The 197,551-nt window shown below is 60.9% G+C and carries 171 protein-coding genes, 1 tRNA gene and 7 pseudogenes (1 of these 179 only partly in view); 98 read left to right on the top strand and 81 right to left on the bottom strand.

Translation table 11 applies throughout. The features are described 5' to 3' along the window. Window positions 1–383: 383 nt before the first annotated feature. The 4 genes from B5P46_RS31935 (at window position 384) to B5P46_RS31920 (ending at window position 5,789) form a co-directional block, all read left to right on the top strand. Window positions 384–1,331: an ornithine cyclodeaminase family protein gene (locus tag B5P46_RS31935; RefSeq protein WP_129422197.1), complete on the top strand. Its 948-nt coding sequence runs from the start codon at window positions 384–386 to the stop codon at window positions 1,329–1,331. After that, window positions 1,328–3,793, top strand: coding sequence for an ATP-dependent helicase HrpB (gene hrpB / locus B5P46_RS31930; protein ID WP_129422196.1), 2,466 nt, complete (start codon window positions 1,328–1,330; stop codon window positions 3,791–3,793). The genes B5P46_RS31935 and hrpB overlap by 4 nt, the downstream gene beginning before the upstream one ends. Window positions 3,794–3,813: 20 nt before the next feature. Beyond that, on the top strand, window positions 3,814–5,142 hold the full coding sequence (locus B5P46_RS31925; RefSeq protein WP_281023737.1) for an ActS/PrrB/RegB family redox-sensitive histidine kinase: 1,329 nt from the start codon (window positions 3,814–3,816) through the stop codon (window positions 5,140–5,142). Between the two features lie 68 nt (window positions 5,143–5,210). Next, window positions 5,211–5,789: an ActR/PrrA/RegA family redox response regulator transcription factor gene (locus tag B5P46_RS31920; protein WP_129422195.1), complete on the top strand. Its 579-nt coding sequence runs from the start codon at window positions 5,211–5,213 to the stop codon at window positions 5,787–5,789. 17 nt (window positions 5,790–5,806) lie between these two features. Here the strand turns inward: B5P46_RS31920 and B5P46_RS31915 are convergent, their stop codons facing one another. Further along, on the bottom strand, window positions 5,807–6,307 hold the full coding sequence (locus B5P46_RS31915; RefSeq protein WP_129422194.1) for an MmcB family DNA repair protein: 501 nt from the start codon (window positions 6,305–6,307) through the stop codon (window positions 5,807–5,809). Window positions 6,308–6,486: 179 nt separating this feature from the next. Between B5P46_RS31915 and B5P46_RS31910 the strand changes: the two genes are divergently transcribed. Continuing rightward, a complete protein-coding gene (locus B5P46_RS31910) occupies window positions 6,487–7,170 on the top strand; it encodes a L,D-transpeptidase (RefSeq protein WP_129422193.1) in 684 nt (227 codons plus the stop codon). Window positions 7,171–7,239: 69 nt separating this feature from the next. Here B5P46_RS31910 and B5P46_RS31905 read toward each other — a convergent pair whose 3' ends face one another. From B5P46_RS31905 to hslV, 5 genes and pseudogenes are all read right to left on the bottom strand, one after another. Next, entirely contained in the window at window positions 7,240–9,411 is a 2,172-nt protein-coding gene (locus B5P46_RS31905) for a malate synthase G (RefSeq protein WP_129422192.1), read from the bottom strand. 85 nt (window positions 9,412–9,496) lie between these two features. Next, window positions 9,497–10,910: pseudogene (locus B5P46_RS31900) on the bottom strand (cytochrome P450). A gap of 48 nt (window positions 10,911–10,958) precedes the next feature. Further along, on the bottom strand, window positions 10,959–11,906 hold the full coding sequence (locus B5P46_RS31895) for a DUF1402 family protein (RefSeq protein WP_129422191.1): 948 nt from the start codon (window positions 11,904–11,906) through the stop codon (window positions 10,959–10,961). 187 nt (window positions 11,907–12,093) lie between these two features. After that, complete coding sequence (gene hslU / locus B5P46_RS31890) at window positions 12,094–13,401, bottom strand: ATP-dependent protease ATPase subunit HslU (RefSeq protein WP_129422190.1); 1,308 nt, start codon at window positions 13,399–13,401, stop codon at window positions 12,094–12,096. Window positions 13,402–13,513: 112 nt separating this feature from the next. Next, entirely contained in the window at window positions 13,514–14,041 is a 528-nt protein-coding gene (gene hslV / locus B5P46_RS31880) for an ATP-dependent protease subunit HslV (RefSeq protein WP_129422189.1), read from the bottom strand. 177 nt (window positions 14,042–14,218) lie between these two features. Here hslV and hisB point away from each other — a divergent pair, with 177 nt between their 5' ends. The 9 genes from hisB (at window position 14,219) to coaA (ending at window position 19,726) form a co-directional block, all read left to right on the top strand. Next, a complete protein-coding gene (gene hisB / locus B5P46_RS31875; RefSeq protein WP_003544176.1) occupies window positions 14,219–14,827 on the top strand; it encodes an imidazoleglycerol-phosphate dehydratase HisB in 609 nt (202 codons plus the stop codon). 22 nt (window positions 14,828–14,849) lie between these two features. Then, complete coding sequence (locus B5P46_RS31870) at window positions 14,850–15,335, top strand: DUF2628 domain-containing protein (RefSeq protein ID WP_129422188.1); 486 nt, start codon at window positions 14,850–14,852, stop codon at window positions 15,333–15,335. Between the two features lie 2 nt (window positions 15,336–15,337). Beyond that, a complete protein-coding gene (gene hisH, locus B5P46_RS31865; protein ID WP_129422187.1) occupies window positions 15,338–15,988 on the top strand; it encodes an imidazole glycerol phosphate synthase subunit HisH in 651 nt (216 codons plus the stop codon). A 126-nt stretch (window positions 15,989–16,114) separates the two neighbouring features. Further along, entirely contained in the window at window positions 16,115–16,297 is a 183-nt protein-coding gene (locus B5P46_RS31860; RefSeq protein WP_029768237.1) for a hypothetical protein, read from the top strand. Next, window positions 16,294–16,851 carry a hypothetical protein gene (locus B5P46_RS31855; protein WP_129422186.1) on the top strand — a complete coding sequence of 186 codons (558 nt, stop codon included), beginning with the start codon at window positions 16,294–16,296 and terminating at the stop codon, window positions 16,849–16,851. The genes B5P46_RS31860 and B5P46_RS31855 overlap by 4 nt, the downstream gene beginning before the upstream one ends. Window positions 16,852–16,857: 6 nt before the next feature. Then, the gene (hisA, locus tag B5P46_RS31850; protein ID WP_129422185.1) at window positions 16,858–17,604 is read left to right on the top strand and encodes a 1-(5-phosphoribosyl)-5-[(5-phosphoribosylamino)methylideneamino]imidazole-4-carboxamide isomerase; all 747 of its coding nucleotides are present in this window, start codon (window positions 16,858–16,860) and stop codon (window positions 17,602–17,604) included. Continuing rightward, complete coding sequence (gene hisF, locus B5P46_RS31845) at window positions 17,605–18,393, top strand: imidazole glycerol phosphate synthase subunit HisF (protein ID WP_017962660.1); 789 nt, start codon at window positions 17,605–17,607, stop codon at window positions 18,391–18,393. A 17-nt stretch (window positions 18,394–18,410) separates the two neighbouring features. Beyond that, complete coding sequence (locus B5P46_RS31840) at window positions 18,411–18,734, top strand: phosphoribosyl-ATP diphosphatase (RefSeq protein ID WP_129422184.1); 324 nt, start codon at window positions 18,411–18,413, stop codon at window positions 18,732–18,734. Beyond that, window positions 18,731–19,726 carry a type I pantothenate kinase gene (coaA, locus tag B5P46_RS31835; RefSeq protein WP_129422183.1) on the top strand — a complete coding sequence of 332 codons (996 nt, stop codon included), beginning with the start codon at window positions 18,731–18,733 and terminating at the stop codon, window positions 19,724–19,726. The genes B5P46_RS31840 and coaA overlap by 4 nt, the downstream gene beginning before the upstream one ends. Window positions 19,727–19,735: 9 nt before the next feature. Here the strand turns inward: coaA and B5P46_RS31830 are convergent, their stop codons facing one another. The 3 genes from B5P46_RS31830 to B5P46_RS31820 all read right to left on the bottom strand — a co-directional run bounded on the left by B5P46_RS31830 (window position 19,736) and on the right by B5P46_RS31820 (window position 22,567). Further along, a complete protein-coding gene (locus B5P46_RS31830) occupies window positions 19,736–20,353 on the bottom strand; it encodes an alpha-ketoglutarate-dependent dioxygenase AlkB family protein (protein WP_129422182.1) in 618 nt (205 codons plus the stop codon). A gap of 1 nt (window position 20,354) precedes the next feature. After that, window positions 20,355–20,795, bottom strand: a complete 441-nt coding sequence (gene arfB, locus B5P46_RS31825) for an alternative ribosome rescue aminoacyl-tRNA hydrolase ArfB (protein ID WP_017962656.1) — start codon at window positions 20,793–20,795, stop codon at window positions 20,355–20,357. Window positions 20,796–20,956: 161 nt separating this feature from the next. After that, on the bottom strand, window positions 20,957–22,567 hold the full coding sequence (locus B5P46_RS31820) for a phosphoenolpyruvate carboxykinase (protein WP_129422181.1): 1,611 nt from the start codon (window positions 22,565–22,567) through the stop codon (window positions 20,957–20,959). A 337-nt stretch (window positions 22,568–22,904) separates the two neighbouring features. Between B5P46_RS31820 and B5P46_RS31815 the strand changes: the two genes are divergently transcribed. The 12 genes from B5P46_RS31815 (at window position 22,905) to trxA (ending at window position 40,640) form a co-directional block, all read left to right on the top strand. Beyond that, on the top strand, window positions 22,905–23,639 hold the full coding sequence (locus B5P46_RS31815; RefSeq protein ID WP_196764566.1) for a response regulator transcription factor: 735 nt from the start codon (window positions 22,905–22,907) through the stop codon (window positions 23,637–23,639). Window positions 23,640–23,824: 185 nt separating this feature from the next. Further along, window positions 23,825–25,615: a sensor histidine kinase gene (locus tag B5P46_RS31810; RefSeq protein ID WP_129422180.1), complete on the top strand. Its 1,791-nt coding sequence runs from the start codon at window positions 23,825–23,827 to the stop codon at window positions 25,613–25,615. Next, window positions 25,612–26,064, top strand: coding sequence for an HPr kinase/phosphorylase (locus B5P46_RS31805; protein ID WP_129422179.1), 453 nt, complete (start codon window positions 25,612–25,614; stop codon window positions 26,062–26,064). Before B5P46_RS31810 ends, B5P46_RS31805 begins: the two co-directional genes overlap by 4 nt. 150 nt (window positions 26,065–26,214) lie before the next feature. Continuing rightward, window positions 26,215–26,616 carry a PTS sugar transporter subunit IIA gene (locus tag B5P46_RS31800; RefSeq protein WP_003544139.1) on the top strand — a complete coding sequence of 134 codons (402 nt, stop codon included), beginning with the start codon at window positions 26,215–26,217 and terminating at the stop codon, window positions 26,614–26,616. Between the two features lie 9 nt (window positions 26,617–26,625). Then, on the top strand, window positions 26,626–26,901 hold the full coding sequence (locus B5P46_RS31795) for an HPr family phosphocarrier protein (protein ID WP_003544133.1): 276 nt from the start codon (window positions 26,626–26,628) through the stop codon (window positions 26,899–26,901). Window positions 26,902–27,058: 157 nt separating this feature from the next. Next, the gene (gene ahcY / locus B5P46_RS31790; RefSeq protein ID WP_129422178.1) at window positions 27,059–28,459 is read left to right on the top strand and encodes an adenosylhomocysteinase; all 1,401 of its coding nucleotides are present in this window, start codon (window positions 27,059–27,061) and stop codon (window positions 28,457–28,459) included. A 203-nt stretch (window positions 28,460–28,662) separates the two neighbouring features. Beyond that, window positions 28,663–31,248: a sensor histidine kinase gene (locus B5P46_RS31785; protein ID WP_129422177.1), complete on the top strand. Its 2,586-nt coding sequence runs from the start codon at window positions 28,663–28,665 to the stop codon at window positions 31,246–31,248. Beyond that, window positions 31,245–32,759: a tRNA (adenosine(37)-N6)-threonylcarbamoyltransferase complex ATPase subunit type 1 TsaE gene (gene tsaE, locus B5P46_RS31780; RefSeq protein ID WP_129422176.1), complete on the top strand. Its 1,515-nt coding sequence runs from the start codon at window positions 31,245–31,247 to the stop codon at window positions 32,757–32,759. Before B5P46_RS31785 ends, tsaE begins: the two co-directional genes overlap by 4 nt. Before the next feature lie 14 nt (window positions 32,760–32,773). Beyond that, on the top strand, window positions 32,774–33,505 hold the full coding sequence (locus B5P46_RS31775; RefSeq protein WP_129422175.1) for a nucleotidyltransferase family protein: 732 nt from the start codon (window positions 32,774–32,776) through the stop codon (window positions 33,503–33,505). A 3-nt stretch (window positions 33,506–33,508) separates the two neighbouring features. Further along, window positions 33,509–36,700 carry a double-strand break repair protein AddB gene (gene addB / locus B5P46_RS31770; RefSeq protein WP_129422174.1) on the top strand — a complete coding sequence of 1,064 codons (3,192 nt, stop codon included), beginning with the start codon at window positions 33,509–33,511 and terminating at the stop codon, window positions 36,698–36,700. Further along, window positions 36,693–40,244, top strand: coding sequence for a double-strand break repair helicase AddA (gene addA / locus B5P46_RS31765; RefSeq protein WP_129422173.1), 3,552 nt, complete (start codon window positions 36,693–36,695; stop codon window positions 40,242–40,244). Before addB ends, addA begins: the two co-directional genes overlap by 8 nt. A 75-nt stretch (window positions 40,245–40,319) precedes the next feature. Then, window positions 40,320–40,640, top strand: coding sequence for a thioredoxin (gene trxA, locus B5P46_RS31760; RefSeq protein ID WP_003544118.1), 321 nt, complete (start codon window positions 40,320–40,322; stop codon window positions 40,638–40,640). Window positions 40,641–40,712: 72 nt separating this feature from the next. On the opposite strand, the gene B5P46_RS31755 is transcribed toward trxA, so the two are convergent. The 10 genes and pseudogenes from B5P46_RS31755 to B5P46_RS31710 form a co-directional block, all read right to left on the bottom strand. After that, a complete protein-coding gene (locus B5P46_RS31755) occupies window positions 40,713–42,065 on the bottom strand; it encodes a bifunctional folylpolyglutamate synthase/dihydrofolate synthase (RefSeq protein WP_206735438.1) in 1,353 nt (450 codons plus the stop codon). Window positions 42,066–42,092: 27 nt separating this feature from the next. Further along, on the bottom strand, window positions 42,093–42,998 hold the full coding sequence (gene accD, locus B5P46_RS31750; RefSeq protein ID WP_129422172.1) for an acetyl-CoA carboxylase, carboxyltransferase subunit beta: 906 nt from the start codon (window positions 42,996–42,998) through the stop codon (window positions 42,093–42,095). 141 nt (window positions 42,999–43,139) lie between these two features. Next, a complete protein-coding gene (gene trpA, locus B5P46_RS31745) occupies window positions 43,140–43,979 on the bottom strand; it encodes a tryptophan synthase subunit alpha (RefSeq protein WP_129422171.1) in 840 nt (279 codons plus the stop codon). A 3-nt stretch (window positions 43,980–43,982) separates the two neighbouring features. Further along, on the bottom strand, window positions 43,983–45,203 hold the full coding sequence (gene trpB / locus B5P46_RS31740) for a tryptophan synthase subunit beta (protein ID WP_129422170.1): 1,221 nt from the start codon (window positions 45,201–45,203) through the stop codon (window positions 43,983–43,985). A gap of 2 nt (window positions 45,204–45,205) precedes the next feature. After that, entirely contained in the window at window positions 45,206–45,874 is a 669-nt protein-coding gene (locus B5P46_RS31735; RefSeq protein WP_129422169.1) for a phosphoribosylanthranilate isomerase, read from the bottom strand. A gap of 167 nt (window positions 45,875–46,041) precedes the next feature. Next, window positions 46,042–46,800: a M48 family metallopeptidase gene (locus tag B5P46_RS31730; protein WP_129422168.1), complete on the bottom strand. Its 759-nt coding sequence runs from the start codon at window positions 46,798–46,800 to the stop codon at window positions 46,042–46,044. 85 nt (window positions 46,801–46,885) lie between these two features. Then, entirely contained in the window at window positions 46,886–47,320 is a 435-nt protein-coding gene (locus tag B5P46_RS31725) for a DUF2852 domain-containing protein (protein ID WP_017962639.1), read from the bottom strand. A 145-nt stretch (window positions 47,321–47,465) separates the two neighbouring features. Beyond that, entirely contained in the window at window positions 47,466–48,743 is a 1,278-nt protein-coding gene (locus B5P46_RS31720) for a polyhydroxyalkanoate depolymerase (protein ID WP_129422167.1), read from the bottom strand. 204 nt (window positions 48,744–48,947) lie between these two features. Beyond that, window positions 48,948–49,790 carry a fumarylacetoacetate hydrolase family protein gene (locus B5P46_RS31715; RefSeq protein WP_129422166.1) on the bottom strand — a complete coding sequence of 281 codons (843 nt, stop codon included), beginning with the start codon at window positions 49,788–49,790 and terminating at the stop codon, window positions 48,948–48,950. A 143-nt stretch (window positions 49,791–49,933) separates the two neighbouring features. Continuing rightward, a pseudogene (locus B5P46_RS31710) lies at window positions 49,934–50,088 on the bottom strand (glutathione S-transferase family protein); the annotation flags it as partial. A gap of 106 nt (window positions 50,089–50,194) precedes the next feature. On the opposite strand from B5P46_RS31710, the pseudogene B5P46_RS31705 reads away from it, so the two are divergent. Continuing rightward, window positions 50,195–50,478: pseudogene (locus B5P46_RS31705) on the top strand (DUF2218 domain-containing protein). Between the two features lie 46 nt (window positions 50,479–50,524). Further along, on the top strand, window positions 50,525–51,124 hold the full coding sequence (locus B5P46_RS31700) for a nitroreductase family protein (RefSeq protein ID WP_129422165.1): 600 nt from the start codon (window positions 50,525–50,527) through the stop codon (window positions 51,122–51,124). An 86-nt stretch (window positions 51,125–51,210) separates the two neighbouring features. Here B5P46_RS31700 and gyrB read toward each other — a convergent pair whose 3' ends face one another. From gyrB to B5P46_RS31675, 5 genes are all read right to left on the bottom strand, one after another. Beyond that, window positions 51,211–53,646 (bottom strand): DNA topoisomerase (ATP-hydrolyzing) subunit B, encoded by a 2,436-nt coding sequence (gene gyrB, locus B5P46_RS31695; RefSeq protein ID WP_129422164.1) that lies wholly within the window; start codon window positions 53,644–53,646, stop codon window positions 51,211–51,213. 135 nt (window positions 53,647–53,781) lie between these two features. Then, window positions 53,782–54,159 (bottom strand): helix-turn-helix domain-containing protein, encoded by a 378-nt coding sequence (locus B5P46_RS31690; protein WP_017966000.1) that lies wholly within the window; start codon window positions 54,157–54,159, stop codon window positions 53,782–53,784. Next, window positions 54,156–54,722: a Smr/MutS family protein gene (locus tag B5P46_RS31685; protein ID WP_129422163.1), complete on the bottom strand. Its 567-nt coding sequence runs from the start codon at window positions 54,720–54,722 to the stop codon at window positions 54,156–54,158. Before B5P46_RS31685 ends, B5P46_RS31690 begins: the two co-directional genes overlap by 4 nt. Then, the gene (mltA, locus tag B5P46_RS31680) at window positions 54,722–55,840 is read right to left on the bottom strand and encodes a murein transglycosylase A (RefSeq protein WP_129422162.1); all 1,119 of its coding nucleotides are present in this window, start codon (window positions 55,838–55,840) and stop codon (window positions 54,722–54,724) included. Before mltA ends, B5P46_RS31685 begins: the two co-directional genes overlap by 1 nt. Beyond that, window positions 55,833–56,537, bottom strand: coding sequence for a Tim44/TimA family putative adaptor protein (locus tag B5P46_RS31675; RefSeq protein ID WP_129422161.1), 705 nt, complete (start codon window positions 56,535–56,537; stop codon window positions 55,833–55,835). Before B5P46_RS31675 ends, mltA begins: the two co-directional genes overlap by 8 nt. A gap of 131 nt (window positions 56,538–56,668) precedes the next feature. On the opposite strand from B5P46_RS31675, the gene B5P46_RS31670 reads away from it, so the two are divergent. Together B5P46_RS31670 and secB are read left to right on the top strand one after the other, a co-directional pair. Further along, window positions 56,669–57,175: an FxsA family protein gene (locus tag B5P46_RS31670; protein WP_129422208.1), complete on the top strand. Its 507-nt coding sequence runs from the start codon at window positions 56,669–56,671 to the stop codon at window positions 57,173–57,175. Window positions 57,176–57,276: 101 nt separating this feature from the next. Continuing rightward, a complete protein-coding gene (gene secB / locus B5P46_RS31665; RefSeq protein ID WP_003544086.1) occupies window positions 57,277–57,759 on the top strand; it encodes a protein-export chaperone SecB in 483 nt (160 codons plus the stop codon). Window positions 57,760–57,826: 67 nt separating this feature from the next. Here secB and dnaQ read toward each other — a convergent pair whose 3' ends face one another. The 5 genes from dnaQ to B5P46_RS31640 are packed head-to-tail and all read right to left on the bottom strand — an operon-like array spanning window position 57,827 to window position 61,457. Further along, window positions 57,827–58,549 (bottom strand): DNA polymerase III subunit epsilon, encoded by a 723-nt coding sequence (gene dnaQ, locus B5P46_RS31660; RefSeq protein ID WP_129422160.1) that lies wholly within the window; start codon window positions 58,547–58,549, stop codon window positions 57,827–57,829. Beyond that, a complete protein-coding gene (gene coaE / locus B5P46_RS31655) occupies window positions 58,542–59,153 on the bottom strand; it encodes a dephospho-CoA kinase (protein ID WP_129422159.1) in 612 nt (203 codons plus the stop codon). The genes dnaQ and coaE overlap by 8 nt, the downstream gene beginning before the upstream one ends. After that, on the bottom strand, window positions 59,153–60,010 hold the full coding sequence (locus B5P46_RS31650) for a shikimate dehydrogenase (RefSeq protein WP_129422158.1): 858 nt from the start codon (window positions 60,008–60,010) through the stop codon (window positions 59,153–59,155). The genes coaE and B5P46_RS31650 overlap by 1 nt, the downstream gene beginning before the upstream one ends. Beyond that, complete coding sequence (locus B5P46_RS31645; RefSeq protein WP_129422157.1) at window positions 60,003–60,602, bottom strand: Maf-like protein; 600 nt, start codon at window positions 60,600–60,602, stop codon at window positions 60,003–60,005. Before B5P46_RS31645 ends, B5P46_RS31650 begins: the two co-directional genes overlap by 8 nt. A 33-nt stretch (window positions 60,603–60,635) precedes the next feature. Beyond that, the gene (locus tag B5P46_RS31640; protein WP_011649834.1) at window positions 60,636–61,457 is read right to left on the bottom strand and encodes a pyruvate, water dikinase regulatory protein; all 822 of its coding nucleotides are present in this window, start codon (window positions 61,455–61,457) and stop codon (window positions 60,636–60,638) included. A gap of 31 nt (window positions 61,458–61,488) precedes the next feature. Between B5P46_RS31640 and B5P46_RS31635 the strand changes: the two genes are divergently transcribed. From B5P46_RS31635 to B5P46_RS31595, 9 genes are all read left to right on the top strand, one after another. Next, entirely contained in the window at window positions 61,489–61,785 is a 297-nt protein-coding gene (locus B5P46_RS31635) for a hypothetical protein (protein WP_164986586.1), read from the top strand. Between the two features lie 73 nt (window positions 61,786–61,858). Then, entirely contained in the window at window positions 61,859–62,890 is a 1,032-nt protein-coding gene (hemE, locus tag B5P46_RS31630) for a uroporphyrinogen decarboxylase (RefSeq protein WP_129422156.1), read from the top strand. Window positions 62,891–62,892: 2 nt separating this feature from the next. Then, window positions 62,893–63,429, top strand: coding sequence for a protoporphyrinogen oxidase HemJ (gene hemJ / locus B5P46_RS31625; RefSeq protein WP_129422155.1), 537 nt, complete (start codon window positions 62,893–62,895; stop codon window positions 63,427–63,429). Window positions 63,430–63,626: 197 nt separating this feature from the next. Next, window positions 63,627–64,892, top strand: coding sequence for a transcription termination factor Rho (rho, locus tag B5P46_RS31620; protein ID WP_012759538.1), 1,266 nt, complete (start codon window positions 63,627–63,629; stop codon window positions 64,890–64,892). A 102-nt stretch (window positions 64,893–64,994) separates the two neighbouring features. Continuing rightward, on the top strand, window positions 64,995–66,314 hold the full coding sequence (mnmE, locus tag B5P46_RS31615; RefSeq protein WP_129422154.1) for a tRNA uridine-5-carboxymethylaminomethyl(34) synthesis GTPase MnmE: 1,320 nt from the start codon (window positions 64,995–64,997) through the stop codon (window positions 66,312–66,314). Window positions 66,315–66,382: 68 nt separating this feature from the next. After that, window positions 66,383–68,260, top strand: a complete 1,878-nt coding sequence (gene mnmG, locus B5P46_RS31610; protein WP_129422153.1) for a tRNA uridine-5-carboxymethylaminomethyl(34) synthesis enzyme MnmG — start codon at window positions 66,383–66,385, stop codon at window positions 68,258–68,260. A 25-nt stretch (window positions 68,261–68,285) separates the two neighbouring features. Further along, complete coding sequence (rsmG, locus tag B5P46_RS31605) at window positions 68,286–68,903, top strand: 16S rRNA (guanine(527)-N(7))-methyltransferase RsmG (protein ID WP_129422152.1); 618 nt, start codon at window positions 68,286–68,288, stop codon at window positions 68,901–68,903. A gap of 19 nt (window positions 68,904–68,922) precedes the next feature. Further along, a complete protein-coding gene (locus tag B5P46_RS31600) occupies window positions 68,923–69,717 on the top strand; it encodes a ParA family protein (protein ID WP_011654065.1) in 795 nt (264 codons plus the stop codon). 32 nt (window positions 69,718–69,749) lie between these two features. Further along, window positions 69,750–70,631, top strand: a complete 882-nt coding sequence (locus B5P46_RS31595; protein ID WP_129422151.1) for a ParB/RepB/Spo0J family partition protein — start codon at window positions 69,750–69,752, stop codon at window positions 70,629–70,631. Window positions 70,632–70,731: 100 nt separating this feature from the next. On the opposite strand, the gene holA is transcribed toward B5P46_RS31595, so the two are convergent. From holA to leuS, 3 genes are read right to left on the bottom strand one after another with little or no spacing between them, the layout of a single operon-like run. Beyond that, on the bottom strand, window positions 70,732–71,772 hold the full coding sequence (holA, locus tag B5P46_RS31590) for a DNA polymerase III subunit delta (RefSeq protein WP_129422150.1): 1,041 nt from the start codon (window positions 71,770–71,772) through the stop codon (window positions 70,732–70,734). Window positions 71,773–71,782: 10 nt separating this feature from the next. Continuing rightward, window positions 71,783–72,304 (bottom strand): LPS assembly lipoprotein LptE, encoded by a 522-nt coding sequence (gene lptE, locus B5P46_RS31585; protein ID WP_129422149.1) that lies wholly within the window; start codon window positions 72,302–72,304, stop codon window positions 71,783–71,785. After that, the gene (gene leuS, locus B5P46_RS31580; protein ID WP_129422148.1) at window positions 72,294–74,924 is read right to left on the bottom strand and encodes a leucine--tRNA ligase; all 2,631 of its coding nucleotides are present in this window, start codon (window positions 74,922–74,924) and stop codon (window positions 72,294–72,296) included. Before leuS ends, lptE begins: the two co-directional genes overlap by 11 nt. A 201-nt stretch (window positions 74,925–75,125) precedes the next feature. Between leuS and B5P46_RS31575 the strand changes: the two genes are divergently transcribed. The 3 genes from B5P46_RS31575 to B5P46_RS31565 all read left to right on the top strand — a co-directional run bounded on the left by B5P46_RS31575 (window position 75,126) and on the right by B5P46_RS31565 (window position 78,865). After that, window positions 75,126–75,785, top strand: coding sequence for a YggS family pyridoxal phosphate-dependent enzyme (locus B5P46_RS31575; RefSeq protein WP_129422147.1), 660 nt, complete (start codon window positions 75,126–75,128; stop codon window positions 75,783–75,785). Window positions 75,786–75,863: 78 nt separating this feature from the next. Further along, window positions 75,864–77,774, top strand: coding sequence for a propionyl-CoA synthetase (locus B5P46_RS31570; RefSeq protein ID WP_129422146.1), 1,911 nt, complete (start codon window positions 75,864–75,866; stop codon window positions 77,772–77,774). Window positions 77,775–77,929: 155 nt separating this feature from the next. Then, complete coding sequence (locus B5P46_RS31565; RefSeq protein WP_129422145.1) at window positions 77,930–78,865, top strand: flagellin; 936 nt, start codon at window positions 77,930–77,932, stop codon at window positions 78,863–78,865. Window positions 78,866–79,043: 178 nt separating this feature from the next. Here B5P46_RS31565 and B5P46_RS31560 read toward each other — a convergent pair whose 3' ends face one another. Continuing rightward, the gene (locus B5P46_RS31560) at window positions 79,044–79,748 is read right to left on the bottom strand and encodes a DUF1013 domain-containing protein (protein WP_032984599.1); all 705 of its coding nucleotides are present in this window, start codon (window positions 79,746–79,748) and stop codon (window positions 79,044–79,046) included. A gap of 232 nt (window positions 79,749–79,980) precedes the next feature. On the opposite strand from B5P46_RS31560, the gene acs reads away from it, so the two are divergent. Beyond that, the gene (gene acs / locus B5P46_RS31555; protein WP_129422144.1) at window positions 79,981–81,936 is read left to right on the top strand and encodes an acetate--CoA ligase; all 1,956 of its coding nucleotides are present in this window, start codon (window positions 79,981–79,983) and stop codon (window positions 81,934–81,936) included. Window positions 81,937–82,163: 227 nt separating this feature from the next. Here acs and B5P46_RS31550 read toward each other — a convergent pair whose 3' ends face one another. Beyond that, window positions 82,164–82,388 (bottom strand): DUF1674 domain-containing protein, encoded by a 225-nt coding sequence (locus B5P46_RS31550; RefSeq protein ID WP_129422143.1) that lies wholly within the window; start codon window positions 82,386–82,388, stop codon window positions 82,164–82,166. Between the two features lie 110 nt (window positions 82,389–82,498). Here B5P46_RS31550 and htpX point away from each other — a divergent pair, with 110 nt between their 5' ends. From htpX to purH, 4 genes are all read left to right on the top strand, one after another. Next, window positions 82,499–83,461, top strand: a complete 963-nt coding sequence (gene htpX / locus B5P46_RS31545; RefSeq protein WP_129422142.1) for a zinc metalloprotease HtpX — start codon at window positions 82,499–82,501, stop codon at window positions 83,459–83,461. Then, entirely contained in the window at window positions 83,452–84,840 is a 1,389-nt protein-coding gene (locus B5P46_RS31540; RefSeq protein ID WP_129422141.1) for an RsmB/NOP family class I SAM-dependent RNA methyltransferase, read from the top strand. Before htpX ends, B5P46_RS31540 begins: the two co-directional genes overlap by 10 nt. Window positions 84,841–85,058: 218 nt before the next feature. Then, a complete protein-coding gene (locus B5P46_RS31535) occupies window positions 85,059–86,732 on the top strand; it encodes a heparinase II/III family protein (protein WP_129422140.1) in 1,674 nt (557 codons plus the stop codon). 206 nt (window positions 86,733–86,938) lie between these two features. Next, a complete protein-coding gene (purH, locus tag B5P46_RS31530) occupies window positions 86,939–88,555 on the top strand; it encodes a bifunctional phosphoribosylaminoimidazolecarboxamide formyltransferase/IMP cyclohydrolase (protein WP_129422139.1) in 1,617 nt (538 codons plus the stop codon). Between the two features lie 50 nt (window positions 88,556–88,605). On the opposite strand, the gene B5P46_RS31525 is transcribed toward purH, so the two are convergent. Together B5P46_RS31525 and B5P46_RS31520 are read right to left on the bottom strand one after the other, a co-directional pair. Then, complete coding sequence (locus tag B5P46_RS31525; RefSeq protein WP_129422138.1) at window positions 88,606–89,994, bottom strand: MFS transporter; 1,389 nt, start codon at window positions 89,992–89,994, stop codon at window positions 88,606–88,608. Between the two features lie 27 nt (window positions 89,995–90,021). Beyond that, complete coding sequence (locus tag B5P46_RS31520; RefSeq protein ID WP_129422137.1) at window positions 90,022–94,797, bottom strand: NAD-glutamate dehydrogenase; 4,776 nt, start codon at window positions 94,795–94,797, stop codon at window positions 90,022–90,024. 276 nt (window positions 94,798–95,073) lie between these two features. Here B5P46_RS31520 and pdxY point away from each other — a divergent pair, with 276 nt between their 5' ends. The 3 genes from pdxY (at window position 95,074) to B5P46_RS31500 (ending at window position 98,377) form a co-directional block, all read left to right on the top strand. Beyond that, window positions 95,074–95,949 (top strand): pyridoxal kinase PdxY, encoded by an 876-nt coding sequence (pdxY, locus tag B5P46_RS31510; protein ID WP_062940004.1) that lies wholly within the window; start codon window positions 95,074–95,076, stop codon window positions 95,947–95,949. A gap of 71 nt (window positions 95,950–96,020) precedes the next feature. Beyond that, a complete protein-coding gene (locus B5P46_RS31505) occupies window positions 96,021–96,662 on the top strand; it encodes a carbonic anhydrase (protein WP_113546681.1) in 642 nt (213 codons plus the stop codon). Between the two features lie 95 nt (window positions 96,663–96,757). Beyond that, complete coding sequence (locus B5P46_RS31500) at window positions 96,758–98,377, top strand: GGDEF domain-containing protein (RefSeq protein ID WP_129422136.1); 1,620 nt, start codon at window positions 96,758–96,760, stop codon at window positions 98,375–98,377. 45 nt (window positions 98,378–98,422) lie between these two features. Here the strand turns inward: B5P46_RS31500 and B5P46_RS31495 are convergent, their stop codons facing one another. The 3 genes from B5P46_RS31495 to B5P46_RS35445 all read right to left on the bottom strand — a co-directional run bounded on the left by B5P46_RS31495 (window position 98,423) and on the right by B5P46_RS35445 (window position 100,881). Continuing rightward, complete coding sequence (locus tag B5P46_RS31495) at window positions 98,423–99,244, bottom strand: lytic murein transglycosylase (RefSeq protein WP_129422135.1); 822 nt, start codon at window positions 99,242–99,244, stop codon at window positions 98,423–98,425. A gap of 278 nt (window positions 99,245–99,522) precedes the next feature. Next, window positions 99,523–100,557: an aspartate-semialdehyde dehydrogenase gene (locus tag B5P46_RS31490; RefSeq protein ID WP_012759513.1), complete on the bottom strand. Its 1,035-nt coding sequence runs from the start codon at window positions 100,555–100,557 to the stop codon at window positions 99,523–99,525. A 111-nt stretch (window positions 100,558–100,668) separates the two neighbouring features. After that, complete coding sequence (locus B5P46_RS35445) at window positions 100,669–100,881, bottom strand: hypothetical protein (protein ID WP_129422134.1); 213 nt, start codon at window positions 100,879–100,881, stop codon at window positions 100,669–100,671. An 87-nt stretch (window positions 100,882–100,968) separates the two neighbouring features. On the opposite strand from B5P46_RS35445, the gene B5P46_RS31480 reads away from it, so the two are divergent. The 5 genes from B5P46_RS31480 to B5P46_RS31460 all read left to right on the top strand — a co-directional run bounded on the left by B5P46_RS31480 (window position 100,969) and on the right by B5P46_RS31460 (window position 107,418). Then, on the top strand, window positions 100,969–102,723 hold the full coding sequence (locus B5P46_RS31480) for an alkaline phosphatase (protein ID WP_129422133.1): 1,755 nt from the start codon (window positions 100,969–100,971) through the stop codon (window positions 102,721–102,723). Window positions 102,724–102,817: 94 nt separating this feature from the next. Beyond that, window positions 102,818–103,285, top strand: coding sequence for a hypothetical protein (locus B5P46_RS31475; RefSeq protein ID WP_129422132.1), 468 nt, complete (start codon window positions 102,818–102,820; stop codon window positions 103,283–103,285). Window positions 103,286–103,290: 5 nt separating this feature from the next. Further along, window positions 103,291–103,983: an ABC transporter ATP-binding protein gene (locus B5P46_RS31470; RefSeq protein ID WP_129422131.1), complete on the top strand. Its 693-nt coding sequence runs from the start codon at window positions 103,291–103,293 to the stop codon at window positions 103,981–103,983. Next, window positions 103,980–105,296, top strand: coding sequence for an ABC transporter permease (locus tag B5P46_RS31465; protein ID WP_129422130.1), 1,317 nt, complete (start codon window positions 103,980–103,982; stop codon window positions 105,294–105,296). The genes B5P46_RS31470 and B5P46_RS31465 overlap by 4 nt, the downstream gene beginning before the upstream one ends. 235 nt (window positions 105,297–105,531) lie before the next feature. Further along, complete coding sequence (locus B5P46_RS31460; protein ID WP_129422129.1) at window positions 105,532–107,418, top strand: MFS transporter; 1,887 nt, start codon at window positions 105,532–105,534, stop codon at window positions 107,416–107,418. Between the two features lie 167 nt (window positions 107,419–107,585). Here the strand turns inward: B5P46_RS31460 and lpxE are convergent, their stop codons facing one another. Together lpxE and leuB are read right to left on the bottom strand one after the other, a co-directional pair. Next, complete coding sequence (gene lpxE / locus B5P46_RS31455; protein WP_129422128.1) at window positions 107,586–108,320, bottom strand: lipid A 1-phosphatase LpxE; 735 nt, start codon at window positions 108,318–108,320, stop codon at window positions 107,586–107,588. A 175-nt stretch (window positions 108,321–108,495) separates the two neighbouring features. Next, window positions 108,496–109,608, bottom strand: coding sequence for a 3-isopropylmalate dehydrogenase (gene leuB / locus B5P46_RS31450; RefSeq protein ID WP_129422127.1), 1,113 nt, complete (start codon window positions 109,606–109,608; stop codon window positions 108,496–108,498). A gap of 166 nt (window positions 109,609–109,774) precedes the next feature. On the opposite strand from leuB, the gene B5P46_RS31445 reads away from it, so the two are divergent. Continuing rightward, the gene (locus B5P46_RS31445) at window positions 109,775–110,707 is read left to right on the top strand and encodes a pyridoxal-phosphate dependent enzyme (protein ID WP_129422126.1); all 933 of its coding nucleotides are present in this window, start codon (window positions 109,775–109,777) and stop codon (window positions 110,705–110,707) included. Between the two features lie 61 nt (window positions 110,708–110,768). On the opposite strand, the gene leuD is transcribed toward B5P46_RS31445, so the two are convergent. From leuD to B5P46_RS31430, 3 genes are all read right to left on the bottom strand, one after another. Beyond that, window positions 110,769–111,377, bottom strand: coding sequence for a 3-isopropylmalate dehydratase small subunit (gene leuD, locus B5P46_RS31440; protein WP_003543984.1), 609 nt, complete (start codon window positions 111,375–111,377; stop codon window positions 110,769–110,771). Between the two features lie 132 nt (window positions 111,378–111,509). Continuing rightward, window positions 111,510–111,929 (bottom strand): VOC family protein, encoded by a 420-nt coding sequence (locus tag B5P46_RS31435; protein WP_129422125.1) that lies wholly within the window; start codon window positions 111,927–111,929, stop codon window positions 111,510–111,512. Window positions 111,930–112,058: 129 nt separating this feature from the next. After that, complete coding sequence (locus B5P46_RS31430; RefSeq protein ID WP_018244124.1) at window positions 112,059–112,292, bottom strand: hypothetical protein; 234 nt, start codon at window positions 112,290–112,292, stop codon at window positions 112,059–112,061. A gap of 137 nt (window positions 112,293–112,429) precedes the next feature. Between B5P46_RS31430 and B5P46_RS31425 the strand changes: the two genes are divergently transcribed. Both B5P46_RS31425 and B5P46_RS31420 read left to right on the top strand, forming a co-directional pair. Beyond that, on the top strand, window positions 112,430–113,350 hold the full coding sequence (locus tag B5P46_RS31425; RefSeq protein WP_129422124.1) for an HpcH/HpaI aldolase/citrate lyase family protein: 921 nt from the start codon (window positions 112,430–112,432) through the stop codon (window positions 113,348–113,350). Continuing rightward, on the top strand, window positions 113,350–113,556 hold the full coding sequence (locus B5P46_RS31420) for a DUF1737 domain-containing protein (protein ID WP_017966045.1): 207 nt from the start codon (window positions 113,350–113,352) through the stop codon (window positions 113,554–113,556). The genes B5P46_RS31425 and B5P46_RS31420 overlap by 1 nt, the downstream gene beginning before the upstream one ends. Window positions 113,557–113,560: 4 nt before the next feature. Here the strand turns inward: B5P46_RS31420 and B5P46_RS31415 are convergent, their stop codons facing one another. Then, a complete protein-coding gene (locus B5P46_RS31415; protein WP_003589582.1) occupies window positions 113,561–113,998 on the bottom strand; it encodes a metallopeptidase family protein in 438 nt (145 codons plus the stop codon). A gap of 161 nt (window positions 113,999–114,159) precedes the next feature. On the opposite strand from B5P46_RS31415, the gene B5P46_RS35235 reads away from it, so the two are divergent. From B5P46_RS35235 to bfr, 5 genes are all read left to right on the top strand, one after another. After that, window positions 114,160–115,104, top strand: coding sequence for an ImuA family protein (locus tag B5P46_RS35235; protein WP_245456336.1), 945 nt, complete (start codon window positions 114,160–114,162; stop codon window positions 115,102–115,104). Then, window positions 115,016–116,560 (top strand): Y-family DNA polymerase, encoded by a 1,545-nt coding sequence (locus B5P46_RS31410; RefSeq protein ID WP_281023738.1) that lies wholly within the window; start codon window positions 115,016–115,018, stop codon window positions 116,558–116,560. Before B5P46_RS35235 ends, B5P46_RS31410 begins: the two co-directional genes overlap by 89 nt. Beyond that, window positions 116,557–120,021: an error-prone DNA polymerase gene (locus tag B5P46_RS31405; protein WP_129422122.1), complete on the top strand. Its 3,465-nt coding sequence runs from the start codon at window positions 116,557–116,559 to the stop codon at window positions 120,019–120,021. The genes B5P46_RS31410 and B5P46_RS31405 overlap by 4 nt, the downstream gene beginning before the upstream one ends. A 121-nt stretch (window positions 120,022–120,142) precedes the next feature. Further along, window positions 120,143–120,541: a (2Fe-2S)-binding protein gene (locus tag B5P46_RS35230; protein ID WP_018244118.1), complete on the top strand. Its 399-nt coding sequence runs from the start codon at window positions 120,143–120,145 to the stop codon at window positions 120,539–120,541. Beyond that, a complete protein-coding gene (gene bfr / locus B5P46_RS31395; protein WP_003543950.1) occupies window positions 120,507–120,992 on the top strand; it encodes a bacterioferritin in 486 nt (161 codons plus the stop codon). Before B5P46_RS35230 ends, bfr begins: the two co-directional genes overlap by 35 nt. A gap of 167 nt (window positions 120,993–121,159) precedes the next feature. On the opposite strand, the pseudogene B5P46_RS31390 reads toward bfr, so the two are convergent. The 6 genes and pseudogenes from B5P46_RS31390 to rsfS all read right to left on the bottom strand — a co-directional run bounded on the left by B5P46_RS31390 (window position 121,160) and on the right by rsfS (window position 126,982). Continuing rightward, window positions 121,160–121,695 (bottom strand): annotated as a pseudogene (locus tag B5P46_RS31390) (RNA pyrophosphohydrolase). Between the two features lie 64 nt (window positions 121,696–121,759). Then, window positions 121,760–122,956 carry a divergent polysaccharide deacetylase family protein gene (locus tag B5P46_RS31385; RefSeq protein ID WP_129422120.1) on the bottom strand — a complete coding sequence of 399 codons (1,197 nt, stop codon included), beginning with the start codon at window positions 122,954–122,956 and terminating at the stop codon, window positions 121,760–121,762. Window positions 122,957–123,033: 77 nt separating this feature from the next. Next, a complete protein-coding gene (locus B5P46_RS31380) occupies window positions 123,034–124,356 on the bottom strand; it encodes a S41 family peptidase (protein ID WP_003543943.1) in 1,323 nt (440 codons plus the stop codon). After that, the gene (locus B5P46_RS31375; protein WP_129422119.1) at window positions 124,346–125,746 is read right to left on the bottom strand and encodes a murein hydrolase activator EnvC family protein; all 1,401 of its coding nucleotides are present in this window, start codon (window positions 125,744–125,746) and stop codon (window positions 124,346–124,348) included. Before B5P46_RS31375 ends, B5P46_RS31380 begins: the two co-directional genes overlap by 11 nt. Before the next feature lie 176 nt (window positions 125,747–125,922). Further along, on the bottom strand, window positions 125,923–126,405 hold the full coding sequence (gene rlmH, locus B5P46_RS31370; RefSeq protein ID WP_112905560.1) for a 23S rRNA (pseudouridine(1915)-N(3))-methyltransferase RlmH: 483 nt from the start codon (window positions 126,403–126,405) through the stop codon (window positions 125,923–125,925). A 100-nt stretch (window positions 126,406–126,505) separates the two neighbouring features. Next, window positions 126,506–126,982 (bottom strand): ribosome silencing factor, encoded by a 477-nt coding sequence (gene rsfS, locus B5P46_RS31365; RefSeq protein ID WP_206679856.1) that lies wholly within the window; start codon window positions 126,980–126,982, stop codon window positions 126,506–126,508. A 178-nt stretch (window positions 126,983–127,160) separates the two neighbouring features. Between rsfS and B5P46_RS31360 the strand changes: the two genes are divergently transcribed. Further along, window positions 127,161–127,538, top strand: coding sequence for a winged helix-turn-helix domain-containing protein (locus B5P46_RS31360; RefSeq protein WP_129422118.1), 378 nt, complete (start codon window positions 127,161–127,163; stop codon window positions 127,536–127,538). On the opposite strand, the gene modC is transcribed toward B5P46_RS31360, so the two are convergent. From modC to obgE, 8 genes are all read right to left on the bottom strand, one after another. Beyond that, window positions 127,539–128,606 carry a molybdenum ABC transporter ATP-binding protein gene (modC, locus tag B5P46_RS31355; protein WP_129422117.1) on the bottom strand — a complete coding sequence of 356 codons (1,068 nt, stop codon included), beginning with the start codon at window positions 128,604–128,606 and terminating at the stop codon, window positions 127,539–127,541. Continuing rightward, window positions 128,603–129,304, bottom strand: a complete 702-nt coding sequence (gene modB / locus B5P46_RS31350) for a molybdate ABC transporter permease subunit (protein WP_129422207.1) — start codon at window positions 129,302–129,304, stop codon at window positions 128,603–128,605. The genes modC and modB overlap by 4 nt, the downstream gene beginning before the upstream one ends. 261 nt (window positions 129,305–129,565) lie before the next feature. Further along, entirely contained in the window at window positions 129,566–130,357 is a 792-nt protein-coding gene (modA, locus tag B5P46_RS31345; RefSeq protein ID WP_129422116.1) for a molybdate ABC transporter substrate-binding protein, read from the bottom strand. Window positions 130,358–130,474: 117 nt separating this feature from the next. Further along, the gene (locus tag B5P46_RS31340; RefSeq protein WP_129422115.1) at window positions 130,475–130,708 is read right to left on the bottom strand and encodes a hypothetical protein; all 234 of its coding nucleotides are present in this window, start codon (window positions 130,706–130,708) and stop codon (window positions 130,475–130,477) included. A gap of 172 nt (window positions 130,709–130,880) precedes the next feature. Then, the gene (locus B5P46_RS31335; RefSeq protein ID WP_245456341.1) at window positions 130,881–131,480 is read right to left on the bottom strand and encodes a nicotinate-nucleotide adenylyltransferase; all 600 of its coding nucleotides are present in this window, start codon (window positions 131,478–131,480) and stop codon (window positions 130,881–130,883) included. A 37-nt stretch (window positions 131,481–131,517) separates the two neighbouring features. Then, on the bottom strand, window positions 131,518–132,801 hold the full coding sequence (locus tag B5P46_RS31330; RefSeq protein WP_129422113.1) for a glutamate-5-semialdehyde dehydrogenase: 1,284 nt from the start codon (window positions 132,799–132,801) through the stop codon (window positions 131,518–131,520). Continuing rightward, window positions 132,794–133,963 (bottom strand): glutamate 5-kinase, encoded by a 1,170-nt coding sequence (gene proB, locus B5P46_RS31325; protein ID WP_129422112.1) that lies wholly within the window; start codon window positions 133,961–133,963, stop codon window positions 132,794–132,796. Before proB ends, B5P46_RS31330 begins: the two co-directional genes overlap by 8 nt. Next, window positions 133,950–135,044 carry a GTPase ObgE gene (gene obgE / locus B5P46_RS31320; protein ID WP_129422111.1) on the bottom strand — a complete coding sequence of 365 codons (1,095 nt, stop codon included), beginning with the start codon at window positions 135,042–135,044 and terminating at the stop codon, window positions 133,950–133,952. Before obgE ends, proB begins: the two co-directional genes overlap by 14 nt. Before the next feature lie 84 nt (window positions 135,045–135,128). Between obgE and B5P46_RS31315 the strand changes: the two genes are divergently transcribed. Next, complete coding sequence (locus B5P46_RS31315; protein WP_129422110.1) at window positions 135,129–135,995, top strand: endonuclease/exonuclease/phosphatase family protein; 867 nt, start codon at window positions 135,129–135,131, stop codon at window positions 135,993–135,995. A 37-nt stretch (window positions 135,996–136,032) separates the two neighbouring features. Here B5P46_RS31315 and B5P46_RS31310 read toward each other — a convergent pair whose 3' ends face one another. The 4 genes from B5P46_RS31310 to rplU all read right to left on the bottom strand — a co-directional run bounded on the left by B5P46_RS31310 (window position 136,033) and on the right by rplU (window position 138,020). Continuing rightward, a complete protein-coding gene (locus tag B5P46_RS31310) occupies window positions 136,033–136,620 on the bottom strand; it encodes a GNAT family N-acetyltransferase (protein WP_129422109.1) in 588 nt (195 codons plus the stop codon). Next, a complete protein-coding gene (locus tag B5P46_RS31305; RefSeq protein WP_027668026.1) occupies window positions 136,617–137,273 on the bottom strand; it encodes a GNAT family N-acetyltransferase in 657 nt (218 codons plus the stop codon). Before B5P46_RS31305 ends, B5P46_RS31310 begins: the two co-directional genes overlap by 4 nt. Window positions 137,274–137,399: 126 nt before the next feature. Beyond that, a complete protein-coding gene (gene rpmA, locus B5P46_RS31300; protein ID WP_003543909.1) occupies window positions 137,400–137,669 on the bottom strand; it encodes a 50S ribosomal protein L27 in 270 nt (89 codons plus the stop codon). Between the two features lie 33 nt (window positions 137,670–137,702). Further along, window positions 137,703–138,020: a 50S ribosomal protein L21 gene (rplU, locus tag B5P46_RS31295; RefSeq protein ID WP_003543907.1), complete on the bottom strand. Its 318-nt coding sequence runs from the start codon at window positions 138,018–138,020 to the stop codon at window positions 137,703–137,705. A gap of 304 nt (window positions 138,021–138,324) precedes the next feature. Between rplU and B5P46_RS31290 the strand changes: the two genes are divergently transcribed. Further along, window positions 138,325–138,414: transfer RNA gene (locus tag B5P46_RS31290), tRNA-Ser, on the top strand. Window positions 138,415–138,556: 142 nt separating this feature from the next. Here the strand turns inward: B5P46_RS31290 and B5P46_RS35225 are convergent. The 5 genes and pseudogenes from B5P46_RS35225 to B5P46_RS31265 all read right to left on the bottom strand — a co-directional run bounded on the left by B5P46_RS35225 (window position 138,557) and on the right by B5P46_RS31265 (window position 142,733). Beyond that, window positions 138,557–138,709, bottom strand: a complete 153-nt coding sequence (locus B5P46_RS35225) for a hypothetical protein (protein ID WP_245456334.1) — start codon at window positions 138,707–138,709, stop codon at window positions 138,557–138,559. Between the two features lie 57 nt (window positions 138,710–138,766). Then, window positions 138,767–140,398, bottom strand: a complete 1,632-nt coding sequence (locus tag B5P46_RS31280; protein WP_129422108.1) for an ArnT family glycosyltransferase — start codon at window positions 140,396–140,398, stop codon at window positions 138,767–138,769. Between the two features lie 32 nt (window positions 140,399–140,430). Continuing rightward, a pseudogene (locus B5P46_RS35220) lies at window positions 140,431–140,568 on the bottom strand (non-homologous end-joining DNA ligase); the annotation flags it as partial. Window positions 140,569–140,699: 131 nt separating this feature from the next. Beyond that, window positions 140,700–141,260, bottom strand: a complete 561-nt coding sequence (locus tag B5P46_RS31270; protein ID WP_129422107.1) for a DsbA family protein — start codon at window positions 141,258–141,260, stop codon at window positions 140,700–140,702. Between the two features lie 36 nt (window positions 141,261–141,296). After that, a complete protein-coding gene (locus B5P46_RS31265; RefSeq protein WP_129422106.1) occupies window positions 141,297–142,733 on the bottom strand; it encodes a DUF6880 family protein in 1,437 nt (478 codons plus the stop codon). A gap of 200 nt (window positions 142,734–142,933) precedes the next feature. On the opposite strand from B5P46_RS31265, the gene B5P46_RS31260 reads away from it, so the two are divergent. After that, a complete protein-coding gene (locus B5P46_RS31260; protein ID WP_129422105.1) occupies window positions 142,934–143,188 on the top strand; it encodes a DUF2934 domain-containing protein in 255 nt (84 codons plus the stop codon). Window positions 143,189–143,221: 33 nt separating this feature from the next. Here B5P46_RS31260 and B5P46_RS31255 read toward each other — a convergent pair whose 3' ends face one another. Together B5P46_RS31255 and B5P46_RS31250 are read right to left on the bottom strand one after the other, a co-directional pair. Then, the gene (locus B5P46_RS31255) at window positions 143,222–143,791 is read right to left on the bottom strand and encodes a GNAT family N-acetyltransferase (RefSeq protein WP_129422104.1); all 570 of its coding nucleotides are present in this window, start codon (window positions 143,789–143,791) and stop codon (window positions 143,222–143,224) included. 58 nt (window positions 143,792–143,849) lie between these two features. Then, complete coding sequence (locus B5P46_RS31250; protein ID WP_129422103.1) at window positions 143,850–144,494, bottom strand: ThuA domain-containing protein; 645 nt, start codon at window positions 144,492–144,494, stop codon at window positions 143,850–143,852. 264 nt (window positions 144,495–144,758) lie between these two features. Between B5P46_RS31250 and galE the strand changes: the two genes are divergently transcribed. Then, a complete protein-coding gene (galE, locus tag B5P46_RS31245; RefSeq protein WP_129422102.1) occupies window positions 144,759–145,742 on the top strand; it encodes a UDP-glucose 4-epimerase GalE in 984 nt (327 codons plus the stop codon). Continuing rightward, complete coding sequence (locus B5P46_RS31240) at window positions 145,720–147,273, top strand: alkaline phosphatase family protein (protein ID WP_129422101.1); 1,554 nt, start codon at window positions 145,720–145,722, stop codon at window positions 147,271–147,273. The genes galE and B5P46_RS31240 overlap by 23 nt, the downstream gene beginning before the upstream one ends. 6 nt (window positions 147,274–147,279) lie before the next feature. Here B5P46_RS31240 and B5P46_RS31235 read toward each other — a convergent pair whose 3' ends face one another. Continuing rightward, complete coding sequence (locus B5P46_RS31235; protein WP_129422100.1) at window positions 147,280–147,777, bottom strand: DUF1993 domain-containing protein; 498 nt, start codon at window positions 147,775–147,777, stop codon at window positions 147,280–147,282. Window positions 147,778–148,152: 375 nt separating this feature from the next. Here B5P46_RS31235 and B5P46_RS31230 point away from each other — a divergent pair, with 375 nt between their 5' ends. From B5P46_RS31230 to B5P46_RS31175, 13 genes are all read left to right on the top strand, one after another. Further along, window positions 148,153–149,082 (top strand): sugar ABC transporter substrate-binding protein, encoded by a 930-nt coding sequence (locus tag B5P46_RS31230; RefSeq protein WP_129422099.1) that lies wholly within the window; start codon window positions 148,153–148,155, stop codon window positions 149,080–149,082. Window positions 149,083–149,151: 69 nt separating this feature from the next. Beyond that, window positions 149,152–150,693: a sugar ABC transporter ATP-binding protein gene (locus B5P46_RS31225; protein ID WP_129422098.1), complete on the top strand. Its 1,542-nt coding sequence runs from the start codon at window positions 149,152–149,154 to the stop codon at window positions 150,691–150,693. Window positions 150,694–150,727: 34 nt separating this feature from the next. After that, window positions 150,728–151,753, top strand: a complete 1,026-nt coding sequence (locus B5P46_RS31220) for an ABC transporter permease (RefSeq protein ID WP_011653996.1) — start codon at window positions 150,728–150,730, stop codon at window positions 151,751–151,753. Between the two features lie 143 nt (window positions 151,754–151,896). After that, window positions 151,897–152,955, top strand: coding sequence for a dipeptidase (locus B5P46_RS31215; protein WP_129422097.1), 1,059 nt, complete (start codon window positions 151,897–151,899; stop codon window positions 152,953–152,955). A 98-nt stretch (window positions 152,956–153,053) separates the two neighbouring features. Then, window positions 153,054–154,697, top strand: coding sequence for an ABC transporter substrate-binding protein (locus tag B5P46_RS31210; protein ID WP_129422096.1), 1,644 nt, complete (start codon window positions 153,054–153,056; stop codon window positions 154,695–154,697). An 18-nt stretch (window positions 154,698–154,715) separates the two neighbouring features. Further along, complete coding sequence (locus B5P46_RS31205; RefSeq protein ID WP_129422095.1) at window positions 154,716–155,783, top strand: ABC transporter permease; 1,068 nt, start codon at window positions 154,716–154,718, stop codon at window positions 155,781–155,783. Next, window positions 155,780–156,715 carry an ABC transporter permease gene (locus B5P46_RS31200; RefSeq protein WP_129422094.1) on the top strand — a complete coding sequence of 312 codons (936 nt, stop codon included), beginning with the start codon at window positions 155,780–155,782 and terminating at the stop codon, window positions 156,713–156,715. Before B5P46_RS31205 ends, B5P46_RS31200 begins: the two co-directional genes overlap by 4 nt. Beyond that, complete coding sequence (locus tag B5P46_RS31195) at window positions 156,712–157,545, top strand: ABC transporter ATP-binding protein (protein ID WP_129422093.1); 834 nt, start codon at window positions 156,712–156,714, stop codon at window positions 157,543–157,545. Before B5P46_RS31200 ends, B5P46_RS31195 begins: the two co-directional genes overlap by 4 nt. Continuing rightward, window positions 157,542–158,291 carry an ABC transporter ATP-binding protein gene (locus B5P46_RS31190; protein WP_129422092.1) on the top strand — a complete coding sequence of 250 codons (750 nt, stop codon included), beginning with the start codon at window positions 157,542–157,544 and terminating at the stop codon, window positions 158,289–158,291. The genes B5P46_RS31195 and B5P46_RS31190 overlap by 4 nt, the downstream gene beginning before the upstream one ends. 162 nt (window positions 158,292–158,453) lie before the next feature. Beyond that, the gene (locus B5P46_RS31185; RefSeq protein WP_020052143.1) at window positions 158,454–158,642 is read left to right on the top strand and encodes a hypothetical protein; all 189 of its coding nucleotides are present in this window, start codon (window positions 158,454–158,456) and stop codon (window positions 158,640–158,642) included. Window positions 158,643–158,769: 127 nt separating this feature from the next. Next, window positions 158,770–158,934, top strand: a complete 165-nt coding sequence (locus B5P46_RS34665) for a hypothetical protein (protein WP_003543858.1) — start codon at window positions 158,770–158,772, stop codon at window positions 158,932–158,934. Window positions 158,935–159,576: 642 nt separating this feature from the next. Then, a complete protein-coding gene (locus B5P46_RS31180; RefSeq protein WP_129422091.1) occupies window positions 159,577–168,096 on the top strand; it encodes a GH36-type glycosyl hydrolase domain-containing protein in 8,520 nt (2,839 codons plus the stop codon). Between the two features lie 100 nt (window positions 168,097–168,196). After that, window positions 168,197–169,435 carry an OpgC family protein gene (locus tag B5P46_RS31175; protein WP_129422090.1) on the top strand — a complete coding sequence of 413 codons (1,239 nt, stop codon included), beginning with the start codon at window positions 168,197–168,199 and terminating at the stop codon, window positions 169,433–169,435. A 49-nt stretch (window positions 169,436–169,484) separates the two neighbouring features. Here the strand turns inward: B5P46_RS31175 and B5P46_RS31170 are convergent, their stop codons facing one another. Then, on the bottom strand, window positions 169,485–169,835 hold the full coding sequence (locus B5P46_RS31170; RefSeq protein ID WP_129422089.1) for a VOC family protein: 351 nt from the start codon (window positions 169,833–169,835) through the stop codon (window positions 169,485–169,487). A 366-nt stretch (window positions 169,836–170,201) separates the two neighbouring features. On the opposite strand from B5P46_RS31170, the gene B5P46_RS31165 reads away from it, so the two are divergent. Continuing rightward, complete coding sequence (locus tag B5P46_RS31165; protein WP_129422088.1) at window positions 170,202–171,410, top strand: helix-turn-helix domain-containing protein; 1,209 nt, start codon at window positions 170,202–170,204, stop codon at window positions 171,408–171,410. A 152-nt stretch (window positions 171,411–171,562) separates the two neighbouring features. Here B5P46_RS31165 and B5P46_RS31160 read toward each other — a convergent pair whose 3' ends face one another. Next, window positions 171,563–173,326: a glucan ABC transporter ATP-binding protein/ permease gene (locus B5P46_RS31160; RefSeq protein ID WP_129422087.1), complete on the bottom strand. Its 1,764-nt coding sequence runs from the start codon at window positions 173,324–173,326 to the stop codon at window positions 171,563–171,565. A gap of 317 nt (window positions 173,327–173,643) precedes the next feature. Between B5P46_RS31160 and B5P46_RS31155 the strand changes: the two genes are divergently transcribed. The 3 genes from B5P46_RS31155 to B5P46_RS31145 all read left to right on the top strand — a co-directional run bounded on the left by B5P46_RS31155 (window position 173,644) and on the right by B5P46_RS31145 (window position 178,842). Beyond that, window positions 173,644–174,399 (top strand): helix-turn-helix transcriptional regulator, encoded by a 756-nt coding sequence (locus B5P46_RS31155; RefSeq protein WP_129422086.1) that lies wholly within the window; start codon window positions 173,644–173,646, stop codon window positions 174,397–174,399. Window positions 174,400–174,613: 214 nt separating this feature from the next. Beyond that, on the top strand, window positions 174,614–178,078 hold the full coding sequence (gene pyc, locus B5P46_RS31150; RefSeq protein ID WP_129422085.1) for a pyruvate carboxylase: 3,465 nt from the start codon (window positions 174,614–174,616) through the stop codon (window positions 178,076–178,078). A 191-nt stretch (window positions 178,079–178,269) separates the two neighbouring features. Next, the gene (locus B5P46_RS31145) at window positions 178,270–178,842 is read left to right on the top strand and encodes an NADPH-dependent FMN reductase (protein WP_029870818.1); all 573 of its coding nucleotides are present in this window, start codon (window positions 178,270–178,272) and stop codon (window positions 178,840–178,842) included. A 43-nt stretch (window positions 178,843–178,885) separates the two neighbouring features. On the opposite strand, the gene B5P46_RS31140 is transcribed toward B5P46_RS31145, so the two are convergent. From B5P46_RS31140 to B5P46_RS31120, 4 genes are all read right to left on the bottom strand, one after another. Next, complete coding sequence (locus B5P46_RS31140) at window positions 178,886–179,647, bottom strand: amino acid ABC transporter ATP-binding protein (protein ID WP_129422084.1); 762 nt, start codon at window positions 179,645–179,647, stop codon at window positions 178,886–178,888. After that, a complete protein-coding gene (locus B5P46_RS31135; RefSeq protein WP_129422206.1) occupies window positions 179,644–180,324 on the bottom strand; it encodes an amino acid ABC transporter permease in 681 nt (226 codons plus the stop codon). Before B5P46_RS31135 ends, B5P46_RS31140 begins: the two co-directional genes overlap by 4 nt. 212 nt (window positions 180,325–180,536) lie before the next feature. After that, a complete protein-coding gene (locus B5P46_RS31125) occupies window positions 180,537–181,310 on the bottom strand; it encodes an amino acid ABC transporter substrate-binding protein (RefSeq protein WP_017995516.1) in 774 nt (257 codons plus the stop codon). A 153-nt stretch (window positions 181,311–181,463) separates the two neighbouring features. Beyond that, complete coding sequence (locus B5P46_RS31120) at window positions 181,464–182,333, bottom strand: DMT family transporter (RefSeq protein ID WP_129422083.1); 870 nt, start codon at window positions 182,331–182,333, stop codon at window positions 181,464–181,466. Window positions 182,334–182,529: 196 nt separating this feature from the next. On the opposite strand from B5P46_RS31120, the gene B5P46_RS31115 reads away from it, so the two are divergent. From B5P46_RS31115 to hisC, 4 genes are all read left to right on the top strand, one after another. Continuing rightward, a complete protein-coding gene (locus B5P46_RS31115; protein ID WP_027668541.1) occupies window positions 182,530–183,306 on the top strand; it encodes a DeoR/GlpR family DNA-binding transcription regulator in 777 nt (258 codons plus the stop codon). A 64-nt stretch (window positions 183,307–183,370) separates the two neighbouring features. Then, window positions 183,371–184,564, top strand: a complete 1,194-nt coding sequence (locus B5P46_RS31110) for an MFS transporter (RefSeq protein WP_129422082.1) — start codon at window positions 183,371–183,373, stop codon at window positions 184,562–184,564. Window positions 184,565–184,660: 96 nt separating this feature from the next. Then, entirely contained in the window at window positions 184,661–185,911 is a 1,251-nt protein-coding gene (gene ispG, locus B5P46_RS31105; protein ID WP_129422081.1) for a flavodoxin-dependent (E)-4-hydroxy-3-methylbut-2-enyl-diphosphate synthase, read from the top strand. 16 nt (window positions 185,912–185,927) lie between these two features. Beyond that, window positions 185,928–186,989, top strand: coding sequence for a histidinol-phosphate transaminase (gene hisC / locus B5P46_RS31100; RefSeq protein ID WP_129422080.1), 1,062 nt, complete (start codon window positions 185,928–185,930; stop codon window positions 186,987–186,989). Between the two features lie 9 nt (window positions 186,990–186,998). Here the strand turns inward: hisC and B5P46_RS31095 are convergent, their stop codons facing one another. Further along, window positions 186,999–187,913 carry a polyprenyl synthetase family protein gene (locus B5P46_RS31095; RefSeq protein ID WP_129422079.1) on the bottom strand — a complete coding sequence of 305 codons (915 nt, stop codon included), beginning with the start codon at window positions 187,911–187,913 and terminating at the stop codon, window positions 186,999–187,001. 135 nt (window positions 187,914–188,048) lie between these two features. On the opposite strand from B5P46_RS31095, the gene mtgA reads away from it, so the two are divergent. The 5 genes and pseudogenes from mtgA (at window position 188,049) to B5P46_RS31070 (ending at window position 191,156) form a co-directional block, all read left to right on the top strand. Next, the gene (mtgA, locus tag B5P46_RS31090) at window positions 188,049–188,786 is read left to right on the top strand and encodes a monofunctional biosynthetic peptidoglycan transglycosylase (protein ID WP_129422078.1); all 738 of its coding nucleotides are present in this window, start codon (window positions 188,049–188,051) and stop codon (window positions 188,784–188,786) included. A 96-nt stretch (window positions 188,787–188,882) separates the two neighbouring features. Further along, a pseudogene (locus B5P46_RS31085) lies at window positions 188,883–189,601 on the top strand (DUF1868 domain-containing protein). 13 nt (window positions 189,602–189,614) lie between these two features. Next, window positions 189,615–190,262, top strand: a pseudogene (locus B5P46_RS31080) (glutathione S-transferase family protein). A 155-nt stretch (window positions 190,263–190,417) separates the two neighbouring features. Beyond that, entirely contained in the window at window positions 190,418–190,603 is a 186-nt protein-coding gene (gene rpmF, locus B5P46_RS31075) for a 50S ribosomal protein L32 (RefSeq protein ID WP_003543812.1), read from the top strand. A 145-nt stretch (window positions 190,604–190,748) separates the two neighbouring features. After that, window positions 190,749–191,156, top strand: coding sequence for a hypothetical protein (locus B5P46_RS31070; RefSeq protein WP_003543801.1), 408 nt, complete (start codon window positions 190,749–190,751; stop codon window positions 191,154–191,156). Here B5P46_RS31070 and phaR read toward each other — a convergent pair. Continuing rightward, a complete protein-coding gene (phaR, locus tag B5P46_RS31065) occupies window positions 191,151–191,723 on the bottom strand; it encodes a polyhydroxyalkanoate synthesis repressor PhaR (protein WP_129422077.1) in 573 nt (190 codons plus the stop codon). The genes B5P46_RS31070 and phaR overlap by 6 nt on opposite strands. 238 nt (window positions 191,724–191,961) lie before the next feature. On the opposite strand from phaR, the gene B5P46_RS31060 reads away from it, so the two are divergent. Both B5P46_RS31060 and B5P46_RS31055 read left to right on the top strand, forming a co-directional pair. Beyond that, the gene (locus tag B5P46_RS31060; protein ID WP_129422076.1) at window positions 191,962–193,143 is read left to right on the top strand and encodes an acetyl-CoA C-acetyltransferase; all 1,182 of its coding nucleotides are present in this window, start codon (window positions 191,962–191,964) and stop codon (window positions 193,141–193,143) included. Between the two features lie 71 nt (window positions 193,144–193,214). Continuing rightward, entirely contained in the window at window positions 193,215–193,940 is a 726-nt protein-coding gene (locus tag B5P46_RS31055) for a beta-ketoacyl-ACP reductase (protein WP_129422075.1), read from the top strand. Between the two features lie 484 nt (window positions 193,941–194,424). Here B5P46_RS31055 and B5P46_RS31050 read toward each other — a convergent pair whose 3' ends face one another. Then, window positions 194,425–194,682, bottom strand: coding sequence for a YMGG-like glycine zipper-containing protein (locus B5P46_RS31050; protein WP_129422074.1), 258 nt, complete (start codon window positions 194,680–194,682; stop codon window positions 194,425–194,427). A 27-nt stretch (window positions 194,683–194,709) separates the two neighbouring features. Further along, complete coding sequence (locus tag B5P46_RS31045; protein ID WP_017962528.1) at window positions 194,710–194,865, bottom strand: DUF3309 family protein; 156 nt, start codon at window positions 194,863–194,865, stop codon at window positions 194,710–194,712. A gap of 800 nt (window positions 194,866–195,665) precedes the next feature. Between B5P46_RS31045 and B5P46_RS31040 the strand changes: the two genes are divergently transcribed. Then, window positions 195,666–197,551 carry the 5' portion of a helicase-related protein gene (locus B5P46_RS31040; RefSeq protein WP_129422073.1) on the top strand. The gene runs 1,387 nt beyond the window's last position, so 1,886 of the gene's 3,273 nt are visible here — the first part of the coding sequence; it begins with the start codon at window positions 195,666–195,668; its stop codon lies off the right edge, out of view.

Here is a 197,551-nt window from a genome sequence, read left to right as displayed (position 1 = left end):
CAGAACACAAACCAGCAATCGCCAATCCGCTTGAGTTTCACTAGAACGAAAGACTTCGTCGCCAGCAGCGCCGCCGCCCTCGTTCAGTGAGTGGGCTTATAGAACTAACCCTCCCAAACAGTCAACACACCCAACCAAAGTTTTTTGACATTTTTGTAACAGGTTGAAAATGAAGGGCTTTTATCCCCCGCCTCCAAAAACGAGCAAATCCACCGCCCGATCGGACGGTTTTTAAGATTCGTTTTTGCCGAATCCTGAAGGATAGGCTTCGGCGAGGGAGATGAGGCTTATATGGGGTGCCTGACGCGGAATTCCAGGGTGCTTGCCTATGCCACGCCTCACTCGCTAGTTTGGCGAGGAAGAAAGATCCGGCGGAGTGAAGAATGCTTGTCCTCGATGAAGAACAGACGCGCACGGCCTTGCCCTGGCCGGAACTGATCGAGGCGATCGCCCGCATGTTCCAGAGCGAATGCGTGATGCCGGTGCGTCATCACCATGAGATGGAGGTGCCGGATGAGGAGAGCGCCACATTGCTCCTGATGCCGGCCTGGGTTCCCGGACGCTATGCCGGGGTAAAGACGGTCTCGGTCTTTCCAGGCAATGTGCGGCGGGGCCTGCCGGCGATCTTCGGAACCTATCTTCTTTCTTCCGGCGCTACCGGGGAAATGCTTGCCGCGATCGACGGCGGCGAGTTGACGGCGCGGCGGACGGCGGCGGCATCGGCGCTGGCGGCCCGTCATCTCGCCCGCTCGGACGCGGAAGAGCTGCTCGTCTGCGGAACCGGGCGGCTGTCGCTCAACCTGATGCTTGCCCATGGTACGACCCGGCCGATCAAGAGGTACCGGGTCTGGGGCCGCAACGGGCAAGCGGCGGAAAAGATCGCAGCCGAAGCCCGGGCGCTCGGGCTGAATGCCGAGGCGGTCGCGGATGTCGAAGCCGCAGTGCGGACGGCCGATATCATTTCCTGCGCCACGCTTTCCAGCGCGCCGCTGATATCAGGTGAATGGTTGAAGCCCGGCGCCCATCTCGATCTCGTCGGCGCTTTCAAGCCGAGCATGCGCGAAAGCGACGACGAGGCCATCCGCCGTGCTTCGGTCTATGTCGATACCCGGGCCGGCGCCATCGCCGAGGCAGGCGACATCGTCCAGCCGCTGAAAAGCGGCGTGCTGAAGGAAGGCGACATCAGGGCTGAGCTTGCGGAACTCGTCAGCGGCGCCCATGGCGGACGAAGCCATGACGCAGAGATCACGCTGTTCAAGTCGGTGGGTGCGGCGTTGGAGGATCTCGCCGGCGCCATCCTTGCCTATGAGACAGTGACGGGCCAAAATTGACAATCAGTGCATCCTTGCCGGAGCTTCCGGTTTCACATGTCCTGTCGGCCGTCGCTGCCGCGCTGGAAAAGCAAAAACGCGCCGTTCTTTCCGCCCCGCCCGGCGCCGGCAAGACGACGTTGGTACCACTCTACCTGCTTGACAAGGCCTGGCGCGGCGACGGCAAGATCATCCTGCTGGAGCCGCGGCGGCTGGCGGCGCGGGCAGCGGCAAGCCGGATGGCATCGCTCATCGGCGAACGGGTCGGCGAGACCGTCGGCTACCGCATGCGCCTCGACAACAGAATATCGGCAGCGACACGGATCGAGGTGGTGACCGAAGGGGTTTTTGCCCGGATGATCCTCGACGATCCGGAACTAAACGGTGTCTCGGTCGTGATCTTCGACGAGTTCCACGAGCGTTCGCTGGATGCAGACTTCGGACTCGCTCTGGCGCTCGACGTCCAGTCGGCGCTGCGCGAGGATCTGCGCATCCTGGTGATGTCGGCGACCCTCGATGTCGAACGCGTGGCCGGCGTGCTCGACCATCCACCTGTTATCGAAAGCCTGGGGCGTAGCTTTCCCATCGATATCCGTTATCAGGATCGGCCGGGCGGCGAACGCATCGAGGATGCGGTCACGCGGGCGATACTCGATGCCCATGCCAATGAGGCCGGCTCGATCCTCGCTTTCCTGCCCGGCCAGGCGGAAATCACCCGGACCGTGGAACGCCTGCAGGGACGATTCGGAGCCGAAACACTGATTGCGCCGCTTTACGGCAATCTCAGCCAGAAAGAGCAGGATGCGGCGATCCGACCGGCATCCAAAGGGACGCGCAAGATCGTGCTAGCAACCTCGATTGCCGAAACATCGATCACCATCGACGGCGTCAGGATCGTGATCGACAGCGGGCTGCAGCGTCTGCCGGTGTTCGAGGCGTCGACCGGGATCACGCGGCTGGAGACGGTGCGCGTGTCGCGGGCTTCCGCCGATCAGCGGGCCGGCCGTGCCGGACGAACGGAACCGGGCATTGCCGTCAGGCTGTGGCACCGGGGACAGACGGCGGCATTGCCGGCCTTCACACCGCCGCAGATCCTTTCCAGCGATCTCTCGGGGCTGGTGCTCGACCTCGCGCATTGGGGCGTTCAAGATCCGGCATCCCTTGCCTTCGTCGATCAGCCGCCGGAAACGACGCTGAGGGAAGCACGGGTGCTGCTTGGTCAACTTGGCGCACTCGACAAGGACGGAGCGCTGACGGCGCGCGGCAAGGTGATGCGCGATCTCGCTTTGCCGCCGCGGCTTGCCGCCATGGTCGTCTCGGCGGGAGAAGCGGGGCAGGCCCGGGATGCGGCGATGATCGCCGTGCTTCTCACCGAACAAGGGCTTGGCGGAACGAGTGTTGATATCGAGGAGCGGCTGCGACGCTTCAAGGCCGAACGGGGCGAGAGAGCAGAGGCCTCGCGGCGGCTGGCGGGACGGCTGGCGAGCGGCCTCGACAGGGTTGCCTCAACGGCGCCGGCGCTTGCAGGCCAGCTGCTGCTGCATGCGTTCCCGGATCGAATCGCGCTTCAGCGCGGTGGGCGCGGCCGGTTCGTGATGGCGAACGGGCGCGGTGCGGAGCTGCCGGAAACCGAGAGGTTGGCCGGCAGCCAGATGCTGGTGATTGCCGACCTGACCGGACGGGCGGCGCAGGCGCGGGTTCTGGCGGCAGCCGAGGTGACCCGCGGCGACATCGAAGCCGAGTTGCCCGGTGAGATCAAAACCGGCGACCAGATATTCTTCGACCGCCAGAGCCGGCAAATCCGGGCGCGGCGGGCAACCCGGCTTGGCGCCATCGTCTTCGAAGAGACGCCCTTACCGCGTCCTTCCGGAGCAGAGGTCACGCAGGCGCTGGTAGAGGGAGTGCGGGAGCTAGGGCTCGATCAGCTTGCTTTCTCGAAGGAGGCCGTGCAATTGCGCGAGCGGATCGGATTCCTTCACAGGACGATCGGCGAGCCTTGGCCCGATGTCAGCGATGATGCCCTGCTTTCCCGGCTCGACGACTGGTTCGCACCCTTCCAGACGGAGGCCCGCGGCCTTTCGGAGATTTCCGCCGCCGGACTTTCGAACGGACTGATGTCGCTGGTACCGCACGAATTGCAACGCGACCTTAGCCGGCTTGCACCGACGCATTTCGAAGCGCCGACCGGCCAAAGGCATCCGATCCAATATGAGGGCGAGGAACCGGTTCTGACGATCCGCGTGCAGGAGTTGTTTGGACTGAAGCAACATCCGGCCATTGCCGGTGGCCGCCTGCCGCTGCTGCTCGAGCTCACCTCGCCGGCGCACCGGCCGATCCAGACCACACGCGACCTGCCGGGCTTCTGGGCCGGCTCCTGGAAGGATGTGCGGGCTGATATGCGCGGGCGCTATCCCCGGCATCCCTGGCCGGAGCGGCCGGAGGATGCGTCGCCGACGACACGGGCAAAACCGCGTGGTACATGAGGGCCATCAAGGAGCCCGGCATGATCGACAAGCCTAGCATGATCGACAAGACGGAAGGCTATACGCTGGAGGACCGGCATAACAGCCGCAGGCTGCGCCTGCAGACGCTGGTACGGCTGCGCTGGCTTGCCGTCGGCGGACAGGCGATGACGGTTTTCATCGTTGCCTTCTGGCTGAAATTTCCCTTACCGCTGGTTGCCAGTTCTTCGCTGATCGCCGCCCTTGCCTGGGTGAATTTCTACCTGACGATCCGTTATCCGCCGACCCATCGGCTGGAACCGCCGGCCGCCTTTGCGCTGCTCGGCTTCGACCTTTTGCAGCTCTGCGCGCTGCTCTTCATCACCGGCGGCCTTGCCAATCCCTTCGCAGCGCTCGTCTGCGTGCCGGTCATCATCTCCTTTGCCTCGCAGCCGATTCGCTATAGCATCGCGCTGATCGGCGTTGCGATGGTCTGCATCACGGTGCTTGCCTTTTCGCCCTTTCCGCTGCCCTGGTTCGACGGGGTCGAGATCAACGTGCACAACGTCATGCAGTTCGGTGTCTGGTGCTCGATCGCCTCGACCATGGCATTCGCCGCCTTCTATGCCTATCGGGTCTCGATGGAAGCGAGCCAGCTTGCCGATGCGCTGGCTGCGACCGAACTGGTGCTGCAGCGGGAAAAGCACCTGTCGCAGCTCGACGGGCTGGCGGCGGCGGCCGCCCATGAACTCGGCACGCCGCTGGCGACGATCAGCGTCGTCGCCAAGGAAATGGAGCGCGAACTCAAGGACGACGACCGTTTCCGCGAGGACGTGATGCTGCTGCGCAGCCAGAGCGAACGCTGTCGCGATATCCTGCGGCGGCTGACGACGCTTTCCTCCGAAGGCGAGGCGCATATGCGCCGGCTGCCGCTTTCCTCGATGATCGAGGAGATCGTCGCCCCGCACCGGGAATTCGGTATCGCTCTCGAGCTCATCGAAAAGAGCCCGCGCAAGGGCGAACCGGTCACCGACCGCAATGCCGGCATCATGTACGGGCTCGGCAATTTGATCGAGAACGCCGTCGATTATGCGCGGGAGAAAGTGACCGTCACTGTCGAGCACGATCACGACAAAGTGCTGATCGTCATCGAGGACGATGGCAACGGTTATGCGCCTGACATTCTGACGCGGATCGGCGAACCCTATGTGACCAAGCGGCAGAAGGAGGATACAGCAGGCGGCCTCGGCCTCGGGCTTTTCATCGCCAAGACGCTGCTGGAGCGCTCCGGCGCATCGCTGATTTTCGAGAACCGCGATCCGGAAAGCGCGGGCGCGCGTATCCGGATCGAATGGCCGCGCATGCTGATCGACGCAAATTCGACAAAATGACTTTGTCGGCATAAACAGGATATAAGCGGTTGACGCAGATCGGGCGCTCAACCGTTGGGACCGAGACGATGACAGAACAGAATCATGACAATTTCGCCGCGTCGGATGAGGACCATATCGGTCCCGACGCCAGCCTGCTGATCGTCGACGACGACGGGCCGTTCCTGCGCCGCCTGGCGCGGGCGATGGAGACACGCGGCTTCCAGGTGGAGACGGCCGAATCAGTGGCGGAGGGCGTTGCGAAATCGAAAGGCCGGCCGCCGAAATATGCGGTGGTCGACCTGCGGCTCGGCGACGGCAATGGGCTCGACATCATCGAGGCTATCCGCCAGCGGCGCGACGACACCAGGATCATCGTGCTGACCGGCTACGGCAATATCGCGACGGCGGTCACGGCCGTGAAGCTCGGCGCCGTCGACTACCTCGCAAAGCCTGCGGATGCCGACGACGTGTTTTCGGCGCTGACGCAGCGGCCGGGCGAAAAGGCCGAACTTCCCGAAAATCCGATGTCGGCCGACCGGGTGCGCTGGGAGCACATCCAGCGGGTCTATGAAATGTGCGAGCGCAATGTTTCCGAAACGGCGCGTCGGCTCAACATGCACCGGCGGACGCTGCAGCGTATCCTTGCCAAACGCGCGCCGAAATAGCCGAGCACCTCGCGCGTTTATAATTGGACGTCGTCCACAGTGAACGGTTTCCCGTTCGCCCATTCGGCCATCATCAGCCTTTGCGCGGCGGCACGCGAGAAGTTGAGCGTGACGGATTTGCGCGTGGCCGGCGCCATGCGGTGTTCCGGCGCCTCGCGAATCATATGGGCGCCGTAACCATCCGACAGGAACAGTCCGCATTCTTCGGGAAAGATCTCCAGCGGCACATCCTTATGAGTCGCAAAGAACAAGCGGTCGCAATGCAGCCTGTATTCCGGCCATTTGCGATCCACCCTGAAATCCTCGATCGAGGTCTTGATTTCGATGATCCAGACCTCGCCCTTGTCCGAAAGAGTGATGAGATCGGCCCGGCGACCGCTTGCCAAAGGCAATTCGGGCAGCACGGCGTGGCGCATTTCATGCAGCAATATCTGCGCTCCCCGCCGCACCATCATGGCCCTGTCCGATTGCCGGCCATCGATTAACGGATTGTTATTGTAAACGCTCAAAATCGTCATGGATAACCACCGCAGGGGCTGGCGTGTTGTTGCAAAAAAACCATGCGCTTCTAATTTGCGCGGCAGACGGATTTGTCGCGCTGCAGTAGCCTTGCAAAGCGCAAGTTAATCGAAAATAAACCATAATCAACGATGGTCGAGAGACCGTTCTCCTTGCCCCAAAACTTCAAGAGTCTTCCATGCGCATCCGCAATGCATTCCCTGTATTTGGCCTGCTGACGACGCTCGCTCTGGCCGGTTGCTCCACGACCTCAGACAGCGCGTCCGTCGACGACAAGGGCGCGGGCCCGACGGTACAGACGGCCCAGATCTTCGATGACGCCTACGGCGTGACGAAGGATGCCGGATACTCGCTGCCGGCGATCCCGATCAGCCGCGTCAAGCCGCAGTTCCGCCGCCAGGTCGTCAGCTACCAGACCACAGAGCGTCCCGGAACGATCATCGTCAACACGCGCGAGCGCTTCCTCTACTACATCCTAGCCAACGGCAAGGCCATGCGCTACGGCATCGGCGTCGGCAAGCAGGGCTTCGCATGGGCCGGCACCGCCTACGTCGCCTGGAAGCAGGAGTGGCCGAACTGGCACCCGCCAAAGGAAATGGCCGTCCGCCGGCCTGATCTCGCCAAGTACGTCGAAGACGGCATGGGCCCGGGCCTCAGCAATCCGCTCGGCGCGCGTGCCATGTATCTCTTCAACGAGGACGGCAAGGACACGCTCTTCCGCCTGCACGGCACGCCGGAATGGGCCTCCATCGGCACCGCCGCTTCCTCGGGCTGCATTCGCCTGATGAACCAGGACGTCATCGACCTCTACAGCCGCGTCCGCCCGGGCAAGGGCACGTCCAAGGTCGTCGTCATTCAGTAAGCTAATTATCGAATTCGGTATAAAAAAGGCCGCCGAACTATCGTTCCGGCGGCCTTTTCGTATTCTCCGTCAGGCAGTCTGCTTCGCCTTGAGCTCGAGGCGGCGGCGGTGAAGCACCGGCTCGGTGTAGCCGTTCGGCTGTTCCCTACCCTTCAGGACGAGGTCGAGGGCGGCCTGGAAGGCGATCGAATCGTCGAAATTGCCGGCCATCGGCCGGTAGGCGGGGTCCGACGCATTCTGCTGGTCGACGATGGCGGCCATCCGCTTCATCGTCTCAACGATCTGCGCATCGGTGACGACCTTGTGATGCAGCCAGTTCGCCATGTGCTGGGCCGAAATGCGCAGCGTCGCGCGATCTTCCATCAGGCCGACATTGTTGATGTCAGGCACCTTCGAGCAACCGACCCCCTGATCGACCCAGCGAACGACATAGCCGAGGATTCCTTGAGCATTGTTGTCGAGCTCGCGCTGGATTTCCTCCGGCGTCCAGTTCGGCCGCACCGCAACCGGCACGGAGAGAACGTCGGAGAGCTTGGCGCGGGCGCGATCCTTCAGCCCCTGCTGAACACGGGCGACATTGACCCGGTGATAATGGGTGGCATGCAGGGTTGCGGCCGTCGGCGATGGCACCCAGGCGGTGTTGGCGCCGGCCTTCGGGTGGGCGATCTTCTGTTCGAGCATCGCCCCCATCAGATCCGGCATCGCCCACATGCCCTTGCCGATCTGGGCATGGCCGGACAGGCCGCATTCGAGGCCGATGTCGACGTTCCAATTCTCATAGGCGGAAATCCAGGCCGCCTGGCGCATGTCGCCCTTGCGAATCATCGGGCCGGCTTCCATCGAGGTGTGGATCTCGTCGCCGGTGCGATCAAGGAAGCCGGTATTGATGAAGACGACGCGCTCGCGGGCGGCACGGATGCATTCCTTGAGGTTGACGGTCGTGCGGCGCTCCTCATCCATGATGCCCATCTTGATGGTGTTGCGCCGCAGGCCAAGCGCATCTTCGACCCGCGAGAAGATTTCGACGGCGAAGGCGACCTCTTCCGGCCCATGCATCTTCGGCTTGACCACATACATGGAGCCGGTGCGGGAATTCTTCCGCCGGCCGGAGGGGCCGATATCATAAAGCGCGATCAGGCCGGTGATCGCAGCATCCATGATGCCTTCAGGCACCTCGTTGCCATCGCGGTCGAGGATCGCCGGGTTGGTCATCAGGTGGCCGACATTGCGCACCAGCATCAGCGAGCGGCGATGCACCTCGAAGGAGCCACCGTCCGGACCGGCATATTGTAGATCCGGGTTGAGCTTGCGGATGAAGCTCGTTCCGCCCTTTGCCACCTCTTCCTGCAGATCGCCCTTCATCAGGCCGAGCCAGTTGCGATAGACAGTGACCTTGTCCTCGGCATCGACGGCGGCAATCGAATCCTCGCAGTCCATGATGGTCGTGATTGCCGATTCCAGCCAGACATCGGAAATATGCGCCGGATCGGCTTTTCCGATCGTCGTCGCCGCATCGATGACGATTTCGATGTGAATGCCGTTGTTCTTCAGGAGAATATGCGTGGGAGCGGCGGCGTCACCGCGATAGCCGGCAAAATGCTTGTCGTCCGTCAGCATTGCCTGCTCGCCATCGATCGATCTGACGACCAGCGCTCCATCCTTGACGGCGAAGCTTCCGACGTCCTTCCAACGGCAGTCCTGCAGCGGCGCTGACGTATCGAGGAAATCGCGCACCCAGGCGATGACCTTCTCGCCGCGCTTCGGATTGTAGCCCTTGCCCTTTTCGGCGCCGTCGCTCTCGGGAATGGCGTCCGTGCCGTAGAGCGCATCATAGAGCGAACCCCAGCGAGCATTGGCGGCGTTCAAGGCATAACGGGCGTTCATGACGGGAACAACGAGCTGCGGGCCGGCGATCGAGGCGATCTCCGGATCGACATTTTCGGTCGAAACCTGGAAGTCCGATCCCTCAGGCAGGAGATAGCCGATTTCACGGAGGAAGGACTGGTATTCGTCCATATCCGCCGGGGCACCATGTCGGCGATACCAGTCGTCGATCTTGACCTGCAGCTCGTCGCGTTTTGCCAGCAGCGCACGATTCTTCGGGGCGAGATCGTGGATGATCGCCGAAAAATCGGCGAAGAACTTGTCCGCATCGACCGCCAGACCCGGCAGCACCTCCTTGAGGAGGAAATCATGAAGGACGGTTTCGATGGCAAGACCGTTCTTATCAACGCGGCTCATGCGGCATTCTCCCTGGCAACGACTTTGAATGCTGCCACTTTGCCCGGCTTTCATTCACAGTCAATTCTGCAATAATTCGAAAGATTTATGCTTTCGTGGAAATTATGCGCGGCGTCACGCGCATCGGCAGTCCATTCTGCGGCTGCGTCGTCAGCTTCTGCACCGGCCCAAGGATTGGTCTGATCGGTGGAATCGAAGCGATAACGATGCATCAGGACAGCAAGGGCGATCACCGCCTCCTGAAGCGCAAATGTTGCGCCGATGCAGACACGCGGGCCAGCGCCGAAAGGCAGGAACTGAAAGCGGCCGATAGAGCCGCGATTTTCCGGCAGGAAACGTTCGGGCATATAGGCGCGCGGCCTGTCCCAGTGAAGTTCGTGGCGGTGCAGCGTCCAGGGCATGATCAGCACCGTGACGCCGGCCTCAAGCTCGACCCGCTCGCCCTTGGCGCTTGTCCAGGAATCATCCGATATGGCGGCGCGATTGATCGATGGCGCCGGCGGATAGAGGCGCAAAGCCTCCTCGAAGGCGGCGCGTGTCTGCGGCATCATATCCAACCATTTCACAGGTTCTGCCCCGGTCGCGAGCACCGTGTCGATTTCTTCTTCCATCGCCTCGCGGATATGCGGGCTGTTCGATACGCAATACAGCGTCCAGGCCAATGCTCGGGCTGTGGTCTCATGCCCCGCGCCGATGAAGGTCAGAATATTGTCTTCGATTTCTTCCTTGGTCAGCCCCTCAGGGCCAGCCTGTTCCAGGAGCAGGGTCAGGAAATCTTCAGGCGCGCTGCTGCGATTCGCCTTCATCTTTGCGAGCCGCATATCCATCGTGTTGCGCACGATGGCGCGGAATTTCTCCAGCACTTTCTGACCGCCGATGCGTGTCACACGTGGAACCCAGGACGGGGCGCGCATCAGATCCATCGGATCGACGCGGCCCATGCGATGCAGGAGTTCATTGACATCATCGGCGAAATGGCCGCTCGAGGTGACGATTTCGCCGGAGAACAATGTGTCGGCGAGGATCGCGAAGGTCAGCTCGGTCATGTCGGTGCTGATATCGAAAATTGCGCCTGCCTCGCCTGCGCTCTCATATTTGCAGGCATAGTCTTCGGACTGGCGCAGCATCTGCCCGGCGAAGCCTTGGGCATGGCGAGGCGTGAAAACAGGCGCCACCGCCTTGCGCGATCTCTTCCAGACAGGACCTTCGGCGGTCAGAAGGCCGTCGCGGAGGATCGGACGCAGGACGAGCTGGCGCACATCCGACATGCGGTAATTATTGGCATTGTCGACCAGCACGTGCTTGATCAGGCCGGGATCGTTGACGATCAGCGTTCTCTGGCCGAAGAAATTGGTGCGGATCCAGGGCAGCGTGTAGGACGGCTCGCCCCAGAGTTCGAGCGGATTGCGCAGGATGATGCGAATGATTTCCAGCCGGCTCGGCGGCACGGTACGCGGCAGCGGTGCTGGCGGGACGAAGGGGTCCGGACGCATGTCCATCGTAAAAGCCTTTCGGGGAAGATCTACGCCTTCCCGGCAAGCTTGAAGCTAGAGCAGGCCCTTAAGTTCGTCCAGCTTGTCGTTGATCAGCCAGCCGTAATAATTCTCTTCCGGCCAGACCGTCGCACCGGCGCCGCGGTTCTTCGCAGCAAGTGCTGCGGCGCGCTGGCGCGAATTGCCGACATTATACAGCGTCGCCGTCAGGCCGGGATTGCCCGAGATATCCATGCCGGCGATCTCCTTGTAATCGTCGATCGACCTGCGGATCGAGGCCGCGACGAAGGCGAGCGAGATATCGGGATCCATGATGGCCCTGTAGACGGCGCCGGCATTCTTCTCATTCAGCTTCGGATAGCCGGACACGCGGGTCACGAGATCGGAGAGCATCAGCGCCGTCAGCGGATTGACCTGGCCGAGGCCGAAGGTCTGGCCGGCATAGAAGGGCTGGAAGAAGACCGCGCTGAAACGGTTGTTGGGAAAGCTCGTGCCATCAACCGTCTTGCCGCGGAAATCGGTTTCCCAGACATCTTCGCGACAGGACCAGAGCGTGTAGGAATCGCTCTTGCCCTTGCATTCGGAAAATTGCGGCCGCGCCACGAAGTCGTCGACGCTTTCGCCATCATAAGCGAAGCGGAAGCTTTCTCCGGCATAGGAGGCAGCCTTGACATAATAGGCCTGCAGCCGGTCGTAGGCGTCGACATTATAGGTGTGTTCGCCGACGATCGCGCCGACGACATGGATGGGATTGATGCCGTAAGCGCTGGAAATCTTGCGGATCTTGCTCATCAGCTGGCGATCGGTCGCCAGAAGCTCATGAACCTTTTCGTATTTCAGATCGAAGCTGCTCTTGGTGCCCTTGGTACGCCGGATGGAGGCGCCCGGAATATCGGGCTGCTCGGCGTGACGATTGCCCGCCGGCACCGTCTGCATTGCGAAGGCAGGCGCCGAATTCACCAGGGCAACGGCAATCACAAGGCTTGTCAAAAGGCGTCGCACGATCCGCTATCCCGTCCGTTCATCGTCCTGTTTTCGATGCGGCTGACTGGACCAGAATCTTGGCCGAATAAAGCCGGAGCGGAAAACAAAACGGGCCTTCACTAGAAAGTAAAAGGCCCGCTGTCGAGAGAGAGTTCGTCACAATCCGGCATTCATACCGGGAAAGACATGAACAGGTGCGCCGATATCACAGAATGAAGCGCGACAAGTCGGTGTTCTGTGCGAGATCGCCGACATGCTCGCGCACATAGGCGGCATCGATCGTCACGGCCGTCCCGCCCCGATCCGGCGCGTTATAGGAAATATCGTCGAGCACCCGCTCCATCACCGTCTGCAGACGGCGTGCGCCGATGTTTTCGACCGAGGAGTTCAGATGCACGGCGACATCGGCAAGCGCGTCGATCGCGTCGTCGGTGAATTCGAGGCTCAGGCTCTCGGTTTCCATCAGCGCGCGGTACTGGCGGATGAGGCTTGCTTCCGTCTCGGTCAGGATCCGGCGGAAATCATCCTTGTTCAGCGGACGCAATTCGACACGGATCGGCAGGCGGCCCTGCAGTTCCGGCAGCAGATCCGAAGGCTTGGAGACATGGAAGGCGCCGGAGGCGATGAACAGGATATGGTCCGTCTTGACCGGCCCGTATTTGGTCGAAACCGTCGTGCCTTCGACGAGCGGCAAGAGGTCGCGCTGGACGCCTTCGCGTGAAACGCCGGCGCCCATGCCGCCGTCGCGGGCGGCGATCTTGTCGATTTCGTCGAGGAAGACGATACCGTCATTCTCGGTGGAGCGAACGGCTTCGCGCTGGATCACTTCGTTGTCGATCAGCTTGTCGGATTCGTCACGGATGAGGTCGCCATAGGAAGCCTTGACTGTCGTGCGAACCTTCTTGGTGCGGCCGCCCATCGCCTTGCCGAACATTTCCGACAGGTTCAGCACGCCGATATTGGCGCCCGGCATGCCGGGAATTTCGAAGCCACCCATGCCGGAACCGGCATCGGCCACCTCGATATCGATTTCCTTGTCGTCGAGTTCGCCGTCCCGGAGCTTCTTGCGGAAGTTTTCTCGCGTGGCAGGCGATGCTGTCGTGCCGACCAGCGCATCGAGAACACGCTCCTCGGCGCTCACATGCGCCTTGGCCTGTACCTCGGCCCGCTTCTTCTCGCGCACCAGGCCGATGCCGACCTCGACCAGATCGCGGATGATCTGCTCGACATCGCGGCCGACATAGCCGACTTCGGTGAACTTGGTGGCCTCCACCTTGATGAAGGGTGCACCGGCGAGTTTTGCCAGACGGCGGGAGATCTCGGTCTTGCCGACACCGGTCGGGCCGATCATCAGGATGTTCTTCGGCATGACTTCGTCGCGCAGGCTCGGGTCGAGCTGCTGGCGGCGCCAGCGGTTGCGCAGCGCAATCGCGACGGCGCGTTTGGCATCATGTTGGCCGATAATGTAGCGATCGAGCTCAGAAACGATTTCGCGGGGGGAAAAAGTCGTCATTGCGTATCATTCTCCTGGCGGTCCGGGGCAGCACCCGGCCGTAATTCGTCGTTGTTTCGCCAAGTCCTCGAAGGCCTGCCTTGGTTAGGCCAAGCGGCCTGAAGGCATGGATTCAGCCTTCGACATCCAGCGATTCCACCACGATATTGTGGTTCGTGTAGACGCAGATATCGGCGGCGATATCGAGGGCGCGGCGAGCGATCTCTTCGGCCGATTTGTCGGTATCCATGAGCGCGAGGGCGGCCGCGAGGGCAAAATTGCCGCCCGAACCGATCGCCGTCGTGCCATGCTCCGGTTCCAGGACATCGCCGTTGCCGGTGACCGCCAGCGTGATCGACTTGTCGGCGACGAGCATCATGGCTTCGAGATTACGCAGGTATTTGTCGGTGCGCCAGTCCTTGGCGAGCTCGACGGCGGCACGCATCAATTGACCGGGATATTGCTCCAGCTTCTTTTCGAGCCTTTCGAGCAGGGTAAAGGCATCGGCAGTGGCGCCGGCGAAACCGGCGACGACTTCGCCCTTGCCGATACGGCGCACCTTGCGGGCATTGCCCTTCATGACGGTCTGGCCGAGGCTCACCTGGCCGTCGCCCGCCATCACTACCTTGCCGCCTTTTCGAACTGTAATGATCGTTGTCATCAAACACCTGTCTGCCCTTGACGCGGGCTACTCCACCAGGCCGCACACCGGCCTTGTTAAGCCCTATGTAAGTGGGCCGGCGCCGTTTGCAAATGGGCCGGCTTTTCTCTTGCCCGGCTTCTGGATATTTGCCGATGCGCCTGATAAGGAACGGCCTTATTCCCGATGGAGGGCCATATGGCCGAGACCGCAGCAAGCCGCACGGGCAGCGTTTCCCGCAAGACCAACGAAACCTCGATTTCCGTTTCCGTCAATCTCGACGGCACCGGCAAATCGACGATCTCGACGGGCGTCGGCTTCTTCGACCATATGCTCGACCAGCTTTCGCGACATTCCCTCATCGACATGGAGATCGATGCCAAGGGCGACCTGCATATCGACGATCATCATACGGTCGAAGATACCGGCATCGCCATCGGCCAGGCGATCTCCAAGGCGCTTGGCGACCGGCGTGGCATCACCCGCTACGCGTCGATCGATCTCGCCATGGACGAGACGATGACCAAGGCTGCGGTCGATCTTTCCGGCCGGCCGTTCCTCGTCTGGAATGTCGCCTTCAGTGCGCCGAAGATCGGCACTTTCGACACCGAGCTCGTCCGCGAATTCTTCCATGCACTCGCCCAGAATGCCGGCATTACCTTGCATATTCTCAACCATTATGGCGCCAACAATCACCATATTGCCGAGACATGCTTCAAGGCCGTTGCCCGTGCATTGCGCACGGCAACAGAGATCGATCCGAGACAGGCGGGCCGTGTTCCCTCGACCAAGGGCACGCTCGTCTGAGCCCTTCAAGGGAGCGGCGGCAATGACATCCAGCTATATCTTCCTGACACCGCCCGGCAGCACGAGCGCCACGGCCGATGAGACGCGAACCATCCGTGACGGCTTCACGCTGCTCGGCTTCCTGTTTCCATGGGTTTGGCTGCTGGCGCATCGGCTTTGGCTGCATGCGGCCGCGGCCTTTCTGCTGCAGGGGATTGGTGGTGCGATGATGGACGAACCCGGCCTCGGGCCGGCGGGAGCGGCAATCCTGCTGGGCGTGAATATGCTGGTCGGTCTCGAGGGCCAGAATTTCCGTGTCCGCAACCTTGCTGCGAAGGGCTGGAACGAAGACGCACTCATTGCGGCCGATACGATCGGCATTGCCGAGCAGGTCTATTTCTCGGACAGGGCGGCTAGCGCAGCCAGTGAGGACGCCGCGGCACCGGGCTGGCAGAACAAGGCCCGTCCGAACAGCCCGCACGGCCATGCAACATCGCTTGGTCTTTTTGGTTTTGATGGAGGACGCTGACGATGCGCGTCGCGATTATCGACTATGGCTCCGGTAACCTGCGCTCGGCGACCAAGGCTTTCGAGCGTGCCGCCCACGAAGCCGGCATCGATGCCCATATCGATCTCACCGACAGGGCGGAGGATGTTGCCGCCGCCGATCGTATCGTGCTTCCCGGTGTCGGCGCTTATGCCGATTGCCGGCGCGGCCTCGATGCCGTGCCCGGGATGGCCGAGGTGCTGATCGAGGCTGTCGAGAAGAAGGCGCGGCCGTTCCTCGGCATTTGCGTCGGCATGCAGCTCATGTCCTCGCGCGGCCTCGAGAAGACCGTGACGCACGGCTTCGGCTGGATTCCCGGGAACGTCGTCGAGATGACGCCGGATGATCCGGCACTCAAGATCCCGCAGATCGGCTGGAACACGCTCGACCTGAGACGCGAACATCCGCTCTTTGAAGGAATTCCGACGGGGTCGCAGGGACTGCACGCCTATTTCGTGCATTCCTACCATCTTGCCGCCGAAAACGCCGAGGATGTTATTGCGACGGCCGACTATGGCGGTCCGATGACCGCTTTCGTCGGGCGCGACAACATGGTCGGAGCGCAGTTTCACCCGGAAAAGAGCCAGAAGCTCGGCCTGGCCCTGATCGCCAATTTCCTGCGCTGGAACCCGTAGAGCGTTGTTCACGTAATCTGGGAGGTAAAACCGCACACCCTTTTGCTGGAATTGCTCCAAGGGCTGGCTTTTAATACAGCCGCCTTATTTCCCTTGTATGGAAACGGCGGAACAGGAGTGCGCTCGATGCCGGCTTCACGGAAATCAGGCAAGGTGTTCTACACGTTGCGGCCCTCCAGGGAAGGCTTGCCCCCCTTTTCCGATATCAAGCTTCCCGGCGGCACGATCATCCGCCGTGTCGACGAAGCCATTCATAGGAAGGCGCTTTCCAACGCAGCCAAGGCTCTGAAAGAAAGGCTGGACCGATGATCCATGATTCTTTCCCCGCAAACGACGGTTCGAGCCGGCGGCAAAACGGGGTCAGCGCCGGCGACATCGCCGAGGCCGTGCTGGAATTCTATATCGAAGGTGAGGACGATCTGATCGGCCTACTCGCCTACGCACTCTACGAGCGGCAAAAGCGCGATTTCGTTCTCAGTCATCGCAAGCGAAATGCCGGCCGTTCGCCCGATGAGGCCGAGCTTGCCGCCGTCAACAGCAATTATCTCTCGACCGACCTGCGCAATACGCTACGCGACCGCGCCTCGCAGATCCTTTCGAGTTATGCCGAAACCTATGTCGAGGCGATGGAGCCGCAGATCCGGCTGACCGCCGTCAACAGCGATGCGTTGCGCCAGGTACGAAACATCGAGAAATCGATCAAGAGGCGCCTGGGCTTCTGGCGTCAGGTCCGGGCCGGCTTTGCCGTCACCCTGCTCCTCCTTCTGCTTTTCGGCGCGGCTGCCATTGCCGCTGTCTTTTTCCAATCGGATATCGTAGATGCGTGGAATGCGCTGATGGTACCGATCACTCTACGGACGTAAAACGACATGATCCTTTTTCCCGCGATCGACCTGAAGGGCGGCCAATGCGTCCGCTTGAAGCTCGGCGACATGCAGCAGGCGACAGTCTACAACACCGATCCGGCCGCCCAGGCGAGATCCTTCGAAGATCAGGGTTTCGAATGGCTGCATGTGGTCGATCTCGACGGCGCCTTTGCGGGACATTCGGCCAATGGCGACGCCGTCGAAGCGATCTTGAAGGCAACTGACAATCCGGTGCAGCTCGGCGGCGGTATTCGCACGCTCGATCATATCGAGGCTTGGCTGTCGCGCGGGCTGCGGCGCGTCATTCTCGGCACCGTTGCGGTCAGAAATCCGGCGCTGGTCATCGAGGCCTGCCGGAAATTTCCTGATCATGTCGCCGTCGGCATCGATGCCAAGGGCGGCAAGGTGGCCGTCGAGGGTTGGGCGGAGGCCTCCGAACTCGGTATCATCGAGCTCGCCAGGAAATTCGAGGGCGCCGGCGTTAGCGCGATCATCTACACCGATATCGACCGTGACGGCATTCTGGCCGGCATCAACTGGAGTTCGACGCTGGAACTTGCCGACGCCGTTTCCATTCCCGTCATCGCCTCGGGCGGCCTTGCCTCTCTCGACGATATTCGCCGCATGCTGGAGCCCGATGCGCGGAAGCTGGAAGGGGCGATTTCAGGCCGTGCGCTTTATGACGGCCGTATCGATCCCGGGCAAGCGCTGGCGCTGATCAAGGCCAACAGGGCAAAGGAGACCGCATAAATGACCCTCAAGGCCCGTGTCATTCCCTGCCTCGACGTCAAGGACGGCCGTGTCGTCAAGGGCGTCAACTTCCTCAATCTCGTCGATGCCGGCGATCCCGTCGAAGCCGCGAAGGCTTATGATGCGGCCGGCGCCGACGAACTCTGCTTCCTCGACATCACCGCTTCCTCGGACAATCGCGAGACGATCTTCGATGTCGTGTCGCGCACGGCCGACCAATGCTTCATGCCGCTGACGGTCGGCGGCGGGGTGCGTACCATCGCCGATATCCGCAAGCTGTTGCTGTGCGGCGCCGACAAGGTCTCGATCAATTCGGCAGCCGTCAGCAATCCCGACTTCGTCACTGAGGCAGCCGACAAGTTCGGCGACCAGTGCATCGTCGTCTCGATCGACGCCAAGCGCCGGCGCACGCAGGCAGTCGGCGGCGACAATCTCAGCGCCTGGGAAATCTATACCCATGGCGGCCGCAACGCGACCGGCATCGATGCCGTCGAATTCGCGGAGAAAATGGTGGCGCGCGGCGCCGGTGAGCTGCTGGTCACCTCGATGGACCGCGACGGCACCAAGGTCGGTTACGATCTGGAATTGACGCGGGCGATCGCCGATGCGGTGCGTGTGCCCGTCATCGCGTCCGGCGGCGTCGGCGATCTCGACGATCTCGTCGCCGGGGTGAAGGAGGGCCATGCCAATGCGGTGCTTGCCGCGTCGATCTTCCACTTCGGCACCTATTCCGTCAGCGAGGCGAAGCACTATATGTCGAAGTGCGGCATCGACATGCGTCTCGACTGAACCTTGAAAGCGGACCTATGCGCGGATTTTCCCTTTCCGATCTCGAAAGCATCGTCGCAGAACGATCGAAAGCCTCGCCGGAGCAATCCTGGACAGCCAAACTCGTGGCCGCCGGCCAGCCGAAAGCGGCAAAGAAGCTTGGTGAAGAGGCGATCGAGGCCGTGATGGCGGCGGTGACCGGCGACCGCGACAATCTGACCTATGAGGCGGCCGATGTGCTCTATCACCTATTGGTCGTATTGAAGATTGCTGAAATACCATTAGAGAATGTCATGGCCGAGCTCGAGCGCAGAACCGCGCAGTCCGGCCTCAAGGAAAAGGCCAGCCGGCAGAGTTCATGAGTATCGCGACTGAGATTATCGGGGTGCCGGAAACGTTGGATCACTTCCAGTCGGAATCCTATTCGCCCTACCACTTCTTCTCTTCCGAACAATGGGCGAAATTCCGCGCCGACACGCCGTTGACGCTGACGAGCGACGAGGTCAAACGGCTGCGTTCGATGGGCGATCCAATCGATCTCGACGAGGTCCGGCGCATCTATCTGTCGCTGTCCCGGCTGCTCTCGGCACATGTCGAATCCTCGCAGATGCTGTTTGAACAGCGCAACCGCTTCCTCAGCCTGTCCGATGTGACGAAGACGCCCTTCGTCATCGGGATCGCCGGCTCGGTCGCTGTGGGAAAATCGACCACCGCCCGCATCCTCAAGGAGCTCCTGGGGCGCTGGCCTTCCAGTCCGAAGGTCGATCTCGTCACCACCGACGGCTTCCTGCATCCGAACGCCGTGCTGCAGCGGCAAAAGCTGATGCAGCGCAAAGGTTTTCCGGAAAGCTACGACACGGGTGCGATCCTGCGCTTCCTCTCGGCGATCAAGGCCGGGCGGCCGGATGTGAAGGCGCCCAGCTATTCACACCTCGTCTACGACGTGCTGCCGGACGAATACAAGATCGTCGACCGGCCCGACATCCTGATCTTCGAGGGCATCAATGTGCTGCAATCGCGCGACCTGCCGGCCGGCGGCAAGATCGTGCCGATGGTCTCCGACTTCTTCGACTTCTCGATCTATATCGATGCCGCCGAAGACGAGATCCACAACTGGTATGTCACGCGCTTCATGCGGCTGCGCGAGACCGCCTTCCGCGATCCGAATTCCTATTTCCATCGCTATGCCTCGATCAGCGACGCGGAAGCGCTCGAAATCGCCGAGGATCTTTGGGCAAACATCAACCTGAAGAACCTGCGACAGAACATTCTACCGACGCGTCCACGCGCCGATCTCATCCTGAAAAAGGGTAAGGATCACCTGATCGAGCAGGTCGCGCTGCGAAAACTATAGCAGCTGTCGTTAGTCGGTGGGATTGACGCGGCGGAGCGTCAGATTGATGCGGCCGCCATTCTTCAGCAGCGTCGACGTCGCCGGATGGATGCGGTCGACGCCATGGAAACACAGCCTCCCCTCGCCGCCCAGTACGACCAGATCACCGCTCGAAAGCTTGAAAGATAGCGTGCGATCATTGCGGCTGAGGCCGCCGACGCGAAAGAGGCAGCTGTTGCCGAGCGAGAGCGAGACGACCGGGGCTTTGAGATCCTGTTCGTCCTTGTCCTGATGCAAGCCCATGCGCGCTTCGTCGGAGTAGAAATTGACGAGGCAGGCTTCCGGCGGCTTGTCGTAGCCCGAAACGTCGTTCCAGATATCGAGCAATTGCTGCGGCATATCGGGCCAGGGTCTGCCGGTTGCAGGGTGTGTCGGCTGGTAGCGATAGCCGCGCTCTTTGTCCGTCACCCAGCCGAGCGGCCCGCAATTGGTCATGCGCACGGACATCGGCTTGCCGGTGCCGGGCATGGCGGGTACATAAAGCGGCGCTTCGGCGACGACGGTGCGGATCACCTCGACCAATGCTTCCTGACGCGACCGGTCGAGATAACCGGGGAGATGGCGGATGCCGTTCAAGAGTTCCGGCATGTCACTCACCACTGCCGCCGGGGCGGCCGCGCATCTTCTTGACTTCCGAGCGACCGGATTTTTCCTTCAGGCGGCGTTCGACCGAACCCTTGGTCGGCCTGGTCTTCTTGCGCGGCGGCGGCGGCGGCTTGGCGGCCTCGAGGATTAGTTCCTTCAGCCGGTCACGCGCATCCTCGCGGTTGCGGTCCTGGCTGCGAAACCGGCTCGCCTCAATCATCAGCACGCCATCCTTCGACAAACGCCGGCCGGCGAGCTTGATCGCATTGGTTTTGACTCGATCATTGAGAGACGGCGAATTCGCGATGTTGAAAAACAGCTGGACAGCGGTCGAGACCTTGTTGACATTCTGCCCGCCGGGACCGCCCGCCAGAACGAACTGTTCCGTCAGCTCCCATCCCGCGATGGTGATCCTGTCATCGATATAGAGCGCGTCGCTGGCCATGCGGCGTTCTATCTCACATCGGCGGCGAATTGAAAATATCGGCCGTCAACAAGGAAAACCCGGCAATCCTGCGATGCCGGGTTTCACGTGAGTCAGAGAGTCTGTTGAAGCAATTCCGGACGCAAAACCGTTGCACACTTTTGCTGGATTGCTTGCGCGCCTTATTCTGCAGCGACCTTCACGCCCGGGGCTGCATCGCGGACGCCGCCGTCGACGTGGCCCTCGAATTTGGCAAAGTTCGCAATGAACATCGAGACCAGCTTTTCGGCCTGCGCGTCATAGGCTGCCTTGTCGGCCCAGGTCGAGCGCGGATCGAGAATGCTGCCGTCGACACCGTCGACGGACACCGGTACGGCGAAGCCGAAGTTCGTGTCAGCACGGAATTCGGCCTGTCCAAGTTCGCCGCTCAGGGCGGCAGCGAGCAGCGCACGCGTCGCCTTGATCGGCATGCGCTTGCCGGTGCCGTAAGCGCCGCCGGTCCAGCCGGTATTGACAAGCCAGCATTGGACGCCATGACGACCGATCAATTCCTTGAGAAGATTGCCATATTCGGCCGGATGCCGCGGCATGAAAGGAGCGCCGAAGCAGGTGGAGAAGGTCGCTTCCGGCTCGACGACACCCTTTTCGGTGCCGGCCACCTTGGCGGTGTAGCCGGAGAGGAAGTGATACATCGCCTGATCAGGCGTCAATCGGGCGATCGGCGGCATGACGCCAAAGGCATCGGCGGTCAGCATGATGATCGTCTTCGGATGCCCGGCACGGCCCGTTTCCGACGCGTTCGGGATGAAGTCCATCGGATAGGCGCAACGGGTGTTCTCGGTCAGCGACCCGTCGTCGAAATCCGGCTCGCGGCTTTCGTTCAGCACGACGTTTTCCAGCACGGTGCCGAAGCGCTGTGTTGTCGCATAGATTTCCGGCTCGGCTTCGGCCGAGAGGCGGATGGTCTTGGCGTAGCAGCCGCCTTCGAAGTTGAAGATGCCGTTTTCGCTCCAGCCGTGTTCGTCGTCGCCGATCAGCGTCCGGGCCGGATCGGCCGAAAGCGTCGTCTTGCCGGTGCCGGAAAGGCCGAAGAACACCGCCGCGTCACCGTCCGGGCCGACATTGGCCGAGCAGTGCATCGGCATCACGCCCTTGGCCGGCAGCAGGTAGTTGAGCACGGTGAAGACCGATTTCTTCATTTCGCCGGCATAGGAGGTGCCGCCGATGAGGACGAGACCGTTGGTGAGATCGCAGGCGATCACCGTTTCCGAACGGCAGCCGTGGCGGGCCGGATCGGCCTTGAAGCTCGGCAGATCGATGATCGTCAGCTTCGGCACGAAGCTGGACAGCGCTGCGGTGTCGGGGCGGATCAGCAGATTGCGGATGAACAGCGAATGCCAGGCGAATTCGGTCACGACGCGGGTCGGCAGGGCATGGCCTTCCTCGGCGCCGCCGACGAGATCCTGGACGAAAAGCTCCTTGCCCGCGGCATGCGCCAGCATATCGTCGCGCAGCACGGCGAAATGCTCCGGCGAGATCGGCTTGTTGTTGTCCCACCAGATTTCGCCATCGGTATTGATGTCGCGAACGACGAACTTGTCGCGCGGCGACCGGCCGGTGTGCTGACCGGTAATAGCCCGCAATGCGCCTTGAGCGGTCAGTTCGGCTTCGCCCCGGCGGATCGCTTCTTCATAGAGCGCGGCGGCGGAAAAGTTGTAGCGAACGCTGGCTGCGCCGCCCAATCCAACCGTTGCCAGCTCTATTGCCGGGTTATGAACTCCGAACATTTCCATGGCTAGTTCCCTTCACTCAGGCTCGTTGCCGTTAAAACTAATCGCGAAAATACGGGCAGAAATTTTAAAACACAAGATGGAAAACTTGAGAAAATGCAGTGATATCAAACAATTAATCGATTTAAATTTATCGTCTTAATTTTAAATCGTTTGAATAGATCGCGTTTAAACATTTCGACGCGCCACCTAAGATTGCCGGCGAATTTTACGACAATCTTCCCCTTTATCTTTGCCACAATTTGTTCCACCTTTATCCTCCATAAGCGCATCCGGTCACTGAGACCGCCTGGGGAGAGCAAATCCGGGAGATTGCGCACTGATGACGGAGACCAACACCATGCCGACAATCGCGCTCGTTGATGACGACCGCAACATCCTCACCTCGGTGTCGATCGCACTGGAGGCCGAAGGATATAAGGTCGAGACCTATACGGACGGTGCTTCGGCGCTCGACGGCCTGCTGGCGCGACCGCCGCAGCTGGCGATCTTCGACATCAAGATGCCGCGCATGGACGGCATGGAACTGCTGCGCCGCCTGCGGCAGAAGTCGGATATTCCCGTCATCTTCCTCACTTCCAAGGATGAGGAGATCGATGAACTCTTCGGCCTGAAGATGGGCGCCGATGATTTTATCACCAAACCTTTTTCGCAGCGTCTGCTGGTGGAGCGCGTACGCGCCGTCCTGCGCCGCGCGTCAAGCCGCGAAGCCGCCGCCGCCGGCACCAGCCCCAGCGGCGCGCCGAAGACCGGCGCGGTGCAGCAGGCCCGCTCGCTGGAGCGCGGGCAGCTGGTCATGGACCAGGAACGCCATACCTGCACCTGGAAAGGCGAGGCCGTGACGCTGACGGTGACCGAATTCCTAATCCTGCATTCACTGGCGCAGCGCCCCGGCGTCGTCAAAAGCCGCGACGCGCTGATGGACGCAGCCTATGACGAACAGGTCTATGTCGACGACCGGACCATCGACAGCCACATCAAGCGGCTGCGCAAGAAATTCAAGATGGTCGACACCGACTTTGATATGATTGAAACACTCTACGGAGTGGGATACCGCTTCCGCGAAGCAGCCTGAGCCCCGAGCGGCGCAGCGCGCTCCTGCATAATTTCCTAAATCGGCATCGATTTAAGGATTAAATTATGCAGCAGTTCAAAATGTCGCAGCGTCCTTTGCGCGTCTGAAAAGACGCGCGGCGCTGTCGGAAATATTGAGGGCTGCGGGCCGGTCCATCCGGCCCCGCCCTTCGAAAGGGCCTGTCATTGGCACAGTTGGTGCAGGAAAGGGATCTGGACGATGCGGAGGGCGTGAGCACCCGTCGCGTCCGAGGCCGCCGTTGGTCCCATCCCTTCACGCTGATCCGCCGCATCTTCGGCAATGCCGTCTTTTCGAGCCTGACGCGGCGCATCCTGTTCTTCAATCTCGTCGCGCTGGTGGTGCTCGTCGGCGGCATCCTCTACCTTAACCAGTTCCGCGAGGGATTGATCGACGCTCGCGCCGAAAGCCTGTTGACGCAGGGCGAAATCATCGCCGGCGCCGTTTCAGCCTCCGCGTCGGTCGATACGAACTCGATCACCATCGATCCGCAAAAGCTGCTCGAGCTGCAAGCCGGCCAGAGCATCACCCCGGTGCCGAACGACGAGGACCTTGAATTCCCGATCGATCCCGAAAAGGTCGCGCCGGTCCTGCGCCGGCTGATCTCTCCGACGCGCACGCGCGCCCGCATCTTCGATGCCGATGCCAACCTGCTGCTCGATTCGCGCCATCTCTATTCGCGCGGCCAGGTGCTGCGCTTCGACCTCCCGCCGGTGGAGGAAGAGAAACAGACCTGGAGCGAGTGGTTCGCCGCCCTGTTCAACAAGGCGTTGCAGCCCGGCAATCTGCCGCTCTATAAGGAAGCGCCGGGCGGCGACGGCTCGATCTATCCCGAAGTGATGAACGCGCTCACCGGCGTGCGCGGCGCAGTCGTGCGCACCACCGAAAAAGGTGAACTCATCGTTTCCGTCGCCGTGCCGATCCAGCGGTTCCGCGCCGTGCTCGGGGTGCTGTTGTTGTCGACGCAGGCGGGCGACATCGACAATATCGTCCATGCCGAGCGGCTTGCCATCATGCGCGTCTTCGGCGTGGCGACACTCGTCAACGTGCTGCTTTCGCTGGTGCTGTCGTCGACCATTGCCAATCCGCTGCGCCGTCTTTCGGCAGCGGCCATCCGCGTCCGCCGCGGCGCCAAGACGCGTGAGGAAATTCCCGACTTCTCTGCCCGCCAGGATGAAATCGGCAACCTTTCCATCGCATTGCGCGAGATGACGACGGCGCTCTACGACCGCATCGATGCGATCGAGAGTTTCGCGGCCGATGTCAGCCACGAGCTCAAGAACCCGCTGACCTCGCTGCGCAGCGCCGTCGAAACGCTGCCGCTTGCCCGATCCGACGATTCCAAGAAGCGGCTGATGGACGTCATCCAGCACGATGTCCGCCGCCTCGACCGGCTGATCAGCGATATCTCCGACGCCTCCCGTCTCGACGCCGAACTCGCACGCGTCGATGCCGGTTCCGTCGACATGGAGGTGCTGCTGCGCGACCTGATCGAGGTTTCGCGCCAGGTCAGGAGCACCAAGAAGCAGGTGGAAATCGAATATGCGATCGAACGCAAGCCGAACGTCAAGACGCGCTTCGTCGTCAACGGCCACGATCTACGCATCGGCCAGATCATCGCCAACCTGATCGAGAATGCCCGCTCTTTCGTGCCGGAAAAGGGTGGCAAGATTACCGTGCGGCTGGTGCGGACACGCTCGCGCTGCGTCACCACTATCGAAGACAACGGCCCCGGCATTCAGGCGGAAAATATCGACCGCATCTTCGAACGCTTCTATACGGACCGGCCGGAGGCGGAAGGCTTCGGCCAGAATTCGGGGCTCGGCCTGTCGATCAGCCGGCAGATCGCCGAAGCGCATGGCGGTTCGCTGAGAGCCGAAAACATTACCGATGCCGAGAGCGGGCATGTGCTCGGCGCGCGCTTCATCCTCTCTTTGCCAATCGGCGCCGCAGCATGACCGAGGCAGGTTTCAACGTCCATGCGACGGCGATCGTCGTCGGCAAGACGGGGCTGCTATTCAGCGGTCCCTCCGGCTGGGGAAAATCGATGCTGGCCTTCACCTGCATGACCGAGGCGCGCCGGCTCGGGCTTTTCACGGCGCTGGTCGCCGACGACCAGGTGCTTCTCTCCGGAGAGGCCGGCGCGGTGATCGCTACATGCCCGCCGTCGATTACCGGGCTGATGGAACTTCGCGGCACCGGCATCGTTCGGCAGGACCATATTCCGCGGGCGACCATGCATTATGCCGTGCTTCCTGGCAGCGCCTCCGGTGACAACCGGGTGCCTCCCGAGGGCGAAATGGTGAGCCTTGCCGCCGGTTTTTCGCTTCCCGCATTGCGGTTGCTCACAGGCGTCTCTTCACCCCTTGCGATCCTGATGGCAAAAGTGCCTGGCATCGGGCACTGAGGCCTTCCGGATTGGTCAATCTGCCTTATATATTCGCATTTTTATCTTGCACTTCGGCTTTTCATAGCCAAGATGTGCCCCCACCGGTGGACGTAATTGCTGCATTGCGATATTGGGGCCACCGTTTGCGTATATGGGAGCAGTAATATCATGATCGGACTTGTGCTTGTCACTCATGGCAAGCTGGCTGAAGAGTTTCGTCATGCTGTCGAGCACGTCGTCGGTCCTCAGAAATTCATCGAGACAGTCTGTATTGGCCCCGAAGACGACATGGATCAGAGACGGCAGGACATTCTGGAAGCCGTTTCCGGTGCCGATGATGGCCACGGCGTTGTCATCCTGACCGACATGTTCGGCGGCACGCCGTCCAATCTCGCCATATCAGTCATGAGCAGTGGCCATACCGAAGTCATTGCCGGCGTCAACCTGCCGATGTTGATCAAACTTGCCGGGGTGCGCGGCGAGAACAACATGGAGAAGGCGCTGGTGGAGGCCTCCGAAGCCGGGCGGAAATATATCAATGTCGCGAGCCGTGTGCTCAGCGGAAAATAACGGGCATTCATGACATCGCTCTCCCGGGAACTCCTCATTATCAACAAGCGCGGTCTTCACGCGCGCGCTTCCGCCAAATTCGTGCAGATGGTCGAGACCTTCGATGCCGCCATCACCGTTTCCAAGGATGGAATGACGGTCGGCGGAACCTCCATCATGGGCCTGATGATGCTTGCAGCAAGCCCCGGCTCGAGCGTCGTCGTTTCGGCGAGCGGCAGCCAGGCCGAGGAAGCGCTGGAGGCCCTGGACCAGCTGATCCAAAACAGGTTCGGCGAGGAGATGTGAGCTCCGATCGAGTTCATATAAACATATAAAGACTTCTTTATATCCTTATTGCCATCACCGGCGAAGCCTGCTAAACGGCGGACATGCCGTGCGCTTGCACGTGGGTGATCTTCGCGCCTGCGCCAATTTTGAGACGTTTTTCAGCCTGGAGGCCTCTATGAGCACTGAAAAAGATTATGTCGTCGCCGATATCGGGCTTGCGGATTTCGGCCGCAAGGAAATTACGATCGCCGAAACCGAAATGCCGGGGCTGATGTCCTGCCGCACCGAATTCGGCAAGACAAAGCCGCTGAAGGGCGCGCGCATCACCGGCTCGCTGCACATGACCATCCAGACGGCCGTGCTCATAGAAACGCTGGTCGCGCTCGGCGCCGAAGTCCGCTGGGCCTCGTGCAACATCTTCTCGACGCAGGATCATGCCGCTGCCGCGATCGCCGCTTCCGGCGTGCCTGTCTTCGCCATCAAGGGCGAATCGCTCGAGGATTACTGGGTCTATACCGACAAGATCTTCCAGTGGGCCGATGGCGGCCTTTCCAACATGATCCTCGATGACGGCGGCGACGCCACCATGTACATCCTGCTCGGTGCTCGCGCCGAAGCCGGCGAGGACGTGCTGTCCCATCCGCATTCGGAAGAAGAGGAAATCCTCTTCGCACAGATCAAGAAGCGCCTTGCCGCTTCGCCGGGCTGGTTCACCAAGCAGCGCGACGCCATCAAGGGCGTCACCGAGGAAACGACGACCGGCGTCAACCGGCTCTACCAGCTCAGCCAGAAGGGCCTGCTGCCTTTCCCGGCGATCAACGTCAATGACTCCGTTACCAAGTCGAAGTTCGACAACAAGTATGGCTGCAAGGAATCGCTGGTCGACGGCATCCGTCGCGGCACCGACGTGATGATGGCCGGCAAGGTTGCCGTCGTCTGCGGCTACGGCGACGTCGGCAAGGGTTCTGCCGCTTCGCTCTCCGGCGCCGGCGCCCGCGTCAAGGTAACCGAAGCCGATCCGATCTGCGCATTGCAGGCTGCGATGGACGGTTATGAAGTCGTTCTGCTCGAGGACGTCGTTTCCTCGGCCGATATCTTCATCACCACCACCGGCAACAAGGACGTCATCCGCATCGACCATATGCGGGCGATGAAGGATATGGCGATCGTCGGCAATATCGGTCACTTCGACAACGAAATTGAAGTCGCTGCATTGCGCAATCTCAAGTGGACCAACGTCAAGCCGCAGGTCGACCTGATCGAATTCCCCAAGGGCAACCGCATCATCCTTCTTTCCGAAGGCCGTCTGCTCAACCTCGGCAACGCCACCGGCCATCCGTCCTTCGTCATGTCGGCTTCGTTCACCAATCAGACGCTGGCGCAGATCGAGCTCTTCACCAAGCCCGACCAGTATTCCAACCAGGTCTATATCCTGCCGAAGCATCTCGATGAAAAGGTCGCACGCCTGCATCTCGACAAGCTCGGCGTGAAGCTGACGGAGCTTTCTGAGGAACAGGCTGCCTATATCGGCGTCTCGCCGAGGGGCCCGTTCAAGTCCGACCACTACAGATATTGATCTGATCGTTAATATCCACAAGATGTAGAAGCCGCGACATTGACAAATGCCGCGGCTTATTTTTTGGACGCTCCCTTCCCGCCGATTCCCTTCCGAAGTATTGTTTTAAGACTTGATTCGTGGCGCCGGACCCTGTCCGACCGCTGCGAAAATGGGATGTCTTGTCGTAATGCGGCACATTGAAGGACGGAGACATACCGCGGATGTCGGAAATGAAAAGCAGCCTGCCCGGTCAGGCGGATGATGGCGCTCGCGCCGATCGCCGCCCGCTCACGGCAGGCCAAGGATATCAATTTGCAACGGCTCACGAGGCCGCAAAGCAAGAGCACGGATCATTGGCGCGCTTCCTGAAAAGCTGCGCGGCCGGCACGGCGCTTGCCACGCTGGCGCGGCCGGCTCTGGCACAGGCGGAGCAGCAGGCGGCGGCCTCGGCTCACCTCTTCACATCCTCGCAGGTGATCGGCGTTTCCGTCGTCATCGGCGTCATATCTGCAGCGCTGCTGTCGACGCTGTGGCTCGTGCGTCAGCGCGGTAACCTGGAAAACGAGAGCCGGGAAATCCGCTCGGCGCTCTCCGATGCCCAGCAGCGCATTTCGCAATACCAGGCTCTGATCGCCGACAAGAACCGGCGGATCGTCATCTGGGACGGCAATGCACGCCCCGAACTGCTCGGCCAGCTTCCGCCCGAGACCGGCGCGCCGCAGGACGGGGAATTCCTGGCCTTCGGCCTGTGGCTGAAGTCACGTTCGGCTTCCGAGCTGGAAAAAGCGATCGACCGGTTGCGCGACGAGGCGCAAAGCTTCGACATGGTGGTCGAAACCATCCGCGACGAAATTCTCGAGGCACAGGGCCGGGTTTCCGGCGGGCGTGCCTTCGTCCGTTTCGTGGCGCTCAACAATCTGCGCGCCGAGCTCGCAGAGCTCAGGATCGAGCGCGACCGGCTGATGACCTCGATCTCGGCCTTCCAGACCATGCTCGACGCGATCGATATGCCGGCCTGGCAGCGCGATCCGGTGGGCCGCCTCACCTGGGTCAACCAGGCTTATGGCGAGGCGGTCGAAGCGCGATCGCCGCAGCAGGCGATCAATGAAGGCCGCGAAATGCTGACGACCGTGGCGCGCGAACGCATTCGCGCCACGACGACGCCGGAATCGCCCTTCCACGACAAGATTTCGACGGTCGTGCACGGCAACCGCACATTCTTCGACGTCGTCGACGTCAGGGTTCCCGGCGGCTCGGCCGGCATCGCGATCGATGTGTCCGACATAGAGGCCGTGCGCGCCGAGCTGGAACGGACGCTGAAGAGCCATGCCGAAACGCTCGACCATCTCGCCACGCCGGTTGCCATCTTCGACGGCGACCGCCGGCTGCAATTCTACAACCAGGCCTTCGTCGCGCTCTGGGAACTGGATATCGCCTTCCTCGAAGGCCGGCCGGACAATAGCGAGCTGCTCGAGCGGCTGCGGGCGGCCAAGAAGCTGCCGGACCAGCTCAACTGGAAAAGCTGGAAGGAAGCCGCACTTTCCGTCTATCGCGCCCTCGACACGCAATCCGATCTCTGGCACCTGCCGAACGGGCAGACGCTGCGGGTCTTTGCGACCGCCCATCCGCAGGGCGGCGCCACCTGGGTGTTCGAAAACCTGACCGAGCAGGTCGATCTCGAAACGCGCTACAACACGCTGGTCAAGGTGCAGGGCGAAACGATCGACCATCTTTCCGAGGGTGTGGCGGTGTTCGGCCCTGATGGACGCATCCGCCTGTCCAACCCGGCCTTCCGCGCGCTCTGGGGGATCACCGAAACCGAAGCCAAGCCCGGCACCCATATCCGCGCGTTGGGCGAAGCCTGCGCACCGTCCTATGACCGGCCGGACGGCTGGAAGACCTTCGCGGAACTGATCACCAGTTTCGACGACGAACGCCGCTCGGGCCAGGGAACGCTGGAACTCTTCTCCGGCCTCGTGCTCGACTACGCCGTCATCCCGCTGCCGAACGCGCAGACCATGCTGACCTTCGTCAACATGACGGACAGCGTGCGTGCCGAGCGGGCGCTGACCGAGAAGAACGAGGCACTGCGCAAGGCCGACGAGCTGAAGAACGACTTCGTCCAGCATGTTTCCTATGAACTGCGTTCGCCACTGACCAACATTATCGGCTTCACCGATCTCCTGCGCACGCCGGGCGTCGGGCCGCTCACCGAACGGCAGGCCGAATATATCGACCACATCTCGACCTCGTCCTCGGTTCTGTTGACGCTCGTCAACGATATTCTCGACCTTGCAACCGTCGACGCCGGCATCATGCGCCTCAATTATGCGGATATCGATCTCAACGATTTGCTCGACGACGTCTCAATGCAGATCGCCGACCGCCTCCACGAAAGCGGCGTCGCGCTTGAAATCACCGCGCCCGCCTATCTCGGCTCGATCGTTGCCGATCCGCAGCGTCTGAAGCAGATCCTTCTGAAGCTTCTGTCCAATGCGGCCAATTTCTCGCCCGAAGGCACCTCGATCTCGCTGGAATGCCATCGCGAAGGCACGGATTTCGTCTTTTCCGTCAGCGATCGCGGCCCCGGCATCTCACCTGACATGATCGCGACCGTCTTCGACCGTTTTGCCACGGGAGCGAAAAGCGGCAAACGCGGTGGCGCCGGCCTCGGCCTCTCGATCGTCGACAGCTTCGTCAGTCTGCATCATGGCGATGTGACGATCGACAGCGAGCCGGGCAAGGGCACGACCGTCGTCTGCCGTATCCCCTCGGTCGATGTACCGCATTCCGCCGCCGCCGAATGACGACCAGTGATGCGATCTCGCTTTTCCTGAAAGACGAGGCGGCCACCATCCGCCTCGGCGAAGACCTGGCGCTGGCCCTGAAGGCCGGCGATTGCCTTGCCCTTTCCGGCGATCTCGGCGCGGGGAAATCCTCGCTTGCCCGCGCGATCCTGCGCGCCATGGCCGATGACGAAGGGCTCGAGGTCCCGAGCCCGACCTTCACGCTGGTGCAATCCTACGACCTGCGTATCCCGGTTTCGCATTTTGATCTCTATCGGCTCGGCGACCCCAGCGAATTGACGGAGCTTGGCTTCGACGAGGCCCTGCAGAACGGCATCTGCCTTGTCGAATGGCCGGAGATGGCCGCGAGCGAGTTGCCGACGGACCGCATCACGTTGACGCTGGCGCATGAAGGCAACGGCCGCCGGGCGACGATCGCCGCCCAGGGCGCACAGGCCTTGCGCATCCATCGCGTCCTGGCGATCCGCAATTTCCTCGACAAGGCCGGCTATCCCGATGCCAAGCGCCGCTTCCTGACCGGCGATGCCTCGCTGCGCGCCTACGAGGCGATCTATCCTGAGAATGCGGAGCGCCGCATCATCCTGATGGACTGGCGGCCGCATCCCGAGGGACCGCCGGTCTATGACGGCAAGCCCTATCCCAAGGTGGCGCATTTGGCACAGGACGCCTATCCCTTCGTTGCGATTGCCGATGCGCTGCGCGAACGGGGTTTTGCCGCGCCGGAGATTTATAAGGTCGACTATGAGCAGGGCATCCTGCTGATCGAGGATCTCGGCACCGAAGGCGTGCTCGATGACCAGGGCCGGCCGATCGCCGAGCGTTACCGGCAAAGCGTCGCCTGTCTTGCCCATCTTCATTCCATGCAGTTTCCGCAGGATATTCCGGTTTCCGCCACGCATACGCATCACATACCGGACTTCGATCGCAAGGCGATCAAGATGGAAGTGCAGCTTGTGCTCGACTGGCATATTGCCTGGAAGCGCGGCACCGCACCCTCGGATGCCGAGCGCAACGAATATCTGGCGATCTGGGATGCGCTGATCGATGAACTCGCCACGGCCGAAAAGAACCTGCTGCTGCGCGATTTCCACTCGCCGAATATCATCTGGCGCCCGCGGGAACCAGGCATCAAACGGATCGGTCTCATCGACTTCCAGGACGCCATGATCGGCCCCACGGCTTATGACCTTGCCTCGATCGTCCAGGATGCGCGCGTAACGATCGAGCCGGATCTCTTCCGGCAGCTGATGGATGATTATCTGACGCTTCGCCGCGCGCAGGCCGGTTTCGACGAGGCCGGCTTCATCAAAGCCTGGGCGATCATGTCGGCGCAGCGCAATTGCAAGCTTGCCGGTCTTTGGGTGCGCTTGTTGCAGCGCGACGGCAAGCCGGGCTATCTGAAACATATGCCGCGCACGCTCGCCTATCTGAACGTCGCGCTCGAGCATGAAACGCTTGCCCCCTTGCGCGATTGGTGCACAAGGGCTGGAATAGGCCAGAGCGAATCATAAAGTTCCGGATCAGAATGACCATCAGACAAGCCATGGTACTCGCCGCGGGCCTCGGAACCCGCATGCGCCCGATCACCGATACGATCCCGAAGCCGCTGGTGAAGATCGACGGCAAGCCGATGATCGACTACGTGCTGGATTCGCTGGTGGCGGCCGGCATCGAACGCGCCGTCGTCAACGTTCACCACCACGCCGACCAGATGCTCGACCATCTCGGGAATTATCACGGCCTCGACATCGTCATATCGGACGAGCGGGACGCACTGATGAATTCAGGCGGCGGCCTGGCGAAGGGGCTGAGGCTGCTAAGCCGCGACAACATCTTCGTCATGAATGCCGATCTCTTCTGGATCGGCGAAAAGCAGGGGAGGCCGACGAACCTGGAACGCTTAGCCGGATTCTTCGATGCCGAACACATGGATATGGCGCTGCTTTGCGTTGGGATCGAGGATACGACGGGTCATAATGGCAAGAACGACTTCAGTCTTGCGGCCGACGGCCGGCTGACACGTTATCGCGACGATCCGTCCAATCCCGTCGTCTATGCCGGGGCGATCGCCATGAACCCGTCGCTGTTCGACGATGCGCCAAAGGATGCCTTCAACCTCAATATCTATTTCGACAAGGCGATCGCGCGCGGACGACTTTTCGGCTTGGTGCTCGAAGGCCATTGGCTGACGGTCGGCACGCCGGATGCGATCGGCGAGGCGGAGGAAACGATCCGGCGATTGCGGACGTTTGCCTGAGCCATGGCGGAGCGGCACCAGCCACGCATTCTGACGATTCCGGCGGGTCTCTCCTTCCTGAAAACGCTGGCGACGACACTTTGCGACGGCCGATTGACGCCGATTTTCCGGCACGACGCCGATGAACCGTTATCGCTTGCCAAAGTAACGATCTACCTGCCGACCCGGCGCGCCGTGCGTGTGCTGCGTTCTGAATTCGTCGACCTGCTCGGCGGCCGATCAGCGATCCTCCCCGTCATCCGCCCGCTCGGCGAAACCGATGACGATAGCGGCTATTTCGACGAGGCGCTGCCGACAACGATCGATCTCGCCCAACCGCTGTCGAATACCGCCCGTCTGCTGGAGCTTGCGCGTCTGATCCTTGCCTGGCGAAATAAGTTGCCGGAGATCGTCCGCCACATTCACTCAGACTCGCCGCTCGTTGCGCCGGCAAGCCCGGCGGATGCGATCTGGCTCGCCCGCAATCTTGCCGAGCTGATCGATTCCATCGAGACCGAGGATCTCGACTGGTCGGAGCTGTCCAAACTCGATACCGGCGATTATGCCGCCTGGTGGCAGCTGACGGCGGAGTTCCTGCAGATCGCCAGCGCCTTCTGGCCCGAGCGGCTTTCCGAACTCGGCAAATCCTCGCCGGCGCGGCACAGAAACGCCATTCTCCGGGCCGAAGCAGGCCGACTTTCGGCGACGAAACCGACTGGACCGATCATCATCGCCGGTTCGACGGGTTCCGTTCCCGCCACCGCCGATCTCATCGCCGCCGTCGCCCATCTGCCTGAAGGTGTGATCGTGCTTCCCGGTCTCGATCTCTCCATGCCCGAGAAGCACTGGCAGATGGTCGCGCCGGAACCGGCGCCCGGCCAACATGCCAATCCGGCAAGCCGCAGCCATCCGCAATATGGTCTGTCGCTGCTGCTCAAGCGGCTGAAGCTGACGCGGGCCGATGTCACGCTCCTCGACAGACCAGAGGCCGATCTTGACCGGCGGGCCGAAATCCTGTCGCGGGCCCTTGCTCCAGCGGAGGCGACCAGCGACTGGGGAGCGTGGAAGAGCGATCTCCCGGCCGGCGCGCTGTCTTCGGCCTTCTCTGATGTCTCGCTGATTGAAGCCGCCAATGAGCGCGAGGAAGCAACCGCGATTGCCATCGCGCTCCGGCTGGCGCTGGAAAGACCGGGACAGGACGGCGAGAGCCGGGCAGCACTCATCACGCCGGACCGCAATCTCGCCCGGCGGGTGATGGCCGAGCTGTCCCGCTTCGGCATCCTCGCCGACGATTCGGCCGGCACACCGCTTGCGGCCACGTCGCAGGGCACGCTTCTGCAATTGCTGCTGGAGGCAGCGTTGCGGCCGGGCGATCCGGTGGCGATCGTCTCGCTGCTCAAACATCCGCTCGCCCGCTTCGGCCTCGAACGTCATGCATTGATTTCGGCCACCGAGGCGCTCGAACTCCTGGCACTGCGCGGCGGCGTGACCGAGGTGGATATCAGCACGCTGGAACCACTGCTCGCTCACCAACTTGCCGAACAGGCCCTGGACAGGCACGCGCCGCAATGGCGAAAAGCGCTTTCGCCTGAGGCCGCCGACGCCGCATACGACCTTGCCCGGCGGGTCACGCAAGCGACCGAGGCGCTGGCTTCGGTGCTGATGCGGCACCGGCCGGAAGATCGTGGAAGAACAGCGCGCTTCACATTATCCGAATGGGCCGAGCGCACCGGCCGTTCGCTTGAAGCGGTCGCGGCCGATCCGCGAGGCAATCTCGCCGACCTCTGGTCTGGTGAAGCGGGAGATGCACTCGCCGCCCTGCTCGGTGAAGTGATCAACACGGACGGCCAGATGGAGGCCGACGGACCGCAATGGATCGACATCATGGCAGCACTTGCCGCCGGTCATGCGGTGAAGCCACGGGCGCTGAGCCATCCGAGGCTTTTCATCTTCGGCACGCTGGAAGCCCGCCTGCAGACCGTCGATACGCTGATCCTCGGCGGCCTGAACGAAGGCACCTGGCCGGGGCAGACCGCCAACAACCCCTTCATTCCGCGAATGATGAAGACGGAGATCGGCCTCGAGCCGCCGGAGCGGCGCATCGGTCAGCTGGCGCATGATTTCGAGATGGCAAACGGTACGCGCCATCTGATCTATGCGCGCGCGCTACGCCAGGGCTCAACGCCGACCGTCGCCTCGCGTTGGCTGCAACGGCTGCTGGCGCTGGGCGGAGAGGCGTTCGAAGGGGAATTGAAGGGACGCGGCGACCGGTTTCTCCAATGGGCCGCTCTCATCGATCGGGGAGATGCTCAGGCGCCGGCGCAACGACCCTCGCCGAAACCGCCGTTGGCGCTGCAGCCGAAATCCTATTCCTTCAGCGAAGTCGGCCGGCTGCGCCGAGATCCCTATGCCATCTATGCCCGTCGCATCCTGCGGCTCGACCCCGTCGACCCGTTCAATCGCGATCCGGGTGCGGCCGAACGCGGGACGCTCTACCACAAGATCATCGACCGTTTCATTCGCGAAGCCCATATCGCCGGCACGCCGGATGCGGCAGCGGCAATGGAGCGCATTCTTTCCGAGCTTTTCGACATGGAAAAGTTGCCGCCGCATATCGATGCCGTGTGGCGGCCGCGCTTTCGCGCGGTGGCCCGCGCCTTCCTCGAATGGGAGGCTGGACGCCGGCATGGCATCCTGAAAACGCTGACGGAAGTACGGGGCGGCATGGAGCTGGAGCCGATCAATATCCGGCTCACCGGCGTCGCAGACCGGATCGACATAACAGGACCAAACTCGGCCGACATCATCGACTACAAAACCGGCTACAATCCCTCGCCGGCGCAGGCACGCGTGCTTCTCGATCCACAGCTTGCGCTCGAAGCGGCCGCCTTGAGCGCCGGCGCCTTCCGCGATGCCGGCAGCCTCTTGCCGCAGGATCTTCTCTATGTGCGTCTCCGACCCGGAAGCCGCTTCCAGGTCGATACCGTCAACAACGAGAGCTCGGCGCGCAGCGACAAGGCGAAATCGGCGATGGATCTCGCAGCCGAATCGATCGACCAGCTGGTCAAATTCGTGGGGCTGCTGCAATCCAGCGAAAGAGGCTTTACCTCGCGGCTGATCCCGGCCCAGCAATTCGATTTCGGCGGCGACTACGATCATCTTGCCCGCGTCTCCGAATGGTCGACGGCCGAAAACGAAGAGGGCGGTGATGAGTGATGTGACCGCCCTTCCCAACGACGACGATCCCGGCGCCTGGATCGGCTGGACGACGATCCAGCAGGCGATTGCCTCCGATCCGCTGCGTTCGGCATGGGTCTCGGCCAATGCCGGTTCCGGCAAGACGCATGTATTGACACAGCGCGTCATCCGGCTGCTGCTTGCCGGGGCGCGGCCTTCCGCCATTTTATGCCTCACCTACACCAAGGCTGCGGCGTCGGAAATGTCGAACCGGGTCTTCGAACGGCTGGCGGAATGGGTGGTGCTTGACGATGAAGACCTCGGCCGTCGCATCACACAGATCGAGGGTACGGCTCCCGACGGACTGAAGCTTGCCGAGGCCCGCCGGCTGTTTGCCAAGGCGCTGGAAACACCCGGCGGACTGAAGATCCAGACGATCCATGCCTTTTGCGAGGCGCTGCTGCATCAGTTCCCGTTGGAGGCCAACGTTGCCGGGCATTTCTCGGTTCTCGACGATCGCGCAGCGGTGGCGCTGCTTTCCGATGCGCGCCGGGCGCTGCTGACGGCAACGGCGCCTGACGAAGACAGCGCCCTTGCCGAGGCATTCGCCTACGTGCTCAATCTCGGTGACGAATCCGGACTGGAGAATCTGCTCGGCGATATCGTCGCCAACCGCAACGCCATTCGCCGTTTCACGGCGACGGCCGAACAGCAGGGCGGTGTGGAGAAGGTCCTGCGCGACAGGCTCGGCCTTGCCGCCGACGACACGGAGAGCCGGATCGCGGCGCAATATTGGCCTTTGCCGGAGCTTTCGGGCGGCATGCTGGAGCTTTATCTTTCGCTTGCCGACCAGAAGGGCGGTGCGAAGGCGCAGGAGGTTGCCTACGGCCTCAGGCTCGCCGGGCGGGAGCCCGATGACGCAAGGCGCGCGCAATTTCTCGAGAAAATCTTTCTGACCGTGAAGGGCGAGCCCAAGGCGGACTCGCAATTCTTCGTCAAGGCCATGCTTGCCGAGGCACCGCAGCTGGCGGAGGCCATCGCCATTGCCCGCGCGCATGTCGCAGCAAGCCGCGACCGACTGAAACTGATGCGGATGTACGGCGCCACACATGCAGCGCTCGTGCTCGCCGATCGGCTGAATCACGACTATGAGGAGTTGAAGAAGCAGCGTAGCCAGCTCGATTTCGAGGACCTGATCACCCGCACCGCCGACCTGCTGACGAAAAGTGGCGTCGGCCCCTGGATCCACTACAAGCTCGATCGCGGCATCGATCATATCCTCGTCGACGAGGCGCAGGATACCAGCCCGATCCAGTGGAGCGTCATCCAGTCGCTCGCCGAAGATTTCTTCTCCGGCGAAAGCGCCCGGCCGATCGTGCGCACGCTGTTTGCCGTCGGCGACGAAAAGCAGTCGATCTATTCCTTCCAGGGGGCAAGGCCCGAGCGTTTTTCCGAGGAGAGCGATCGGACGCGGCGGCGCGTTTCCGATAGCGGGCAGAGTTTTTCCTCAGTGCGGCTGCCGCTGTCGTTCCGCTCGACCGCCGATGTGCTCGAGGCCGTCGACCACATTTTCAAGGCACCCGACAATGCGCGCGGCCTCAGCGCGCTCGGCGAACCGGTCGTGCATCGTTCCAGCCGCATCGGACATCCCGGCGCCGTCGACCTCTGGGAGATGGTTGCGCCGGAAGCGGTGGTGAAGGAGGAGGACTGGACGGCGCCCTTCGACACGACGCCGGAAAGCGCGCCGGCCGCGATTCTCGCGCGGCGGATCGCCCATTCGATCGGCACGCTCGTCGGCCGCGAAACGATCGTCGACAAAGGCAAGGAGCGCCTGATCGAGGCCGGCGACATCCTGGTGCTGGTGCGCAAGCGCGACGCCTTCGTCAATGCGTTGACGCGGGCGTTGAAGCGCCGCGGCGATATTCCCGTCGCCGGCGCGGACAGACTGGTGCTGACCAGCCATATCGCCGTACAGGATCTGCTGGCGCTAGGTCGTTTCCTGCTTTTGCCGGAAGACGACCTTTCGCTCGCCGCCGTGCTCAAGAGCCCGCTTTTCGATCTCTCGGAGGACGACATCTTTGCGATCGCCGCATCGCGCGGCGACAATGAAAGCGTCTGGAGCCATCTCAAAAGCTTCGCCACCGACGGCACCGAGCGTTTCCGCGCTGCCGTCGAGAGGCTGGAGCTGTTTCTCCGGCAGTCCAGGAACCTGTCGGTTCACGATTTCTATGCGCGCGTTCTGGGTAGCTATGGCGGGCGGCGGCAATTCCTTGCCCGTCTCGGCACCGAGGTCAGCGATATCCTCGACGAATTCCTGACCTTCACGCTCGACCACGAGAGCTCCGGCCTTCCCGGGCTGCAATCCTTCATCTCGACGCTGGAGCTCGAAGCCCCCGTGATGAAGCGCGAGCAGGACAAGGGGCGCAACGAGGTGCGGATCATGACGGTGCATGCCTCCAAGGGTCTTGAAGCGCCGATCGTTTTTCTCGTCGACGGCGGTTCGAAGGCCTTCACCCATACCCATCTGCCGAAGCTTCGCCTGATCGAGACCGACCCCGACGAGCCGCCGATGCCCGTTTGGGTTCCTGTCTCCGACCTTTCCAATTCGCTGACGCAGGACGATGCGGCACGCATCCAGATGCTGGCGGAGGAAGAGTATCGCCGGCTGCTCTACGTAGCCATGACGCGTGCCGCCGACCGGCTGGTCGTCTGCGGCTATCGGGGCGTGCGTGTGAACAACGACACTTGGCATATGATGATTTCGGCGGCACTCAGCGACGACCATCCGCATGTGGAGGCGACCACATTCTCCGGTCCCGACGGCGAATGGCCGGGCATCAAATGGCGGGTGCCGCGGGTGGAACGAAGCTTCGAGCGTATCGATCGCAGCGAAGAGCGCGGCAGCGAGGAGACCTTGCCGGACGGCCTGTTGCGGCCATTGCCGCCGCAGGCTGAGCTGCCCCGGCCGCTCAGCCCTTCCGGCGCCGGGACGATTATCAATGAAGACGAAGGCGGCCTGCTGGTGGTCTCGCCGCTGTTCGGCGAGAAGGAACGCAGCGATCGCTCACTGGAGAAAGGCAGACTGATCCATCGCATGCTGCAGGCGCTTCCCGAAATTCCACTTGGCGAACGGCCTGATGCGGCAAGCCGCTATGCCGAACGGGCAGCTCGATTCTGGCCGGAAGCCGAACGGCGCAAGCTTGTCGATTCGGTTCTGAAACTATTGGACGAGGAAGGTCTGCAGGCTGTCCTCGGTGCGCAGGCCCAGCCAGAGGTCTCGATCATGGGAACATTGACGCTCGAAGATCGGCGCTATGCCGTCTCCGGCCGCATCGACCGGCTTGCCGTCCTTGCCGATCGCGTCGTCATTCTCGACTACAAGACCAATCGGGTGCCGCCGGCCACAGAGGAGGCTATCCCCTTCGCGCACCGGGCGCAGCTGGCGATCTATCGCGAGATCCTGGCGCCGCTCCATCCTGATAGGCGTATCGATTGCATGCTTGTCTATACCGAGAACGCCTCGCTCTTCACGCTAAGCGAAAAGGCGCTCGGTTTGGCGCTTGCAGCGGTCAAGACAAAGTGAAATACCGGACATTGAAAATTCGGCACCGCACCATCACATGTGGTTCAACACCCAATTCCGTTAAAGGAGCAGCCCATGGCTACCGTGAAAGTCGATATCAATAACTTCCAGTCGGAAGTTCTGGAATCCGCAGAACCCGTCGTCGTCGATTTCTGGGCTGAATGGTGCGGCCCGTGCAAGATGATTGCTCCGAGCCTCGAAGAAATCGCCGTCGAGATGGAAGGTAAGGTCAAGGTCGCCAAGCTGAATATCGATGAGAACCCGGAACTCGCTGCACAGTTCGGTGTGCGCTCCATTCCGACCCTTGCAATCTTCAAGGGCGGCGAAGTTGCCGATATCTCTGTCGGTGCAAAGCCGAAGACGGCTCTTTCGAACTGGATTTCCAGCGCTGCCTGATTGATATCGACCAATTTATATCACATTGACGAAAAAGCCCGGTTCGACCGGGCTTTTTTCATTTTGCAGCCTTCATTTCGGGGGCGTGCCGTTGTCGGAAAGCACGTCGCCGACAAGATAGAGAGAGCCGCCGACCAGGATGCGCGGCGGCAATGCCTCCGGGTCGAGAACGGCTTTTATCGCTTCCAGCGCATCGCCGACCGTCAACATCGGTTCGGCAACCAAACCGGCATCATAAGCCGCATTCGACAATATCACCGGGTCGATCATCGCTTCGCTGCCGCGGATCGGTACGCAGAAAACCTTCTCGACCAGGCCGGTAAAGGCCTTGAAATAGCCGACCGGATCCTTGGTGTTGATCATGCCGGTAATCAGGAAAAGCGGCCGAGACTGGCGCTCCTCGAAATTGGCCATGGCTTCGGCGATCACTTCACCTGCACCGGGGTTATGCCCGCCATCGATCCAGATCTCGGCACCGGCGGGCGCATGCGACAGCAGCCGGCCCTCGCTCAGACGCTGCAGCCGGCCCGGCCATTCGACCGAACTCATCGCCTTTTCCATCATCGTCTCGGTGACCGTGAAACCCGCCGCCTTGACGGCACGAATGGCGGCGGCGGCATTGGCATATTGATGCCGGCCGGGAAGGCGCGGCAGCGGCAGGTCGGCAAGACCGAATTCATCCTGGTAGACGAGCCGGCCATATTCCTCATGCGCCATGAAATCCTGCCCGAAGACGGCGCTCGGGCAATGCAGCCGTTCGGCCGTCGACATCAGCACGTCGAGTGCTGCGTCATATTCCTGATGGCCGATGACAACGGGAAATCCCGGCTTCATGATGCCCGCCTTTTCGGCCGCGATCAGCTCGACCCTGTCGCCGAGATAGGGCTGGTGATCCAGCGAGATCGGCATGATCACCGAGACTGCCGGGTCGGAAATGACATTGGTGGCGTCGAACCGGCCGCCGAGACCGACTTCGATGATCGCGGCATCGGCCGGATGTTCGGAAAACAGGATGAAGGTGACTGCCGTCAGGATTTCGAAGACGGTGATGTGCTGTCCTGCATTGGCATCGGCCACGCGACGCACGGCCTCGGCAAAAACGGCGTCGTCGACAAGCTGTCCGCGTCCGCCCTTGACGCCAATGCGATAACGCTCGTGCCAATTGACCAGATGCGGCGAGGTGTGGACATGAGCGCTGTAGCCGCCTGCTTCGAGCAGGGCGCGGCAGAAGGCGGTGACAGATCCCTTGCCATTGGTGCCGGCGACATGGATCACCGGCGGCAGTTTCCTGTGCGGATTGCCGAGCACATCGAGAAGACGGGTGATGCGATCGAGAGACAGATCAAAACCCTTGGGATGCAATCCCATGAGCTTGTCGATCTCCTGTGCTGCCTCACTCACTGCGGTTTGGCCTCTGGGTATCAATTCGGCACCCCGCCTGCTTATCGGTTATCAGGCGCTCGCCGCCAGGGCAATCGCGCCGCTGTTCATGTCGTTTGCCGCAGAAACCGGCTTCTTCGTCAGGATCTTCAAGAGGCGCGCCAGCGTTTCCGGAATATCGTGCCGCTTGACGACCATATCGACCATACCATGCTCCAGCAGATATTCGGAGGTCTGGAAGCCTTCGGGCAGTTTTTCACGCAGCGTCTGCTCGATCACGCGCTTGCCGGCAAAGCCGATTTCGGCACCGGGCTCGGCCAGATGAATATCGCCAAGCATGGCATAGGAGGCCGTGACGCCACCGGTCGTCGGGTTGGTCAGCACGACGATATAGGGCTGGCCGGATTCCTTCAGCATGTCGACGGCAACCGTCGTGCGCGGCAATTGCATCAGCGACAGGATGCCTTCCTGCATGCGCGCCCCGCCGGAAGCGGGGAACATCACCAGCGGGCACTTTTCAGCCGTCGCGCGCTCGAAAGCCTTGACGATCGCCTCGCCGGCGGCCATGCCGAGCGAACCTCCGATAAAGTTGAATTCGTGCACGACGGCCACGAGTTTCAGTCCCTGCACCTTTCCGACACCGGCAAGGATCGTATCCTCCTGTTCGGTCTTCAGGCGGCTGTCGCGCAGGCGATCGCTATATTTCTTCGAATCGCGAAACTTCAGCGGATCCTGCGCGACCTTCGGCTGCGGCAGCGATTCGAACTCGCCACTGTCGAAAAGATCGGCTAGGCGGGCCTTGGCCGGCATCTTCATGTGATAACCAGACGCCGGAATGACCCATTTGTTGCCCTCCAGGTCCTTGTGGAAGACCATCTCGCCCGTTTCCGGACACTTGATCCAGAGGTTCTCCGGCACTTCGCGACGGCCCAGCATGGAATTGATCCGCGGGCGAACGTAGTTGGTGATCCAGTTCAACTCGAATACTCCTGATAGTCTAAAGCGCGTCGCGATCTTTCAGATTCGCTGCCACGCTTTAGGTCCTAGTTTCCCGCATGTCGTTGCCGCAAAACCGCTGCACACTTTTGCGCGACATGCTTTATTGCCAATGTGGGCAAACTATTCGGCAGCAACAAGGCGCGCCGAACGTGTTCCCGTGGAAAGGCCGCGCACCAGCGTGGCTACCGCCTGAACGGTGTCCGCCGTTGCCTTTCCGTCATGCGTCAAGCTGGTCGCGACCTGATTGACGATTGCAGTGCCGACGACGACGCCGTCGGCCGAACCGCCGATGACCTTTGCATGTTCCGCCGTCTTGACGCCAAAGCCGACGCAGACGGGCAGGTTGGTATGCTGCTTGATGCGCTCGACCGCGCCCGAAACCAGTGACGGATCGGGCAGCGCCGAACCGGTGATGCCGTTCATGGAGACGTAGTAGACGAAGCCGGAGGTGTTCTTCAGGACCGTCGGCAGGCGCTTCTCATCGGTCGTCGGCGTCGCCAGGCGGATGAAATTGATGCCTTTGCGGATCGCCGGAATGCAAAGCTCGTCATCCATCTCGGGCGGCAGGTCGACAACGATCAGGCCGTCGATACCGGCGGTGAGCGCGTCGTCGAGGAATTTCTCGACGCCGTAAATATAGATCGGGTTGTAGTAACCCATCATCACGATCGGCGTCGCATCGTTGGTCTTGCGGAAATCGGCCGCCAGCTGCAGCGTCTTCTTCAGCGTTTGGCCACCTTTCAGGGCGCGTTGACCGGCCAGCTGGATCGCCGGGCCGTCGGCCATCGGATCGGAAAAGGGCATGCCGAGCTCGATGATGTCGGAGCCTGCCTCCGGCAAAGCCTTCATGATGCCGAGCGAGGTGTCATAATCAGGATCGCCGCCCATGAAATAGGTCACAAGCGCCGGACGGCCCTCGGCCTTCAGCTCGGCAAAGCGTTTGTCCATGCGTGCGGTCATGTCTTACAGTCCCATTCCCAGAATCTTGCCGACGGTGAAGATATCCTTGTCGCCGCGGCCGGAGAGGTTCATCAGGATGATCTCGTCCTTGCCCATCGTCGGTGCGCGCTTGATCACCTCGGCAATTGCATGCGAGGGCTCGAGCGCCGGAATGATGCCTTCGAGGCGGGTCAAGGTCTGGAAAGCCTCGAGCGCTTCGTGATCCATGATCGGCACATAGTCGACGCGGCCGGTATCGTTCAGCCAGGAATGTTCGGGGCCGATGCCGGGATAATCGAGGCCGGCCGAAATCGAATGGCCTTCCTTGATCTGACCGTCACCATCCTGCAGCAGATAGGTGCGGTTGCCGTGCAGCACGCCCGGCGAACCGGCGGTGATCGAGGCGCAATGTTCATCGCCCTGCAGACCCTTGCCGCCGGCTTCGACGCCGACGATCTTGACGGAGGGATCATCCAGGAAAGGATGGAAAATGCCGATGGCGTTCGAGCCGCCGCCGACGGCAGCGATGACGAGATCCGGCAAGCGGCCTTCGGCCGCCAGCATCTGCTCTTTCGCTTCGGTACCGATCACCGACTGGAAATCGCGAACCATCTCCGGATAGGGATGCGGACCGGCTGCCGTTCCGATCAGGTAATAGGTATCCTCGACATTGGTGACCCAGTCGCGAAGTGCCTCGTTCATGGCGTCCTTCAGCGTGCCGCTGCCTGCCGTGACCGGTTTGACTTCCGCACCGAGCAGCTTCATGCGGAAAACGTTGGGCGCCTGACGCTCGACGTCGGTGGCGCCCATATAGACGACGCAGGGAAGGCCGAAGCGGGCGGCAACGGTTGCCGAGGCGACGCCATGCTGACCAGCACCGGTTTCGGCGATGATGCGGGTCTTGCCCATGCGCTTGGCGAGCAGGATCTGGCCGATGCAATTGTTGATCTTGTGCGAGCCGGTATGGTTCAGCTCTTCGCGCTTGAAATAGATCTTGGCGCCGCCGAGTTCGGCCGTCAGCCGCTCGGCGAAATAGAGCGGGCTGGGGCGGCCGATATAATGCGCGCCGAGATGCTTCAATTCGGCCTGGAATGCCGGATCGTTCTTTGCTCTGCTCCACTCGTCCTGCAGATCAAGGATCAGCGGCATCAATGTTTCGGCGACGAAACGACCGCCATAAATGCCGAAACGGCCATCTTCATCGGGGCCGGAACGGAAGGAATTCGGTTTAGGCGTCTCGTTCACTCTCAACTCCCTGAGGCCATCATCGGCGCATTCGCCTTTTCGACCGCGTCAAAAAATTCGTCGATCTTCGCGACGCTCTTCACGCCAGGCGTAGTTTCGACTCCCGAGGAGACGTCGATACCCGGTGCGTTGGTGATGAAAAGCGCTTCTGCGACATTGTCCTTGTTCAGCCCGCCGGAAAGCATGTAGTCGACGCTGCCGTCAAGCCAGCTGAGAAGGCTCCAATCGAAGGAAATTCCATTGCCGCCAGGCAGTTCCGAACCCTTCGGCGCTTTGGCGTCGAAGAGAAAACGGTCGGCGATGCCAATATAGGCCTCGACGCGCTTCAGGTCGTCTGCCGTGCGTACCGAAAAGACCTTCATCACAGGCAGACCATAGACCGCCTTTATGGTCAGCACATGTTCGGGGCTCTCGTTGCCGTGAAGCTGGAGCATATCCGGCTTCAACAACGACACGATCTCGTCCAGTTCGTCATTGGTCGGATCGACGACGACGGCGACGATTTTCGCCTTGCCGCGCGCAGGTTCGGCAAGTTTTGCCGCCAGGTCCGGCTCGATGTAGCGCGGGCTCTTTTCGAAGAAGATAAAACCGATATGGGTCGCGCCGCGTTTCAGCGCGCGATCGACAGCGTCAGGCGTCTTCAAGCCACAGATCTTGATATCCGGTCTCATGGCAGCGAAGTGACACGAAATGTGGAAAGAGTCGAGCCAATTTGCGACGAACGCTGAATTTAGCGCGGCTCTCGGCTAGAGCGCCGCGCGTCCAAAGGACGCGCTATCACTTTAAATCTGCGCATAATGCTTTGCGAAAAATCGATTCCGACTTTCCGGGTTATGCGCTAGTCGAAATCGATGGCATGCAACTGGCTGCCATGCCGCTTGAGCCAGGACTTCGCCTCCTCCGTACCGGGGCAAAGCTTACGGCAGAGGGCCCAGAAGTGCGGGCCGTGGTTCATTTCCTTGAGATGGGCAACTTCATGGGCCGCGAGATAATCGATCACCGAAGGCGGAGCCATGACGATACGCCAGGAAAAGCTCAGATTTCCCTCCGACGAACACGAGCCCCAGCGGCTGCGGGTATCCTTCATCGAGATCGAGCGGACCGGCGCCCGGATCGTTCCGGCATGCATCATCGCCAGTCTTGCGAGATCGGCACGCGCCTCTTTCTTGAGAAAGGCAGCAATGCGCCGTCCAACATGTTCCGGCATGCCGCTGACGCGCAGCACCGGCCTGCCGTCTATGGAAATCGCCTCCGTCAGCCCGCGCAAGCTGCCGCTATGCTGGATGCGATGGGAAACGCCGCGAAGGAGGATTTCGCCACCGTCACGCAGGCCGGCATCGGTTGAAAACTTGGCAAGCTTGGTGAACAGCCACCCCTGGTGACGATCGAGGAAGGCATTGACCTCACGCGCCGCAAGGCCTTTCGGCACCGTCATCTTCAAGGCGCGGCCACCCGGTTCGATGCGCAGCGTGATGCGTGTCGCCCGGTCATGCTGCTTGATCGTCAGCGGCATAAGCCGGCCAGCCACATCCAACGTCCGCGTTTCGGGCGGAGCCGGTTTGCGGGCTTTCGGCCTTGTCTTCAGAAGCGAGAACATGGGTGTTTTCTATCCGATTCGCCGGGGGAACGGACATAGAAAAACCGGCATCGGAAGATGCCGGTCATTTTCAGCGTTCAGGCCTTCACGGCGTCTGGTATTCAGCGACCGGGCCATTGTCATCACGCTTGGCGTTCCTGCGGTCACGCATGAAGCGGTCGAACTCTTCCTGATCCTTGGCGCGGCGGAGCTCGCGCAGATAGGAGTCGAATTCCTCGCGCATTTCGTCAAGCTTGCGGCGCTCTTCCTCCATCCGGTCGAGTTCGGCCTTGCGCCAGTCGTCAAAGGCGACGTTGCCCGTCGAGAAGTGCGGGCGGTGACGGCCATGCGGGCGGCGGCAGGAGGCAAAGAAGCCATCGGTCGCCTGGTTGACGTCACGCTTGAAGCCGCGCAGACGGTCGCCGAAGATGATGTAGGCAAGCATGGCAAGACCCAGAGGCCAGAAAACCATGAAGCCGAGAATCATCAGGGCAATGGTAGCCGGAGTCCAATCCGGTCGAAGCAATGCTGACTGGTTCATCGTGCGGGTATCCCTCGCTTTCCGCGCCCGGCAGAATACCGAACGCTGAAATCGATGTGGTTACCGCAATAACCGCCTTCAAGACGATTGCCCGCGAAATCGGACAAGGCCTTGAATCCGTTTTGCTAATTCAGCTATCCCTGATTCAGCCCGCCCGGCCGCCCTTGATAACACGCGGGACCGGAGGCTTAACGGCGGAACGAGAATGCTGACGGACGAAATTGATGATGCGCGGCGCGATCTCGCGGCGGAAACGCGAGCCATTGAAAACACCATAATGGCCGACATCCGGCTGAAGATAATGCATGCGCATATCTTCGGGAATGTTCACGCAGATGGTCTGCGCCGCCTTTGTCTGGCCGACCCCGGAGATATCGTCATTCTCACCTTCGACGGTCAGCAGCGCCACGTTGCGAATTGCCGCCGGATCGACGCGTCTGCCGCGATGCATCAGTTCGCCCTTCGGCAGCGAATGCTTGATGAAGACCTCCTCCACCGTCTGCAGATAGAATTCGGCGGTCAGATCCATGACGGCGAGATATTCGTCGTAGAAATCGCGATGTCTTTCCGGCTCGCCGTCGTTCTTCACGAGATGCATGAAGAATTCTTTGTGCGCGACGAGATGGCGATCAAGATTCATCGACATGAAGCCCGAAAGCTGCAGAAATCCTGGATAGACCGGGCGCATGAAGCCCGGCTGCGGCCAAGGCACGTTCATGATGACATTGTCGGAGAACCACTGCAGCGACCGCTCCTGGGCGAGCTTGTTGACCGCCGTGGGGTTGATGCGCGTGTCGATCGGACCACCCATCAGCGTCATCGACGCCGGCGAAAGCGGATCTCTGGCTTCTTCCATCACGGCAGCGGCAGCTAGCACCGGAACGGAAGGCTGACAGACGGCAATGACATGCGTGTCGTGACCGAGGAAATGCAGCATCTCGATGACGTAGTCGACGTAATCGTCGAAATCGAACGTGCCTTCCGTCATCGGCACCATGCGGGCGTCGATCCAGTCGGTGATGTAGATATCGGCACTCGGCAGCAGCGCCTCGACCGTGCCGCGCAGCAGCGTGGCATAGTGGCCGGACATCGGCGCGACGATCAGTATGCGCGGATCATTGCCGCGCGCGGCGGGAACACTGCGCGCGAAATGTAGGAGATTGCAGAAGGGTCGCGACCAGACGACCTCTTCGCGGACGGAAACCGTCTGGTCACCGATCGTCGTCTGCTTCAATCCGAATTCCGGCTTCCCGTAGCGTCGTGTCGTGCGTTCGAACATTTCGAGGCTTGCCGCCATCGTCCGGCCGAATGGCGTGTGGGAGAACGGGTTCAGCGGATTGGCATAGGCAAATCGCATGATATCGGCCGCGGCGCGATACGGCGCCATGGCGGCATGGTTCAATTCATAAAGCTGATAAAACATGGAAGGCGCCACCTTTCTCTATCGAAAAGATGACGCTGATTGAGAGGCATCGGCTCTTTCCGTAATGCGGGCACGTACCGCAGACTAACAGGTTTTTGTTGCACAGCAACATGGACGAACCAAACCTACACAAGAAATGCCGCAGAATTGACCTCCGGCATCATAATCGACCTGAAAACTTAAGTTTCTCAGCAAGAAGCGTCGTTAACGATCCGCTACAAAGGTCTGCTTCTGCGTGCCGAGACCTTCGATGCCGAGTTCGACCACGTCTCCCGCCTTGAGATAACGCGGCGGCTTGAGGCCCATGCCGACGCCCGGAGGCGTGCCGGTCGAGATCACGTCACCGGGATGCAGCGACATGAACTGGCTGAGGTAGGAGACGAGGAACGCAACCCCGTAAACCATCGTCTTCGATGAACCGTTCTGCATCTTCTGGCCGTTGACCGTCAGCCACATGCCGAGGTTCTGCGGTTGCGGAATTTCATCCTTGGTCACGAGCCAGGGGCCGATCGGACCAAAGGTGTCGCAGGACTTGCCCTTGGTCCACTGACCGGACCGCTCGGTCTGGAAAGCGCGCTCGGAAACGTCATTGGAGACGCAATAACCGGCTACATAATCCAGCGCTTCGGCTTCCGTTACATATTTAGCGGTTTTGCCGATGACGACGCCGAGCTCGACTTCCCAATCGGTCTTTTCCGAACCGCGAGGAATGATGACATCGTCGTTCGGCCCGACGATTGCGGACGTTGCTTTCATGAAGATGATCGGCTCGGGCGGCACGGTCGCACCGGTTTCGGCAGCATGATCCGAATAGTTCAAGCCGATGCAGATGAATTTGCCAGTGCCCGCGACGCAGGCGCCGATGCGACCGGGTGCGATTTCCGGAAGGCTCTTCGGATCGATCGCTGCTATCTTTGCAAGGCCTGCCGGTCCGATCGCTTCACCGCCGATATCGGCGACATGACCGGAGAGATCGCGGATCTTGCCATCGGCATCGAGAAGTGCTGGTTTTTCACTGCCTGCTTCGCCAACACGCATCAGCTTCATGGAATTCCTCCTCATCGAAAACGGATTTGCAACCACCTATGAACGAATTATTCATCGGTGTCATTACGGCTTTGCCGGGAAGCGGTACGGCTTTTCCGCGATTTAAGTGATTTTCTGCCGAAACCCGCCCGAATCTTTCGACATCATGCTCTAAAAATTTCCGCCAGATCAGGGCCGACGGGAACGATTTTCGTCGGATTGAGGGTCTCGATCGCATAGTAGCCGCACTTGATATGATCGAGATTCACCGTTTCACCGATGCCCGGCCAATCAGCATACGGCGGCAGACGTCGCGCAGTAGTCATGGAGACAATCTGCACGCTCAAACTGCGACGATGCTGCGCTTGCCAAGCCAACGAAGCAGGAAATATGACTTGGCTATACAAGATGACGTGGAGCTCGAAATGCATCTCTCGAAGGCCGTCGTGCAGACCCAACATGCGAGCCGCTACCTACAGCAGCTCTGCAAACACTGGAGCCACAAGTCAGCGTCGATTTTGATCCTCTGAAGGGCCGGGTGCCGTTCAGCGATACGGCCGAGGTAACGTTTGCCGCCGACGATGCGGCGCTGACCATGACACTTTCGGTCGCCGATCCCTCGCAACAGGAGAGGATGCAGCAGGTCATCGACGATCATCTGAAGCGCTTCGCCTTTCGCGAAGAACTCGACATCGTCTGGTCGGACTAAGCCCAGCCCCCGATCCAAATTTTCTGCCCCAAACCCTGGAACAAGCATGATGAAGAGCAATCACCGCGAATCCGACTATCCGATCGATCCGATGTTTCTCGACCGCTGGTCGCCGCGCGCCTTCACCGGCGAAATCATCGAGGAGACGCAGCTGCTCGGTCTGCTCGACGCCGCCCATTGGGCGCCGTCCTCGGCCAACCACCAGCCCTGGCGCTTTATCTATGGCCTCAAGGGTTCGGAGCATTGGGAGAAATTCGTCGCTTTGCTCAACGATTCCAACCAGGAATGGGCCAGGAACGCATCGGCGCTGATCTTTGTCGTGGCGCGCGCTTTCACCGGGGCTGCCGGCTCGGCTGAGGAAAAGCCGAGCTACACGCATTCCTTCGATGCCGGTGCGGCATGGGGGCATCTGGCGATCCAGGCGCGCCTCTCCGGCTTTTACGTCCATGGCATGGGTGGCATCAAGCATGAAGAAATCAGGCGGGCTTTCAGCATTCCCGAGGGATACCGCGTCGAGGCAGGCGTCGCCGTCGGCCGCCTGGCCGACAAGAGCGTTCTTTCCGAACGCAATCAGGCGCGCGAATTCCCCAGCCAGCGCAAGCCGCTCTCCGAGGTTGCCTTCAACGGGCGCTTCGTCGCGAATTGAGCGAAGCCAAAGGCCAAGCAGATATCGGGCAAACGAAAGCCCCGCCATCCTAAAGATAGCGGGGCCATTTATTTTTGAAATATCAATTAGATATCGAGGTTTGCAACGCTCAGCGCATTCTCCTGGATGAATTCGCGCCGCGGCTCGACTTCATCGCCCATCAGTCGAGCAAACAGGCCGTCGGCATCGGTGGCGTCGTTAACCCTGACCTGCAACAGCGAACGAACATTCGGATCGAGCGTCGTTTCCCACAGCTGCTCGGCATTCATCTCGCCAAGACCCTTGTAGCGCTGCATGGTGAGGCCCTTGCGGCCGCTTGCGAAGATCGCGTCGAGCAGGGCGCGCGGGCCAGAGATTTCGACGTCGCCTTCGCGGCGATGCAGCGACGGCGGCGTCTGATAGATTTCCTTGAGGCGTGCCGTCAGCTGGTCGATATGACGGGCATCCGAGGAACCGATCAGCGCCATGTCGAGCACGACGAGTTCCCTGACGCCGCGGACCATGCGCTCCAGGCGCAGACCGCCATCGGTTGTCACATCGCCCCGCCAGCCGCGCTCGGTTTCCTCGGCGATGATGTCGAGGCGTCCAGCCACTTCGTTTGCCAGCGCCAGCGCTCTCGCCGGATCGCTGGCGAGCTCGGCATTGAGGGCGCCGGCAATCGCCGCTTGTTCGACGGCGGAACGATTGTAGCGCGAATGGAGATTGTCGAGCAGCGCGCGCATACGCAGAGCATCGAGGATGACCTCGCGCAGATCCTGGCCGGCGCGAACTTCGCCGCTGCCGAGCCTCAGCGAAGCATCTTCCAGGCCCTGGCTGATGAGATATTCTTCGAGCGCCTTCTCATCCTTCAGATATTGCACCGACTTGCCGCGCGAGACCTTATAGAGCGGCGGCTGGGCGATATAGAGGTGACCGCGCTCGATCAGTTGCGGCATCTGGCGGAAGAAGAAAGTGAGTAGCAGGGTGCGAATATGGGCGCCGTCGACGTCAGCGTCCGTCATGATGATGATCTTGTGGTAGCGCAGCTTTTCGACATTGAACTCGTCCTTGCCGATGCCGGTACCGAGCGCGGTGATCAATGTGCCGATTTCCTGGCTCGACAGCATCTTGTCGAAACGGGCGCGTTCGACGTTCAGGATCTTGCCGCGCAGCGGCAGGATCGCCTGATTTTCGCGCGAGCGGCCCTGCTTGGCCGAACCGCCGGCAGAATCGCCCTCGACGAGGAAGACCTCGGATTTTGTCGGATCACGCTCGGAGCAGTCAGCGAGCTTACCCGGCAGCGAAGCGATATCGAGTGCGCCCTTGCGGCGGGTCAACTCGCGGGCCTTGCGGGCCGCTTCGCGTGCGGCGGCGGCCTCGACGACCTTGCCGACGAGAATCTTGGCTTCGCTCGGATGTTCTTCGAACCAGGTGTTCAGCGCCTCGTTGACGAGACTTTCGACAACAGGACGGACTTCCGAGGAAACGAGCTTATCCTTGGTCTGCGAGGAGAATTTCGGATCCGGCACCTTGACCGACAGAACCGCCGTCAGGCCTTCGCGGCAATCTTCGCCCTGCAGCGTTACCTTTTCCCTTTTGGTGATGCCGGAACTGTCGGCATAGGAAACGACCTGGCGCGTCAGCGCCGCGCGGAAGCCGGCCATATGCGTGCCGCCGTCGCGCTGAGGGATGTTGTTGGTGAAGCACAGCACGTTCTCATGATAGCTGTCGTTCCACCACATCGCGACTTCGACGGTGATGCCGTCCTTTTCGCCATGGATGGCAACCGGCTTGTCGACGAGCGACTTCTTGGCGCGGTCCAGATAGGCGACGAAAGCCTCGAGGCCGCCGTCATAACGCAGTTCTTCCTGCTTGATATCGGAATGGCGCTTATCGGTCAGCAGGATGCGGACGCCTGAATTCAGGAAGGCGAGTTCGCGAAGGCGATGCTCGAGCGTGCCGTAGTCGAACTCCGTCATGGTGAAGGTGTCGGTGCTCGGCATGAAGCTCACTTCCGTGCCGGTTTCATTCGGCGCGTCGCCGGTAACCTTCAGCGGAGCATCGGCCACGCCATGGGTGAAGCTCATTTCATGGATCTTGTCGTGACGGCGGATCTTCAGCTTCAGCCAGACGGACAGCGCGTTGACAACGGAGACGCCGACGCCGTGCAGGCCGCCGGAAACCTTGTAGGAATTCTGGTCGAACTTACCGCCGGCATGAAGCTGCGTCATGATGACTTCAGCCGCCGACACGCCTTCACCGGTGTGAATGTCCGTCGGGATGCCGCGACCGTTGTCGGTGACGGTCACCGAGCCATCCGGATTGAGGGTGACGGTGACGATGTCGGCATGGCCGGCAAGCGCCTCGTCGATGGCGTTGTCGACGACTTCATAGACCATGTGATGAAGGCCGGAGCCATCGTCGGTATCGCCGATATACATGCCGGGGCGTTTGCGCACGGCATCGAGGCCCTTCAGAACCTTGATGGAATCTGCGCCATATTCGGTGCTTACGCCGTTTTCCGTCGCGGATGTATCGCTCATTCTGTCGAGATTTTCCCTGTTGTCGTAAAGCTGCGGCGCGCCTTGCGAATCACCGGCTTTCTTCACTCTCGTATATAGGTTTTTTGAACCCACTTCCCAATGGCAAGCCCCTAAAACAAGGCATAAAACAGGGGATTACGACGCTTTTCCGTCGCCTTTGCCGCTATTTTCGAGAAGAGCCGATAGCCGGCCTATCTCAGCACTGTCAAGGCTGCGAATCCGCCGGGCCAGCCGGTTGGCAAATTCGGTATATTCGGGGGGCAGGCCGGAGGTGTCGATCACGACGCGCGGGTCCGACGAGCGGGCGAGCAGGAACAGTTCCTCGGCCTCATCCCAGATGATGTTGAAATAACCGGCGATGCGCTGCAGCAGATCGAATGTCGGCAAACCACGCTTTCCATGTTCGAGCGCCGAGAGATAGGCAGGAGAGACATTCAGTGCTTCCGCCATCTCCTTCTGCGAGACGCCCTTGCGCGCCCGCAACCTGCGAACCGCCTCTCCGAAGGGTGTCATGACCTTTCCCCATGCCGCCGCGACAAGCGAATGTAGAGCGCGCCCTCACCGCCATGATGCTGTGCGGCCGGCTCATAGGAGGAGATCAGGTAGCGGAATTCGGGCTTTGAGAACCAGAGAGGCACGGCCCGCTTCAACGCGCCCTCGCTGCCCATGGAGCTGCCCTTGCCCGTAATGACCAGCACATGGCGCATGCCGCGCTCGTGGGCGCGGATCAGGAAATCGAGAAGGATGGCATGAGCCTGGCTCTGCACCAGGCCGTGCAGGTCGATCCGCGCTTCGAGCGCCAGCCGGCCCTTGGCGATCTTACGCTTGACCGGCTTTTCCAGCGGATGATGCACCCCGGCCGATGGCTTCGCCATTGACGGTGCTGTCGGCTGCAGCGGCATAAGTGTGGCGGGCGTCTGCTTTTCCTGTTCCCGTTCGGCCGCCGCCTCGGCTTCGGCAAGAAAGGCATCGAGTTCGGTCAACGCCCCCGCCTTCCCGGGCATCGGCCGCGTACTGCGGGCAACCTTGCCCCAGAGGATTCTCTCATCGGCGCTCAGCTTGCGATCCCTGGCCATCAATCGAATCTTCCGGCGGCGGCATTGGGAATGAGGATGGTGAAATCGGCGTCGTTGCGGACGGTGCCGGCACTTTCCCCGGCCATGTCCCCTGAGCCCGTGAAGATATCACCCCGCGCCGGCCCGATAATCGCCGAGCCGGTATCGAGCGCCAGCATCAGCCGGCGGAACGGCCGGCCCTGGTCGAGATGGGTGAGGTTTTCGGCGCGAATGAAAAAGGGAAAGCCGAAGGTATGGATCATCCGGTCGACCGCAAGCGCTCGACCGGCGAGAAGCGGCACCTTGGCGGCCGCGATCGGACCTGCCTGCGGATCGGCAACCGGTGCATCACGGAAGAAAATATAAGAGCGATTATGCCATAACACTTCGTCGACGCGCTCGGGATTGCGCGCCAGCCAGGCACGGATCGCCTGCATCGAAACCTCCGCCCGATCGATCTCGCCGCGCTCGATCAGCAGCTTGCCGATCGCCGAGAAAACATGGCCGGCCTTCGCCGCATAGGTGATGCGGCCGATACGACCATCCTTATAACGCAGGCGGGCAGCACCCTGCACATGCACGAAGAAGACATCGACCTTCGACTTCGCCCAGGCGATTTCGAGGCCGCGGCCCTTGAGAAACCCCTGATCGATGGCGCGGCGGTCCGGATAGGCAGCGATGCGGCCGTCATGCAGGCGGCCGAAAGCATAGTCGCTGTCGAGCTCGACGGGGCGATTGGCGTCGTGGAGATCGATCAGATCGTCCGGACGCCGGTAGAAAGGAAAACGGAAAATATCGTCCGGACGCTCCGACACGTCGATATCAGGTTCGTAGAAGGCGGTGACGAAGCCGGAATTGCCATCCTTGCGGCGAATCAGAAAAGGCCGACAGTGCGTCTCGAAAAAGGCGCGCGCCGACGCCGGAGATGACGGAGTGAAATCTTCGGCGGCTGCGAGAAGCGGAAGCAGATCTTCCGAGCTCAGGCCAAGCGATCCGGTGCGGTACGGTTTGACATCGGTGATCTGCCGTCGGCAGCTTCGCATCACTTCAAAAAGGCCGGAAGGATCATCATCCTTCCAGCCTTCCAGAGTGTCGAAGCTTATGGCCTGCAGGACGAAGTCCGATGCGTGGTCACTCATGTTCCGATTCGGTCGCCACGAGTTTCCAGTTCGGATCGCGCGAACGGGTGTCGCGAGCAAAGGTCCAGACGTCGTTGACCTCGGCGACGTTTTCGGCGTCGCCTTCGATCAGCACATCCGCCTTGTCGTAGGTGGCCGATATCAGCTGGCTGGCGATGCGCACGGTGATCTGCGCTTCGCTGCCCTTTGTTTCCGCATGGGTGATTTCGGCCTTGTCGATGCCGACGAAAGTCGACTTCACCTTCTCGCCCCGGGCTTCGCGCTCGCCGATCGCCGCATCGAAGCCGTCATAGACTTCGCGGGACAGCAGGTTCTTCAGCGTTTTCCGGTCGCCATCGGCATAGGCCATGACGATCATCTCGTAAGCCATGCGGGCGCCGTTCAGAAACTCCTTCGGGCTGAAGGCGGGATCGGCCTTGCTCAGCGCACGCAGCGATTCGTTGAGCGGCGTTCCGGGCGCCGCGAAAGCATCGATGGCGGCGAAGCGATCTTCGTCCTCCGTCGTCGCATCACGCCGCGGCAGCGTCACGACCTTGCCGGCATCGGCGGCTTCGGCCGGAGCCGCATCCCGCGGCGTATAGAGATCGCGCGGCGGCTTCTCATTTCCGGTACGGCGCCCGAGCACGGAGCGGAGCTGAAAGAAAATCAGCACAGCCGCCACCAGGAAAAATAATGTGATGAAGTCGTTCGAACTCATATCGTATCGCAGCCGCCGTTAACATCTCTGATTTGTACTCCCATATAGTCTGCCTATACAGATGATTCAAATGATCGCTGGCATCTTCGCCAGCGCCAAGAGGAGACCGGCGAGCCCGGGACATGACCGACATGCGTTTTTCGATCCTGCCAGCCTTCATTCTGCTGCTGCCGCTCGCCGAAATTGCCGGTTTTGTCGTCGTCGGCCAGGCTATCGGATTGTGGCTGACGCTGGCGCTCGTGATGCTGGGTTTCGTTATCGGCGTGGTTCTGCTGCGCCGGCAGGGCATCGGTATTTTGCGCCGCATGTCGAGCGAAGGACGAAATGGGGCGATGCCGGGCCGCGACCTGCTGCGGCCGGCGATGAACGTCATCGCCTCTCTGCTCCTGATCATTCCCGGCTTCCTGTCCGATATCATCGCGATCCTCATTCTCATTCCGCCGGTGCGCGATCTCGTCTGGCGGGCGATCGCCAAACGCTTCGTCGTCGTCAATGCCAAGGGCGGCTCTTCCTCCGGTCCGCAACCCGATTTCCGCGACCGCAAGCCGAACTCGAAGGTGGTCGATCTCGACGAGGAGGACTATCATAGAGAGCCGGATCGCAACTCGCCGTGGTCCGGCAAGCATCTTAGCGATTGAGGCACTGCGGCTGATCAACCGGGCCAAGCGCCCAGGGTTGTAAGCCCTTCCCTGAAATGTTAGATGGCGGCACCATTCCCATGCCCCTCGAGGAAAAGCCAATGGCAGACGATAACAACAGCAACGGTGCGGCCAACCCCACCCTTTCGATCCTTGCGCAATATACCAAGGATCTGTCCTTCGAAAATCCGGGTGCGCCGCGTTCGCTGCAGGCCCGCGACAAGGCGCCGACGATCAATATCAATGTGAACGTCAACGCCAACCCGCTTTCCGATACGGATTTCGATGTCGTGCTGTCGCTGAATGCCGAAGCCAAGGACGGCGACAAGACGGTTTTCCATGCCGAACTCACCTATGGCGGCGTTTTCCGCGTTGCCGGTTTCCCGCAGGAACACATGCTGCCGGTTCTCTTCATCGAGTGCCCGCGCATGCTCTTCCCCTTCGCCCGTCAGATCATCGCCGACGTCACCCGCAATGGTGGTTTCCCGCCGCTGATGATCGACCCGATCGACTTCACGCAAATGTTCGCTCAGCGCGTTGCCGAAGAACAGGCCCGCGCCAAGGTTCAGGCCGTTCCGAACTGACCGGCTCTTTCTTGTCTGAAATGCGGATGCCCGGGCTGGTCCCGGGCATTTTCAGTTGAGGACCGGTTTAATCGAGGTTGGCGTATTTCGCCCAGACGCTTTTTTCACCGAGCTTGGCGACGAGCGCCTCATGCGCCTGCTCCTCGGTTTGGTTGAGGCGCGGGGCGAGCGGCCGGGGCCGTTCGAGCACGGCGGCAATCACCACATCGTCTTCCATCCCCGTGTCACCGCGAGCTGCCTGGTTGGATTTGCCGACCATGCCGAGGCCAAGGGCTGCCTGTCTGCCGCCGATCATCTCGATATAGACTTCGGCAAGCAGTTCGGAGTCGAGCAGCGCGCCGTGTTTGGTCCGGTGCGAATTATCGATGCCGTAGCGCCGGCAAAGCGCATCGAGCGAATTCGGCCCCATCGGATGTTTGCGCCGCGCCATCGACAGCGTGTCGAGCACCCTTTCCGGCAGGATTGGCGGTAAACCGATCCGCGCGAATTCCGCGTTGATGAAGCCCATATCGAAGGTGGCGTTATGGGCAATCCACTTCGCATCGCCGAAGAAGGTAAGGATTTGTTCGGCAACCTCGGCGAAAGGCTGCTTGTCCTTCAGGAATTCATCGGTAATGCCGTGCACGGCTAGCGCATCCGGATGAACCTTCTGATCTCCAGGATTGATGAAGATATGGATCGTGTTGCCCGTGGGGAAATGATTGAAGAGCTCGATGCCGCCGATTTCGATGATGCGGTCGGCGCGGTTGTCGAGGCCGGTGGTTTCCGTATCGAAGATGATCTCACGCATTCCGGAAATCTCCCTTGGCAATCCGCGTTTTCAGGTCGGCGACGATCTCGAACACCCGTCCCCTCGTCGTCGCGATACTGTGACTGGTGTCGATCAGATAATCGGCCCGCCGCCGTTTTTCCGTGTCCGGCGTCTGGCGGGAGAGAATCATGTCGAATTTTTCCTCGGTCATGCCTTCGCGCGCAAGCACCCTTTGGCGCTGAATCTGTGGATCAGTGCTGACGACGACGATGACATCCACTCTTGCCTCGGCGCCGGTTTCGAAAAGTAATGGAATATCGAGCAATACCATGTCGGCGCCGGCGGCGCGTTGTCGCTTCAGAAATTCCGTCTCGCGTTTGCGAACCAGCGGATGGACGATCGCTTCCAGGCGTTTGAAGCCGTCAGGATCAAGAGCGAGCTGGCGGCCGAGTTCACGCCGGTCGACTGCTCCATCCTTCATCGTGCCGGGGAAGGCGGCATTCACCAGGGGTGCAGCCTCGCCGGCATAGAGCTCGTGGACCACGGCATCGGAATCGTTCACCGGGATTCCGGCATCGGCGAAGAGCTTTGCCGCCGTCGATTTTCCCATTCCGATGGAGCCGGTGAGACCAATCTTCAGCATCAGTGTGCTTCCATATCCGCGATGATGAGCGCGCGCAGCGCCGCGTCAACGATGGGACGCTGACCGAACCATTTCTCGAATCCGGGCACGGCCTGGTGCAAGAGCATGCCGAGACCATCGACGGTCGAAAATCCTTGCTCTTCCGCCTGCGTCAGGATCGGCGTCTTCAAGGGCACATAGACGATATCGGTGACAACGGCATCGGCTGCAAGAGGCGAGAAATCGAGTTGCGGCGCCGCCTCGCCGTCCATGCCGAGCGAGGTGGTATTGATGAAGAGGCCGGCGCCTCTCATCACCTCGGCAAGCGCCCCGGCCGGGTGGGCCCGAACACGCGGGCCAAAACGACCTGCGAGTTCACGCGCGCGTTCGACGGTACGGTTGACGACGTGGATCTCTTTGAAACCGCGATCACGGACTGCCTGGATGATCGCCCGGCTGGCGCCGCCGGCGCCAAAGACGACGGCCGTGCCATGTCGGTCCCAGCCCGGATGGCGTTCGTCGAGATTGGCGATGAAACCGCGACCGTCGGTATTCGTCGCGTGCAAAGCGCCATCCTCCAGCCAGAGCGTGTTGGCGGCGCCGAGTTCGTGCGATAGCGCGTCCGGCTTGTCGGCGAGCCGGAACGCCAATTCCTTGTGGGGAATGGTGACATTGCCTCCGGTAAAGCCGGAACTGCCATCCTTCAGCGCACCGACGAAATCGGCAAAGGCCTCGGGTGCCACTTCATGAGCGCGGTAGCTGCCCGGCAGACCGAGCGTCTTCAGCCAATATCCGTGGATCAGTGGTGAGCGCGAATGCTTGATGGGAAAGCCCGTGACAAACGCTTTCGGTCCCAATGTTTCACGTGAATCACCCATCGATCGCTCCGAGTTCTCGCAATTTTTTTAAGAGCGGCAGCATCGGCAAGCCGAGAATGGTGAAATAATCGCCCTCGATCTTTTCGAAGAGCTGGATGCCCTCCCCCTCCAATTGATAGGCGCCGACGCTGGAAAGCGCCCGTTCGCCAACCCGCGCCAGATGTCTGGCGATGAACTCCACCGTCAGCGGCCGCATCGTCAATTCCGCATGCGCAAGATGTTCCCACAAGACCACGCCGTCGCTGACGATCGCGACGGCGCTGTTCAATCGGTGGGTTACGCCGGAAAGAGCTTGAAGGTGATTCGCCGCGTCGGCCAGGTCCTTCGGCTTGTGGAAGACGCTGTCGCCGAGCGACATTGTTTGATCCGAACCGATGACCAGGCTATCCGGAAAACGGCTGCTGACTTCCTCCGCCTTGGCCCTGGCCAGGACGAGGGCCACGGCATCAGGCTTGGTGCCGGCTTTTTCCAGCGGCGCTTCGACGGCCCGTTCATCGATCCTTGCGGCATGCGCCTCGAAGGACAGACCTGCATTTTCCATCAGCATCCGGCGAAAGGGGCTCGACGATGCAAGGATGAGTTTCGGTGTCATGGGTTCCTCGGCGTGCCGGCTTTTCGCCAGCGCTTAGCGCAGCTTCGGCCGCAGGGCAACGATTGCCGCGGCTGTTTCCTCGATTGAGCGGCGGGTGACGTCGATCAGCGGCCAGTTATGACGAGCGCAAAGCGAGCGGGCATATTTCAGCTCCTCCGAAATCGCGGCGCGATCGGTGTAGTGTTCGCGATCGAAGCCCTGCGTCACCCCGAGCACACGATTTTCCCGCACCTGGGAAATGCGGTCGGTGGTGGCGATCAGGCAGACAATCAGCGGCTTGCTTGCGACGAAGAGGCTCTCCGGCAATGGCACGCCATAGACGATCGGAATGTTCGCCGTCTTGATGCCTCGGTTGGCGAGGTAGATGCTGGTCGGTGTTTTCGATGTACGGCTGATACCGATGATCACGACATCGGCGTCATTGTAATCGTCGGGCATCTGGCCGTCATCGTGATCCATGGTGAAATTCAGCGCTTCGATGCGCGCGAAGTAGCCGGCATTCATCACATGCTGAGCTCCGACCCGACGGCGCGACGGCGCGCCGAGATAGATCTGGAAGGCATTCATCACCGGCTCCAGCACATTCACCGAGGCGACGCCCATCTCGATGCAGCGCTCATCGATCAGGCTCGCAAGCTCCCGGTCGACAATGGTGTAGAGTACGATGCCGGGGGCGTCATCGATCGCCTGCAGAACCGGCAGCAGTTGCTTGCGATTGCGGATCAACGGATAGACATGTTCGATCGGCTGCGCCGATCTGAACTGCGCCGACGCGGCGCGCCCGGCGGAGATCAGAGTCTCTCCGGTTGAGTCAGAAATCAGATGCAGATGAAAGAAGTTCGTTCTGTTCTCCACGCTATTTTCCGCTGCCTGTTGAAAACACTGGATGAAACAGAGCTACGGCGGCGAGGCAGTCTCCGGCAAGGGAAAACATGCCTCTTTATCCACATTTCGGATTTTGCCGAACGGTTTCCGTTGGCCCTGTGGACGACGGGGAAGGGCTGGGCTTCTTGAAACCTCGTCCACAGCCTTTCCACAGCTACGAGAAAAATTGCCGAGCTGGAAGGATTTGGAATCATTTTCGGATTCGGCTTCTCCCCGAAATTTGGACGAGATGGACAAATCTTTCCGATGTTGTTTTGCAGGCGCGCAACAAATGGCATCGGCGGTGGATGGATTTTAATCCTTGATAGTCACCGACTCTAAGAAATAGAAACCTTTTAAAATATCTTTGTTATTTTATAGGGAAGAAGCGCTTGAGCGATACGCGCCGAAAGATCATGAGGGTTTTGAGTGGCGAAAGCCTCTCCCCTCCTCCTCTCTGGCTGATGAGACAGGCAGGACGTTATCTCCCGGAATATCGGGAGACGCGGGCGAAGGCAGGGAGTTTTCTGGATCTCTGCTATACGCCTGACCATGCCGTCGAAGTGACGTTGCAGCCGATCCGCCGCTATGGCTTCGATGCGGCCATTCTGTTTTCCGATATCCTGGTCATCCCAGACGCGATGAAGCGGAATGTCCGGTTCACCGAGGGCCATGGCCCGGAGATGGATCCGATCGATGAAGCGGGTATCGGCAGTTTGAACGGCGAAGAGGTTGTCGATTATCTCAGGCCGGTTCTGGAGACGGTGCGGCGGCTGCGTGAAGAGTTGCCAGTGGAGACGACGCTGCTCGGCTTCTGCGGCGCGCCATGGACGGTAGCGACCTACATGATCGCCGGTCACGGCACGCCGGATCAGGCCCCTGCCCGTCTCTTCGCCTACAAGCATCCCCGCGCTTTCGAGCATCTGCTGATGCTGCTTGCCGACGTATCGGCCGATTATCTCGTCGCCCAGATCGATGCCGGCGCCGATGCCGTGCAGATCTTCGATTCCTGGGCTGGTGTTCTCGGCGAGAAGGAGTTCGAGGCGTTCGCGATCAGGCCGGTTGCGCGGATGATCGCTTCGGTCAAATCACAACGGCCACATGCTCGCATCATCGCTTTTGCCAAGGGCGCCGGCTACCAGCTGAAAACCTATCGACAGAAGACGGGCGCAGATGCAATTGGCCTCGACTGGTCGGTTCCGCTGGCCTTTGCAGCCGAACTTCAGAAAGACGGACCGGTTCAGGGCAACCTCGATCCGATGCGCGTCGTTGCCGGCGGCCGGGCGCTGGAGGAAGGCATCGATGATATTCTGCAGCATCTCGGCAATGGTCCGCTGATCTTCAATCTCGGTCACGGCATTACACCGCAGGCCGACCCCGAGCATGTGCGTCTGCTGGTGGATCGTGTGCGAGGCGGGGCGTGACGATGGAAAAGCAGACCGATCGGAGATCTGGCGCTTACGCCCGGCGCCGGGCTCATTTTGCGCTGGCCTTCTTTGCGCTGATGGCGATCGGGCTTTTTGCCTGGAACCCCGATAATCTCTACCTCTGGATCAAGGCGCTGCATATCATCGCGGTCATTTCCTGGATGGCCGGGCTGTTTTATATGCCGAGGCTGTTCATCTATCACACCGATGCGGAGCCCGGCTCGGTGCAGTCGGAAACCTTCAAGGTGATGGAGCGTCGGCTGCTTCGGATCATCATGACGCCGGCGATGATGTTGACGTGGATTTTTGGCCTCTATCTCGCCTGGTCGGTTTATGGATTCCAGGGCGGCTGGCTGCATGCCAAGATCGGTCTCGTCATACTGCTGACCGGTGTTCATATATTCTTCAGCCGCGCCGTCAGGGCCTTCGAGCGGGATGAAAATCGCCGCTCGGCGCGCTATTGGCGGTTCATGAACGAAGCCCCGACATTGCTGATGATCCTGATCGTCATCCTTGTCGTGGTGAAGCCGTTCTGAGGAAAATCGTCCTCAGGTTAAATTTGCTTCATTTTAAACAGCCCTCTTGCGGCAGCGATTGTGAGTCGCTATTTTCCGCGCATCTCATCTACGTGGCATGTGTGTAGAGTTCAGTCGTCTGCGAGCCCTTTCGCGGTACCGAATACGACCCAACATCGCCTTTCCCCTTTGAAATTGAAAAGAGTATTGGTCACTTCATGGCTGAAATGAAGCTTCAGGAACTTAAGAGTAAATCCCCGACGGATCTGCTGGCATTTGCCGAATCGCTCGAGGTCGAGAATGCAAGCACGATGCGCAAGCAGGAACTGATGTTTGCGATCCTCAAGATGCTTGCCAGCCAGGATGTCGAAATCATCGGCGAAGGCGTCGTCGAGGTGCTGCAGGACGGTTTCGGCTTCCTGCGGTCGCCCAATGCGAACTACCTGCCGGGCCCGGACGATATTTATATCTCTCCGTCGCAGATCCGCCGTTTTTCGCTGAAAACCGGCGATACCGTCGAAGGCCCGATCCGTGGACCGAAGGAAGGCGAGCGCTATTTCGCGCTGCTCAAGGTCAACACCATCAATTTCGACGATCCGGAACAGATCCGGCACAAGGTCCATTTCGACAATCTGACGCCGCTCTATCCGAACGAGCGCTTCAAGATGGAACTGGATATTCCCACCACCAAGGATCTGTCGCCACGTGTGATTGACCTGGTGGCGCCGCTCGGCAAGGGCCAGCGTGGATTGATCGTCGCGCCGCCGCGTACCGGTAAAACCGTGTTGTTGCAGAACATCGCGCATTCGATCACCGCCAACCATCCGGAGTGCTATCTGATCGTCCTGCTGATCGATGAACGCCCCGAAGAAGTGACCGACATGCAGCGCTCGGTTCGCGGCGAGGTTATCTCGTCGACCTTCGACGAACCAGCCGTCCGTCACGTGCAGGTGGCCGAGATGGTCATCGAGAAAGCCAAGCGCCTTGTCGAACACGGACGCGACGTTGTCATCCTGCTCGATTCGATCACGCGCTTGGGCCGTGCCTATAACACGGTCGTTCCCTCGTCAGGCAAGGTCCTGACGGGCGGTGTGGACGCCAACGCTCTGCAGCGGCCGAAGCGCTTCTTCGGCGCGGCGCGTAACATCGAGGAAGGCGGCTCTTTGACGATCATCGCGACGGCGCTGATCGATACCGGCAGCCGCATGGATGAAGTGATCTTCGAAGAATTCAAGGGCACGGGCAACTCGGAAATCGTCCTCGATCGCAAGGTCGCCGATAAGCGCATCTTCCCGGCAATGGACATCCTGAAGTCCGGCACGCGCAAGGAGGACCTTCTCGTTCCGCGCCAGGATCTGCAGAAGATCTTCGTGCTCCGCCGCATCCTTGCTCCGATGGGCACGACCGATGCGGTCGAATTCCTTATCGACAAGCTCAAGCAGACAAAGAACAATTCCGACTTCTTCGAATCGATGAACACATAATCCTTAGCCGGATTCACCTTATGAGAGCTGGAGGCATCGTCATGATGTCGCCAGCTTTTCTATTTGAGAGGAATCGATTTCGATTCCAACGGACCAAGCGATATGGCCATGTTGAATGATACCATATATGCGCTATCGAGCGGTGCCCTGCCTTCGGGTGTTTCAGTCGTTCGAATCAGCGGCGCGCTAACCAGAGCCATATTGGTGCAGCTGGTCGGATCCGTTCCGGCAGCCCGGCATGCATCTCACCGAACGATTCGGACTCGTAACAATCAGCCGATCGATAGCGGCCTTGTGCTGTTTTTCCCTGCTCCGAATTCGTTTACCGGCGAAGATGTTGCCGAGCTGCAGATCCACGGCAGCAGAGCCGTGCTGGCGGCGCTGTTTCACGCGCTTGGCGATATTCCAGGTGTTCGGATGGCGGTCGAGGGTGAGTTCTCCCGCCGGGCTTTCGAGAACGGCAAACTTGATCTCGTCGAGGTGGAGGGGCTGGCCGACCTCATTGGCGCTGAGACCGAAATGCAGCGGCGCCTTGCGGTCGAACATAGCGCAGGCGGGCTTTCTGCAATTTACGATTCGTGGGCGGAACGATTAACGCGCGCTCGGGCGCTGATCGAGGCGGAGCTTGATTTCCCTGACGAGGATGACGTCCCAGGGTCGGTATCGGATGCGGTCTGGGCCGATATGGCGAAGCTTCGCGGCGATATCGAGGATCACCTGGCGGCAGCTTCGGCCGGCGAGATTATCCGAGACGGCTTCAAGGTGGTCATCGCCGGCGCTCCGAACGCTGGAAAATCGAGCCTATTGAACGCTCTGGCGCGTCGAGACGTCGCAATCGTGACGGAGATTGCCGGAACCACCCGCGATGTCCTGCAGGTTGATCTCGACATTGATGGCTACCTGATCAAGCTCTATGACACTGCGGGTCTTCGCGAGGCGGATGACAGAGTCGAAATGGAAGGTGTGCGGCGCGCCCGCGTGGCACTACGTGATGCCGATCTTGTCCTGTTGCTGGTCGACATGACGAAACCTCTGATTCCCGACGACTTGGAGCAGTCCTCTCCGCATGTTACTGTCGGGACAAAGAAGGATCTGACCGAAATAGCTTCGGGTCGGTATGATCTGCAGATTTCGACCGCGACGGGTGACGGTCTGCCGGAACTACGACGGTTGATCGGCGACATCGTCGAGAGACGTTTTGCCGGCTTGTCTATGGCAATCCCCAGCCGGCAGCGGCATAAGGATTCGCTAGCGAAATGTTTAGCAGCGCTTGATGCCGCCATATCGCAACCGGATGTGAATCTCGAACTGCGAACGGAGCAGCTGCGAATTGCCGCTGAGTACTTGGGCAGAATTACCGGACGAGTGGATGTCGAACAATTGCTCGGGGTGATCTTCTCGGAGTTTTGTATTGGCAAATGATTCAGGTGAAACCTATGGAGCTGCCTTCACGGTTTCACGTGAAACGCCTGCCGGATATGGAGTCTTGAATGACGGATAATGCCTTCGATGTGATTGTGATCGGTGGCGGCCATGCGGGGTCGGAGGCTGCCAGCGCAGCTGCGCGCCTCGGGGTAAAAACCGCTCTGATTACGCATAGGCGGGACACGATCGGGGTCATGTCCTGTAATCCGGCGATTGGCGGGCTGGGCAAGGGCCATCTTGTTCGGGAGATCGATGCGATGGATGGCCTGATGGGTCGCGTCGCCGATGTTGCAGGCATTCAATTTAGAATGCTCAACAAGAAGAAAGGTGCGGCTGTCCGAGGACCGCGGACGCAGGCCGATCGAAAGCTTTATCGCCTGGCGATGCTTGCGGCGATCGAAGCGACGCCTAGCCTGGATATCATCGAAGGCGATGCGTTTGATCTAGAGGTTGTCGATGGTCGCGTCGCCGGCGTGATCATGAAGGATGGTCGGATCCTGAAAGCGCCGGCGGTGGTTTTGACCACTGGCACCTTTCTGCGCGGCCTTATTCATATCGGGTCGGAAAAGACACCGGCCGGGCGTGTTGGCGAAGCGCCGTCGATTGGATTGTCCGCGACCCTCGCCCGCCTAGGACTAACGCTGGGACGTCTGAAGACTGGCACACCGGCCCGGCTGGACGGGAAGACGATCGACTGGCAATCCGTCGGTCGACAGGGGGCTGACGACGAGCGGATTCCTTTCTCCTTCATGACCGACGCGATTACCACCCAACAGATCGAATGCGGAGTCACCAGGACGACTGAAGCGACCCATCGCATCATCGTCGACAACATCATGCGCTCGGCAATGTATTCCGGGCAGATCGCAGGCGTCGGGCCTCGTTATTGCCCGTCTATCGAAGACAAGCTGGTGAAATTCGGAGAGCGGGATGGACATCAGGTCTTTCTTGAACCCGAGGGACTGGACGATGACACGGTTTATCCGAACGGAATTTCTACCTCCTTGCCGGCGGTGGTACAGGCCGAATTCATCAAAACGATTCCCGGCCTCGAAACGGCAAGAATACTGCAACCGGGCTATGCCATCGAATATGATCATGTCGATCCGAGAGAGCTGACTGTATCGCTGGAGGTTAAACGGCTGAGAGGCCTGTTTCTCGCCGGCCAGATCAATGGCACCACCGGATATGAAGAGGCGGCCGCGCAGGGATTGGCAGCCGGGCTGAATGCTGCATTGCGAAGCAGCGATTCGGATCCGTTCCATTTCAGCCGAACGAGCTCTTATATCGGCGTCATGATCGACGATCTCACGTCACGCGGCGTTACGGAGCCGTATCGAATGTTTACATCGCGCGCGGAGTATCGGCTGACTTTGCGTGCTGACAACGCCGATATGCGCTTGACGCCGCTTGCCATGCGGCTTGGATGCGTCAGTGACGCGCGAGTACAGCGATTCACATGCTATCAAGCAGAGATCGAATCCAGTCGGGCGCTGTTGCAGTCGCTGGCGGTTACACCGAATGAGGCGCGTCGCGCGGGCTTGAATATCAATCTCGATGGGCAGCGCCGAACCGCGTATGATTTGTTGTCCTATCCGAATTATGATTTCACCGCGCTCCGTCATGTTTGGCCCGAGAAGCTCGGCATGATTGGACCGAAAGTTGCGGAAGCGTTGGAAATAGAGGCGGGCTATTCGGTTTATCTAGATCGACAAGCCGCGGCGATTGCCGATCAGCAACGCGACGAGGAACGGCAGATACCGCTTGATTTCAGCTATGACGCGCTGTCCGGTCTCTCGAACGAGCTGAAGGCAAAGCTGAGCGCTGCTCGCCCTTTCAATATTGCCCAGGCTGCTATCGTTGAAGGAATGACGCCGGCGGCAATCGCATTGCTGCTTGTGCATTTGCGTCGCCTATCCACTGCCGAGCGTCATAGCGCTTGATTACAAGATTTGAGAGTCTTTCCGAATGGAACTAAACGGATTGCGTGTTTCACGTGAAACACAAGAACGGCTGCAACACTTTGCAACGCTGTTTCAGAAATGGGCCAAAGCAATTAATCTGGTGGCCCCGTCGACACTCGATGATCTATGGCACCGGCATATCGCTGATAGCAGCCAGGTCTTTCAAATTCATCCTCAGCCGACTACCTGGGTGGACCTCGGCAGTGGGGGCGGCTTTCCCGGCGTTATTACGGCGATTTTTCTGGCCGAGCTGCAAGGTGGTTGGGTCCATCTGGTCGAAAGCAACCATAAAAAGGCAGCATTCCTGCGGACAGCGCTGCGAGAGACAAATGCGCGCGGCAGTGTTCATAGCATTCGAATCGAAGATGCCTATGCGGAGATAGGCGAATGTGGTGCGATTTCAGCGCGTGCCCTGGCGGATCTTGATGGGCTCATCGGATATTCATCCCCCTGGATGCTTGGTAAGGAAAATTGTCGCGGCTTTTTTCACAAAGGCCGGGATTACCTGAGGGAAGTCAACAAAGCACGTGGTCGGTGGGAATTCGATCTGTTAGAACATAAGAGCGCCGTCGAGCAGGAATCTGTTATTTTGGAAGTATCAAATCTCCGGCGCTTGGTTTAACAGATCGGATATTGCGGCAATGGCTGGCGAACGACATCGGATTATCACCATCGCAAATCAGAAGGGTGGCGTTGGCAAGACGACCACAGCAATCAATCTTGCAACGGCCCTTGCTGCTATCGGCGAGCGCGTCTTGATCGTCGATCTCGACCCGCAGGGCAATGCCAGCACCGGCCTCGGTATCGATCGTCGTGATCGCAAGCTTTCCTCCTACGATCTGATGGTTGGTGATCGTGGGATCCCCGAAGTGACTCTCGAAACGGCGGTTCCTAATCTGTTTATCGTCCCGTCGACGATGGACTTGCTCGGCATCGAGATGGAAATCTCGCAGCAGAGCGATCGGGTGTTCAAATTACGGAAAGCGCTGTCTTCGCCGGAAGCAATGGCGTTTTCTTATATTCTTCTGGATTGCCCACCGTCGTTCAATCTGCTGACGATGAATGCCATGGCGGCAGCGCATTCGGTCTTGGTGCCACTGCAATGCGAATTCTTTGCGCTGGAGGGATTGAGCCAGCTGCTTGAGACCGTCAGCCAGGTTCGGCGGACGGTTAACCCGCGTCTAGATATTCAGGGTATCGTCTTGACGATGTTCGATGCGCGCAACAATCTTGCCCAGCAGGTGGTCAATGACGTGCGTACTCATCTCGGGGACAAGGTTTACCACACGTTAATTCCGCGCAACGTCCGGGTTTCCGAGGCTCCGTCCTACGGTAAGCCGGCTATTCTCTATGACTTGAAGTGCGCGGGCAGTCAGGCCTATCTGCAGCTGGCCTCCGAGGTCATCCAGCGAGAACGCCAAAGACTGGCCGCGTGATATCATATTAGGGGTGTAGGTGAGTGTAGATCATGAATGACGATGTATCAAAGCGGCGATTGGGCCGCGGCCTTGCGGCGCTGATTGGTGAAATGGATCAGCCTGTCCCGGTGGAAGCCGAGCGGGCTATCAGCGCCGACAGAATGATCCCGATTGAGTTCGTCAGCCGTAACCCCCGCAATCCCCGTCGGTTCTTCGATGACTCGGAGCTGCACGATCTCGCAAGCTCCATTCGTCAACATGGTATCGTTCAGCCGATTGTTGTGCGGACGATGTCGCGGGATCGATATGAGATCATCGCCGGCGAACGACGCTGGCGCGCAGCTCAGCTTGCCGGGCTGATCGAGATTCCCGTCATTATCCGTGATGTGGATGATAAGACGGCGCTGGAAATCGCCATCGTCGAAAACGTGCAGCGCGCGGATCTCAATGCCCTCGAAGAGGCCTTGGGTTATGAGCAGCTTATCGCGGAATACGGCTACACCCAGAACGACCTCGGCGAAATTATCGGTAAAAGCCGCAGCCATGTTGCCAACTCGTTGCGCCTGTTGAAATTGCCTGATCCGGTTCGCGATCTGCTTGCCGCCGGCAGCCTATCGGCCGGGCACGCGCGCGCATTGGTTTCGACATCCGATCCGGCAGGTCTTGCCCGTACGATCGTTGCCAAGGGCATGTCGGTGCGCGACGCGGAAAAGCTGGCGCAAAACAATATCAAGGCCCAATCGGAACCACAGCAGGCGGTCTTGCGGCGAGATCAGAAGGATTCCGACACGCTGGCGCTGGAACGGACACTTTCCGATGCACTCGGCCTTGATGTTGCGATCAATCACAAGGTTAGTGGCGGCCAGATCAAAATTTCCTATAAGTCACTGGAGCAGCTCGAGGAGATCTGCCGCTTGCTCGAGAGGCGCTAGCGCCATGCGTCCTTTTGGACGCACAAAGGACGCTCTAATTCTTTCATTCCCCGCATCGGGCTTTTCGAAAACCGATTCCGACATTCAGGCCATCCGCTAGTCAGGCGGATTTCCGGCCGGATTGAAGGGTGGTGGACAGAAGCGTTTGCATCGCAACGCTGTCTTCCAGCATCTGTCGCCGTCGGCTTTGCAGGATAGCGGCCTGCAGCCGATTGGATTCACGGGCGATGCTTTCGGCGGTCCACTGGCGCAGTGCCTGTTCGATGATCGGCTTGCGGCGGAAATGCAGATGCCGCCCCATTGTCTGCATGATTTGAGGCGATTGCAGCCGTTTTTCATCCATTTCGGCGCGCATCGTATCCAGAAGCTGGAATTGCTTCAGGCATGCCTGCAGCACGAGAAAGATCGCTGTTTTCGAGCTGCTGATTTTTTGCATGGCGTGCAGAAAAGCATTGAGATCGCCGCTGAGGATGGCGTCGACGGCGTCGTCAACTGAGATGGCGCTGGCGTCGCCGATTATTTCGGTAACGTGATGTTCTTCGACCGTATCGAAGCCGCGGCAGTAAAGAGCAAGCTTGCGCACCTCGTTTCGGGAAGCGATCCGATCGCCGCCGATCAATGCGATCAGCGCCTGGCGCGCGGCCGGCGTAATGCCGAGCTTTTCTGCACCGAGCTCCGTATCGATCAAGGCATTCAGGGCGCGGCTGTCATCGGCGTAGGAGGGGATCGTCATGACGGATCGGGCGGCTTCCGCGGTCTTGCGTAGCAGGGAACCCTTCTTGAGGTCACCGGCCTCGACGATCAGATAGGCGGCTTCGAGTGGTTTTTCGGCCAGCAACGCCAGGGAATCGACGAGATATTTCTCGTTGGCGGCACCGCGGATCCAGATCAGTTTTTCGCCGCCGAACAGCCCGATCGACTGGACCTCATCGACCAACCGACCGGGGTCTTTCTGCAGGTCGCCGATATCGAGTTTCGTCAGCGAAAAGGGATCATCGAGAGCGACACCGCTCTTGCCGGCGAGCAGGCTTGCCCGTTCGGAAACAAGACCGCGATCCGGTCCGTAGATGACGTAAATCCGATAGTTCCGTGCCGATTTCTGCAGGAATGTCTCGAATTCGTGGGATTTTATCTCTGCCACGTCTCGGCCCTCAGCGGCTGAGGGCAGCGGCGATATCGGCTCCCACAAATTCCGCCACCTGATCCGCCGCGCGGTTCTCGGCGTCACGGATCGCCCGCTGCTTGGCGAATTCCTGTTCGGAAAAATCCACCAGCGCCGTGGTGGCGCGGCTGCCGGCCTTGATGATGTGATCGTCGGTCGCCGAACGTAGCGTGTAGGTGACGCTGACGGTCACACGACCGGCGCGGGAGGTATCCGAGGAATCTGTCAGGAGCGTATCGGCAACAGACGTGGTAGCGCGAATCTCAACCTGATATTGCGGGTTTACCGCTTCACCGGCACCGCGCGACGCAAGGAAGATCAGGCGATTGCGCACCTGCTGCTCGACGCGGCTGCTTGCTGGGGAAAAGCCGACCGAGGAAAGCTTTTCGACGACACCGGAACTTTCGGAGTAAAGCGGTCGGACCTGGCAGGCGGAGAGAAAGGCCGCCGAGGCAAGGATCATGGCGATGCCGGCATTGCGGGCCAGCTTGCAAGCGATATCAAACGACAATGTTTACAATCCTTTGGGGAACCACGATGATCTTCTTCGGTGCCTGTCCGTTCAGCGCGTTCTTCACCGCATCCAGATCCAGCACGGCGTCGGTGACGGCATTCTGATCTGCATCGCGAGAAATTGTCAATTCAGCGCGCTTCTTGCCGTTGATCTGTACCGGCAGGACGACATCGTTTTCGATGACGAGTGTTTCGTCGTACCGCGGCCAGTTTGTCCGGGCAAGCAGGCCTTCATTGCCGAGCGCGGCCCAGCATTCCTCAGCCAGATGCGGCGTCATCGGAGAGACGAGCTGAATCAGGATCTCGGCGGCATCGCGCACCGCCGCGCGATAGGTGGCATCACCCTCGCCTGCCGCAACCCTCGTCATCGGTGCGGCCAGCGCGTTGACGAGTTCGTAAATCCGGGCAACGGCCTTGTTGAACCAGAGCTTGTCATAGTCGTTCTCGACAACCTTCAGCGTTTTGTGGGCGGCCTGCGAGATCGACAACGCTTCCCCATCGGTTGCCGGCGCAGGTGCAACGGCGGAGAGCGCGTCCGCTGCTTCGGAGATCAAGCGCCACAGACGTTGGGTGAAACGATGGGCGCCTTCGACGCCTGCCTCGGACCAGATGACATCACGCTCGGGTGGAGAGTCGGACAGAACGAAGAAACGGGCGGTATCGGCGCCGTAGGAGGCGATGATATCGTCGGGATCGACGACGTTCTTTTTCGATTTCGACATCTTCTCGATCGAGCCGATCGCGACTTCCTCGCCCGACGTCAGCAGGAAAGCCCGGCGTTTGCCGTCGAGTTCGTCGATGCGGATATCGGCCGGTGCCACCCATTCGCGGCTGGCGCCGGCGCCGCGGCTATAGGTTTCGTGGACCACCATGCCCTGGGTGAAGAGACCCTTGAAGGGTTCGGTGGCGGCGACGTGACCGGTCTCGCGCATGGCGCGGGTGAAGAAGCGGGAATAGAGCAAGTGCAGGATCGCGTGCTCGATGCCGCCAATATACTGGTCGACCGGCAGCCAGCGGTTTGCCGCCTCCGGATCGGTCGGCTTTTCTTCCCAGGGCGCGGTGAAGCGGGTGAAATACCAGCTCGAATCGACGAAAGTGTCCATCGTATCCGTCTCGCGGCGGGCATCCTTGCCGCAGTTCGGGCAGGAGACATGGCGCCAGGTCGGATGACGGTCGAGCGGATTGCCCGGCTGGTCGAAGGTGACGTCGTCGGGCAGCTTGACCGGCAGGTCCGCCTTCGGCACCGGCACGACACCGCAATCATCGCAATGGATTACCGGGATCGGGCAGCCCCAATAACGCTGGCGGGAAATGCCCCAGTCGCGCAGACGGAAATTGATCTTGCGCTCGCCCTGCGGCGCATTGCCGAGCGAAGCGGCCGACAGCCGGTCGGCAACGATATTGAAGGCGTCCTCGGTCGTCTTGCCGTCGAGGAAGCGCGAATTGATCATCACGCCATCGCCGTCATAAGCCGTGTCGCCGACGGAGAAGCTTGACGCATCGCCATCCCGCGGCATGACGACGGCCACGACCGGCAGGCCATATTTGCGTGCAAAATCAAGGTCGCGCTGGTCGCCCGAGGGGCAGCCGAAGATCGCGCCCGTGCCATAATCCATCAAGACGAAATTGGCGATGTAGACCGGCAGCTCCCAGGAAGGATCGAGCGGGTGCCTGACGCGGATACCGGTATCCATGCCCTTCTTTTCGGCGGTCTCGAGCGCTGCGAGCGAGGTGCCGGCGCGGCGGCACTCCTCGCAGAAGGCTTCGATATCAGGGTTCTTCGCGGCGGCATCCTTCGCCAGCGGATGATCGGCGGAGATCGCCAGGAAGGAGGCGCCGAAGAGCGTGTCCGGCCGGGTGGTATAGACCGTCACTTCGCTCTCGCCGGCAGGTGCCGTTTCCGGCACGATCTCCCAGCGGATCGTCAGGCCTTCCGAACGGCCGATCCAGTTCTTCTGCATCAGACGCACTTTTTCCGGCCACTGGTCGAGCGTATCCAGCGCGTCCAGCAGATCCTGGCTGAAGTCGGTGATCTTGAAGAACCATTGTGTCAGTTCGCGCTGTTCGACCAGCGCACCGGAACGCCAGCCGCGGCCATCGATGACCTGTTCGTTGGCGAGCACGGTGTTGTCGACAGGATCCCAGTTGACCTTCGACTGCTTGCGATAGACCAGGCCCTTGTCCAGAAAATCCAGGAAGAGATGCTGCTGGTGCTGGTAATATTCGACGTCGCAGGTGGCGAATTCGCGGCTCCAGTCCAGCGAAAGACCCATGGCCTTCAGCTGCGCCTTCATCGAGCCGATATTCTGGTAGGTCCAGGAGGCGGGATGCACGCCGCGCTCCATGGCGGCATTCTCCGCCGGCATGCCGAAGGCGTCCCAGCCCATCGGATGCAGCACGTTGTAACCGCGGGCGCGCTTGTAGCGGGCGACGACATCGCCCATGGCGTAGTTGCGGACATGACCCATGTGGATGCGCCCCGACGGATAGGGGAACATTTCGAGGACGTAATATTTTTCGCGCGGATCGGCATTGTCGGTCTCGAAGACCTTGTCTTCATTCCATTTCTGCTGCCAGCGGGGCTCGGCATCGCGCGGATTATAACGTTCGGTGGCCATGGGATTCGTATTTCCGGAAAATCAGGGGAGGTTGGTCGAGACCTTCACCATGAAACCACCGTAGCGTCAAGTTTTGCAGGCGCTGCAAGCGTCCGATCTTGATCGTGACCAAGTGATTTCGCCAAGGCGGGACTTGGCAAGCACAGATTGGCTGGTTAGTTCATTGCCGATCCTTTCATGCTGGTATGCCGAGGCAGATTGATGGAACTTCAAGAGCGCTTGAACGATGTGCGGTCGCGGATTGCGGCCGGGGAACGCGAAGCAGGTCGTCCGGCGGGTTCCGTTCAGCTCGTCGCGGTGTCGAAGACCTTCGAGGCGGACGCGATCCGCCCGGCCATCGAAGCCGGGCAGCGTGTCTTCGGCGAGAACCGGGTGCAGGAAAGCCAGGGCAAGTGGCCGGCGCTGAAGGCTGAGCATCAGAATATCGAGCTGCATCTGATCGGACCGCTGCAATCGAACAAGGCGGCGGATGCTGTGGCGCTTTTCGACGTCATCGAGACAGTGGACCGGGAAAAGATCGCCCGCGCGCTTGCCGAGGAGATGAAGCGGCAAGGCAAGGCGCTGCGGCTCTATGTCCAGGTCAATACCGGGCTCGAACCGCAGAAGGCCGGCATCGCTCCTGACGACACGCCGGCCTTTGTCGACCTTTGCCGCGACGAACTCGGCCTTTCGATCGAAGGTTTGATGTGCATTCCGCCGGCCGAGGAAAATCCCGGACCGCATTTCGCCCTGCTGGCAAAGCTCGCGCTCAAATGCGGCGTCGGAAAACTGTCTATGGGCATGTCCGGCGACTACGAGACGGCGATCGCATTCGGAGCCACCAGTGTCCGGGTCGGATCGGCGATTTTCGGTACGCGCTGAGACGCTGCTTTGGTCGGGCTTCCTGTTCCCCTTAATGCCGCCTAGATTAGGTTTGCATGTCCTGGGGGAGGAGCACAGATGCGGAGCGGCTATCATCAGGCCTATGCGGCCTGGAAACGCGATCCCGAAGCCTTCTGGCGCGAAGCCGCCGCTGACATCGACTGGTTCAAGCCAGCGGAGCGGGTGTTCTCGTCAAATGACGGCGTGTATGGCCGCTGGTTTTCAGGCGCGGAAACCAATACATGCCACAATTGCCTGGACCGACACGTCGCTGCCGGCCGCGGCGGCGAGACAGCGATCATCTTCGACAGCGCAATGAACGGCGAGAAGCGCCGTTTCACCTATGATGAGGTGCTTCGTGAGGTGATGGCTATCGCAGCAGCGTTGGTCGAGCGCCGCATCGGTAAAGGCGATCGCGTCATCCTTTATATGCCGATGGTGCCGCAGGCGGTCTTTTCGATGCTCGCCTGCGCCCGCATCGGTGCGGTTCACTCCGTTGTTTTCGGCGGGTTTGCCGCCAGCGAACTTGCGGCGCGCATCGACGATTGCGGTGCGAAGCTGGTGATCAGCGCGAGCTGCGGGCTCGAGCCAGGCCGTATTGTCGCCTATAAGCCGCTGGTCGATCAGGCGATCGAGATCGCGCGTTCGAAGCCGGAGTGCTGTCTGGTGCTGCAGCGGCCGGAGCTTCGGGCAGATCTCGTCAGCGGTCGAGATCACGATTTCGAGGCGGCGGTGGCGCAGCATCGTGGCGATGAGATCGCCTGTGTCTCCGTCAAGGCGACCGATCCGCTCTACATCCTCTATACCTCGGGCACGACGGGCCAACCGAAGGGTGTCGTGCGCGACAATGGCGGCCATATGGTCGCGCTCAACTGGTCGATGCGGAATATCTACGGCTTGAAGCCGGGCGAGGTCTTCTGGACGGCATCGGATATCGGCTGGGTCGTCGGGCATTCCTATATCGTCTATGCCCCGCTGCTATCAGGCGTAACCACTTTGATCTTCGAGGGAAAACCGGTCGGCACTCCGGATGCCGGCACATTCTGGCGCATCGTTTCAGAATATCAGGTGCGGGTGCTGTTCACGGCGCCGACGGCATTTCGCGCCATCCGGCGGGAGGACGGTGATGGTGAACTGATGCGCCAATATCCCATGCCGGACTTGCGCGCACTGTTTCTTGCTGGCGAGAGGGCGGATCCGGAGACGTTGAAATGGGCCGAGCGCATGCTTGGCATACCCGTCATCGATCATTGGTGGCAGACAGAGACCGGCTGGCCGATCGCCGCAAATCCGCTCGGTCTCGGCGCCCTTCCCGTCAAGCACGGGTCGCCAGCGCTGCCGATGCCCGGCTACGATATCGCGGTGCTCGACGATGCCGGGCATCCGATCGAGGCGGGAACGCTCGGCAATATCGTCGTGAAGCTGCCCCTGCCGCCCGGCTGCCTGCCGACCCTCTGGAACGCCGACGAGCGTTTTCGCTCGGCCTATCTCGATGAGTTTCCCGGCTATTACAAGACGGCCGATGCCGGCTATGTCGATGAGGACGGCTATCTCTTCATCATGTCGCGCACCGACGACATCATCAATTGCGCCGGTCATCGGCTCTCGACGGGGGCGATGGAGGAGGTCTGTGCGCGTCATCCAGATGTCGCCGAATGCGCGGTCATTGGTGTGATCGATGCGCTGAAGGGTCAGGCGCCCTGCGGTTTCCTGGTGCTGAAACGACATGTTTGCCGTGACGCGACGGCGATCGAATCAGAGGTCGTGGCGATGATTCGTGATTCGATCGGGCCTGTCGCCGCCTTCAAGACGGCCATCACCGTTAACCGGTTGCCGAAGACGCGCTCCGGCAAAATCCTGCGCGGCACGATGCAGAAGATCGCCGACGGCATACCCTGGAAAATGCCTGCAACTATCGATGATCCAACGATTTTGGAGGAAATTGCCGAGGCGCTGCGCGGACGCGGTTTAGGCTCCTTGCCGATGTGAATTAAACTTTCGGTAAGCCTAATTGAGGAATTGTTAACCATGTTGATGCAAGCATTTGTTAACGGCAATGGCTTGCATAGCAGGCTTTGCATGACGCGGTCGCCGTTACCGGCTTAGTCCGGATTGCCCCTTTCTCAACGATTGTGGAACTGATCATGACAAGCATCCTCACCAACAACGCTGCCATGGCAGCGCTGCAGACTTTGCGCGGCGTAAACGATAGCCTCAAGGACACCCAGGGTCGCGTTTCATCGGGTTATCGTGTCGAGAAGGCGGCTGACAATGCCGCTTACTGGTCGATTGCTACGACCATGCGTTCTGACAACAAGGCGCTTTCGGCCGTCTCCGACGCGCTCGGGCTTGGCGCGGCCAAGGTCGATACCGCCTATTCGGCCATGGATAGCGCTCTCGATGTCGTCAGCGAAATCAAGGCCAAGATCGTTGCCGCCACGGAAAAGGGCGTCGACAAGACGAAGATCCAGCAGGAGCTCGACCAGTTTCAGGAGCAGCTGCTCAGCATCGCTCAATCGGCGTCCTTCTCCGGCGAAAACTGGGTTGCCGGCGCCTCCGGCACGAAGAGCGTCGTTTCGTCTTTCGTGCGCGACGGCAGCAATGCCGTCTCCGTCAAGATGACGGACTACGTGCTCGATTCGGGCACGCTTGGAAACGTGCTTTTCGGCATGACGAGCACCGGTGCGATCGAGACGTCCAGCGGTATCATCGGCACGGCCTTCAACGGAACCTATGGGGGCACGGTAATCGTCATGGCGTCAATATATGATCTCGACATCACCGGTTTCACCCAGGGTCAGCTTGACGCAGCCCTGACCGGTATCGAACTGGTTCTCGGCGCTATGACCGCTGCCGGCTCGGCTCTCGGGTCAATCTCGACCCGTATCCAGCTACAGGAAACGTTCGTCAGCGGCCTTCACGATTCGATCGACTCCGGCGTCGGTCGCCTGGTCGATGCCGATATGGAAGAGGAATCGAGCAAGCTCTCGGCTTTGCAGACGCAGCAGCAGCTCGCCATCCAGTCGCTCTCGATCGCCAATACCTCGGCGCAGAACATCCTCACTCTGTTCCGCAGCTAAAGCGCGTCGCGATCTTTCAGATTCGCTCTTCGCGCTTTAAGTCTTTGTTTTTCGCATGTCGTTATCGCAAAACCGCTGCACACTTTTGCGCGACATGCTTTGAAACAGGCCATCCGCAATAAAAAACCCCGCCGGTCAGCTCATATCGGCGGGGTTTTTCATGAGATGAGCTGATATCTCAGTACTGATCGTCGTCCTCGTCCTTCGGCGCCGAGCGCAGCGAGCTCAGCTTGCGGAAGACGGCGTCGGCGTCGATTTCCTTTTCCTTTTCCTCCTCGCGCTCGTAGCTCGGGGTCAGGCGCTCGGTGTCCTGGGCCGATTGCAGCGTCGCGCCAAGCTCGGCAGCGGTCGGCAGCGGACGGCCCTTGGAGGCCTTTTCCACTTCCATGTCGAGATCGATCTGGCTGCAGAGGCCGAGCGTGACCGGATCCATCGGCGCCAGGTTGGCGGAGTTCCAGTGGGTGCGCTCGCGGATCTGCTCGATCGTCGATTTCGTCGTGCCGACGAGGCGGGAAATCTGCGCGTCCTTCAGCTCCGGATGGTTGCGAACCAGCCAGAGAATGGCGTTCGGGCGGTCCTGACGCTTGGAAACCGGCGTATAACGCGGACCGCGGCGCTTGGATTCCGGCACCCGCACCTTCGGTTCGGAAAGCTTCAGCTTGTGGTTCGGATTGGCCTCGGCGCGGGCAATCTCGTCGCGGGAAAGCTGTCCTGTCGAGATCGGGTCGAGGCCCTTGATGCCCTGCGCCGCTTCGCCGTCGGCGATCGCCTTGACTTCGAGCGGATGCAGTTTGCAGAACTGCGCGATCTGATCGAAAGACAGTGCCGTATTGTCGACGAGCCAAATGGCTGTCGCCTTCGGCATGAGCAGTGTTTGAGCCATGGATATAGTCCTTCTATCGTCCGCGCCGGTCGCGGTCCGTGGATTGTCACCACAATGTCCGGGAAATATGGCGCTATATAACCGCACTGTCGCAGAATTGCAATTCTTCCGAAATGAAATGACCTTTGTCTAATTGCCGTGGCGATGCGAACTGCTATGAATTGCCGTGATTTCAAGTCCGGGCCCTGCATAGCTCACCTGGCCCGTCGCATGTCCCATGAGGAGGAGTTGCATGTCGGAGAAGATCTATCCGGTCACGAAGCCGGTGAAGGCGCGCGCCCTGATCGATAAGGAAAAGTACCTGAAATGGTACGAGGAAAGCGTCGAAAACCCGGACAAGTTCTGGGGCAAGCACGGCAAGCGGATCGACTGGTTCAAGCCCTATACCAAGGTCAAGAACACTTCCTTTACCGGTAAGGTTTCGATCAAGTGGTTCGAGGACGGTCAGACAAACGTCTCCTACAACTGCATCGATCGTCATCTGAAAACGAATGGCGACCAGGTGGCGATCATCTGGGAGGGCGACAACCCCTATATCGATAAGAAGGTCACCTATAACGAGCTCTACGAGCATGTCTGCCGGATGGCGAACGTGTTGAAGAAGCACGGCGTCAAGAAGGGCGATCGCGTCACCATCTATATGCCGATGATCCCGGAAGCGGCCTATGCGATGCTCGCCTGCGCCCGCATCGGCGCGGTGCATTCGGTCGTCTTCGGCGGTTTCTCGCCCGAGGCGCTGGCCGGGCGCATCGTCGACTGCGAATCCACCTTCGTCATCACCTGCGACGAAGGCCTGCGCGGCGGCAAGCCGGTGCCGCTGAAGGACAATACCGATACGGCGATCCATATCGCCGCCCGCCAGCATGTGATCGTCGACAAGGTTCTGGTCGTTCGCCGCACCGGCGGCAAGACCGGCTGGGCGCCGGGCCGCGATCTCTGGCATCATCAGGAGATAGCCACCGTGAAGGCGGAATGCCCACCGGTGAAGATGAAGGCGGAAGATCCGCTCTTCATTCTTTATACGTCCGGCTCGACCGGAAAGCCGAAGGGCGTGCTGCACACGACGGGGGGTTATCTCGTCTATGCAGCGATGACGCATGAATATGTCTTCGATTATCACCATGGCGACGTCTACTGGTGTACGGCCGATGTCGGCTGGGTGACCGGCCACTCCTATATCGTCTATGGGCCGCTTGCGAACTGCGCGACGACGCTGATGTTCGAGGGCGTGCCCAATTTCCCGGACCAGGGCCGCTTCTGGGAAGTCATCGACAAGCACAGGGTCAACATCTTCTATACGGCGCCGACGGCGATCCGCTCGCTGATGGGTGCCGGCGACGACTTCGTCACGCGCTCCTCGCGCTCTTCGCTGCGGCTGCTCGGCACGGTTGGCGAGCCGATCAATCCCGAGGCCTGGGAGTGGTATTACAATGTCGTCGGCGACAAGCGCTGCCCTGTCATCGATACGTGGTGGCAGACGGAAACTGGCGGTCACATGATCACGCCGCTGCCCGGCGCCACCGATCTGAAGCCCGGTTCAGCGACGACCCCGTTCTTCGGTATCAAGCCGCAGATTGTTGATAATGAGGGCAAGGTGCTGGAAGGCGCGGCCGACGGCAATCTCTGCATCACCGACAGCTGGCCGGGTCAGATGCGCACGGTCTATGGCGATCACGAGCGCTTCATTCAGACCTATTTCTCCACCTACAAGGGCAAGTATTTCACCGGCGACGGCTGCCGGCGCGACTCCGACGGTTACTACTGGATCACCGGCCGCGTCGACGACGTGCTGAACGTCTCCGGCCACCGGCTCGGCACGGCGGAGGTGGAATCCGCGCTCGTCTCGCATAATCTGGTTTCGGAAGCCGCGGTTGTCGGTTATCCGCATCCGATCAAGGGCCAGGGCATTTATTGCTACGTGACGCTGATGTCCGGTCACGAGGGATCGGATGCGCTTCGCCAGGAACTGGTGAAACATGTGCGGGCCGAAATCGGCCCGATCGCCGCGCCCGACAAGATCCAGTTTGCGCCCGGCCTGCCGAAGACGCGCTCCGGCAAGATCATGCGCCGCATCCTGCGCAAGATCGCCGAAGACGATTTCGGTGCTCTCGGCGACACGTCGACGCTTGCCGATCCGGCCGTGGTCGACGATCTGATCGCCAACCGGCAAAACAAGGCGACCGCCTGATACGTCGAGCCGCTCCGGCCGCCCCATTTAGGGCTTCCGGGAGGCTCTTTTGCTTCCGCGTATTCGATGCTTGCTTTGCCGCATCCATTCACAGGCGAAGCCTGAAAGATTGCCGGCGAGGTCACGCCCGCTAGATGCGACTGAAATACCTTCGGCCCAAAATTGCCATTAGCCGGATTCTGAGTTCCATTCTGCTGCGGCCGGAGAAGCCAACAGCAAATATTGGCTCAGAAATCGATCGTCCTGCCATTGATTTCGTAGTCGCCGAAACGCGCCGGCTCGGCTCCGCCGCGACCGCCAATCTCCGGCGGCAGCTCCAGCGGCTTCTGGTTCTTTCGCCGCTCCTCGGCTTCGGCAAGGGCGCGCCGGGCAGCTGGGGACAGCATCTTGCGCGGCAGCTCCGATCCCTCGGCCGTCGGCGTTTCGCTATTGTCGTTATCGGCGTCCTGCATGGCCGTCTCCTGCCGGAAATATTGAAAATGGCTGGTGAATAACCAAATCATAATGCGCCGGTGCCGGGATTGAAAGCTTGAGACGCCGAAATCTGAGATGGAGATCCGCCATGAACCTCGTTCGCACTGCCATGTTGCTCGCCTTCATGACGGCGCTTTTCATGTTTGTCGGCTTCCTGATCGGCGGTCGGGCCGGCATGATGATCGCATTCGTCCTTGCTGCCGGCATGAATTTCTTCTCCTACTGGAATTCCGACCGCATGGTGCTTTCGGCCTATCGCGCGCAGGAAGTCGACGAGCGCAACGCGCCGGAATTCTTCCGGATCGTGCGCGATCTCGCCCGCAATGCCGGCCTGCCGATGCCGAAGGTTTATCTTTACGATAGCCCGCAGCCGAATGCCTTTGCCACTGGCCGCAATCCCGACAATGCCGCCGTCGCCGCCTCGACCGGCCTGCTGAGCGCCTTGTCTGCCGAGGAGGTCGCAGGCGTGATGGCGCATGAACTGGCCCACATTCAGAACCGCGACACGCTGACGATGACGATCACGGCAACGCTTGCCGGCGCGATCTCCATGCTCGGCAACTTCGCCTTCTTCTTCGGCGGCAACCGTGAGAACAACAGCAATCCCCTCGGCTTCGTCGGCGTCATCGTCGCGATGATCGTGGCGCCGCTCGCGGCCATGCTGGTGCAGATGGCGATCAGCCGCACGCGCGAATATTCGGCCGACCGCCGCGGCGCCGAGATCTGCGGCAATCCGCTCTGGCTCGCTTCGGCGCTCGGCAAGATCGCCCGCGGTGCTGCCCACGTGCCGAACGAGGATGCCGAGCGCAACCCGGCGACGGCGCATATGTTCATCATCAATCCGCTCTCCGGCGAGCGCATGGACAATCTGTTTTCCACGCATCCGAACACGGAAAACCGGATTGCCGCGCTGCAGGACATGGCGCAAAGCGGCATGAATGTCTCGACGTCGCCGGCTCGTGCTGCTAATCCGTCGCGCAAATCGCGCTCTGTTCCGGATACGGGTCTTGGTCGCGGTGGTTCGCAACCGCCAAAAGGTCCGTGGTCTTGAATTCAGACGGCACGAAGAAGCCATTCCGCAAGCATAAGCCCTCCACCGAGCGATCTGCTCCGGCAAAGCCTGGCTTGCAGGCCCGCGCCGCGGCGGCAAAAATTCTTGCTGCCGTCGTCGACCGCAAGCTGCCGCTCGACGGCGCTCTCGATCATGAACACGGCAATCCGGCCTATAGAGCGCTCGGCGAAAGCGACCGGGCGCTCGTCCGCGCCATCCTGAACACGACCCTGCGCCACCTGCCGCGCATCGATGCCGCGATTGCCGGGCTGCTGGATTCGCCGCTGCCGGAGGGCGCAAGGGCGCTGCATCACGTGCTCGCAATCGGGGCGGCACAGATCCTCTATCTCGACGTGCCGGATCATTCGGCCGTCGATCTCGCCGTCGAGCAGGCCAATCAGGATCCGCGCAATCGTCGTTTTGCCAAGCTGGTCAATGCCATTCTCCGCCGGCTCGGCCGCGAGAAGGAGCAGGTGCTCGCCGAGATCGGCAAGGTCGCGCCGATGCCGGCCTGGTTCATTGCCAGACTGGAAAAGGCCTATGGCCGGGACGCGGCGCTGGCGATTTCGGAATCCCAGCTCGAACCGGCGGCAATCGATCTGACCGTCAAGTCCGACCCCGAAGGCTGGGCGAAGCGGCTTACCGGCGTCGTCCTGCCCACGGGCGGCATTCGTCTCGCCGCCTTCGATGGCGGCATCCCCTCGCTCGAAGGCTTCGACGAGGGCGCGTGGTGGGTGCAGGATGCGGCGGCAAGCATACCGGCGAAGCTTTTCGGCGATCTCTCGGGCAAACGCACCGCTGATCTCTGTGCTGCGCCCGGCGGCAAGACGGCGCAGCTCATCCTTGCCGGCGGCGCAGTCACCGCGCTCGACCAGTCGGAAAGCCGGCTGAGACGGTTGCGCTCGAATCTCGACCGGCTCGGCCTCAAGGCGGAGACGATTGCGGCAGATCTGACGACATTCGAACCGACGGAGCGTTTCGATGCGATCCTGCTCGATGCCCCTTGCTCTTCCACCGGCACGACACGCCGGCACCCTGACGTGTTGTGGACCAAGGGACCTGAGGATATCGCCAGGCTGGCGGCGCTGCAGGAACGGCTGCTGCGTCATGCGCTGACATTTCTGAAGCCGGGCGGCACGCTGGTTTTTTCGAATTGTTCGCTCGATCCTGTCGAGGGCGAGGACGTCGTCGCCCGTGTTCTTTCCGATACGGATGCGGTCGAGCGCGTTCCGATCGGCGCCGGTGACTGGCCGGGCCTCGAGACGGCGATCACGCCGCTCGGCGAATTTCGCACGCTTCCCACCATGCTGAAGATGCCTGACGGCATCGGCTCCGGCCTCGACGGCTTCTATGCGGCTGTGCTGCGGCGCGTGGCCTGATTTGCGAGGCGTGAGCGTTCGCGGCGATGTAGCCTATGCGAGGTGCCGCATAGCCTCGTGTCACGCATGCCGTTCTCTCCCAAACCGCCGGCATGATTTCGGGTGAAACGCGTTAATTTGCGTATATTCGAACCTTGTCACGAATTAATTCATTGCGGACGATGAAATCGGCCGCTTTTCACCTATTCTTAACCACGAGGGTCAATAGACAATAGAATATGCAGTCCGGTCGGCGTTTTGCGAGCATGTATGTTCGGGAGGCTTGGCGGCGCGCCTTGCGCCGCGTCGCGTTGCTGCGCCTGAAGCTCTTTCGTCATTCGATCAAGGTGCCGGAGCGTCTGATCGTCGCGCCGACCGATCTGCGCAGCATCGATCCGCACGTGGCCGACGAGATCCTAAACGGACGTTTTCTCCTGGCCGGGCGCATGCTGGAAACGAACGGGAAGTCGCCCTTCACCTTCACCCTGCCATCGCGACCCTTCGCGACCCGTCTTCACAGCTTCGGCTGGCTGCGGCATATGCGGGCGAACAAGACGGAGCGTAGTTCGGCTGCCGCCCGTGCGATCGTCGACAGCTGGCTTTCCATCCATGCCGGTCGTATGGAAGGGATTGCCTGGGAGACCGACGTCACCGCCCAGCGCGTTATCGCCTGGCTGTCGCATTCGCCGGTGGTGCTGCAGAATGCCGACCGCAGCTTTTATCGCCGCTTCATGAAGTCGCTGGCGTTCCAAGTGAGGTTCCTGCACCGGATGGCGCCGTTCACCCTCGGCGGCCTGGAGCTGTTTCGGCTGCGTATCGCGCTCGCCATGGCTTCCGTGGCCATGCCGGCGCGCGCCTCTACGCTCAGAAGGGCGGCGCAGGCGCTCGACCGCGAATTCGATAGCCAGATTCTGCCGGATGGCGGCCATGTGTCGCGCAATCCGCGCGTCGGGCTGGAATTGCTGCTCGATCTGCTGCCGCTCCGGCAGACCTATGTCAATCTCGGCCATGACCTGCCACAGAAGCTGATCTCCGGCATAGACCGCATCTATCCGGCATTGCGGTTCTTTCGCCATCAGGACGGAGACCTGGCGCTCTTCAACGGGGCGACCTCCACGCTCGCAAACGAGCTGATGTCCGTGCTGCGTTATGACGAAACCGCCGGTCAGCCGTTCAAGGCTTTGCCGCATTCGCGCTATCAGCGGCTTTCCGGGGGAAAGACGGTGATCATTGCCGATACCGGCACGCCGCCTTCAGGAGGCGCGCTTCGCACCGTGCATGCCGGCAGCCTCTCCTTCGAGATGTCGTCCGGCCGTCATCGCTTCATCGTCAATTCGGGTTCGCCGAAATTTGCTGGGCACCGTTATGTCCAGATGGCGCGCACGACGGCGGCGCATTCGACAGTTATCCTCAACGACACCTCGTCCAGCCGTTTTTCGCCCTCGCCCTTCCTTAACCACGCAATCAGCGAACCGGTGAGGACAATCACCGTCGAGCGTGCCGAAACCGAAGATGGACGCGACGGCATAAAGCTCAGCCATGACGGTTACCTCAGGGTGTTCGGGGTGCTGCACGAACGTGAGCTGACACTCAATGCCGCAGGTTCGATCGTGACCGGCCGCGACCGGCTCGTTCTCCGCGAAGGATATGAGAGTGACGAGCCGCTGAAGGCCGTCGCCCGTTTTCATATCCATCCATCGATCGTCCTACATCAGAGTGACGGTGAGTCAGTGCTGCTGACGGCGCCGGACGGCGAAAGCTGGCTGTTTTCCGCACCCGGCAATGAGGTGTTGATCGCCGAGGACATCTTCTTTGCCGACAGCTCCGGCATTTGCGGCTCGGACCAGATCGAGATCGATTTCGATCTTGCCGAGAAGACCGAAATCCGCTGGTTTTTGTCCCGCAAAGGCTAGAAGCGGATGATTTTAGGCCGAGTGGCCAAAATCGGGATCGCATCCACAGCAAGGAAGTAAAGTACGATGCCGTCCAAAAATGGCTCGTGCTTTTTGGCGTCATGCGCTGACGCCTGTTTGCGCGGCGGCAAAGCTGTGCTAACGCGGCGCCAGCATGCGAACATCCCTTGCGGATGTCCTCCCGAAGCCCGAACGGAGAAGGTTTCATGGCCGTCATTTCCAAGAAGATCCCCGCCCCCGACAAGGTCGAAATCAAGACCGCGCTCATCTCCGTCTTCGACAAGACCGGGATCGTCGACCTCGCCCACGCCTTGTCTGCCAGAGGTGTGCGCCTGCTTTCGACCGGCGGCACGTTTAAAGCGATCACCGCTGCCGGTCTTGCCGTCACCGATGTTTCCGAAATCACCGGCTTTCCGGAGATCATGGATGGGCGTGTGAAGACGCTGCATCCAACGGTGCATGGCGGCCTGCTGGCGATCCGTGACGACAGCGAACACCAGGAAGCGATGAAAAAGCACGGCATCGAGGGTATCGACCTCGCCGTCATCAACCTCTACCCCTTCGAGGAGGTGCGCGCAGCCGGCGGCGACTATCCGACAACCGTCGAGAATATCGACATTGGCGGTCCGGCGATGATCCGCGCATCGGCCAAGAACCATGCCTATGTGACGACCCTGACCGATCCGGCCGATTATGCCGAGCTGCTGGAGCAGCTTTCCGCAGATGACGGCAAGACCGCCTATGCTTTCCGCCAGCGTATGGCGGCCAAGGCCTACGCCCGCACCGCCGCCTATGATGCAATGATCTCCAACTGGTTTGCCGAGGCGCTGTCGATCGACACGCCGCGCCACCGGGTCATTGGCGGTGTGCTGAAGGAAGAGATGCGTTACGGCGAAAACCCGCATCAGAAGGCCGCCTTCTATGTGACCGGCGAGAAGCGTCCGGGTGTTTCGACGGCCGCTCTTCTCCAGGGCAAGCAGCTCTCCTACAACAATATCAACGATACGGATGCGGCCTACGAGCTCGTCGCCGAGTTCCTGCCGGAGAAGGCACCGGCCTGCGCGATCATCAAGCACGCCAATCCCTGCGGCGTCGCCACCGGATCGAGCCTGGTCGAGGCCTATCGGCGGGCGCTCGCCTGCGATTCCGTTTCCGCCTTCGGCGGCATCATCGCGCTCAACCAGACGCTGGATGCCGAAACGGCCGAAGAGATCGTCAAGCTCTTCACCGAAGTGATTATCGCGCCGGATGTCACGGAGGAGGCAAAGGCGATCGTCGCCCGCAAACCGAACCTGCGGCTGCTGTCTGCCGGTGGCCTGCCCGATCCGCGCGCCGCAGGTTTGACAGCGAAAACCGTTTCCGGCGGCCTGCTCGTCCAGAGCCGCGACAACGGCATGGTCGAGGATCTGGAACTCAAGGTCGTGACCAGGCGCGCGCCGACGGCGCAGGAACTGGAAGACATGAAGTTTGCCTTCAAGGTCGGCAAACATGTGAAGTCGAACGCCGTGGTCTATGCCAAGGACGGCCAGACGGCCGGCATCGGCGCCGGCCAGATGAGCCGCGTCGATTCCGCCCGCATCGCCGCGCTGAAGGCCGAAGAGGCGGCCAAGGCGCTCGGCCTTGCAGTGCCGATGACGCATGGTTCGGCAGTCGCCTCCGAAGCCTTCCTGCCTTTTGCCGACGGTCTTCTGTCGATGATCGCGGCAGGGGCGACGGCGGTTATTCAGCCGGGCGGCTCGATGCGCGACCAGGAAGTCATCGATGCCGCCAACGAACACGGCGTCGCAATGGTCTTTACCGGCATGCGCCATTTCCGGCACTGATCGGGTGCCGGCCGTCGGCGGCCGGCGCTCTTCCTCGAGCAGGTTCGTCCCTATGCGCGATCGGCCGGATAGGGCGTGCGGATCAGGAGCACCAGGCCGCCGGCGAGGAACAGGATCAGCGTTGCCATTCCAAGCCGCGGTGATCCGCTCATATAGGTCACCAGCGAGAAAAGCAGCGTCGCCATGAAACTCGTGGCGCGCCCCGAAAGCGCGTAGATGCCGAAGTAGCGGCCGGCTTCCTCGATGCCGACGCTGCGGGCGAGATAGGAGCGTGACGAGGCCTGCACCGGCCCGAAGGCGAGCCCGATCAGCAGGCCATAGAGAATATAGGCCTTTTCTGCAGCCGTACCGAAGAGACCGCCGGAATCTGTCGCCGGCAGCGGCATCAAGCCGAACAGGGTGTAACCCGGCCCCGTCGAGATGATGCCGATGGTGGCGAGCAGCAGCATCGTAAGGCTGATGACGACGGTGACCTTCGAACCGACGCCCTTGTCGATGCGACCGGCGATCAGGCAGCCGAAGATCGCAACGACATTCAGGATGATGCCGTAGATACCGATCTCGATCGTCGCCCAGCCGAACATGCCGGCCGCGAAGATACCGCCAAGGATCAGCAGCCCGTTGACGCCGTCCTGATAGATCATGCGGGCGATGAGGAATGTCAGGATGCCGCGGCGCTCCCTGAGTTCACCAAGCGTATTCTTGAGTTCCCGCAAGCCGGAGCGGACGGCAGTGCCGAAGGGAAGACCCCTGCCGACATCCGGTGTGAAGAAGAACATCGGCAGGATGAAGATCAGATACCAGACGGCCGAGATCGGCCCGGTGATGCGGGCATCCTGACCGGTCTCAGGATCGAGGCCGAATAGCGGATCGAGACCGAGGATGGTCTTGCCGGTCTCGGGGCTCGCCGCCAAAAGCGTGACGACGGCAATGAGCACGATTATGCCGCCAAGGTAGCCGAGCCCCCAGGCGGTGTTGGAGAGCTTGCCGACCTCGTGCTTGCCGACCAGGCGCGGCATCATCGAATCGTTGAAGACGATCGAAAACTCGGCCGAGATCGAGGCGAGGATCATGAAAATGACGGGATAGAGAACAGGCGAACCGGGTGCGGCGAACCACAGGCAGAACAGGCTGGCGATCTTGATGATCGCGAAGAAGCCGATCCAGGGTTTGCGTGCGCCGGACTGGTCGGCGATCGAGCCGAGGACGGGTGAGAGCAGGGCGATGATCACCGAGGAGATCGTCGCCATGTTGCTCCACGTCGTCTGCGCGGAAACCGGGTCATCGGTCAGGCGGGAAACGAAATAAGGTCCGAAGATGAAGGTTGTGACCACGGTGAAGAAGGGCTGTGCTGCCCAATCGAAGAACATCCACCCCCAGATGCCCTTCTCCGTGGCCTTTGGCGGTTGCGTTCCTGTCCAGTCAATGCGATTCAACATCCGCTCCTTGTTTTGACGCGGACTGTCTCACCTCACCCGGTCGCGCGCAAGATCGGTCAGGATACCTGCAGCAACGGTAATACGCGCGAGATTGGGATCGCCGCCGTCGCTGAGGCTTGAAAGCTCCTCGAGGATACGGTTGATGCGGATACGATCCTGTGCATGCCAGGCTTGAACGGGCAGCTTTTCCTTGCCGTGATCGGAAAGGGCCGAGATGACGATGTCGCGCCTTGCGCTGGCGATCTGGTCGATGCTGCGGGCAAGCGCCAGATTCTCGTAATGGTCTGAGGTGAGGATCCGCCCGCCCGCCGCCAGCAGCCTGCCGATACGGAAGGTCTGCGACACGGCGATGTAGTTCTCGGCGGCGCGCACCAGGGGTTCGCCGGTGCGCTCGGCGATCTGCATGATCTCCGGCACCAGTGCGAAGATCGGGAGGCTGGCGATCTCGGCGGCGAGTTTTTCGGGCAGGCCCGCCTGGCTGTACTCCGCCTGGCGCACGGCGACCTCGCCGGCCACCTGTCCGGCGAAGGCGGTTTTCAGCTTCTTCAGGGCTGCCTGGAGCCGGCTAATCACTTCCGCCATATCGGCCTTGGTCATGCCCGTTTTCAGCAGCAGGCGCGTCAGCACGATAAAGCTGTGGCTGATCTCCTCGTAGATGCGGTTCTGCATCTCGCCTGATATCTTGCCGTCCAGGGCGTCCGTCCCGGCCCAGAGGCTGGTCAGGTCGAAACCGTCTCGAGCGACGATTGCGGCGCGCACCACTTCCGGTGCTGAAGCCGCCGTTGCGTCCATCATGGCGACGGTGAAGCTCGGCCCGCCGCGGTTGATCGCCTCGTTGGCAAGCACCGTCGCGATGATTTCGCGCTTCAGCCGGTGGCCGGCGATATCGCCGGCGTTCGACTTCTGCATCTTGACGGGGAAATAATTCGAAAGCGTCGCGATGAAATAGGGATCGTCAGGCAGATCGCTTGCGGCCAGCGCATCGAAGAGCACGATCTTGGCATAAGACACCAGCACGCCGATTTCCGGCCGGGTCAGCGGCTTGCCAGCGGCATAGCGTTCGGCGAGGGTCTGGTCGTCCGGCAGCGTCTCGACCTTGCGATTGAGCTGCTTGGCGCCTTCCAGAACCGTCATGAAGCGCGCAAGTTCCAGGCCGTTTGCCGTGCCCTTGCGTTCGGTCAGCGAGATCGCCAGCGACTGCAGGTAGTTGTTGCGCAGCACCAGGGTCGCGACTTCGCCGGTCATCGAGGAAAGAAGCTGGTCACGTTTTGCGCGCGTCAGGCGTCCGTCATGCATGGCGGCTGCCAGCGCGATCTTGATATTGACCTCGACGTCCGAGGTATTGACGCCGGCCGAGTTGTCGATGGCGTCGGAATTGCAGCGCCCACCTTTCAGACCGTAGGCGATGCGGCCTTTCTGGGTAACGCCGAGGTTTGCGCCCTCGCCGATCACCTTGGCGCGCACCTCCACCGCGGTGATGCGGATCGGGTCGTTGGCGCGGTCGCCGACTTCGGCGTCGGTTTCGGACGGCGCTTTCACATAGGTGCCGATGCCGCCGAACCAGAGCAGGTCGACCGGGCTCTTCAGGATCGCCGTCATGATCTCGAAGGGCGTGGCCACAGCCTTGTCGATGCCGATCGCGGCAACCGCTTCCGGCGTCAGTGTGACCGATTTCGCTGCGCGGGAAATGATCATTGCACCCTTCGACAGCACGCTCTTGTCGAAATCCTGCCAGCTTGAACGCGGCAGGTCGAAGAGCCGCTGGCGCTCAGTCAGCGTCTTTTCCATATCGGGGTCGGGATCGATGATGATGTCGCGGTGATCGAAGGCGGCAATAAGCCGGATCTTCGGAGAGAGCAGCATGCCGTTGCCGAAGACGTCGCCCGACATGTCGCCGACGCCGGCGACGGTGAAGGGCGTCGTCTGGATGTCGATGTCCATTTCCCGGAAGTGGCGTTTCGCGGTTTCCCAGGCGCCGCGAGCGGTGATGCCCATCTTCTTGTGGTCGTAACCGGCCGAGCCGCCGGAGGCAAAGGCGTCGTCCAGCCAGAAGCCGGCTTCCTGCGCCAGTGCATTGGCGGTGTCGGAAAAGGTCGCGGTACCCTTGTCGGCGGCGACGACGAAATAGGGATCGTCACCGTCGAGCCTGACGGTATCCTTCGGCGGGACGATATCGGCACCCGCTATATTGTCGGTGATCGAAAGCAGTGTGCGGATATAGGTCTTGTAAGCCTCGCGGCCGGCATTGAAGATCTCGTCGCGGCTGCCGCCGACCGGGAGCTTCTTCGGATAGAAGCCACCCTTGGCGCCGACCGGCACGATCACCGCGTTCTTGACCTGCTGCGCCTTGACGAGGCCGAGCACCTCGGTGCGGTAATCCTCGGCGCGATCCGACCAGCGCAGGCCGCCGCGTGCCACTTTGCCGAAGCGCAGGTGCACGCCTTCCACCTCGACGCCATAGACGAACATCTCGCGGAAGGGTTTCGGCTGCGGCAACCCGTCGACCAGGTGTGGATCGAGCTTGAAGGCCAGCATCGGCTTCGGCGAACCATCCGGGTTCTTCTGGAAATAATTGGTGCGTAGCGTCGCATCGACGATGTTGACGTAGCGGCGCAGGATACGGTCGTCGTCGAGGCTCGGCACGTCGGCAAGTTCAGTCTCGATCGCCTGGTGCAGTTCGGCAAGCTTCTTGACGCGGACCTTCTCCGAAAGCCTGGTGTCGAGCGTGTCATGGAAGAGACGAAAGATAGCGGCGGCAACACCGGGATATTTGTCGAGCGTCGTGGCGATATAATCCTGCGAATAGGCGATGCCGGCCTGGCGGAGATAACGCGCGTAGGCGCGCAGCACGTTCGCCTCGCGCGCCGAGAGCCCGGCCGAAAGGATAAGCCGGTTGAAGCTGTCATTGTCGATCGTGCCGGCGAAGGCGGCGACGAAGCCTTCCTCGAGGGCGGCGCCGTAACGATGCAGATCGATCTCGCCGCCATTGCGGGCCTCGAGCTCCATATCGTGCAGCACGACGAGTTTCTTTTCTCCATCGGCGGCCGGCACCCCGATGTCGAAAGTGCGTTCACTGACGACGTTGAAGCCGAGATTCTCGAGAAGCGGCACGCGGCGCGACAGCGCCAGCTGGCCGCCGGCGTGGAAGATCTTCAAGGAGAGGATGCGGCCCTGTTCTTCCTGACGATGGTAGAACTGGATGCGCAGCGGCTCGCCGGCGGCGCAGGCACCGATATCGGCGAGGTCGGCCACGGTTTCCTCCGGCGTGAAGGAATCCTGGAAAGCTTGGTCGACGGATATCTTCGGGGCCTTGGCGCCGGCCAGCGCCTCGAAACGGTCGTCCCAGCGGGCCGTGATTTCGCGGATCACCTGCTCGAGCTTTGCCTGCGGAATGCGTGGCGTCTTGCCGCCCGAGCGGCCGATGATGAAATGCACGCGCGCCACGCCGCCCTCCGGGAAAGCCGGGTAATAGGCGGAGACACGGCCGTCGTAGACAGTCTTCAGATAGGTGCCGATCCGTTCGCGTACGATCGAGTCATACTCCTCGCGCGGCACGTAGACGATCACCGAGACGAAGCGGTCGAAATGGTCGATGCGCGGCAGGACGCGGACGCGCGGCCGATCGGCCAAGTCGTTGATCTGTTCGGCAAAACTTGCAAGCAGCGTCGTGTCGATCTGGAAAAGGTCGTCGCGCGGATAGGATTCCAGCGTGTTGTCGAGCATGCGGCCGGAATGGCTCATCGGGTCGAAGCCGAAATGTTCCTTCACCTTCTCGATCTTGGAACGCAGCAGCGGGATTTCCGAGGCGAGCGAGGTATAGGCGGTCGAGGTGAAAAGGCCGACGATGCGCAGCTCGCCGGTGACGTTACCCTCAGCGTCGAAGCGCTTGACGCCGACATAATCCATATAGGCCCGGCGATGGACGATCGATTTCACATTCGCCTTGGTGACGATCAGGAAGTCGGGGCCGTCGAGGAAGGCGAGGATCTCAGGCGTTGTCGTTACGGCGTCCTTGCCGGTGCGCAGCACCAGAACATCGGGATTGGAGAGGATGCCGAGGCCTGCACCCTTGTCGCGTTCGACCCTGGCATCGGTCCCCTTGCCGGAATAGACATATTCCCGCATGCCGAGGAAAGTGAAATTCTCATCGCGCAGCCAGGTCAGGAAAGCGACGGCTTCGTCGCGATCGGCCTTCTTCCGGCTGGCGCCATTGGCCGCAAGCTCGGCGATCACTCCGTCGATCTTGGAAAGCATCGGCTTCCAGTCGGAAACCGACAGGCGAACCTGTTCGAGGACTTTTTCGATGCGTTTGACGAGATCGGCGGCCTGGGCGGAATTGAGGGGGGCAATATGAAGCTGGATATGGCTGACGCGGTTGGCCGGATCGCTCGGGTGATCGGCGGAATACATCGCCGGCGCCTTGCCCTTTTCCATGACCAGGATGGGATGCACGGCCATGAACAGGTCGCGATAGGTGCTTGTCACTTCGCCCATGACCGATTCAAACAGAAAAGGCATGTTCTGGTCGGTGACTGAAAGTACCGAGACGGCGATGCCATCAGGCGTCACATCGGCAATCGTGTCGATGCTGACGCGGGGCGCCTTGCCGTTCCAGGCAGCAAGCTCCTTTGCCGAATGCACGGCGGAGAGCGCCAGCATTTCCGGCGTATAGAGTTCGAGATCGTCATTGCTTGCCCGGCCGAAGAGAATTTCCGGATCGAGATGCGCCTCGCCTGTCGCCTTGGCGATCTTGCGCGCGCTTTCGATCTGCTTTTCCCGTTTCGGATTGTGTCTGGCAGCCATGGATCGCCTCCCTCAATGTCTGATTTTTTGCAAGCTAGCAGAAGATTCTTCGAAAAAATCTCTAAAAGAGAGGTCCGAAGGATTGTTTTGACGCTTTTTTGGCGCTGGAAAAGAGAAATTGTAAGAGATTTTCCGCTTTCTTCGCCAAGCGAAAGCGAAAGTCCCGTCTTCCGGTTTTTCGTTCCGCCGAACATTTCCACGCCCGCATGAAGAATGGTTGACAGCGTGGCGTCAAAAAGATCATCAAACGCGGTCATCATTCGGATCTTGGATATCATGTCGGAAAATGCAGCGGGCGCAGTCATCGTCATTTCCAGCCATGTGGTGCGGGGCTCGGTCGGAAACCGGGCAGCCGTCTTTGCGCTGGAGACGCTCGGTCATCCGGTCTGGGCCCTGCCGACCATCGTGCTGCCCTGGCATCCCGGCCACGGCCGCTCGACGCGGCTGACTTTTGCGGAAACGGATTTCGATGCGGCAATCGACGATCTGATCCGCGCGCCCTGGATCGGCGAAGTCAAGGCGGTGCTTTCGGGCTATTTCGGCAATGCCGCCCAGGCGCGCTCGGTCGCCCGGCTGATCGGCGCGCTGAGACAAAACAATCCCGAGCTGCTCTATGTCTGCGATCCCGTCATGGGCGATCTCGGCGGCCTTTACGTGCCGGAAGCGACCGCTGAGGCCATTCGCGACCATCTCATTCCGCTCGCCTCGCTCGCGACGCCGAACCGCTACGAGCTCGCATGGCTTTCGGGGGCAGCCCTCGAAGACAACAGTGCGATCATGGAGGCGGCGCTCGCGCTCGGACCATCGCGCATGCTCGTCACATCGGCGGTGCCGATGATGGCGGGCGGTACCGGCAATCTCTATCTTTCCGGCCGTCACGCCCTTCTTGCGGAGCATCGCGTTGTCGACAACCCGCCGAATGGTCTCGGTGACCTCATCGCCGCCGTCTTCCTGTCGCGCCTGCTTTCCGGGATCGAGGACGAAAAGGCGCTGCAGCTTGCCACCGCCAGCGTCTTCGAGGTGCTTGCGCGTGCCGTCAAGCGCGGCAGCAACGAGTTGATGCTGGCAAGCGATGCTTCCAGCCTTTCGACGCCGATGGCCATGGTGCAGATGCGCCGGCTCGTGCACCCGGCGCAGCGGCGGAAAAAATGACGCATTTGCCAATGCGCTCATTTTGCGGTGCAGCAGTTGATCTTGTCTTCCGCGCGCGCTAATCCAGAAGCATGCAGCGTTTTCCAAATCCCCTTCTGGACGGCTATCGCAACTTTATGAACGGGCGTTATGCCGATGCCCGCGACAGGTATCGGCAGCTTGCCGAAAACGGTCAGAGTCCCCATACGCTTGTCATTGCCTGTTCGGACTCTCGCGCGGCACCGGAGCTGATCTTCGATGCCGGCCCCGGCGAATTGTTCGTCATCCGCAACGTCGCCAACATGGTGCCGCCCTACGAGCCGGACGGTCATTTTCATTCGACGTCGGCCGCACTCGAATTTGCCGTGCAGGTGCTGAAGGTCTCGGATATCGTCGTGATGGGCCATGGCCGCTGCGGCGGCATCCGCTCAGCGCTCGATCCGAATGCCGAGCCATTGTCGCCCGGCGATTTCATCGGCCGCTGGATGTCGCTGGTCAAACCTGCCGCCGAGCAGATCCAGAGCAACGACGTGATGACGGCTGCCGAGCGGCAGACGGCGCTGGAGCGTGTCTCCATCCGCAATTCGATCAACAATCTCAGAAGCTTTCCCGACATCAAGGCGCTCGAGGAAGCGGGAAAGCTTCATCTCCACGGCGCCTGGTTCGACATTTCGACCGGTGAACTCTGGGTCATGGACGCCGAGACACGCGACTTCATTCGTCCCGAAATCTAGGGACATGCCAGTTTATCAGTTTTTTAAGGATTGTTGTTAAGCTTGCCGTCAATTGGTCGCGCACGACCGACGTTTGATCACCGTGGCGATTGGCGATGAAGTTCGAAACCATCAAAAGGGTTATCCTGGCCGCCATCATGCTGCCCTTCGTCTTCATGCTCATTGAAGGCGTCGTCGTCATACGTTCTTCGGTCAATCAATACTGGAACCTCGAAAAGGACCGGCAGTTCGCCGATGTGCTTGCCCGTGGCGGGTCGATCGCCGCCACGGAGATTCTGACCGAAATTGGCGCCACCCGCCGCTACCTTGCACATCCCAGCAGCAGGACTGCCATCGACATGCAGCAAAGCCGGGTGACGCTCGATCGCGAACGCCGCGCTTTTTATGCCAGCCTGCCCTCCCGCGATGCGCTCGACGAGGGGCTCGTCGGCGAATTATCGATCCTCAGCCTTGCCTACAGCCGTATCGTCGCGGCGCGCAGCGCCGTCGACCAGGGGCGTTATACCGGCAGCGATCCCGGTTCCATCTACTGGTATGCGGCTCTCAAGCAGCTTGCCGTCGTCGATGCGCTTTCGCCGCTGATCAGCGATCCGGTGCTGCTTGAGAAATCCAACCAGCTGATGGGCATCCTGCTGACCTATTACGGCGAAAGGCTGATCACCGGGATCGGCACCCGTTATCTCGACCAAGGGGCTTCCGCCAGATTGCCGGTGGAGCTCTTCGTGCAGGGCAAGGTCATGCTCGGCGAGGGCATGGATCACATGGTTTTCCATTCCTCCGCGCCGGTCGTGCGCCACATCGTTGCTTATCTCGGCCGCAGCAGCCAGGTGAAGGCGGATGCGATCACCGATGCCATTCTCGCCGGATCGCGGCCGACACGCGCCGTGCATGACGTCTGGGCCGCCGCGCAGAGCGAGCGCATGAGCTTCCTGCAGCAGAAGATGATCGAGGCCGCAAAGGATATTCACGAGACCGGCGAAAACCTTTCGACGCGCTCGCACATACACCTGACGCGGATTCTGGCGCTGTGTGCCGGCCTGCTGATACTCGCCACCTTGGTGCTGCTGCTGGCGGCAAAGGGCCTGCGGCTGATCGACCGGCTGACCCAGGATCGGGAGACGCTGGTGGGGGAGTTGCGCAGCGCCGCCCAGACCGATCTTCTGACCGGCCTTTACAATAGGCGCGGCTTCGAGGTCGCCGCATCCGCACTTCTCACACAGGCCGAGCACGGATCACGCTGGATTTCCGTCGTGCTGTTCGACCTCGATCATTTCAAAAAGATCAACGACGTTCACGGGCATGACGCCGGCGATGCCGTGCTCCGGCATGTCGCGGGCGTCGCGCGTGAGAATTTTCGTTCCTTCGATCTGCTGGTGCGCCATGGCGGCGAGGAGTTCCTGGCGCTTCTGCCGGATTCGACGCCTGACGATGCCGCAATCGTTGCCGAGCGTGTGCGGCTGGCGATCGAGGCGGCGGAAATCCCCCTGCCGAGCGGCGATGTTCTCAAGATGACGGCGAGTTTCGGATGCGCCGGACGGGCAAATGAAGCCACCAACCGGAACTTCGAGGATCTGGTCAAACGCGCCGACCTGGCGCTTTACGCCGCCAAGGCCTCCGGCCGCAATTGCGTTGTCTCGGGACCAATCCTGCCGGCCCCGGTGCAGGAGAAGCGACGCAAGGCGGCGTCCGGCGGTGGCTTTGATTCCCGCATATGAAAAACGCCGCATATTGCAGCGGCGTTTTGGCGTATTCTATCGGGCCTATCTGCCGTCGATCTGCTGACCGATATAGGCGATGGCCTGCTGGTAGACGCTGGCGGCGTTCCAGCCCTGGATGGCGACGAAATTCGGCTCTCCCGGCTGATAGCCGGCGCCGGCGCGCCAGCCGTGGCCCTTGAGGAAATTCGCCGTCGAGGCCAGTGCATCGGCGCGGGAACCGACCATGTCGACGCGGCCGTTGCCGTCGCCGTCGGCGCCGAAACGCACGACATTGCGCGGCAGAAACTGCGTCTGGCCGATTTCACCATGGGCAGCGCCCTTGGCCTGCGGGCTCAAATAACCCTCGGAGACGAGCTGGAGTGCTGCATAGAGCTGGTCGGTGAAATATTGCGAACGACGGCAGTCATAGGCAAGGGTCGAAACAGCCGACAGCGTATGCTGGTTGCCCATATAGCTGCCGAAACCGGTCTCCATGCCCCAGATCGCAATCAGCGGGCCGGCCGGAACGCCGAAACGGCGCTCGATCGAGGCAAAAAGCGCCTGATTGGCGGCCTTCATGCTGCGGCCGCGGGAGATGATCGTGGCACCGCCGCGCTTCTGCATGAAAGCGTCGAAGGAGAGCTTGAAGCTCTTCTGGCCGCGGTCGGCGGCAATCGTCGGCCTGTTGTAATTGACGTTGGCGAAGGCGCGGTCGAGGACCGAGCGACTGACGCCGTTTGCCGCCGCTTCCTGCTTGAAGTCGGCGACCCATGCACCGAAACCGCTGCTATTATTGCCGCATTGAGCGCCCTGGGCCGCTGCCGGCAGCGCGTGGAGGACGCCCGCCGCCGTAAACGCCGCCAGAAAGAATGTTGTCATGCGCATGAGAAACCCCGCTTCCGATCCACTGAAGCGCGCCGCGGCCGATCGGGCCCATGCGACGCGCTCAAAGTCTTCGTTCTGTTCATGTCGCTGTCCCGAACCGCTGCACGGTTTTGGACGGCATGCTTTGGCTTGATGCCGGGCAGAATGCCAGCCGAAGGCGATCTTGTCACGATCACCTTTTTCAGCAAGCGCCTATGGACAGAAGTGTCCATAATTCGGCAAAAAGCCCTGCCTTCATCATCAGCAGGGCTTTAGCATATTATGGTTTACAAATGGTATCAGGCAGCCTGCTTGCGCGGCTTGACGAGACCACGATTGACGAGCAGCTCGGCGATCTGGATGGCGTTCAACGCAGCGCCCTTGCGCAGATTGTCGGAGACCACCCAGATGTTGAGGCCGTTTTCGACCGTCGCATCCTCGCGGATGCGCGAGATGTAGGTTGCATCCTCGCCGGCGGATTCATATGGCGTGATGTAGCCGCCATCCTCGCGCTTGTCGATGACGAGGCAGCCCGGTGCATCGCGCAGGATGTCGCGGGCCTGGTCGGCGGTGATCTCGTTTTCGAATTCGATGTTGACCGATTCCGAATGACCGATGAAGACCGGTACGCGCACCGCCGTGCAGGTCACCTTGATCTTCGGGTCCAGCATCTTCTTCGTCTCGGCCAGCACCTTCCACTCTTCCTTGGTGTAGCCATCCTCCATGAAGACGTCGATGTGCGGGATGACATTGAAGGCAATACGCTTGGTGAACTTCTTGTTCTCGATCGGATCGGCGACGAAGACGGCGCGCGTCTGGTTGAAGAGCTCGTCCATGCCGTCCTTGCCGGCGCCGGAGACCGACTGGTAGGTCGAGATGACGACGCGCTTGATCTTGGCAAAGTCGTGCAGCGGCTTCAACGCCACCACCAGCTGGGCGGTCGAGCAATTCGGATTGGCAATGATGTTGCGCTTGGTGAACTGGCTGATGGCATCCGGGTTCACTTCCGGCACGATCAGCGGCACGTCGGCGTCGTAGCGCCAAGCCGAGGAATTGTCGATGACGATGCAGCCCTGCTGGCCGATCTTCGGCGAGAACTTCTTGGAGACCTCGCCGCCGGCCGACATCAGGCAGATGTCGGTATCGGAGAAATCGTAATTCTCCAGATTGGAGACCTTCAGCGTCCGGTCACCGTAGGAAACCTCGGTGCCCTGCGAACGCGAGGAGGCGAGTGCCACGACCTCATCGGCGGGGAAGCCTCGCTCGGAGAGGATGTTGAGCATCTCCCGGCCGACATTTCCGGTCGCTCCCGCAACTGCTACTTTGAAACCCATTTCTCAAGCTCTCTTTCTCTTCTCTCCTCTTGTCCGGTGAGGGGAAAGACGCGATTAATCGCGTCTTCCTGTCCCCAGCCGAGCCGGGGAGAGAGCGGCAGGCCAGAGACGTCAGACGGTTTTCGTCGTCGTTTTGGCCTTGGTTTTGGAAGAAACCGGAACGGCAATGTCCACCCCGGCAACTCGTGCCCGGTCATTGCATTCGGCAATGGCGTGTTCGTCGCGAACCATGGAGATTCCTTTTCCGCTGTTGCTCTTAGAAGGTTTTCCACAGGAGTCAAGGTTTTTGCGCTCAGAGCCGGCATGCGAAAGCGGCGGCCGCAATGCTGCGACGTTTTGTCATGCCGCTGTCATTCTCGGGAGGTATCCCGGCCCGGTTGTTAATGTCTGCAACGAAAACGGGGGTTTTCCATGCGTACGCTTCTTGCCGCCTTTGCGGCCACCACCATCCTTGCGGGCGCCGCTCAGGCGACGACGGTTTATCCGCTTGATCGCGCGACGATTCTTGCCGGTTCACCGTTCGATTTCAAGGTCGAGCTCAACAAGCAAGTCAAGCCCGAAGACGTGAAGATCACGGTCAACGGCCAGGACTACAAGACCGTCCTCGGGGGCGAGGCGCAGTTCGTCGAACTGGAAAAAGGCAAGGATGACAAGGCTCTCGGCTCCGCTATCCTGCTGCGCGGCCTGAAGATTTCCGCCCCCGGCGCCTATAAGGTCGAGGTCGCTGCCGGCGACGAAACGAAGTCCGTTACCTGGAACGTCTACGAAACCGCGGCTCAGCCGAAGGCCAAGAACATCATCTTCCTCTTGGGTGATGGGCTTTCCGTTGCGCACCGCACCGCCGCCCGCATCATGTCCAAGGGCATGACCGAAGGGAAGGCCAATGGCCGGCTGAACATGGACGACCTCGATCGCATGGCTTTCATCGGCACGTCGGCGACGAATGCGGTTGCCACCGACTCGGCCAACACCATGTCGGCCTTCATGACGGGCCATAAGACGGCCGTCAACGCACTCGGCGTTTATGCGGACCGTACGCCGGCTCTGCTCGATGATCCGCGTGTCGAAACCTTTGGGGAAGCCGTTCGCCGCACGACCAAGAAGTCGATCGGTATCGTCGCGACCTCCGAAGTCGAGGACGCGACGCCAGCTGCGGTCGTTTCCCATACCCGCAGCCGCAACGACAAGGCCGACATCGTCGGCATGCTGCTCGAGGTGAAGCCGGAAGTTATCCTTGGCGGCGGTTCGGCCTATTTCCTCGGCAAGGAGGTTGCCGGTTCGAAGCGCAAGGATAACCAGGATTACATCAAGCTGTTCCAGGATGCCGGCTATAAGCTGGCGACCGATAAGAACGAGCTCGCCGCCAATGCCTCGGTTGAAGGCAATCTCCTCGGTCTCTTCCACACCGGCAACATGGACGTCACGCTCGATCGAGAGTTCCTGAAGAAGGGCACGGTCGATAAGTTCCCGAACCAGCCGGGCCTCGTTGATATGACCAAGGTTGCGCTCGATCGCCTCTCGAAGAATCCGGAGGGTTTCTTTCTGATGGTCGAAGGCTCCTCCATCGACAAGATGTCGCATCCACTAGATTGGGATCGTGCGGTCATCGACACCATCGAATTCGACAAGGCGATCGGTGTTGCCCGCGAGTTCCAGAAGGCCCATCCTGATACGCTGATCGTCGTCACCGGCGACCACACCCACGGCGTATCGATCATCGGTACCGTCGATGATGAGAAGCCCGGCACGGAAATGCGCGAAAAGGTCGGGACCTATGCCGAGGCTGGCTTCCCGAACTACAAGGACGAAAACGGCGACGGCTATCCCGATAAGGTCGACGTCAGCCGCCGGCTGTTCCTGAGCGCCAATAACGGCCCCGATCACTACGAGACCTTCCGTCCGAAGCTCGACGGTCCGTTCGTTCCGGCTGTCCAGAACGAAAAGAAGGAATATGTCGCCAACGAGCAGTATAAGGATGTTCCCGGCGCGGTCTTCGTTCAGGGCAATCTTCCGAAGAGCAGCGAAAGTGGCGTCCATGCGGTCGACGACGTCGTCCTGCAGTCGGCAGGCCCGGGTTCGGAAGAATTCCATGGTTACATGGAACAGAGCGACGTCTATCGCGTGCTTGCCGACACCTTCGCTCTCGGCGCCAAGCAGACGAACTGATCTGAATCCGGCAAGGCCGCTTGCCGGCCTTGCCCCTTTCGTCGATCATGGTCCCGGCCGTTCAGCGGCCGGGACTTCATTCTTGGAGATCGCCATGGAAAAGCTCCCTTCGCTGCATCTCAGCCGCCGCGGCCTGATCGGCGCCATCGGTACGCTAGCCTTTACCGCTGTGGCTCGCCCGAGTTCTGCTGCGGATTCCTCGATCAGCTTCGATGAACTTTACGGCAAGTTCGGCGTGCTCGGCCTCGAATTTTCCGACAAGGTGAAGCGCCTTGCCGGCAACGACGTCAGCATGAAAGGTTTCATGGCACCGCCGTTGAAAGCCGAGGCCCAGTTCTTCGTGCTCACCGAGGTGCCGATGTCGCTCTGCCCCTTCTGCTCCTCGGATGCGGATTGGCCGGACAATATCGTCGTCGTCTATCTCGGCGAGAAGCAGACCTTCGTGCAGCCGCGCCAGACGATAGAAGTGCGCGGCACGCTGGAATACGGTTCCTGGACGGACCCGGACACCGGCTTCGTCAGCCTGCTGCGCCTCCGCCAAGCCGAATATTCCGCTGCCTGAACGATATGCTCGCTCTTGATATCGAAAACCTTTCCGTTGCCTTCCGGGGCCTGTCCTCGCCGGCACTGGCGATCGGCCGCCTGTCGATCGATGCCGGCAGCAGGGTCGCCATTACAGGCGCTTCCGGTTCCGGCAAAAGCACCTTCGTCAATATCGTTGCCGGGCTGGAGCGGACACGCCAAGGCCGCATCCGCTGGAACGGCGAGGATATCGCGAATTTTTCAGAAAGCCGGCGCGACCGATTCCGTGCCGCCAATATCGGCCTGGTTATGCAGGAGTTCCATCTCTTCCCCGGCCTGTCGGCGCTGGATAACGTGCTGCTGCCGGCGCGTCTTGCCGGCGCCGCCACGGATGATGTCATCGAGCGGGCGCATTCGCTTTTGAGCACCGTCGGTCTTTCCCGTCCGGGCCAGAAGATCGAAACCATGTCGCGCGGCGAGATGCAGCGCGTGGCGATCGGCCGGGCGCTGCTGCGCAAGCCCGGCGTCATCATCGCCGACGAGCCGACCGCAAGCCTCGATGCCGAAAGCGGCGAGGCGGTCGGCGATCTCATCCTCGATCTGGCCATCGCCGAAGGCAGCACGCTGATCGTCGTTTCACACGACCAGCGCTTGGCCAGCCGCCTCGATCGGCGGATCACCTTCGGTTCCGGCCGGATCAGCGAAGATTCCGCGGCAACGGCAGGAGAAGCTGCATGATCCGCTTCATCCTTTCCGATCTTCGTCGCCTTTGGGCGGGATCGCTGGTGGTCGTGCTGCTGGTGGCGCTTGCGACCGCGCTCGGCGTTTCCGTCGTCCTGCAGGAGCGGGCGCTTCGTCTCGGCAGCGCACGCGCTGCCGACAAGTTCGATCTTGTCATCGGCGCCGGCGGCAGCGAGACGCAGCTCGTGCTGTCCTCCGTCTTCCTGCAGCCCTCGCCTTTGCCGCTGATGCCGGGCGAAGTGCTGGGCAAACTTGCCGCGGATCCACGGGTCGATTGGGCAGCTCCGATCGGCTTCGGCGATTCCTTCTCCGGCTATCCGATCATCGGCACGACGACCATGCTGGCGCAGAACCTGTCCGGCGGTCTAGCCGAAGGCAAGATTTTCGGGCGCGAGGGCGAAGCCGTGATCGGCGCCGCTGTCAAGCTGTCGCTCGGCGGCGAGATCAAGCCGATGCACGGGTCGCTGGAAGAGGGCGGCGAGACCCATACCGAGCTCGTCTATCATATCGCCGGCCGCTTGCGGCCGACCGGCACCGCCTGGGATCGGGCCATTCTCGTTCCGATCCAGGCCGTCTGGCACATCCATGGCATGGAGGCGGAGGAACATGCGGAGGGCGGTGCCGAAGCCGAGCACGATCATGAAGTGGCGTCCGGTACGGATAGCGCTGAACATGGTCATGCGCATGAGAAAGCCGGCCCTGATCACGATGGGCATGAGCATCACGGGGAGGCCGATCCGGATGCCGCGCTGGATGAGAGCTGGACTGCGGGCGCTCCCGGCCTTCCTGCCATTCTCGTCAAGCCGAAGACGATCGCCGATGCCTACAAGCTGCGGCAGGACTATCGTAGCGGCAATACCGTCGCCGTCTTTCCCGGCGAGGTGCTGACCAATCTCTACGCCACGCTCGGCGACGCCAAACAGATCCTCGTCGCGGTCGCCTCCGGCGCGCAAGCTCTCGTCGCAGCCTCGCTAGTGCTGGTCACGGTCATCCATATCGGCCAGCGCCGCCGTCAGATCGGCGCACTCAGGGCCTTCGGTGCCCCGCGCGGCGCGATTTTCGGCATCGTCTGGCTGGAATTCTTCTTCCTGGTGGCGGTCGGCATCGCACTCGGATTCGTACTCGGTTATGCCGCGGCCCTCATCTTGTCCGGCATGTTCTCTGAGACGAGCGGGGTCGCCATGCCGGTCGGCTTCGCCCGTGAAGATGCCGGGCTTGCAGCGGTGCTGCTTGCCTTTGCCACGATTCTTGCCGCGCTGCCGGCAGTACTCGCCTACCGGCAATCGCCGGCGCAGGCGCTAAGAGCATAACGGATCCACATCACAACCGCCGTGAAACCTCCGGCTGCTCTATCGCCACGGGCGGCGGAGATCTTGATGCGCATGACAAAGCGTGGCGCCATTAGACTAAAGTCATAATCCGAAAGCATCTCTCTTTTTGATCTGTCGTTTCTGGCACACTCCCGTCAGGCGTGTCGCGGCCAGGGATATGCTTTGAGGAGAAGTAGGCCGCACGCGTTGATCATCACTCTGTGGAGGACAGACAATGGCAAATGTCGCAAGCATCGACGGCGCGAAGGCCGGTCCGATGACCGGCGAGGAGAAGAAGGTCATCTTCGCCTCGTCGCTTGGCACCGTTTTCGAATGGTACGATTTCTATCTCTATGGTTCGCTCGCCACCTATATAGGTGCGACCTATTTCACCCAATATCCCGAGGCAACGCGTAACATCTTCACGCTGCTCGCCTTTGCCGCCGGCTTCCTGGTCCGCCCCTTCGGCGCGCTGGTGTTCGGCCGTCTCGGCGATCTCGTCGGCCGTAAATACACCTTCCTGATGACGATCATGATCATGGGTCTGTCGACCTTCCTCGTCGGCATCCTGCCGGGTGCCGCCACCATCGGTATCGCAGCCCCGATCATCCTGATCGCGCTGCGCCTGCTCCAGGGTCTGGCGCTGGGCGGTGAATATGGCGGTGCGGCAACCTATGTCGCCGAACATGCGCCGAACGGACGCCGCGGCTACTTCACCTCATGGATCCAGACGACGGCGACGCTCGGCCTGTTCCTGTCGCTGATCGTCATCGTCTTTGTTCAATATCTGATGGGTGCGGCTGAGTTTGCCGCCTGGGGCTGGCGCATTCCGTTCCTGCTCTCGTTCGTTCTGCTCGGCATTTCCGTATGGATCCGCCTAAAGATGAACGAATCGCCGGCTTTCCAGCGGATGAAGGCGGAAGGTAAGGGCTCCAAGGCGCCGCTGACCGAGGCCTTCGGGACATGGAAAAATGCCAAGATCGCGATCATCGCGCTGCTCGGCGCCACCATGGGCCAGGCGGTCGTCTGGTACGGCGGCCAGTTCTATGCACTGTTCTTCCTGCAGAACGTGCTGAAGGTGGACCTGTTCTCGGCCAATGTCATGGTCGCCATCTCACTTCTCCTCGGCACGCCCTTCTTCGTCATCTTCGGCGGCCTCTCCGACAAGATCGGCCGCAAGCCGATCATCATGGCTGGCCTTCTCATTGCGGCGGTGACCTATAATCCGCTGTTCAAGGCGATGACGTGGACGGCGAACCCGGGGCTTGCCGAAGCTCAGGCTTCGATTCGGGCAACGGTGACGGCTGATCCGGCCGATTGCAGGTTCCAGTTCAACCCGACCGGCACGGCGAAGTTCACCAGCTCCTGCGACGTGGCGACGGCGTTCCTGACTAGGAACTCGGTGCCTTACGACGTCGTGCCAGGTACCGCCGGACAGCCGGCAACGGTAAAGGTCGGCAACGCGACGATCCCAAGCTTCGACGTCGCTGCCGCCGGCGACAAGGCGAAGGGCATGACTGCGGCCTTCGAAAAAAGTGTGAACATTGCGCTTCATGATGCTGGCTATCCGCTGAAGCGCGGTGTCGCCAAGGTGCCGGATTCCAAGCTCGATGTCTTCATCGCCGCCAATCCGGAACTGGCGCTCAACGCCGATACCGTGCGCGCCGGCGAGAAGGAAGCAATGCCGGCAGCCAAGTTGGTCGAAGGCAAGCTGCTGACGGCGGATGAGGCAAATGGCGTCACCGACATGGCGGTCTACAACATCGCCAATGGCGGCACCTTCGCCATGACCGCCGATCCCGCCCGCGTCAACTGGATCGGCACGATCGCCGTGCTGTTCGTCCTCGTCCTCTATGTGACGATGGTCTACGGCCCGATCGCCGCTCTGCTGGTCGAGCTTTTCCCGACCCGCATCCGCTACACCGGCATGTCGCTGCCCTATCACATCGGCAACGGCTGGTTCGGCGGCCTGCTGCCGGCGACGGCCTTCGCGATGAGCGCTGCCGCGGGCGATATCTACTACGGTCTCTGGTACCCGATCGTCTTTGCGACGATCACGCTGGTGATCGGCCTGATCTTCCTGCCGGAAACGAAGAACAGGGATATCCACGCCATGGATTGAGCGGCGGATTGAGCCCAATCCTTGCTTGAGAAAATAGGCCCGGCGCTCACAAGGCGCCGGGCTTTTCCATATTACAGCGCCGCGCGTCTTTTCGGACGCGCAAAGGACGCTGTAACATTTTGAATTGCGGCATAGTTTTATCCTTAAATCGATTCCGATTTAAGGAATTATGCAGTGCGAAACAGCCGCTTCGAGAGCGGCCAGCCATCCGGCGCCAGCGTGAAGAGCAAGCCGCAGCGGGCAAAGACAATCGCCGTCAGCAGCGAGAACCAGCCGCCGAAGGCAAGGCCGGCGATGACGTCGCTCGGATAATGGGCGCCGACCATGACGCGCGTCATGGCGAGCCAGATGGCGCAAGCGATGAAGGCAACACGGTAGCGCGGAAACAGCAAGGCGAAGGCGGCGAAGAAGGCGCCGACCGTGGTGGAATGGCCGGACGGGAAACTTTCGAAAGCGGAATGGCCCGAAAAGGGCGCGAAGGAAAACATGCCGTAGTCGTGGAAATGATCGGGACGCGCCCTGCCGATCGCACGTTTCAGCAGATTGGCGAGAAGTCCTGAGAAAACGACCGTGGCGAAAAGATAGGCGCCGATCCAGCTGACATAGAGCGCCTGCGCCTTGGAGCGCGCCGTCTTCAAAAGCTTGTAACCGGCCCTGCCCTGAAAGAACAGCAGGATGCTGGTGTAGATCAGCCAGGCGGAATCGCCGAAACCGGTCAGCAACTCGCCGAGGTGTTTCACCGGTGCGGGAACTTCGCTGGCGCCGATCGGCGCGTCGAAGAGCAGCATCGAAAGGATCACGGCATTGAGCGTGACGAAAAGGCAGGCCTGCCAGCGCAAAGGCGGCAGGCCAGCATCGCTCCGGCGCCAGCGCCTGTCCAGGGAAGCCCAAAATGCCCGCATTTCGTCGTCCGTTCGAATTTGTCCGCTCGTTAAAATCCGGCGCAAAAATACACGAGATTGTGGCTAGGAATAGTCCGTTTGGGATAATTCGACCAAACCGGTCCGGCGAGCGCTCTTAAGAAAAAAGCCCTCCGCATGCATCATGCGAAGGGCCGGAACTGTTTCACGTGAAATATCAGGCGGAAAGCGCCTTGAACTCGGCGAGGATCGCATCGCCCATCTCGACGGTGCCGACCTGCCTTGCGCCATCGGCCATGATGTCGCCGGTGCGGATGCCCTTGTCGAGCACGTTGGCGATCGCCTTTTCCAGATCGTCGGCTTCCTTCACCAGATTGAAGGAGTAACGCAGGCACATGGCGAAGGAGGCGATCATGGCGATCGGATTGGCGATGCCCTTGCCGGCAATGTCGGGGGCCGAGCCATGCACCGGCTCGTAGAGCGCCTTGCGCTTGCCGGTCTTGCCGTCGGGCGCGCCGAGCGAGGCCGACGGCAGCATGCCGAGCGAACCGGTCAGCATGGCGGCGACGTCGGAGAGCATATCGCCGAAGAGATTGTCGGTGACAATGACGTCGAACTGCTTGGGCTGGCGCACCAGCTGCATGCCGCCGGCATCGGCCAGCATGTGTTCGAGCTGGACGTCGGAATATTTCGCCTTATGCGTTTCGGTTACCACCTGGTTCCAGAGCACGCCCGACTTCATGACGTTGCGCTTTTCCATGGAGCAGACGCGATTCTGCCGCGTGCGGGCCATTTCGAAGGCGACGCCGGCGATGCGCTCGATCTCGTAGGTATCATAGACCTGCGTGTCGATGCCGCGCTTCTGGCCGTTGCCGAGGTCGATGATTTCCTTCGGCTCGCCGAAATAGACGCCGCCCGTCAGCTCGCGGATGATGAGGATATCGAGGCCTTCGACCAGCTCCGGCTTCAGCGACGAGGCCGCAGCAAGGGCCGGATAGCAGATGGCGGGGCGCAGGTTTGCGAAGAGCTGCAGATCCTTTCGCAGGCGCAAGAGGCCGGCTTCCGGGCGCACTTCGTAAGGCACGCTATCCCATTTCGGACCGCCGACGGCGCCGAACAGAACGGCATCGGCGGCAAGCGCCTTCTGCATATCGGCTTCGGAGATGGCAGCGCCATGCGCATCATAGGCGCAGCCGCCGACAAGGCCTTCGTCGGTGACGAAACCGGCATTCATCGCCTCGTTCATATAGGCGATGATCTTGCGGACCTCGCCCATGGCCTCGGGACCGATGCCGTCACCCGGCAGCAGGAAAAGATTGCGCGCTGTCATGAAACCCTCCTGGGAAAAACAAGTTGCGGTTTCTTAGACCCCGGAAATGGGCATTTCAAGCGACAGAAGCAGTGAATCGGTACGCTTCGCTCTTCGCCGCGACGGTTGCTCCTGCGTCCGCAAACGGATTAGAACGGTGACCCTATCTTTATCCTGGATGGTTCCCATGCCTTTCGCGCCTCTCCACCTCGATACGCCCTTGCTCCAGACCGCACTTGGCTACAGCGCCAGCGGCAAACCGCTCTGGCTGAAGCTCGATGCGCTGCAGCCTTCCGGCAGCTTCAAGCTGCGCGGCGTCGGCCGGCTTTGCCAGCACGAGGTGGAAAATGGGGCGCGCGAAATCTTCTGCGCTTCCGGCGGCAATGCCGGCATTGCGGCGGCCTATGCCGGCCGGGCGCTCGGTGTGCCGGTCACGATCGTCGTGCCGGAGACGACGGCGGCCGACGTACGGCAGACGATTGCCGCAACGGGCGCGAATGTCCTCGTTCATGGTTCGGTTTTCGATGAGGCCAATGCCCATGCGGTCGAACTCGCCCGGAGCCGCAAAGCAACCTATGTGCACCCCTTCGACCATCCGCTTCTGTGGGATGGCCATGCCACGCTGATCGACGAGGTGGTGGCGAAAGGGGCAAAATTCGATTGCGTCGTCACCAGCGTCGGCGGCGGCGGGCTGCTTGCCGGCATCGTCGAGGGGTTGAAGCGCAACGGGCTCTCCGAGGTACCTGTTATCGCCGTCGAAACGGAAGGGGCGGCTTCACTTCATGCCAGCCTCAAGGCGAATGAGCGTATCACCCTTTCCGCCATTACCTCGATTGCCAATTCGCTCGGGGCGCGGCAGGTGGCGCAGCATGTCTTCGACCTGCCGAAGCAGCATCCGATCGAAAGTGTTGTCGTCAGCGACGCCGATGCCGTTGCCGCCTGCCTGAAATTTGCCGATGCGCAGCGCATTCTGGTCGAGCCGGCCTGCGGTGCGGCCCTTGCGGTTGCCGATGTGCATGCCGGGCTGCTTCAGCGCTTCGATAATCCGCTTATCGAAGTCTGCGGCGGCATCGGCGTGTCGCTCGAAAAGCTTGAGGCCTGGAAAGAGAAATTTCTTTGATGTGCCGGAAAAGAAAAAGCCGGGCAAACACCCGGCTTGATCGGTAACCGATTGGAAGGGCTCAGGCTGCCCAGGGGTGCGAAGCGGCGTTCTTCTTTTCGAAGCTGTCGATCGCCTTGCCCTTTTCCAGCGTCAGGCCGATATCGTCGAGGCCGTTCAGCAGGCAGTGACGCTTGAACTCGTCGAGATCGAACTTGATCAAGCCACCATCGGGGCCGGTGATCTCGAGGTTTTCGAGGTCGACGGTCAGGATGGCGTTGGAGCCGCGCGAGGCGTCGTCCATCAGCTTGTCGAGATCTTCCTGGCTGACCTTGATCGGCAGGATGCCGTTCTTGAAGCAGTTGTTGTAGAAGATGTCGGCGAAGCTGGTCGAGATAACGCAGCGGATGCCGAAATCCAGAAGCGCCCAGGGCGCGTGCTCGCGCGAGGAGCCGCAGCCGAAATTGTCGCCGGCAACCAGGATCTTGGCATCGCGATAAGCCGGCTTGTTCAGCACGAAATCCGGGTTTTCTGAGCCGTCCTCATTGTAGCGGGCTTCCGCGAAGAGGCCGGTGCCGAGGCCGGTGCGCTTGATCGTCTTCAGATAATCCTTCGGAATGATCATGTCGGTGTCGACGTTGACAACCGGCAGGGGCGCTGCAACGCCCGTGAGCTTCACGAATTTATCCATGACCCATGCTCCATTTCAGCAAATCTACTTCCTGAATTTGCATCTAGTCCAGTTTTTCGCCGAAATGAAGGAGAATCTTTCACAGATGGCGGCCACGCGACGTTTCGCGCGGTCCGCCAATTGCGCCTGTCCCTATTTGGACGGTGCGTTCAACCCCCAGAGGACGCCGAACGGATCACGAAGCTGGCCGTAGCGGTCGCCCCAGAACATCAGTTCCACCGGCATGACGACTTCGGCGCCGGCGGCAACCGCGCGATCCCACCAGAAATCGATATCGTCGATAATAAGCTGGATGGCGAAGCCTTCATGGCCTTTGAAGGGGCCGAATTCGGGATAGGCATCCGACAGCATGAGGGAGCTGCCGTTGATGTAGAGATGCACATGCATCGTTCTGCCGTTTTCGTCGACCGGCACGCGATAGGCCTCTTCCGCGCCGAAAGCCTTCGTGTAGAATTCCGCAGCTTTCACCGCGCCATCGACCGTCAGATAGGGCAGCAGGCCGTTCTTGACCGGTGGCATCTTGGTCGGGTTGCTCTCTGTCGTCGCATCCATGCTTGTCCTCCATTCGTTTTTTGAACGCCGGCTGAATGCCTGGCTGCTTCAAGGACGTAGCATGGAAGCGTGATCCGACAGTGTCGGCCGAAATCTTTCGGCGAACCAAAATTTTCAGCGAAAAGGTGATCAGAGATCGATGATCGTGCCGCGGCCGTCGTTCCACACCCGCATCTCCGGCTTACCGTTATTTGCCTTGGCGCGGACCGGAGCGGGCTTCATCTTCATCGAAAGCGCGCGTCCGACCATGAGCACGGTCAGGATGCCGCCGACGGCAAGCGTCACCGAAAAGGTGAGAAGCAACATGGCCACGAAAACGGTGGCGCCGGCAAGCATGAGGAAGATGGAGCGAATGTTCTGCATGTTAGAGACCTTTCTTCGGAAAGGAATGTGGTCCTTCTCTTTCCTCTCTGCAAGGCAAGCATGGCTTTTTGTTGTTCTGCTAGATGTTCTGGGGTGGGCTGCTTGCTTCGGCTTTCAAAGCTTGGCACTAATTCGCCATGAGCCGAAACCCGACGACCCGCTCCATCCGCCTGCGCCGTTCGGTGCTGAGCGTGCCTGCCATCAATCCCCGCGCCCTCGAAAAAACCCATGCGGTCGATTGCGATGCGGTTATCTTCGATCTTGAGGATTCCGTGGCGCCGGAAAAGAAGGCGGAAGCGCGGGACAACCTGAGGAATTTCTTTTCGGCTCGGCCGCTCCAAGGCAAGGAGCGGATCATCCGCATCAACAGTCTGTCCACCGATTTCGGCCTGGCGGACATGGAGCTGGTGACGGCGCTTGGTCCCGATGCTGTGCTGCTGCCGAAGGTCGACGAGCCGCAGGATGTCGTGGCGCTCAGTGACCTTCTCTCCGAGGCCGATGCACCGGAAGATCTGCGCATCTGGGCGATGATCGAGACACCGCGCGGCATCCTCAATGCGGCGGCGATCGCCGAAGCTGGGCGCACGCCGGGCTCACGGCTCGATTGTCTCGTCGTCGGGCTCAACGACCTGCGCAAGGAAACCGGCGTGCTGCCGCAGCCGGGGCGGAGCTATCTCGTGCCGTGGCTGATGCAGGTCGTCCTTGCGGTCAGCGCCTACGGGCTCGATGCGATCGACAGCGTCTTCAACGATTTCAGGGACGAACAGGGTTTCGATGCCGAATGTCTGCAGGGCCGGGCCATGGGCTTTGCCGGCAAGATGCTGATCCATCCGGCGCAGATCGAGCCCGCCAACCGCCATTTCGGCCCGGATCAGGCAGCGATTGCGGAAGCGGAGGCGATCATATCGGCCTTTGCCGATCCCGCCTCCGACGGGCTGAACGTCATCAATGCAGGCGGACGGATGGTCGAGCGGCTGCATCTTGTCCAGGCGGAAAGTCTGGTCCATAAAGCGCGTCTGATCGCAGCCCGCCAGGCTGCAGCACGAAAGACGATGTGATGAAACTCTACCGCTTCCTGACCGGTCCCGACGATGCTTCCTTCTGCCACAAGGTCACCGCCGTCCTCAACAAGGGCTGGTCGCTGGAGGGCTCGCCGACCTATGCCTTCAATGCCGCAACCGGTGCGATGCAGTGCGGCCAGGCCGTCGTCAAGCATGTCGAAGGCAAGGACTACGATCCTGAGATGAAACTCTCCGAGCAGTGAGGTTTTAGCGCTCGGCGGCTTCCTCGGCGCTTGCCTCGATCCGCTCCATGTCATCGTCGCTCAGCCCGAAATGGTGGCCGATCTCGTGGATCAGGACGTGGGTGATGATATCGCCGAGTGTCTCGTCGTTTTCAGCCCAGTAGTCGAGAATGGGACGGCGGTAGAGGCGGATGCGGTTCGGCATCTCGCCGGTTTCCAGCGTGAAACGTTCGGAAATGCCCCTGCCCTCGAAAAGGCCGAGCAGATCGAAAGGGGTTTCCAGCGCCATGTCCTCGAAAACGTCGTCATCGGGGAAATCTTCGATCTCGATCGTGAGGTTGGTCGTCAGCTGGCGAAATTCATCCGGCAAATGGCTATAGGCCTCCATGGCCAGCGACTCGAAGGTGCTGATCGTCGGCGCATGGCGGTCCCGCCAATCATCGCTCTGGTCTATGCGGGCCATGAATATTCCTTCCTTTGCGGGCCCATATAGAACCTTTATTGCCGATTTTCGAGTGCGGAATCAAAGGCAGGAATATTTTCATAGAAAATGGCCGTTGACTCTTCATTAGCTCTCTGGAATCTATAAGAACATAACAGGAACAAGACGGATCGGAGAACGCCATGGCGCAGCACGCCCTGGCGCGCGAGCGGCTTTTTGCGCTCCGCGAAACCATCGCCAGACTGGAGGGAAGGCCCGCGCCGGCGCTTGCCGCAGCGGAACGGGAAGCCCTGGCGGAAGGACGTAAGACCCGCCAGGAGCGCACGCTGCCGCCCCTGCCGTTTGGGGTGGAGGTTCTCGACGGGGCGCTGGAAGGCGGCCTGCCGCTCGATGCGATCACCGAATTCCGTTCCGCTCTGTCTCGCGATGCCGGTGCTGCAAGCGGGCTTGCGATGGCTGTTGCCGCGCGGCTGCAAAAACAGGAAGCGGATGCCGGCTGCCTTCTGCCGTTGCTCTGGATCGGCGATGCCGTCGGCACGCTGGAGGCCGGCCGTCCCTATGCCCCCGGGCTTCGGGATTTCGGACTGAGCCCGGAGCGGTTTCTCCATGCGGCGCCGCGCAAGCTGGACGAGGCCCTCTGGCTGGCGGAGGTGGCGGTGGAAAGCGCTGCCTTCTCGGCCGTCATCTTCGAAGTGCGGGGCAATCCCGTCCATTTCGGCCTGACCGAAAGCCGCCGGCTCAGTCTCAGGGCGCATGCCGCCCGCCGTCCGCTCTTTCTTGTCCGTCAGGCCGGAGCGGAGGAGGCAAGCAGTGCGGCCTTCCGTCTGCATGTCGAACCAGCCCCGTCCGCTCTGCGGTCGTTGCCGGATGGATCGACACTTTCCGGCAGCATCGGCAATCCGATTTTCCGTCTGACGCTGGAGAAGAGCCGCAGTCCGGCCCCGCTCTCCTTTCTTCTGGAGTGGAATCCCCATGAACGCGAATTTCTCCCTGTCGCCGAACCAAACCTCGTTCGTCCTCCAGGCGAACAGTCAGCGCATTCTGGCGCTCAGCTTCCCGCATCTGCCAACGGACCGCATCGCCCGCAGGCGATGGGGGCTCTCCTGGCGTTCGAAAGGGCGTCCTGAGACGCCGCCTATCGTCTGTTCCGGCAAGCTCAACAATGCCATGCGGCTGACGGCACTGGACGAGTTGGCCGAGAGGCTGGGGTTGAGGAAGGATCTGGGCGTTGCCGAAGCGCGCGCCATGTACCCCATGCTCGAGGTCGCGGAAGAGGATCCGGCGGCCGACCGCCGGTTGCTGGAGGCAATTGCCGACTGGTGTGACCGCTATACGCCGCTGGTGGCGTTTGACGGCAAGGACGGCCTGTTTCTCGACATTAGCGGCTGCGCCCATCTTTTCGGCGGTGAAAAGGCGCTTCTCAAGGATGTGCTGTCGCGGCTTTTTCATATGGGGTTCGATGCCCGCGGCGCGATCTCATCGTCGCCCGGCCTTTCCTGGGCCGCGTCCCGCTTCGGGCAAGGCGGCGTGATCGAGGACGAAGAGACGGAACATGTGCTGATGTCCTTGCCGGTTGCAGCCTTGCGGCTGGAAGGACAAACCGTCGATGCCTTGAAGAAGCTCGGTCTGAAATATATCGGCGACGTCATCGATGCGCCGCGAGCGCCGCTGACCCGCCGGTTCGGCCCGGAGCTGCTTCTGCGTCTCGACCAGGCGCTGGGACGTGAAGAGGAGCCGGTCTCGCCCCGGCGTCCTGTTGCCAGCCTCTCGGCCGAAAGCCGGCTGATCGAGCCCATCGGGACGGAAGAGCAGATCCTTGCCGTCACCAGGCAGGTCGCCTTATCGCTGCAGCCGTCGCTGGAGGCGCGGGGGGCTGGCGGGCGGGTGTTCGAACTGGTCCTGTTCCGCGTCGACGGCAGGGTCTTTCGTATCTCCGTCGGCGCTTCGCAGCCGCTTCGCGAACCAAAGTTCATCGCCGGACTTTTTTCCGAGCGATTGCAGGCGGTCTATGACGATCTCGATGCCGGCTATGGTTTCGAGATCCTGCGGTTGAATGTGTTGCGGCACGATCCCTTCAACGAGACGCAGGGTGATTTCGAGGGCGACCGGCAGGGGGAGATCTCGCTTTCGGCCTTCGTCGACCGGGTCTCGGCCCGGCTTGGTGCGGATTGCCTGCAAAGCTTTCAGCTCCGCGAGAGCCATGTGCCGGAACGCGCCGTCATCACGGTTCCTGTGATGGAGAGCCTTCCCAGGCGGAAGGCAGCGCAGGACATCCAGCTTCCTTTCCGCGAAGAGCGCCCGCTGCGGCTCTTTGCAACGCCGGAGCCCGTCGAGACCATACTTGCCGAAGTGCCCGATGGTCCGCCGCAGATCTTCCGCTGGCGGCGCATTCAGCATCAGGTGGCAAGAAGCGAAGGGCCGGAACGGATTGCCATGGAGTGGTGGATCGATGGGAATGAAGCCGAGGCGCGTGACTATTTCCGTATCGAGGATGAGACCGGACATCGCTTCTGGATCTATCGGCGGGGCTTTTATGGTCAGGAGCTTGATCCTCGCTGGTTCATGCATGGCGTGTTCGCATGACAACCGTGCGCGCATTCTTCGAGATCGGCACAAGGACGAATTTCTCGTTTCTTGAAGGCGCCTCTGGCCCTGAGGAGATGGTCGTGCAGGCTGCTCGTCTACGGCTCGGCGGTCTCGGGATTGCGGACCGGAATTCGGTTGCAGGCGTCGTGCGGGCGCATGCGCAGGCGGAGCAGCTTGAGGAGAGATACAAGAACAGGGATGCGATTATGGCCCAGGCGAAGAAGGAAGGAAAAGAGGAGGAGATCTTCGATCCCATCCGGATTCAGCCGGGCGCCCGTCTCGTCTTTTCCGATGGAACGCCTGATATCCTCGCCTATCCCTGTAACCGGCGGGGCTGGGCGAACCTTTGCCGTCTTCTGAGCGCCGGTAATCTGAAGGAAGAAGCGGTCAAGGGAAGCTGCATTCTAACGGAAGCGGAGCTTATGAAATGGGGGGACGAGATGATGCTTGCCCTCGTTCCCGATCGCATCCTTGTCGATCATCAGGCGGGTCAGTCGACGCTGGAGGATTATCTGGAACGGTTTCGCAGACGCTTCCGCAAGGCTTTTTTTATGGCGCTGGCGCCAGCCTATGACGGCCGCGACAGGCAGGTCTTTGCGGTGCTTGCCATGCTTGCTGCCCGAAACCGTGTGCCGCTGATTGCGACCAACCAACCACTTTACCATCATCCCGAACGCCGGCCGCTTTCGGATGTCGTGATCGCGATCCGGGAGCATGTACAGATAGCGCAAGCCGGATTCCTGCTGGCGCCAAATGCCGAGCGCTACCTCAAGGATTCACGTGAAATGGTCCGGATCTTCCGGGACTATCCTGATGCGGCCGAGAATACGCAGGTATTTTTCGACAGGCTGACCTTTTCGCTGAAGGAACTGGAGCACAATTATCCGCCAGAAAACGATCCCGGCGAAACGCCGCAGGAGACACTCGAAAGGCTGACGAGAGCGGGAGCCGCAAGACGCTATCCCAAGGGTATACCGCCCAAGGTGGCGCAACAGATCGATTATGAGCTCAAACTCATTGGGGATAAGAAATATGCCTCCTATTTCCTGACGGTGCATAGGATCATCCAGCACGCTCGCTATGAACTCAAGGTCTTGTGCCAGGGACGTGGATCGGCGGCAAATTCGGTCATCTGCTATTGCCTCGAGATAACGGAAGTCGATCCTCAAAAAAGCACACTGCTCTTCGACCGCTTCATTTCGATGGATCGGGACGAACCACCGGATATCGATGTCGATTTCGAGCATGACCGGCGTGAAGAGGTCATCCAGTTCATCTATAAAAGATACGGCATAGAACATGCTGGGCTGACGGCGGGGGTGACGACCTACCGTACGCGCTCGGCGGGCCGCGAGGTCTCCAAGGCCTTCGGGCTGTCGGAGGATGTCCAGTCGGCGATCAGCAGCCTCGTCTGGGGCTGGTCGGAGGATAATCTCTCGGAGCGGGACGCGAAGGCGGCGGGTCTCGACGTCAAGGATCCGGTGACCCGAAACGTTCTTCAGTATGCGTCCGAACTTCTCGGGTTCCCGCGCCACCTCACCCAGCATGTCGGCGGCTTCGTCATCACGCGCGATAGGCTCGATGAGGTGGTGCCGATCATGAAGACGGCGATGCCGGATCGCTACATGATCGAGTGGGACAAGGACGACCTCGATAACGTCAAGATCCTTAAGGTGGATGTGCTGGCGCTCGGCATGCTGACCTGCCTGCGGAAGGCCTTCTCGCTGCTTGAATTGCATTACGACGTGAAGAAGACGCTCGCAGACCTCGGCAACAAGGAGCATGGGGACGAAGGCGAGCCGGTTTACGAGATGATGGGCCGGGCCGATACGCTCGGCGTCTTCCAGATCGAAAGCCGGGCGCAGATGAGCATGCTGCCGCGTCTTAAGCCGAAGGTGTTCTATGATCTCGTCATCGAGGTGGCGATCGTGCGGCCAGGACCTATCCAGGGCGACATGGTGCATCCCTATCTGAAGCGCCGGGAGCAGCGGGCCAAGAACATTCCGATCAAATATCCGAGCAAGGAGCTGGAAACGGTTCTGGAAAGAACCCTCGGCGTGCCCTTGTTCCAGGAACAGGCCATGCAGATCGCCATTACCGCCGCAGGCTTCAAACCGGCGGAAGCCGACAAGCTTCGCAGAGCGATGGCGACATTCAAGAGAACCGGCACGATCGGCAATTTCGAGAAGCGATTCATCGAGGGAATGGTCTCAAAAGGTTATGGCCAGGAATTCGCGCAGCAATGTTTCAACCAGATCAAAGGCTTCGGCGAATACGGTTTTCCGGAAAGCCATGCCGCCTCCTTCGCGTTGCTCGTCTATGCCTCCTCATGGCTCAAGGCCTATTATCCCGATGTCTTCTGCGCGGCGATGCTGAACTCCCAGCCGATGGGGTTCTATGCGCCGGCGCAGCTGGTGCGGGATGCACGCGAGCACGGGGTAAGGATCCTGCCGGTCGATATCAATGAATCGGACTGGGATTGCGTTCTGGAAGAGGCCAGCTTCGATCGGAATGCCGTCGATTTTCGGCATCATGAGATGCGCGAGATCATCAAGACCCGGCATGCGGTGCGGCTCGGCTTCCGGCAGATCAAGGGCCTTTCGACAGACGATATGGAACGGCTCGTCAGCAATCGAGGCAAAGGCTACAGTTCGGTGCGCGATCTCTGGCTGCGGTCCGGTCTACAGAAATCCGTCATCGAGCGACTGGCGGATGCCGATGCGTTCCGATCCCTCAAACTGTCACGACGCGACGCGCTCTGGGCGGTGCGGGCGCTGGATGTGAGGAGCGCAACCGAAGAGCTGCCGCTTTTCGAGCAGGTCCGTCATGTCGACCTCCAGGCCGAACCTGTGACGAAACTGCCGGAAATGCTGCCGGGAGAGCAGGTCATCGAGGACTATCGTTATCTCTCCCTGTCACTGAAGGCGCATCCCGTCTCCTTCCTGCGTGAGGAATTGTGCAAGGCCGGCATCACACGCAATGTCGATCTGTTGAAGGTCGCGAACGGAAAGAGGGTGACGATCGCGGGCCTCGTGCTGGTGCGCCAGCGGCCGGGTTCGGCCAAAGGCGTGATCTTCATGACGCTGGAAGACGAGACCGGCGTGGCCAATGTGATCGTCTGGTCGAAAATGTTCGACAAATACCGCTCGGTCGTGATGGGCGCCCGGCTGGTGAAAATCCGCGGCAGGCTGCAAAGCCAGAGCGGGGTGATCCATACCGTCGTAGAGCATATCGAGGACATGACGCCGGCGCTTGGTATCCTGCAACGCGAGGCCCGGCGTTTCGGCGTCTGCGAGCGGGCAGACGAGGTGCTGAGGCCGGGTGCCGATCAGCGGCAGAAAAAGCTTGTAAATGTGCAGGAGAGGGCCGAGCTGGAAAAACGAATGGTTGCCACAGGCCGCCATGCGGGTGCGGCGGAAACCGCTGAGGTAATGCCGCGCGGACGCAACTTTCATTAAAAATGCATTGCAGCGATCAGACCATGCGGCGCGCCTTCATTTGCCTATGGCGTCATCATCCTGAAACCGCTGCATAATCCCGGACGATATGCATGAAGGCCTCACCGGACACCGCTGTTTGATGCTGCGGGACTCGAATTTTTTCTTGACAGCCACCATCTTCTTTAGCAGAAAACACGATAGTCAGTGTCATGTTTGGAATGAAGACGTGCTCGTCTGCAGCTGCAATTATATAACCGATAAAGAAATCCGGGAGGTTATCACCAACCTTCTCGATGAAGACTGTTGGCAGCTTATCGTGCCTGCGAAGGTCTACCACGCCATGGAGAAACGCGGCCGCTGCTGCGGCTGTTTCCCCAACGTGGTCGACATCATTATCCAGACAACCGAGGAATATCACGCCCGTCGCCACTCGACGGAGACCGAAATATTTGATTTCATGTCCCGCTTGAAACAATTCCATGAGGAAAACAGGAGAGCGGACATTGAAAGGCGACAAAAAGGTCATCGAGCGGCTTAACGAGGCGTTGTTCCTCGAACTCGGTGCGGTCAACCAATACTGGGTTCATTATCGTCTTCTTGAGGACTGGGGCTACACCAAGCTCGCCAAGAAGGAGCGCGCCGAATCCATCGAAGAGATGCACCATGCCGACCGGCTTGTTGCACGCATCATCTTCCTCGAAGGCCATCCCAATCTGCAGACTCTTGCACCTCTGCGCATCGGCCAGAACGTCAAGGAAGTTCTGGAAGCCGATCTTGCCGGCGAGTACGACGCCCGCGCGGCCTACAAAAAGTCGCGCGATATCTGTCATGACGCCGGCGACTACGTTTCCATGAAACTCTTCGAGGAGCTGTTGGCGGACGAGGAAGGTCATATCGACTTCCTCGAAACCCAGATCGACCTGCTCGAGAAAATCGGCGAGAGCAAATACGGCCAGCTCAACGCCGATTCCGCCAACGAAGCCGAATAGTATTCGAACCAGATGCCGGCCGCCCATGGCGGCCGGTGTTAGCTATCGAATTATCCGCTGCCAGCCACCGCGATCGGTCGCATCAAACCGGATCGAAACCGGTGCCCCTTGTTTCCATCTGCTGAAATCAAAAACGGACCTGATCAATCGCGATCATGCTGTATCGATCAGTCTTCCGATTGTAGGGCTCTGCTAGATGCTGGAACTCGGCCACCACCTGGTCGTAGACGGCGCGCTTGAAGGGCACGATCAGCCCCGGCAGTTGCTGCATCGGCTTCCATTCCCAGGCATCGAATTCCGGTTCATGGCCGCCAGGCGGCGGATTGATGGCGATCTCGCCGTCGTCGCCGTCGAAGCGGAAGGCGAACCAGCGTTGCGTCTGGCCGCGGAATTTTCCTCTCAGCCCGATGCCGATCAGGGCCGGCGGCAGATCATAGTTGATCCACTCTCTCGCTTCGGCAAGCAGGGTCACCGTCTTCATGCCGGTCTCCTCGTAAAGCTCGCGATAGGCGGCGTCCAATGGATTCTCGCCCTTGTCGATGCCCCCCTGCGGCATCTGCCAGAGCTGCGGCGAGCCGTCATATTCGGAATTGCCGTCGGAGATGCGTCTTCCCGCCCAGACGAGGCCATCGCGGTTCAGGATCATTACGCCGACGCAGGGGCGGTAGGGCAGATCCTCGGCTTTCACGGTCGCCTGGCTCATCTTCTTCTCCGTTCTGGGATTCTTCTCAGGGATTCCTCTCAAGGATCCATCTCAAGGATTGTTCTCAAGGATTCTTGGGGTCGTTGGAAAGGGCGGCAACGCCGACGATCTCGATGCCGCGCATCGCGGCCTCCTCGCTCCATTTGGCGATGGCGTCAACGCTCTCATCGAAAGCCGAGGCGACGCCGATCGCCTGGCCGTTCTTGCGGGCGATGCGCTCGAGCTCGTCGAGTTTCTTCAGGACGGCGTTGATATCGAGCTGGCCGTCGAGCTGCAGGTCGGCGAAGGCATAGGGCAGTTCGGTTCCCTTGGCGATCGCCGCCGTCTTCGACTGCGCCGATGTGCCGTCGTCGAGAAACAGCAACCCGCGCTTGCCGATGTCGCGCATGACAGGTTCCATGGCGGCGGGATCAGACAGGAAACGGCCGCCGAGATAATTCATGACGCCGGTATAGTTGGTGATCTCGCCCATCGCCTTGTGCAGGTTCTCGATATTGCGGGCAGCCGGTTTCGTGGTCAGCAACGTTTCCGGCCCTGGATCGTTCGCCGGGTAATCAAAGGGTTCGAGCGGCACCTGGAGAAGGATCTCGTGGCCGCCGCGGCGGGCTTCCTGCATCCAGCGCTGCAGGCTGTTGCCGCTTGCAGCAAAGGCGAAGGTGATCTCTTCGGGGAGTTCGGCGATGGCACGCTGCGTTCCGGTCTGACTAAGCCCGAGGCCGCTGACAACGATGGCGATGCGGACGCCGCGCGCGCCGGACGAGGGACGCGCATATTGATCCATCGGCCGCCGGCCATCGGGGCCGACGATCGGCAGCCTGCCAAAAGGCGTCTCTTCGAGCAGCGCTTCATTGGGCTGGGCTGCCATGCGCGGATCCTGGCCGATCTGCATGGCGTCGACCAGCACCGGCCCGCCGCCGTCGCGCGGGCGGGGACTGTATTTGGTGACGACCGAGCCGTCGCCGGTGACCATCTGCTCGACATTGGCACCCGAGCGCGGGTCGGCGCGCGGCATGCCGTCTGCCGCTTGGCCGGTGGTGGCAGTCGGCGGCTGAGCGGTATTGGCAGGGGGTGTTGCGGCTTGTTCGGCCGCCGGCGGTTTGGTGCGTTCGAGCCCATCGCCGCGAAATGCCGTATAAAGGGAAAAGCCGCCTATCGCGAAAAGGCAAAGACTGGCGGCGATACGACCGAGGCGCAGGACACCCGGGCGCCGGCGGCCAGTTTTGCGGTTGCGGCCCAAAGGCGCATGCAGGTCCGTTCCCAATTTTTTGCCCGCTCCAAAACCGGGAAACAGCAGAAAGGCTCAAGGCCGGGCGAGGTGCCCGGCCTTGAGTTGATTGATTACTTGGCGACGACGGCCTTGTCCGGGTTCGGCGGGAAGGCCGGATCGGTCTTCTTGCCGCGCAGAAGGTCGAGCGCGTAGTTCAGCTGAACGTCGTCCTTCGGATCCGGCGGCACGTAGGCAACGGAGCCCGAACCTTCGTCCGTCTCGCTCTGGCCCTTGATGTGGCCGCGCAGGCTGGATTCGCCTTCGGTCACCATCTTGCCCTGCAGTTCCTCCGGCAGCGGCTCCTCGACCTTGATGTCGGGGGTGATGCCGGTACCCTGGATCGAGCGGCCCGACGGCGTGTAATAGAGTGCCGTGGTCAGGCGCAGCGCGCCGTTTTCGCCGAGCGGGATGATCGTCTGGACGGAACCCTTGCCGAAGGAGCGCGTGCCGAGAACGGTGGCACGGCGCAGATCCTGAAGCGCGCCGGCGACGATTTCCGATGCGGAAGCCGAACCGCCGTTAATCAGCACGATCACCGGCTTGCCATCCGTCAGGTCGCCCGGGCCGGCATTGAAGCGGCGGGTTTCATCCGGATTGCGGCCGCGGGTCGAAACGACTTCGCCACGCTGCAGCAGCGCATCGGAGACATTGATCGCCTGGTCGAGCAGACCGCCCGGATTGAGGCGCAGGTCGAGGACATAACCCTTCAGCTTGTCGGCCGGAACGGTGTCCTTGATCTTCTTGATCGCCTTTTCCATGTCAGGATAGGTCTTCTCGGTGAAGGAGATGATGCGGAGATAACCGACATCGTCCTCGACACGCGACTTGACTGCCTGGACGGCGACGACGTCACGGACGATCGTCAGCTCGATCGGCTTGTCGGCACCCTTGCGGATCAGCGTCAGCTTGATCGGCGTGTTGACAGCGCCGCGCATCTTCTCGACTGCGTCTTCCAGCTTCAGGCCGCGCACGGACTGGCCGTCGATCTCGGAGATGTAGTCGCCGGCGAGAACGCCGGCCTTGGCGGCGGGCGTATCGTCGATCGGGGTAATGACCTTGACCAGTTCGTCTTCCATCGTGACTTCGATGCCGAGGCCGCCGAACTCACCCTTGGTCTGGGTGCGCATGTCCTCGGCGTCCTTCGCATTCATGTAGCTCGAATGCGGATCGAGCGAGGAGAGCATGCCGTTGATGGCGTTCTCGATCAGCTTGTCTTCCGCTGGCGGCGTCACATATTGCGCACGCACACGCTCGAAGACATCTCCGAAAACCGAAAGTTCCTTGTAGGTCGAGGATCCGGCCGCTTCTGCCGGCACACCCGCCGAGTAAATGACGCTCATTGCGGTCGCACCCATCAATGCGCCGACCAGAACAAGAGAAGCCCTACGAATCATTGCGTGCCTTTCCAGTGTCTTTGGCGGTCCACCACGGCCGGGAATCGACCGGTTTACCGTCCTTTCGAAATTCAATGTAAAGCGTTGGCCGGTTCGTTTCCAGCGCCAATGCAGTTGCGCTTGCCACTCTTTTCGCGCCCATCACGGCAAGCGGCTCGCCGGAGAAAACGAATTTTCCCTGACGGGTATTGATCGTATCCATTCCCGAGAGAACCAGGTGGTATCCATCGCCCGCGTCGAGGATGATCATCTGGCCGTAACTGCGGAATACGCCGGCGAAAACCACCAGACCATCCGCAGGCGCCGTCACCACTGTCTCTGGATTGGTGGCGACCGTCATTCCCATGGCCTCGTGCCCGGTGCCGTCGGCATCGCCGAACTGGCGCAGGATATCGCCCGCAACGGGCACCTCCAATTTCGCCTTCAATTCTCCGAAGGGATATGCGGGCGCAATGCGGTTTTTATCGGGCACGCCGCTGTCGGCAAGCGCCTTGGCCTGGGCGCGCTGCTCGTCCGTCATAAGCTTGCGGTTCTCCTCCGCCTGGCGGGCGGCAGCGGCGGCATCCCGCACCGAAGCGATCTCGGATTCCATCGAGGCGACGAGGCCTTCAAGGTTGGTCGCCTTGCCCGCCAGCTCCTCGGAGCGTTTCCTTTCAGCCGCGAGTTCGGCGGCGTTGCTGCGGCTGAGCTTGTCGTTTTCGGCAAGCAGCAGGTCCATGCGCCGCTCTTCCTCGATGCCGTTGGTCATCGTCGCGGTCAGCGAGGTCTTCTCGGCAGCACTTGCGGTCTGCAACTCGGCGAGGCTTGCGAGGTCTGCGGCAAGCTTGTCGGTCTCCTTGCGGATGCCGGGCACGACGGCGCCGAGCAGAATGGCGCTGCGCACGGAGGCGAGCGCATCGTCGGGGGTGACGAGCAAAGCCGGCGGCGGGTTGCGGCCCATGCGCTGGAGCGCTGCCAGCACCTCGGCCAGCAGGCCGCGGCGCTCATGCAGGGAACGGCGGATGCCATCCTCCTTGACGCCGAGATCGGCAAGCTTCTTCTCGCTTTCGAGGATCTGCTTTTCGAGCGCCTTGCGGCGGGCTGCGGAATCAATCAGTGCCTGGCGGATGCTTTCCGTGCTCTTTTCGAGATCGGCGATGCTCTGCTGAAGCGCGCTCACCTTGTCGGTGGAGAGGCTGATCGTTTTCGACAGGGTTTCGAGTTCGGCACGGGTCTGGTCACGCTTGGCGGCAAGTTCAGCGGCCGGATCGGGCGGCGGCGGCTCGGTCGCCGGCTGCACTGCGGATTGTGCTGCCTCGGGCGCGACATCCTGCGCCCGGACGATGAACGGATTTGCCGACACGACAATCACCGCCACACCGACGCCGGCCGCGATGGCCGGCAGGATCATGCGGTGTCGCCTGGTGGATGCTCTCGTCATGCGTGTTGGGGCACTTTCTCAAATCGCGCGGAGACTAAGCTGATTTGATGCGCTTTGCCATAACGTTTGAAGGAGAACGGGTGGCCAAGCAAACACGGCTGCGTGACATTGCGACGCATTGGCCGACGCATCAGGCCGATGTGGCATCAGACGCGGTGATAGGGGTGGCCGGACAGGATGGTGACGGCACGATAAAGCTGTTCGGCGATCAGTGTGCGCACGAGCTGATGCGGCCATGTCATTTTGCCCAGGCACAGCGTGGCGTCGGCACGGTCGTAAAGGGAGGGATCGAGGCCGTCGGCACCGCCGATTGCGATGGTCAGCTCGCGCTTGCCCTGGTCACGATAGGAACCGAGCAGGTTTGCGAAGGCTTCGCTGTCGAGCGCCTTGCCGCGTTCATCGAGAAGAATGAGGATGCTGCCATCGGCAAGCGATTTCAAAAGCATCGCCGCCTCTTCACGTTTGCGGGTTTCCGCATTGGAGGCGCGGCTTTCGCCAACTTCGGCAACGCGGGTCAGTTCGAGGCCGACGGCGGGGCCGGCCTTGGCGAAACGGTCGAAATAACGGGCGGCAAGATCCTTTTCTGGGCCGGACTTCAGCCGTCCCACCGCAAAAAGACCTATTCGCATTCATCCGCTCCCGCTCATGCGGCACATCGGGCGCACACTACGCCACCGGCCGGCTTATCTGTTTGCCGGCCAGCCAATGCCACGTCTCAGGCGCCGCCTGTCAGTGCCGTGTTTCTTCATCCATATCCGGAGCCGCCCACATCTTTTCGATGTTGTAGAACTCGCGGATTTCGGGCCGGAACACATGCACGATAATGTCACCGGTGTCGATCAGGACCCAATCGCCGCCTTCCTGACCTTCGACGCGGGCCGTACCGAGGCCGTCGTCCTTAAGGTCGGTGAGCAGGTGATCCGAGATCGCCATGACATGCCTGTTCGAGCGGCCGGAGACGACGATCATGTAGTCTCCCAGCGCCGATTTTCCGGCAATGTCGATGGTAACGATATCTTCAGCTTTGGAGTCCTCGAGGCTGGCGAGGACGGTTTCTAGGGCACGGGCGGCGGCATCGGCGCCACGTTCCGCACTCTTCGGGATAACGGCGAGCGTTTTTCCCTTGGCGTGTACTGTTGTCAGTGCTTTCCCTTTCCTGGAATGACAAACTATGCACAACACGAGATCCGATCGAGACCGGATCATGGTTAAGATAGGCATCAAACCATTAATGTTTCAAGACATGCTAAGGTACGGAACGGCCGAAAATCCGATCTGCCGTTCGAATTGAAGTATTTGACTGCTCTGGGCGGCCTTGTGCGGGCGGTGTACAGTTTCCCTGCCGCAGCGTAAAGTGCGGCAAATTCCACGATCTCCAGATTCAATGACCGACTCAGCCGCAAAAACACTCGTGCCCGTCCTGCGAATCAGCTTTCCGGACGAGGATCGCCTCGGCCATGGCAAGATGGAACTGCTGGAGCATATCCGCCAGACCGGGTCGATCTCGGCGGCCGGGCGGGCGATGGACATGTCCTATCGGCGGGCATGGTTGCTGGTCAGCGAGATGAACCGGATGTTTAACGAACAGGTGGTGGAATCGCAGCGCGGCGGGCAGAAGGGCGGCGGCGCGGCGCTGACGCCGTTCGGCGAGGAATTGCTCGGGCGTTTCCGCCGGATGGAAAGGACGATGCGCACGAGCCTTGCCGAAGATCTCGCCTGGCTCGAGGCCAAGCGCAACCTGCAGCAGGGCGAGCGCAGCTGATCAGGCCTCCAGGGCAACTGTCTTGATGACGGCGAAGACCGCCCTTCCCGGTCGAAGATCGAGACGCTCGCAGGAGAGCGTCGTGATCCGGGAAAGAATGATATCGCCGCCGCAATCGAGCCGGATTTCCACCGTTCCGTCCTCGGTCGACGACATCCCTTCTATCCTTGCTTCCAGGATATTCAGCGCGCTCAGCCCCTCGGGCCTTGCGGTCGCCAGCATGACATCGCGGGCAGGAATGCGGATGCGGACCGATTTGCCGGGCGCAAGGGCGGCTCCGGGAATATGGAGCTGACAGGATTTCAGCGCGACCGTCGATAGACGGTGCCGCGCATCGAAGCTTTCTACGGTGCCTTCCAGCAGTGCGCCCGCTTCCCGCCGGTCGGCGGCGGCGGAGGGGCGGCTCAATATGTCGATAGCGGGGCCGGTCGCTTCCACCTTGCCGTCACGCATGACGACGACTTGGTTTGCCAGCCGCGCCACCTCGGCGATCGAATGGCTGACATAGACGATCGGGATGTCGGTTTCGTCGCGCAATCGCTCCAAATAAGGCAGGATCTCGGCCTTGCGCGCCTCGTCGAGGGCGGCGAGCGGCTCGTCCATCAACAGCAGGCGAGGCGAGGAGAGAAGCGCGCGGCCGATGGCGACGCGCTGCTTCTCGCCGCCGGAGAGTTTCGAGGGGCTGCGCTCCAGCAGCGTCTCGACGCCGAGCAGGTCGACGATGCGATCGAAGCTCTCGCCGCGCGCCGTTCTCGCCGCGAACCAGCGGCCATAGAATAGATTGGCGCGAACGCTGAGATGCGGGAAAAGCCGCGCTTCCTGAAAGACATAACCGAAGCGGCGGCGATGTTTCGGGACGAAGATGTCGGTTTCGGTTTCGGTCAAGGCCTCGCCGTCGAGGACGACGCGGCCTTCGTCCGGGCGGGCGAGGCCGGCGATGATGCGGATCATCGAGGTCTTACCGGAGCCGGAGCGGCCGAACAGCGCCGTGACGCCACGCTCGGAGGTGAAGGCGGCATCGAGCGAAAAGGCGCCGAGCCTCTGTTTTGCCTCGACGATCAGCGTCATTCCGGGTCGATCCTCCGGCCGGCGAGACGGGCGAGGAATTCGGAGGCGAGCAGGGCGGCCATGGAAATGACGACGGCGACGAGCGTCAGGCGGAGCGCGCCGGCATCGCCGCCCGGCACCTGGGTGAAGGTGTAGATCGCCGCCGACAGCGTCTGGGTTTCGCCGGGAATGTTGGAGACGAAGGTGATCGTCGCGCCGAATTCGCCCATCGCCTTGGCAAAAGAGAGGATCATGCCGGCGATGATGCCGGGCAGGGTCAGCGGCAGGGTGATCGTCAGGAAGACCCAGACAGGGCCGGCGCCGAGGGTTCCGGCCGCCTCTTCCAGCTTGCGGTCGACCGCCTCGATCGACAGGCGGATGCTGCGCACCATCAGCGGAAAGGCCATGATGGCGCAGGCCAAGGCCGCGCCCGTCCAGCGGAAGGAGAGAACAATGCCGAAATACTGGTCGAGCAGGCTGCCGATCGGACCGCGGCGGCCAAACAGGATGAGGAGAAGGAAACCGGTGACGACCGGAGGCAGGATCAGCGGCAGGTGAACGACGCCGTTCAGCACCGACTTGCCCCAGAAACGACCGCGGGCAAGCAGCAGGGCGACGAGGATGCCAAGGGGAAGGCTCGCCAACATGGCGACAATCGAGACGCGCAGGCTGAGCAGGATCGCCGTCCATTCCTCATTGCTCAAGCCCAGAGCGTCCAGCAAGCGCTTCTATTCCTCTCAAAAATGAAGGCTCGCACATGCAAGCCGTTTGTTGACAAATCTTGCTCTTTACCCGGCGTCATCCTCGGCCCTGTGCCGAGGATCTGCTGCATATCCAAATCGACCGGATGCAGATGCTCGGGACAAGCCCGAGCATGACGATAGAGTAGTTAGCTGTCTTCGTCAGTAGACTGAAGCATCGTGATGTGAGCGTCAGGTCAGGCACTGACGTGCAAATCCGCAGTCATTTCAGGCTCCCGACTATTTCAAGATGGTGAAACCCTGCGCTGTGAAGAAGGCGGCGGCCTTGTCGGATTTCAGGAAGTCGAGATAGGCTGCGGCATCCGGGTTCTGGCTCGAAGCCAGGATGGCGATCGGATAGATGATCGGCGGGTGGGAATCGGCCGGGAAGGTGCCGACGATGGCGACACCCTTATCGGCTGCGGCATCCGTCTGGTAGACGATGCCATAAGGCGCTTCGCCGCGCGAGACGAGGGCAAGGGCGGCGCGTACGCTTTCGGCGCCGGCGACCTTGGTTTCGACCGATTTCCAGACGCCGAGCTTTTCGAGCGCGGCCATGCCGTATTTGCCGGCCGGAACCGATTTCGGCTCACCCATGGCAAGCTTGCCGTCACCGAGGAGCCCGGCGAGGTCGAAGCTCTGCTTGATCTCGATCGGCTTTGCCCTGTCCTTTTCCGTAACGAGCACAATCTTGTTGCCGAGCAGGTTGGAACGGGTATCGGCCTTGATCAGGTTCTTCTTGGCGACGTAATCCATCCAGTCGAGGTCGGCCGAGATGAAGATATTGGCGGGGGCCGCGTTTTCGATCTGCTTGGCCAGCGCGCCGCTCGCCGCATAGGAGGTGACGGTGTCCTTGCCGCTTTCCTTCGTCCAGGCGGCATTGGCGGCGTCGAGTGCATCCTTGAGGCTCGCCGCCGCAAAGACGGTGAGTTTTTCGGCTGCGGCGGCAGGCGCCGGAAGCGCTGCTGCGCCAAGCCAGAAGGCCATGATCGCGGCGGTTGCCAGTTTCATCCATCGGCGGCGGTTTTGCATGATTTCTCCCAGCTATCGAAATATTGCAACAAATATAACGGTCGGTGCGCCCTGGCTAGGGATATATCCAACAAAATATAACCGTATCCGGCGCTCGCGTTCGGAGCGGCGCAATGTTCAAGCATTCGTGAGGTGCATGGCTTCCGCCGAAAGTGAGATTGGCAGGGGCGAAAATACCTGGGCAGTTTGCAAACCGCAAGGACCTCTGGCGGCAGGGATGCTTCCTTTAATTTTTGCTAATAAAAGCGGCAATGGCGAAACCAAATCAGCCCGGAGATTTGCATCCGATGCATTGCTGCAATGCACCAATCGATATTCATCTTTCTTCGAAATATGGTATAACACACTCATCGAAACGGCTTCTCCTCCTCCCATAGCCGTTCGGTAGGATCGACAACACTCCTCCTCCCAGTTGTCGATCGAGTTTATAAGCCCGACGGATCTCCTCCCCCGTCGGGCTTTCTCGTTTTCGGGATCTTCTGAAATCAGGCTGGCGCATGCGTCTTGCTGGGCGCGCGGCGCTCTATTCGGCGTCGCGGTGCGAAGAGCCGTTGCGGATTGCCGTCGAGCTCAGGCCGGAGCGCGGCCCGTGGATGAAGGTCCAGGCCGGGGCACGTTTCTTCCAGAGAACACGGGCATCATCCTCGTCGACACGGGCGAAATCGAAGGTCCTTGCCATTTTCGAGGAGAGGAAGGACAGCGTCGCGCCCGGCCGGTCTATCACCGCGATCGGGAAGGTGCGGGCAATCTCCTGCCATTTCTGCCATTTGTGAAAGGTCTGCAGGCTGTCTGCGCCCATGATCCAGATGAAATGCACATGCGGATTGCGCGCCTTGACGCGGGCAAGCGTGTTGGCGGTGTAGCTGGTGCCGAGCGTCTGTTCGAAGGCGGTGACCTTGACGCGCGGATCGGCGGCAATACGTTCACTTTCGGCAATGCGCTCGGCAAGCGGAGCCAGCTGGTTGCGGCTCTTCAGCGGATTGCCCGGGGTGACCATCCACCAGAGCTGATCGAGGCCAAGCCGCTTGAGGGCGATCTCGGCGACGAGCGCGTGGCCCTGATGCGGCGGATTGAACGAGCCGCCGAACAGACCGACGACCATGCCGCGCTCGCTGTGCGGCATGCGGAGATAGCGCCGGTCCACATCCTCAATCGTCACGTCAGGGCCGCGTCTGTCCGGCACCGTGCACCCGATATTTGAAAGAGGTGAGCTGTTCGACGCCGACCGGGCCACGGGCATGCATCTTGCCGGTGGCGATGCCGATTTCCGCACCCATGCCGAACTCGCCGCCATCGGCAAACTGCGTCGAGGCATTATGCAGCAGGATCGCCGAATCGACCTCGGTGAAGAAACGCGCGACGACGTTAGGGTCCTCGGCTATGACCGCCTCGGTGTGGTTCGAGGAATATGTCTGGATATGGGCGATGGCGCCCGATATGCCGTCGACGACGGCAACTGAAATGATCGCATCGAGATATTCGGTCGACCAGTCCTCCTCGGCCGCGGGCTTCATGCTGGGTGCAACCTTCAGCACCGTTGGCGAAGCACGGATCTCGCAGCCGGCCTCCGTCAGAACCTCGAGCAGCGGCGTCAGATGCGTGCCAATCGCAGCACCATCGACGAGCAGGGTTTCGACTGCGCCGCAGATGCCGGTGCGGCGCATCTTGGCGTTGACGATGATCTTTTTCGCCATTTCGATATCGGCCGAGGCATCGACATAGATGTGGCAAAGACCTTCGAGATGGGCAAAAACCGGCACGCGGGCCTCGCTCTGCACGCGGGCAACCAGGCTCTTGCCGCCGCGCGGCACGATGACGTCGATCGCGCCGTCCAGGCCGCGCAGCATGGCGCCGACGGCGGCGCGGTCGGTGACCGGCACGAGCTGGATAGCATGCTCTGGAAGTCCCGCCGTCTTCAGGCCCTCGACCAGGCAGGCATGGATAGCCTGCGATGAACGGCGCGAATCCGAGCCGCAACGCAGGATGACGGCATTGCCCGCCTTGAGGCAGAGGGCGCCGGCATCGGCGGTGACGTTCGGCCGGCTTTCGAAGATCACGCCGATGACGCCGAGGGGCGTACGGACGCGCTCGATCTTCAGGCCGTTCGGCCGGTCCCAGGCAGCGATGACTTCGCCGACCGGATCGGCAAGGGCGGCGATGGCGCGAATTCCCTCGGCCATTTCGGCGATGCGTTTGTCGTTCAGCGTCAGCCGGTCGACGAAGGAAGCGAGCATCTCGGTGCCTTCGATGTCCTTCAGGTCCTTGGCGTTCTCGGCAAGAATACGCGCCTTGTTTGCCAGGATCGCATCGGCCATGGCATTCAGCGCGCTGTTCTTGGCTTCGGTGGACGCAAAGCCCAACGGTCGTGCGGCAGCCTTTGCCTTGCGGCCGATGTCGTGCATCAGCACGTCAATGTCAGGGCCCGGCGCAACGGTATCAAGCATAGCTCGCGTCCTTCTTCTGCCTTTCCGATTTCGAACCGACCTGCGCGGTCATCACCATGTCGTCGCGATGGACCATGGCGGCGCGCCCGGCATAGCCGAGAATGGCCTCGATCTCTGCCGACTTGCGGCCGGCGATCCGACGGGCGTCGTCGGCATCGTAGCTTACCAGACCGCGGGCGATCTCGCGGCCGGCCGGGCCGATGATCGCCACCGTGTCGCCGCGGCTGAAGAGGCCGGAAACGCTGCGAACGCCGGCAGGAAGCAGGCTCTTGCCGGCCCCGAGGGCGACGACGGCGCCGTCATCGACATGCAGTTCGCCGGCCGGCTGCAGCTGTCCGGCAATCCAGGTCTTGCGGGCGGTAACGGGTGTGCCAGACGGCGCAAACCAGGAGGAACGAGCGCCGTTTTCGATCGCCGACAGAGGGTTGTCGGTCTTGCCGGAGGCGATGATCATGGCGCAGCCTGATGCCGTCGCAATCTTGCCGGCATCGATCTTGGTGCGCATGCCGCCGCGCGAAAGCTCGGAGGCCGCGCCTCCGGCCATCGCCTCGATTTCCGGGGTGATTGCGGCAATCGTCTCCAGGAAGGCTGCGTTCGCATCGAGATGCGGCGGCGCGGTGTAGAGACCGTCGATATCGGAGAGAAGAATGAGCAGATCGGCGCCGGTCATCGTCGCGACGCGGGCGGCCAGCCGGTCGTTGTCGCCATAGCGGATCTCGCTGGTGGCGACCGTGTCGTTCTCGTTGATGATCGGCACGGCGCCGATCTTCAAAAGCTGATTGATGGTGGCGCGCGCATTGAGATAACGGCGGCGCTCCTCGGTATCGCCGAGCGTCAGCAGGATCTGGCCGGCGACGATCTCGTCGCGCGACAGGCTTTCCGACCAGGCGCGCGCCAGCGCGATCTGGCCGACGGCGGCGGCCGCCTGGCTTTCCTCCAGCTTCAGCGCACCTGACGGCAGGTCGAGCACCGAGCGGCCGAGCGCGATTGCGCCCGAGGAGACGACGAGCACGTCGATGCCCTTGGCCTTCAAGCCTGAGATATCGGCGCACATGGCGTCGAGCCAGGCCTTCTTCAGCCCGGCCTTGCGGTCGACCAGAAGCGCGGATCCGATCTTGATGACGATGCGGCGGTAGCGGCCAAGCGGCTTACGGCTGGTCATCGTCCTCGTCCCCACCCTTGTCCTCGCCCTCATCGGTGACGATCATGTCGCGATGGCGCAGCTTCGGCACCTTGGCCGGCTTCTCCTCGGTATTGGCTTCGACGATGATGTCGCGCAGCGCACGCAGCACCTCGGTCATGCCCTTGCCGGTGACGGCCGAAATCTGGAACGGCATCTTGCCGCAGGCCTTGGCCAATTCCTTGGTCTTCTTCTTCAGTTCGGCATCGTCGAGCACGTCGATCTGTGACAGCGCCACGATCTCAGCCTTGTCGGTCAGATCGTTTCCATAGGCTTCAAGTTCGTGCTTGACCGTCTTATACGCCTTGCCGACCTTTTCCTCCTGGGCGGAGATGAGGTGGAGCAGCACGCGGGTGCGCTCGACATGGCCGAGGAAACGGTCGCCGATTCCGACACCTTCATGGGCGCCTTCGATCAGGCCCGGAATGTCGGCCAGGATAAATTCGCGCTCGTCGATCGTGGCGACGCCGAGATTGGGATGCAGCGTCGTGAAGGGATAGTTGGCGATCTTCGGCCGGGCGCGGGTGACTGATGCCAGGAAGGTCGACTTGCCGGCATTGGGCAGACCGACGAGGCCGGCATCGGCAATCAGCTTCAGGCGCAGCCAGATGGTTTTTTCCTCGCCGGGCAGGCCGGGATTGGCCCAATCCGGCGCCTGGTTGGTCGAGGTCTTGAAATGGGCGTTGCCGAAGCCGCCATTGCCGCCATGGGCAAGGCAGTAACGCTGGCCCTCGACGGTCAGGTCGCAGATCAGCGTTTCCTGATCTTCCTCGAAGATCTGGGTGCCCACGGGAACCTTGAGCGTCACGTCGCTGCCATTGGCGCCGGTGCGGTTCCTGCCCATGCCATGGGTGCCGATCGTCGCCTTGAAATGCTGCTGATAGCGGAAATCGATCAGCGTGTTCAGGCCGTTGACGGCCTCGACCCAGACGTCGCCGCCGCGCCCGCCATCACCGCCATCCGGGCCGCCGAACTCAATGAATTTCTCGCGTCGGAAGGAAACGCTGCCGCCGCCGCCGTCCCCGGACTTGATATAGACCTTTGCTTCGTCGAGAAATTTCATTTTACTTCCAATATCCAGTGGCAGTTGGACGGCCCGTCTTGGCCCATTCGATATAGGCGGTTCCGACAGAGGTCAAAGATTATCGTGAATTTTGCGAGCTATAACATACAGTACGGCTTCGGTCTCGACGGCAGATACGATCTGGCGCGCATTGCCCGGGGCCTCGAGGGAGCCGACGTCATCGCGCTGCAGGAGGTGACCCGCGGCTTCTCCCGCAACGGTTTCGCCGACATGGCGGCCGATGTTGCAGCCTTCTTTCCCGACTATTTCTGGGTGTATGGGCCGGCTTGCGACATGCATGTCGAGGCTGATGAAGGTGGGCTTCAGCCGGTGCCCGGCACCCGCTTCCAGTTCGGCAATATGGTGCTGTCGCGCTGGCCGATCGTCTCGACCCGAACGCTGCTTCTGCCGCGCAGCCGGACGATCGGCAAGATCAACCTGCAGCGCGGCGCAACCGAGGCGGTGATCGACGCACCCGGCGGGGCGATCCGCGTCTATTCCGTGCATCTCGACCATGTCTCCGCCGACGAGCGCATCCGCCAGCTGCAATTCTTGAACACGCATATCAATGCCTTCGTCCAGGAGGGTGGGTCGCTGACGGGGGGTGGTGAATTCGACCTGCCGGAGCCGCCGCTGCCGGAGGATTATATCATCATGGGTGATTTCAACATGGAGCCGGAATCGCCGGAATATTGCGCGCTTGCCGGGGCTGGCGGCGGATATTACGGCCGCGTGGCGAGGATCGGCACGCCGGTCGACGCCTTTGCGGCGCTGGAGGCCTACTCTCCGGAGAGCTACAGCTGGATGGATCCTGAGGATCACGGCAAACGCATGCATCTCGATTATTGCTTCGTCAGTTGCGGCCTGCAGAGCCGGTTGAAATCCGCCCGGATCGATACGCAATCCGTCGGTTCCGACCACTTCCCTCTATGGGTCGAGATCGGCGATTAAAGGAGACGCCGCCGGTGCGGCGACGTCTCGAGTTTGATCAGGCAACCTTCCGTGGCTGCAGCATGCCCGGCTGCAGCACGGTTTCGATGTGCGACACCATGGTGTTGCGGGCGAAACAATAGATTTCGCCGCAACCCGTCATGCGGAAACCGAGCTTCTCCTGCAGTCGCAGCGAAGCCGGGTTGTCGGCGAAGACGCCGGAATAGATCGGCGTCTCCGGCATGCGGCGCGAGAAGCGCTCGATGATGGCCGCCACCGCCTCGCTCATATAGCCGCGCCGCCAGTAGTAGCGGTTCAGCCAGTAGCCGAGGTGCCAGCGGCCGTGGCGCAGCTCGATCGAGACGTTGCCGATATGGACATCGTCCTTGCCGGTGATCGCCAGCGGCCAGTCGGGCAGGGTGCCCGAGGTGACCGGGATCAGCCAGTCCAGCGCATCCTGCCGGTCGAACGGCGCGGGTACGCGGGACAGCATGCGCGTGACCGCGAAATCGGAGAGTGATTCCGCGATATCAGGCGCATCGCTCAGCCTGTGGGGGCGGAGCGTCAGCCTGGCGGTCGAGATGACCGGCGCGGGGCCGGGCATCATCGGCTTGACCTCTGGCCTTTGCAGCGCAGTCGTGCTCATGCGATGTTCCCCCAGCTTCTGAGGGACATCCAGGTCTTGCGGTCGAGCCTGTACCATTCGACCGGCACGTTGCTGCCGAGCGCTAGCGAGGCGGCGAGCCCCGAACCCTGGAACTGGAAGCCGCACTTCTGGATGACGCGGCGCGAGGCGACATTCATTACCCGGCAACGGGCGTCGATCTGATCGACGTCCTGACGGGTCCTGAACACCATATCGACCAGGGCATGGCAGGCCTCGGTCGTATAACCCTTGTTCCAATAGGGCTCGCCCAGCCAATAGCCGATCTCGACGGTCTTGCCGTCCGTCTGCGGTTCCACACCGCAGCAGCCGATAAAGGCGCCGTTTTCGGCCTTGGTGATCGCATAGACGCACTTGCCAATCTCGCCATTTTTCGTGCGACGCACGAAGTCGGCAGCATCATCGGCGGTATAAGGGTGCGGCATACGCGATACCATGGTGGCGACTTTGGCGTTATTGGCGAGATGGGCAAGGGCGTCGATGTCTTCTTCGTGGGGCGCGCGCATGACGAGCCTTTCCGATAACAAGACAGGGCAATCGGTCCTTAACCGTTCCGGCCTCAGCCGCTCCGTGGAAGACCGCTGGTCTTCCCGGGGAGACCGTGATTGGTCTACCCTTAACAATTCGCCTTGCATGGTTCAGTCCTCCTTGAGGGGTAAAGAAAAAGGGGAGATGGCGCCCCATCTCCCCTGTTTTCTAGACTGAACCTGATACGGCCAGCCGGGTCGATGAGACGCCGGCTGTTTTTGAGCGCTACCGGCTTATTCCGCTGCTTCCGCTTTCGGCATGACAGACACGTAGACGCGACCGTTGGCCTTCGTTCGGTAGTTCACATTGCCGGCGGTAAGCGCAAAAATCGTGTGATCCTTGCCGAGGCCGACGTTGGAACCCGGATGCCACTCAGTACCGCGCTGACGCACGATGATGTTGCCTGCAATGACGGCTTCGCCGCCGAACTTCTTCACGCCAAGGCGCTTGGACTGAGAATCGCGACCGTTGCGCGAGGAACCGCCAGCTTTTTTGTGTGCCATTGGAGTTCTCCTTTAAACCTTGTCCCGTTGATCTTACTTGGCAGCCACGATGTCCGTGATACGGACGACCGTGTGATGCTGACGATGGCCGCGCGAACGCTTCGAATTCTGACGGCGGCGCTTCTTGAAGGCGATGACCTTCTTGCCGCGGTTCTGTTCGACGACTTCTGCCTTGACAGAGGCGCCGGTAACGAAGGGCGCACCGATCGCAGCGTCGGCGCCTTCGCCGATCACGAGCACTTCGGTGAATTCAATGGAGTCGCCAGCGGTTGCTTCCAGCTTTTCGATGGTCAGCACGTCGTTGGCTGCCACACGGTACTGCTTACCGCCGGTCTTGATGACTGCGAACATTTTTTATCCTTTCATGTTCGTTCCAGCGCTCCCCGCTCATCCAGCAGGTGGCTGTCTTTTTATCAGTCGAAGTTAAGCAGGGATTTCAGAGGTCTAATCCTCGAACTCGTCCTGCCGGTGAAGCCCCGCGCGAGCGCCGGACGGCCAAGGCGCGGATTTCTCCAAACCTATTGCGAAGCCGAGATACGCGAGTGACAAAAAGGTGTCAAGGCAAAAGGATGGAATGCTTCGACTTTTCGGCTTGCCAGCCTGTCATTTGCCCGTTATGAGAACGCCCGCGCCGAACAAGCGCCGACCAGACCGCGGAGAGGTGGCAGAGTGGTCGAATGCACCGCACTCGAAATGCGGCATACCTGCAAGGGTATCGTGGGTTCAAATCCCACCCTCTCCGCCATTGGCCCTCGACCGTAATAGGTGCCCGCGTCCTCCTGCTATCCTTCGATGTTTCGGCGAAGCCTACGTAGAAGTGGACGTCGAGATTGGCCGTCTCCTTGACCATCTGCGCAGACACGCCGCGCGGGCTCAAGCCGCCGTCGTCAGAGCCATATGCTGCAGCCCGGCTGCTTGAGGTGAGCGGTGCGCGACCGATTGCGGCCGGCGCCGAAACGGCCGTGCACCACGTCGCGAAACTCGTCGCAGACGCGCAGCGCACCCAAGACATAGGTGACGAAAAACGCGATCGTCTCCACCGCGAAAGTGCCAGGCGTGATGCGGTCGAAGGCCCATGGCCCAGACTGTCGCGGCTCTCATGGACGGGTGATCCTATAGATCAGCAAATTATTCAAATCCACAAGCTTGGTTGCAGTCCTGTCCAGGTAGTCGATAACCCCATCATGATGCTCGATGAACAGCCGGCCGTTCTTGTCGGCGGCGTTCTTGGCCACGCCGAACAGATCCGCGCCCTGCGCGCGCAGTTCCTCGAGCTGCGCGATCGCGGTGGCGTCATCCGCAACGAATTTCGACCATTCGGCATCGCCTCCGCCAGGCGGGAACACCCAGCCGCGCGCCCTGCTGTAGTAGACTGCGACGGGATCGCCGACCTCAGGCGCGATGGCGACGACGAGGTCGCCCGGTTGCGCCAACCGCGCCAGTTCCTCGCCGAGCAGCTTACCGTTCATGGCGATTGGCTTCTTCATCGTTCTGACCAGGGGCAAGGTCGACCAGGCAAGCGCGATGGCCACGATGAAAATCGAGCGAAGCACCACCGACGGTGTTAGAATGGTTCTCGATGCAAGCGTTGCCAGAAGAAGCGCGCCGTGGCCGCAGAACATAGCAACCGGCACATGGAAGATGTGGAGATTCCACACATTGCTGGTGATCTCGCCCGCCGCCGCCAGATAGATGATTAGGGCCGCAGCCAGCCACACATAGGGAATGGCCGAAAGGGTGCGTTGCTTCGGGTCTTCGGCGGGGCTGGGCGGTAACCACAAGCCGACCGCGAGCAGCACCATGAACGGATAGCCGTAGAACCACAAAACCGAGGTGTTCCATACGGATTTGAAGTAGAAGCTGTTCCTGTAGTATGTCCAGAAGCCGAAATCCCAGATATAGCCGCCGGTGCCGGCGATATGAAACGGCGGATAGCTGCGGCCGAGATAAATCGCCCAGCTGAAATAAGCGCCGATGATGGCCAGGCTCAAAAGCCCCGACAGGAAGACCCATGTCGCGTGCTTTCCTTTACTTTCCAGAATCCAACAGACCATCAGATAGAAGATGACAGCGCCGGCCGCGATGCCGGGTGGCTTTGACAGCACGCCGAGCGAGAAGCTGACCGTGGCGAGCGGCAAGAGCCAGCCGCTGCCGCCGGCCCAGTATTTGGCGAACAGCCAGACGCCAAGAGTGACCAAGGCCAGCATAGCGGGATCGGGAAGAAACGAACTGTCGATCATGATCGCCGCCGGCATCAGCGCGTAGGCCAGTGCCGCCGCGTGGGCGTGCATCTCATCCCAGCATAGCGCCGTTAGCCTGTGGAGCGAAAATACTGTCACCAGACCGAAGGAGGCCGCAACCGCGCGGCCGAACCAGTCGTGCCAGCCGAAGAGTTGGTAGAGCAAGGCGGTCAGATAGCTGACGATCTGAAACTCGCGGCCCTGATAGCTTGGCCCGGGTCCGGTCCAGCTGACCTCTGGAAAAAAGATGTTCCAGCTGCGCTGCTGGAAATTGTCGGCCATCATTGCGGTGCTTATCTCGCGCCAGCTGAAGCTGTCGACCAGCGGCAAGGTGATCTTATGGAACCTGAAGATGATGGCAATAAACAGGATCCCCAGCAAGATCACCGTGTTGAGGCTGGGGTAATTGCGAGCAGCCATGTCCCAGTCGCTCGTCTGCTGCTGACATTGCTGACCTTCGGCCCGATTCAATTTCGGGTCGTCGTTCATCTGAACTGTGTCCTTCCCACTGACGCCGGAGACGGCGCAATACGCGCCGGCATCGGATCGAGAGAAAGATTAGGCTGAGCGGAATCTCGCCGTCGGCGCGGTCGGCTGCGGAGCGGCTCGTAGGCTTCACCGAGCAGCGGCTTGGAAGGCTTGCGGGGCGGCTTTGTCATGACGGCAGTTCATCAGCAATGTCTTAAAAAGCAATTAGCCCAGATTCATTACCGACTCCATCCGCCATGCGAACACAATAAGGGCATCGGCGAGACGACTCAGCTTGATAGTCTCAGGCACACGGCCAGCGTCAATTGCCCCGCGCCTTCTTCACCCAGGCGCCAACCTCATCGCCGCTGCTCATGTCGGGCTGCACCAGCCCGTCGATCATGAAAGTCGGCGAGACATGGATGCCGTTCTGCCGGGCATATTTGCAGTGCCACTTGATCTCCCGGTCGAGATCCGGGATTGCGAAGGCTTCTTTCAGCTTGATGCCGCTATAGCCTTCCAGGCGCTCGATGATCTGGTTCGGCGTGACGTTCATATTCGGGCCGCCGGCATGGCGTTCAAACTCGAACTCCTCGCGATGGGCGGCGATGGCAGCCATCACCTTCTTTGCAGTTTCCTTGCCGCCTTCCAGAGTCGAAGCTGCGATGATGCAGCGGACAAGGACGCCGGAATACATGTGCCAGGGTTGCGACTGCAGGCGGATCTTCACGGTGATCTTGTCTTCGCCGGCCTGGCTCAGCAGTTCGTCGAACTTGTTGAACGCTCTGACCGAATAGGGGCAAGTCGGCTCCAGAAAAGCTTCGAAGATGCGGGGTCCAGTGCCCCAAGTCAGCGGATCTGCATGCCAGGAAGTGGTCGTCATGGAATTCCTCTCTGAGGGTAAGGTATCCGGAGAAACTTAGGTCACCAGGCTCCAGAAGCCATGCTTCTTGCCGTGCCGACGTTTGAGTTCCGCGACATAGACGTCATGGGGTCTGGTGTTGCCGAAGTCATCGATATGAGGCGCAAGCGACGCGCAGTCCGCGAGATGCCTCGCCGCATGCTTATGGCGGCTGGACCGGCCGCTATCGAGCGTGAAATCGATCATGGAGCGCAAGAGAATGGTTGCCGCAAGCGGATGTTTCTCTGCCAGAGCTTCGGCCGCCGCCGGCATCAGCTCATAGAGATCGCCGTTCAGTTCCGCCTTCCGCCTCATCACGAGTTTCGCTGCCTCGGCAGGTGCCGTCCAATTCAGGAAAAATGTAAGTGCTTGGTGGACGTCCGGGAAAGCCTGGGCATAAGCGAATGCCTTCTCCTCCGCCTCCAGATCGTCGAAGTCCGGCAGTCGCTTGAGGAAAGCCTTCAGGTGCTCGCCATGCAGCGACTGCTCGAAACATGTCCATCTGTAGGTTTGGGCCTCCTCGGTGCGCCCCAGGGCCTCGAGCGTCTCGACGCGCGCGAGCTGCCATTCGAATGGCATGTCGGCCTGGCCTGTCGTATCGACCTCATTCAGCGCCTCAAGTGCTTCCTTCGCCCGGCCGGCCGAGACCAGACGATTGGCGATGTCGGCCGCAATCATCGGCATCTTGCGCGTTTTCTCGGATTGCTGCGCGATGTAGGCATCAACATCGCCCTGGGCGTCGGCAATTTCCTGCAAGGCTATGCGCACCGTCAGATCTCGCTGAGTGCCGTAAATCTCATCTTCGTAAAGGGGGCCTCCGCTGCCCCAGCCGATGATCTCGCGCTTGTCTTCCGTAGGCTTGTCTTTCGGCTCCTTGGACCATTGGACGAAGAGGGTTTTCAGGCAATCGAGACCATCCTTTCCGAGAGCTGGCGCCATCGCCGCAATCAGGTTGTCGTACTGGCCGTAACCATCGTCTTGCACGGCTTTGAACACCTTCTCGGCCAGGACATTGGAGTCGATCTTGGCGGACGCGGCGATTGCGGCAGCATCCTCGCAAGCCTGATGAAAACTTTGGATGAGAGAACCGCTGCTCTCGTTGGATCTCTCAAAGATCGAATTCGCCAATGCGAGGAACTGCCATATCAGTTCGAAAGCTTCTTGGGGATCATCGGCGGCAACGGTCTCTGCGATCGTTTTGCGCTGCGTTTCCAGATCGCTCTTCAGCGCCTTCACTTTGCGCCAGTTGATGACGGTGCGAGCCCGGGCAATGCTCGCAAGCCGCTTTCGCACCTCACGCGCCACCTCGGCGCCGCCGTGATTGCCGGCAAGCTCCATTCGAAGCCGTCGCTTGTGGGCGGCACTGCCCAGGCTGACCTCGATCAGCAGCTCGGCGAGGCGCTGCGCACCAAGGGATTCGAGATTCTTCGCATTGAGTGTCGTCTTGGCTGCCATCGGTCATCGCTGTCGTTTCTGCGATGACCCTATCCTGGAGGCGGTACGAGGCCAAGGTCCCGGAATGTGTGCACGGGATAATCCTTCGGCACCTCGCTATTAGCTAAAAACTAACGCTGCCTCGTAACGACTCCTAAAGCCGGTTTTGGCACCTTGTTGCCTGTCGAATATTGCTTCCAAATTTCTCGCTGGGGTTGATTATGAGTCATAATAAAGACGCCTGGGTCAGCCAGCGCGCTTATTCACTATGGGAATCGGAAGGCAGGCCGGATGGGCGCGGGGAAAGCCATTGGGCGCAGGCGCTCAGGGAGTTCGAGCAGCTGGAGCTGACGAAGGCCTCGCCTGATGGAAACGACCTCATCGAGAAGCTGAAGGCAGCCGGGCGGCTGATGCGGATCTATGACGAGGCGGCGCCCGCCGTCGAGAACGACCGGCAGTTCAAGGCGGCCCGCTAAGCCGTATTTATCAATCTCTGGATGCCGAAATATTCAGCGGCATTCCAGGCGAACGACCGGTCTCGCCGGCAGGCGTCTTGCCACTTCGGCAAAACCGGCATCCAGAAACATCGATAGCGTTCCCGGATAGATCTCGGCTCCGTTCGAAGCACGGGCTGCCTGATCGACAGGATAGGCTTCGAGACATTCAGCGCCGTTCGCGCTTGCGAATTCAACGGCGTGTTTCAATAACAATCGCGACAGACCCTGCCGCCGGAACGGCTTGCGGACGATGAAGCAATTGATCGACCACACCGGCCTGTCGTCGACCGGCGCGAAGGGTTTTGAGCGGCGCAGCCGGTCGAATACGGCGCGCGGCGCCACACCGCACCATCCGGCCGGCTCGTTCTCGTGATAGCCGAGAATGCCCGGCGGGCGCGGCGCGACGACGAGGTTTCGAAACCAGCTGCGATTTCCCTCGCCCCAACCTGCCTTGTAGTCGGCATTCGGAAGGTACCAGTAGGCGCAGCGACAATTCCGGCCGCCGGAGCAATCGTCGAAGACTGCTTCTATATCGGTCAAGCGGTCGGCAGTGGCGGGAAGGAAAGAGAAGCGATCCGGCATACGGGGAGATTAGGCGCGGGTGGGCGATTGGCAAGACCGCTCACCCCGTTCTCCAACGCTACTGACGGGCGGCCCAGCTCAGGCCACGCCGCAGGATAAGCGGCATGTAGGGATGGTCGAACTCGGCGGCGACATGGCCGAGAGCGGAATAGAAGATGCGACCGGCGCCGAAATGGCGCTTGAAGACGACGGGCATCACCACATTGCGGGCTGCCGGATCGTAGGCGCCGGTGAAGGTGGTGGTCGCGAGGACTTCGACGGTCGGATCGTAATGGAGATAATATTGCTCCGAACGGTAGTCGAAATCGGGAATGCCCTCCATCACGGGGTCGTCCTGGCGGGTGACGGCGACGCGGAAGTCGATGATATTGCCGGGATGGGCGACCCAGGTGACGCCGGAGACATAGCGGAAAGGCGCGCTTTCCTTGAAGGACGTGGCGAGCGCGCCATGATGGCCGGCAAGCCCGAGCCCGCCACGCACGGCTTCGACGAGGCCAGCGGCATGCTCCTTCTCAAGCTTTTCGCCGGTAATGATGGGCACCAGCAGATCGGCCTTCGCCAGCGTCGGAGATCCGAACACGCCGAGATCGCCGGTTACCTCGACGGTAAAATCGTCCTCGCGCAGGAGGTCGGCGACGATATGAGCGCATTGTTCCGGTTCATGACCTTGCCAGCCGCCCCAAACGACCAATGCCTTCCTCATTTGCGCGCTCCCTGCCTGATGGCTGCAGACCGTTGATCATCATATGGTGGTGCAAGCGCCTTAGATCGGGCGGCTATGCAAATCACGCGAATAATTTATGTTTCCTCCTGATCCGGCACAATTGCGCAGGCGGCGGATCGCACCCGGGCGGGCGGCTTCGGCATTTGACGTATTGTCCGTTTGCGGCGATCGCAGTTCCTTCTTTTTATTGACGTGTATCTCGTTTAGGTTTCTCCCATCTCTCATGAAGAATAAGGGTGGTGCATGGCAGGTGAAACGGTTCTTGTCGTCGGCGGCGCCGGCTATATCGGCTCGCATACGTGCCTCGACTTGGCGAACAAGGGCTATACGCCTGTCGTCTTCGACAATTTTTCGAACGGCCATCGCGAGTTCGTCAGATGGGGGCCGGCCGAGGAAGGCGATATTCGCGATCGCGCTCGTCTGGATGAGGTGTTGGCCAAGCACAAGCCGGCGGCGATCCTGCATTTCGCGGCGCTGATCGAGGTCGGCGAATCGGTCAAGGATCCGGTTTCCTTCTACGAGAACAATGTGATCGGTACTTTGACGCTGCTTTCGGCGGCACAGGCGGCCGGCATCAACGCCTTCGTCTTCTCCTCCACCTGCGCCACCTATGGCCTGCCGCAGAGCGTGCCGCTCGACGAAACGCACCGGCAGGTGCCGATCAATCCTTACGGGCGGACGAAATATATCGTCGAGCAGGCGCTTGCCGATTACGACCAGTACAGGAGCCTGCGCTCCGTGGTGCTGCGCTATTTCAATGCGGCTGGCGCCGATTTCGAGGGCCGGATTGGCGAATGGCATCAGCCGGAAACCCATGCGATACCGCTAGCGATCGACGCGGCGCTCGGCCGCCGCCAGGGTTTCAAGGTGTTCGGCAGCGACTACGAGACCCGCGACGGCACCTGTGTGCGCGACTATATCCACGTGCTGGATCTTGCTGATGCGCATGTGCGCGCCGTCGAATATCTGCTGAAGGGGGGCGATTCCGTCGCGCTCAATCTCGGCACCGGCACCGGTACGACGGTCAAGGAATTGCTCGGCGCCATCGAGGAGGTGTCGAACCGGCCTTTCCCGGTCGAATATATCGGCCGCCGCGAAGGCGATTCGCATACGCTGGTCGCCAATAACGACAAGGCGCGCGACGTGCTCGGCTGGGTGCCGCAGTATGATCTGTCTGAGATCATCCGCTCCGCCTGGGACTGGCATGCAAAATCCAACCAGCATTGAGCCAACTAGCATCGAGAAAGCGCGCCGGCCGAACATCCTGCTGATCACGGCGGACCAGTGGCGCGGTGATTGCCTGTCGGCCGTCGGCCATGCCTGCGTAAAGACGCCGGGTGTCGATGCGCTGGCGCGCGAAGGCACGCTCTTCCGGCGGCACTATGCCGGGGCGGCACCCTGCTCACCGGCGCGGGCCACACTTTATACCGGCCTTTACCAGATGAACCACCGCGTCTGCCGCAACGGTTCGCCGCTCGATGCCCGCTTCGACAATCTGGCGTTGGCGGCCCGGCGGGCGGGATACGACCCGACGCTGTTCGGCTACACGGATACGGCGCCCGATCCGCGCGGGATGGATGCCGGCGATCCGCATCTGACGACCTACGAAGGCGTGCTGCCGGGCTTTACCGCCCGCCAGCTTCTGCCCGAACATGAAAGACAATGGCTCTCCTGGCTCAGGTCCCGCGGCCATGGGGATGCCGTCGGCCGCGATATCCATATTCCCGTCGGTGCTGGAGCCGGCGACATTTCCGATGCGGCGCCGGCCTATTCGCGCGACGAGACGCAGACGGCTTTCCTGGCCGGCGAGTTCATTCGCTGGGTGGGCGAGCAGGACAGGCCATGGTTCGCGCATGTCTCTTTCTTACGTCCGCATCCGCCATTCTCCGTGCCGGAGCCGTTCAACCGAATGTTCAAGCCGGGCGAGGGACCGGCTTTTGCCCGCGCGGCAAACCGCGAAACGGAAGAGAACGGTCATCCCTATCTCGCCTATGCCATGCCACGATCTGACAGGGGCGACTTTATCCACGGTGCAACGGGGCCGCTCAGCGGCTGGAACGCTGAGGATTTCGCCGCGATCCGGGCGATTTATTACGGCATGATATCAGAGGTCGATGCGCAGCTCGGCCGCATCTGGCAGGCCCTCAAGGGTGCGGGCGCCTGGGACGATACGCTTGTTATCTTCACCTCCGACCATGCCGAGATGGCGGGCGATCACTGGATGCTCGGCAAGGGCGGCTTCTTCGACGGCAGCTATCATATTCCGCTGGTGATCCGCGATCCCGCAAGCAGTGCTGGGGTCGTCGACAAATTCACCAGCGCTGCCGATATTTTTCCGACACTTTGCCAAAGGCTCGGCGTCGACGCGAAGAACGGGCTCGACGGCCGGTCGCTCATGCCGTTTGTCAGGGGTGGCAGCGGACAGAACTGGCGGGACGCGGCATTTTGGGAATTCGATTTCCGCGACATTGCGCATGGTGAGGCCGAGCGGTATTTCCAGCTGGGGTCCAACGAATGCAATCTCGCGGTGATCCGCGACGCGCGGATCAAATATGTGCATTTTACCGCATTGCCGTCGCTGCTCTTCAATCTTGCCGATGATCCGATGGAGCTCGACAATGTCGCGGCGGATCCGGCCTATGCGGCGATACGGCTCGACTATGCCGAGAAGCTGCTGTCGCTTCGAGCACGGCATCTCGATCAGACGCTCGCCTATACCGAACTGACGGAAAGAGGGCCGGTGACCCACCGGCCCTGAGTTGGTCTAGCCGAGATAATCGCGCTTGCCGATCGGTGCGCCTTGGTTGCGCAGGATGGCGTGGGCCGTCGCGACGTGGAAATAGAAGTTCGGTAGGGCGAAGGTGGCGATATATTCGTCACCCGGCAGCACGATACCACTCTTTCCCGGCAGGGTGATCTGGCGGGTTTCTGTGCCTTCCAGCGCTTGTGCCGAGAAGCCGGCGAGATAGGCGTCGGTCTTTGCGAGGCGCTCGCGTAGTTGGTCGAACGTCGTTTCGTTATCTTCGAATTTCGGGGCGTCGGTCGCCGTCAGGCGGGCGAGCGCAAATTTGGCGCTGTCGCTGGCGCGCTGATACTGGCCGGAGAGCGGCAGCATGTCGGGCGCCAGGCGAGCGGCGACCAATATGGCAGGATCGATATTCTTTTCCTTCGCATAGGCTTCGGCCTTGTCGAGGTAGGTTTTCAGGCTGGCGAGGCCGCGCTGGAATATGGGAACGGTGAGGCGATACATCGAAATGGACATCTGTCCTGTCTCCAAAATCTTCAAATGATTGGGTCGCGGCGAGAGGTCGAAGGCGTTTGCGGCCGTGAGCCCGTCTTCGACCCTCCCATAGATGGATGCTCGCCTGGTCTTTCACAACAGAGGGAATGCGGGCGTCGGTAGTGAAGCCCGCATGGCATTGCGCTCTCATCCATATCTCGTCGCCGCTAAAGATACTTGACGCCGTTCCCAGAAAATGGAATGAATATTCCGCATAACAGATTTAACGGTTTGTTTGTTCCGTTTTGCGGAGCGCCGCGGGAGAGGCGGCGCAGGGAATTGCGGCTTCAGAGCAAATGCCTGGAGCTCCGGCGTGAGGAGGGTGCAGCCGGGCACCGCTTTGTGGAGGAAGTGAAAATGAAAAAGTTTATCCTGGGCACTGCGATGGCGCTCGTCATGTCGACGGCGGCTCACGCGGAAACTGTCGGCGTCTCGATGGCGAAATTCGACGACAATTTCCTGACGGTTCTGCGCAACGGCATGACCGATTATGCAAAGACACTCAGCGGTGTGACGCTGCAGGTCGAAGACGCACAGAACGACGTTTCCAAGCAGCAGAGCCAGATCCAGAATTTCATCGCCTCAAAGGTCGATGCGATCATCGTCAACCCTGTCGATACCGATGCGACCACGGCAATGTCGAAGCTCGCGGCCGATGCTGGTATTCCGCTTGTCTATGTCAACCGTGAACCGGTCAACGTCGACACGCTGCCGGACAATCAGGCCTTCGTCGCTTCCAACGAGCAGGAATCCGGCACGCTGGAAACCAAGGAAATCTGCCGCATTCTCGGCGGCAAGGGCAAGGCCGTCGTCATCATGGGCGAGCTCTCCAACCAGGCTGCGCGCATGCGGACCCAGGACGTTCATGACGTCATCAAGACGGATGAATGCAAGGGTCTGGAGATCGTCGAAGAGCAGACGGCGAACTGGGACCGCACCCAGGGCGCCGACCTGATGACCAACTGGCTTTCCAGCGGTATCGAATTCGATGCCGTGATCTCCAACAACGACGAAATGGCGATCGGCGCCATCCAGGCGCTGAAGGCGGCCGGCAAGGATATGAGCAAGGTCGTCGTCGGCGGCGTCGACGCCACGCAGGACGCGCTTGCCGCCATGCAGGCGGGTGATCTCGACGTCACGGTGTTCCAGGATGCCGCCGGCCAGGGAAAGGGCTCGCTCGATGCAGCGCTCAAGCTCGCCAAGGGCGAAAAGATCGAAAAGAAGGTCTACATTCCCTTCCAGCTCGTCACGCCTGCCAACGTCAAGGACTTCGTCACCAAGAACTGAGGCGAACGCCAAACAGGATGCGGGCTTTGCCCGCATCCTTTTCGCCTACCAGTATCCGGAGGAGATGATATGGCCGTCAGCCCGACAACCATGGCCGCCGTGCGCGCGAGCGGCGCCGTCCCGAATGCGGAATATCTCTTGAGCGCCGAGGGTGTCCGCAAGGAATTTCCTGGTGTCGTCGCACTTGACGACGTGCAGTTTAAGCTGAAGCGCGCCTCCGTGCATGCGCTGATGGGCGAAAACGGCGCCGGCAAATCGACGTTGATGAAGATCCTCGCCGGCATCTACACGCCCGATAAGGGCGATATTCGCCTGAAGGGGATCGAGATCCAGCTGAAATCTCCGCTCGACGCGCTGGAGAACGGCATTGCCATGATCCATCAGGAACTGAACCTGATGCCGTTCATGACGGTCGCAGAAAATATCTGGATTCGCCGCGAACCGAAGAACCGCCTCGGCTTCATCGATCACGGCGTGATGCATCGCATGACCGAGGAATTGTTTGCCCGGCTCAATATCGCCATCGATCCCGATATCGAAGTCCGGTTCCTGTCGGTCGCCAACCGGCAGATGGTCGAGATCGCCAAGGCGGTTTCCTACAATTCCGACGTGCTGATCATGGACGAGCCGACTTCGGCGCTGACGGAGCGCGAGGTCGAGCATCTTTTCCGTATTATCCGCGACCTCAGGGCCCAAGGCATCGGCATCGTCTACATCACCCACAAGATGAACGAGCTTTTCGAGATCGCCGACGAATTCTCCGTCTTCCGCGACGGCCGATATATCGGCACGCATGCCTCGACCGACGTCACCCGCGACGACATCATCCGCATGATGGTCGGGCGCGAGATTACCCAGATGTTTCCCAAGGAAGAGGTGCCGATCGGCGAGGTCATGCTCTCCGTCAAGGATCTGTGTCTCAACGGCGTCTTCAAGGATGTCTCGTTCGAGGTCAGGGCCGGCGAAATCCTCGGCGTGGCCGGCCTTGTCGGTTCCGGCCGGTCGAATGTCGCCGAAACACTGTTTGGGGTGACGCCGGCAAGCTCCGGCTCGATCGAGCTCTACGGCAAGCCGGTGACCATTTCCTCGCCGACCGAGGCCATCCGCAACCGGATGGCGTTCCTGACCGAGGACCGGAAAGATACCGGCTGTCTGCTGATCCTCGATATTCTCGAGAACATGCAGATCGCCGTTCTGCAGGACAGATACGTCAAGGGCGGCTTCGTGCAGCAGGGCGCAGTCGAGGCAACCTGCGAAGACATGGCAAAAAAGCTGCGCGTGAAAACGCCCAATCTTTATGAGCGGGTGGAAAATCTTTCGGGCGGCAATCAGCAGAAAGTGCTGATCGGGCGCTGGCTGCTCACCAATCCGCGCATCCTCATCCTCGACGAGCCGACGCGTGGCATCGATGTCGGCGCCAAGGCGGAAATCCACCGGCTGGTCACGGAGATGGCGCGAGACGGTGTGGCGGTGGTTATGATCTCGTCCGAGATGCCCGAGGTTCTCGGGATGAGCGACCGCATCATGGTCATGCACGAGGGACGCGTGACCGGTTTCCTCAATCGCGACGAAGCAACGCAGATCAAGGTGATGGAGCTGGCTGCGCAGTGATGCGTTGACGGCGATTGCCCAAGGGAGGTTTGACATGACTACCAAGGCAGCAGAGGGTGCGGCTCCGCTCGCAACCCGGCAAAGGCGGCGGCGCATACCGACGGAACTCAGCATTTTCCTCGTGCTCGTCGGCATCGCGCTCATCTATGAAGTGCTCGGCTGGATGTTCATCGGCCAAAGCTTTCTGATGAATTCGCAGCGTCTGACGATCATGATCCTGCAGGTCTCCGTCATCGGCATCATCGCCGTCGGTGTCACGCAGGTCATCATCACCGGCGGCATCGACCTTTCGTCGGGTTCGGTCGTCGGCATGACGGCGATGATCGCGACAAGCTTCGCCCAGTCCTCGACCTGGGGACGGGCCGTCTTTCCCTCGCTGACCGACCTGCCGGCTTTCGTGCCCATCGTCGTTGGTCTGCTGATCGGGGCGGCTGCCGGTCTCGCGAACGGCGCGCTCATCGCCTACACGAAGATCCCTCCGTTCATTGCAACGCTTGGTATGTTCGTTTCGGCCAGGGGCGTGGCGAAGTGGTATACGAAGGGACAGCCGGTTTCCGGGATCACGGAGCAGTTTCATTTCATCGGAACGAAAGCCTGGCCGGTTGTCGTCTTCTTGGTCGTTGCGCTGATCTTTCACATTGCGCTGCGCTATACGCGTTACGGAAAATTCACCTATGCCATCGGCGCGAACCCGCAGGCCGCACGCGTCTCCGGGATCAACATCGAGGCGCATCTCGTCAAGGTCTATGTGATCGCCGGATTGCTCGCCGGCCTTGCCGGTATCGTCACGGCGGCCCGTGCTGAAACCGCACAGGCCAGCATGGGTGTCGGATATGAACTCGACGCGATCGCTGCGACCGTCATCGGCGGCACTTCGCTCACCGGCGGCGTCGGGCGCATCACCGGCACTGTCATCGGCACCATCATTCTCGGCGTCATGACCTCCGGCTTCACGTTCCTCAGGATCGATGCCTATTACCAGGAGATCGTCAAAGGCCTTATCATTGTCGCGGCGGTGGTCATCGACGTCTACCGACAGAAGAAGCGACGCAAGCACTGATCTCTCATAGTTTTTACGGGGGCTTCGGCCCCCGTTCTGTTTTCCGCACCGATCACGGATTTTAAAAAAAAGAGGTGGCGATTTCCGTCAGCTTTTCTATTCTGGCCGCTTCATTCGCCCGACCGGGCAGCGCAGGAAGACAGATGCAATTCGTATTTGATGGTCACAACGACGTTCTCCTTCGACTCTGGACACATTCAAAAGACGGCAGCGACCCGATCGCGGAATTCGCAGACGGCACGACGGTCGGCCATATTGATGCGCATCGGGCTAGAGAGGGCGGTCTTTCAGGCGGTCTCTGCGCCATCTACATCCCCTCAGGCGATCTCGTCTTCGCCGATCCGGATGCCAGCGGTCGCTATGTGACGCCGATGGCGGCCCCTCTCGATCCGCTGCCTTCTCTTGCCATCGCCAATGAAATGGCGGCGATCGCACTACGGCTCGATCAGGCCGGCGCCTGGCGGCTCTGCCGGACGGTGAAGGATATTCGCGGCGCCATGGCGGATAACATTTTCGCTGCCGTCATGCATATGGAAGGCTGCGAGGCGATCGGCGCCGATCTCTCGGCGCTCGAGGTATTCTATGCGGCGGGGCTGCGGTCGCTCGGGCCGGTCTGGAGCCGGCACAATGTCTTCGGTCACGGCGTGCCCTTCGCCTTCCCGATGTCGCCGGACACGGCGCCGGGCCTCACCGATGCCGGCTTCGCGCTGGTCAGGGAATGCAATCGCCTCGGTATCCTGATCGACCTTGCCCATATCACCGAGAAGGGTTTCTGGGACGTGGCGAAGAAGACGGACCAGCCGCTGGTCGCCAGCCATTCCAATGCCCACGCCCTGACGCCAGTCGCGCGCAACCTGACGGACAGGCAGCTCGATGCGATCCGCGAAAGCCGCGGGCTCGTCGGCATCAATTATGCCACCGCCATGCTGCGCGCCGACGGCCGCTCGGACAGTGATACGCCGCTTGCCGACATGATCCGCCACATCGACTATCTTGTGAACCGCATCGGCATCGACTGCGTGGCGCTCGGATCGGACTTTGACGGGGCCACCATTCCTGAGGAAATCGGTGATGCAGCCGGCAATCAGAAGCTGATTGCCGCTCTCAGAGAGGTTGGCTATGCTGACGCCGAACTCACGAAACTTGCCCGTGAAAATTGGCTTCGCATTCTCGCACAAGCTTGGCGGGAGGGTCACGCCTAAAGCGTCGCGCGCGCCTCTGGACGCGCTGAGAACGCACCATAGTTTTAATGGGCATGACCGCAAACGCTTCGTAATCAATCAAAACAGGGGAACAAACCATGATGATGACCAAGCTCAGCCGCAATTTCCGTATGCTTTCCGCGGGAGCTGCGCTTTCACTGCTGATGATGGCCGCACCCTCGGCCTTCGCCGAAACGCCGAAAGATACGCTGGTCGAAGGTTTCGCCATCGACGATATCATCACGATGGATCCGGGTGAGGCTTTCGAGCTTTCGACCGCCGAAATTACCAGCAACAGCTACAGCCTGCTCGTCCGTCTCGATATGGACGACACGTCGAAGGTGAAGGGTGATCTGGCCGAAAGCTGGAGCGTTTCCGATGACGGTCTCACCTATACGTTCAAGCTGAAGTCAGGCCTGAAATTCGCCTCCGGCAACCCGATCACCGCCGAAGACGTTGCCTGGTCGTTCGAGCGCGCCGTCAAGCTCGACAAGAGCCCGGCCTTCATCCTCACCCAATTCGGCCTGACCGGCGACAACGTCACGGAAAAGGCCAAGGCGGCCGATGCCAGCACCTTCGTCTTCACGGTCGACAAGGCCTATGCGCCAAGCTTCGTGCTCAACTGCCTGACGGCAACGGTCGCTTCCGTCGTCGACAAGAAGCTGGTGCTGGAGCATGTGAAGGCGGTGACGCCCGATGCCGATCACAAATACGACAACGACTTCGGCAACGAATGGCTGAAGACCGGCTATGCCGGCTCCGGCGCCTACAAGATGCGCGAATGGCGCGCCAACGAAGTCGTCGTGCTGGAACGCAACGACAATTATTATGGCGACAAGGCAAAGCTCAACCGCGTCATCTACCGCTACATGAAGGAAAGCGCTGCCCAGCGCCTGGCGCTCGAAGCCGGCGATATCGATATCGCCCGCAACCTCGAGCCGGGCGACATCGACGCCGTTTCGAAGAATGCCGATCTCGCGACAACGAGTGCGCCGAAGGGCACGATCTATTATGTCAGCCTGAACAACAAGAACGAGAACCTGAAAAAGCCGGAAGTCCAGGAAGCCTTCAAATATCTGGTCGATTACGATGCGATCGGCGCAACGCTGATCAAGGGTATCGGCGAGATCCATCAAACCTTCCTGCCAAAGGGTCAGCTCGGCGCACTCGACGAAAATCCTTACAAGCTCGATGTCGCCAAGGCCAAGGAACTGCTCGCCAAGGCCGGTGTACCCGACGGTTTCTCGATCACCATGGACGTGCGCAACAGCCAGCCGGTGACCGGTATCGCTGAATCCATGCAGCAGACGCTGGCGCAGGCCGGCGTGAAGATGGAAATCATCCCCGGCGACGGCAAGCAGACGCTGACCAAATATCGTGCCCGTACGCACGACATGTATATCGGCCAGTGGGGTTCGGACTATTTCGACCCGAATTCCAATGCCGACACCTTTACCGGCAATCCTGACAATTCCGATGCCGGCACGGTGAAGACGCTCGCATGGCGCAACAGCTGGGAAGCGCCGGAGCTCGACAAGCAAGCCAAGGCAGCACTTCTGGAACGCGACGCCGCCAAGCGCGCCGCCATATATCAGGACATCCAGAAGAAGTACCTGGCAAACAGCCCCTTCGTCTTCATCTTCCAGCAGACCGAGGTGGCCGGCTACCGCAAGAGCGTGAAGGACTTCAAGCTGGGTCCGAGCTTCGACACCAATTTCGTCGGTCCGATCGGCAAGGAATAGTCCGGCAGGATTGGTCGCTTGAGCACCGTCGAAACAACGCAGGAGGCGCGGCCCCGAAAGGGCCGTGCCGGCGCCTTTGCAAAGGCGCTAGGGCGGTTTCTGTTTGCCGCCGTCACCACCTATTTCGGCCTTCTGGCCGTCACCTTCTTCATCGGCCGCGTCGTGCCGATCGATCCCGTGCTCGCCATTCTCGGCGACCGCGCGCCCAACCATGTCGTCGAGCGCGTACGCCAGGAAATGGGCTTCAACCTGCCGCTCTATCAGCAGTTCTTCATCTATATCAAAGGCATCCTGTCCGGCGATTTCGGCAATTCGGTGCTGACGACCAATCCTGTCATGGTCGATATTCGCCGGGTGCTGCCGGCGACAATCGAGCTCGCAACGTTCGGAACGCTCATCGGCGCTTTCGTCGGCGTACCACTCGGCGTTCTCGCCGCGGTGCGCCGCGGCAGCCTCGCCGACCAGGTGGTGCGCGTCGTCGGCCTCGTCGGCTATTCGGTGCCGATCTTCTGGCTGGCGCTGATCTCGCTCGTCATCTTCTATGCGCAACTGCGCTGGGTGGCCTTTCCGGGCCGCATCGACATCGTCTTTGAATATACGTTCACGCCGATCACCGGCCTCTACCTCTTCGACAGCGCCTGGCAGGGGCAATGGGACGTCTTCTATGATGTCTTCCGCCACATCATCCTGCCTGCCTCGCTGCTCGGCTATTTCTCGCTCGCCTATATCAGTCGCATGACGCGCAGCTTCATGCTGAACGAGCTTTCCCAGGAATATATCGTTGCCGCGCGCGCCAAGGGGCTTTCGGAAACGCGGGTGATCTGGGGCCATGCGCTGCGCAATGCCGCCGTGCCGCTGGTCACCGTGATTGCGCTTTCCTATGCCGGCCTGCTTGAAGGATCGGTGCTGACCGAGACCGTCTTTTCCTGGCCGGGCATCGGGCTCTACATCACCAATTCGCTGCAGAATGCCGACATGAACGCCGTGCTCGGCGGCACGATCGTCATCGGTACGGTCTTCATCGGCATCAACCTTCTGTCCGATCTTCTCTACCGGACGCTTGATCCGAGGACGCGAAACCGATGACGGCCAATGCCAGCCCATCTCCTGCGATCAGCCGCCGCGAATGGCTGCTTTCCGACCGGCCGCAATCGCGCCTGCAAGCCCGCCTCGGCCGTGCCTACGTCACATGGCGGCAGTTCACGGCCAACAGGCTCGCCGTCGTCGGCCTGCTGATCATCGTGGCGCTGCTTTTCATCGCCGCCTTTGCCGATTTGCTCGCCACGCACAATCCCGTTGTCGGCGATCTGCGCAATGCCCGCCTGCTGCCGCCCGGCACGGGGGGATTCTGGCTCGGTTCGGACGACCAAGGCCGCGATATCTATTCACGGCTGATCTACGGATCGCGATTGACGCTGCTCGTCGTCGTGCTGGTCGCCGTCATCTCGGCGCCGGTCGGGCTGATCGTCGGTACGGTCTCCGGTTATGCCGGAGGCTGGGTGGATGCGACGCTGATGCGCATCACCGATATTTTCCTCGCCTTTCCGAAGCTGGTTCTGGCGCTCGCCTTCGTCGCAGCGCTCGGTCCCGGCATTCAGAACGCGATCATCGCCATCGCCATCACCTCCTGGCCGCCCTATGCCCGCATCGCGCGCGCCGAGACGCTGACGGTCCGGCGTTCAGACTATATTTCGGCGGTGAAGCTGATGGGCGCCTCGCCTTTCCGCATTATCGTGCGCCATGTCATGCCGCTCTGCATCTCCTCGCTGATCGTGCGCGTGACGCTCGACATGGCGGGCATCATCCTGACGGCTGCCGGTCTCGGTTTCCTTGGTCTGGGGGCGCAGCCGCCGCTGCCGGAATGGGGTGCGATGATCGCCTCGGGACGGCGCTTCATCCTCGATCAATGGTGGGTCGCGGCCATGCCCGGCATCGCCATCCTTATCGTCAGCCTCGGCTTCAATCTCCTCGGCGACGGCCTGCGCGACGCGCTCGATCCGAAGGAGAGCGGCCAATGACGACACTTCTGACCGTGGACAAGCTCAAGGTCAGCTATCCCACGCGCACCGGCGTGATCGAGGCCGTGCGCGACGTCTCCTTCACGCTCGGCAAGGAAAGGCTCGGCATCGTCGGCGAATCCGGTTCCGGCAAGTCGCAGACCGGACGGGCAATCATGGGTCTGACGCCGAAACACGGCGTCGTCACGGCCGAGAGGCTTAATTTCAACGGCATCGATCTCATCAATGCGTCGGCCGGCGAAAGGCGCAGGTTGCGCGGCAAGCGCATCGCCATGATCCTGCAGGATCCGAAATATTCGCTCGATCCCGTCATGTCGATCGGACGGCAGATCTGCGAAACGCTGCGCACGCACGAGAAGGTCGGCAAGGCGGAGGCGCGCGAGCGCGCGCTTGCCATGCTGGAAGCGGTGCAGATCCGCGACCCGAAACGTGTCTTCGACCTGCATCCGCACGAGGTCTCGGGCGGCATGGGGCAGCGCGCGATGATCGCCATGATGCTGATTGCCGGGCCGGAACTGCTGATTGCCGACGAGCCGACCTCGGCGCTTGACGTGACGGTGCAACTCGACGTGCTGAGGATCATGGACAGGCTGGTGTCCGAGCGCGGCATGGGGCTGATCTTCGTCTCCCACGATCTGAGGCTGGTCTCTTCCTTCTGCGATCGCGTCATCGTCATGTATGCCGGAAAGATCGTCGAGGAGTTGGCGGCCGCCGATCTCAAACATGCGCAGCATCCTTATACGCAGGGGCTGCTGAACTGCATGCCCGAGATCGGCGCGAACCGTCATCCGTTGCCAGTGCTCGACCGCAAGCCGGAGTGGGCGGCATGAGCGCAGCTCTCGAGATCGACGATCTCAGTGTCGTCTACGACCATTTTCATGCGCTGAAGGATGTCAGCATCACTGTCGAACGCGGCGAATCCTTTGGTCTCGTCGGTGAGTCCGGCTCGGGAAAATCGACCTTGCTGCGGGCCGTTGCCGGACTTGCGCCGGTCAGCGGCGGCGCGATCAACATCGATGGCGAGCCGCTGAAAGGTTCGAAACGCAGCAAAGTCTTCTACCGGCGGGTGCAAATGGTCTTCCAGGATCCTTATGGTTCGCTGCATCCGCGCCAGACGATCGACCGGCTTCTGCTCGAACCGCTAGCAATCCACGGCATCGCCGACGGCGAGAAGCGGATCGCCCGCGCGCTTGACGAGGTCGGCCTCGGCAATGGTTTCCGTTTCCGCTACCCGCACCAGCTCTCCGGCGGCCAGCGCCAGCGCGTGGCGATCGCCCGGGCTTTGATCGTGGAACCGTCGATCCTGCTGCTCGACGAGCCGACATCGGCGCTCGACGCCTCGGTGCAGGCCGAGGTGCTGAACCTGCTGGAAGAGATCCGGCGCGACCGCAAGCTCACCTTCGTGATGGTCAGCCATGATCTCGGTGTCGTCACCCATATGTGTGAAAGGCTCGCCGTGATGCGCAACGGCGCCGTCGTCGAGCGGCTGAGCTCGCAGGAACTGGCGCAAGGCGCGGTTCACGAGGATTATACGAGAAATTTGATGATCGCGAGCAAGGGTTTCGTCAAAGCCTGAAAGTCAATCTTTTCAAACCGTTGAAAAGAAAAGACCGGCGGCGGTGTTAAGGATAATGCTTCCCTAAAAGACGACCATTCAGCTAGACTATTGACAGCTGCCTCGCTTCTGTCATGATCCCGTTAACGATTGTTAGCTTTCGTGATCGATGGAGGTTGATGCATGTTCTTTCTCGGTGGGATGACCATGGGTTACCTCGATCCTCCTGTTCGAGCCGATCGCCGGGAACAGATTTCGGCATCCATTCCTGCGGAAAAGGACCGTCGGCTGATCGAGACTTCCTCCAACCCGTCGCAGAACGAGAACGCCGTCGAGCGCTCGTTGATCTGGGCATGGCGCACGCTCTGCTAAAAGGGCTGGTTGAATTTTCTCTTCCGCTCGCTCTGGACGGAAATTTATCTCTACCTACTTGATAGAGAAAATAAGAATATAAGCGCGAGCCGCACAACCGGCCGCACGAGAACAACGGAGGCGACATATGGCAGATCTGGGTATTTCGCATGCTCACGTGAACCAGTATGGTTCCGTACCGACCAAGAAGCCGCTGACCACGCGCCACAGGCTTCAGACGATGCTCCATGGAGCGATCTTCACTGCGGCATTCCTGTTCGTCGTAGCCATGGTTTGCGGGGTCGTCGGGTAACCCGACGGGTGATGAGCGTCGGCAGATGCCGGCGCTGCGGCGGTTTCCGCCTGAATTCCGGAACATTTAATTTGTCTCGGCATTCTCCTGACGCTCGAATGTCAAAAGGAGAGTGGTCACGAGACATTTTGTTGTGGTGATCGGGCATTCCGATCCCATCATTCTTCTATACTTTTTTCACACCATCCAAAACACGCCCGAGTGACCTTGATCTCGAGCGGAAGCGGCGTGGGCCACAACCGCCCAAATCGCCACCAGACGCATGGTCAGGCGATCATGCGTCTTTCGTTTTTCTGGAATCGAAGAGCTCTTGCATTGCCGGAACCAGGTGCCGGTATTTCGGTCATTTCCACTGCCCAGACAAGCTCGCCGGGCGGCGGCGCATGCCTCTTGACTTGAATTTTCCCGAGGGTGTCCAAATTTTCGACATGGCTTTCGCGCAGAGGGTATCGATGGTCTTGATCCCGTCGGGTCACGTCCTGAACAGGGCGTAGCCCGTTTGCATTGCTTGGCCCGAGTGTCGTTCACCCCGGCTTCATCGATCTTTGAAGAATAGGGCTCCGTTCATGTAGCAGTCATGATAAGCAGTGCAAAAGGCTGAGCAAAACAGCCATAACTTTGTTTGGATCCAGAACCGAACCCATGTCTATTTCTCATCTTTCTCCGAGCCTTCCGCGCGAACCCGATATGAAGCAGATCGATCACAACGGTTCGATCCGTTCGACCTATCTTTCGATCGAGGACATCAAGGCGATGGGCGATGCGGTCGCCCGCAACGGCGTCGACCAACTGCCGGCTTTCGCACCTTTTGATTTCTTCGCGCGCCATAAGGAAAACGAGAAGGAAATCCTGCGCGTCTACCGGACCACGGCGACCGACGTCGAGGCCGGCGAGACGATCACGCCGGCGGCAGAATGGCTGCTGGACAATCACTATATCGTCGAAGAGGCGATCCAGGAGGTGCGGCGCGACTTCCCTCGCCGTTTCTATCGCGAATTGCCGACCATGGTCGTCGGCGGCGTCGAGGTACCGCGGACCCTTGTGCTTGCCTGGCTCTATGTCGCCCATACCCACAGCACGATCTCGCAGGAAAGTCTGACCGCGCTGGTCGACGGCTTCCAGGCCAGCGAGACGCTCAGGATCGGCGAACTCTGGGCGTTGCCCTCCCTCGTGCGCTACGTGCTCGTGGAAAACCTTCGCCGCATTTCGAGCCGTGTCGAAGCCAGCCGCCGGCTGCGCCGCCGCGCCAACGAGGCGGCCGACGAATTGGTGCGCCTGACGGACCCAGCCGGGGCGGCCGCCTATCTGAAGACGCTGGAACCGCTTGCCGAAGACAATACCTTCTCGACGCAGTTCCTCTATCGCCTGCGCGACGGCTCGCAGACATCGAGCCTGGCGATCACCTGGCTCGACGAGCGGCTGGAAGAGCTCGGCCGCAACACCGAAGAGGCAACGACGGCCGAACACAGCCGGCTCTCTTCCGGCAATGTGACGATGGGCAACATCATCCGCAGCCTTCGCGAGATCGACGATGCCGAATGGTCGGTCTGGGTCGAGCAGGTCAGCCATGTCGACAAGCTGCTCTGGGAGCATTCGGATTACGGCATCCTCGATTCCGGCTCGCGCAACAAATATCGCAAACAGATCGAGAAGCTGGCCAAGCGCTCGCCGCTGTCGGAAATGGAAATCGCCCAGTTGGCGCTCGACATGACCGATGCCGCCAAGGCCTCCGACGAGCCGCAGCCGCATGAACCGAATGTCGGCGGCTTCCTGTCGGGCGCACAGCGGCCGAAGCTCGAGGCGCGGGCGAATTATCGCCCGACGGTCACCCAGCATTTCGTGCGCGCCGTGCGCCGGTTCAACTGGCTGGCGATTGCCGTGCCCGTCATGCTGCTGACGGTCATCGCCATGGCGATCGTCGGCAAGTTCATGGCGAATGCCGGCATGGGTGCGGTCGAAATCGCCCTGCTGCTGATCATGTTCTCAGTGCCGGCGTCGGAGGGGGCGACAGGTCTCTTCAACACCTTGCTATCCTTCTTCGTGACGCCGGCGCGCCTCGTCGGCTACGAGTTCAAGGAAGGCATTCCGGAAGATGCGCGCACGCTGCTCGTCGTGCCCTGTCTGATCTCGAACCGTGACAGCGTCGACGATCACGTGCGCAATCTCGAGGTTCATTATCTCGCCAATCCGCGCGGCGAGATCTATTTCGCGATGCTCAGCGACTGGCCGGACAGCGACGTCGAGGAAACGCCTGCCGATCTCGAGGTTCTCGACTATGCGCGACGCGAGATCGCCAATCTCTCCGCCCGCTATGCCTATGACGGCAAGACGCGTTTCTATCTGTTGCATCGCCGCCGCCTCTACAATCCCTCGGAAGGCGTGTGGATGGGCTGGGAGCGCAAGCGCGGCAAGCTGCACGAGCTGAACATGCTTCTGCGCGGCGACCGCGACACGACCTACCTGCCGGGCGCCAATACCGTGCCGGCCAATGTGCAATATGTCATGACGCTCGATGCCGATACGCGCCTGATGCGCGATGCCGTCACCAAGCTCGTCGGCAAGCTCTATCATCCGATCAACCGCCCGGTCATCAATCCGAAAACCGGCCGCGTCGAAAGCGGCTATGGCGTGCTGCAGCCGCGTGTCACGCCGTCGCTGACGACGGGCAAGGACGCGTCGGTCTTCCAGCGCGTTTTTTCGATCAACCGCGGCCTCGATCCTTACGTCTTCACCGTTTCCGACGTCTATCAGGATCTCGCCGGCGAAGGCACCTTCACCGGCAAGGGCCTTTACCATGTCGATGCCTTCGAAGCGTCGCTGAAGGGCCGGATCGACGAGAACTCCGTGCTCAGCCACGATCTTCTCGAAGGTTCGATGGCGCGTTGCGCGCTCGTCACCGATCTCGAACTGGTCGAGGATTTCCCGATCCGCTATGAGGTGGAAACCTCGCGGCAGCATCGCTGGGCGCGCGGCGACTGGCAGCTTCTCCCCTACATGTTCAATCCGAAATACGGCGTCACGGCACTCGGCCGCTGGAAGATGTTCGACAATCTGCGCCGCTCGCTGACGCCGATCGCCTGGTTCTTCGCCTCCGTGCTCGGCTGGTATTTCATGGGTCCGCTCGGCGCGCTCATCTGGCAGATTCTGCTGATCTTCTGCCTCTTCGTCGCGCCGACGCTGTCGCTCATCAACGGCATCATCCCGCGCACCAGCGATATCATCGCCCGCGCCCATCTCTATACTGTCTGGTCCGATATTACCGCCGCCAATGCGCAGGTTGCGCTGCGCATCGTCTTCATCGCCGATTCGGCTTGCATGATGGCGGATGCGATCGGCCGTTCGCTCTACCGCCTGTTCGTCAGCCGCAAGCTGATGCTGCAATGGCGGACCGCCGCCAGCGTTCAGGCCGGCGGCCAGGGCACGTTGATCTCCTACTACAAGGCGATGTGGCATGCACCGGCGCTGGCTCTGCTGGCACTCGGTTTTGCTGCGCTTCCCGGCGATAACGCTTTCCTCGTCGGCATTCCCTTCGCGCTGCTCTGGATATTATCGCCGGTTGTGGCCTGGTATGTCAGCCAGTCGGCGGAGACCGAGGACCGGCTCGAGGTCGCCGATTCCGTGTCGAGCGAACTGCGCAAGATCGCCCGGCGCACCTGGCGTTATTTCGAGACCTTCACGACGGCCGAGCAGAACTATCTGCCGCCGGACAATGTCCAGGAAACGCCGCATGTGATCGTCGCGGCGCGCACCTCGCCGACCAATATCGGCGTCTATCTGCTTTCCGTCGTTTCCGGCCGGCATTTCGGCTGGTTCTCCTTCGAGGAGACGCTCGAGCGGCTGGAGCAGACGATCGCGACGATCGATAGAATGGAGAAATTCCGCGGTCACCTGTTCAACTGGTACCACACCGATACACTGCAGACGCTTGGCCCCCGTTACGTCTCGGCCGTCGACAGCGGCAATCTCGCCGGTCATCTGATCGCCATTTCGTCGGCCTGCCGCAACTGGGCCGAGGCGCCGTCCGCCCATATGCAGGGCAATCTCGACGGCGTCGGCGACACGGCCGGCATTCTCGGCGAAGTGCTGGCGGACCTGCCCGACGATCGCAAGACCGTGCGCCCGCTGCGCCGACGCCTGGAGGAGCGCATCGTCGGCTTCCAGAACGCGCTTGCCGCCGTCAAGCGCGAGCACGAATTCGCCTCGATCCGCATCATCAATCTCGCCGTTCTCGCGCGCGACATCGAGAAGCTCGCCGCCAATCTCGACCATGAGGTCAAGTCGAAGCAGAGCGAAGAGGTCACCCTGTGGGCGGCATCGCTGGTGAAGGTCTGCGAGGCGCATATTTCCGACAGCACCTTCGATCTTTCCAAGGTCGATGCGCTGAGGCCGCGGCTGGTGGCGCTGCGCGACAAGGCGCGCGATCTCGCCTTCTCGATGGATTTCGGCTTCCTGTTCCGGCCGGAGCGGCGTCTGCTGTCGATCGGCTACCGCGTCGAAAGCGGTGAACTCGACCAGGCCTGCTATGACCTTCTCGCCTCGGAATGCCGCCTGACCAGCCTCTTCGGCATCGCCAAGGGTGATCTGCCGACGGAACACTGGTACCGCCTCGGCCGCCAGGTCGTGCCTGTGGGGTCACGCGGTGCGCTGGTTTCCTGGTCCGGCTCGATGTTCGAATATCTGATGCCGCCGCTCGTCATGCAGGAGCGCGGTGGGGGTATTCTCAACCAGACCAACAATCTGGTCGTCGTCGAGCAGATGAATTACGCCCGCAAGCTCGGTATTCCCTGGGGCATTTCGGAAGCGGCCTTCAATGCCCGCGACCATAACCTCAATTATCAGTACACGAATTTCGGCGTGCCGACGCTCGGCCTGAAGCGCGGTCTCGGCCACAATGCCGTCATCGCGCCTTACGCCTCGCTGCTCGCCGCCCAGTACGACCCGCCGGGGGCGCTTGAAAACCTGCAGAGGCTGCGCAAGGTCGGTGCGCTTGGCAAGTTCGGCTTCCACGACGCCGTCGACTTCACGCCGACGCGCGTGCCGGAAGGCAAGAAATGCGCGGTGGTCTACAATTATTATGCCCACCATCACGGCATGTCGATCGCGGCGGTCGCCAACGTTGCCTTCAACGGGCATCTGCGCGAGCTCTTCCACGCCGATCCCGTCATCGAGGCGGCAGAGCTCCTGCTGCAGGAAAAGGCGCCGCGCGACATTCCTGTCATGAGCGGCAAGCATGAATCCGACACGCCGGCCAGCATCCAGGACGATCTCCTGCGGCCGGAACTCCGGAAGATCAGCGATCCGGCTTCGCGCGACCGCGAACTCGTGTTCCTGTCGAACGGCCATTATTCGCTGATGCTGACGGCGACGGGCGCCGGCTATTCCCGCTGGAACGGCCTTGCCGTATCGCGTTGGAAAGCCGATCCGACCGAAGACCGCTGGGGCAGCTTCATCTTCCTGCGCGATACCGCCACCAATGAATGGTGGTCCACAAGCGCCGAGCCGAAGGGTGTCGAAGGCGAAAAGATCAAGGTCGAATTCGCCGACGAGAAGGCGCAGTTCACCAAGACGGTCGGCGACCTCACCAGCGAGGTAGAGTGCATCATCGCGACCGAGCATGATGCCGAGGCCCGCCGCGTCACCCTGCTCAACATGGGCACGGAAGACCGTTTCATCGAGGTCACCTCCTATCTCGAACCGGTGATTACCTCCGACGATACCGACAATGCGCATCCGGCATTCGCCCGCATGTTCGTCAAGACAGAGATCGGCAAGCGCGGCGACGTCATCCGCGCCGAACGCAACAAGCGCGATCCGAACGAGCCGAACATCAGCATCGCACATCTGATCGTCGACAACGCCGGCGACACCCGCCATACCGAATTCGAGACCGACCGGCGCAAGTTCATCGGCCGTGGCCGCAGCCTTGCCGATGCGGCCGCCTTCGATCCAGGTGCTACGCTTTCCGGCAGCGACGGCTTCATGCTCGATGCCGTGATGTCGCTGCGTCGAACCGTCCGCGTACCGGCCGGCAAGAAAGTCAGCGTGATCTTCTGGACGATTGCGGCGCCAAGCCGCGAGGAAGTCGACAAGGCGGTCAATCGCTACCGTCATCCCGATGCCTTCACTCACGAGCTCGTCCAGGCCTGGACACGCACGCAGGTGCAGATGCGCCATGTCGGCGTCACCTCGCAGCAGGCGGCGGCCTTCCAGCATCTCGGACGCTATCTCGTCTATCCCGACATGCAACTGCGCAAGGACGAGGCGACCGTCGAGGCCGGCCTGCAGTCGCAATCGGCGCTCTGGCCGCTGGCGATCTCCGGCGACTTCCCGATCTTCACGCTGCGCATCAACGACGACATGGATCTCGACATCGCCCGCGAGGCGCTGCTGGCGCAGGAATATCTGCGCTCGCGCGGCGTCACCGCCGATCTCGTCATCATGAACGAACGCGCCTCTTCCTATGCGCAGGACATGCAGCATGCGCTCGACGCCATGTGCGAAAACGTGCGCCGCATGGGCCAGGCCGACGGATTGCGCCAGCATATCTTTGCGGTTCGCAAGGACTTGATGGAGGAAAGCACCTACCATGCGCTGATCGCGGCTTCCCGCGTCACGCTGCATACCAAGAACGGCAAGGTGGTCGACCAGATCAACCGCGCCGTCGCGCTGTTTGCACCCTCCAAGGAGGAGCTGCAGGAGATGGAACGGGTCGAGCGCAACAAAGCCCCCGTCAAGCGTATCGCGCCGGTGCCGCCAGCTGTCGTGCCGGCCGTCGTCATCGAGGAGGAAGGCGATCTCGACTTCTGGAACGGCATCGGCGGCTTTGCCCGCGACGGACGCGAATATGTCGTTCGGCTGCCTGGAGGTCATGCGACGCCGCAGCCCTGGATCAATGTCATCTCCAATGACAGATTCGGCTTCCACGTGTCGGCCGAGGGCTCCGGCTTCACCTGGAGCGCCAATTCGCGCGACTATCAGTTGACCTCCTGGTCGAACGATGCCGTGGTCAACCGTTCGGGCGAGGCGTTCTATCTCACCGATCTGGACAGCGGTGCCGTCATGACGCCGTTTGCAGCGCTTTCCCCCCGTCCGGACATCCGTTTCGAAGCTCGCCACGGGCTCGGTTATTCCGTCTTCTCCAGCGTTCAGCACGAGATCGCGCTCGAGTTGACGCAGACGATCGACCGCGAAAAGCCTGTGAAACTGCAGCGCCTGCGCCTGCGCAACACCGGTTCGGCCAGCCGTAAGCTGCGTCTCTACGGTTATGTCGAATGGGTCCTCGGCAGCAATCCGGCACGCACAGTGCCTTTCATCTTGTCGAGCCATGACGAGGAGACGGGGGCGCTGTTTGCCACTAATCCCTACAGCATCGATTTTTCCAACCGCACCGCCTTTTTCGCGGCGAGCGAGACGCTTTCGAGCTTCTCGGCAAGCCGGCGCGAATTCATCGGCAAGGCGGGAACGATCCAGACGCCGCAGGCCGTCACCTCCGCCGCTGCCCTTTCCGGTACGACCGATCTCGACGGTGATCCGGCTGCGGCTGTTGCGATCGACATCGAGCTCGGCGCCGGCGAGGAGCGCGACTTCACCTTCTTCCTCGGCGATACGCCGACGGAAGAAGAAGCGCGCGCCGTCATCGCCGATATCCGCAAGGCTTCGTTCGACGATGCCGTCGAGGCAAACCGCGCCTTCTGGCGGGACTTCACCGGCAGGCTGCAGATATCGACGCCGGATCGCGGAATGAACAATCTCGTCAACACCTGGCTGCCGTATCAGAGCCTCGGCTGCCGCATCATGGCTCGCACCGCCTTCTACCAGGCAAGCGGCGCCTTCGGCTTCCGCGACCAGCTGCAGGACACCCTGGCCTTCGTGCTGCACGAACCCTCGCTTGCCCGCCGGCAGATCCTGAATGCCGCTTCGCGGCAATTCCGCGAAGGCGATGTACAGCATTGGTGGCTGCCCGGAACGGGTGCGGGCGTGCGCACGCTGATCTCGGACGACGTCGTCTGGCTCAGCTATGCAATCCATCACTATTGCAGCGTCACCGGCGACAAAGACGTGCTCGACGAGGAGATCGCCTTCCTGGAAGGGCCGGCACTGCTCGAAGGCCAGCACGACTCGTTCTACAAGCCGGAAATTTCCGAGGACAAGGCGAGCGTCTACGAACACGCGGCGCTGGCGCTCGATCTCGCCATCGCTCGCAAGGGGGCAAACGGTCTGCCGCTGTTCCTTGGCGGCGACTGGAACGACGGCATGAACCGCGTCGGCATCGGCGGGCGCGGCACTAGCGTCTGGCTCGGCTGGTTCCTGGCGGGGGCATTGCGCTCCTTCATTCCCTATGCCGAAGAGCGCGGCGACACGGCCCATGCGGAGCGCTGGTCGGCGCATCTTACCGAGCTGAAGAAGGCGCTCGAAACTGCGGCCTGGGATGGCGGCTACTATCGCCGCGGCACGTTCGACGACGGTACGCTGCTCGGCTCCCGCGAAAGCCTCGAGTGCCAGATCGATTCGATCGCGCAGTCCTGGAGCGTGCTGTCGGGCGAGGGCGATCCCGCGCGCGCTGTTACGGCGATGGAAGCCGTGCTCGATCAGCTGGTCGACGAGGATGCCCGCATCATCCGGCTGTTCACGCCGCCTTTCGCCAATTCCGCCAAGGATCCCGGCTATATCAAGGCCTATCCGCCGGGCGTGCGCGAAAACGGCGGACAATATACCCATGCCGCGACCTGGGTTGTGATGGCGCTGGCGGAGCTGAAGCGGGGCGACGATGCCTTCCGCTGCTTCCAGATCCTCAATCCGATCACCCATGCGTTCGACAAGGCTTCAGCGGAGCAATACCGCGTCGAACCCTATGTCGTGGCAGCCGACGTCTACGGACATGAGCCCTATACGTCGCGCGGCGGCTGGACCTGGTATACCGGGTCAGCCGGCTGGCTCTACCGGGCCGCCGTCGAGGGCATCCTCGGTATCCGGCTGAAGGACGGCCGGCTCTATGTGCGCCCGTCGCTCCCTTCCGAATGGGACGGTTTTGCGGCAGAGGTGGAGCAAGGCGGCGGCAAATACCGCATTTCGGTCTCAAAAGCGTCCAATGACAGCGGCTACACTCTGTCGATCAACGGCTGCGAAGTCACCGATCCCGAAGAGGGATATCCGCTCGGATAACAGCGTTCTCCACGCTGAAAAACACGGCGATTCGCGACGGCCAAAAGGGAACCCTTTTGGCCGTCGTCGCGTTTGCAAATCGGATAATAAGGAGAGACTCATGGCAAGCACGCCGACCGAAGCCATCGTCACGGGGCGCAGTTCCCTATCCGCAGCTGCGCCAGTGCGTGACACGAGGCTGGACGTCTTGCGCGGTGTGGCCCTGATCATGATCTTCATCAATCATGTTCCCGGACAGATCTTCGAATATGTGACGACGAAGAATTTCGGTTTCTCCGATGCCGCCGAAGCCTTCGTGCTGATCTCGGGCATTGCCGTCGGCCTTGCCTATGGGTCCCGCTTCCAGCCGGGCAACCGGCTCACGGTGGCGATCAAGGCGGTAAAGCGCGCCTTCACGCTCTATCTCGCCCATATGATCACCACCTTCATGACGCTGGCGCTGTTCATCTGCGGTGCCTGGCTGTTCCATCGGCCGGGATTGCTGGTTGAAATCAATATCCTGGCGGTTCTGATGAACCTGAAGGAAGGTATTCCGGCGCTGCTCCTGCTCGGCCACCAGATCGGCTACAACAATATCCTGCCGATGTACGGCGCGCTGATGCTGATGGTGCCGATCATCCTGCTGTTGAATGCGCGTAGCCCTTGGCTGGCGCTCGGCGTATCGGCCACGGTCTGGCTGCTTGCGGGCATCTATGAAGTGGCGCCGCACAACATGCTGATCGAGAGCTACTGGTTCCTCAATCCGCTCTCCTGGCAGTTCCTGTTTTCGATCGGCATCGTCTCGATGCTGCATATCAAGCGCGGCGGCACGATCCCGCAGCATCCGCTGCTGCTGACCGCTGCCGCCGGTTACGTCATGCTGTCCTTCATCTGGGTGACCGGCCATCTCTGGATTTTCGGCAACTCGCTGGCAGCACTTGGCCTGCCGACAGTCATCACCGGTTTCGACAAGACCTTCCTGTCGCTGCCGCGGCTGCTGCATGTGCTGGCGCTGACCTATCTCGTTATCAGCATCCCGGCGCTCTCGCGCATCCTGCGACGTCCTGCCGACCATCCGCTGACGATCCTCGGCCGTCATTCGCTGAACATCTTCGTCGCCGGCACGATCCTCGCCATGATCGGCCAGGTGGTGCTCTACATCACCAATAAGGACCAACTGATCGGTCCGCTCTTCGTGATTGCAGGGATCGCGATACAATTCGCCTATGCCTATTATCTCGAGCGCAAGCGCCAGCAGGGCAAGGTCAAGGGGAAACTTGTCGCCGATACCGCCACCATCCCCGTTCCCGTCCGCATTGGCGGGACGGCAAATGCCTATCGCCGGAACGATCGGAAATAGGGCTCGGATTTGCCCGACATGAAGGAGCCGGCGGCCGATGGCCGCCGGCTCAATTGTGAATGAGGATGTTCACCAACTTGCCGAAGGGATCGCGTACATAGAAGCGCCTGACGCCCCAAGGCTCGTCGGCCGGGCCGTACTCGATCGGGAAGCCTGAGGCCGACATCGCTTCGAAAGCAGCATCGAGGTCGTCGACCTCGATCGAGAGGTCCGGCACCTCCGTTCCGGAACCGCCTTCACTGGCGATGCTGAGCTGAACGTTCATCGAGCGCGCGGCGCCGAACGTCGTGATCCACCCGTGATCCATGATGACGTCAAGACCAAGGATATCCTGATAGAAGCGTCGGGCCAGGGTGATATCCGCTGCCTGGATATTGGCGACGATGCGCAGGACCTTCATGGGTTTGCTCCCTATGCTCGTTGACTGGCGAAGGTTAGGGAAGATCGGCGGGGTGATCAATCCGCCCTGGGAAGCGGAGACGTTGCTGCGTGTGATACCCTCCTCTACCCTGCCGGGCATCTCCCCACAAGGAGGGAGATCGGCAAGGAGCTTGCTCCCCGTGAGGCGTCAACCGCTCCGGTTGGCGTGCTAAATCCCTTTCAGTTTAGATTCATGTGACGGCTAGTTGTTTGGGGAAGCCGTCGCGCCCATCCAATCTCCCCACCTGTGGGGGAGATGCCCGGCATGTGTCCGACCCGGATAGATAGGTAACAGAACGGACCGTTTACATAGGTGACAGTTCTCTGACAGCCGGGAGGCCCGGCGATGGTTTGGAGAGAGACTGGCATCATGGACGAGCGGCTGCGCTTTGTTGGGGAATGTCTTGCGGGCGAGGAGACGATGACGGCGCTGTGTGCGGCCTACGGGATATCGCGCAAGACGGGCTACAAATGGTTGGAGCGGTATCGGGCGCTCGGGCCTGCGGGGCTTATCGACCTGCCGCGGGCGCCGCTTGAGCACGGGCGGGCAACGGTGGCGGAGCTGGTGGCGCGGATCGTGGCGGAGAAGGAGGCGAATCCGCAGTGGGGGCCGAAGAAGGTGCTGGCGCGGCTGAAGCGGTCGGCGCCGCAGCTTTGCTGGCCGGCGGCCTCGACGATAGGCGAGATCCTGAAGCGCCACGGGCTGGTCGGGCGCCGGCGGCATCGCTGGCGGGCGGCTGGTTGCGGCCCGTTCGCGCCGGCCAACGGGCCCAATGCGGTGTGGAGCGCCGATTACAAGGGCTGGTTCCGGACCCGCGATGAGCGGCGCTGCGAGCCACTGACGGTGATGGATACGGCGAGCCGCTTTCTGCTGGCGCTGGAAGCCTGCGCGACGCCGGCCGAGGCAGAGGCCTGGCCGGTGTTCGAGCGGCTGTTTGCCGAGCACGGACTGCCGGAGCGCTTTCGCAGCGACAACGGTTCGCCCTTCGCGGCGATCGGCGTCACCGGGCTGACGACGCTTGCTGTCCGGTTCATCAAGCTCGGCATCGGCCTGGAGCGCATCCAGCCGGGCAAACCGCAGCAGAATGGCCGCCACGAACGCTTCCATCTGACGATGCTGCCGCTGGCCATGGCGCCGGAGGTCGACCATGCCGCGCAGCAGGCGGTCTTTGACGCATTTCGCCAGAATTACGACGCCGAGCGTCCACACGAGGCGCTCGCTATGGACGTGCCTGCTGATCATTACCGACCGTCACTGCGGCCCCTGCCCGACCACCTGCCTGAACCGGACTATCCGGCCGAGGCGGCGGTGCGCCGGGTGCGCTCCAATGGCGAGATCAAATGGAACGGCGACCTCGTCTATGTCGCAGCAGCGCTGGCCGGCGAGATCGTGGCGATCGAGGAGAGTGAAGCGGGCATCTGGACGCTACGCTTCCATGCCCATCCGCTCGGCATCATCGACAAGAAGACCAAGCGGCTTGTCCGCCCCAGCGCCCTGCAACCCCGACCAGCCGGCGCAGGGGCGGACACTGGTTTACAAGGGGGAGAACTGTAACCCATCTATCCGGTTCAATCTGTTACCCATCTATCGGCTGGACACAGGGCAGAGGGGGGTGTCACACGGTAAGGCGCCGCTTCCAGGGCTCAGCCAAACAAAAAGGCCGGAAGGGCGTCACCCTTCCGGCCTTTATCTTGAACCCGAACCGATCAGGCGGCTTCGGTGGTATGGGCCTTGCGGACCTCTTCGTCCGTCAGGATGCCGCTGGCGCGCAGCAGGGCGGCGAAGCGGCCGTTGCTGTGGCTGAGTTCGTCGAAGCTTCCCTGTTCGACGACACGGCCGTCATCCAGGAAGAGCACCATATCGGCTTCGCGGACCGTCGACAGGCGGTGGGCGATGATGAAGGTGGTGCGGTTCTGGCGCAGATTGTCGATCGCGGCCTTGACGCGGGCTTCGGTCTCGACGTCGAGCGCCGAGGTCGCCTCGTCGAGCACCAGGATCGGCGCGTCCTTGAGGATGGCGCGGGCGATCGCGATGCGCTGGCGCTCGCCGCCGGAGAGCTTGTTGCCGCGTTCACCGACATGCGTATCGTAGCGATCCTCACGGGTCTCGATGAAGTCGGCAGCGGCGGCGGCTTCTGCTGCACGGCGCATTTCCTCTTCACTGGCGCCTTCACGGCCAAGGCGGATGTTGTCGCTGATCGAACGGTTCAGCAGGCCCGCATCCTGGAAGACGGTGGCGATGTGGCGACGCAGCGACTTGCGGGTCACCTTGGTGATATCGGTGCCGTCGACGAGGATCTTGCCGCCCTGGGCATCATAGACACGCTGCAGCAGGTTGACGAGCGTCGTCTTGCCGGCGCCGGTCGGGCCGACGATCGCGACCGTCTGGCCTGCCTTCACCGAGAAGGAGACGTTGTGCAGGCCCTGCGAGCTGTTGCCGAAGCCGAAGGACACGTCGCGGAACTCGATCGCACCCTTGACGTCCTTGATCTCGCCGTTGCCGGCCGGCTCTTCACGTTCACGCACCGAGTCTTCCAGCGCATAGAATTCCTCGAGCTTGGAACGGGCCTCGAAAATCTGCGTAGCGAACTGGCGCATCAGGTCGAGACGGCCGATCAACAGGTTGGCAAAGCCGATGAAGGCGATGACGTCGCCGACGCGCAACTGGCCGGCCTGGACGAGCATAGTGCCGATGATCAGGACCACCATCATCGCGATCGTCGACGCCATACGGTTCAGTGCGCTGGCGATCGCCCACCAGTCGAGGACCGGATATTGGGCTTCGAGCAGACGGTCGGCAAAGGATTTCAGCGCCCTGGTTTCAGCCTCGATGCGGTTGTAGCTGTGCAGGACCGAAACGTTGCTGATCGAGTCGCTGACATGCGAGAAGACCGTGTGATAATGGTTCTCGACCGAAGCCTGGCCGTCCTTGGTGCGGCTCATGACGGCGCGGCCGATCAGCCAGTAGGCGATGGCGAGCACCATGAGCACGGCGGAAAGGCGCAGGTCCATCGACATTGCGGTCGGTATCAGAAGGGCAAGCGCGATGACCGTCGACAGGTGGTTGCGCATGAACTCCAGCCAGAGGCCAAATAGCGTCTCGCAGGCGCGCAGCAATGTATGCAGCGCGTTGGAGGTACCACGCTGATGGTGCCAGCCGAGCGGCATGGAAATGATGCGGCCGAAGGCTTCCGTCAACAGCGTCGCCCGCCGGCCATGCGCCAACCGGTCGGCCTCGCGGGCCACCAGGACGAAGGCAATGGTGTTGAAGACGGCGAAAGTCGCCCACATGAAGAGGATGGGCTTGACCTCACCCTTGCCCGAAATCGCATCGATGATGCGACCGAACAGGATCGGCTCCGCGATGGTGATCGTCGCAAGAACAATGTTTGCGACAACGACCAGGGATACGCGCAGCTTGTAGGCGCTAAGATAGCGCAGAGCCCTTGCATAGACCTTGAATAGCGTCACGTGGAACCTCTTGTGCATCTGCGAAAACGGGATGATGCGATGCTACAAAAGGCTACCTGAACGGGCGATTAACGGAGTATTCAGGGTTCAATCGATGGGATGATTAATACGATCATACTATCGCAGGATGCGACGAGATGGCCATGGCGCCGAAATTGCCGTTCGGCTATATCTCGCAACAATTTGCGCTTGCATTTTATTAAATGTTTAGCACAGCATTAAATTACAGACTGCATATATTGAAGACCGTTTCGCGACCAGTTTGACCAGCCGCCGACGGCCTCATGCGGGCATCAGGTCCGGGCAAGGGCATTTTTGTGAATATTAATTCGTTAATTCAATTACTTGTAATTCTGGAAGAATGCTCAAATCCTGAAGCCGTCGTCACCGAGGTGGAGCAGATCCTCCGCCGTTGCGGCTTCGAATATTACGGCCTGCTGCGCCATGTGCCGCAGAATCCGGTGCAGCAGAATCCAGAGCCCTGGGCTGCGGCGTTGGCCGGCCGCTGGCCGGAACAATGGCCGCAGATATATACCGCGAAAAAATATGCGCTGATCGATCCGATGGTGCGCTATCTCGCCCATGCGCAGCGCCCTTTCCGCTGGCGGGAGGCGATGGCCGCCTTCCACAAGGACGCGTATCATCGCCGCATGGAGCAGATGATGGTCGATGCCTTCGGGCATGGGTTGGAGGACGGCTACATCTTTCCGATCCACGGGCGCAGCGGCATTCTCGCCAGCCTTAGTCTCGCCGGCAAGCCAATCGAGCTGTCGCCGGTGGAGATCGCGTTGTTGGAGGCGGTGGCGCGCAAGGCCTTCTGGCGGTTGCTCGATCTGAAGGGCGAGGCGCAGGCACTGGAAACCGTGCTGCTGGCCGACACGCCGCTGACGCGGCGCGAGATGGAAATCCTGCATTATCTCGCCGAAGGCATGACTTCGATGGAGATCAGCAAGATGCTGAAGATCTCAAACCACACCGTCGACTGGTATATGAACGGCCTGCAGGACAAGCTGAAGGCGAAAAACAGGCAGCAGGCGGTGGCACTTGCCTTCCGTCATGGCCTGATAAGTTAAAGCAATCCGCTTCTCATCGAAGCGGATTGCTCTGGTTTTTATTTTTGCGCAACTCCGGACGGAAACCGTTTCGCACTTTTCCTGGAGTTGCTTCAGAATGTCGAAAAATTGCATTTTCGCAGTCGCAAGATAAATTGAACTTTCTGTGACAAGAAGTTAAGAGTTTCCTTCGCGGGTGCAGCATTCCCGCGTCTGAACGTCTGAGGAGACCGTTTTGCCCATTTCCAAGATTCTCGTTGCCAATCGCTCTGAAATTGCCATCCGCGTGTTCCGTGCGGCCAACGAACTTGGAATAAAAACGGTGGCGATCTGGGCGGAAGAGGACAAGCTGGCGCTGCACCGCTTCAAAGCGGACGAGAGTTACCAGGTCGGCCGCGGCCCGCATCTTTCCAAGGACATGGGCCCGATCGAGAGCTATCTGTCGATCGAGGAGGTGATCCGCGTTGCGAAACTCTCCGGCGCCGATGCCATCCATCCCGGCTACGGCCTGCTGTCGGAAAGCCCCGAATTCGTCGATGCCTGCAACAAGGCCGGCATCATCTTCATCGGTCCGAAGGCCGATACGATGCGCCAGCTCGGCAATAAGGTCGCAGCGCGCAACCTGGCGATCTCGGTCGACGTTCCCGTAGTGCCGGCCACCGGGCCTCTGCCAGACGACATGGCCGAAGTGGCGAAGATGGCGGAGGGGATCGGCTACCCCGTCATGCTGAAGGCCTCCTGGGGCGGTGGTGGGCGCGGCATGCGCGCGATCCGCGATCCAAAGGATCTTGCCCGCGAGGTGACGGAAGCCAAGCGCGAGGCGATGGCGGCCTTCGGCAAGGACGAGGTCTATCTGGAAAAGCTCGTCGAGCGCGCCCGCCATGTCGAAAGCCAGGTCCTCGGCGATACGCATGGCAATGTCGTGCATCTCTTCGAGCGTGACTGCTCGATCCAGCGCCGCAACCAGAAGGTCGTCGAGCGCGCGCCGGCGCCCTATCTCTCGGAGGCGCAGCGCCAGGAACTCGCCGCCTATTCGCTGAAGATCGCGGCGGCGACCAATTATATCGGTGCCGGCACCGTCGAGTATCTGATGGATGCCGATACCGGCAAATTCTACTTCATCGAAGTCAATCCGCGCATCCAGGTCGAGCATACGGTGACCGAAGTCGTCACCGGCATCGACATCGTCAAGGCGCAGATCCACATTCTCGACGGTTTTGCGATCGGAACGGCGGAATCGGGCGTGCCACGCCAGGAAGATATCCGTCTCAATGGCCATGCGCTGCAGTGCCGCATCACCACGGAAGATCCGGAGCATAATTTCATTCCGGATTACGGCCGCATCACCGCCTATCGCTCAGCGTCCGGTTTCGGTATCCGCCTCGATGGCGGCACCTCCTATTCGGGCGCGATCATCACCCGCTTTTATGATCCGCTTCTCGTCAAGGTCACGGCATGGGCGCCCAATCCGTCCGAAGCGATCGCCCGCATGGACCGGGCGCTGCGCGAATTCCGCATTCGCGGCGTGGCAACCAACCTGACCTTCCTCGAAGCGATCATCGGCCATCCGAAGTTCAGGGATAACAGCTACACGACACGCTTCATCGACACGACGCCGGAACTCTTCCAGCAGGTGAAGCGCCAGGATCGCGCCACGAAGCTCCTGACGTATCTCGCCGACGTCACCGTCAATGGCCATCCCGAGGCCAAGGACAGGCCCAGGCCGCTGGAAAACGCTGCCGAGCCGGTGGTTCCCTACGCCAACGGCAATGCGATCAAGGATGGTACCAAGCAGCTCCTCGACACGCTCGGCCCGAAGAAATTCGGCGAATGGATGCGCAACGAGAAGCGCGTGCTCTTGACCGACACAACGATGCGCGACGGTCACCAGTCGCTGCTCGCCACCCGCATGCGCACCTATGACATCGCCCGCATTGCCGATACTTATGCGCATGCGCTGCCAAATCTTTTGTCGCTCGAATGCTGGGGCGGCGCGACCTTCGACGTCTCCATGCGCTTTCTGACCGAGGATCCGTGGGAACGCCTGGCGCTGATCCGCGAGGGCGCGCCGAACCTTCTGCTCCAGATGCTGCTTCGCGGCGCCAACGGCGTCGGCTACACCAATTATCCCGATAATGTCGTCAAATATTTCGTCCGCCAGGCGGCCAAGGGCGGCATCGATCTCTTCCGTGTCTTCGACTGCCTGAACTGGGTCGAGAACATGCGCGTCTCGATGGATGCCATTGCCGAGGAGAACAAGCTCTGCGAGGCGGCGATCTGCTATACCGGCGATATCCTGAACTCGGCCCGTCCGAAATACGATCTGAAATACTACACCGACCTTGCGGTCGAGCTCGAGAAGGCCGGGGCGCATATCATCGCGCTCAAGGATATGGCGGGCCTTCTCAAGCCTGCGGCTGCGAAGGTTCTGTTCAAGGCACTGCGCGAGGCGACAAGCCTGCCGATCCATTTCCACACGCATGATACATCGGGTATTGCGGCCGCGACCGTTCTTGCCGCCGTCGATGCCGGCGTTGATGCCGTCGATGCCGCCATGGATGCGCTTTCCGGCAATACCTCGCAGCCCTGTCTCGGCTCGATCGTCGAGGCGTTGCGTGGTACGGAGCGCGATCCGGGCCTCGATCCGGAATGGATCCGCCGCGTCTCCTTCTATTGGGAAGCGGCGCGGAACCAGTATGCCGCCTTCGAAAGTGATCTGAGAGGCCCGGCATCCGAAGTCTATCTGCATGAAATGCCGGGCGGCCAGTTTACCAACCTCAAGGAACAGGCCCGCTCGCTCGGCCTCGAGACCCGCTGGCATCAGGTGGCGCAGGCCTATGCCGACGCCAACCAGATGTTCGGTGATATCGTCAAGGTGACGCCGTCTTCCAAGGTCGTCGGCGACATGGCGCTGATGATGGTGTCCCAGGATCTGACGGTTGCCGACGTCGTCAGCCCCGACAAGGAAGTCTCCTTCCCGGAATCAGTGGTCTCGATGCTGAAGGGCGATCTCGGCCAGCCGCCGTCAGGATGGCCGGAAGCGCTGCAGAAGAAGGCGCTGAAGGGTGACAAGCCCTATACGGTGCGCCCCGGCTCGCTGCTCAAGGAGGCCGATCTCGATGCGGAGCGCAAAGTCATCGAGACGAAACTCGAGCGTGAGATCAGCGACTTCGAATTTGCTTCCTACCTGATGTATCCGAAGGTCTTTACCGATTTCGCACTCGCCTCCGATACCTACGGCCCGGTCTCGGTGCTGCCGACACCCGCCTATTTCTACGGTCTCAAGGACGGCGAGGAGCTGTTTGCCGATATCGAGCGCGGCAAGACGCTCGTCATCGTCAACCAGGCGATGAGCGCGACAGACAGCCAGGGCATGGTGACCATCTTCTTCGAGCTCAACGGTCAGCCGCGCCGCATCAAGGTGCCGGACCGGGCCCATGGGGCGACGGGTGCCGCCGTCCGCCGCAAGGCGGAGCCCGGCAATGCCGTTCATGTCGGTGCGCCGATGCCGGGTGTCATCAGCCGTGTCTTCGTCTCGCCCGGCCAGGCCGTCAATGCCGGCGACGTGCTCGTCTCCATCGAGGCGATGAAGATGGAAACGGCGCTGCATGCGGAAAAGGATGGCACGATTTCCGAAGTGCTGGTGCGGGCCGGCGATCAGATCGATGCCAAGGACCTGCTCGTCGTCTACGCAGGCTGAAGGGCGGCCATCCTTCGCAAAGGCGCCCATCAGCCGACTTTGCGAGCTGGCTCCATTCACTCGATTGTGTACGATCGGCCTGTCAAAAAGCTGATTTTTCGAAGCCTTCGCGCCTTGCCCGGCGCGGAGGCTTTCTCATAGACTTGCGCTCCCACCATCCGCCCCCCAAGACCCATCAGGAAATGATATCCATGAGCAAGTTGAAGATTGCCGTCATCGTCGGCAGCACGCGTATTGGCCGTTTTGCCGAGCATCCGGCCAAGTGGATTGCCGCTATCGCCGCCGAGCGGCAGGACATCGAGGTCGAGGTTCTCGACCTGCTCGACTACCCCATGCATTTTTTCGGTGAGCAGCGTGCCACGACCGCTGAAAGCGAGACGGCAGAGCGCTGGAAAAAGAAGCTGCGTGAATTCGACGGCTTCATTTTCACCGTCGCCGAGTACAATCACGCTCCGACGGCGGTTCTGAAGAATGCCATCGACCTCGGCGAGTTCATCCACAAGCCGGTCGGCTTCGTCGGTTACGGCGGCGTCGGCGGTGCACGCGCGGTCGAGCATCTCCGGCTGATCTTCGTGGAAATGGGCGCGGCTTCGGTAAAAACGGGCGTGCATATCGCGCTTGGCGAATATCTCGGCGTCCTCAAGGAAGGCAAGAGCCTCAGCGACTACGCGCATCTCAACGAAGCGGCGAAGAACCAGCTCGACCAGCTCACCTGGTGGGGCAATGCGCTGAAGGCGGCGCGCTCGGTCGTCACGGCCTCCTGAGTGGAGTTCCAGCGATGCCGGGATGTTCGCATCTCGGCATGGCTCAGATATCGTAAGTATGGGCGGCGTTGATCGTCGAGATGAAACGTTTGGTGCGTTCGCGCTCCGGCGCACTGAAGATTGCTCTGGCGCTGCCCGTTTCCACCACGCTGCCGGCTTCCAGGAAAACCACGTCATTGGCGATCTTCGATGCGAGCCGGAGATCGTGGGTCGCCATCACCATCGTCGTGCCTTCGCTGGCAAGTTGGCCCAGCACATCGACCACTTCGGCCGAAAGCTCGGGATCGAGGGCGGATGTCGGCTCGTCACACAGAAGCACGCGCGGCGACGGCGCCAGCGCGCGGGCGATCGCGACGCGCTGCTGCTGGCCGCCCGATAGTGTCGAAGGCCAAGCATCGGCCTTGTCGGTCATGCCGACCTTGGTCAGCAATTCCATCGCACGCTCGCGGGCCTTTTGCCTCGGCCATCTCAGCACCGTCACCAGGCCTTCCATGACATTCTCGATCGCAGTCTGATGCGGGAAGAGCTGGAAGTTCTGGAAGACCATGCCGGTCTGGCGGCGGATCTTCTGGATCGCCGGCCAGCTCGTTCGTTTGCCCGGTGCAAAGGCCAGCGTTTCCTCTCCGAGGCGGATGGAGCCGGCGGTCGGAATTTCGAGCAGGTTGATGCAGCGCAGCAGCGTGCTCTTGCCGCCGCCGGAAGGCCCGACCAGCGCGGTGACGCTGCCTTCGGGAATACGGATGCTGATATCCTTGAGAATGACCGCGTCGCCGAAGCGCTTTTCGATGTTGGAAAGCTCGATCATGCATTTGCCTCCAGCATGCCGCCGTACCGGGCGAAACGGCGTTCCAGCCGCACCTGCAGCTGTGAGAGGACGGAGCTCAGGACGAGATAGATCAGCGCCGCTTCGATATAGAGGATCAACGGCTCATAGGTGGTTGCGACGATGCGCTGTGCGGCCTGGAAGAGCTCGGGCACGGTGATGGCGGCGGCAAGCGAGGTATCCTTGACCAGCGAGATGAAGGTGTTCGAGAGCGGCGGCACGGCGACGCGGGCCGCCTGCGGCAGGATGGTGCGGCTCATCGCCTGGCGCCAGCTCATGCCGATCGAATAGGCCGCTTCCCACTGGCCCTTCGGCACCGAGGAAATGACCGCGCGGATGATCTCAGAGCTATAGGCGCCGATATTCAGCGTGAAGCCGATGAGGGCGGCCGGAAAGGCATCGAGCAGGATGCCGAGGCTCGGCAGGCCGTAGAAGATGACAAAGAGCTGCACGAGCAGCGGCGTGCCGCGGATGACCCAGACGTAGAAGCGGGCGAGGGCCGCGACGGGCGCCGGGCCGAAAAGCCGGCCGATGGCGGTGGCGAGCCCGAGCGCGAGGCCGAAGATGAAGGACAGCAGGGTCAGCGGGATGGTAAAGATCAATCCCGCCCAGAGGAGCGAGGGAAGGGATTCCGCCATCAGTTGGAGCCAGTGCGGCAAGGGTATTCCCTCTCGTCGGTTGGTACGTGGAAGTGGCATACCCCTCCCCAACCCCTCCCCACAAGGGGGAGGGGCTTAGCGGAGGCCCCGGCGCACCAAATAGCGACCGTACTGTTGGCTGAGAGGTTGTTTTGAGATGAGAACAGTGCGGCATCGAAGCCCCTCCCCCTCGTGGGGAGGGGTTGGGGAGGGGACTTTTTCTTGAACGAAGCTTACTTGGAAACGTCCTGGCCGAAATACTTGTCGGCGATCTTCTTGTAGGTGCCGTCGGCCTTGATGTCGGCAAGCGCCTTGTTGATTTCGGCAAGAAGCTCCGGCTCGTTCTTGCGGATGATGACGCCGGAATAGTCGGCGTTTTCCTGCTCGGCGACGATCTTCACCGGCGCGTCCGGCTTGTGCTTCTTGAAATCGAGGAAGGAGAGGCTGTCGTTGATCGTGGCGTCGGCGCGTTTGGTCAGCACCAGCTGGATCGATTGATCGAAACCGTCGGTGCCGACGAGTTCGGCGCCGGCTTCGGTTGCGAGCTTGCCGAAGTTGCTGGTCAGCGATTGGGCGGCCTTCTTGCCCTTCAGATCGGCGAAGGACTTGATGCTGTCGTCGCCATCGCGGGCGATCAACACGGCCTTGGAGGCGATATAGGGCTCGGAGAAATCGTATTTCTGCTTGCGGGTTTCGGTGATGCCGACCTGGTTGATGACGGTATCGTAGCGTTTGGCGTCGAGGCCGGCGATCAGGCCATCCCACTTGCCTTCGACGAACTCGGCCTTGACGCCGAGCTTGGCGGCGATCGCTTCGCCGATCTCGACGTCGAAGCCGACGAGCTTGCCGCTTTCGTCATGATAGGTGAAGGGCGCATAGGTGCCTTCGGTGCCGATCTTGAAGACGCCAGCCGATTTGATGGCGGCGAGGTTTTCACCGGCATGCGCAGGCAGGAGGGCGGCAGCCTGAATGAGGGCAGCGGCGGCGACGGTTTTCAACCAGTTCATTGTTTTATCCATCCTTGGGAGGTTGTCATCGGGGTGGGGATAGTTTGCAGAAAATTAGGGCGCCGGAAGCGTAGAAAACTGCGAATAAAAGCAGCAACTGCAAATATTTTTCTCAAGCGGCCGTTTGAACCATGAATCCTGCAGAAACAGGCATCAGGCCGTGATGCGGCGGCGCAGCTTTTCGCTGACGATGATGATCAATCCGGCGCCGAGAATCATCGCCGCGCCGACGACCACATTGGGCGTGGGGATATTGGCCCAGATCAGATAACCCAGGAGGAAGGCCCAGATGAGAGAGCTATATTCGAATGGCGCAAGCACGGAGACGGGCGCCTGGCGCATGCCTTCGAAAAGGGCGAACTGCGCGCAGCCGGCAACGACGCCGGTGGCGATGAGAAGCGCGAGCTGCGTCATATCGGGTGTCCGCCAAGTGTAGAGAACGGCAATGCCGGTCATGGCAAGAAAAAAGACGTTGGAAACGGCGAGCTGGATAATCGTCTTCTCATGCAGCGAGGTCTTGCGCAGCAGCACCATGGCGCAAGCCCAGAGAACGGCGGCCTGCAGCGCCAGATAGACCGGCCAGGAGATGGTGAGGCCGATCGGATTGCAGGCGATCAGCACGCCGACGAAGCCGACGCCGACGGCAAGCCAGCGCGCCGGCGTGACCTCCTCTTTCAGGATGAGCCATGCAAGCAGGGTGCCGACGATGGGTGCGGCGTAATAAAGCGTCGTTACTTCAGCCAGCTGCAGGCGGCTTGCGGCGGAATAATAGGAAAGCCAGGCAGAGAGAAGAAGGATGCTGCGGACGATCATCGGCTTGATGATCGGCGATGTCATCGTTTGATGGACGAGCTTGCCGCGGCCATAGGCGAGACAACCGACAAGGATGGTGAGACTGCGGAAAAACAGGATCTGCCAGACCGGGATGGTGACCGTCAGGATCTTGATGATCGCGTCATGGAAGGTGAACGCCATATAGGCGACGCTCGTGAGCAGAATGCCCAGGCTGACAGAGTTTTTCACGGAAATGCACCAGATGGCGGATATGCCGGCGGGAATCGAGAATATGCGATCGGTAACCCCCGGCCCTCGGGCCGGTCAAGAGGCCATATTTCGCTTTGTTTCATAACGTCAGAAAACGTGTGATCGTGCATATTGCCTGCACGGTTATCAGCGTTTATGCATGTTTTCATGTCTGATGTATAGATCCGGTAGAAACATGCAGGATTTTCTGTTGCGAGAGCGCCAAGGCGTGATTTCCGAGAGGCTGCGGCTGAATGGCCGTGTGCTGGCGACGGAGCTTGCGCTCGAATTCGGTGTCTCCGAAGATACGGTGCGGCGAGATCTGCGCGAGATGGCGGCGGCAGGGCTCTGCGAACGAGTTTATGGCGGTGCATTGCCGGTCTCGCCGGCGCACGGAAGCATGACGCAACGCATCGGCTTTGCCGCTGATCGGAAACAGGCGCTGGCGCGCGCTGCGGCAAAGCAGATTGCCGCCGGTTCGACCGTGTTTTTCGATGCCGGCAGCACCAATCTGGCGATTGCCAACGCATTGCCGGCCGAGCTTGCGCTGACGGCTGCGACGAATGCGCCGGCGATTGCCGCAGCGCTGATCGACAAGCCTGGCGTCAACGTCATTCTGATCGGCGGGATGGTCGACCGGCAGACGGGCGGTTCGCTCGGCGCCAAGGCCTTGCGGGATATGGAACAGATTTCGCCCGATCTCTGCATTCTCGGCGCCTGCGGCGTCGATCTCGAAGCCGGCATCACGGTGTTCGGCTTCGAGGATGCGGAATTCAAGCGGTTTGCGACGTCCAGGAGCAGAAAAGTGTTGGTGGCTGCAACCTCGGAGAAATTCGGCACTGCCGCCCCCCATAGCATCCTGCCGGTTGCCCATTGCGAATGCCTGGTCGTCGAGCACGATGCAGATCCGGCCATTCTCGCCCGCTACCGCGAGCGCGGATGCAGAACTGTTCTCGCCGAGAAAACGAACTGAGGCGACGTCATAGAGTTTAGGGAAATCGGGTGGGTGAAAGCCCGGCAATGAGGAAGACCGAAAAATGGACAGTCATGTAAGTGCGCCACCGGGAGCCCGGAGCGGCTTCATTACCAGAAGCAGGGCTGCAGTTTCCCTACTCTTCCTTATGAACGGTTTTGTCGTCGGCTGCTGGGCTCCGAAGATCCCGGATTTTGCCGAGCGTCTGGCGCTGACCAAGTTCGAGCTTGGACTGATGATCCTGGTCTTCGGGGTCGGCTCTCTGGTCATGATGCCGATCGCCGGTGCACAGATCGCCAGACATGGCTCGCGTATCGTCGTTCAGGTCCTGGCCGTCTGCGTGCTGCCGTTGCTGCTGGCATTGACGCTCGCGCCAAATGTGCTCACCGGGGCAATCTCGCTCTTCCTGTTCGGCGGCTTCATCGGCGCAATGGATGTGGCGATGAATGCCAATGCGGTGTCGGTCGAGAAATCCATGCGCCGCGCCATCATGTCGTCCTGTCACGCTTTCTGGAGCCTTGGCGGACTGATCGGCTCCGGTCTCGGCGGCATCGTGATCTCCAAACTCGGCGTGCTCGGCCATGCGCAACTGGCGACGGTGCTGGCGGCAATCTTCCTTGCCGTCGCCTGGCCGATGATCCTTGCGGATCCACCGCATCCCGACACCAAGAAGGAAAAGACGAGGCTGCCGATGGTGCCGCTGCCGTGGCTGCTCGGATTAATGGCGCTGTTCAGCATGGTGCCGGAAGGTGCTGTTCTCGACTGGGGCGCGCTCTATCTTCGGCAGGAAATGGATGCGTCCGTCGCGCTTTCCGGTCTTGGTTTCGCAGCCTTTTCGGCCACCATGGCAATCATGCGCTTTGCCGGCGACCTGGTGCGTGACCGCCTGGGCGGCGTCAAGACGCTACGCATCTGCACTTTGTTTGCCATTGTCGGCATGCTGCTTGCAGGTCTGGCGCCCAATGCCGAGCTTGCCATCCTGGGCTTTGCTTTTTGCGGTATCGGCATTTCCAACATGGTGCCGATCGCTTTCTCGGCGGCGGGCAATATTCCCGGACTCAAGCCCGGCATCGGCATCTCGGTGGTCACGACCATGGGCTATTCCGGCATGCTGGTTGCGCCATCGTTGATCGGCTTCGTCGCCGAGCATATCGGTTTTGCCGTCGTTTTCATGGCGCTGCCGGTGTTGCTCATCGTCGTTCTGCTGCTGTCCAACCTGGCCCACTACGCCGATGAGACCTCGGGAGGCGGTCACTGAGCCGCCTCCCAACAAAAGTGATATCAGGGGCGGTTGACAAGCAGCCGGCCTTGATCCACCTGAAAAGCACTGTTTTTAGGGGTGCAAGAACTCTTCATGTTGTCAGCCGCCGATTTTGATCCGAAACCGCGCCGCGCTTCCGTTGCCGTCGATGTCGGCGGCGTCATCGTCGGCGGCGGGGCGCCGGTCGTCGTGCAATCCATGACGAACACCGAAACGGCCGATATCGATTCCACCGTCGCGCAGGTCGCCGCTCTGTTCCGGGCGGGTTCGGAGCTGGTGCGCATTACCGTCGACCGCGACGAGAGTGCGGCCGCCGTGCCGAAGATCCGCGAGCGGCTTCTGCGCCTCGGCATGGACGTGCCCTTGATTGGCGACTTCCACTATATCGGCCACAAGCTGCTTGCCGATCATCCTGATTGTGCCGCGGCGCTGGCTAAATACCGCATCAATCCCGGCAATGTCGGCTTCAAGGACAAGAAGGACAAGCAGTTCGCCGAGATCATCGAGATGGCGATCCGCTATGACAAGCCGGTGCGCATCGGCGTTAACTGGGGTTCGCTCGATCAGGATTTGCTGACAGCGCTGATGGACCGGAACGCCGAGGCTGGGTCGCCGCTTTCGGCCCGGCAGGTAACGCGCGAGGCGATCGTGCAGTCGGCGCTGCTGTCGGCAGCCCTTGCCGAAGAGATCGGCCTGCCGCGCAACCGCATCATCCTGTCGGCCAAAGTCAGCCAGGTTCAGGACCTGATCGCCGTCAATTCCATGCTCGCCGAACGCTCCAATCATGCGCTGCATCTCGGCCTGACCGAAGCCGGCATGGGCACCAAGGGCATCGTCGCCTCGTCGGCGGCGATGGGCTTCGTGCTGCAGCACGGCATCGGCGATACGATCCGCGTGTCGCTGACGCCCGAGCCGAACGGCGACCGCACGCGCGAAGTCCAGGTGGCGCAGGAAATCCTGCAGGTCATGGGCTTTCGCCAGTTCATACCTGTCGTTGCGGCCTGTCCCGGCTGCGGGCGCACGACGTCGACGGTGTTCCAGGAGCTTGCCCAGAACATCCAGAACGACATCCGCAAGAACATGCCGGTCTGGCGCGAGAAATATCCTGGCGTCGAGGCACTGAACGTTGCCGTCATGGGCTGCATCGTCAACGGGCCGGGCGAAAGTAAACATGCCGATATCGGCATTTCGCTTCCGGGCACTGGCGAAACGCCGGCCGCCCCCGTCTTCATCGACGGCCGGAAAGCGCTGACGCTGCGCGGTCCCAATATCGCTGCCGATTTCGAGGCGCTTGTCGTCGACTATATCGAGAAGCGTTTCGGCCAGCGGACGGCGGCGGAATGACCGACCGCAACTTCGGATGAGCCAGTACTGGTCGCCAATCGTCAGCAAGCTTCAGCCCTATGTCGCCGGGGAGCAGCCCCGTACCGCCGGCTTGGTCAAGCTCAATACCAATGAAAATCCTTACGGGCCGTCTCCGAAGGCGCTCGAGGCGATCCGGGAAGCGGCGGACGATCGTCTGCGGCTCTATCCCGATCCCACTGCTTCGGAATTGCGCGAGACGATCGCGGCGCGTTTCGGCCTGACCGCGGAAGAAGTATTCGTCGGCAACGGCTCCGACGAGGTTCTCGCGCATGCGTTCCAGGCGCTGCTGAAACACGAGCGGCCGCTTCTCTACCCCGATGTGACCTACGCCTTCTATTCGACCTATAGCTTGCTATACGGCGTCGAAGCGATCGAGGTGCCCGTTGACGATGGGTTCCGGATCCGGCTGGCCGATTACGACAGCCCCTGCGGCGCGATCATCATCCCCAATCCGAATGCGCCGACCGGCATCGGCCTGCCGCTCACCGGCATCGAGGCACTTCTTGCCGCCCATCCGGATGCGGTCGTCGTCATAGACGAGGCCTATATCGATTTCGGCGGCGAGAGCGCCGCCGGGCTCGTTTCAACCTATCCCAACCTACTGGTGATCCAGACCCTGTCGAAGTCCCGTTCGCTTGCCGGTCTGCGCATCGGCTTCGCGCTGGGGCAGCGGCCGCTGATCGAGGCGCTGGAGCGGGTCAAGGACAGTTTCAATTCCTATCCACTCGATCGTCTGGCGCAGCTTGCCGCGACGGCGGCGATCAAGGACGAGGCGTGGTTCGAGAGAGGCCGGAGGAACATCATCGCCAGCCGGGAAAGCCTCGTCTCTGAACTTGAAGCTTTGGGTTTCGAGGTCTTGCCGTCGCAGGCGAATTTCGTTTTCGCAAGGCACCAAAGCCGTTCGGGCGCAGCATTTCAAGCTGCTCTGCGGGAGCGCGGCATTCTCGTCCGGCATTTTGCCAAGCCGCGTATTTCGGACTTCCTGCGGATCAGTATCGGCACGGATGAAGAGTGTGCCCGTCTGGTTTCCGCTCTCAAAGAGATACTGGCGGCCTGACCTGTCGCTTCAGCTCTTCCGGTCGGCGATGAAATGCGCTGCAGAAGTGAGGATCGAGGCACGGGCGCCGTAAGGGGCAAGCAGCGCTTCGGCATCGCGGACGTGCTCACGGAGCTGGGTCTCGGCCCATTCCATGCCGCGCAGGGCGACGAGTGTTCCCTTGCCGCGGGCCGCATCCTTGCCGGTCGCCTTGCCCATGGTCGCCGCATCCGAAGTCAGGTCGAGAATGTCGTCGGCAAGCTGGAAAGCAAGACCGATCTTTTCGCCGAAGGCGCGCAGGCGGCGGCGATCTTCCGGCGGGCTTGCCGAGATGACGGCGCCGGCTTCGCAGGCGAAGCGGATCAGCGCGCCCGTTTTCATCGCCTGCAGGCGGATGATGCCGGTCTCGTCGGGGGCCCGCTTTTCCGCCGCGAGATCGAGCGCCTGGCCGCCAGCCATGCCGCCGAGACCGGCTGCGCGGGCAAGGGCCAGCACAAGCGATGCCTTGCTCGTATCGGCAAGGGTCGTTTCCGGCGCGGCGATGATGTCGAAGGCATAGGTCAGCAGGCTGTCGCCGGCGAGGATCGCTGTCGCTTCGTCGAACTTGATGTGGACCGTCGGTTTGCCGCGGCGCAGGTCGTCATCGTCCATGGCCGGCAGGTCGTCATGCACGAGGGAATAGCAGTGGACGCATTCGAGCGCGGCGCCGACGCGAAGTGCCGCCTCGGCGTCGCCGCCGAGAAGGGCAGCACTTTCGACGACGAGAAACGGACGTAGCCGCTTGCCGCCGTTCAGCACGGCATAATGCATGGCATCGCGCAGCGTCTCGGGCCTGGCGATTTCATCGGAAAGGGCACTCGGCGAAAGCAATAGGTCGAGCAGCGCCTCGATGTCGCGGGCGTTGTTCTTCAGCCTCGTCTCGAAAGTGTCCCGGTTCGCGTCCATGGGCGCTGTTTGGCATGAGCGCCCCCGGGCTTGCAACGGAATTGTCGATGGCGGCAGCAAGATTCGCCGCGCACTCTGGCATAAGCTCCGCACAGGCGTTATGAGAACGACAGGAGCGAAATCGGACTGGGGACATTGGATATAGCGCCGGAGAGAGAGGACAGCGTCGACATGCCGGTTCGTCGGCGATGGTTCGGAGACCGGCGTGTGTTGAAACGCATTGTTCTTGCCGTGCTGATCGTGCTGATCCTTCCCTATGCGCTGATCTTTTTCTATCTGCTGCCCTTCATTCACCCCGTCTCGACGCTGATGCTGCGTGATCTCGTGCTGCTGCGTGGCTACGACAGGCAATGGGTGTCGCTTGATGACATCGCCCCGGTTGTGGTGCAGTCGGTGATGATGTCGGAGGACGGGCAATATTGCTTTCACGGCGGTGTCGACTGGGTGGAAATGCGCATGCTGGTCGAGGATACGCTGAAAGGTCAGGCGACGCGCGGCGGCAGCACGATCCCGATGCAGACGGCGAAAAACCTCTTCCTCTGGAACGGCCGCTCTTTCGTACGCAAGGCGCTGGAACTTCCGCTCGCGGTGACCACGGATTTCGTCTTGTCGAAACGGCGACTGATGGAAATCTATCTCAATATCGCCGAATGGGGTCCCGGCATCTACGGCATCGAGGCGGCGGCCCGACACCATTTCAAGGTGCCGGCCTCGAAGCTGACGCGGCGCCAGGCATCGCTGCTTGCCGTCTCGCTGCCGAACCCGATCGACCGCAATGCCGGCAAACCCGGCCGCGGCCTTCGCCGGCTCGCCGGCGTGATCGAGAGACGCGCGCAAGGTGCGGGCGATTACATCAAGTGCATCTATGATTGAGATCAGAACTTGTCGTTGGAAGCGGTGACCGTCATCTGACATTCGTGGTTCTGCCATATGGGCGAATGCCGTCCCAACCAGAGCCGCGAGTCGCCCATGAACATCACGACGTTTTCGCCCGAGCTTCTCTTCTACTCGAAGACGCACAATCCGAACCCACCCACGCATCTCGGCAGCCGCTATCGCAAGGTCGGCGGCTTTCTTCCGGAAGCCGGCAACACCATCGTTTGCCATGCCGAGAAAGGTACGCAGACGCAAAGGGTGCTGATCGAGGCGCGTGAGACATATCTGGCGATGCCCGAGGCCTCGCAGTTCCTCTTCACGCCGATATCAAGCATTCACATGACGCTTTTCGAAGGCGTGATCGAAACCAGGCGCCGGCAGGATTACTGGCCGGGCGATCTGCCGCTCGATACACCGATCGAAGACATGACCGAGCTGATGGCGGCCCGGCTCGAAGGTTTCTCGGTGTTCGATCCCTTCAAGGTCGCCGTCGTCGAAGCGCGTCCCTCGGGCCTGCTCGCGGGGCGACCGAGAACGACCGCAAGGTCATGCGCGCCTGGCGCAATGCGCTGGCCGAGCTTCTGGGCTATCGCCAGCCGAACCATGACGACTATAAGTTCCACATGACCTTCGCCTATGCGATCGAACGGCTGGAGGACGAAGCCTTGCCACGCTGGCAGGCAATGCTCGATGACGTGGCCGACCATATCCGCCGCAAGGCCCCTGTTCTCGAGCTGACCCCGCCGGCATTCTGCGTGTTCGAGGACATGAACCATTTCCACGAATTGCTGATTTTCGACTTCGAAGCCTGAACGGGAGAGGCCCATGGATAGACCGACGCTCTACATCGCCAACAAGAACTACTCCTCCTGGTCGTTCCGGCCCTGGATGGCGCTGACGGGCGCCGGCGTCGATTTCGAGGAGGTCCTGATCCCCTTCGACTATCCTGGTGGCAATCCCGATATCAAGGCGATTTCGCCGACCGGGCGAGTGCCGCTTCTGCAGCACGGCGCATTGAAGATCTGGGAATCGCTGGCGATCATCGAATATGTCGCCGAGCTTTATCCGGACGCCGGCCTTCTGCCGAGGGATCGCGCCGAGCGGGCGCTCGCCCGTTCGGTTTCGATGGAAATGCTGTCGAGCTTTCGGGCGCTGCGCAGTGCCTGCCCGATGAATATCCGCCGGCCGAAGGGCGGGATCGTGTTGCCGGATGGTGTCGACGCCGATATCAGCCGCATCGAGACGATCTGGCGCGACCTCCTGTAGCAATCCGGCGGACCGTTTCTGTTTGGTGCGTTCAGCGGGGCGGATGCGATGTTTGCGCCTGTCGTCAACCGGTTCGACATTTATGATCTCGTCAGCCAAAACGATACGCTGGCCTATATGGAGACCATGAAGGCGCATCCGGCCTGGCGGAAATGGGAAGAGGCGGCCCGCGCCGAGCCTTGGATCGTGCCGGAAGACGAAGTCTGAGCCCGGAATCGGCGGCTTCGCAAAAAATACGCATGGGGACTGGTCAAGGTCACCCCTTGCATGTATAAGCGCGCCAAATTCCGAAATCGCGACATGTCCGTTTCGGCCGCCAGTCTGGCCGTGGGAATGTTTTGCCCGCAAGTGGAGTAAGAGAAATGGCTGTACCGAAGAGAAAAACAAGCCCGTCCAAGCGCGGTATGCGCCGTTCGGCAGACGCCCTGAAGGCTCCGACCTACGTCGAAGACAAGAACTCCGGCGAACTGCGCCGCCCGCATCATATCGACCTGAAGACCGGTATGTATCGCGGCCGCCAGGTTCTGACGCCGAAGGAAAGCGCATAATTTCCCGATCCGGCTTGTCCGATCGAAGTTTCAAGGCCGGCGTCATGCCGGCCTTTTGCATTTCGACAATATAATATTTGCAATGACTTGCGGTGGGGCACGGGTTTGCGGCAGTATTCTTCCATGATGCACTGGGAGATTGCTGATGATAGCCGCCATGCCCCTAATGATTATCCCGTTTATTCTTTACAATCTTGCAATGCTGGGCCTGATGGGCGATGGCGGCATTCCGGCACTGCAACATGATATCATCGTGCTGTCGATGATCTCGGGCGCGATCTGGAGCATGGCGCTCGGCGATCTTTTCATCGTCATCGCACTTGTCGTGCTGTTCTTCGAAATCCTCAAAGCGACCAGAACCGGTCCCGGCAATCTCGTCAACCACATGCTGTCGATGCTGGTGTTCATCGCCTTCCTGGTCGAGTTTTTGCTCGTCCGGGATGCTGCGACGCAGGTCTTCTTCATTTTGATGACGATCGCTCTGATCGATGTCATCGGCGGTTTTGCCGTGTCGATCCGGAGCGCCGGGCGGGATGTCTCGATCGGATTATAGGTTGTCGAGTTTGTTCTGAAGGGCGCGGAGCTGTTCCTTCAGTTCATCGATATCCTTGGCCTCGGCCTTGCGGCTTTCCTTGGCAGGCGGCGTCATGAAGGGCGAGAACATCTGCATCGCCTGCTGAAACAGCTCGGTGTTGCGGCGAACCTGGTCCTCGACCATCTGCATCGGCAACTGCAGGTTCTTGCCGAGCGGCGTTTCGCCGAAGGCGCGGTTTACCTGCTCGCGCATCTGGGCCTGTTGTTCGGTGAAGGAGCGCATCGAATGTTCGAGAAAGCTCGGCACGACCATCTGCATCTGGTCGCCGTAATAGGTGATGAGCTGGCGCAGGAAGGAAATCGGGAGCAGCGTGTTGCCGGTCTTCGATTCCTGTTCGAAGATGATCTGGGTCAGCACCGAATGGGTGATGTCATCTCCGCTTTTTGCATCTTGTACGGTAAATTCTTCGCCCTTCTTCACCATCTCCGCCAGGTCTTCCAGCGTCACGTAGGTGCTGGTGCCCGTGTTGTATAGGCGGCGATTGGCGTATTTCTTGATAACGATCTGACCCTCATGCTTCGCCATATCAGTCTCCTGAACCCCCGTCTGATTTATGGATATTCCTCCATTTAAGACTGTAAACGCAAAAGAAGGCCGGTGACAATCTCTTTGTGCGATGCGGCAAACCTTTAACAGAGCAGATGAATCGGGCTTTGACGGGCTTTGCCTAAAAATGACGGCAGCCGGTCTTCGCGTTTGACTTGTGCTCCAAGCTTTGCCAGTTTCCACTTATGTAAGTGAGACGAAAACGAGGAGCGTCCCCATGAGCAATCCATCCATCGTCATCGCCAGCGCAGGGCGAACAGCAGTCGGCGCCTTCAACGGTGCTTTCGCGACGGTCCTCGCGCATGAGCTCGGGGCGGCCGTCATCAAGGGCGCGCTCGAGCGCGCCGGCGTCGATGCCGGCGAGGTGGATGAGGTGATCCTCGGCCAGGTGCTTGCCGCCGGCGAGGGCCAGAACCCGGCTCGCCAGGCTGCGATGAAGGCCGGCATTCCGCAGGAAGCGACGGCCTGGGGCGTCAACCAGCTCTGCGGCTCGGGCCTGCGCGCGGTCGCGCTCGGCATGCAGCAGATCGCCACCGGCGACGCCAAGATCATCGTTGCCGGCGGCCAGGAATCCATGTCGATGGCGCCGCATGCCGCGCACTTACGCGGCGGCGTCAAGATGGGCGACATGAAGATGATCGACACGATGATCAAGGACGGCTTGACCGACGCCTTCCACGGCTACCACATGGGCATCACCGCCGAGAATGTCGCGCGCCAGTGGCAGCTTTCGCGCGACGACCAGGATCAGTTCGCGGTCAGCTCGCAGAACAAGGCGGAGGCAGCGCAGAAAGCCGGTCGCTTTGTCGATGAGATCATCCCCTACGTCATCAAGACACGTAAGGGCGACGTTACGGTCGATACTGACGAATATATCCGTCACGGCGCGACGATAGAGGCGATGGGGAAATTGCGCCCGGCCTTCGACAAGGACGGCACGGTCACGGCCGCGAACGCGTCCGGCCTCAACGATGGTGCCGCTGTGGCGGTGCTGATGAGCGAAGCGGAGGCAGTCCGGCGCGGCATCCAGCCGCTCGCCCGCATCGTTTCCTGGGCAACGGCGGGTGTCGATCCGCAGATCATGGGCACCGGACCGATCCCGGCTTCGCGCAAGGCGCTTGAGAAGGCCGGCTGGTCGGTGAACGATCTTGATCTCGTCGAAGCCAACGAGGCCTTCGCGGCGCAAGCCTGCGCCGTCACCAAGGATCTCGGGTGGGATCCGTCAATCGTCAACGTCAATGGCGGAGCGATCGCGATCGGCCATCCGATCGGCGCCTCGGGTGCGCGCGTTCTCAACACGCTGCTGTTCGAAATGAAGCGCCGCGGCGCGAAGAAGGGTCTCGCCACGCTTTGCATCGGGGGTGGCATGGGTGTGGCCATGTGCTTTGAAGCGCTTTAAATAGCATACGATCCAGGATTGATTGAAGATCCCGCCACGCGGTGGGGCGAAAAACAAAAGGGGAGCGGAACATGAGCAGAGTGGCTGTGGTCACCGGGGGTACACGCGGCATCGGCGCGGCAATATCCATGGCACTGAAAAATGCCGGATACAGGGTCGCGGCCAACTATGCCGGCAACGACGAAAAGGCCAAAGCCTTCCACGACGTTACCGGCGTTCCGGTGTTCAAATGGGATGTTTCGGATTACCTCGCCTGCGGTGAAGGAATTGCCAGGGTCGAAAGCGAGATCGGGCCGGTCGAAATCCTCGTCAACAATGCCGGCATCACCCGCGACGCGATGTTCCACAAGATGACGCAGCAGCAATGGCACGAGGTGATCAACACCAACCTCACGGGCCTGTTCAACATGACGCATCAGGTCTGGACCGGCATGCGCGACCGCAGCTTCGGCCGTATCGTCAATATCTCGTCGATCAACGGGCAGAAGGGCCAGATGGGCCAGGTGAACTATTCGGCGGCCAAGGCGGGCGATCTCGGCTTCACCAAGGCGCTGGCTCAAGAAGGCGCGAACAAAAACATCACCGTCAACGCCATTTGCCCCGGTTACATCGGAACGGAAATGGTGCTTGCCGTGCCGGAGAAGGTGCTCAACGAACGCATCATTCCGCAGATCCCCGTCGGCCGTCTCGGCGAACCGGAAGAGATCGCGCGCTGCGTCACCTTCCTCGTCTCCGACGATGCCGGCTTCATCACCGGTTCGACGCTGACGGCCAATGGCGGACAGTTCTTCGCCTAGACATTGCTTCTTCGAGTGGACAGTACGGATTAGATTCAAAGCAATGGCGCGTCCGGCAGGACGCGCCATTGCTGTTTATCGACGTCTCTCGGTGATGCCGGCGGCGATCTTGTGGCCGAAGTGGTCGTGCGTTTTCGGGAAGATCAAGAGCGGCAGTCTGTGTTCGGACGTCGCTGTGGCCGAACTCTTGCCGGCACTTTACGCAGCGCAGGATCATCGGTGCTGAGGGCTGATATCGCGGTCGTCAGGAAAGCCGACGTGATGAGAACGGCGACGAGGGAATTCAGCAAAATCTGAATCATGGAAGTGTTCCTTTCCGGTGCGCTGGGCGGCTCTGCCTTTCCGTTGCGCTCGTGAAGGAAATATGTGCCTGCCCGTTTGACGGCGCCAGATTTGACTTTCGCAACCGATTGTCAACGTCTCGTTGACGGAGCAAAAAAACGGGCGCCGAAGCGCCCGTTGGGAGTCCGATATGCTTTGCCGATCAGCGGCAACGAGCCTCGTAGCGGCGGCCGTAGCGGTCGCGATAGACACAGTAGCCGCGGCGTTCGACCGACTGGCCGATCAGAGCACCGGTCAAACCGCCGGCAACGGCGCCGACGGCGGCACCACCCCAGCTGTTGGTGACGGCACCGCCAATGACCGCACCGGTGCCGGCGCCGATCGCCGTACCTTGCTCGGTCGCTGTGCAGGATGCCAGGGCGCCGACGAGCGCACCAATAAGAACAATCTTCTTCATCATGTCGTAACTCCCCAGGTTAGTTGGCCTTTAGATGCGGCCCATTAGTACAAGGATAATGATAATCACGAGAACTAGCCCCAAACCGCCGGAAGGTCCATAGCCCCAGCCACGGCTGTAACCCCAATTCGGCAAGGCTCCGATCAAGAGCAGAATGAGGATAATAAGAAGTATCGTGCCAAGCATGGTGTGTTTCCTTCATTTCATCCGCAATTTGGATGGACGAGAAACACGCATTGGCGATTTTTGTTCCCGGTTAAGCTCTGGAAATGTGACGAAGCCTGATTCACGGTTTAATTTCCGTCACCTCGGAAAATTACCGCTATGGTTAAAAAGACATTTAAATACAATATGTTGCGGTGAACAAAGCGAGAAAGTCACGATGTCGCCGATTCGTCAGCGATTCGTTCCGTTTTTGATCGGCGCGCCACAATTGGCCTCCCCGGCTTAACGCTGTCTGAATCCGGATCCCAAAAGATTAATGTTGGTGCGGCGCGAGGGCTCTGCCGCTGATCCGCGTCTAGTGTCCGGGCCTGATAGCGCTACCAGATGTGGCCGTGAACGAAAGGCGAAAACGACGGAGTGAGCGATTCGTCTCCGATTCGTTCAGGCTTTGGTCGAGAGGTTAATTTCGGGCGGATTTTTGCCTGTTGAAAATCGGGCGAAGACCGTCACTCGCAACGGCGAAAATGCGAACCGGAGAGAGTCTGACGATTCAGCATCTAGTGGGAAAAAGTGATTCAAAATCAATACTTAGCCGTGAACAAAAGCTGAATCAGCGTGAGTCATCGATTCGTCGCTGATTCGTTCTCACGCTGTTCCGAATCGGAAATTCGGGCGTTCCGGGCGACTCGCAGAGGTCGTAATCGCCGAGCCATTTTGAAATCTGCCCTTGCGTTTGCGGCGGCAGCTGTCCATGTGTTGTCCAGCTTCCATCGAGGAGCCGAGATTTTCCTGGGGCCACCCCGCCTCATTTGCATGGACCCATGACTCTGACTTCGCAGCCGATGATTCTGAGTGGGCGCGGTGTGACCGCGGTGCTCGGGCCGACCAATACCGGCAAGACCCATTATGCCATCGAGCGCATGGTCGCGCACGGGACGGGCGTGATCGGCTTGCCGCTCCGGCTGCTGGCGCGCGAGGTCTATACGCGGGTGGTCGAGAAGGTCGGCGTGCAGAATGTGGCGCTGGTCACCGGCGAGGAAAAGATTTCGCCGCCCAATGCGCGTTTTTCCGTCTGCACCGTCGAAGCGATGCCGCGCGAAACCAGGGCCGCCTTCGTCGCGATCGACGAGGTGCAGCTCGCCGGCGATCTCGAGCGCGGCCATATCTTCACCGACCGCATCCTGCATCTGCGCGGCCGCGAGGAAACGCTGCTGCTCGGCGCGGCGACGATGCGGCCGATCCTGCAGCAGCTCCTGCCCGGCATCAATATCGTCGAGCGGCCGCGGCTTTCGCATCTTTTCTATGCCGGGCAGAAGAAGATCACTCGGCTGCCGCAGCGCTCGGCCATCGTCGCCTTCTCCGCCGACGAGGTCTATGCCATCGCCGAGCTGATCCGCCGGCAGCGCGGCGGCGCGGCGGTCGTGCTCGGCGCGCTCAGCCCGCGCACCCGCAATGCGCAGGTGGCGCTCTATCAGGCGGGCGACGTCGAATATCTGGTGGCGACCGATGCGATCGGCATGGGCCTCAACCTCGATGTCGATCACGTCGCCTTTGCCCAGGACCGGAAATTCGACGGTTACCAGTTTCGCAATCTCAATCCGGGCGAACTCGGCCAGGTCGCCGGGCGCGCCGGACGGCACGTGCGGGACGGAACCTTCGGCGTCACCGGCCAAGTCTCGCCCTTCGACGAGGAGCTGGTGCAGCGCATCGAGGGACACGAGTTCGACAACGTCAAGGTTTTGCAGTGGCGCACGACCGAGATGGACTTCTCCTCAATCGCATCGCTGCGCGCCAGCCTTGAGGCGGGACCGCGCGTGCCGGGGCTGACGCGGGCGCTGCCTGCCGTCGACCAGCAGGCGCTGGAACAGCTTTCGCGTTATCCCGAGGTCATCGATCTCGCCGACAGGCCGGCGCGCGTCGAAAAACTTTGGGAGGCTTGCGCGCTTCCCGACTATCGGCGTATCACCCCAGCACAACATGCTGATCTTATCTCGACCCTCTTTTCCGATCTCGTCCGCTATGGCACGGTGAATGAGCAGTTTCTTGCGGAGCAGGTTCATCGCTCCGATCGAACAGATGGCGAAATTGACACGCTTTCGGCGCGAATCGCGCAGATAAGGACCTGGACCTACGTTTCGAATCGGCCCGGTTGGCTTGCCGATCCGACACACTGGCAGGAAAAGACGCGGGAAATCGAAGATCGATTGTCCGACGCGTTACATGAAAGGTTGACGAAACGCTTTGTTGATCGCAGGACATCTGTGCTCATGAAGCGCCTGAGAGAGAATGCGATGCTGGAAGCTGAAATCAGTGTGAATGGCGATGTCTTCGTTGAAGGACATCATGTAGGGCAGTTGAGCGGATTCCGTTTCACGCCGGTGGCGGGAACGGACGGGCCGGATGCCAAGGCGGTTCAGGCTGCGTCGCAGAAGGCGCTCGGGCTCGAGTTCGAAGCCCGCGCGGCCCGGATGCATGCCGCCGGCAACAGCGATCTGGTGATCGGTTCGGATGGGCTGATCCGTTGGCTGGGCGATCCGGTGGCGCGGCTTTCGGGCAGCGATCATATCATGCGTCCGCGCGTGATCCTGCTCGCCGACGAGCAGTTGACGGGCAATGCCCGCGACCATGTTGCCGCCCGCATCGAGCGCTTCGTCAATCATCATATCAGCACGGTGCTGAAGCCGCTCGACGACCTGTCGCGCGCCGA

Origin of the sequence: Rhizobium leguminosarum, assembly GCF_004123835.1 — a bacterium.
In the GTDB taxonomy this organism is placed as follows: domain Bacteria; phylum Pseudomonadota; class Alphaproteobacteria; order Rhizobiales; family Rhizobiaceae; genus Rhizobium; species Rhizobium leguminosarum_M.
Note: the sequence above shows the minus strand (reverse complement) of the source record. Positions and strands in the feature narration are given on the sequence as shown.

Excerpts from the sequence above, each read along its gene's own strand:
- B5P46_RS31935 (WP_129422197.1), top strand. The coding sequence starts at position 384 with ATGCTTGTCCTCGATGAAGAACAGACGCGCACGGCCTTGCCCTGGCCG.
- B5P46_RS31925 (WP_281023737.1), top strand. The coding sequence starts at position 3,814 with ATGATCGACAAGCCTAGCATGATCGACAAGACGGAAGGCTATACGCTG.
- B5P46_RS31920 (WP_129422195.1), top strand. The coding sequence starts at position 5,211 with ATGACAGAACAGAATCATGACAATTTCGCCGCGTCGGATGAGGACCAT.
- B5P46_RS31915 (WP_129422194.1), bottom strand. The coding sequence starts at position 6,307 with ATGACGATTTTGAGCGTTTACAATAACAATCCGTTAATCGATGGCCGG.
- B5P46_RS31910 (WP_129422193.1), top strand. The coding sequence starts at position 6,487 with ATGCGCATCCGCAATGCATTCCCTGTATTTGGCCTGCTGACGACGCTC.
- B5P46_RS31905 (WP_129422192.1), bottom strand. The coding sequence starts at position 9,411 with ATGAGCCGCGTTGATAAGAACGGTCTTGCCATCGAAACCGTCCTTCAT.
- hslU (WP_129422190.1), bottom strand. The coding sequence starts at position 13,401 with ATGACGACTTTTTCCCCCCGCGAAATCGTTTCTGAGCTCGATCGCTAC.
- hslV (WP_129422189.1), bottom strand. The coding sequence starts at position 14,041 with ATGACAACGATCATTACAGTTCGAAAAGGCGGCAAGGTAGTGATGGCG.
- hisB (WP_003544176.1), top strand. The coding sequence starts at position 14,219 with ATGGCCGAGACCGCAGCAAGCCGCACGGGCAGCGTTTCCCGCAAGACC.
- B5P46_RS31870 (WP_129422188.1), top strand. The coding sequence starts at position 14,850 with ATGACATCCAGCTATATCTTCCTGACACCGCCCGGCAGCACGAGCGCC.
- hisH (WP_129422187.1), top strand. The coding sequence starts at position 15,338 with ATGCGCGTCGCGATTATCGACTATGGCTCCGGTAACCTGCGCTCGGCG.
- B5P46_RS31860 (WP_029768237.1), top strand. The coding sequence starts at position 16,115 with ATGCCGGCTTCACGGAAATCAGGCAAGGTGTTCTACACGTTGCGGCCC.
- B5P46_RS31855 (WP_129422186.1), top strand. The coding sequence starts at position 16,294 with ATGATCCATGATTCTTTCCCCGCAAACGACGGTTCGAGCCGGCGGCAA.
- hisA (WP_129422185.1), top strand. The coding sequence starts at position 16,858 with ATGATCCTTTTTCCCGCGATCGACCTGAAGGGCGGCCAATGCGTCCGC.
- hisF (WP_017962660.1), top strand. The coding sequence starts at position 17,605 with ATGACCCTCAAGGCCCGTGTCATTCCCTGCCTCGACGTCAAGGACGGC.
- B5P46_RS31840 (WP_129422184.1), top strand. The coding sequence starts at position 18,411 with ATGCGCGGATTTTCCCTTTCCGATCTCGAAAGCATCGTCGCAGAACGA.
- coaA (WP_129422183.1), top strand. The coding sequence starts at position 18,731 with ATGAGTATCGCGACTGAGATTATCGGGGTGCCGGAAACGTTGGATCAC.
- B5P46_RS31830 (WP_129422182.1), bottom strand. The coding sequence starts at position 20,353 with ATGCCGGAACTCTTGAACGGCATCCGCCATCTCCCCGGTTATCTCGAC.
- arfB (WP_017962656.1), bottom strand. The coding sequence starts at position 20,795 with ATGGCCAGCGACGCGCTCTATATCGATGACAGGATCACCATCGCGGGA.
- B5P46_RS31820 (WP_129422181.1), bottom strand. The coding sequence starts at position 22,567 with ATGGAAATGTTCGGAGTTCATAACCCGGCAATAGAGCTGGCAACGGTT.
- B5P46_RS31815 (WP_196764566.1), top strand. The coding sequence starts at position 22,905 with ATGCCGACAATCGCGCTCGTTGATGACGACCGCAACATCCTCACCTCG.
- B5P46_RS31805 (WP_129422179.1), top strand. The coding sequence starts at position 25,612 with ATGACCGAGGCAGGTTTCAACGTCCATGCGACGGCGATCGTCGTCGGC.
- B5P46_RS31800 (WP_003544139.1), top strand. The coding sequence starts at position 26,215 with ATGATCGGACTTGTGCTTGTCACTCATGGCAAGCTGGCTGAAGAGTTT.
- B5P46_RS31795 (WP_003544133.1), top strand. The coding sequence starts at position 26,626 with ATGACATCGCTCTCCCGGGAACTCCTCATTATCAACAAGCGCGGTCTT.
- ahcY (WP_129422178.1), top strand. The coding sequence starts at position 27,059 with ATGAGCACTGAAAAAGATTATGTCGTCGCCGATATCGGGCTTGCGGAT.
- B5P46_RS31785 (WP_129422177.1), top strand. The coding sequence starts at position 28,663 with ATGTCGGAAATGAAAAGCAGCCTGCCCGGTCAGGCGGATGATGGCGCT.
- tsaE (WP_129422176.1), top strand. The coding sequence starts at position 31,245 with ATGACGACCAGTGATGCGATCTCGCTTTTCCTGAAAGACGAGGCGGCC.
- B5P46_RS31775 (WP_129422175.1), top strand. The coding sequence starts at position 32,774 with ATGACCATCAGACAAGCCATGGTACTCGCCGCGGGCCTCGGAACCCGC.
- addB (WP_129422174.1), top strand. The coding sequence starts at position 33,509 with ATGGCGGAGCGGCACCAGCCACGCATTCTGACGATTCCGGCGGGTCTC.
- addA (WP_129422173.1), top strand. The coding sequence starts at position 36,693 with ATGAGTGATGTGACCGCCCTTCCCAACGACGACGATCCCGGCGCCTGG.
- trxA (WP_003544118.1), top strand. The coding sequence starts at position 40,320 with ATGGCTACCGTGAAAGTCGATATCAATAACTTCCAGTCGGAAGTTCTG.
- trpA (WP_129422171.1), bottom strand. The coding sequence starts at position 43,979 with ATGACCGCACGCATGGACAAACGCTTTGCCGAGCTGAAGGCCGAGGGC.
- B5P46_RS31735 (WP_129422169.1), bottom strand. The coding sequence starts at position 45,874 with ATGAGACCGGATATCAAGATCTGTGGCTTGAAGACGCCTGACGCTGTC.
- B5P46_RS31730 (WP_129422168.1), bottom strand. The coding sequence starts at position 46,800 with ATGTTCTCGCTTCTGAAGACAAGGCCGAAAGCCCGCAAACCGGCTCCG.
- B5P46_RS31725 (WP_017962639.1), bottom strand. The coding sequence starts at position 47,320 with ATGAACCAGTCAGCATTGCTTCGACCGGATTGGACTCCGGCTACCATT.
- B5P46_RS31720 (WP_129422167.1), bottom strand. The coding sequence starts at position 48,743 with ATGTTTTATCAGCTTTATGAATTGAACCATGCCGCCATGGCGCCGTAT.
- B5P46_RS31715 (WP_129422166.1), bottom strand. The coding sequence starts at position 49,790 with ATGAAGCTGATGCGTGTTGGCGAAGCAGGCAGTGAAAAACCAGCACTT.
- B5P46_RS31700 (WP_129422165.1), top strand. The coding sequence starts at position 50,525 with ATGATGAAGAGCAATCACCGCGAATCCGACTATCCGATCGATCCGATG.
- gyrB (WP_129422164.1), bottom strand. The coding sequence starts at position 53,646 with ATGAGCGATACATCCGCGACGGAAAACGGCGTAAGCACCGAATATGGC.
- B5P46_RS31690 (WP_017966000.1), bottom strand. The coding sequence starts at position 54,159 with ATGACACCCTTCGGAGAGGCGGTTCGCAGGTTGCGGGCGCGCAAGGGC.
- B5P46_RS31685 (WP_129422163.1), bottom strand. The coding sequence starts at position 54,722 with ATGGCCAGGGATCGCAAGCTGAGCGCCGATGAGAGAATCCTCTGGGGC.
- mltA (WP_129422162.1), bottom strand. The coding sequence starts at position 55,840 with ATGAGTGACCACGCATCGGACTTCGTCCTGCAGGCCATAAGCTTCGAC.
- B5P46_RS31675 (WP_129422161.1), bottom strand. The coding sequence starts at position 56,537 with ATGAGTTCGAACGACTTCATCACATTATTTTTCCTGGTGGCGGCTGTG.
- B5P46_RS31670 (WP_129422208.1), top strand. The coding sequence starts at position 56,669 with ATGCGTTTTTCGATCCTGCCAGCCTTCATTCTGCTGCTGCCGCTCGCC.
- secB (WP_003544086.1), top strand. The coding sequence starts at position 57,277 with ATGGCAGACGATAACAACAGCAACGGTGCGGCCAACCCCACCCTTTCG.
- dnaQ (WP_129422160.1), bottom strand. The coding sequence starts at position 58,549 with ATGCGTGAGATCATCTTCGATACGGAAACCACCGGCCTCGACAACCGC.
- coaE (WP_129422159.1), bottom strand. The coding sequence starts at position 59,153 with ATGCTGAAGATTGGTCTCACCGGCTCCATCGGAATGGGAAAATCGACG.
- B5P46_RS31650 (WP_129422158.1), bottom strand. The coding sequence starts at position 60,010 with ATGGGTGATTCACGTGAAACATTGGGACCGAAAGCGTTTGTCACGGGC.
- B5P46_RS31645 (WP_129422157.1), bottom strand. The coding sequence starts at position 60,602 with ATGACACCGAAACTCATCCTTGCATCGTCGAGCCCCTTTCGCCGGATG.
- B5P46_RS31635 (WP_164986586.1), top strand. The coding sequence starts at position 61,489 with ATGAAACAGAGCTACGGCGGCGAGGCAGTCTCCGGCAAGGGAAAACAT.
- hemJ (WP_129422155.1), top strand. The coding sequence starts at position 62,893 with ATGGAAAAGCAGACCGATCGGAGATCTGGCGCTTACGCCCGGCGCCGG.
- rho (WP_012759538.1), top strand. The coding sequence starts at position 63,627 with ATGGCTGAAATGAAGCTTCAGGAACTTAAGAGTAAATCCCCGACGGAT.
- mnmE (WP_129422154.1), top strand. The coding sequence starts at position 64,995 with ATGGCCATGTTGAATGATACCATATATGCGCTATCGAGCGGTGCCCTG.
- mnmG (WP_129422153.1), top strand. The coding sequence starts at position 66,383 with ATGACGGATAATGCCTTCGATGTGATTGTGATCGGTGGCGGCCATGCG.
- rsmG (WP_129422152.1), top strand. The coding sequence starts at position 68,286 with ATGGAACTAAACGGATTGCGTGTTTCACGTGAAACACAAGAACGGCTG.
- B5P46_RS31600 (WP_011654065.1), top strand. The coding sequence starts at position 68,923 with ATGGCTGGCGAACGACATCGGATTATCACCATCGCAAATCAGAAGGGT.
- B5P46_RS31595 (WP_129422151.1), top strand. The coding sequence starts at position 69,750 with ATGAATGACGATGTATCAAAGCGGCGATTGGGCCGCGGCCTTGCGGCG.
- leuS (WP_129422148.1), bottom strand. The coding sequence starts at position 74,924 with ATGGCCACCGAACGTTATAATCCGCGCGATGCCGAGCCCCGCTGGCAG.
- B5P46_RS31575 (WP_129422147.1), top strand. The coding sequence starts at position 75,126 with ATGGAACTTCAAGAGCGCTTGAACGATGTGCGGTCGCGGATTGCGGCC.
- B5P46_RS31570 (WP_129422146.1), top strand. The coding sequence starts at position 75,864 with ATGCGGAGCGGCTATCATCAGGCCTATGCGGCCTGGAAACGCGATCCC.
- B5P46_RS31565 (WP_129422145.1), top strand. The coding sequence starts at position 77,930 with ATGACAAGCATCCTCACCAACAACGCTGCCATGGCAGCGCTGCAGACT.
- B5P46_RS31560 (WP_032984599.1), bottom strand. The coding sequence starts at position 79,748 with ATGGCTCAAACACTGCTCATGCCGAAGGCGACAGCCATTTGGCTCGTC.
- acs (WP_129422144.1), top strand. The coding sequence starts at position 79,981 with ATGTCGGAGAAGATCTATCCGGTCACGAAGCCGGTGAAGGCGCGCGCC.
- B5P46_RS31550 (WP_129422143.1), bottom strand. The coding sequence starts at position 82,388 with ATGCAGGACGCCGATAACGACAATAGCGAAACGCCGACGGCCGAGGGA.
- htpX (WP_129422142.1), top strand. The coding sequence starts at position 82,499 with ATGAACCTCGTTCGCACTGCCATGTTGCTCGCCTTCATGACGGCGCTT.
- B5P46_RS31535 (WP_129422140.1), top strand. The coding sequence starts at position 85,059 with ATGCAGTCCGGTCGGCGTTTTGCGAGCATGTATGTTCGGGAGGCTTGG.
- purH (WP_129422139.1), top strand. The coding sequence starts at position 86,939 with ATGGCCGTCATTTCCAAGAAGATCCCCGCCCCCGACAAGGTCGAAATC.
- B5P46_RS31525 (WP_129422138.1), bottom strand. The coding sequence starts at position 89,994 with ATGTTGAATCGCATTGACTGGACAGGAACGCAACCGCCAAAGGCCACG.
- B5P46_RS31520 (WP_129422137.1), bottom strand. The coding sequence starts at position 94,797 with ATGGCTGCCAGACACAATCCGAAACGGGAAAAGCAGATCGAAAGCGCG.
- pdxY (WP_062940004.1), top strand. The coding sequence starts at position 95,074 with ATGTCGGAAAATGCAGCGGGCGCAGTCATCGTCATTTCCAGCCATGTG.
- B5P46_RS31505 (WP_113546681.1), top strand. The coding sequence starts at position 96,021 with ATGCAGCGTTTTCCAAATCCCCTTCTGGACGGCTATCGCAACTTTATG.
- B5P46_RS31500 (WP_129422136.1), top strand. The coding sequence starts at position 96,758 with ATGAAGTTCGAAACCATCAAAAGGGTTATCCTGGCCGCCATCATGCTG.
- B5P46_RS31495 (WP_129422135.1), bottom strand. The coding sequence starts at position 99,244 with ATGCGCATGACAACATTCTTTCTGGCGGCGTTTACGGCGGCGGGCGTC.
- B5P46_RS31490 (WP_012759513.1), bottom strand. The coding sequence starts at position 100,557 with ATGGGTTTCAAAGTAGCAGTTGCGGGAGCGACCGGAAATGTCGGCCGG.
- B5P46_RS31480 (WP_129422133.1), top strand. The coding sequence starts at position 100,969 with ATGCGTACGCTTCTTGCCGCCTTTGCGGCCACCACCATCCTTGCGGGC.
- B5P46_RS31475 (WP_129422132.1), top strand. The coding sequence starts at position 102,818 with ATGGAAAAGCTCCCTTCGCTGCATCTCAGCCGCCGCGGCCTGATCGGC.
- B5P46_RS31470 (WP_129422131.1), top strand. The coding sequence starts at position 103,291 with ATGCTCGCTCTTGATATCGAAAACCTTTCCGTTGCCTTCCGGGGCCTG.
- B5P46_RS31465 (WP_129422130.1), top strand. The coding sequence starts at position 103,980 with ATGATCCGCTTCATCCTTTCCGATCTTCGTCGCCTTTGGGCGGGATCG.
- B5P46_RS31460 (WP_129422129.1), top strand. The coding sequence starts at position 105,532 with ATGGCAAATGTCGCAAGCATCGACGGCGCGAAGGCCGGTCCGATGACC.
- lpxE (WP_129422128.1), bottom strand. The coding sequence starts at position 108,320 with ATGCGGGCATTTTGGGCTTCCCTGGACAGGCGCTGGCGCCGGAGCGAT.
- leuB (WP_129422127.1), bottom strand. The coding sequence starts at position 109,608 with ATGACAGCGCGCAATCTTTTCCTGCTGCCGGGTGACGGCATCGGTCCC.
- B5P46_RS31445 (WP_129422126.1), top strand. The coding sequence starts at position 109,775 with ATGCCTTTCGCGCCTCTCCACCTCGATACGCCCTTGCTCCAGACCGCA.
- leuD (WP_003543984.1), bottom strand. The coding sequence starts at position 111,377 with ATGGATAAATTCGTGAAGCTCACGGGCGTTGCAGCGCCCCTGCCGGTT.
- B5P46_RS31435 (WP_129422125.1), bottom strand. The coding sequence starts at position 111,929 with ATGGATGCGACGACAGAGAGCAACCCGACCAAGATGCCACCGGTCAAG.
- B5P46_RS31430 (WP_018244124.1), bottom strand. The coding sequence starts at position 112,292 with ATGCAGAACATTCGCTCCATCTTCCTCATGCTTGCCGGCGCCACCGTT.
- B5P46_RS31425 (WP_129422124.1), top strand. The coding sequence starts at position 112,430 with ATGAGCCGAAACCCGACGACCCGCTCCATCCGCCTGCGCCGTTCGGTG.
- B5P46_RS31420 (WP_017966045.1), top strand. The coding sequence starts at position 113,350 with ATGAAACTCTACCGCTTCCTGACCGGTCCCGACGATGCTTCCTTCTGC.
- B5P46_RS31415 (WP_003589582.1), bottom strand. The coding sequence starts at position 113,998 with ATGGCCCGCATAGACCAGAGCGATGATTGGCGGGACCGCCATGCGCCG.
- B5P46_RS35235 (WP_245456336.1), top strand. The coding sequence starts at position 114,160 with ATGGCGCAGCACGCCCTGGCGCGCGAGCGGCTTTTTGCGCTCCGCGAA.
- B5P46_RS31405 (WP_129422122.1), top strand. The coding sequence starts at position 116,557 with ATGACAACCGTGCGCGCATTCTTCGAGATCGGCACAAGGACGAATTTC.
- B5P46_RS35230 (WP_018244118.1), top strand. The coding sequence starts at position 120,143 with ATGCTGCGGGACTCGAATTTTTTCTTGACAGCCACCATCTTCTTTAGC.
- B5P46_RS31380 (WP_003543943.1), bottom strand. The coding sequence starts at position 124,356 with ATGATTCGTAGGGCTTCTCTTGTTCTGGTCGGCGCATTGATGGGTGCG.
- B5P46_RS31375 (WP_129422119.1), bottom strand. The coding sequence starts at position 125,746 with ATGATCCTGCCGGCCATCGCGGCCGGCGTCGGTGTGGCGGTGATTGTC.
- rlmH (WP_112905560.1), bottom strand. The coding sequence starts at position 126,405 with ATGCGAATAGGTCTTTTTGCGGTGGGACGGCTGAAGTCCGGCCCAGAA.
- rsfS (WP_206679856.1), bottom strand. The coding sequence starts at position 126,982 with ATGATCCGGTCTCGATCGGATCTCGTGTTGTGCATAGTTTGTCATTCC.
- B5P46_RS31360 (WP_129422118.1), top strand. The coding sequence starts at position 127,161 with ATGACCGACTCAGCCGCAAAAACACTCGTGCCCGTCCTGCGAATCAGC.
- modC (WP_129422117.1), bottom strand. The coding sequence starts at position 128,606 with ATGACGCTGATCGTCGAGGCAAAACAGAGGCTCGGCGCCTTTTCGCTC.
- modA (WP_129422116.1), bottom strand. The coding sequence starts at position 130,357 with ATGCAAAACCGCCGCCGATGGATGAAACTGGCAACCGCCGCGATCATG.
- B5P46_RS31340 (WP_129422115.1), bottom strand. The coding sequence starts at position 130,708 with ATGAGTGTGTTATACCATATTTCGAAGAAAGATGAATATCGATTGGTG.
- B5P46_RS31335 (WP_245456341.1), bottom strand. The coding sequence starts at position 131,480 with ATGCCGCACAGCGAGCGCGGCATGGTCGTCGGTCTGTTCGGCGGCTCG.
- B5P46_RS31330 (WP_129422113.1), bottom strand. The coding sequence starts at position 132,801 with ATGCTTGATACCGTTGCGCCGGGCCCTGACATTGACGTGCTGATGCAC.
- proB (WP_129422112.1), bottom strand. The coding sequence starts at position 133,963 with ATGACCAGCCGTAAGCCGCTTGGCCGCTACCGCCGCATCGTCATCAAG.
- obgE (WP_129422111.1), bottom strand. The coding sequence starts at position 135,044 with ATGAAATTTCTCGACGAAGCAAAGGTCTATATCAAGTCCGGGGACGGC.
- B5P46_RS31310 (WP_129422109.1), bottom strand. The coding sequence starts at position 136,620 with ATGAGCACGACTGCGCTGCAAAGGCCAGAGGTCAAGCCGATGATGCCC.
- B5P46_RS31305 (WP_027668026.1), bottom strand. The coding sequence starts at position 137,273 with ATGCAAGGCGAATTGTTAAGGGTAGACCAATCACGGTCTCCCCGGGAA.
- rpmA (WP_003543909.1), bottom strand. The coding sequence starts at position 137,669 with ATGGCACACAAAAAAGCTGGCGGTTCCTCGCGCAACGGTCGCGATTCT.
- rplU (WP_003543907.1), bottom strand. The coding sequence starts at position 138,020 with ATGTTCGCAGTCATCAAGACCGGCGGTAAGCAGTACCGTGTGGCAGCC.
- B5P46_RS31280 (WP_129422108.1), bottom strand. The coding sequence starts at position 140,398 with ATGAACGACGACCCGAAATTGAATCGGGCCGAAGGTCAGCAATGTCAG.
- B5P46_RS31270 (WP_129422107.1), bottom strand. The coding sequence starts at position 141,260 with ATGACGACCACTTCCTGGCATGCAGATCCGCTGACTTGGGGCACTGGA.
- B5P46_RS31265 (WP_129422106.1), bottom strand. The coding sequence starts at position 142,733 with ATGGCAGCCAAGACGACACTCAATGCGAAGAATCTCGAATCCCTTGGT.
- B5P46_RS31260 (WP_129422105.1), top strand. The coding sequence starts at position 142,934 with ATGAGTCATAATAAAGACGCCTGGGTCAGCCAGCGCGCTTATTCACTA.
- B5P46_RS31255 (WP_129422104.1), bottom strand. The coding sequence starts at position 143,791 with ATGCCGGATCGCTTCTCTTTCCTTCCCGCCACTGCCGACCGCTTGACC.
- B5P46_RS31250 (WP_129422103.1), bottom strand. The coding sequence starts at position 144,494 with ATGAGGAAGGCATTGGTCGTTTGGGGCGGCTGGCAAGGTCATGAACCG.
- galE (WP_129422102.1), top strand. The coding sequence starts at position 144,759 with ATGGCAGGTGAAACGGTTCTTGTCGTCGGCGGCGCCGGCTATATCGGC.
- B5P46_RS31240 (WP_129422101.1), top strand. The coding sequence starts at position 145,720 with ATGCAAAATCCAACCAGCATTGAGCCAACTAGCATCGAGAAAGCGCGC.
- B5P46_RS31235 (WP_129422100.1), bottom strand. The coding sequence starts at position 147,777 with ATGTCCATTTCGATGTATCGCCTCACCGTTCCCATATTCCAGCGCGGC.
- B5P46_RS31230 (WP_129422099.1), top strand. The coding sequence starts at position 148,153 with ATGAAAAAGTTTATCCTGGGCACTGCGATGGCGCTCGTCATGTCGACG.
- B5P46_RS31225 (WP_129422098.1), top strand. The coding sequence starts at position 149,152 with ATGGCCGTCAGCCCGACAACCATGGCCGCCGTGCGCGCGAGCGGCGCC.
- B5P46_RS31220 (WP_011653996.1), top strand. The coding sequence starts at position 150,728 with ATGACTACCAAGGCAGCAGAGGGTGCGGCTCCGCTCGCAACCCGGCAA.
- B5P46_RS31215 (WP_129422097.1), top strand. The coding sequence starts at position 151,897 with ATGCAATTCGTATTTGATGGTCACAACGACGTTCTCCTTCGACTCTGG.
- B5P46_RS31210 (WP_129422096.1), top strand. The coding sequence starts at position 153,054 with ATGATGATGACCAAGCTCAGCCGCAATTTCCGTATGCTTTCCGCGGGA.
- B5P46_RS31200 (WP_129422094.1), top strand. The coding sequence starts at position 155,780 with ATGACGGCCAATGCCAGCCCATCTCCTGCGATCAGCCGCCGCGAATGG.
- B5P46_RS31195 (WP_129422093.1), top strand. The coding sequence starts at position 156,712 with ATGACGACACTTCTGACCGTGGACAAGCTCAAGGTCAGCTATCCCACG.
- B5P46_RS31190 (WP_129422092.1), top strand. The coding sequence starts at position 157,542 with ATGAGCGCAGCTCTCGAGATCGACGATCTCAGTGTCGTCTACGACCAT.
- B5P46_RS31185 (WP_020052143.1), top strand. The coding sequence starts at position 158,454 with ATGTTCTTTCTCGGTGGGATGACCATGGGTTACCTCGATCCTCCTGTT.
- B5P46_RS34665 (WP_003543858.1), top strand. The coding sequence starts at position 158,770 with ATGGCAGATCTGGGTATTTCGCATGCTCACGTGAACCAGTATGGTTCC.
- B5P46_RS31180 (WP_129422091.1), top strand. The coding sequence starts at position 159,577 with ATGTCTATTTCTCATCTTTCTCCGAGCCTTCCGCGCGAACCCGATATG.
- B5P46_RS31175 (WP_129422090.1), top strand. The coding sequence starts at position 168,197 with ATGGCAAGCACGCCGACCGAAGCCATCGTCACGGGGCGCAGTTCCCTA.
- B5P46_RS31170 (WP_129422089.1), bottom strand. The coding sequence starts at position 169,835 with ATGAAGGTCCTGCGCATCGTCGCCAATATCCAGGCAGCGGATATCACC.
- B5P46_RS31165 (WP_129422088.1), top strand. The coding sequence starts at position 170,202 with ATGGTTTGGAGAGAGACTGGCATCATGGACGAGCGGCTGCGCTTTGTT.
- B5P46_RS31145 (WP_029870818.1), top strand. The coding sequence starts at position 178,270 with ATGAGCAAGTTGAAGATTGCCGTCATCGTCGGCAGCACGCGTATTGGC.
- B5P46_RS31140 (WP_129422084.1), bottom strand. The coding sequence starts at position 179,647 with ATGATCGAGCTTTCCAACATCGAAAAGCGCTTCGGCGACGCGGTCATT.
- B5P46_RS31125 (WP_017995516.1), bottom strand. The coding sequence starts at position 181,310 with ATGAACTGGTTGAAAACCGTCGCCGCCGCTGCCCTCATTCAGGCTGCC.
- B5P46_RS31115 (WP_027668541.1), top strand. The coding sequence starts at position 182,530 with ATGCAGGATTTTCTGTTGCGAGAGCGCCAAGGCGTGATTTCCGAGAGG.
- B5P46_RS31110 (WP_129422082.1), top strand. The coding sequence starts at position 183,371 with ATGGACAGTCATGTAAGTGCGCCACCGGGAGCCCGGAGCGGCTTCATT.
- ispG (WP_129422081.1), top strand. The coding sequence starts at position 184,661 with ATGTTGTCAGCCGCCGATTTTGATCCGAAACCGCGCCGCGCTTCCGTT.
- hisC (WP_129422080.1), top strand. The coding sequence starts at position 185,928 with ATGAGCCAGTACTGGTCGCCAATCGTCAGCAAGCTTCAGCCCTATGTC.
- B5P46_RS31095 (WP_129422079.1), bottom strand. The coding sequence starts at position 187,913 with ATGGACGCGAACCGGGACACTTTCGAGACGAGGCTGAAGAACAACGCC.
- rpmF (WP_003543812.1), top strand. The coding sequence starts at position 190,418 with ATGGCTGTACCGAAGAGAAAAACAAGCCCGTCCAAGCGCGGTATGCGC.
- B5P46_RS31070 (WP_003543801.1), top strand. The coding sequence starts at position 190,749 with ATGATAGCCGCCATGCCCCTAATGATTATCCCGTTTATTCTTTACAAT.
- phaR (WP_129422077.1), bottom strand. The coding sequence starts at position 191,723 with ATGGCGAAGCATGAGGGTCAGATCGTTATCAAGAAATACGCCAATCGC.
- B5P46_RS31060 (WP_129422076.1), top strand. The coding sequence starts at position 191,962 with ATGAGCAATCCATCCATCGTCATCGCCAGCGCAGGGCGAACAGCAGTC.
- B5P46_RS31055 (WP_129422075.1), top strand. The coding sequence starts at position 193,215 with ATGAGCAGAGTGGCTGTGGTCACCGGGGGTACACGCGGCATCGGCGCG.
- B5P46_RS31050 (WP_129422074.1), bottom strand. The coding sequence starts at position 194,682 with ATGATGAAGAAGATTGTTCTTATTGGTGCGCTCGTCGGCGCCCTGGCA.
- B5P46_RS31045 (WP_017962528.1), bottom strand. The coding sequence starts at position 194,865 with ATGCTTGGCACGATACTTCTTATTATCCTCATTCTGCTCTTGATCGGA.